183 protein-coding genes, 2 tRNA genes and 1 riboswitch are annotated in these 208,551 nt (G+C 63.2%); of the genes, 90 read left to right on the plus strand and 95 right to left on the minus strand.

Annotation, left to right across the window (positions count from 1 at the left end):
• Window positions 1–169: 169 nt before the first annotated feature.
• From EDF71_RS13110 to EDF71_RS13160, 11 genes are all read left to right on the plus strand, one after another.
• Window positions 170–910, plus strand: a complete 741-nt coding sequence (locus tag EDF71_RS13110) for a 16S rRNA pseudouridine(516) synthase (protein ID WP_133857036.1) — start codon at window positions 170–172, stop codon at window positions 908–910.
• Window positions 911–1,074: 164 nt separating this feature from the next.
• A complete protein-coding gene (locus tag EDF71_RS13115; protein WP_133857190.1) occupies window positions 1,075–2,010 on the plus strand; it encodes a beta-propeller fold lactonase family protein in 936 nt (311 codons plus the stop codon).
• A 62-nt stretch (window positions 2,011–2,072) separates the two neighbouring features.
• Window positions 2,073–2,894 (plus strand): polysaccharide deacetylase family protein, encoded by an 822-nt coding sequence (locus EDF71_RS13120; protein ID WP_243854305.1) that lies wholly within the window; start codon window positions 2,073–2,075, stop codon window positions 2,892–2,894.
• A gap of 65 nt (window positions 2,895–2,959) precedes the next feature.
• On the plus strand, window positions 2,960–3,979 hold the full coding sequence (locus tag EDF71_RS13125; protein ID WP_133857038.1) for a sterol desaturase family protein: 1,020 nt from the start codon (window positions 2,960–2,962) through the stop codon (window positions 3,977–3,979).
• Between the two features lie 81 nt (window positions 3,980–4,060).
• A complete protein-coding gene (locus EDF71_RS13130; RefSeq protein WP_243854294.1) occupies window positions 4,061–4,969 on the plus strand; it encodes an EI24 domain-containing protein in 909 nt (302 codons plus the stop codon).
• Window positions 4,970–5,353: 384 nt separating this feature from the next.
• Complete coding sequence (gene glnA / locus EDF71_RS13135; RefSeq protein ID WP_116927832.1) at window positions 5,354–6,769, plus strand: type I glutamate--ammonia ligase; 1,416 nt, start codon at window positions 5,354–5,356, stop codon at window positions 6,767–6,769.
• A 265-nt stretch (window positions 6,770–7,034) separates the two neighbouring features.
• On the plus strand, window positions 7,035–7,562 hold the full coding sequence (locus EDF71_RS13140) for a hypothetical protein (protein WP_133857039.1): 528 nt from the start codon (window positions 7,035–7,037) through the stop codon (window positions 7,560–7,562).
• Between the two features lie 30 nt (window positions 7,563–7,592).
• Window positions 7,593–8,666 (plus strand): nitrogen regulation protein NR(II), encoded by a 1,074-nt coding sequence (glnL, locus tag EDF71_RS13145; protein ID WP_133857040.1) that lies wholly within the window; start codon window positions 7,593–7,595, stop codon window positions 8,664–8,666.
• A 68-nt stretch (window positions 8,667–8,734) separates the two neighbouring features.
• Window positions 8,735–10,315: a nitrogen regulation protein NR(I) gene (ntrC, locus tag EDF71_RS13150; protein WP_133857041.1), complete on the plus strand. Its 1,581-nt coding sequence runs from the start codon at window positions 8,735–8,737 to the stop codon at window positions 10,313–10,315.
• Window positions 10,316–10,447: 132 nt separating this feature from the next.
• The gene (locus EDF71_RS13155; protein ID WP_133857042.1) at window positions 10,448–11,374 is read left to right on the plus strand and encodes a hypothetical protein; all 927 of its coding nucleotides are present in this window, start codon (window positions 10,448–10,450) and stop codon (window positions 11,372–11,374) included.
• Between the two features lie 400 nt (window positions 11,375–11,774).
• Complete coding sequence (locus EDF71_RS13160) at window positions 11,775–13,106, plus strand: cation:dicarboxylase symporter family transporter (RefSeq protein ID WP_133857043.1); 1,332 nt, start codon at window positions 11,775–11,777, stop codon at window positions 13,104–13,106.
• 79 nt (window positions 13,107–13,185) lie between these two features.
• Here EDF71_RS13160 and xth read toward each other — a convergent pair whose 3' ends face one another.
• The 3 genes from xth to EDF71_RS13175 all read right to left on the minus strand — a co-directional run bounded on the left by xth (window position 13,186) and on the right by EDF71_RS13175 (window position 16,285).
• A complete protein-coding gene (xth, locus tag EDF71_RS13165; RefSeq protein WP_133857044.1) occupies window positions 13,186–13,962 on the minus strand; it encodes an exodeoxyribonuclease III in 777 nt (258 codons plus the stop codon).
• Between the two features lie 210 nt (window positions 13,963–14,172).
• The gene (locus tag EDF71_RS13170; protein WP_166656529.1) at window positions 14,173–14,997 is read right to left on the minus strand and encodes an META domain-containing protein; all 825 of its coding nucleotides are present in this window, start codon (window positions 14,995–14,997) and stop codon (window positions 14,173–14,175) included.
• A gap of 163 nt (window positions 14,998–15,160) precedes the next feature.
• The gene (locus EDF71_RS13175; RefSeq protein WP_133857046.1) at window positions 15,161–16,285 is read right to left on the minus strand and encodes an SLC13 family permease; all 1,125 of its coding nucleotides are present in this window, start codon (window positions 16,283–16,285) and stop codon (window positions 15,161–15,163) included.
• A 136-nt stretch (window positions 16,286–16,421) separates the two neighbouring features.
• Between EDF71_RS13175 and EDF71_RS13180 the strand changes: the two genes are divergently transcribed.
• A complete protein-coding gene (locus EDF71_RS13180; protein ID WP_133857047.1) occupies window positions 16,422–17,126 on the plus strand; it encodes a nitroreductase in 705 nt (234 codons plus the stop codon).
• A gap of 15 nt (window positions 17,127–17,141) precedes the next feature.
• Here the strand turns inward: EDF71_RS13180 and EDF71_RS13185 are convergent, their stop codons facing one another.
• Genes EDF71_RS13185 through EDF71_RS13210 form a run of 6 tightly spaced genes read right to left on the minus strand, consistent with a single transcriptional unit; the run spans window position 17,142 to window position 23,064 of the window.
• Window positions 17,142–18,332 carry an AAA family ATPase gene (locus EDF71_RS13185; protein ID WP_133857048.1) on the minus strand — a complete coding sequence of 397 codons (1,191 nt, stop codon included), beginning with the start codon at window positions 18,330–18,332 and terminating at the stop codon, window positions 17,142–17,144.
• 4 nt (window positions 18,333–18,336) lie between these two features.
• Window positions 18,337–19,551 carry an acetyl-CoA C-acyltransferase gene (locus EDF71_RS13190; RefSeq protein WP_133857049.1) on the minus strand — a complete coding sequence of 405 codons (1,215 nt, stop codon included), beginning with the start codon at window positions 19,549–19,551 and terminating at the stop codon, window positions 18,337–18,339.
• Between the two features lie 14 nt (window positions 19,552–19,565).
• Window positions 19,566–21,062, minus strand: coding sequence for an AMP-binding protein (locus EDF71_RS13195; RefSeq protein ID WP_133857050.1), 1,497 nt, complete (start codon window positions 21,060–21,062; stop codon window positions 19,566–19,568).
• A complete protein-coding gene (locus EDF71_RS13200) occupies window positions 21,059–21,655 on the minus strand; it encodes a biotin transporter BioY (RefSeq protein ID WP_133857192.1) in 597 nt (198 codons plus the stop codon). The genes EDF71_RS13195 and EDF71_RS13200 overlap by 4 nt, the downstream gene beginning before the upstream one ends.
• Window positions 21,656–21,700: 45 nt before the next feature.
• Window positions 21,701–22,294: an energy-coupling factor transporter transmembrane component T gene (locus tag EDF71_RS13205; protein WP_133857051.1), complete on the minus strand. Its 594-nt coding sequence runs from the start codon at window positions 22,292–22,294 to the stop codon at window positions 21,701–21,703.
• Window positions 22,294–23,064 (minus strand): ABC transporter ATP-binding protein, encoded by a 771-nt coding sequence (locus EDF71_RS13210; protein WP_133857052.1) that lies wholly within the window; start codon window positions 23,062–23,064, stop codon window positions 22,294–22,296. Before EDF71_RS13210 ends, EDF71_RS13205 begins: the two co-directional genes overlap by 1 nt.
• A 682-nt stretch (window positions 23,065–23,746) precedes the next feature.
• Here EDF71_RS13210 and EDF71_RS25035 point away from each other — a divergent pair.
• From EDF71_RS25035 to EDF71_RS13220, 3 genes are all read left to right on the plus strand, one after another.
• Window positions 23,747–23,917 (plus strand): hypothetical protein, encoded by a 171-nt coding sequence (locus EDF71_RS25035; RefSeq protein WP_166656531.1) that lies wholly within the window; start codon window positions 23,747–23,749, stop codon window positions 23,915–23,917.
• A 249-nt stretch (window positions 23,918–24,166) separates the two neighbouring features.
• Window positions 24,167–25,003: a MetQ/NlpA family ABC transporter substrate-binding protein gene (locus EDF71_RS13215; RefSeq protein WP_133857053.1), complete on the plus strand. Its 837-nt coding sequence runs from the start codon at window positions 24,167–24,169 to the stop codon at window positions 25,001–25,003.
• A 196-nt stretch (window positions 25,004–25,199) separates the two neighbouring features.
• The gene (locus EDF71_RS13220) at window positions 25,200–29,036 is read left to right on the plus strand and encodes an ExeM/NucH family extracellular endonuclease (protein ID WP_133857054.1); all 3,837 of its coding nucleotides are present in this window, start codon (window positions 25,200–25,202) and stop codon (window positions 29,034–29,036) included.
• A gap of 53 nt (window positions 29,037–29,089) precedes the next feature.
• Here the strand turns inward: EDF71_RS13220 and EDF71_RS13225 are convergent, their stop codons facing one another.
• From EDF71_RS13225 to EDF71_RS13275, 11 genes are all read right to left on the minus strand, one after another.
• Window positions 29,090–30,304: a leucine-rich repeat-containing protein kinase family protein gene (locus EDF71_RS13225; protein WP_133857055.1), complete on the minus strand. Its 1,215-nt coding sequence runs from the start codon at window positions 30,302–30,304 to the stop codon at window positions 29,090–29,092.
• 69 nt (window positions 30,305–30,373) lie between these two features.
• The gene (locus tag EDF71_RS13230; protein WP_133857056.1) at window positions 30,374–30,760 is read right to left on the minus strand and encodes a copper-binding protein; all 387 of its coding nucleotides are present in this window, start codon (window positions 30,758–30,760) and stop codon (window positions 30,374–30,376) included.
• Between the two features lie 38 nt (window positions 30,761–30,798).
• Window positions 30,799–31,236 carry a DUF411 domain-containing protein gene (locus tag EDF71_RS13235; RefSeq protein ID WP_243854295.1) on the minus strand — a complete coding sequence of 146 codons (438 nt, stop codon included), beginning with the start codon at window positions 31,234–31,236 and terminating at the stop codon, window positions 30,799–30,801.
• 78 nt (window positions 31,237–31,314) lie between these two features.
• Window positions 31,315–31,818 carry a cupredoxin family protein gene (locus EDF71_RS13240; RefSeq protein ID WP_133857057.1) on the minus strand — a complete coding sequence of 168 codons (504 nt, stop codon included), beginning with the start codon at window positions 31,816–31,818 and terminating at the stop codon, window positions 31,315–31,317.
• 15 nt (window positions 31,819–31,833) lie between these two features.
• Entirely contained in the window at window positions 31,834–33,219 is a 1,386-nt protein-coding gene (locus EDF71_RS13245) for a copper oxidase (RefSeq protein WP_133857058.1), read from the minus strand.
• A 1-nt stretch (window position 33,220) separates the two neighbouring features.
• A complete protein-coding gene (locus tag EDF71_RS13250; protein WP_133857059.1) occupies window positions 33,221–34,675 on the minus strand; it encodes a TolC family protein in 1,455 nt (484 codons plus the stop codon).
• Entirely contained in the window at window positions 34,672–35,019 is a 348-nt protein-coding gene (locus EDF71_RS13255; protein WP_133857060.1) for a hypothetical protein, read from the minus strand. The genes EDF71_RS13250 and EDF71_RS13255 overlap by 4 nt, the downstream gene beginning before the upstream one ends.
• A gap of 77 nt (window positions 35,020–35,096) precedes the next feature.
• The gene (locus EDF71_RS13260; RefSeq protein ID WP_133857061.1) at window positions 35,097–35,513 is read right to left on the minus strand and encodes a hypothetical protein; all 417 of its coding nucleotides are present in this window, start codon (window positions 35,511–35,513) and stop codon (window positions 35,097–35,099) included.
• A gap of 70 nt (window positions 35,514–35,583) precedes the next feature.
• Window positions 35,584–36,309, minus strand: coding sequence for an SDR family NAD(P)-dependent oxidoreductase (locus tag EDF71_RS13265; RefSeq protein WP_133857062.1), 726 nt, complete (start codon window positions 36,307–36,309; stop codon window positions 35,584–35,586).
• Window positions 36,310–36,313: 4 nt separating this feature from the next.
• A complete protein-coding gene (locus EDF71_RS13270) occupies window positions 36,314–37,564 on the minus strand; it encodes an aspartate aminotransferase family protein (RefSeq protein WP_133857063.1) in 1,251 nt (416 codons plus the stop codon).
• A gap of 24 nt (window positions 37,565–37,588) precedes the next feature.
• Entirely contained in the window at window positions 37,589–38,728 is a 1,140-nt protein-coding gene (locus EDF71_RS13275) for a phosphotransferase (protein ID WP_133857064.1), read from the minus strand.
• 229 nt (window positions 38,729–38,957) lie between these two features.
• On the opposite strand from EDF71_RS13275, the gene EDF71_RS13280 reads away from it, so the two are divergent.
• Window positions 38,958–39,629: a GntR family transcriptional regulator gene (locus EDF71_RS13280; RefSeq protein ID WP_133857065.1), complete on the plus strand. Its 672-nt coding sequence runs from the start codon at window positions 38,958–38,960 to the stop codon at window positions 39,627–39,629.
• Window positions 39,630–39,940: 311 nt separating this feature from the next.
• On the opposite strand, the gene EDF71_RS13285 is transcribed toward EDF71_RS13280, so the two are convergent.
• The 3 genes from EDF71_RS13285 to EDF71_RS13295 form a co-directional block, all read right to left on the minus strand.
• Window positions 39,941–40,225, minus strand: coding sequence for a hypothetical protein (locus tag EDF71_RS13285; RefSeq protein WP_133857066.1), 285 nt, complete (start codon window positions 40,223–40,225; stop codon window positions 39,941–39,943).
• Window positions 40,226–40,883: 658 nt separating this feature from the next.
• Window positions 40,884–42,185: a Zn-dependent hydrolase gene (locus tag EDF71_RS13290; protein WP_133857067.1), complete on the minus strand. Its 1,302-nt coding sequence runs from the start codon at window positions 42,183–42,185 to the stop codon at window positions 40,884–40,886.
• 16 nt (window positions 42,186–42,201) lie between these two features.
• Window positions 42,202–43,584, minus strand: a complete 1,383-nt coding sequence (locus tag EDF71_RS13295) for an amidohydrolase family protein (protein WP_133857068.1) — start codon at window positions 43,582–43,584, stop codon at window positions 42,202–42,204.
• 104 nt (window positions 43,585–43,688) lie between these two features.
• Here EDF71_RS13295 and EDF71_RS13300 point away from each other — a divergent pair, with 104 nt between their 5' ends.
• The 13 genes from EDF71_RS13300 (at window position 43,689) to ptsJ (ending at window position 59,867) form a co-directional block, all read left to right on the plus strand.
• Entirely contained in the window at window positions 43,689–44,603 is a 915-nt protein-coding gene (locus tag EDF71_RS13300; RefSeq protein ID WP_133857069.1) for a LysR substrate-binding domain-containing protein, read from the plus strand.
• Window positions 44,604–44,973: 370 nt separating this feature from the next.
• Entirely contained in the window at window positions 44,974–46,068 is a 1,095-nt protein-coding gene (locus tag EDF71_RS13305) for a DUF917 domain-containing protein (RefSeq protein WP_133857070.1), read from the plus strand.
• 2 nt (window positions 46,069–46,070) lie between these two features.
• Window positions 46,071–47,726: a urocanate hydratase gene (locus EDF71_RS13310; RefSeq protein ID WP_133857071.1), complete on the plus strand. Its 1,656-nt coding sequence runs from the start codon at window positions 46,071–46,073 to the stop codon at window positions 47,724–47,726.
• A 117-nt stretch (window positions 47,727–47,843) separates the two neighbouring features.
• Window positions 47,844–49,193 carry an MFS transporter gene (locus EDF71_RS13315; RefSeq protein WP_133857072.1) on the plus strand — a complete coding sequence of 450 codons (1,350 nt, stop codon included), beginning with the start codon at window positions 47,844–47,846 and terminating at the stop codon, window positions 49,191–49,193.
• A gap of 61 nt (window positions 49,194–49,254) precedes the next feature.
• Entirely contained in the window at window positions 49,255–51,021 is a 1,767-nt protein-coding gene (locus EDF71_RS13320) for an aromatic amino acid ammonia-lyase (RefSeq protein ID WP_243854296.1), read from the plus strand.
• 112 nt (window positions 51,022–51,133) lie between these two features.
• Complete coding sequence (locus EDF71_RS13325) at window positions 51,134–52,273, plus strand: MBL fold metallo-hydrolase (protein ID WP_243854297.1); 1,140 nt, start codon at window positions 51,134–51,136, stop codon at window positions 52,271–52,273.
• 1,010 nt (window positions 52,274–53,283) lie between these two features.
• On the plus strand, window positions 53,284–54,153 hold the full coding sequence (gene pdxK / locus EDF71_RS13330; protein ID WP_133857073.1) for a pyridoxine/pyridoxal/pyridoxamine kinase: 870 nt from the start codon (window positions 53,284–53,286) through the stop codon (window positions 54,151–54,153).
• Entirely contained in the window at window positions 54,128–54,361 is a 234-nt protein-coding gene (locus tag EDF71_RS13335) for a cytoplasmic protein (protein WP_243854298.1), read from the plus strand. Before pdxK ends, EDF71_RS13335 begins: the two co-directional genes overlap by 26 nt.
• 16 nt (window positions 54,362–54,377) lie before the next feature.
• Entirely contained in the window at window positions 54,378–55,607 is a 1,230-nt protein-coding gene (locus EDF71_RS13340; protein WP_133857075.1) for an aspartate aminotransferase family protein, read from the plus strand.
• 74 nt (window positions 55,608–55,681) lie between these two features.
• Window positions 55,682–55,755, plus strand: a tRNA-Cys gene (locus tag EDF71_RS13345).
• Window positions 55,756–55,823: 68 nt separating this feature from the next.
• Window positions 55,824–56,057 (plus strand): hypothetical protein, encoded by a 234-nt coding sequence (locus EDF71_RS13350; RefSeq protein ID WP_133857076.1) that lies wholly within the window; start codon window positions 55,824–55,826, stop codon window positions 56,055–56,057.
• A gap of 174 nt (window positions 56,058–56,231) precedes the next feature.
• Window positions 56,232–58,490 (plus strand): arginine/lysine/ornithine decarboxylase, encoded by a 2,259-nt coding sequence (locus EDF71_RS13355; RefSeq protein WP_133857077.1) that lies wholly within the window; start codon window positions 56,232–56,234, stop codon window positions 58,488–58,490.
• A gap of 81 nt (window positions 58,491–58,571) precedes the next feature.
• Window positions 58,572–59,867: a transcriptional regulator PtsJ gene (ptsJ, locus tag EDF71_RS13360; protein ID WP_133857078.1), complete on the plus strand. Its 1,296-nt coding sequence runs from the start codon at window positions 58,572–58,574 to the stop codon at window positions 59,865–59,867.
• Between the two features lie 28 nt (window positions 59,868–59,895).
• On the opposite strand, the gene EDF71_RS13365 is transcribed toward ptsJ, so the two are convergent.
• Both EDF71_RS13365 and EDF71_RS13370 read right to left on the minus strand, forming a co-directional pair.
• Window positions 59,896–61,278 (minus strand): HipA domain-containing protein, encoded by a 1,383-nt coding sequence (locus tag EDF71_RS13365; protein ID WP_133857079.1) that lies wholly within the window; start codon window positions 61,276–61,278, stop codon window positions 59,896–59,898.
• Window positions 61,279–61,359: 81 nt separating this feature from the next.
• Window positions 61,360–62,244 carry a LysR substrate-binding domain-containing protein gene (locus tag EDF71_RS13370; RefSeq protein ID WP_133857080.1) on the minus strand — a complete coding sequence of 295 codons (885 nt, stop codon included), beginning with the start codon at window positions 62,242–62,244 and terminating at the stop codon, window positions 61,360–61,362.
• Window positions 62,245–62,320: 76 nt separating this feature from the next.
• Between EDF71_RS13370 and EDF71_RS13375 the strand changes: the two genes are divergently transcribed.
• Window positions 62,321–63,280 (plus strand): DMT family transporter, encoded by a 960-nt coding sequence (locus EDF71_RS13375; RefSeq protein ID WP_279586288.1) that lies wholly within the window; start codon window positions 62,321–62,323, stop codon window positions 63,278–63,280.
• A 10-nt stretch (window positions 63,281–63,290) separates the two neighbouring features.
• Here EDF71_RS13375 and EDF71_RS13380 read toward each other — a convergent pair whose 3' ends face one another.
• The 3 genes from EDF71_RS13380 to EDF71_RS13390 all read right to left on the minus strand — a co-directional run bounded on the left by EDF71_RS13380 (window position 63,291) and on the right by EDF71_RS13390 (window position 65,724).
• Entirely contained in the window at window positions 63,291–63,659 is a 369-nt protein-coding gene (locus EDF71_RS13380) for a hypothetical protein (RefSeq protein ID WP_133857081.1), read from the minus strand.
• 105 nt (window positions 63,660–63,764) lie between these two features.
• Window positions 63,765–64,655 carry an EamA family transporter gene (locus EDF71_RS13385; protein ID WP_133857082.1) on the minus strand — a complete coding sequence of 297 codons (891 nt, stop codon included), beginning with the start codon at window positions 64,653–64,655 and terminating at the stop codon, window positions 63,765–63,767.
• A gap of 178 nt (window positions 64,656–64,833) precedes the next feature.
• Window positions 64,834–65,724 carry a LysR family transcriptional regulator gene (locus EDF71_RS13390; protein WP_133857083.1) on the minus strand — a complete coding sequence of 297 codons (891 nt, stop codon included), beginning with the start codon at window positions 65,722–65,724 and terminating at the stop codon, window positions 64,834–64,836.
• Between the two features lie 166 nt (window positions 65,725–65,890).
• Here EDF71_RS13390 and EDF71_RS13395 point away from each other — a divergent pair, with 166 nt between their 5' ends.
• The 4 genes from EDF71_RS13395 to EDF71_RS13410 all read left to right on the plus strand — a co-directional run bounded on the left by EDF71_RS13395 (window position 65,891) and on the right by EDF71_RS13410 (window position 71,555).
• On the plus strand, window positions 65,891–67,105 hold the full coding sequence (locus EDF71_RS13395) for a serine hydrolase domain-containing protein (protein ID WP_133857084.1): 1,215 nt from the start codon (window positions 65,891–65,893) through the stop codon (window positions 67,103–67,105).
• Window positions 67,106–67,288: 183 nt separating this feature from the next.
• Window positions 67,289–67,795 (plus strand): sigma-70 family RNA polymerase sigma factor, encoded by a 507-nt coding sequence (locus EDF71_RS13400; RefSeq protein WP_208301044.1) that lies wholly within the window; start codon window positions 67,289–67,291, stop codon window positions 67,793–67,795.
• A gap of 11 nt (window positions 67,796–67,806) precedes the next feature.
• Window positions 67,807–68,814: a FecR domain-containing protein gene (locus tag EDF71_RS13405; RefSeq protein WP_133857085.1), complete on the plus strand. Its 1,008-nt coding sequence runs from the start codon at window positions 67,807–67,809 to the stop codon at window positions 68,812–68,814.
• A 143-nt stretch (window positions 68,815–68,957) separates the two neighbouring features.
• On the plus strand, window positions 68,958–71,555 hold the full coding sequence (locus EDF71_RS13410) for a TonB-dependent receptor (protein ID WP_133857086.1): 2,598 nt from the start codon (window positions 68,958–68,960) through the stop codon (window positions 71,553–71,555).
• Window positions 71,556–71,792: 237 nt separating this feature from the next.
• On the opposite strand, the gene EDF71_RS13415 is transcribed toward EDF71_RS13410, so the two are convergent.
• The 3 genes from EDF71_RS13415 to EDF71_RS13430 all read right to left on the minus strand — a co-directional run bounded on the left by EDF71_RS13415 (window position 71,793) and on the right by EDF71_RS13430 (window position 76,646).
• Window positions 71,793–73,196, minus strand: coding sequence for an Nramp family divalent metal transporter (locus EDF71_RS13415; RefSeq protein WP_243854299.1), 1,404 nt, complete (start codon window positions 73,194–73,196; stop codon window positions 71,793–71,795).
• Window positions 73,197–73,516: 320 nt separating this feature from the next.
• Window positions 73,517–74,488 carry a ferritin-like domain-containing protein gene (locus EDF71_RS13425; RefSeq protein WP_133857088.1) on the minus strand — a complete coding sequence of 324 codons (972 nt, stop codon included), beginning with the start codon at window positions 74,486–74,488 and terminating at the stop codon, window positions 73,517–73,519.
• A 502-nt stretch (window positions 74,489–74,990) separates the two neighbouring features.
• Entirely contained in the window at window positions 74,991–76,646 is a 1,656-nt protein-coding gene (locus EDF71_RS13430) for an NAD(P)H dependent flavin oxidoreductase family protein (RefSeq protein WP_347876669.1), read from the minus strand.
• A 68-nt stretch (window positions 76,647–76,714) separates the two neighbouring features.
• On the opposite strand from EDF71_RS13430, the gene EDF71_RS13435 reads away from it, so the two are divergent.
• Window positions 76,715–78,247 carry a PLP-dependent aminotransferase family protein gene (locus tag EDF71_RS13435; RefSeq protein ID WP_243854300.1) on the plus strand — a complete coding sequence of 511 codons (1,533 nt, stop codon included), beginning with the start codon at window positions 76,715–76,717 and terminating at the stop codon, window positions 78,245–78,247.
• 62 nt (window positions 78,248–78,309) lie between these two features.
• Here the strand turns inward: EDF71_RS13435 and EDF71_RS13440 are convergent, their stop codons facing one another.
• The 12 genes from EDF71_RS13440 to EDF71_RS13495 form a co-directional block, all read right to left on the minus strand.
• Window positions 78,310–79,005: a hypothetical protein gene (locus EDF71_RS13440; protein WP_133857090.1), complete on the minus strand. Its 696-nt coding sequence runs from the start codon at window positions 79,003–79,005 to the stop codon at window positions 78,310–78,312.
• Window positions 79,006–79,147: 142 nt separating this feature from the next.
• On the minus strand, window positions 79,148–80,179 hold the full coding sequence (locus EDF71_RS13445; RefSeq protein WP_133857091.1) for a histone deacetylase family protein: 1,032 nt from the start codon (window positions 80,177–80,179) through the stop codon (window positions 79,148–79,150).
• Entirely contained in the window at window positions 80,176–81,033 is an 858-nt protein-coding gene (locus EDF71_RS13450) for a GntR family transcriptional regulator (RefSeq protein ID WP_133857092.1), read from the minus strand. The genes EDF71_RS13445 and EDF71_RS13450 overlap by 4 nt, the downstream gene beginning before the upstream one ends.
• Window positions 81,023–82,000: a DMT family transporter gene (locus EDF71_RS13455; protein ID WP_133857093.1), complete on the minus strand. Its 978-nt coding sequence runs from the start codon at window positions 81,998–82,000 to the stop codon at window positions 81,023–81,025. Before EDF71_RS13455 ends, EDF71_RS13450 begins: the two co-directional genes overlap by 11 nt.
• A complete protein-coding gene (locus EDF71_RS13460; protein WP_133857200.1) occupies window positions 81,993–83,045 on the minus strand; it encodes a histone deacetylase family protein in 1,053 nt (350 codons plus the stop codon). The genes EDF71_RS13455 and EDF71_RS13460 overlap by 8 nt, the downstream gene beginning before the upstream one ends.
• Window positions 83,046–83,053: 8 nt before the next feature.
• Window positions 83,054–84,436 (minus strand): aspartate aminotransferase family protein, encoded by a 1,383-nt coding sequence (locus EDF71_RS13465; RefSeq protein WP_133857094.1) that lies wholly within the window; start codon window positions 84,434–84,436, stop codon window positions 83,054–83,056.
• Between the two features lie 57 nt (window positions 84,437–84,493).
• Window positions 84,494–85,504 carry a glyoxylate/hydroxypyruvate reductase A gene (locus EDF71_RS13470; protein WP_243854301.1) on the minus strand — a complete coding sequence of 337 codons (1,011 nt, stop codon included), beginning with the start codon at window positions 85,502–85,504 and terminating at the stop codon, window positions 84,494–84,496.
• Complete coding sequence (locus tag EDF71_RS13475) at window positions 85,501–87,168, minus strand: ABC transporter ATP-binding protein (protein ID WP_133857202.1); 1,668 nt, start codon at window positions 87,166–87,168, stop codon at window positions 85,501–85,503. Before EDF71_RS13475 ends, EDF71_RS13470 begins: the two co-directional genes overlap by 4 nt.
• 26 nt (window positions 87,169–87,194) lie before the next feature.
• Window positions 87,195–88,094, minus strand: a complete 900-nt coding sequence (locus EDF71_RS13480) for an ABC transporter permease (RefSeq protein ID WP_133857095.1) — start codon at window positions 88,092–88,094, stop codon at window positions 87,195–87,197.
• 14 nt (window positions 88,095–88,108) lie between these two features.
• On the minus strand, window positions 88,109–89,083 hold the full coding sequence (locus EDF71_RS13485; RefSeq protein ID WP_133857096.1) for an ABC transporter permease: 975 nt from the start codon (window positions 89,081–89,083) through the stop codon (window positions 88,109–88,111).
• 130 nt (window positions 89,084–89,213) lie between these two features.
• Window positions 89,214–90,779 (minus strand): ABC transporter substrate-binding protein, encoded by a 1,566-nt coding sequence (locus EDF71_RS13490; protein WP_133857097.1) that lies wholly within the window; start codon window positions 90,777–90,779, stop codon window positions 89,214–89,216.
• A gap of 117 nt (window positions 90,780–90,896) precedes the next feature.
• The gene (locus EDF71_RS13495) at window positions 90,897–91,709 is read right to left on the minus strand and encodes a class II aldolase/adducin family protein (RefSeq protein ID WP_133857098.1); all 813 of its coding nucleotides are present in this window, start codon (window positions 91,707–91,709) and stop codon (window positions 90,897–90,899) included.
• A 374-nt stretch (window positions 91,710–92,083) separates the two neighbouring features.
• Window positions 92,084–92,175, plus strand: a riboswitch (TPP riboswitch).
• Between the two features lie 66 nt (window positions 92,176–92,241).
• On the opposite strand from EDF71_RS13495, the gene EDF71_RS13500 reads away from it, so the two are divergent.
• The 6 genes from EDF71_RS13500 to EDF71_RS13525 are packed head-to-tail and all read left to right on the plus strand — an operon-like array spanning window position 92,242 to window position 98,224.
• Window positions 92,242–93,324 carry a long-chain fatty acid--CoA ligase gene (locus EDF71_RS13500; RefSeq protein ID WP_133857099.1) on the plus strand — a complete coding sequence of 361 codons (1,083 nt, stop codon included), beginning with the start codon at window positions 92,242–92,244 and terminating at the stop codon, window positions 93,322–93,324.
• Complete coding sequence (locus tag EDF71_RS13505) at window positions 93,324–94,826, plus strand: acyl-CoA reductase (protein WP_133857203.1); 1,503 nt, start codon at window positions 93,324–93,326, stop codon at window positions 94,824–94,826. Before EDF71_RS13500 ends, EDF71_RS13505 begins: the two co-directional genes overlap by 1 nt.
• A gap of 10 nt (window positions 94,827–94,836) precedes the next feature.
• Window positions 94,837–95,583, plus strand: a complete 747-nt coding sequence (locus EDF71_RS13510) for an ABC transporter ATP-binding protein (RefSeq protein ID WP_133857100.1) — start codon at window positions 94,837–94,839, stop codon at window positions 95,581–95,583.
• The gene (locus EDF71_RS13515; RefSeq protein ID WP_133857101.1) at window positions 95,580–96,353 is read left to right on the plus strand and encodes an ABC transporter permease; all 774 of its coding nucleotides are present in this window, start codon (window positions 95,580–95,582) and stop codon (window positions 96,351–96,353) included. Before EDF71_RS13510 ends, EDF71_RS13515 begins: the two co-directional genes overlap by 4 nt.
• Window positions 96,354–96,393: 40 nt before the next feature.
• A complete protein-coding gene (locus EDF71_RS13520; RefSeq protein WP_133857102.1) occupies window positions 96,394–97,437 on the plus strand; it encodes an ABC transporter substrate-binding protein in 1,044 nt (347 codons plus the stop codon).
• 1 nt (window position 97,438) lies between these two features.
• Window positions 97,439–98,224 (plus strand): SDR family oxidoreductase, encoded by a 786-nt coding sequence (locus tag EDF71_RS13525; protein WP_133857103.1) that lies wholly within the window; start codon window positions 97,439–97,441, stop codon window positions 98,222–98,224.
• Window positions 98,225–98,248: 24 nt separating this feature from the next.
• Here EDF71_RS13525 and EDF71_RS13530 read toward each other — a convergent pair whose 3' ends face one another.
• Entirely contained in the window at window positions 98,249–98,557 is a 309-nt protein-coding gene (locus EDF71_RS13530; protein ID WP_133857104.1) for a hypothetical protein, read from the minus strand.
• A gap of 80 nt (window positions 98,558–98,637) precedes the next feature.
• Here EDF71_RS13530 and EDF71_RS13535 point away from each other — a divergent pair, with 80 nt between their 5' ends.
• The 5 genes from EDF71_RS13535 (at window position 98,638) to EDF71_RS13555 (ending at window position 105,438) form a co-directional block, all read left to right on the plus strand.
• Window positions 98,638–98,898, plus strand: coding sequence for a hypothetical protein (locus tag EDF71_RS13535; protein ID WP_133857105.1), 261 nt, complete (start codon window positions 98,638–98,640; stop codon window positions 98,896–98,898).
• Window positions 98,899–98,950: 52 nt separating this feature from the next.
• Window positions 98,951–99,262: a hypothetical protein gene (locus EDF71_RS13540; protein ID WP_133857106.1), complete on the plus strand. Its 312-nt coding sequence runs from the start codon at window positions 98,951–98,953 to the stop codon at window positions 99,260–99,262.
• A 162-nt stretch (window positions 99,263–99,424) separates the two neighbouring features.
• Complete coding sequence (locus EDF71_RS13545; protein ID WP_133857107.1) at window positions 99,425–100,882, plus strand: deoxyribodipyrimidine photo-lyase; 1,458 nt, start codon at window positions 99,425–99,427, stop codon at window positions 100,880–100,882.
• 718 nt (window positions 100,883–101,600) lie between these two features.
• The gene (locus EDF71_RS13550; RefSeq protein WP_166656532.1) at window positions 101,601–102,836 is read left to right on the plus strand and encodes a fibronectin type III domain-containing protein; all 1,236 of its coding nucleotides are present in this window, start codon (window positions 101,601–101,603) and stop codon (window positions 102,834–102,836) included.
• A gap of 475 nt (window positions 102,837–103,311) precedes the next feature.
• Window positions 103,312–105,438 (plus strand): ATP-binding protein, encoded by a 2,127-nt coding sequence (locus tag EDF71_RS13555; RefSeq protein ID WP_166656533.1) that lies wholly within the window; start codon window positions 103,312–103,314, stop codon window positions 105,436–105,438.
• 54 nt (window positions 105,439–105,492) lie between these two features.
• Here EDF71_RS13555 and EDF71_RS13560 read toward each other — a convergent pair whose 3' ends face one another.
• The gene (locus EDF71_RS13560; protein WP_133857110.1) at window positions 105,493–106,497 is read right to left on the minus strand and encodes a tripartite tricarboxylate transporter substrate binding protein; all 1,005 of its coding nucleotides are present in this window, start codon (window positions 106,495–106,497) and stop codon (window positions 105,493–105,495) included.
• Between the two features lie 385 nt (window positions 106,498–106,882).
• On the opposite strand from EDF71_RS13560, the gene EDF71_RS13565 reads away from it, so the two are divergent.
• The 6 genes from EDF71_RS13565 (at window position 106,883) to EDF71_RS13590 (ending at window position 113,008) form a co-directional block, all read left to right on the plus strand.
• The gene (locus EDF71_RS13565) at window positions 106,883–108,226 is read left to right on the plus strand and encodes a four-carbon acid sugar kinase family protein (RefSeq protein WP_166656534.1); all 1,344 of its coding nucleotides are present in this window, start codon (window positions 106,883–106,885) and stop codon (window positions 108,224–108,226) included.
• Complete coding sequence (gene pdxA, locus EDF71_RS13570) at window positions 108,223–109,221, plus strand: 4-hydroxythreonine-4-phosphate dehydrogenase PdxA (RefSeq protein ID WP_133857112.1); 999 nt, start codon at window positions 108,223–108,225, stop codon at window positions 109,219–109,221. Before EDF71_RS13565 ends, pdxA begins: the two co-directional genes overlap by 4 nt.
• Window positions 109,222–109,241: 20 nt before the next feature.
• Window positions 109,242–110,378, plus strand: coding sequence for an iron-containing alcohol dehydrogenase (locus EDF71_RS13575; RefSeq protein WP_133857113.1), 1,137 nt, complete (start codon window positions 109,242–109,244; stop codon window positions 110,376–110,378).
• A 9-nt stretch (window positions 110,379–110,387) separates the two neighbouring features.
• Entirely contained in the window at window positions 110,388–111,284 is an 897-nt protein-coding gene (locus tag EDF71_RS13580) for a dihydrodipicolinate synthase family protein (RefSeq protein ID WP_133857114.1), read from the plus strand.
• 47 nt (window positions 111,285–111,331) lie between these two features.
• Window positions 111,332–112,096: a DeoR/GlpR family DNA-binding transcription regulator gene (locus tag EDF71_RS13585; protein ID WP_133857115.1), complete on the plus strand. Its 765-nt coding sequence runs from the start codon at window positions 111,332–111,334 to the stop codon at window positions 112,094–112,096.
• Between the two features lie 231 nt (window positions 112,097–112,327).
• Window positions 112,328–113,008, plus strand: a complete 681-nt coding sequence (locus EDF71_RS13590) for a phosphoribosylanthranilate isomerase (protein WP_133857116.1) — start codon at window positions 112,328–112,330, stop codon at window positions 113,006–113,008.
• 34 nt (window positions 113,009–113,042) lie between these two features.
• Here EDF71_RS13590 and EDF71_RS13595 read toward each other — a convergent pair whose 3' ends face one another.
• The 4 genes from EDF71_RS13595 to EDF71_RS25040 all read right to left on the minus strand — a co-directional run bounded on the left by EDF71_RS13595 (window position 113,043) and on the right by EDF71_RS25040 (window position 115,757).
• Entirely contained in the window at window positions 113,043–114,020 is a 978-nt protein-coding gene (locus EDF71_RS13595) for a zinc-binding dehydrogenase (protein ID WP_133857117.1), read from the minus strand.
• A gap of 11 nt (window positions 114,021–114,031) precedes the next feature.
• Entirely contained in the window at window positions 114,032–114,712 is a 681-nt protein-coding gene (locus EDF71_RS13600; RefSeq protein WP_133857118.1) for a type 1 glutamine amidotransferase domain-containing protein, read from the minus strand.
• Between the two features lie 31 nt (window positions 114,713–114,743).
• Window positions 114,744–115,355, minus strand: coding sequence for a TetR/AcrR family transcriptional regulator (locus tag EDF71_RS13605; RefSeq protein ID WP_133857119.1), 612 nt, complete (start codon window positions 115,353–115,355; stop codon window positions 114,744–114,746).
• A gap of 237 nt (window positions 115,356–115,592) precedes the next feature.
• On the minus strand, window positions 115,593–115,757 hold the full coding sequence (locus EDF71_RS25040; protein WP_166656535.1) for a hypothetical protein: 165 nt from the start codon (window positions 115,755–115,757) through the stop codon (window positions 115,593–115,595).
• Between the two features lie 222 nt (window positions 115,758–115,979).
• Here EDF71_RS25040 and EDF71_RS13610 point away from each other — a divergent pair, with 222 nt between their 5' ends.
• The 3 genes from EDF71_RS13610 (at window position 115,980) to EDF71_RS13620 (ending at window position 118,156) form a co-directional block, all read left to right on the plus strand.
• Window positions 115,980–116,234 (plus strand): hypothetical protein, encoded by a 255-nt coding sequence (locus tag EDF71_RS13610; RefSeq protein ID WP_133857120.1) that lies wholly within the window; start codon window positions 115,980–115,982, stop codon window positions 116,232–116,234.
• A gap of 163 nt (window positions 116,235–116,397) precedes the next feature.
• The gene (locus EDF71_RS13615) at window positions 116,398–116,940 is read left to right on the plus strand and encodes a Chromate resistance protein ChrB (protein WP_133857121.1); all 543 of its coding nucleotides are present in this window, start codon (window positions 116,398–116,400) and stop codon (window positions 116,938–116,940) included.
• Window positions 116,924–118,156: an MFS transporter gene (locus tag EDF71_RS13620; RefSeq protein ID WP_208301045.1), complete on the plus strand. Its 1,233-nt coding sequence runs from the start codon at window positions 116,924–116,926 to the stop codon at window positions 118,154–118,156. The genes EDF71_RS13615 and EDF71_RS13620 overlap by 17 nt, the downstream gene beginning before the upstream one ends.
• Here EDF71_RS13620 and EDF71_RS13625 read toward each other — a convergent pair.
• The 4 genes from EDF71_RS13625 to EDF71_RS13640 form a co-directional block, all read right to left on the minus strand.
• The gene (locus EDF71_RS13625) at window positions 118,150–119,376 is read right to left on the minus strand and encodes a RhtX/FptX family siderophore transporter (protein WP_133857123.1); all 1,227 of its coding nucleotides are present in this window, start codon (window positions 119,374–119,376) and stop codon (window positions 118,150–118,152) included. The genes EDF71_RS13620 and EDF71_RS13625 overlap by 7 nt on opposite strands.
• A complete protein-coding gene (locus EDF71_RS13630) occupies window positions 119,373–119,831 on the minus strand; it encodes a cupin domain-containing protein (RefSeq protein WP_133857124.1) in 459 nt (152 codons plus the stop codon). The genes EDF71_RS13625 and EDF71_RS13630 overlap by 4 nt, the downstream gene beginning before the upstream one ends.
• A gap of 20 nt (window positions 119,832–119,851) precedes the next feature.
• A complete protein-coding gene (locus tag EDF71_RS13635; protein ID WP_133857125.1) occupies window positions 119,852–122,047 on the minus strand; it encodes a TonB-dependent siderophore receptor in 2,196 nt (731 codons plus the stop codon).
• A 124-nt stretch (window positions 122,048–122,171) separates the two neighbouring features.
• Complete coding sequence (locus tag EDF71_RS13640) at window positions 122,172–123,050, minus strand: AraC family transcriptional regulator (RefSeq protein WP_133857126.1); 879 nt, start codon at window positions 123,048–123,050, stop codon at window positions 122,172–122,174.
• A gap of 319 nt (window positions 123,051–123,369) precedes the next feature.
• Here EDF71_RS13640 and EDF71_RS13645 point away from each other — a divergent pair, with 319 nt between their 5' ends.
• Genes EDF71_RS13645 through EDF71_RS13655 form a run of 3 tightly spaced genes read left to right on the plus strand, consistent with a single transcriptional unit; the run spans window position 123,370 to window position 125,737 of the window.
• Window positions 123,370–123,696: a DUF3649 domain-containing protein gene (locus tag EDF71_RS13645; protein ID WP_133857127.1), complete on the plus strand. Its 327-nt coding sequence runs from the start codon at window positions 123,370–123,372 to the stop codon at window positions 123,694–123,696.
• Between the two features lie 35 nt (window positions 123,697–123,731).
• The gene (locus tag EDF71_RS13650) at window positions 123,732–125,408 is read left to right on the plus strand and encodes a PepSY-associated TM helix domain-containing protein (RefSeq protein WP_243854302.1); all 1,677 of its coding nucleotides are present in this window, start codon (window positions 123,732–123,734) and stop codon (window positions 125,406–125,408) included.
• Window positions 125,405–125,737 (plus strand): DUF3325 family protein, encoded by a 333-nt coding sequence (locus tag EDF71_RS13655; RefSeq protein ID WP_133857129.1) that lies wholly within the window; start codon window positions 125,405–125,407, stop codon window positions 125,735–125,737. Before EDF71_RS13650 ends, EDF71_RS13655 begins: the two co-directional genes overlap by 4 nt.
• A 62-nt stretch (window positions 125,738–125,799) precedes the next feature.
• On the opposite strand, the gene EDF71_RS13660 is transcribed toward EDF71_RS13655, so the two are convergent.
• Window positions 125,800–126,288, minus strand: a complete 489-nt coding sequence (locus tag EDF71_RS13660; protein ID WP_133857130.1) for a hypothetical protein — start codon at window positions 126,286–126,288, stop codon at window positions 125,800–125,802.
• A gap of 301 nt (window positions 126,289–126,589) precedes the next feature.
• Here EDF71_RS13660 and EDF71_RS13665 point away from each other — a divergent pair, with 301 nt between their 5' ends.
• Window positions 126,590–127,453: a transglutaminase family protein gene (locus tag EDF71_RS13665; RefSeq protein ID WP_133857131.1), complete on the plus strand. Its 864-nt coding sequence runs from the start codon at window positions 126,590–126,592 to the stop codon at window positions 127,451–127,453.
• Window positions 127,454–128,247: 794 nt separating this feature from the next.
• On the opposite strand, the gene EDF71_RS13670 is transcribed toward EDF71_RS13665, so the two are convergent.
• Entirely contained in the window at window positions 128,248–129,255 is a 1,008-nt protein-coding gene (locus EDF71_RS13670; RefSeq protein ID WP_133857132.1) for a tripartite tricarboxylate transporter substrate binding protein, read from the minus strand.
• Window positions 129,256–129,274: 19 nt separating this feature from the next.
• Window positions 129,275–130,456: a M20 aminoacylase family protein gene (locus EDF71_RS13675; RefSeq protein ID WP_133857133.1), complete on the minus strand. Its 1,182-nt coding sequence runs from the start codon at window positions 130,454–130,456 to the stop codon at window positions 129,275–129,277.
• A gap of 128 nt (window positions 130,457–130,584) precedes the next feature.
• Between EDF71_RS13675 and EDF71_RS13680 the strand changes: the two genes are divergently transcribed.
• From EDF71_RS13680 to EDF71_RS13690, 3 genes are all read left to right on the plus strand, one after another.
• On the plus strand, window positions 130,585–131,493 hold the full coding sequence (locus EDF71_RS13680) for a LysR family transcriptional regulator (RefSeq protein ID WP_133857204.1): 909 nt from the start codon (window positions 130,585–130,587) through the stop codon (window positions 131,491–131,493).
• Between the two features lie 51 nt (window positions 131,494–131,544).
• Window positions 131,545–132,021 (plus strand): Lrp/AsnC family transcriptional regulator, encoded by a 477-nt coding sequence (locus EDF71_RS13685; protein WP_133857134.1) that lies wholly within the window; start codon window positions 131,545–131,547, stop codon window positions 132,019–132,021.
• 205 nt (window positions 132,022–132,226) lie between these two features.
• Complete coding sequence (locus tag EDF71_RS13690; protein WP_133857135.1) at window positions 132,227–133,450, plus strand: diaminopropionate ammonia-lyase; 1,224 nt, start codon at window positions 132,227–132,229, stop codon at window positions 133,448–133,450.
• Window positions 133,451–133,480: 30 nt separating this feature from the next.
• On the opposite strand, the gene EDF71_RS13695 is transcribed toward EDF71_RS13690, so the two are convergent.
• The 8 genes from EDF71_RS13695 to EDF71_RS13725 form a co-directional block, all read right to left on the minus strand.
• Window positions 133,481–134,107, minus strand: coding sequence for a LysE family translocator (locus tag EDF71_RS13695; RefSeq protein WP_133857136.1), 627 nt, complete (start codon window positions 134,105–134,107; stop codon window positions 133,481–133,483).
• Between the two features lie 209 nt (window positions 134,108–134,316).
• Entirely contained in the window at window positions 134,317–136,071 is a 1,755-nt protein-coding gene (locus tag EDF71_RS13700) for a cytochrome c biogenesis protein CcdA (protein ID WP_133857137.1), read from the minus strand.
• Window positions 136,072–136,104: 33 nt separating this feature from the next.
• Window positions 136,105–137,127: an alpha/beta hydrolase gene (locus tag EDF71_RS13705; protein WP_133857138.1), complete on the minus strand. Its 1,023-nt coding sequence runs from the start codon at window positions 137,125–137,127 to the stop codon at window positions 136,105–136,107.
• 379 nt (window positions 137,128–137,506) lie between these two features.
• The gene (locus EDF71_RS13710) at window positions 137,507–138,256 is read right to left on the minus strand and encodes a response regulator (protein ID WP_133857139.1); all 750 of its coding nucleotides are present in this window, start codon (window positions 138,254–138,256) and stop codon (window positions 137,507–137,509) included.
• Window positions 138,257–138,286: 30 nt separating this feature from the next.
• Window positions 138,287–139,600, minus strand: a complete 1,314-nt coding sequence (locus EDF71_RS13715; RefSeq protein ID WP_133857140.1) for an ATP-binding protein — start codon at window positions 139,598–139,600, stop codon at window positions 138,287–138,289.
• Between the two features lie 32 nt (window positions 139,601–139,632).
• Window positions 139,633–140,052, minus strand: coding sequence for an Ohr family peroxiredoxin (locus EDF71_RS13720; RefSeq protein ID WP_133857141.1), 420 nt, complete (start codon window positions 140,050–140,052; stop codon window positions 139,633–139,635).
• Between the two features lie 388 nt (window positions 140,053–140,440).
• Window positions 140,441–140,581 (minus strand): hypothetical protein, encoded by a 141-nt coding sequence (locus tag EDF71_RS25045; protein ID WP_166656536.1) that lies wholly within the window; start codon window positions 140,579–140,581, stop codon window positions 140,441–140,443.
• Window positions 140,578–141,972, minus strand: a complete 1,395-nt coding sequence (locus tag EDF71_RS13725; RefSeq protein ID WP_208301046.1) for a glycosyltransferase — start codon at window positions 141,970–141,972, stop codon at window positions 140,578–140,580. Before EDF71_RS13725 ends, EDF71_RS25045 begins: the two co-directional genes overlap by 4 nt.
• A gap of 128 nt (window positions 141,973–142,100) precedes the next feature.
• On the opposite strand from EDF71_RS13725, the gene EDF71_RS13730 reads away from it, so the two are divergent.
• Complete coding sequence (locus EDF71_RS13730) at window positions 142,101–143,072, plus strand: ATP-grasp domain-containing protein (protein ID WP_133857142.1); 972 nt, start codon at window positions 142,101–142,103, stop codon at window positions 143,070–143,072.
• A complete protein-coding gene (locus EDF71_RS13735) occupies window positions 143,048–143,665 on the plus strand; it encodes a histidine phosphatase family protein (RefSeq protein ID WP_133857143.1) in 618 nt (205 codons plus the stop codon). Before EDF71_RS13730 ends, EDF71_RS13735 begins: the two co-directional genes overlap by 25 nt.
• Here EDF71_RS13735 and EDF71_RS13740 read toward each other — a convergent pair.
• Both EDF71_RS13740 and EDF71_RS13745 read right to left on the minus strand, forming a co-directional pair.
• Window positions 143,643–144,683 carry a PIG-L deacetylase family protein gene (locus EDF71_RS13740; RefSeq protein WP_133857144.1) on the minus strand — a complete coding sequence of 347 codons (1,041 nt, stop codon included), beginning with the start codon at window positions 144,681–144,683 and terminating at the stop codon, window positions 143,643–143,645. The two genes, EDF71_RS13735 and EDF71_RS13740, sit on opposite strands and share 23 nt — an antisense overlap.
• Entirely contained in the window at window positions 144,662–145,765 is a 1,104-nt protein-coding gene (locus EDF71_RS13745; protein ID WP_133857145.1) for a hypothetical protein, read from the minus strand. The genes EDF71_RS13740 and EDF71_RS13745 overlap by 22 nt, the downstream gene beginning before the upstream one ends.
• Before the next feature lie 541 nt (window positions 145,766–146,306).
• Here EDF71_RS13745 and EDF71_RS13750 point away from each other — a divergent pair.
• From EDF71_RS13750 to EDF71_RS13805, 13 genes are all read left to right on the plus strand, one after another.
• On the plus strand, window positions 146,307–146,924 hold the full coding sequence (locus EDF71_RS13750; protein WP_133857146.1) for an RNA polymerase sigma factor: 618 nt from the start codon (window positions 146,307–146,309) through the stop codon (window positions 146,922–146,924).
• Entirely contained in the window at window positions 146,921–147,958 is a 1,038-nt protein-coding gene (locus EDF71_RS13755) for a FecR domain-containing protein (protein ID WP_133857147.1), read from the plus strand. Before EDF71_RS13750 ends, EDF71_RS13755 begins: the two co-directional genes overlap by 4 nt.
• A gap of 317 nt (window positions 147,959–148,275) precedes the next feature.
• On the plus strand, window positions 148,276–150,735 hold the full coding sequence (locus tag EDF71_RS13760; protein WP_133857148.1) for a TonB-dependent siderophore receptor: 2,460 nt from the start codon (window positions 148,276–148,278) through the stop codon (window positions 150,733–150,735).
• Window positions 150,736–150,942: 207 nt separating this feature from the next.
• Window positions 150,943–151,494, plus strand: coding sequence for a sigma-70 family RNA polymerase sigma factor (locus tag EDF71_RS13765; protein WP_347876668.1), 552 nt, complete (start codon window positions 150,943–150,945; stop codon window positions 151,492–151,494).
• A complete protein-coding gene (locus EDF71_RS13770) occupies window positions 151,491–152,696 on the plus strand; it encodes a FecR domain-containing protein (RefSeq protein ID WP_133857150.1) in 1,206 nt (401 codons plus the stop codon). The genes EDF71_RS13765 and EDF71_RS13770 overlap by 4 nt, the downstream gene beginning before the upstream one ends.
• Window positions 152,697–152,864: 168 nt before the next feature.
• Window positions 152,865–155,249 (plus strand): TonB-dependent receptor, encoded by a 2,385-nt coding sequence (locus EDF71_RS13775; protein WP_166656537.1) that lies wholly within the window; start codon window positions 152,865–152,867, stop codon window positions 155,247–155,249.
• Window positions 155,250–155,263: 14 nt separating this feature from the next.
• Complete coding sequence (locus EDF71_RS13780) at window positions 155,264–156,916, plus strand: PepSY-associated TM helix domain-containing protein (protein WP_133857152.1); 1,653 nt, start codon at window positions 155,264–155,266, stop codon at window positions 156,914–156,916.
• The gene (locus tag EDF71_RS13785; RefSeq protein ID WP_133857153.1) at window positions 156,913–157,224 is read left to right on the plus strand and encodes an iron transporter; all 312 of its coding nucleotides are present in this window, start codon (window positions 156,913–156,915) and stop codon (window positions 157,222–157,224) included. Before EDF71_RS13780 ends, EDF71_RS13785 begins: the two co-directional genes overlap by 4 nt.
• Window positions 157,221–158,063 (plus strand): DUF3325 domain-containing protein, encoded by an 843-nt coding sequence (locus EDF71_RS13790; protein ID WP_133857154.1) that lies wholly within the window; start codon window positions 157,221–157,223, stop codon window positions 158,061–158,063. The genes EDF71_RS13785 and EDF71_RS13790 overlap by 4 nt, the downstream gene beginning before the upstream one ends.
• Window positions 158,050–158,439, plus strand: a complete 390-nt coding sequence (locus EDF71_RS13795) for a hypothetical protein (protein ID WP_133857155.1) — start codon at window positions 158,050–158,052, stop codon at window positions 158,437–158,439. The genes EDF71_RS13790 and EDF71_RS13795 overlap by 14 nt, the downstream gene beginning before the upstream one ends.
• Window positions 158,440–158,566: 127 nt before the next feature.
• Window positions 158,567–160,528, plus strand: a complete 1,962-nt coding sequence (locus EDF71_RS13800) for an ABC transporter permease (RefSeq protein ID WP_133857156.1) — start codon at window positions 158,567–158,569, stop codon at window positions 160,526–160,528.
• A gap of 435 nt (window positions 160,529–160,963) precedes the next feature.
• Window positions 160,964–161,125 carry a hypothetical protein gene (locus tag EDF71_RS25050; RefSeq protein ID WP_166656538.1) on the plus strand — a complete coding sequence of 54 codons (162 nt, stop codon included), beginning with the start codon at window positions 160,964–160,966 and terminating at the stop codon, window positions 161,123–161,125.
• Window positions 161,122–161,544: a hypothetical protein gene (locus EDF71_RS13805; RefSeq protein WP_133857157.1), complete on the plus strand. Its 423-nt coding sequence runs from the start codon at window positions 161,122–161,124 to the stop codon at window positions 161,542–161,544. Before EDF71_RS25050 ends, EDF71_RS13805 begins: the two co-directional genes overlap by 4 nt.
• Before the next feature lie 167 nt (window positions 161,545–161,711).
• Here EDF71_RS13805 and EDF71_RS13810 read toward each other — a convergent pair whose 3' ends face one another.
• From EDF71_RS13810 to EDF71_RS13885, 16 genes are all read right to left on the minus strand, one after another.
• The gene (locus EDF71_RS13810; RefSeq protein ID WP_166656539.1) at window positions 161,712–164,501 is read right to left on the minus strand and encodes an SNF2-related protein; all 2,790 of its coding nucleotides are present in this window, start codon (window positions 164,499–164,501) and stop codon (window positions 161,712–161,714) included.
• A 9-nt stretch (window positions 164,502–164,510) separates the two neighbouring features.
• Window positions 164,511–165,023, minus strand: coding sequence for a hypothetical protein (locus EDF71_RS13815; protein WP_133857158.1), 513 nt, complete (start codon window positions 165,021–165,023; stop codon window positions 164,511–164,513).
• Window positions 165,023–168,226: a DUF1156 domain-containing protein gene (locus EDF71_RS13820; RefSeq protein WP_133857159.1), complete on the minus strand. Its 3,204-nt coding sequence runs from the start codon at window positions 168,224–168,226 to the stop codon at window positions 165,023–165,025. The genes EDF71_RS13815 and EDF71_RS13820 overlap by 1 nt, the downstream gene beginning before the upstream one ends.
• Entirely contained in the window at window positions 168,227–168,451 is a 225-nt protein-coding gene (locus tag EDF71_RS13825) for a hypothetical protein (protein ID WP_208301047.1), read from the minus strand.
• Window positions 168,430–169,137 carry a hypothetical protein gene (locus EDF71_RS13830; RefSeq protein WP_208301048.1) on the minus strand — a complete coding sequence of 236 codons (708 nt, stop codon included), beginning with the start codon at window positions 169,135–169,137 and terminating at the stop codon, window positions 168,430–168,432. Before EDF71_RS13830 ends, EDF71_RS13825 begins: the two co-directional genes overlap by 22 nt.
• 6 nt (window positions 169,138–169,143) lie before the next feature.
• On the minus strand, window positions 169,144–170,163 hold the full coding sequence (locus EDF71_RS13835; RefSeq protein ID WP_133857160.1) for a hypothetical protein: 1,020 nt from the start codon (window positions 170,161–170,163) through the stop codon (window positions 169,144–169,146).
• Entirely contained in the window at window positions 170,163–172,994 is a 2,832-nt protein-coding gene (locus EDF71_RS13840; RefSeq protein ID WP_243854304.1) for a DUF499 domain-containing protein, read from the minus strand. The genes EDF71_RS13835 and EDF71_RS13840 overlap by 1 nt, the downstream gene beginning before the upstream one ends.
• Before the next feature lie 26 nt (window positions 172,995–173,020).
• Entirely contained in the window at window positions 173,021–173,596 is a 576-nt protein-coding gene (locus EDF71_RS13845; RefSeq protein ID WP_133857161.1) for a recombinase family protein, read from the minus strand.
• Window positions 173,597–174,246: 650 nt separating this feature from the next.
• Window positions 174,247–174,322, minus strand: a tRNA-Thr gene (locus EDF71_RS13850).
• A 53-nt stretch (window positions 174,323–174,375) separates the two neighbouring features.
• On the minus strand, window positions 174,376–175,383 hold the full coding sequence (locus EDF71_RS13855) for a class 1 fructose-bisphosphatase (protein WP_133857162.1): 1,008 nt from the start codon (window positions 175,381–175,383) through the stop codon (window positions 174,376–174,378).
• Between the two features lie 38 nt (window positions 175,384–175,421).
• Complete coding sequence (locus tag EDF71_RS13860; RefSeq protein WP_208301049.1) at window positions 175,422–176,498, minus strand: tetratricopeptide repeat protein; 1,077 nt, start codon at window positions 176,496–176,498, stop codon at window positions 175,422–175,424.
• Window positions 176,499–176,509: 11 nt separating this feature from the next.
• Entirely contained in the window at window positions 176,510–179,248 is a 2,739-nt protein-coding gene (gene pepN / locus EDF71_RS13865; RefSeq protein WP_208301050.1) for an aminopeptidase N, read from the minus strand.
• The gene (locus tag EDF71_RS13870; RefSeq protein WP_133857163.1) at window positions 179,238–179,909 is read right to left on the minus strand and encodes an HAD family phosphatase; all 672 of its coding nucleotides are present in this window, start codon (window positions 179,907–179,909) and stop codon (window positions 179,238–179,240) included. Before EDF71_RS13870 ends, pepN begins: the two co-directional genes overlap by 11 nt.
• Window positions 179,910–180,022: 113 nt before the next feature.
• A protein-coding gene (gene prfB / locus EDF71_RS13875; protein WP_133857164.1) for a peptide chain release factor 2 occupies window positions 180,023–181,127 on the minus strand; the annotation gives its coding sequence in 2 pieces (ribosomal slippage) (window positions 180,023–181,045 and window positions 181,047–181,127; 1,104 coding nt in all).
• 147 nt (window positions 181,128–181,274) lie between these two features.
• Window positions 181,275–181,946: a CoA pyrophosphatase gene (locus EDF71_RS13880; RefSeq protein ID WP_133857165.1), complete on the minus strand. Its 672-nt coding sequence runs from the start codon at window positions 181,944–181,946 to the stop codon at window positions 181,275–181,277.
• A gap of 81 nt (window positions 181,947–182,027) precedes the next feature.
• Window positions 182,028–182,375 (minus strand): hypothetical protein, encoded by a 348-nt coding sequence (locus tag EDF71_RS13885; protein ID WP_166656540.1) that lies wholly within the window; start codon window positions 182,373–182,375, stop codon window positions 182,028–182,030.
• Window positions 182,376–182,832: 457 nt separating this feature from the next.
• Here EDF71_RS13885 and EDF71_RS13890 point away from each other — a divergent pair, with 457 nt between their 5' ends.
• The 3 genes from EDF71_RS13890 (at window position 182,833) to plsY (ending at window position 185,284) form a co-directional block, all read left to right on the plus strand.
• Window positions 182,833–183,894: an aldo/keto reductase gene (locus EDF71_RS13890; RefSeq protein ID WP_133857167.1), complete on the plus strand. Its 1,062-nt coding sequence runs from the start codon at window positions 182,833–182,835 to the stop codon at window positions 183,892–183,894.
• 198 nt (window positions 183,895–184,092) lie between these two features.
• Window positions 184,093–184,584 carry a Cys-tRNA(Pro) deacylase gene (gene ybaK / locus EDF71_RS13895; RefSeq protein ID WP_133857168.1) on the plus strand — a complete coding sequence of 164 codons (492 nt, stop codon included), beginning with the start codon at window positions 184,093–184,095 and terminating at the stop codon, window positions 184,582–184,584.
• 67 nt (window positions 184,585–184,651) lie between these two features.
• Window positions 184,652–185,284 (plus strand): glycerol-3-phosphate 1-O-acyltransferase PlsY, encoded by a 633-nt coding sequence (gene plsY / locus EDF71_RS13900; RefSeq protein ID WP_133857169.1) that lies wholly within the window; start codon window positions 184,652–184,654, stop codon window positions 185,282–185,284.
• An 88-nt stretch (window positions 185,285–185,372) separates the two neighbouring features.
• Here plsY and EDF71_RS13905 read toward each other — a convergent pair whose 3' ends face one another.
• Window positions 185,373–186,065: a TIGR02281 family clan AA aspartic protease gene (locus tag EDF71_RS13905; protein ID WP_133857209.1), complete on the minus strand. Its 693-nt coding sequence runs from the start codon at window positions 186,063–186,065 to the stop codon at window positions 185,373–185,375.
• Window positions 186,066–186,358: 293 nt separating this feature from the next.
• On the opposite strand from EDF71_RS13905, the gene EDF71_RS13910 reads away from it, so the two are divergent.
• Entirely contained in the window at window positions 186,359–188,500 is a 2,142-nt protein-coding gene (locus EDF71_RS13910; RefSeq protein WP_133857170.1) for a TonB-dependent siderophore receptor, read from the plus strand.
• A 74-nt stretch (window positions 188,501–188,574) separates the two neighbouring features.
• On the opposite strand, the gene EDF71_RS13915 is transcribed toward EDF71_RS13910, so the two are convergent.
• Window positions 188,575–189,060 carry a YajQ family cyclic di-GMP-binding protein gene (locus EDF71_RS13915; protein WP_133857171.1) on the minus strand — a complete coding sequence of 162 codons (486 nt, stop codon included), beginning with the start codon at window positions 189,058–189,060 and terminating at the stop codon, window positions 188,575–188,577.
• Window positions 189,061–189,125: 65 nt separating this feature from the next.
• On the opposite strand from EDF71_RS13915, the gene murB reads away from it, so the two are divergent.
• On the plus strand, window positions 189,126–190,226 hold the full coding sequence (gene murB, locus EDF71_RS13920; protein WP_133857172.1) for a UDP-N-acetylmuramate dehydrogenase: 1,101 nt from the start codon (window positions 189,126–189,128) through the stop codon (window positions 190,224–190,226).
• A 37-nt stretch (window positions 190,227–190,263) separates the two neighbouring features.
• On the opposite strand, the gene EDF71_RS13925 is transcribed toward murB, so the two are convergent.
• The 6 genes from EDF71_RS13925 to EDF71_RS13950 all read right to left on the minus strand — a co-directional run bounded on the left by EDF71_RS13925 (window position 190,264) and on the right by EDF71_RS13950 (window position 195,583).
• Complete coding sequence (locus EDF71_RS13925; protein WP_133857173.1) at window positions 190,264–191,487, minus strand: MFS transporter; 1,224 nt, start codon at window positions 191,485–191,487, stop codon at window positions 190,264–190,266.
• Window positions 191,488–191,654: 167 nt separating this feature from the next.
• On the minus strand, window positions 191,655–192,431 hold the full coding sequence (locus tag EDF71_RS13930) for an ATP-binding cassette domain-containing protein (protein ID WP_133857174.1): 777 nt from the start codon (window positions 192,429–192,431) through the stop codon (window positions 191,655–191,657).
• Between the two features lie 19 nt (window positions 192,432–192,450).
• On the minus strand, window positions 192,451–193,164 hold the full coding sequence (locus tag EDF71_RS13935; protein WP_133857175.1) for an ABC transporter permease subunit: 714 nt from the start codon (window positions 193,162–193,164) through the stop codon (window positions 192,451–192,453).
• Entirely contained in the window at window positions 193,161–193,847 is a 687-nt protein-coding gene (locus tag EDF71_RS13940; protein ID WP_133857176.1) for an ABC transporter permease, read from the minus strand. Before EDF71_RS13940 ends, EDF71_RS13935 begins: the two co-directional genes overlap by 4 nt.
• Before the next feature lie 194 nt (window positions 193,848–194,041).
• The gene (locus EDF71_RS13945; RefSeq protein WP_133857177.1) at window positions 194,042–194,803 is read right to left on the minus strand and encodes a transporter substrate-binding domain-containing protein; all 762 of its coding nucleotides are present in this window, start codon (window positions 194,801–194,803) and stop codon (window positions 194,042–194,044) included.
• Between the two features lie 300 nt (window positions 194,804–195,103).
• Window positions 195,104–195,583 carry a hypothetical protein gene (locus EDF71_RS13950; RefSeq protein WP_166656541.1) on the minus strand — a complete coding sequence of 160 codons (480 nt, stop codon included), beginning with the start codon at window positions 195,581–195,583 and terminating at the stop codon, window positions 195,104–195,106.
• A gap of 413 nt (window positions 195,584–195,996) precedes the next feature.
• Here EDF71_RS13950 and EDF71_RS13955 point away from each other — a divergent pair, with 413 nt between their 5' ends.
• The 3 genes from EDF71_RS13955 to EDF71_RS13965 all read left to right on the plus strand — a co-directional run bounded on the left by EDF71_RS13955 (window position 195,997) and on the right by EDF71_RS13965 (window position 200,404).
• On the plus strand, window positions 195,997–197,541 hold the full coding sequence (locus EDF71_RS13955) for an acetolactate synthase large subunit (protein ID WP_133857210.1): 1,545 nt from the start codon (window positions 195,997–195,999) through the stop codon (window positions 197,539–197,541).
• A gap of 38 nt (window positions 197,542–197,579) precedes the next feature.
• Window positions 197,580–198,011 (plus strand): DUF2946 family protein, encoded by a 432-nt coding sequence (locus tag EDF71_RS13960; RefSeq protein ID WP_133857179.1) that lies wholly within the window; start codon window positions 197,580–197,582, stop codon window positions 198,009–198,011.
• A 335-nt stretch (window positions 198,012–198,346) separates the two neighbouring features.
• Window positions 198,347–200,404 carry a TonB-dependent copper receptor gene (locus EDF71_RS13965; RefSeq protein WP_243854309.1) on the plus strand — a complete coding sequence of 686 codons (2,058 nt, stop codon included), beginning with the start codon at window positions 198,347–198,349 and terminating at the stop codon, window positions 200,402–200,404.
• Between the two features lie 57 nt (window positions 200,405–200,461).
• Here the strand turns inward: EDF71_RS13965 and EDF71_RS13970 are convergent, their stop codons facing one another.
• Window positions 200,462–200,932, minus strand: coding sequence for a CopD family protein (locus EDF71_RS13970; protein ID WP_133857180.1), 471 nt, complete (start codon window positions 200,930–200,932; stop codon window positions 200,462–200,464).
• A gap of 74 nt (window positions 200,933–201,006) precedes the next feature.
• Entirely contained in the window at window positions 201,007–201,504 is a 498-nt protein-coding gene (locus EDF71_RS13975) for an NAD(P)H-dependent oxidoreductase (protein ID WP_133857181.1), read from the minus strand.
• Between the two features lie 119 nt (window positions 201,505–201,623).
• On the opposite strand from EDF71_RS13975, the gene EDF71_RS13980 reads away from it, so the two are divergent.
• Window positions 201,624–202,049, plus strand: coding sequence for a PaaI family thioesterase (locus EDF71_RS13980; RefSeq protein ID WP_133857182.1), 426 nt, complete (start codon window positions 201,624–201,626; stop codon window positions 202,047–202,049).
• 57 nt (window positions 202,050–202,106) lie between these two features.
• On the opposite strand, the gene EDF71_RS13985 is transcribed toward EDF71_RS13980, so the two are convergent.
• Entirely contained in the window at window positions 202,107–202,895 is a 789-nt protein-coding gene (locus tag EDF71_RS13985) for an enoyl-CoA hydratase/isomerase family protein (protein ID WP_133857183.1), read from the minus strand.
• Between the two features lie 56 nt (window positions 202,896–202,951).
• Window positions 202,952–203,941, minus strand: a complete 990-nt coding sequence (locus tag EDF71_RS13990) for a tripartite tricarboxylate transporter substrate binding protein (RefSeq protein WP_133857184.1) — start codon at window positions 203,939–203,941, stop codon at window positions 202,952–202,954.
• A gap of 216 nt (window positions 203,942–204,157) precedes the next feature.
• Between EDF71_RS13990 and EDF71_RS13995 the strand changes: the two genes are divergently transcribed.
• Complete coding sequence (locus EDF71_RS13995; protein ID WP_133857185.1) at window positions 204,158–204,952, plus strand: crotonase/enoyl-CoA hydratase family protein; 795 nt, start codon at window positions 204,158–204,160, stop codon at window positions 204,950–204,952.
• A 15-nt stretch (window positions 204,953–204,967) separates the two neighbouring features.
• Here the strand turns inward: EDF71_RS13995 and EDF71_RS14000 are convergent, their stop codons facing one another.
• Entirely contained in the window at window positions 204,968–206,404 is a 1,437-nt protein-coding gene (locus tag EDF71_RS14000) for a PLP-dependent aminotransferase family protein (protein ID WP_133857186.1), read from the minus strand.
• Window positions 206,405–206,527: 123 nt separating this feature from the next.
• Here EDF71_RS14000 and EDF71_RS14005 point away from each other — a divergent pair, with 123 nt between their 5' ends.
• The 3 genes from EDF71_RS14005 (at window position 206,528) to EDF71_RS14015 (ending at window position 208,425) form a co-directional block, all read left to right on the plus strand.
• A complete protein-coding gene (locus tag EDF71_RS14005; RefSeq protein ID WP_133857187.1) occupies window positions 206,528–206,965 on the plus strand; it encodes a carboxymuconolactone decarboxylase family protein in 438 nt (145 codons plus the stop codon).
• A 33-nt stretch (window positions 206,966–206,998) separates the two neighbouring features.
• On the plus strand, window positions 206,999–207,724 hold the full coding sequence (locus tag EDF71_RS14010) for an SDR family oxidoreductase (RefSeq protein ID WP_133857188.1): 726 nt from the start codon (window positions 206,999–207,001) through the stop codon (window positions 207,722–207,724).
• Window positions 207,725–207,786: 62 nt separating this feature from the next.
• Entirely contained in the window at window positions 207,787–208,425 is a 639-nt protein-coding gene (locus EDF71_RS14015) for an NAD(P)H-dependent oxidoreductase (RefSeq protein WP_133857189.1), read from the plus strand.
• Window positions 208,426–208,551: the final 126 nt, after the last annotated feature.

Here is a 208,551-nt window from a genome sequence, read left to right on the forward strand (position 1 = left end):
CGAACAGGACAGTGAAACGACTTCGCGCCGATGATAGTGCGGATTCCCGTGTGAAAGTAGGTCATCGTCAGGCTTTTATACTGATCAACCCCTCTGCTCTACCGAGTAGAGGGGTTTTTCTTTTTATCTCGCTGCAGCAACGGTCTGCGGCTGCTTGGAGGGGGTTGTGATGCAGTTGCAGGATATGTTGTACTCGCAGGGTTTTGGTGTGCGCCGTGTGTGCTCGGGCCTGGTGCAACAAGGCTGGGTGCAGTTGTGGGATGCGCAGGCGAATGAATGGGTTTCGGAGACTGACTCGACGGCCGACGTGGAGCCCGAGGGCCTGCGCTTCAAGGTGCAAGGCGTGGAGTGGGAATACCACGCGCTGGGCTATGTGCTGCTGAACAAACCTGCAGGCACCGAGTGCTCGCAAAAACCCTCGGCCTATCCCAGCATCTACAGCCTGCTGCCGATGCCACTGCGCACACGTCCCAACAAGAATGCCATCCAGGGTTTGCAGGCCGTGGGTCGTCTGGACCAGGACACCACCGGCATGCTGCTGCTCAGCGATGATGGCCAGTTCATCCACCGCATGAGCTCGCCGAAAAAACATGTGCCCAAGCGCTACCAGGTCACGGCCAAGCATGCGGTGACCGAGCAGCAGGTCGAGCGTCTGTTGGCGGGTGTGGTGCTGGATGACGACCCCAAGCCCGTGAAGGCTGCGGCCTGCGTGAAGACCGGTGACAACACTCTGGATCTGACCCTGACCGAAGGCAAATACCACCAGGTCAAGCGCATGCTGGCGGCGGTCGGCAACCGGGTGGAGGGCCTGCACCGCGCCCAAATTGGCGGGCTGGTATTGACGGAAGCGCTCAAGCCGGGTGAGTGGCGCTGGCTCACCGCGGAGGAGCTGGCACTGCTCAAACCCTGACGGTGTTTGACCTTGTGTAGCTTTGCTGCAAGTTCAACGATTATTTACATCGCCAATCGCCCCTTGAAGGTGCTGCAATTTATCGCGGCCAGCTACACTCCCTGCGTTACTAGTAGGAATCGCTCGTGAAGCCTTTCGTTTTTGCCCGTTCCCTGATCGCGGTGATGGCCTTTGCGGCCACTGCGGTGCATGCTGCCAACCCCATTCTGGTGCTCAATTCGCTGGATGCCAGCATCAGCGTGATCGATCCCGCGACCTGGAAAGAGGTCAAGCGCATTCCTACGGGCAAGGAGCCCCACCATCTGTACCTGACGCCGGACAGCAAGTCGGTGATCGTGGCCAATGCAACCGGCGATTCGCTGACCTTTGTCGACCCCAAGACGGCCGATGTACAGCGCGTGATCCAAGGCATTTCGGATCCCTACCATCTGCGTTTTTCGCCCGACATGAAGTGGTTCGTGACGGCGGCCAACCGCCTCAACCACATTGATATCTACCGCTGGGATGGGCAGGACCCCAAGCTGGTCAAGCGCATTGCCACCGGCAAGACGCCCAGCCATTTGTGGATCGACAGCAAGAGCAAGACGATCTACTCGACCATGCAGGACAGCGATGAGCTGGTGGCCATCGATATCGCCACCCGGACCCTGAAATGGCGCACCAAGACAGGGCAGATGCCCGCTGACCTGTATGGCAGCCCGGACGACAAGTTCGTTTTTGTGGCACTGACCGGCAGCGATGGCGTGCAGGTGTTCGACGTCAGCGGTGCCGAGCCTCAGCTGGTCAAGACCATCAAGACCGACAAGGGGGCACACGCCTTCCGCGCGACCGGCGATGGCCGCCATCTTTTCGTCAGCAACCGGGTGGCCAATACCATCAGCAAGCTCGACATGGTGAGCCAGACGGTCGTTGACCGCTATCCCGGCCCCAGTGGCCCCGATTGCATGGATGTGAGCCCGGACGGCCGCTATATCTATCTCAGCTCGCGCTGGGCGGGCAAGATGAGTGTGATCGACACGGTTGAGCGCAAGGTGGTCAACCAGGTGAAGGTGGGCAAATCGCCGCATGGCATCTGGGTGCTGGACCACGCACCACGCTAGTGCCTTATTGAGTCGGTAGCAGAGGGGATAGCCACACGATGCACAGCAAGTTTTTCTGGCTTCTGGCCGCCAGTTTGGGCAGCGCTGCTGCCTTTGCCCAGTCTGCTGCAGCGCCTGCCGCAGCGCCTGCCCCAGCGTCCGCTGCTGAAGGCAGTTGCAGCAAGCCCGTCTATTTGACCTTGGACACCGGCCATATGGGTGTGGCCAACCAGATTGCCGAGGTCCTGCGCAAGACCCAGGTCAAGGTCACCTTTTTTGCCGCCAATGAGCGCACCAAGGAGGGCGATGGCAGCCTGGGTGACCACTGGGCGCCCTGGTGGCGCGCCCGCGCTGCAGAAGGCCATGCCTTTGCTTCCCACACCTGGGACCATACCTACTGGCGCGGCGATGTCAAAGTACCGGCAGGCGCTGCGCCCCGGTTCAAGGTCCAGCCTTCGCAAGGTCCGCAAGCCGGGCAACGCTTTGAATGGACTGCCGCGCAGTACTGCGCGCAGATCCAGCAATCCGAGGACCGCCTGGCCAAGACCACCGGCGTCAAGCCCTTGCCGCTGTTTCGAGCGCCAGGCGGCAAGACCTCGCCCAGCCTGATTGCAGCTGCCAAGAGCTGCGGCTATGCCCATGTGGGCTGGTCGCCAGCGGGCTTTCTGGGTGATGAACTGCCCAGCGACAAATACCCCAACCAGCAGCTGCTGGACAAGGCGCTCCGCGACATCCGCCCCGGCGATATCTTGCTGGCCCACCTAGGCATTTGGGACCGCAAGGACCCCTGGGCACCCGCTGTGTTGCAGCCCTTGATTGAGGGCTTGCAGGCCAAGGGATTTTGTTTTGCCACCTTGCGTGAGCACCCGCAATACAAGGATTGGATTCGTCAGCACGGTGGCTGAAAGCGCTTGCGGTAGCACACTGGCTGCTGCAGGCTTAGAGGCCCGCATCGAACTAATGGTTTGCCATGGAATTTCTCAGCACGCTTTTTGACAACGCACAGCAGTGGCTGTTTGAGCAGCTGCTGCAGCCGCTGCTGTTCAACCTCGGCCTCGCCAGCTATCTGGAAGATGGCTACACGGCAGCCGGATGGTTTTTGGTGGGCTGTGTTCAGATCCTCATCATGGTGCTGGTGATTGCGCCACTGCAGCGCTGGCGGCCTGTGGAGGAGGTGACGGATCGGCACGCGATCCGTGTGGACATGCTCTACACCTTTATCCATCGCCTCGGCCTGTTCCGCCTGGCCTTGTTCTTCACCATCGATCCGCTGTGGGACATGGTGGTGGGCGCGCTGCGCGTGCGCGGCTTTGAGACCTGGCACCTGGATGCGCTCTGGCCAGGCGTTACCGACCTGGGCTGGGTGAGCCTGCTGATCTACCTGGTGGTGTTTGACTTTGTCGCGTACTGGATCCACCGGGGCCAGCACCAGTTTGTCTGGTGGTGGCGGCTGCATGCCTTGCACCATTCGCAGCAGCAGATGACGATGTGGAGCGACAACCGCAACCACCTGCTCGATGACCTGGTACACGACAGCATCCTGGTGTTTGTCGCCGTGTTGATCGGCGTCGCGCCCAGCCAGTTTGTGGCGATTGTTGCCATCACCCAGCTGAGCGAGAGCCTGCAGCATGCCAATCTGCGCCTGTGGTTTGGCCGCCTGGGTGAGCGGCTGTGGATCAGCCCGCGTTTTCATCGCCGTCACCATGCGATCGGCATCGGCCATGAGTCGCCTGCAAACAATGCCGCGCCTAACACCGCCGTGAAGGCCGGGGAGGCAGCCCCGCGCACCCGCCTGGGGGGCTGCAATTTTGGTGTGCTGCTGCCTTGGTGGGATATGCTTTTTGGCACCGCCAACTTTGAGCTACGCTATGACCCCACCGGCATCCGCGACCAGGTGCAGCCCAACCGCCAAGGGCAGCTGCGCGATTACGGCCGCGGTTTCTGGAGCCAGCAATGGCGTGGGCTGCTGCGCTTGTTAGGGCGTGCCTGAACGCGGCACCACCGGTTGGTAGCAGATCGCTGAGTGGCCGTAGGCTGCCAGCTCCGTCCACCTACACAAGGAGTTCATCCCATGCCCCTCGCGTCTGCGGGCTCCCGCCTGATGTTTGATGCCTTCTGGCGCGCTGCGGCTTACTGCTTTCGGCCGCGTGTGATGCTGCTGTCCGTGCTGCCGCTCATCGTGATGCTGGTGGCCTTGGGCGGCTGGAGCTATTTCTTCTGGTCGGGCACGGTGGCTACCATGCAGCACTGGGTGGAGACCATTGGCTGGCTGCGCACAGTGTTCAGCTGGTTTGGCAGCAGTAGCACCGGAGGTTTTGCGGCCGGCATAGCGCCCTTTGTGGTGCTGATCCTGATCACGCCGGTAGCGGCCGTGGTCGCGCTGCTGGTGATTGCCTTGCTGATGACGCCGGCCCTGGTCAACATGGTGACCGAGCAGCGCTTTGCCCAGCTGGCGAAGAAAAAGGGCATGGGCCTGGTGACCAGTGTGCTCTGGGCCTTGAGCACCTCGGCCGTGGCGATCGTGGCCTTTATTGTGACCATGCCGCTGTGGCTGATCCCACCTTTGGTGCTGATTGTGCCGCCCGTCATCTGGGGCTGGCTGACCTACCGGGTCATGAGTGTGGATGCCCTGGCCGACCACGCCAGCAAGGCCGAGCGCGATACCCTGCTGCAGCGCCACCGCTGGCCGCTGCTGTTGATGGGCATCATCTCGGGCTATATCGGCATTGCGCCCAGCGTCGTCTGGGCCTCGGGCATGGTCTTCACCATTGGCTTTGTGGTGCTGATTCCCATCGCCGTGTGGATCTATGCGATCACCTTTGCGTTTTCCTCGCTGTGGTTCATCCACTTCTGCCTGGCTGCGCTGCAGCAGCTGCGCATCGAGAATGGCGAACCGGGTGTGCCGCTGCCGGAGAACCATCCGGTTGTGCTCGACAAAGCCGATGGCGTTTTGTTGCCCGATGCCGGAGAGCCGAAGTAAGAATTGTTGGGGCAGGGCAGGATGGCCGACAAGCTCGTCCACCATCCTGGCTAGGATTGCACCAATAAAGTGCGTAAATATCCATTTTGGTGCATCCACAGCAGCCAAGCAAAGCCATTGCAGATTTGCACCATCTTGGTGCCGATGACGCAGCACGGGCCTCCGCCTGCACGGATCTGGGTCGTCGGTCGCAAAATCCTCGGCGCCCCTTGGGGCCCCAGGCCAAAAGCGCGGTACAGTCTGGCTTTGGGCAAAGTCCGGCTGCGCTGGCGTCTCGCCAGGTCCGCATTTTCTGGTCGGCATGGGCATGTCATAAAACTGGCACGTAAACTGCTTTAGTCTTGGCACAGCCCTTTTTATTCACGATTTTCTTTGGAGCATTAGATGGCCAAGAGCGTTGCAGATGTGATGAGCATGTTGGACGAGAACGAGGTCAAGTTCGTTGATCTGCGTTTCACCGACACCCGTGGCAAGGAACAGCACGTCACGGTGCCTATCTCGCACTTTGACGAAGACAAGTTCACCTCGGGCCACGCGTTTGATGGCTCCTCCATCGCTGGCTGGAAGGGTATTGAAGCATCCGACATGCTGCTGATGCCCGATCCCAACACTGCCAACATCGACCCGTTCTTTGACGAAACCACGATGTTCCTGCAGTGCGACGTGATCGAACCCGGTGACGGCAAGGCCTACGACCGCGATCCACGTTCCGTGGCCAAGCGCGCTGAAGCCTACCTGAAGGCATCGGGCCTGGGCGATACCGCCTACTTCGGTCCAGAGCCAGAATTCTTCATCTTCGACGGCGTGCGTTGGAGCACCGAACCCAACAACCCCTTCTTCGACATCGAAGAATACGAAGCACCTTGGAACAGCGGCGCCAAGTTCGACAACGGCAACCGTGGCCACCGTCCACGCGTCAAGGGCGGCTACTTCCCCGTGCCTCCTGTTGACAGCACCCAGGACATGCGCGCTGAAATGTCCCTGCTGCTCGAGTCGCTGGGCATCCCTGTCGAAGTGTTCCACCACGAAGTGGCGGGCGCTGGTCAGAACGAACTGGGCACCCGTTTCTCCACCCTGGTGGAACGTGCGGACTGGACCCAAGTGCAGAAGTACGTGATCTGGAACGTGGCAGACACCTATGGCAAGACGGCAACCTTCATGCCCAAGCCATACTCGGGCGACAACGGCTCGGGCATGCACGTGCACCAGTCCGTGTGGAAAGACGGCAAGAACCTGTTCGCCGGTGACGGCTATGCCGGTCTGTCCGATTTCGCGCTGTACTACATCGGCGGCATCATCAAGCACGCCCGTGCACTGAACGCTATCACCAACCCTGGCACCAACAGCTACAAGCGCCTGGTTCCTGGTTTCGAAGCGCCTGTGAAGCTGGCTTACTCGGCCAAGAACCGCTCGGCATCGATCCGTATTCCTTACGTGAGCAACCCCAAGGGCCGCCGCGTGGAAGCACGTTTCCCCGATCCCCTGATGAACCCCTACCTGGGCTTCGCAGCGCTGCTGATGGCCGGTTTGGACGGCGTGGAAAACAAGATCCATCCGGGCGAAGCCGCCACCAAGGATCTGTACCATCTGCCTCCAGAGGAAGACAAGCTGGTCCCCACCGTGTGCCACAGCCTGGACCAGGCTCTGGAAGCACTGGATGCCGACCGCGCCTTCCTGACCAAGGGCGGTGTGTTCAGCGACAGCATGCTGGACGCCTACATCGAGCTGAAGATGGGCGAAGTGACCCGCTTCCGCCAAGCCGTGCACCCTGTCGAATACGACATGTACTACTCGCTGTAAGCCAGTCCTGGCCAGGCTCTTGTGGCCTGGCCCATGGCGCAAGCGACCTGCCAACCTTCCGGGGTGGCGGGTCGTTTTTTTATGCAAGCTCATGGGGCAGGGCGCGTACCCTGGCCGCGACGAATCTGTAACAGCCGGAACTGTTCGGAGTGATCGGCCTCCTTTGTAGCTACACTGCGGGTTGCAGAGAGGTGCCATCGTGCAAGGTCGCTAAAGGCTGTCACGGATTTACAGGCAAAGTGGAGCGAACGGGCGAAACGGGGTTATGCATACAAAGTTGTTGTTTTTGATGGTGGCAGTGGCATGTGCGCAAGGCGCTGTGGCGCAGGATCGCATTTATCGCTGTGGCAATGAATACACCAATGATGTGGCCAAGGCGCGGCAAAAAGGCTGCGCCGTGGTCGAAGGTGCCAACGTCACCATCGTGCAAGGTACGCGCCCGCACACCTCCGCTGCAAGCCCGGCACCCGCACCCAATGCCCCTGCCGCTGCACCACGCCCTGCGCGTGCACCGGCCGCTGCCACACCTGCTCCTCGCTCTACCACGGCCGATGGCCGCGCCCGCGATTCCGACGCGCGCCTCATCCTGGAGACCGAGCTGAAAAAAGCCCAGGACAAGAAGGTCGCTTTGGCGCGCGAGTACAACAATGGCGAGCCCGAGAAAAACGCCTTGGAGATGCGCAACCCCGCCTTCTACACCAAGCGTGTCGAGGATCTGAAGCAGGAAATCGCGCGCAACGACAGCGATATCGCTGGCATCCAGCGCGAGCTTCAACGCCTGCCGGCCCCATAATCAGGGCTTCTACCTTTCTGGGCACACCCCATGTCTGACCTCAGTGCCATGGATCGCGAATGGCAGGCGCTGGAACACATCGCCACCCTGGTCGCCGTACTGCGGCTCGATGGCACTGCAGCGCGGGTCAACGCCGCGCTGGAGAACGCGCTGGGCGTATCGCGCAAAAGCATTCTGGGCCACTACTTTGGTGGCTTCTTCCAGGATGACGAACTGATCCACAAGGCCCTTGTCGATGCGCGGGCGCAGCGTTTTTCATCGCTGCGCTTTGAGGCGCAATTGCGGCGCAGCCTGCAGGACTCCTTTCCCGTGCATGCCAACCTCTCCTGGTGGGAAGAGGAAGAGAGCATTCTGGTGGAGCTTTGGCCGCTGGAGCAGCAGGTGCGCCAGGTCCGCGAGGAGCGCGTGCGCGAGCAGGCGCTGGCCAACAAGGAGCTGATCCGCAACCTGGCCCACGAGATCAAGAACCCGCTGGGCGGCATACGCGGCGCAGCCCAGCTGCTGGAGTTGGAACTGCCCGATGCCCAGCTCAAGGAATACACCGACGTCATCATCCATGAGGCCGACCGCCTGCAGGCGCTGGTGGACCGCTTGCTTGCACCCCACCGCCATCCGCATACGGTGGGGGATGTCAATATCCACGAGGTCTGTGAGCGCGTCTGCCAGCTGGTGCTGCTGGAGTACCCACAGGGTCTGCGCATCGAGCGCGATTACGATGCCTCGCTGCCCGAGATCCGCGGTGACCGCGAGCAGCTGATTCAAGCCTTGCTGAACATTGTGCAGAATGCAGCACAGGTGCTGGTGCCGCAAATGGCCCAGGACAATGCGCGCATTACCTTGCGCACCCGCATTGCCCGGCAGCTGACCTTGGGCCGCAAGCGGCACAAGTTGGCACTGGAATTGCATGTCATCGACAACGGTCCTGGCATCGAGCCGGACATCAAGGAGCGGATCTTCTACCCCTTGGTGACCGGACGTGATGGTGGCACGGGCCTGGGTTTGCCGCTGGCGCAGACCTTTGTGCAACGGCACGAGGGCCTGATCGAATGCGAGAGCGAACCCGGGCGCACGGATTTCCGCATCATGCTGCCGTTGACAGACTAGGGGGCAGTTGGCTTCCCTTGCTGCAGGACCACGGTATGTAGAACTGTAAGGGTAGGGTGATAGCGACAATGAAACCAATCTGGATAGTGGATGATGACCCATCCATCCGATTCGTACTTGAAAAGGCACTCGCCCGCGAGCAGCTGCCCACGCGCAGCTTTGTGCATCCCAAGGAAGTACTCGAAGCCTTCGACAATGTGAGCGAGCAGGCGCTGGCACCTTCGGTGCTGGTCAGCGATATCCGCATGCCCGGTGGCAATGGCCTGCAGCTGCTTGAGCAGGTGCATGAGGACCATCCGCAGCTGCCGGTCATCATCATGACCGCCTACTCGGACCTGGACAGTGCCGTCTCGGCCTTCCAGCGCGGTGCCTTTGAGTACCTGCCCAAGCCCTTTGACCTGCCCAAGGCCGTGGAGCTGATCAAGCGCGCCGTGCAGCAAAGCGAAAGCCAAGCGCCTGAGCTGTCCCAGTCCGCCGGCAATGGCGAGATGCTGGGCCAGGCCCCGGCGATGCAGGATGTGTTCCGCGCCATTGGCCGGCTGTCGCAAAGCAATGTCACCGTGATGGTGACGGGCGAGTCCGGCTCGGGCAAGGAGCTGGTCGCGCGTGCGCTGCACAAGCATTCGCCGGTGGCTGGTGGCCCCTTTGTGGCCATCAACACTGCCGCCATCCCCAAGGATTTGCTGGAGAGCGAGCTCTTCGGACATGAGCGCGGTGCCTTTACCGGCGCGCAAACCCAGCGCCGTGGCCGCTTTGAGCAGGCCGAGGGCGGTACCCTGTTCCTCGATGAAATCGGCGACATGCCGTTTGACCTGCAAACCCGGTTGCTGCGTGTGTTGTCCGATGGGCATTTCTACCGCGTGGGTGGCCATGTGCCGGTCAAATCGCATGTGCGCGTGATTGCCGCGACCCACCAGAACCTGGAAGACCGGGTGCACAAGGGCGTGTTCCGTGAGGACTTGTTCCACCGCCTCAACGTCATCCGCCTGCGCCTGCCACCGCTGCGCGAGCGCAAGGAAGACATTCCCATGCTGGCCCGCCACTTTCTGGCTGCCAGCGCCAAGCAATTGGGTGTGGAGCCCAAGCAGCTGTCGGAAGCCGCACTGGCCCAACTGGCCCAGTTTGCGTTCCCAGGCAATGTGCGGCAGCTGGAGAACATCTGCCACTGGATCACCGTGATGGCGCCCGCGCAATGGGTGTCCGTGCAGGATCTGCCACCGGAAGTGCTGCAGGCCACCCCGGCTGCGCCCCTGGCCACCAGCAGCCTGCCCAGCGCAGCGCAGCCGGTGCAGGCCTCTGCGCAGGACTACAGCTACCGGCCCGCTGCCGCTGATGTGCCAAGCCAGCCAGCAGCCCACCCAGCTGCCGTTTCCATGCCCGTACACGGCAGTGCCAACGGTGCTGTGAATGGAACTGCACCAGGCGGCGACTGGGAAGGCGATCTGGCCCGCGAAGCCGATGCGCTGCTGCAGTCCGGCAGCACCGAGGTCTGGGATGTGCTGAGCCGCCGCTTTGAGTCGCAACTGATCAAGAGCGCCTTGGCTGCCACCCATGGCCGGCGCATGGAAGCGGCCCAACGCCTGGGCATTGGCCGCAACACCATCACCCGCAAGATCCAGGAGCTGGGTCTGTCGGCCAGTGATGATTGATGCATTGATACGTTGATGCCCCGATAAACCGCCGCCTTCCAAGGCGGCGGTTTTGCTTACAGGGGCCAGCCATCGCTGGGGTTTGAACCGTGCCACAATGGGCGATTCCCTGTCTGCCCGGTGGTGCAATCCATGCAAAAGATGACTTCGGTGTTTTCGGCCCAGGCGTACCGCAATTCGCCCGAACGCATTGGCCGCCAGCGCTCGGCGCTGCTCAATACCTTGCGGCTGGCAGCCTCCACCGCCAATGGCATGGCCCAGCTCGCGGGCGATGCCTTGCACGGCGCTATGGCCGGCGGCCTGCCACCCAAGGCCAAGGCGCTGTGGGGCAACCCGGCGCGCGAGGACAGCTACTGGCGCAGCCACTACCAAAGCATGGATTTTTATGTGGCCGGCCAGCCCTTTGAAGCCTATCGCCCGGCACTGGCCTTGGGCTGGTATGCGGCGCAGCGCAACCCCTCGGGTTTTGATGCGCTGGCCACCCAGCTGGAAGTGCAGTGGCAGCATGTGCGCGGCAGCAATCCCATGGACTGGCCCGAGGCCCGCACGATTGCGCGTGCCGCCTATGACCACGCCATCAATGGCTTGCAGGGCGAGCAGCTGTCTGCCACCCAGGTGCAGCATGCGGTGCGCGTGCTGCAGCAGGGCCTGGCCGATTGCGAAGAGTGCCTGGTGGCGGGCAGCGAGCAAGCCCGTGCTATCGCCTTGCGCAGCCACCTCTATGCGCTGGCAGAACAGTTCCGCGCGATGGACTGGCAATTGCAGGATGTGCAGCTGCAACTGGCCGAGCCCAGCCCGCTGGTCGAGCGGCCAGGGCTCAGCGCTGCCGGCCGCATGCACCGCCGCTGGACCGAGTTCAAGCAGCGCGCCAACCTCGACAGCGACCGCGATCTGATTGCCGAGTGCAACCTCTGCCTGGTGCTGGTGGCCGAGCGCTACCAGCGTGTGCTGGAATCGGCCTTGCCGCTGGATGTGCGACCCTTGCTGCAAGGCCAGGCGCAGCAACTGCGCCGCTATACCGACGAGTTGCAGCACATGCAGGACGCGCGCGCCCGCTAAAAAATGCGCACTTAATAAGCTGTTACAAAGCTTTTATGCAACAGCGGGCTGGCCCTGTATTTGGCAGCCTGCCCCTGGCCGTAAGCCCGTTGGCAGCTTTGTAAAATTTCCCGTGAATTGGGAAAAAATTACCATGTAGGCGCCCACTTTCTCAAGATGTAGGCGTTTACCCGTAAAAACTTGCGGCTACAATCGGGCCCGCAGAACCTGCAATCCAGCCGTCCAAGGCAGCCTCATCGCTCTTTCCTTCAGCGGCGGACCGACCGCCTGCACCCGGCAGCAAAGCCTGCCGGGGCCGGAAAGGCGCACACAGTCCAGCGCGACCATGCTGATGTGCCGCACAAGAGGCCCACAGCGCCCTGGACGGCACCATAAATCACAGACATCAAAGGTAATGGTTATGGCTCTCACGGGCAAAAAGGGCTCTTCGTCGGCGCTGTGGATTTTGGCGGCGATGCTGGCTGGCATTGCGCTGGGCTACGCCGTCAACGCAAGCGCCGATGATGCAGCGGCCGCCAAGGATATCGCTGGCTATCTCTCCATCGTCTCCGATGTGTTCCTGCGCCTGATCAAGATGCTGATCGGACCGCTGGTGTTCTCGACCCTGGTGGTGGGCATTGCGCACATGGGCGATGCCGCATCGGTGGGCCGGGTGTTCTTCAAGGCCATGATGTGGTTCCTCACCGCATCGCTGGTGTCGCTGCTCTTGGGCATGGTGCTGGCCAATGTAATGCAGCCCGGCGCCAACCTGGGCCTGCCGCTGCCCGATGTGAGCGCGGCCACCAACCTGGCCACCGGCAAGTTCACCTTGCGCGAGTTTATCAACCACACGGTGCCCAAATCGTTCGCCGAAGCGATGGCGAACAACGAGATCCTGCAGATCGTCGTGTTCTCGATGTTTTTTGGCGTGGCCATGGCCGCGCTGGGCGACAAGGCCAAGACCTTGCTGGCCGCCATCGATGAGCTCTCGCATGTGATGCTCAAGATCACCGGCTATGTGATGAAGCTCGCGCCGCTGGCGGTGCTGTCGGCCATGGCCTCGACGGTGGCCATCAATGGCCTGGGCATTCTGCTCAAGTTCGCCGTGTTCATGGGCGAGTTCTACCTGGGCCTGTTCCTGCTTTGGTCGCTGCTGGTGCTGGCCGGCATGGCCTTCCTGGGCAAGCGAGTGTTCAAGCTGCTGACCCTCATCAAAGAGGCCTTCATGGTTTCCTTTGCCACCGCCAGCTCTGAAGCCGCCTATCCCAAGATCCTCGACGCGCTCGACCGCTTTGGCGTCAAGCGCAAGATCTCGAGCTTTGTCATGCCCATGGGTTACTCCTTCAACCTCGATGGCTCGATGATGTACTGCACCTTTGCGACCCTGTTCATCGCACAGGCCTATGGCATCGAGCTGTCCTTGGGCACGCAGATCACCATGCTGCTGGTGCTGATGCTCACCTCCAAGGGCATTGCTGGCGTGCCGCGCGCCTCGCTGGTCGTGATCGCTGCTACCTTGAGCCACTTCAACATCCCTGAAGCCGGTCTGCTGCTGATCCTGGGCATCGACACCTTCCTGGACATGGGCCGCTCTGCCACCAATGCCGTGGGCAACTCGCTGGCTTCTGCTGTGGTTGCGAAGTGGGAGGGCGAACTGCTGTCCGAAGAAGACGCCGAAGCGCTGAGCCGCAAGCTCGATGCCGAGGCCGCACTGGCCATGCATGCGCTGCCGGAGACCGACAGCAAGGCTTGATTAGGGAGCTGCGCCCAGCGCAGTTCAGGCAACAAAAAACGGGCTGCGGCCCGTTTTTTTGTGTGGGTTGAAGGCCTGATCAGCCCAAGGTCACCACCACCGGTGCATGGTCACTGGGCTGCTTGTTCTTGCGCGGCGCGCGGTCAATCGTGCAGGCGCTCACCGAGCCCTTGAGTGCTTCGCTGACGAGGATATGGTCAATGCGCAGGCCCCGGTTCTTCTGGAAGCCCAGCATGCGGTAGTCCCACCAGCTGTAGCTTTTCTCGGGCTGCTCAAACAGGCGGTAGGCATCGGTCAAGCCCAGCGCCAACAGGCCCTGGAAGGCGTCACGCTCTTCCTTGGTGTGGTGGATGGTGTCGCGCAGGCCATCGGGGTCATAGCTGTCGCGGTCTTCCGGCGCCACATTGAAGTCGCCCACCAGCACCAGGCGCGGGTGCAAGGCCATCTCGGCCTTCACATAGGCTTCCAGCCCCGAAAGCCAGCGCAGCTTGTAGGCAAACTTGTCCGAGCCCGGCTCCTGGCCGTTGACGAAATAGCAGTTGATCACGCGGATATCGCCTGCCGGGCTGGCCACCGTGCCGGCAATGATGCGCGATTGCTCATCGGCGAACTGCGGGTTGGCGCGCACTACATCCTTGAGCTCGCCCCGGCTGAGCAGGGCCACGCCGTTGTAGGTCTTCTGGCCAAACGCCACCGCCTGGTAGCCAGCCTCCGCCAGTGCCTCATGCGGAAACTTGTCATCGGTGAGCTTGAGCTCCTGCAGGCCCAGCACATCGACCGGGTTGGCGGCCAGCCATTCCAGCACCTGCGGCAGACGGACGGAGAGGGAGTTGACGTTCCAGGTCGCTATGCGCATAAAAATATCTTTCTATTAATCAATGATGTGTGGAGGCGTCTGGTCGCCAGAAAAGCGCTAGTGACCAACTCCGCTACCAGTCCTTCGCACCATCGGAATTCTTGCTAGGCTCCATTTTGCTGCATGCTGGTGGTCGGATGCTTCTCGATGGGGGCTGCGGTGGATTCGCTGGCTTTTTACCGATTTTGAGCAGTTGCTGCATTGCCAGGGTCATCTGGTTGCAGGCGGCGAGCAGTCTGGAAGTTTCTTCAGACTTGGTATCACGGATACATGCACACCTAGGAAAACATAGGCAGATCCGGATGTTTTGCTGGAGACCCGGTTGAGGGGATAGGCCTTGACCCAAATGATCTCGTGTCGCCCCGGAGTGGGGCGATAGCCCTCAACGCCAGATTTCAGAACCTCCCAGTCACTCAGGCAGACCTTGCTAGTGTTCCTCTCCCATCTGACTTGCCGAGCACTGAGGCATTGCTGTGTAGAGCCGGGCTCGCAAGGCACGGTGTCCATGGCGATCTCAAGTTCGATTTGCTGGCCTGGTCCGCCGTATCGCGTCTCGGGCGTCGGGGTTGGCTTGAACTCCCAGCGGCTGCCATCAGCCAGATAAAAAGTCAGGCGTTCTGGTTCTGTGGCTGATGTTGCTTTCAGCGTATATCGATGCGTTTGGGGAATTTCTCTGCGTACAGCGTTCTCGCGCCGGGTCAGTTCTTCGTTGCAACCCATGGCAGTTGCAACCGTTGAGCGAAAGGAGATCTTCTCGGAACCAATAACTGTGAACTTCCAGTTCAAGCTGTTGCAGGCGTTTTCTGCAAATGCATCCCCACCTTCACTAAAAGTTAAGCGCAGGGGCGGGAAGTCCTTTGAGAACCAAAATGCTTGTGACGCGCCTGATTTGTCGAAAGCAGCATCCATATCCCAGAAATAGCCCGCAAGTATGGCGGTTTGCGATTGGGCCGCCGTAGATGGCTTGGGGCGCAGATCGCGACCCTGAGCAGGCGAGAGTCCAAGAAAAACCAAACAAGAGATCAGTAGATGCAAGTGCCTCATCGTCATTTCATTCCTATCTCATTGATTTGGGGCGCGCTCAGTCTCTCAGATCTGGCAATACCCTATGGCCGGTGGCCAGCTCGCTTTTTTCCTGTTCAGCTTGTTGTTGGCGATTGTTGATAGGAAGAAGCTTCCGATATGACGCGCTGCGACCTCAGCCCAAGCGCAACAAAGCCGCCGAAGCCGCGCACACCAGCAAAAACGGGATGCTGATCCGATGAAACTCCCACAGACCGTTAGGCAGCCGGGCCAGACGCAGCGCGATCAGGTTGGCCAGGGAGCCCAGCACGCAGCCAAAGCCACCCACGCTGACCCCGGCGGCCAGGGCGGGTAGGTCGCGCACGCTGCCGTCTAGCAAGATGGTGGCGGGCACATTGCTGATCACTTGCGAGGCCACAATGGCGGCCAGGTAGGCGCGCCAGCCCTCGGCAATCGGCCACTGCTGCAGCAGCGTTTGCATGGCCGGCAAGTCAGCCACCTGGCGCAGCACCACAAACATCAGCGCAATGGTGGCCAGCAAGGCCCAGTCCACGCCGCGCAGCACCCGGGGCGCTGCCAGTGCAAACACACCAAAGACGAGGCCCAGGCCGGCCAAGGTCCAGTGGCGCTCCAGCGCGATGACAAAGGCCACAAACAGCAGCACGGCCATGGTCAGCAAACGGGGCTGCACCGCGGTGGGCGCCGTGGCAGGCTTGAGCGTGATGGCCGTGCGCGGCACCAGCCACCACACTGCCACCAGGACCCAGGCCAGCATGATGGCCACGGTCGGGCCCATCATCGCCATAAAGCCCAGAAAGCTCTCGCCAGAGCGGTGCCAGAGGTAGAGGTTTTGAGGGTTGCCGATGGGGGTGAGGGCGGAGCCGGCATTCACCGCCAAGGCTTGCAGCACCACCAAGCGCGCCAACGGCAAATGGGCCTGCGCGGCCAGCACCGCTGTCAGTGGCACCAGCAGAAACAGGCTGACATCGTTGGTCACCAAGGCCGACAGCAGCGCGGCCGTGGCCGTCAGCAGCAGTGCCAGGCCGCGCAAGGTGGATACCCGCGTCAGCAGCCGCTGCGCGGTGGCCTGCAACATGCCGCTGCGTTCGACCGCCTGGGTGATCGCCAGCAGGCCGGCCAAGGCGCCAATGGTCTGCCAATCGACCAGCGCCATGGTGGCCTGCGGGCTGCGCGGCTGCCAGACGGCGAAACCTAGGGCCAAAGCCAGCAGGATCCAGAGCAGCATATTGCCGCTGGGGGCATCTTGCGGCGTGTCAGAAGAGGGGGAAGAGGTCGACATAGCAGAGGGCGAGGGAGAACGCTCCGCCACAGCGGCGAAGTGGATGGATTGTGCTGCAAGTCGGCGCTGCCCGCGCGGCCCCAGGTGGCTGGATGGCAAATACAAGCGCCCATTCACTACAATGGCGGCCACTGCCATGAACAAGCCTCTGTCTCCCTCGCTTATCAGCACCGCCACCCCGCCCGCCAACAGCGCGCAGCTGCGCCGTTCGGTGCGGGGTTTTACGTCGCAGCCGGTCGCTGATGCACTGCTGCTCGCATGCCTGCAGGAGGCGCGGCGCGCACCCAGTGGCGCCAATTTGCAGCCCGGTTACTTCTGGCAGGTCTGCGGGGCGCGGCGCGAGCAGCTTTCCAGCCTACTGCAGCAGGCCTATGAAAGGGGCGAGCAGGAGGCGGAAGACTACGGCTATTTCCCCAACCCACTGCCGATGTCGATGCGGAAACGCCAAGTGGCGGCGGCACAAGCCTTGTATGGCGCGCTGGGCGTGGAGCGGGGCGATGCAGCTGGCCGGGGCGCGCAGTTTGGGCGCAACTTTCGCTTCTTTGATGCGCCGGTGGCCCTCATCATCACCATTGACAGTGGCTTTGGGCCGGGCGGCTATATGGACCTGGGCATGGCCATCTACGGCTTGATGCTGGCGGCCCAGTCACGCGGTTTGGCGACTTGTGCCATTGGCGCCATGGCTTCGTACCCGGGCCTGATTCGCGATGCGCTGGCGCTGCCCGCCACGCAAACGGTGGTTTGCGGCATGGCGCTGGGCTATGAGGATGCGGGCGCGCCAGTGAACCAGACCTTGACCGCGCGCGCGGAACTGGACGCCTACTTCAAACGCCTCGATTGAGTCAGGCAGCAGGGTCTAGCGCTCATGCCACTGCCAGCGCGGCAGCTCGCTGGCCGGGATATTGGCAATATGGGTCTCGCCCAGATTCTTTTCCAAATGGATGGCCTGGTAGTCCAGCTCGGCGGCGGCGTCTTCCAACGCAGCCAGCAGGCGGTTGGCGTGGGTGACGACGATCACCTGGGTCTGGCGCGCAGCCACGGCGATCAGGCGGCCTAGCGCGGGCAGCAGATCGGGGTGCAAGCTGGTTTCCGGCTCGTTGAGCACCAGCATCTGCGGCGGGCGCGGCGTCAGCAGCGCGGCAATCCACAGCAGATAACGCAAGGTGCCGTCAGACAGCTCATTGGTATGCAGCGGGCGCAGCAGGCCGGGCTGGTGCATCAGCAGCTCCAGGCGGCTGCCGTCCTGGTGCACGGAGATCTTGGCGCCGGCAAAGGCATCGTCCACCGCCGCCATCAGCGCCTCGTGGTCGCCAATCGCGCTGATGGTTTCCCAGGCTGCAGCCAGGTCCGCGCCATCGTTGCTGAGCACCGGCGTGTAAGTGCCCAACTGCGGCTGGCGGGCAGGAGCATCCACATCGCTGCGGAAGTGGTCGTAAAAGCGCCAGGAGCGCAGCTGCTCGCGCACGGTCAGCATTTCGGGTGCAGCAACCGGGTCGACAAACTCGGTCAGCATGCTGGCCCAGCGCGGAATGGGGCGCTCCACCGGTTGCCAGTCCGCGCCACGGCCATCACCGCGCAGCCGCAGCTGGGCGGCTTGGCGCTCCACCAGGGTGGCGCTGGGCCGCCAGATGGGGCCGGCCCAGAGGGCTTCGTGCTTGATTTCAGGGTCGCGCGCAAAGGCCTGCAGGGCCTGGTTGGGCACGGGCATGCCAATGTCGATCGCGTAGCCAAAGCCGTCTTCATCCGAGGCAAAACCCAGCTGCAGCTGCAGCGGTTTGCGCCGTACCGTCCCTTGCACCGGCACTTCGCCACGGCGCATGCGTGCCGTGATTTCTTCGGGCCCCGCCCAGAGGGTGGATGCCAGCCCACCCTCGCGCACCAGCGAGCGCACCACGCCGCCATTGGCAATATCGGCCAGCAGGCGCAGCGCCTTGTAGACGCTGCTTTTGCCACTGCCGTTAGGCCCGGTAATCACCGTGATCTGCCCCAGTGGCACCAGCAGCTGGCGCAAGGAGCGGTAGTTGGCAATGGCTAAGGTGCTGAGCATCCCGTCAATATAGCAGCGCCGTTTGACGCACCAGCGCCGCGCTGCCCAGGCCGCCTGCGCCTGCTACAGCAGCTAGGCCTAGAGATGCAGATGGCGCGGTAACGCCGTGCACAGTTTGTAGGGACTGTTGCAAATCCGCCAGCACCCGCACCAAGGCCACCGCAGCCGATGCCCCAATCGGGTGGCCGCGTGCGATGCCGCCGCCATGGCGGTTGAGCAGGCTGGCATCCGCCCCCTGGCCTTGCAGCAGCGCCTGCCATTGCAGGCCTTGCACCGCAAAGGCATCGTGCAGCTCGATGGCGGCCAACTGTGACCAGCCAATGCCCTCGCGCTGCAGCAAGGTCTGTGCAGCATCTAAAGCCAGTACCAAGGGCATCGCAGGCGGGCCGCCCAGCGACTGGTGGCCCAGCCATTGCGCGCTGGGCTGCAGGCCCCAGCGGCGGCAGGCGGTCTCGCTGACCAACAGCACCAGCGCCGCTGCATCGGCCTTGGGCGAGATGGCGACGGTGCTGACGGCATGGTCGCGGCGCGCCTCATCGGTCATGTCGGCATCGGTCTGCGCTACTGCCGGCATGCGGTCCAGCTGACGCTGACTCAGGACGCGGGGAAAGGCGTCTTGCACCACACCCGCCACAGGGATGATTTCGCTGGCCACCACTGCCGCGCCGGCCAGCGCGCGCGCATGACTGGCGGCCGCATAACTGTCTTGTACGGCGCGGCTGTAGCCGGCGCTGGCGGCGTAGCGGGCGGCTGCCAGCAGCAAATCCGGATCTTCATGCGGTGCTGGCGCGAAGGGCGGGCGCTCATAGGGCGCGGCGCTGTCACCGGCATGCAAAGGGCGGGTGGCGCGGATGGGCGCACGGCTCCAGGCCTCAGCGCCGCCGGACACCACCACCTCGGCCTGGCCGCTGGCCACCAGGCTGGCGCCCAGCGCGATGGCGTCGAGCCCGGCGCAGCACTGCGTATCGACCGAGTAGGCGGCGCAGTGCAGCGGCAGCTGGCCCGCCAGTGCAAGCATGCGGGCGGGGTTGCCGCCAGCGCCCAAGGCATTGCCCAGCACGACGGCATTGACTGCGTCTGCCGGTAGCCCCGCGCGTTGCAGCAGGCCCTGTAACACGGGCGCGGCAATCTCATGCGTGTGCAGATGCTTGAAGGCGCCACCGACGGGCACCACGGCGCTGCGGGCATGGCTGGCGATAAAGACGGGGGAAGTGGGCATGTTGGCCTGCGCGATCAAGCTGTTTTGTCTGCGCTGGGCAGCGCATCTGCCAGCCATTGTGCAAGCTTTGGATGGTCTGTCTTGCCGCTTGCAGTCTGCGGCCAGGGCGCGGCGCTGAACCAGCGGCGTGGGCACTTATGGGCTTCCAGCTGGCTGCGGCACCAGTCGGCCAACTCACGGGCCAGCGCGGCATCGGCCAGCGGCTGCAATGGCGGCTGCGCAGGCGAGGGCGCTGCTTCATCACGCAGTTGCAGCGCCACCCAGACCTGCTTGCCGCGCAGTGCATCATCCACGCCATGCACCGAAGCAGCGGCCACGCGCGGGTGCTCGCAGAGCAAGGCTTCGACCTCTTCGGGGAACAAGTTCTTGCCCTGGGTGACGATCATGCGTTTCTCGCGCCCCACCAGGGTCAGCATTCCTTGTGTATCCAGGCTGCCCATGTCACGCACGCTGAGCCAATTCCCATCGCGCAGGGCAGCTGTCGCATCGGCCTGCGCACCCACATAGTCCATAAACAGCATGGGGCTGCGCAGCCAGATGGTGCCCACGTTGCCGCTGGGCAGTGGCTGCATGTCGGCATCGCGGATTTGCAGCTGCACATTGCTGAAGGCCCGGCCCACCACCTGCGGCGGGGCGTCGGCGTTGGCATCCATCCAGGCAATAAAGCTCGATTCCGAGGCGCCGTAGAACTCCACAATCCGGGCATTGGGAAACAACGCCTGCAGCGCCGGCGTGTGCTGGCGCATCCAGCGCGCGCCGCTGATCATCAGCAGCGCCAGTGATTCCACCGGCGCGATGGCGCGGCGCTCGGCCAGCTGCAGCATCACAAGCAACTGGCTGGGCACGGCGACCAGGCAAGGCGTGGCCTGCTGGCGCAAGGTTGCCAGGCACTGGCTCGCAGAAAAGCGGGGCTGCAGCTGCATGCCGCCACCCGTCCAGATGCCTTGCAGCGCGCCAAACAAAAACAGCGAATGCGAGAGGCTGCCAGGCGCCATCACGCAGCCGTTGGCCGCCTCGCCAAAGCTGTCCACGCACACGCGAAAGCTCTCGCTCCAGGACTGGTGGTGGCGCCTGAAGCCCTTGGGCAGGCCGGTGCTGCCCGAGGTAAAGCCAATGTAGAAGGGCTGCTGTGCAGCATCGCCATGCGCATCGCTGCGCGGCGTGGCGGCCAGCGCATCCATCCACTGCTGGGCCTGCGCTTGCTGCGCGGGCGACCAGGCCTTGTCGCCCAGCGCGGCGCAGCGGCCACTGGCATTGGTCGCCAAAAAATCGCTGATCAGCGCTGCCGGTGATTGGCTGGCATCCAGTAGGCGGGTATGGGGCGCATTCTGTGCCTCCAAGGCCTGGGCTTGCTGCTGCACGGCGGCATGCAGATCGGCAAAGCGGATGCGTTGCTGGCCGTCATCGATGGCGATGGCATCGGGCCGCTGCTGCGCCCAGTGGGCCAGCGGGCCATGCACCAGGCGTTGCCAGGGGGCCAACTGCGGTAATGGTGCTGGCAAACCGCTCACAGGCGGCGTCCACCAAAGCGCCAGTCGGGCAGGCCGCGTGCCACCGTGTGCACAATCAGCGCCACCAGCACGCACTTGACCAGGTCACCCGGCACAAACACCAGAGTGCCGACGGCAGCATGCACAAAGCTCAGCTTGGCCAACAGCATCAGGCCGACCACGCCAAAGGCATGGACCACCACAATGCCGCCCACCACCGAGGCCGCAAAGGCGCAAGCCGCCAGCCGCGCGGGCGACGAGGGGCCCTTGCCCGCCAAGGCGCGCATCACCAGGCCAGCCACCGCAGCGGCGATGGGGTAAGAGATAAGGTAGCCCGCCGACGGCAAAAAGAACACGCCCATGCCGCCCCGGCCACCGGACAGCAGTGGCAGCCCCAGCGCCACCGCGGCCAGGAACAGCACCATGGCCTGAAAGCCCATGCGCGCGCCCAGCATGCAACCGGCCAGCATCACGCCTGTGGTCTGGGCGGTGATCGGCACGCCCAGTGGCAGATCGATCTTGGGAATCATGCCGAAGGCCGCCAGCAGCGCGGCAAACAGCGCCACCATGGCAATGCGCTGGGCGCGGGTTTCGGTGCGGTGCTCGGAGGTCATGTGCATGTCCGTGTCTTTCAATGGGTGGATAAGGGTACCGCGCTGCTAGAGCTTGAGGCGAATGGCCAGCGCATCGGCCACCTTGCGGGCGGTGATGAGCATATGAATGGTGAGGGGTGCCAGCAGACGCCAGCCGCCCGAGCGGCCGGTGCGCACGCGGTAGGCATCGGCCAGGCGCTGCCATTGCACAAAAAACTGCTCGGCAAAGCGCAGCATCAGCCCCAGTTGCAAGGCCAGGCGTTCTACCGGCAGGCCCTGGCGGGCCAGGGGCGACAGCAGCCATTCGGCCACGCCCAGCAGATCGCCAAAACGGGTGGTCGCCGTCAGCATGGCGCCCAGCATGGTCGTGCTGACCAGGCGCAGGCCGCTGGCCAGGCCCAGCCAGGGCTGGCCGGTCGCTGCATGCAGGCCGCCGACCAGCGCGGAGGCAATCAGGGCCACCACCACCAGCCGGCGTGTGGGGCGGGAGGCCGCTCCCAGGCTGGCGTAGAGCAGCGCAATCGCGGCAAAGGCCAGCGCTTGGATACGCAGATCGCTGAGCGCCAGCAGCGCCATGCTGCTCAAGGCCAGCAGCAAGAGCTTGAGCCCGGCGGGCAGCCGGTGCATCCAGCTGGGGATTTCGCTGTAGAGCGTACCCATCACGGCATCCCTGGTGTGGTGGGGGCGGCGGCAGCCGCATCGAGCTGCTGGGCAATGCGTGCTTTTACATCGGCCTCATAGGCCGCGCAGACGGCAGCGCCTGGGCCATCGCCGCGCAGCTGGCCATGGTCCAGCCACAGCACGCGCTCAAAGTGGCGCACATGGTCCAGCACATGGGTGGAGATGATGACTTGGGCGGGCGCAGCATCCAGCTCACGCGCCAGGCGTGCCTGGCCGGGCAGATCCAGGCTGGCAAAGGGTTCGTCCAGCAGCATCACCTGCGGCGCGGCCATCAGCATCGCCAAAAAACAGACCTGCTGGCGCTGGCCCTGGCTCAGGCCACTGACGGCGCGCGGCGCCCAGTCGGCCAGGCCCCGGGCTGCCAAAAACTCCCGGGCCTGCACGATGGCCGCCTTGCGGGCCACACCTCGGTATTGCAGGCTCAGGCCCAGCTCCTCCTCCACCGTGGGGAAGATGATCTGGTCATCCGGGTTCTGGAACATCAGGCCCACCACGCCGGGCAGTTGCTCGCGCTGGCGCTGCACATCGCATCCTGCCACCTGCACGCTGCCCTGGTGGGCATGCTCCAGCCCGCAGAGCAGCCTGAACAGGCTCGTCTTGCCTGCGCCGTTGTCGCCAATCAAGCCGATGCGCCGCTGCGTCAGATACAGGCTCAGCCCCTGAAACACCGTCTGCGCACCTCGGTTGAGGTGCACATCGCTCAGGCGGATGTCTGCAGTGGAAACGGTCTGGGCCAAGGAGAGGGTCATGTCAGCTGGGTGGGGGCAATGCTGAGTGCTTGCCGCCTGGTTTCAAAAAATACATGTGCAGCTTGCCGCCAGGCTTTAGTGGACTGGCAGGTTTGGTACCCCACCTCCATGGCCGGCCATCGCTGCGCAAGCTGCTGGTATGCCTGCCTGGGATGGCTGGCAAAGCCCATGCAGGCGCGGCTTGCGGCCGGCTTGCAGGGCTGGGGCGTATTGTCGCACCAAGCGCTTCTCTGGGGCGTGTACGGCGGAGGGACAAAGTCAGCGATACACACCCTGTTTTTGGCAGCAGTTTTGCGCGTAGTTGCCAGAGGTTGAGGTAAAGATGTCTACAAGTTCGCTTAACACTGCAGCAACATGCAGGCTCTCGCGGCCACCCGGCCTGCCGACAAGTCATCAGGAAATATCAAAAAGAATAGCAATCAATGCGATGAATAAAGGGTTTGTGCAGGATCGGCTTCAGGCGCACATATCGACTCCCAAAAAGTGCCAAGCTGGCTGTGGGGTTATCGGGCCGAATCTAGGGCAGTTTGTTCAACAAACAACTGTATAAGCACAGACGTTTTCTGACAGACAGCAAAGACGCTCCATGGTGCAATAGAGACATTCCACAGTTCCCATCCCGCGTTGGGGTGGCAGAGGCCTCTGTTCAGCAGTACCCGTCTCGGTGGAAAGGAGGTTCACCATGTTCCCGCACCAACACAGCCATTGGTTTGACGCAGCCTCTTTTATCGCCCTGATCGTCGCCGTCCTGGTGGCCTTTATCCTCACCATCTGGCCGGTCTCCAGTGCGGCAGCAGCGGATTCGCTGGCGCACATGATGCAAGGCGTGATCCAAGTCTGGTGCCGTCCCTGACTTGACCGTTCTCAGCTGCGGCTAGGCTAAGCCACGCCGCCGCACACACCACAAGCCGTCCTGTGGCTCATGGGGCGGCTTTTTGCTGGGCGCTTATAGATCCCATTGGAATGAGCTGATATCCATAATTTCTGAGCGAAGGGCCGCTGGCAGGTTCATACTCGATGGTTTGCTGCAGTGCCATAGATACGGGGCTGGGAATAGCTCACATCTGGTTGCTGCGTTTTCGGATTGCCTGGAGAGTTTTTGATGTCCGCTCGTTTTTCCTTCGCCGCTGGGCGCCGTGCCGTGATGGCTGGCGCTGCCCTTGCTTTGATCGCTGCCGTGTCTCTGCCTGCCATGGCCCAGGATGCGGCCAAGAAGAGCCTGAAGATTGGCGCCACCGCTGGCTCCAACTACGACCTGCTGCAAAAGGGCATCCTGCCGCAGCTGGAGAAAAAGGGCTACCAGATCAAGCTGATCGAGTTCAATGACTATGTGCAGCCCAACCTGGCGCTGTCCGATGGCTCGCTGGACGCGAACTTCTTCCAGCACCGAGCCTACTTTGACCAGTTCACCACTGACCGCAAGCTGGCGCTGACGGCCATCGTGCAGGGCCCGGTGGCGCCCATGGGCGTGTACAGCAAGAAGCACAAGACCCTGGCCGATATCCAGAACGGCGCCAAGGTGGCCTTGCCCAATGACCCGAGCAACCTGGCGCGTGCACTGCTGGTGCTGCAGCAGGCAGGCCTGGTCAAGGTGAAGGAGGGTGTGAACCCTGCCCGTATCTCCGAGCTGGACCTGGCCGCGAACCCGCACAAGCTCAAGTTTTTGGCGCTGGAAGCGGCCCAATTGCCGCGCGTGCTGGAAGATGCCGACTACGTGGTCGTCAACGGCAACTTTGCCGTCTCCTCGGGCCTGAAGCTGAGCGAAGCCGTGGTACTGGAGAACACGCCCGACCAGTACCTGAACGTGGTCGCCGTCAAGACCGGCAATGAGAAAAGCGCTTGGGCCCAGGACCTGGCGGCCGCCTACCGCTCGCCCGAGTTCAAGGCCGTGGTGGACAGCCAGTTTCCCGGCTACGCCAAGCCTGCTTTCCTGAAGTAAGTCCTAGCGCCCATGCCAGGCGCAAAACCAGGGGGCCGCATTTGCGGCCCTTTTTCGTGGGTGCGGACGTATTGCTGAAACCTCTGCTGCCACAAAAATGATGGTGGGAAGTCATCACAAGGTCATGTGACTTGCCAAGAATCGCCCCGGTCTCATCCAGGGAGGGTGGGGCATTTTTAGAGCAGATCACACAGCCATGGCACTCCATACCAATACACCATCTTCCTCCAGCACGCGTCTTCCCTTTCCGTTGAATGCCTTGTGCAGCGGCTTGTTGCTCAGCCTGGCCTCGGCCAGCGTATGGGCTGCGCCGGTACCGTTCGGCGGCAGCTACACCCAGGACTTCAATACGCTTGCCAGTTCCGGCACGCCTGCGGCCTGGGTCAATGACAGCACGCTGGAAGGCTGGTCTCTGTTCGACAAGGATGGCGTGGCCAAAACGCAGATTGCAGTGGGCGCGGGCGCCGCCAACACCGGTAGCTTCTACAGCTTCGGGGCAGATGCATCCGATCGAGCGCTGGGTGTGGTGGTGTCCAGCGGGGCGTATTTCGGTGCGCCAGCATCCGGCGCCGTTGCAGGCTGGATCGCGCTGGCCTTGGTCAACAGCACTGACAAGGCCATCGATGCCCTGAACCTGAGCTTCAACGGCGAGCAATGGCGCAATGGTGGCAGTGCGGCGGCGCAGGGCATGACCCTGGAATGGGGCCTGGGCAACAGCTTTGACACCGTGCCGACCTGGACGGACGCTGGCTCTATCTTCAGTTGGGTCGCACCGGTAACTGGCGGCACCGCTGGCCCCGTGGTCGGCAATACGCAAGGCCAGGTACCCAAGGTCGGAGATCTGCAGGGCTTGGGCTGGGGTGCAGGCCAGACCTTGTGGCTGCGCTGGGTGCAAAAGCGCATCACCACGGGCTCCAGCAACGGCCTGGCCATTGACGACGTGGTCATCAAGACCGCCGGTCCGGACACCACCGCGCCCAGCTTGCAATCCAGCGTTCCTGCCAGCAATGCCACTGGCGTGGCAACCACGACGAGCAGCTTCTCCTTGACCTTCTCCGAGATGGTGCAGGCGGGCGAGGGACGTTTCGAACTGCGCCAGGGCGAGACTGTGCTGGCCACGATGGATGCACAGGACACAAGCAAGGTGGTGTTTGGCGGCCAGACCGTCAAGCTCAACCCGGGTGTGGCGCTGGTACCGGATACCGCCTACCGCATTGTGGCCGTGGGTACGCCGGTGCAGGATGCATCGAACAATACCTGGGTGACTGGCGACCTGGTCTTCACGACCGGAGCGGCGCCCACCGTCACCCGCATCCACGATATCCAAGGCAGCGGCGAAATTTCCCCCAAGCTGGGCGAGGAGGTCACCATCAACGGTGTGGTGACCGGCATTGCAGCAGGGCTGAGCGGCTTCTATGTGCAGGAAGAAGAGGCCAATTACGACAACGATGCGGGCACCTCGGAAGGCGTCTTTGTCTACTATGCTGGCCAGAACCCGGGTGTGGACGAAAGCACGGTGGGCAAGCGCGTGCAGTTGACCGGCACGGTGGGCGAGTACAACAAGCAGACGCAGATCGCGAGCCTGACGTCCTTCCAGGTGCAGGGCAACGGTGTGATGCCGGCGCCCATCTCCATCACGCTGCCGATTGCCGACATGGCGAACTGGGAGCGTTACGAAGGCATGCTGGTGAAGGTGTCTTCGGCCACTGCCGGCGGCAAGCTGGTGGTGTCGGACAACTACACACTGGGCCGTTATGGCGATGTGACCTTGTCGGCGGACAAGGTGTTGCCACAGTTCAGCGACGAAAATGCCCCCAGTGTGAGCGGCTATGCAGAGTACGCCAAGACGATGCAGCGCAGCCAGATCATTCTGGATGACCTGAGCAGCAAGCAGAACCCGCTGGTGGTGCGAGGCCGTGGCGGCAACGAGCTGTCTGCGTCGAACACGCTGCGCGCGGGCGATGGAGTGGAGGCGGTGGTCGGTGTGCTGGACCAGTTTTACCAGGCATCGTCTCCTCCAGAAATCTACCAGACCAGCTACCGCGTACAGCCCACGCAAACGCCGAATTTCACCGGCGCGGCACGTCCCACCGTGGCGGACTTGCAGGCGGCAGTCGGAGCCGCTGGGGTCAAGGTGGCATCGGCCAATGTGCTCAATTTCTTCAGCATGGTGGGCGACACCAGCACCAATACCAAGGATGTGTTCACCACGCCTCTGGGTAACAGCATCGGCATCCGCGGTGCCAACAATGCCGAGGAGCTGGAACGCCAGAAGGCCAAGATTGTGGCCAATCTGATCGGCCTGCAGGCCGATGTGTACGGCCTGATGGAAGTGCAGAACAACGGTTTTGGCAGCGACAGCGCACTGGCACTGCTGGTGGAGGCGATGAACACGAGCGCAGACAAGCCCGAAGGCGCCGTCTACGACTACGTAAAGGGGCCATTCAGCCAGGGCCCCGGTTCGACAGTCGCTGGCGCGGGCACGGATGCGATTACCGTGGCCATCGTCTACCGCAGCGACCGTGTCACGACGGTGGGTGCGGCAGCAGTTCCCAATGTTGAAAACTACAACGCCTTCACGCCCAACGTGGGCGGCGCACGCGTGCCGATTGCGCAGACCTTCTCGGTGCCTACGCCTTCGGGAACGGAGCAATTCACTTTTGTGGTGAACCACTTCAAGTCGAAGGGTTCGCTGCTGTCTACCGGCGGTAACGGCGACAAGCTGGACGGCCAGGGCAACAACAACCCAGCGCGGGTCGAGACGGCCAAGCAGCTCAAGGATTGGCTGGCAACGCAGCCCACCGGCGCGACCACCGGCAATCAGATTCTGGTGGGCGACTTCAACGCCTATGCCAAGGAAGACCCGGTGACCTATCTGGAGTCGAATGGCTTCAGCAAGGTGTCGCACGGCTATTCGTACTCTTTTGACGGGCTGTGGGGATCGCTCGACCACATCTTTGTGAGTCCAACCCTGGTCTCCAAGGTGGGCAATGTGGTGAAGTGGGCCATCAATGCCGAAGAGCCGACCGTACTTGACTACAACACCGAGTACCTGAAGCCCGAGTCCTTCTACGCTGCAACGGCCTACCGCTCCAGCGACCACAACCCGATCGTGATGGGGCTGAACCTGGGTGCATTGCCTGCGAACCAGCCGCCGGTCATCAACGGTGTTCCAGCCGCTGCGGTATCGATCGCGCTGGGGCAGAGCGCATCGCTTGCTGCACTGAGCGTGGAAGACGCAGACAGCGAGGAGCTGACGCTCACGCTGACGGCGACCAACGGCAGCGTTCAGGGTGTTGTGGACGCCGATGCGCAGCTGGCGGGAACGCAGCTCAAGGGCAGCGCAGCGCAGATCAATAGCGAGCTGGCCAAGGCGCTGTTTGTGCCACAGGCCGCAGGCGATGCCGGTGTGGACCTGAGCCTGAGCGATGGCCTGAACGCGGCTGTCTCTGCGCGCTACGCATTCACGATATCGGCCGCTGGCAACCCTGACACCAGCTTTGCGCTCACACCAGGTGCAGGCGGCAGCGTGACGGGCTCCTTGGAGGGCGCCGGATGCAAGCTGGCCTCGCCTCCGCAGTATGTGAGCGCCCAAAGCCTGGGTATTGCCCAACTGCCGAGCGCCGGCGCGACCTTGCCGGACGGCCTGATGGTGCTGAATGCCACCGGTTGCGACGTGGGCGGCAAGCTCTCCGTCACCATGAACTATGCGCAGCCGCTGCCCAAGGGCGCACAGCTGTGGAAATGGGGCCGTACAGCCGACATGCAGGAAAAGCACTGGTACCGTGTGCCGTCGGAAGTGACCGGACAGATGGTGCGCTTTGAGCTGCAAGACGGTGGTCTGGGAGACGACGACCTGGTGGCCGATGGCAACATCGTCGACCCGACGGCGCTGGTGGTGCCTCAAGCGGTGGGAACTACGGCAACGCCGGTGCCCACACTGAGCGCATGGGGCTTGCTGGCACTGGCTCTGTCCTTCCTGCCCTTCCTGCGCAACACGTCCTTCGCCCGCCGCGAAAAGACGCAGCGCTAAAGCAGCCTGAGCGCGGCGCGTACCACGTCACAGCGTGGTGCGCGCCTGTCGCATCAGGCCGTTCGGGCCTGGACTTCACTTTTAAGGATGCGCATGGCGCGCTGCTCCATGTGCAGCAACTGCTGCACATGCGCCTGTGGCAAGCCATGCAGCAGCGCGGCTGCGCCCAGGTCGCTCAGCACCGCATCGCCGGTGGCCGGACTCCACAACACATTGTGTGCATACAGATCGCCATGCAGAATGCCGCGCGCATGCAGGTGGCTGACAGCGCCCTCGATGGCCTGCAGCAGACGCTGCGCAATGGCCGGCGAAAAACGGGTGTCGGGCGCATACACATCGCGCGTGCAACTGTCCATACTGGGCGGGCCAGCCAACGCCTGCAGGCCTGGTGGCAGCAAGGGCAGGGCCAGGGCCAGCTTGCCTTGCGGGTGGCCGGAAACCGGCGCGAGCGGTGTCAGCAGCTGTGGGTGCGAGCCCGCAGACAGCCCGGCGGCCAGCTCGGATGCAGGTGTGCCATCGCTGGTGTGACCCGCCTTGAAAACCTTGAGCGCCACATCATCGCCACCAACGCGGGACGCCCGGTAGATGTGCCCGCTGGCACCTTCACCCAGCAGTTCATGCGGCTCCAGGCTTTGGTAGGCAAGGGCCGCTGACCGCGATTGCGCAGATGCGGAAAGCGCAAGCTGCTCATTGGCCTGGGTCAAGGGGTTGCCTGCGATGGCCAGCCAGGCCAGAGCCGGCAATGCCAACACCACCTCCGGAATCTCGGCAAACGCATTGCCGGAGATGCGCAGCAGTTCCAGCTGTCTGCACTGCGCCAGGCTGGCGGGCAGGTTCTGCAACTGGTTGCAGGCCAGCATCAGCTTTTGCAGGCGCGGGCGCTCGCCCAGGGTGTCGGGCAGCTCGGCGATCTGGTTGTCGGTCAGGATCAGCCAGCGCAGCTGCAGCGGCAAGCTATCGGCCGCCACGGTGCGGATCTGGCAGGCCTTGAAGCCCACCATCTCCAGCTGAGGCATACGGCCCAGCACACGTGGCAGCTCGGTGAACGGGTTGTTCGACGCAAACAGCACCCGCAACTGGCCAAAGCGGGTCAGGTCATCGGGCAGGCTGGAGAGCTGGTTGCCGCTGAGGTCGAGCACTTCGAGGGTGTCGGCGAGCGCAAAAAGTTCGCGTGGAAACTCGCGCAGGCCCGCAGCCAGCTTGATCTGGCGGGCGCCGCGCAGCGCACCGCTGTGCAGCTGCTCCTGGAGGGCTTGAAGGCTTTGCATGGCTGCACAGTGTAGGTGCTGGCAGCGCATGCCAACCCCAGATCTGGCTTGATCTGGGGTGCGCGGCGATTACTGCGCGCGCTCAATGCGGGTGATGGTCAGGCTGCCGCCGTCGTCCTGCACATGAAAGCGTACCTTGTCGCCCGGGTTGAACTGCGCCACCTGCGTGGCGTCCTTCAGGCCAAACACCATGGTCATCGCTGGCATATCCAGGTTCTTGATGTCTTCATGGCGGATGGTCAGCTTGCTGCCGCGCTTGTCTACGCGGGTGATCTCGCCGGCAGTCATTACCGCGTCGGCGGCTGGGGCTGCCATGGGTGCGGATGCCGGTGCAGCGGCCGCAGCCGTTGCGGCGCTGCCATGGCTGGCGTGGTCGGCATGGTTCTGGGCCAGTGCCGGGGTCAGCAGGCTGCAGGCCAGGGTGAAGGCGGCGAAAGTAGCGGTGGTGGTGTTCATTCAGTGCTCCAAATGTTTAGGAAAAAATAGGGGTCTGCTCAGTCGCGGTAGGCGCTGAAAACGCGGGTGCTGACGTCGCTGCCAGATCCCGTCTTGGTGACCAGCAGCACATCGAAGGGGTCTTTGCGGCCACCATAAGCGGGGCCATCCATGCCGGGGCTGCCTATGGGCATGCCAGGTACCGCAATGCCCAGGGCCTTGGGCTTTTGCTGTAGCAGCTTGCGCACATCGGCGGGCGGCACATGGCCTTCTACCAGATAGCCGCCCACCAAGGCGGTGTGGCAGGAGCCCAGGCGCAGCGGTAGCCCCAGCTTGGCGCGCACTGCCTGGTTGCCGCTGTCGTGCACCGTGGCGCGAAAGCCCGCTTGTTCCATCAGCGCGATCCAGTCCTTGCAGCAGCCGCAGTTCGGGTCTTTCCAAACCTCGATGGGCGTGGGGGCAGGCTGGGCCCGTGGTGACGGCAGTGGCCAGGCCAACGGCCAGCATCTGCAGGGTGCGGCGGCGTTGGTGGGTAGGGGAGTCGAGCATGGTGGGCTCCTGGCTGTGGTTCATCGTCATTCCGTCACCGTGAACGTGCCGGTCATCCCCGCCTGGTAGTGGCCAGGGATCAGGCAGGCAAAGTCAAAACTGCCCGCGCGGTTGAACTGCCAGACCAGGTCCTCGCTTTTTTGCGGCGCCACATGGGCCATGTAGGGCTCGGCGTGCTCCATGCCCGGGTACTTCAGCATCATCTGCGCGTGCTGGGCGAGCGAGGCCTTGGTGCCCAGCACCACCTCGTGCATCACCTGGCCGTTGTTGACGACGCGCAGGCGCAGGGTTTCGCCCTTTTTGACCCTGAAGTGCGCGGGCGAGAAGCGCATGTCATCGCCCATGTTCAAGTCGATGCTGCGACTGGCCTGCTTGGCATCGCCAGCGATGCCCCAGTCCTTTTGTTCTAGGGGTGCGGTGCGGGATGCGGCAGCGCTGGGCGCAGCGGCATGGCTTGCATTGCCATGCGCGTAAACGGTGCTGGCGCTAGCCAGCAGTGCGCAGGTCAGCAGGTGGGAGGTGGTTTTCATGGGATCGCTCCGGCTTCAATGGTTGGCATGGCCGCTGCCAGTGGCGGGCTTGTGGACGCTGGGCGCACCGGGCGCCGTGCCGGGCAGGGTCTGGCGGGGCGCTTGCGCATCCAGCGGCGCGCCTTGCCATTCATAGGCGACGGTGCCTGCGGGCTGGGCATACCAGCCCGGGTCGCGGTAGTCCTGCGCGGCCAGGCCTTTGCGCACCTTGAAGGTCGTGAACATGCCGCCCATCTCGATGTTCCCGAAGGGGCCCTTGCCGGTCATCATCGGGAAGGTGTTGTCGGGCAGCGGCATCTGCATGGCGCCCATATCGCCCATGCCGCGCTCGCCCATCAGCATGTAGTCGGGGACGATCTTCTGGATCTTGCCGACCAGGCCTTTGTGGTCCACGCCAATCATGGTGGGCACATCGTGGCCCATCGCGCCCATGGTGTGGTGGCTCTTGTGGCAGTGGAAGGCCCAGTCGCCGGGCTCGTCGGCGATCAGCTCGATCTGGCGCATCTGGCCCACGGCCACATCGGTGGTCACCTCGGGCCAGCGCGCGCTGCGCGGCACCGGGCCGCCATCGGTACCGGTCACCTCAAACTCATGGCCATGGATATGGATGGGGTGGTTGGTCATGGTGAGGTTGCCCACGCGGATGCGCACCCGCTCGCCCAGGCCGGCCACCAGCGGGGTGATGGCAGGAAAGGCGCGGCTGTTGAAGGTCCAGATGTTGAAGTCCGTCATCTCGGCCACGCGGGGCGTCATCGCGCCGGGCTCCACCGCATAGGCGCTGAGCAGGAAGGCGTAGTCGCGCGCCACCTCGGCAATCTGCGGGTGGCGGCCCTTGGGGTGGGTGATCCACAGGCCCATCATGCCCATGGCCATCTGCACCATCTCGTCGGAATGCGGGTGGTACATGAAGGTGCCGGGGCGGCGCGCCTCGAACTCATAGACAAAGGTTTTGCCTGGCGGGATATGGGGCTGGTTGAGCCCGCCCACGCCATCCATGCCATTGGGCAGGCGCTGGCCATGCCAGTGCACCGTCGTGGCTTCGGGCAGGCGGTTGGTGACAAAGATGCGCACCCGGTCGCCTTCGACCACCTCGATCGTGGGGCCGGGCGACTGGCCGTTGTAGCCCCACATGTTGACAAAAAAGCCCGGTGCCACCTCGCGCACCACGGCCTCGGCCACCAGGTGGAACTCCTTGATGCCGGCGTTCATGCGCCAGGGCAGGGTCCAGCCGTTGAGGGTGACCACCGGCTGGTAGGGTCGGCCATTGGGCGGCGACAAGGGCGCGGCGGTATCGGCGCCGGTCTGGATAACGGGCTCGGGCAGGGCGGCCATGGCCACCGGGCTGACGGCGGCAGCGGCCACGGCCGAGGCGGCGCCGGAGAAGAATTGACGGCGTTGCATATCAGTGGCCTTGGGGTTCGGTGGGGGAAGCGGCAGGCGCTGCCGTGCTGCGCGCAGCGCGTGCGCTGGCGCCAATGGGTGACGGCGATGTGCCGCTCAGCGCCAGTTGCAGATCGGTTTCGGCGAGCCAGAAGTCGCGCTGCGCCTCGGTCGCCGTCAGCACCGCCTGGGTGGTGCTGCGGGCCTGGGCCAGTAGCTGCCAGACGCTGATGAACATGCCGTTGTAGCGGTAGATGGTCTCTTCCTGCACCAGCTGGGCCAGGGGCAATACTTCGGTCTTCTGCTGGTGGGCCAGGTCCCAGGCGGTGCGGTAGGCGCGCCAGCTGCTGCGGGCCTCGCTGCGCGCCCGGATGGCGCTCTCACGCAGCTGCGCCGCATTGGCTTGCACCTGGTGGCGCGCCATGCTGCTGGCGGCGGACCCCCAGTCGAACAGCGGCAAGGGCACATCCAGCTCCCAGCCCCGGGTGCTGTCCTTATGGCCGCTGTCCCGCTCGGTGCTGGTATTGCGGCTGTAGGTGGCGCCAATGTCGCCAAACACCGCGCCCAAGGTGGCCCAGCCCTGGCGGTCGGTACTCACCTCCAGGTTGCGGCGCAGCGCGCCCAGGTCCAGGCGCTCGCGCAGTGCGGTGGCCTCGGCGTCCTCGCCGCTGCGCAGCTCGCTGGCCGCTTTGGGCAAGGGTGGCAGGGCCTGGGGCAGCGTGAATGCCAGCTGCTGGCCCCACAGGCCCATGCGCTGGGCCAGCTGCTCACGTGCTTGCTGCGCAGCCAGCCCGGCCCGCGCCAGTTGTGCGGCGGCTTGCTGCTGCTGGGCCAGCTCGCGTGCCTGGTCTAGCTTGCTGAAATTGCCCACCGCCGCCATGCGCCGGGCCAGCTCGCCACCCAGCGCTGCGGCCTCGTGCATGCGGGTATGGGCGGCCAGCGCCTGCTCCGCAGCCACGGCGTTCAGCCAGGCGCGGCGCGTGTCTGCGGCCAGCAGCAAAGTCTGCTGTGCCGCCTCCAAGGTGGCTTGCTCCATCTGCCAGCCTTGCCAGCGGCTGCGCCAGGGCAGGGTCAACAGGTCGACCAGGCCAAAACCCAGCTTGCGCTCGATTTCGCGCTCATGGCCATTGCGAAACCAGCCCAGGGTCAGGCTGGGGTTGGGCAGGGTGATGGCCTGCACGCGCTGGGCATCGGCCACGCCCAGTTGTGCCAGTTGCACTTGCAGGCCCGGGTTGTTCAGCAGGGCGATGCGCACCGCCGTGTCTGCATCCACAGGCTGCTGCAGCCAGGCATTGATCTGCGTCTGCGCCGACTGCTGGGCCTGCGCATCGGTCGCAGGTAGCATAGCCTGGTCGGGCAGACGGCCTTGCAGTTGCTGGGCGACATCGCTGCGCAGCCCATCGGGCGAGACGCTGGCGCAGCCGGCGAGCAGCAGCGCGGCGGCGAGGGTGGACAGGCGAAGGCTCAGGCGTTTCATTGCTGGCCTCCTTGCATGCCGTGCTGGCCATGGGCGCCATGCTCGTGCACCTGCATTGAATCGGCTGCCATGGGATGGGGTGGGCCTGGCGCTGCCTGGGCTTTTTCCCAGGCGATGACGTCGGCATGGCCGCGTGCAAAGCCCGCTACGGCTGCATTGGCCTGGCGCCAATCACCGGGCTCGTTGACGATGCTGCCGCTGTGGGCCAGCGGCGGGTGCTGGAGCGCGGCTGTGGGCGCGTTGGGATCGGTGGCGACGGGGGCCCCCGTTTGGGCAGATAGCCAGCTGGTGACAGCCAGCCAGCCCGCGCCGGCAAGCCAGCGCAAGACATGCGCAGTGCGCATAGGGTTCTCCTGAAAGCTCGTTCAAAGCAGACGTCTGCACGGCAGCTGCCATGCGGACGCACCTCGGGTGTCAGCGATCAGGAAATGGGTGGTTTGGAGGCTTGGGCGAGCAGGGCGCTGGCAAAGGGCGCGCTGCCGCTGGCACGGGCCAGCGAGGGGGCGGGCAGGGCTGCAAAGCCCGCGCCGTTGAACAGATCGACAGCAGAGTGGCAGATACCGCAGGCCGAGCAGCTGGCGCCATGCTGGGCCGGGTCATGCTGGCTGTGGTCACTGGGATCGCTGTGCTGGCTGACTTGCTGGCCTGTGTCGCAGTGGATGCTGGCGGCCATGACATGGTCTGGGGCCATGTCGGCGTGGTCCGCCATGCTGCTGGCGTGGTGCTCGGCCATGGCCGCCGGCATCACCGGTGCCACCATGCCCATCGCCATGGCGTCGCCCATCAGGCCGCGCAGGGCCAGCATCAGCATCAGCAACAGGGACAGACAGGCACGCATGGTGGGTTCAGACAGGGCGGGATACAGAAAGTTCCGCAGCGGCTGAGTGTAGCGCAGCTTGGCAGTCAGGTCAGTACTGCGATTCCACCTGCCAGCTCACCGGTATCTCGGCCACGCTGGCGCTGGCGGGCAGCTCCAGCACCGTCCGCACCAGGGTCGCAATGTCGGCCGGTTGGCTGATCTGGGCGCGCATCTCGGGCAGCACGCCATCGGCCATGTCGGTGTCGACAAAGCCGGGGCAGATAGCAGTGCAGCGGATGCGGTCGGCCCCGCCACAGTGGCGTATGCCATGGGCCAAGGCCAGGGCCGCATGCTTGCTGATGGCATAGAGCGAGCCCTCGGGCGCCCGCACCCGCTTGCCGGCCAGCGATGCCATCACGACCACCTTGCCATTGGGCGACTGCTGCAAATAGGGCCAGAGCTGGCGCGTCAGCCGCATCGGCGATTTCACATTGATGGCCATCAGCCGATCAAACTCCGCATCGCTGGCCGTCAAAACGCTGTCGGTGCTGAGCACGCCGGCGTTGTGGACGATGGCATCGATGCGCCCAAAATGCGCGGCGGCCTCGGCGATCCAGCGGGTTTCGCTGTCCGCATCCAGCGCATCAAAGTGGCTGCGCTGCAGCTGCACAGGGCCATGGTCTGCCAGTTGTAGCACCGGTTGGCGCGTGCCTATGCTGACCCGCCAGCCATGGGACAGCAGCTCTTGCGCAATGGCCAGGCCCAGGCCGCGCCCGGCGCCACTGACCAAGGCAACCGGCTGCGCGGATGGTGGTGTTGGCGAGTGCTGAGGCATGGGATCAGGCCCGGGCCCGCAGGGCCTCGTCCAGTGCGCTGGCCAGCAGATCGGCATGCTCGGTCTCAAAGGGCAGCGGTGGGCGGATCTTGAGGGTATCGCCCAGCGGGCCGCTGGTGCTGATCAACACGCCGGCCTGGCGCAGGTGGTTGACGACGGCGCTGGCCAGGCTGCCGCTTTGCAGCTGCAGGCCCCAGTACAGGCCTTCGCCGCGTATCTGGGTGATGCTGCCGTGCTGCGCCGCCAGCGACTGCAACGCCTGCTGCAGATGACCGCCGACGCGGCGCACATGGGCCGGGGCATCGATGCGCTCCAGCTCATCGAGCACGGCCATGGCCACCGCCGCCGATACCGTGTTGCCGCCAAAGGTGTTGAAGTAGCGGCAGCGCTTGCCAAACACCTCCATCAGCGGTGTCTTCAGCACCAGGGCCGCAATCGGGTGGCCATTGCCCATGGGTTTGCCCATGGTCACCATATCGGGCACCACCGCCTCGCGGCCAAAGGCCCACCAGCGGCCGGTGCGGGCAAAGCCGCCTTGCACCTCGTCGGCAATGAACAGGCCCCCGCGCTTGCGCACCGCCTGGGCGGCAGCTTCCAGAATGGGCGCGGCGTCGATGTGCACGCCATCGCTGGCAAACACGGTGTCGAGCAGCAAGGCGCTGACCGGCGTGCCACGCGCTTCCAGTGCGTCGGCAGCGGCATCCACCCTTTGGGCAAAGGCAGCGGCGGCAGCCTGGGCATCCATGGCCTGGAAAGCGGGCGGGTCGATAAGCTCGACATGGTCTGCGGGCGGGCACAACGAGGGCGAGCATTGCGCCAAGGCCATGGTTACGCCGTGGTAGGCATGGCGGGTGATGATCAGGCCCCGGCGGCCGGTGTACTCCTGCGCCACGCGCAGGGCCAGGTCATTGGCCTCGCTGCCGGTGCAGGTGAAAACGCTGGTGTCCAGCTCGGCGGGAAACAGCGCCCGCAGGCGCTCGGCCAGCTGCACCACGTTGTCATGCAGGTAGCGGGTATGGGTGTTGAGCAGCTGGCTTTGGCCGATGAGCGCGGCATTGACTGCTGCGTTGGCATGGCCAACTACCGGCACATTGTTGTAGGCATCCAGGTAGCGGCGGCCATCGGCATCGAACAGCCAGACGCCTTCGCCCCGCACCGGGTGCAGGGGCTCGTCGTAGAACAGGCGGTAAGAAGGGCCGAGCGCGCTTTGGCGGCGCGCAAGCAGGCGCTGGTCGTCTGCGGAAAGGGTTGGCATGGCGTGGTGCTCCAAAAAGGGTGGTCAGGCGGCGGTAGGGGCGGCTGCGCTGCGGTCTGCGCAAGGGTTTGGCAAGGCGCCATGGCGTTGCAGCCAGTCGCCCACCATGCGGCTGAACAAGGCCGTGGCGGTGGCCTGGCTGCGCAGGATATAGACGCGGTTCTCAGGATAGAGGCGGGCGCGCCAGGCGGTGATCACCATGCGCTGCGTGAGCCGCGCCAGGATCAGATCGGGCAGCAGCGCATGCTCGGCAGCCGTCAGTGGCAGCAGGCTTTCATAACCGGCCAGCATCGCGGCCAGTGCGGCATCGGGTGCGTCCGTCAGCGGCATTTGGTAAGAGGCGGCAATGGCCAGATCGGCCACGCGCGGGGCCCGCAGCATGTCGCCAAAGTCCAGCACCCCGGCAATGCCCAGACCATCGTCGCTGGCCAGCAGGTTGCTGGGTGAGAGGTCGTTGTGGATGGTTTGGGTGGGCAGCTGTGGGCCCAGTTGTGCCAGCCGCTGCTCAAAGGCGGTCCAGAACGCGGCAATCTGCGCACGCAGCTGGGCATCCTCCACCACCTCCAGCCAGGGGCGCAGCAGCGGCGCGCGGCGTGCATCCCATAAAAAAGGGCGCTCGGTAGCAGGGTGGGCAAAGTCCGCCAAGGCGCCATGCAGTTGGGCAATCGCCAGGCCCCAAACCTGCCAGGCGCTGGCATCGCGCTGCAGATCGCTGCCCGCCTTGCCATCGAGAAAGCTGTAGCAGCGCACGCGCAAAAGCTCACCCTCGGGGCTGCGCCATTCCAGCCAGTCGGCGCTGGCGCTGCCTTGGGCCGAAGCTGGCTGGCGCAACGGATGGTGCAAGGGCACTGGCACGGCGCAGCGGCCTGCCAGGTGCTTGAGCACTGCTATCTGCATCTCCGTCTCCGCCAGCGACTCGGCCGCGCTGATGAACTTGAGCGTGACGGCGCTGCCATCGGGTGAGCGGATCAGAAAGTTGCGGTCCCGCTCACCAGACAGCGGCTGCGCCTGGCCTTCGATGCCATAGGCCTCGCGGGCCAGGGCTGCTGCCTGTTCTGCGCTGACTTGGGGCACCGCCGTCAGGAAGGCTTGGCTGGCCTGGGCCAGGGCATCGGGTTCATCGGAGGGGGCAGAAGCGGCGGGGGCGGGCAGGGGGCGGTTCATGGCGGCAGGTGGCTGCTGGGTAAAACAGGTGTGAAACCTTGATTTGATGTTTGATGCATCATAAATTCAATGCCCTGATTTGAACAGCAACGCTGTTATTGGGCATCCGGGTAAACCTGAGTGCGCAAAGTTTTGCTTATGATGCATCTTGCTGCGCTGAGCGGTGCCTTGTCAGGACCGTCTCGCAGACCGCAGTCAGCACAAGAACACCCCCGGAGGCAAAGGGCAGATGACAGAGCGATTTGAGAGTGTCAACACGGAGAGCAAGGGCGACCAGATCTATGCCCAACTGGCGCAGGCGCTGGTCAAAGGCCAGCTGCTGCCGGGCGAGCGCCTGAAGATACGTGAGCTGGCGCTGCAAATGGGCACCAGCGTGACCCCCGTGCGTGATGCCATCCTGCGGCTTGTGCAGCATGGCGTGTTGGTGATGCTCAGCCCCCGCGACATACGGGTGCGGCGCCTGACCCTGGACGAGTACCTGGAGATCCGCAATATTCGCGTGGAGCTGGAAGGCATGGCCGCCAGCCAGGCGGCAGTGTGCGCCAGCGCCGACGAGGTGCAGCGTCTGGCCGAACAGGTGCAGCAAAACGAAGAGGCTGTGCGGCGTGGCGACATCGCCCAGGCCATTGCGCTGAACCAGGATTTTCACTTTGCGCTCTGCCAGCTGGCACGCATGCCCTTGCTGTCCGACATCCTGTACGGCCTCTGGCTCAAGATGGGCCCCTTGATTGCCCAGAGCTACAGCGAAGGCGGCCGCAGCATGATCGACCATCACTACCCTGTCGTCGAGGCCTTGCGCCGCAACGACCCGCATGCTGCGCGGGTCGCTATTCAGACGGATTTGCTGTCTGGCGGGCAGTCGATTTATGAGCGGTTTGGGCGGGTGGAGCAGGGGCAGTAAAGCCTTTTGTTCTGTGTCGGTTCTCCGTGAGTTCTCACTGAAGTTTGAACTTGGGTCGCTTTGAGCTCAGCCAAAGGGAGTGCCGGTGCGGCTTCCAGCCTGTCGACGGCCAGTGGGGGTGCTGCTGCGCCTAGTCAATTCAAAGGTAGGATGGCGGCTATCGGCCAACAACGGTAAGCCGCTTGGTTCACTTCAACGGCTGGTGCAGGCTGATTGCGGCCGCTCAGCAGTACCGATGTTACCGACTGCTTTGTCAAAAGCAGTCATTGCGCCTAGGCTTTCGAGGAAGTCTGCTCTACACCTTAAAGCAGTCACCGAAGTCTGCCTATGCCGAGTGGCTGCTTTGGCAGTTGTTGAAATGGAGCTATCGACCCAAAGCGGTTTTTCACTTCTATCAAACAATCGACCGGTTGACCGTCAGTCAGCGAGAGAATATCGCGCTTGGAATGAATCTGGCGAGCGCGGAGGCTATGCATCTGTACGGTCTTGGTTCTCTCTAGCAATTCGAGCAGATTTTGGGCTACTTTCTCCAATAGGGCTGCTTGTTTCGCCTCAATGTCACAACGAATGGTGCGCTCGACGGCGATGGATAGCATCACGGCGAATCGTTCTAAATCACCCGCGAGCACATTTGCCAGTGACACTTTGGGATGACTGCCATATCGTTGTTGACAGACACGCGGGCATCGTGAGCACCGTAGTCTCAACGCCTGGCAGTTCGGCTGATATATCGCATGCCCAGAGGCTCTTTCCCGGACAAGAGTGCAATACGCTGGGTGACTGCATTTGTATATACGTAAACAGTAGAGCAGAGGCAGCAAACTGGTAAGTAAGCTGGCATATTGCCATGCGCAAAGGCCTGCACATGAATCCCGATGGAGGCGCCCAACTGGGACTGCTTTATGAAAATACGAACAAAACAAGAACAGTAGACGAGTCAAGGTGGAGCACCCGTTTCGTGCCATCAAGCAGCAGATCGGATTCTATGAGGTGCGCTACCTGGACATCGCCAAGAATGACAACTAGCTGCAGTCGACGTTTTCGCTGACCAATCAATGGCTGGCAGGAGGGCCGCTGATGAGAAGGCATGAGTGCGCCTGGAGGTGCGCCAAACGGGCACCTGCCTCAAACGCGGCTTGAAATCTAGCGACCAAACTGCGTAAAAGCAGGCAAACCGGCATTGAGCTAATTGGCCAATCTGAATTCAGGGCCTTTGCAGACTTCTCATAGGTGAATCATTGAAATGTAACAATATTACATCTCGTCGCGTTGAAGCTTTACAAGGCGCTTGTCGAGAATATGCACGGTCTCGTAGAGGACCCGTGTGCCATCCAGCAACTGATCTGGCTCAATCCACTCTTCGGGTGCATGACTGCGGCCATGGAGGCAAGGGACGAAAATCATTCCTATGGGTCCAGTAGGAGCCATGTAGACAGCGTCGTGTCCCGCGCCGCTGGGCATCCGCATCTGAGCGTATGCGAGGTTTTTGCAGGCCTGCTCGATGCTCTGCATTACCAGTTCCTGGCAATCCGTGGGTAGGGAGCGGCTCACATCGTTCATTTCGGCGCGCACGCGCAATTCCGCGAGGCCGGCCTGCACTTCGGTAAGCAGTTCATCGGGAAAGGTGTCGAGCACGCTTTGTGCATCGCTGCGCACCTCCATCATCATCTCAACCAAGCCAGGCACGGCGTTCGAAGCGTTGGGTGTAAGCGAAAGACGCCCCACAGTGGCCACAACGTAATGGGGATTGCCCGCGAGCGCTGAGGCCTTGCGGTTGGCCGCATCAATGATGCGTGCTGCACCTACGAGCGCGTCATGGCGGATGTCCATGGGCGTGGTGCCTGCATGGTCGGCCTGGCCGTGCACGATGAAGGACACTCGGCGAATGCCTACGATGTTGGTGACCACGCCAATCGGCAGAGCCTTTTGCTCCAGCACCGGGCCTTGCTCGATGTGCAGCTCCACGAAGGCGGCCGTGCTGTGCTTGCCGCGTAGTGGCTGGCTCAGAGCTTCGGGTATGGCACCAATGCGGCGCATGCCTTCTGCCAGAGTTTCGCCTTGTGGGTTCTTCGCAGCCAGCATGCCCATTTCGAGCTTGCCAGAAATGGCGCGACTGCCGATGCATGAAATGCCGTAGTCGCTGGGTTCTTCGGACAGGAAGTCGATCACTTCGAACGGGTGCTGCAGGGTAATGCCGTTTTCGTGCAGCGTGTGGGCGACCTCGATGCCTGCGAGCACGCCGATGATGCCGTCGAAGCGGCCACCCATCATCACTGTGTCGCAATGCGAGCCGGTCACGATGGGTGCACGCTCCGGCGCTCCGGCAGCCCCTGCCGCGCCGGGCAGGCGACCCACCAGATTGCCGGCTGCGTCGAGATGCACCTGCATGCCAGCGGCCTTGAATTCGCTCTCCAGCCATGAACGGGCCTTGTCGAATTCCGGTGAGAAGGCGCGGCGTGTCCAGGGAACGTCGGGCAAAGTGAACGTGGACAGGGTCTCGATGCGGCGCCACAGGCGCTCGGCATTCAGCGGTGGGAAAGGTGTCTGAGATGTCATGCTGTATGTGATCCGATCAGTTATCGTACGAAGGGGCGGTGTTGGTGCGGGCATGCGGACGCAGGAAGCGGCCATCTCCTGGCTGATTCAGTACCCTGGCGCCGTCGTACACCTGCTGGCCGCGGCACCAGGTGCCTGCCACACGCACGGTGAATTCCATGCCTTCGAACGAGCTCCACTGCACGGCAGAGAGACTGGAAGAGGGATCGAACGCGTAACGCTCGGGCTGCAGGATGACGATGTCCGCATCCATGCCCACATCCAGCGTGCCCTTGCGGTCGTCCAGCAGGAAATGGCGCGCTGGATTGCGCGAGAGCTGCCGCACCACCATCGATGGATCAATACCGTGCAGTTCGCAGCCTGTCCAGAATGCGGGAAGCAGGGTTTCAAGCCCCGGGCCGCCGGAGGAGTTCTTGAACACATCGGGATTGCCCTTGCGCTCCAGGCCCCAGCTCACGTGGTCGGACGATACAAAGGTGCAGGCATCACGTGCGATGTGTGTCCACAGCAGGTCCACTTCGGCCTTGGGGCGGATGGGCGGATAGTGCTTGGTCTTGGCGCCGAAGCGGCGGGTGTGCTCCTCATGGTTGAGCATTAGATACTGGATGCAGGTCTCGATGGTGGAGGCGTTGCCGTTCCTGCGGTACATGTCGCACAGCTCGAAGCCGCGTGACGTGGACACATGCACCGCGTGCGCACGCGCACCGGTTTCTGCGCCCAGTTCGTAGATGATGCCGGTGGCTAGGTTCTCGATTAGAGGCGTGTGAGCCCGCATGAAAGCATCCCAGCCCGTGTCGCTGGCTTCCTGGAGGCGCCGGATGTTTTTGCGCGTGAGCTCCTGCATCTGGTTGTGCACGCCACATACTAGGCCTGAGGGTGCGATCAGCTTGAATGCCTCGAGGAGATCGTCTTCATCTACGCGCGGAAAACGTCCCGGTGTGGCTTCGAAAGTAGAGAACTTGAATGCACACACGCCACCCGCAATCAATCCGGCAGCAGCCTGCAGACCATGCTGCGCATTGAGCGTACCGAAAAGTGCGACATCTATATGGCAGTCGCGTTCGACTTCGGCAATCTTGGCGTCCAACTGCGGGCGCGAGGCTACCGGCTCCGGGTCGTCATAGGGCATATCGACCATTACGGTCACGCCGCCCGCGGCGGCGGCACGCGACGCCCAGCCCAGGCCTTCCTGGCCTGCCTGGCTGCCAGAATGCACTTGGCCATCCACCACGCCAGGCACGATCCACTGGCCGCGCGCGTCCATCTTCTCGCGGGCCATAGGCGGTTTTCCTGTGCCGCGTGCCGCAATTTTTCCGTCGCGCACGGCGAGCCAGCCATCTTTCACGATGCTGCGTGCATCCACGATATTGCCTTGAACCACTAGGTCAAAGTCACTCATCTCAAGTCTCCTATTCACTACGAATGCGAAAATTGTAGGAGTGCGCCTAAAGAAATGTCATATGCTTATATATGCATACTAATTAACATTGAGTTATAGACATCATGAAGCTAAATCTGCGCCAAATAGAAGTGTTCCGAGCCATGATGCTCAGTGGCTCCATTAGTGGAGCCGCCAAGCTGCTCTACGTCTCTCAGCCTGCCGTGAGCCGTCTGATTGGCTACACGGAGCAACGGCTGGGCTTTACGCTGTTCGAGCGCATCAAGGGGCGCCTTCACCCAACGCCGGAGGCTCGTAGGCTGTTTGAGGAAGTGACTACCCTGTACCAAAGCGTGCAGAGAGTGAACGAAGTAGCGGATAACCTCTCGCTCAACAGAGAGGGACATATCCGTATCGCGTGCAGTCCCAATATCGGTCAGTCCCTTATGCCGAGAGCGGTGGCGCGGTTTACTCAGCTCTTCCCCGAGGTGAGGGTGGTACTTCACACCCATATTCCGCACGTCATGTTGCAAGCGCTGCTTACCCAGCAGGTGGAGCTTGGTGTCACCTATATGCCAATTCCACACCCCAGCTTGGCTATGCAGCCGTTATACGAGAACCGCATCGTCGCTGTCCTGCCGCAGGATCACCCGCTTGCTGGGCGTGAGCAGATATCCAGCCGTGACTTGCAAGGAGAGCGCTTCATAGGCTATGGCAGCGATATCCCCTTTAGTCAATTGGTGCATCGGATATTTGGCAGCGAGGAAAACCAGCCATCTGCACGAGTGGAAGTCCAGCAAGCACACGTAGCGTGTGCCATGGTGCAAGCGGGTGTTGGGGTGGCTCTGGTGGATGAACTCACTATCCGTGGCCCTTCTTGGTCCAACATCGTGGCTATTCCGGTAGCGCCGATGGTGCATGCCCCAATCCATGCATTCAATTTAGCTTTGCAACCTATGTCGCGTTTGGCACAGGAGTTTGTTGGGGTTCTGCAGTCGTTAGATGAATTTAATCGCCGACTTGTCCCCAAGACCGCTTGAAAGAAGCACGGTCCTGCAGTCGGACAGGCTCTGCAACCAGCTCCAAATCACGCGACCCCGGTTTGTTCATCCTGGGACTTTCCCTAGGCAAAGGACATGTGGGGCCTACCCACTTGGGTGCATGGATGTCCTCTTGTGGGGTGAGTTTTCGGCGGTTTTCTCTTTGTTTTAAAGACCTTGGCCCAAAACTCAACGTTCCATCAATTTCTGCTATTAACATCATGTTAATTTGTAGCAATAAAAAGTAATGAGACATTGTTGAGTGTCGTCTTTAGCATCCGTTGCGTTCAATAGCCCTTTGTGCATGACCTAGCGCTGTTTCTGCAGGTGTCATGGGCAAGGTTCTCGAAGGATCAATCAGGAGTTAGCAATGGGACGAATCTTGACTCTCAAGGACGTGGAGGCCGCTGTGCGAGGTGGTTCCGTTTTCGCATGTGGGGGTGGTGGCTGGGCGGAACACGGCCGTGAACTGGGCACGATGGCGGTAACTATCGGCCGCCCTGAACTTGTGGACATGTCCGAAGTGCCCGATGACGCGTGGATCGCCACGGCCGCCGCCATCGGCGCGCCCGGCGGCCTGACCGACTGGGAAATGCTGGGCATGGACTACGTCAAGGCCGCCCGACTGGTGCAGGAAGAGCTGGGTGCTCCACTGCATGGCCTCATCATTGGCCAGAACGGCATGTCCAGCACACTCAACGCCTGGCTGCCCTCCGCCGTGCTCGGCACCAAGGTGATCGACGCCGTGGGAGATCTGCGTGCGCATCCAACCGGCGACATGGGCTCGCTTGGCCTGGCCAGCAGCCCCGAGCCGATGATCCAGGCCGCCGTGGGTGGCAAGCGTGCCAACAACTCGTACATCGAGCTGCTGGTGCGCGGCGCGACCGCCAAGGTCTCGCCGATTCTGCGCAAGGCCTCCGACATGTCCGGCGGCTTCATTGCCAGCTGCCGCAATCCGATCCGCGCTTCCTATGTGCGACAGCACGCGGCGCTGGGCGGCATCAGCCGTGCACTGGCACTGGGCGAAGCCATCATCTCAGCGCAGGGCAAGGGTGGCACGGCGATCGTGGATGCCATCTGCAAGCAGACCGGTGGCAGCATCATCGGCAGCGGCAAGGTGACTGCCAATACTCTGCGCTACACGGACGAAGCCTTTGATGTGGGCGTGATCGCGATCGGTGAAGGTGCCGGCAAGCGCCGCATTCATGTGATGAACGAGCACATGGCCGTGGAAGACGCCGATGGTAAGCGTATCGCCACCTATCCGGACGTAATCACCACGCTAGACATCGATGGCAATCCGGTGAGCGCCGGCAAGGTGCGCGAAGGTATGGAGATCCTGATCTTCCACGTGGGCAAGAGCCTGATTCCGCTGTCTTCCAGCATCAGCGATCCGGCCGTGTATCCGCCCGTGGAAAAGGCCCTGGGCATCAACATCAGCAACTACGCATTGGGCAAGGAATAACGATGAGCCGCGAAGATTTCAAGGTACACGGTGGCAACGAGCTGCGTTGCAAGGGCTGGCGCCAGGAAGCGCTGCTGCGCCTGATGGAGAACGTGCTAGCCGTGGGCGAAGATCCCGACAACCTCATCGTGTACGCGGCCCTCGGCCGCGCCGCGCGCGACTGGCCCTCGCACAATGCCATCGTTCACGCGCTGCGCAATTTGGAAGAAGACCAGACGCTGCTGGTGCAGTCCGGCAAGCCGATCGGCGTGCTGCGCACGCACGCGGCCGCGCCGCTGGTCATCATGGCCAACTGCAACATGGTGGGCCAGTGGGCCAAGGCCGAGAATTTCTACCAGTGGGAGAAGGACAACCTGATCTGCTGGGGCGGCCTCACCGCCGGTGACTGGCAGTACATTGGTTCCCAGGGCGTGATTCAGGGTACTTACGAGATATTCTCGCGCATTGCCGAGCGCCACTTCCACAACGATCTGCGCGGGCGCTTCATTCTGACGGCGGGACTGGGCGGCATGGGCGGTGCCCAGCCGCTCGCAGGTTCCATGGCGGGCGCGGCGATCCTGACGGTGGAAATCAATCCCGAACGCATCGAAAAGCGCATGCAGATCGGCTTTCTGCAACAGCGTGCCGACACGCTGGACGAAGCCCTCGCCATGATCCGCGAAGCGCAGGACCGGCGCGAGCCCATCTCTGTGGGCCTGCTGGGCAACGCCTCCGAGATCTTCCCGGAGATCCTGGCGCGCGGCATCACGCCCGATATCGTGACCGACCAGACCTCGGCCCATGATCTGGTGTATGGCTACATCCCCGCGGGCTACACGCTGGAGGAAGTCGCGAAGCTGCGCAAGACCGACATCACGAAGCTGATGAACGCCAGCCGCGAATCCATCGTGCGCCACGTGACGGCCATGGTGGGTTTCCAGGACAAGGGTTCCGTGGTGTTCGACAACGGCAACCTTATCCGCACTCATGCGAAGCAGGGCGGCGTGGAGCGCGCCTTCGAGATTCCGGTGTTCACCGAAGCCTTCCTGCGCCCGCTGTTTGCACGAGCCATCGGTCCGTTCCGCTGGATTGCCCTGTCCAACGATCCGGACGACATTCGCAAGATCGACGACTTCCTGCTGCACCGCTTTGCCGACAACCGCATCGTTGCCAACTGGGTGCGTCTGGCGCGCGAGAACGTGCCTTTCGAAGGCCTGCCGGCGCGCATTGCGTGGCTGGGCCACGGCGAGCGCACCGAGCTGGCGCTGGAGGTCAACCGCATGGTGCGCGATGGCGAACTGAGCGGCCCGATCGCCTTCACGCGTGACCACCTTGATGCAGGCGCCATGGCGCACCCGAACATCATGACGGAGAACATGCGTGATGGATCGGATGCGATTGCCGACTGGCCGCTGCTCAACGCCATGCTGACCTGCTCGTCTTCCGCCGATCTGGTGGCCATCCACTCCGGCGGTGGCGGCTACAGCGGCTACATGACCAGCGCTGGTGTCACCGTGGTGGCCGACGGCACTGCGCAGGCGGATGAGCGACTCGATCTCTCGCTCACCAACGACACGGCCAGTGGCGTACTGCGTTACGCCGACGCCGGCTACGAAGAGGCGCTTGATGAAGTGCAGAAAAAGGGCATCGCCCGCATCGACACCGCCGCCCACGCCTGATCCGGGCCTGTCCGGCCCGGCCCGGCCCTTTACAGCTCTCTGTCACGTGTGCTCTGTGCCCATGAGATGGAGAGTGGTTCTCGGCCTCTCCCAACCACAATCCACGTTCCTCCCACCATGGCCCAACCTACTGCCTCCGCACACCCGGGAGCCTCACAAGCTCAGGTCCACACCACAGCGCCCGCCGCGCATGACGACCGGTCCAGCAAGCGCGCCGTCATTGCAGCGTCCACCGGTAATGCGCTCGAGTGGTATGACTTCACAGTCTACGCCCTGTTTGCCGTCTACATCGGCCAGAATTTCTTCCAGAATGACAATCCCACGGTGCAGCTCATGGCATCGTTCATTGCGTTCGGCATCGGCTACATCGCCCGTCCGCTGGGCGCGCTGATCCTGGGCTCCTACGGCGACCGCAAGGGCCGCAAGGCCGCGCTAACCATGACTATCATGCTAATGGCCGTGGGCACACTGTTCATCGCCATCGCTCCGCCCTACACCGCAATCGGCATCGGCGCCCCGCTGCTGATCGTGGCGGGGCGCGTGCTGCAAGGCTTCTCCGCAGGTGGAGAAGTAGGCGGTGCCACCGCGTTCCTCGTCGAGCATGCACCACCCGCCAAGCGTGGTCTCTATGCCTCGTGGCTGCAGGCAAGCATGGGCATTAGCAACATGCTTGCCGCACTGGTGGCCACGGCCGTCACCATGATTTTCACCACGCAGCAGGTGCATGACTGGGCCTGGCGCATTCCGTTCATCATCGGCCTGGCGATTGCTCCCGTGGGCCTGTGGATGCGCCGTGCGCTGGATGAAACCCCGCATTTCAAGGAGGCTGCGGAGCGCGCGGCCGCATCCGGCGAAGCCGAGAAGAAGACACCGATGCTGCAGGTGCTGCGCGAATGCCCGCGCCAGCTGCTAACGGGCCTGGGCCTGTCGGTGCTGTGGGCTGCCGCACCCTATGCACTCATCATTTACCTGCCGATCTACGTGCAGAAGAACATGGGTTTCGAGAGTTCGCAGGCATTCACAGCGGCTTTCATCGGCAACATCTTCCTGGTGGCAGGCTGCCTGATCTCCGGCACGCTGTCTGACCGCTTCGGCCGTCGCAACATGCTGCGTTTCGGCGCCATCCTGCTGTTTGTGGGCGCCTACCCGCTGATGGCCTGGTTGCATGGCAACCAGACCACGATGGCGCTGATCATCGTGCAGTCTGCCATGTGCTCCATGGTGGCCCTGTTCGTGGGCGCCGCACCGGCCGCGCTCTCCGAGATCTTCCCGACGGCGGTGCGCTCTTCGGGCATGTCGCTGTCGTACAACGCCGCTGTGACGGTGCTGGGTGGCTTTGCGCCCGCACTGCTGACCTGGATCACCTACAAGACCGGGGTGGCGTATGCGCCTGCTCTGTATGTGATGGGGGCCGCCGTGGTAGCGCTGATTGCGATCAGCTTCCTGCCTAAGCGTGCTGCGGACTGAAGTAACTGCAAACCGAGAGTGATCTGACAAATTGCGAAGATCTTGGAGACAGGAGCCACAGATGAAATACTTTATGAAACGTAGTCCTTCTGCAAGCAAGCTCAAGGAACTGGCTTTTACTGCGATGCTGTTGTTGGCGGGAGCGTTGGCCGCGTCCTCCAAGACGCTTGCCCATGATGCGATACCCAAAATCGTTGCAGATCGGGTGGCCCGCGCGTGTTCGCCGGTTAAGTTGGATGGCAAAACACTGTCTTTGGCTCAGGTAGAAGCGGTGGCCCGCCGTGGATGCGCTGTGCAGATTGACGGAGAAGCACTTCTCCGGGCCAAGCGGTCATTTGAACTCTTATTGGCCTATGCGAAGACAGATAAACCAGTCTACGGTTTGAATCGAGGGGTGGGGCTGAATAAGGATCAAGCCATTTTTCAAGGTGGGCAGATCTCGTCTGAGGTACGTTCACTGTCAGAGCAATTCAACCTCAATCTGTTGCGCTCGCACAGTGCAGCTTATGGTGAGGAGGCACCCTTGGATGTGGTACGTGCTGCGATGCTCATCCGCCTGAATACCGCTCTATTTGGTGGCACAGGTATGCAAACTGAGGTGCTGCGGCAGTATGAGGCGTTTCTGAATAAAGGGATCACTCCTGTTCTATTTGGGGAGGGGTCGGTGGGCGAAGCAGACATTACCATCCTGCCTCAGATTGGACTCGCGATGATGGGCGAGGGCGAAGTCCATTTCTCTGGGCAGCGTATGCTCGCAGCGGAGGCGCTCAATGCGGCAGGTTTGGATTCTGTTCGTCCGTTCGGTAAGGATGCTCTCTCTCTTGTCAGCTCAAACGCATACGGTGCAGCCTTGGCAGTACTGGCAGTGCAAGACATTCGAGTGTTACTCGACCAAGCCGACTCCGTGGCGGGTTTGTCGCTGGAGGGGCTGAATGGTAACTTGGCCCCCTTACTGGCCGTCACCCAGTCCCAGCGGCCATTCGATGGTCAGCGTGTTTCGGCAGGTCATATCGCGGAACTGCTGCGAGGCAGTGCATTGTGGGCGCCCGATCCGCAACGTGCACTTCAAGACCCATTAAGCTTTCGCACCATTGCACAGGTTCACGGCGCGGCGCGCGATATGCTGAACCTCCTGCAGGGTCAACTAACGTTGCAACTTAACAGCTCGGATGACAACCCCACTGTTGCGCTGGATGTCACGCCACTTGAGGACACTCAGCCCTACGAATTGCAGTACTACGTTACTGAAGGAGCTGTGCGAGGTGCAGTATTACCCAGTGCGGGCTTCGATCCCAGCGCCTGGGCGCTCCCATTGCAGGGTATGTCGGTCGCGCTGTCGCAAATTGCGCAATCGTCAGCCCAACGCACGCTGCGCTTGACAGATCCAGGTTTCACGAAGCTGCCGCGCTTTCTCAGCCCTGGCGGAGGGGCGATTGGCTACGGGCCAATCCAGAAGACGGTATCTTCACTGGCGGCGGATGTTAGGGCGCTGTCACAGCCGGTGATCTCGGATGTTCAGCCGCAGGCGGGCAATATCGAGGACGTCGGTACCAATGCTCCTTTTATTGGTCGTAGAGTTTCCAGTCAGATCAATAAGCTCACCACGTTGTTGGCGGTGGAGTTGATGCACGCAGCACAGGCGGTTGATCTGCGCCAAGCACAGCAGCCTTCACGAGTATTGGGCAACGGTACAAAGGCGCTGTGGCGAAAATTCCGCCACGCCGTCCCATATCTTGATCGAGACCGCCGTAATGATCTAGATATCGTCCAAGCAACGGCATTCCTGGCCAATGAGCGTGATTCGTCACGATCATCTGTGACCCCATAGGCGGAACGATTCAGCAAAACCACTCTGGATTGCTCGCACTCATTTCCCGTTGCATGTCCAGCGAACAACCAGCTACCCATATCAATCTGGTAAATATGGAAAACACGTCATCATGAACACTACAACATCTTTGATCCTGGTGCGTCTGCACAAGCATTGGCACGCTGCCGCGAGTGCATTGACGCTGATGGCTGTCTGCCTTTTCGCGCAAGCACAAGCTGCTGAAAAATTGCCTGTGTCATCCACAAAGTCATCAGCAAGTTTGGTACTACTTGGTGTGGCCGGCGGGCCGACCTGGTACGGCAAAGAATCGCCTCATGGCATTTCTTCCGCATTGATGGTGGATGGCAAAGCATACATTGTCGACTTGGGTTCTGGTGCATATCGTCAGATGCGCCGTGCGGGCATCAAGCCTGGCGATGAGGCGGCCGTGTTTTTCACCCATCTGCACACCGACCATGTGATCGACCTAGCCAGCATTCTCATGTATGACCCAAGTGCACGCCGCCGCGCCAAGGCACAGTTGGAGATCTTCGGACCTGGTCGTCGTGGCGTGCTACCGCCGCTGGCAGATGGTATGAATGGCGATGTAGTTGTGCACCCCGAGAACCCGAACGCTGGAACGGCCGACCTGGTCGATGCCATGCTCGGCGGCATGGCGTCAGATCTGAACATCCGGGTGCGTAGCGAGGGCGTCCCGGATGTGCGTCAGTTCTTCAAAGCACATGACATTGTCCTGCCTGCTGAACTGGAGGTAGACCCAAACACCAATCCGGCACCATCCATGGAGCCATTCAAGGTATGGGAAGACGCACGCGTTAAGGTCAGTGCCATTCTGGTTCCGCATGGCCTAGTATTTCCCAACTTTGCCTACCGCTTCGATACGGCACACGGATCGGTTGTGTTCTCTGGCGATACAGCGGCCAGCGACAATCTAGTGAAGCTAGCACGCGGTGCCGATGTTCTTGTACACGAAGCCATCGACCCAGCCTGGGTGAGCCACATTGTCGGCCCCAAGCCCTGGGATGCCCGTCAGCAGGCGCTCGGCAAGCAACTACTGGAAGCACATGCCACACCACGTGAAGTGGGCGAGATCGCCACGCGCGCTGGCGTACATAGCCTGGTACTTTCGCACCTGGTTCCGGGTGATGCGCCACGTGACCATTGGGAACAGGCGCGTGAAACCTTTAAGGGGCAGGTTGTCGTGGGGGAAGACCTAATGCGTCTCCCACTTATCCAGTCGCGTCACTAACGGTTCCATAAAAGGGCTGCATGCAGGCAGCCCTTTCACTTGCTGGCCTGCAGTTTGAACGTTGCAGGGTCGGAACCCGCAGGTTCAAGCGATAGATTCGGGTCGAAAGCACCTAGTCCAGAGATGAGGTTGTGGACTTACAGAATCCCCGGTGACAGTCTACTTGCGAGGGGCTGCTGCGGACCTGGAAACAGGCATTAGAGAAGATCCTGAATTTGCGTACTGAATGAGTGCTAGGACTCGGTGAGCGGCAGTTCGCCCAGCTGCAATCAGCGGCAGCAACCGCTGCGTAGCTGTCGTTCAGCTTCGCGAAGCGACCGACTGTAATGGGTCGGAAGTTGCCATCGCGACGTGCTCGGCCAGCTGGCCAGGTGCACAGGATCTACGCATGTGCGGTCGTCGTGCGATCGCAAAGTTCAAAACTCAGTGATCAGTGGACCTGTAATTCAACACTAAATGATTAGCGAGATCAAAACTTGCGCACTCACCTCACTGTAAGTCGTTGATCTATTAAGAGCGCCAGTTCAACACTCCGTGAGGATGGGCACTCTGTGCCCCAGGCTTGGAACTGGGGCGTTGCATCTGCCCAGCGCCGCATGGGCCAAGCCGCCTTCCGCTGCGGCCATCTGTACGCTCTGATGAGCCGCCGGTAGACCACGCTGGCGTCCACGCGATGCCAACCATTTCTAAGCGCTGACCCCGGCTACCCTGATGCTCCGCGCACAGCTTGCGCGCAGCCCACATACCGCTGCTGAGCACCCACAGCCGACCTCGGCAGCGGTCTCACACGCCATCCACGCAAAGCCTTGTCTCCACGTTCAGAAGTCGGATAATTTCGATTCGATGTTTTGTCCTAGGACAAAATAATATATGATCCAGACAATATTTTGAAAGATGACCGTGTGCATTCCCATCGTTCCCGCTGATCCTCCAGGCAGCCCTGTCGCCGGCCAGGCCGCAGCCGTTCCTATGCCGAGCTGGCAGTCAGCCGCAGCGGCAGGAGCGCGCCCATGAAGGCAGCGCCGCTGGTGTTGGATGTGCTGTCCGTCCAATCCCAAGTCGTCTACGGCTGCGTAGGTAACAACGTGGCGGTGCCGGAGCTGGGGGCTGGACAACTGCGCGTCGCATCGGTGCCGACGGTGATGTTCAGCAATACGCCGCATTACGCCTCCTGCCATGGCGGGGCCATCCCTACCGACTGGTTTGCCGGCTACCTGGATGATCTGGAGCAGCGCGGTGCGCTGGCGCATCTCCGCGCCGTTCTGGTGGGCTATCTCGGCAGCCCATCGCAGGCGGAGGTGCTGGGTACCTGGCTGCGCAAGCGCCTGGCTGCGTCGCCCGACCTCACCGTCGTGGTCGACCCGGTGCTGGGCGACCATGACCATGGCATCTATGTCGATGCCGGGCTGATTGACGCCTACCGCAGGCAGCTGCTACCGCTGGCGACGGGCGCTACGCCCAATAGCTTTGAGCTGGAGGTGTTGACCGGCCGCAGCGCTCCGACCATGGACGAGGTTGTGGAAGCTGCGCGGACGCTTCTCAAGGGCCGTATGCAATGGTGCGTGGTCACCAGTGCCGCGCCGCAAGCCTTGCAAGGGCAGATGCAGTTGGCCGTGGTCACGGCCAGCGCTGCGCATGCCATCTGCCACCCGGCGATAGCGATCAACGCCAAAGGCACGGGCGATCTTTTCAGCGCCGCATTGACGGCGAACCTGCTGCGCGGCATGCCCTTGCAACCAGCGGCTGAAGCCGCCTGCCGCCGTGTGTATGCCGTGCTACAGCACACGCAGCAATCGAACAGTGCCGAGCTGCTGCTTGGCCCCACGCCCACCATCCTGGAGAACGCTCTTGCCCATGCATCGACTCACCATCCGGCGTAATGGCCGGCTACTTGGCCACTTTGACTCCGACACCCCATGGGCCCAAGAAGCGGTCGGCGAAGTGGCGCAACAGCTGTCGCCCGCACAGGGCTTTGAACTGACCTACCAAGTGGCGCAAACCGAGCGCCGCATTGTAGAAAGCAGCCCGCAAGGCATGCGCGTGCTGAGCATCGAGCACCACTTTGTCAGCACCGATATTCCTCATTGAACCTGGAGAACGCGCCATGCCTTCCTCGCCAAGCCAACACCTGATGCCCACCTACGCCCGCGCGCCCGTTTCGTTCCAGAAAGGTGCGGGCGCCACCCTTTGGGACAGCGATGGGGTGGAGTACCTGGATGCCATCGCCGGCGTCGCCGTCACCAATCTGGGCCATTCCCATCCCGCTATTACGGAGGCGATCTGTGCGCAAGCGGGCGAGTTGCTCCATACCTCCAATATGTTTGGCATCGCCTGGCAGCAAAAGCTGGCCGACAAGCTTTGCCGCCAATCCGGCATGGAGAACGCCTTTTTCTGCAACTCCGGTGCGGAAGCGAATGAGACGGCGCTGAAGCTGTCGCGCCTGCATGCGCAGCATCGCGGCATTGCGCAGCCGCAGGTCCTGGTGATGGAGAACAGCTTCCACGGCCGCACGTTTGCGACCTTGGCCGCCACTGGCAACCCTGCCGTGCACCGTGGTTTTGAGCCTTTGTTTCCGGGCTTTGTCCGTGTGCCCTACAACGACATTGCCGCCGCGCAAGCCGCTGCCAAAGACCATCCCAACCTGGTGGCGGTGCTGGTCGAGCCGGTGCAAGGGGAGGGCGGCGTGCGCCGGGCATCGACGGAGTACTTCCAGGCGCTGCGCGCGCTGGCGACCGAGAACCACTGGCTGCTGATGGTGGATGAGGTGCAGACCGGCATGGGGCGCACCGGCGAATGGTTTGGCTACCAGCATGCCGGTATTCAGCCCGATGTGATCACCCTGGCCAAGGGCTTGGGTAACGGTGTTCCCATCGGCGCTTGTCTGGCACGGGGCCAGGCGGCAGAGCTCTTCGCGCCGGGCAACCATGGCTCCACCTTTGGCGGCAATCCCTTGGCCTGTCGCGTGGCCTGCACCGTGGTGGATGTGATGCTGGCGCAGGGCATTCCCGCCCGGGCTGCGCACTTGGGCAGGCTGTTGCTGCAGGGCTTGCAGCAGGCGCTGGCGCAGCAGCCCCAGGTGGTCGATGTGCGGGGACACGGGCTGATGGTGGGCATAGAGATGGATGCCCCTTGCACCCATCTGGTGGCGCGTGCCTTGCAGAAGGAGCGGCTGCTCATCACCGTCACCCGCGAGAGAACGATCCGGCTGCTGCCGCCGTTGATTTGCAGCGAGGACGAGATTGCAGAGATTGTGCGTCGCGTGGCGCGCCTGCTGAAGACCGATGCTTTGGAGCGCGAAGTCGCTGACTCTAATAAAGCATGCGCTGCACGCTAAGGACATTCTTCTGAACGCTTGGGTACTTTCAAACCTGGGCCAGTGCCTAGACTGAAAGTGGCCCAAACATCCATGGCGCGGTGTCAGAGTGGTTATGTCGCAGATTGCAAATCTGCTTAGGTTGGTTCGATTCCAGCCCGCGCCTCCATGGTTTTTGGCGGTTATTCACTGCGTTGTCCAACCAGGCTGTCTGGTGGCCGCTTTACGGAGAATTTGATGATTGAAGTCACCCTCTACCACGATGGATGCAGCATCTGCCAGGACATCGAATGGACCATGGCAGCAGCCTTTGCCACGGATCTGCACCGCTATGAAGCGGTCGACCTGTCGCAACAAAAGGACCGCTATGGGGAAGCCAAGGCTTTGGGCATTGAGCGATTGCCGTCTCTGGTGATTGATGGCCAGGTGCTGCGCTTGGAAGACCATTCGCCCATCGACCATTACCAATGATGGACTTCTCTCGTTAATGGCTGATGGGCTGCGCAGATTTTCGGAGGTGCCCCCGCACACCATTTACGCCATCGTATGTCCGCTGCTTGATGCAGGTTTCGGTTCGTTTTTCATGGTGCGCTGTCCTAGGGGATGGCGCGCCGCTCCAGTTCACCCTTCCAGCAGCAGACAAGCATGCAGTTCCACTTCCCCATCGTCATCATTGACGAAGATTTTCGCTCGGAAAACACCTCGGGCCTCGGCATCCGCGCACTGGCCGATGCCATCAAGGCGGAAGGCTTTGATGTGCTGGGCAGCACCAGCTACCACGACCTGAGCCAGTTTGCGCAGCAGCAAAGCCGTGCCAGTGCCTTCATCCTCTCGATCGACGATGAGGAGTTTGTCGCGGATGCCGAGTCTCCTGCGCTGGAGCGCATCCGCAGCTTTATCGCCGAGGTCAGGCGCCGCAATGCCGAGGTGCCGATCTACATCTATGGCGAGACCAAGACAGCGCGCCACATGCCCAACGACATCCTGCGCGAGCTGCATGGGGTGTTGCACATGTTTGAAGACACGCCCGAGTTTCTGGCGCGCCACCTGATACGCGAGGCCAAGAGCTATCTGCAAGGCATCCGCCCGCCCTTCCTCAACGCGCTGCTGGCGTATGCGGAAGAGGGCTCCTACTCCTGGCACTGCCCGGGTCATTCGGGCGGGGTGGCCTTTCTCAAGAGCCCGGTGGGGCAGGTGTTCCACCAGTTCTTTGGCGAGAACCTGCTCAGGGCCGACGTCTGCAACGCGGTAGAAGAGCTGGGGCAGCTGCTGGACCACAACGGCGCGATTGGTGCCAGCGAGCGCAATGCGGCGCGCATCTTCAATGCGGACCACTGCTTCTTTGTCACCAATGGCACCAGCACCAGCAACAAGATTGTCTGGCAGCACCTGGTCGCGCCTGGTGATGTGGTCCTGGTCGACCGCAACTGCCACAAGTCGATTCTGCACAGCATTGTGCTGACGGGGGCTGTGCCGGTGTTTCTGCGGCCCACCCGCAACCACCTGGGCATCATCGGGCCGATTCCGCGCGAGGAATTCAGCCGCAAGCGTATTGAGGAAAAGATGCGCCAGCATCCTCTGCTGCAAGACCGTGCGGAGCTGCCCCAGCCCAAGGTGCTGGTGCTGACCCAGTCCACCTACGACGGCATCATGTACGACACCGAGGTCATCAAGGCAGAACTGGATGGCTTTGTCGATGCGATCCACTTTGACGAAGCCTGGATACCGCATGCCGCTTTTCATCCGTTCTACGGCAGCTTCCACGCGATGGGGCGCAGCCGGCCGAGGCCGCGCGAGTCCATCGTGTTCTCAACGCAGTCCACCCACAAGCTGCTCGCAGGCCTGAGCCAGGCCAGCCACATCCTCGTGCAGGATTCGGCGAACCGGGCCTTGGACAGGCATCTGTTCAACGAGGCCTATTTGATGCACACGTCCACCTCGCCGCAGTACGCGATCATTGCCAGCTGCGATGTAGCAACCGCGATGATGGAGCCGCCTGGCGGCCGCACCTTGGTGGAGGAAAGCCTGGTCGAAGCGCTGGATTTTCGGCATGCGATGCGCCAAGTGGGCCACCAGTTCCATGCGGATGACTGGTGGTTCTCGGTCTGGGGACCGGAGCGGTTCGAGCAAGATGGCATCGGCAGTGCTGCCGACTGGGTCATCTCCGGCCAGGCGGAGCAGGGCGCCTGGCATGGCTTTGGGTCAATGGCGGATGGCTTCAACATGCTGGACCCGATCAAGGCGACCATTGTGACCCCCGGCCTGGGCATGGATGGCGAGTTTGCCGCTGAAGGCATCCCCGCGCCTATCGTCAGCAAGTTCCTGGCGGAGCACGGCGTCATCATCGAGAAGACGGGCCTCTACAGCTTCTTCATCATGTTCACGATTGGCATCACCAAGGGACGTTGGAACTCGCTGGTCACCGCGCTCCAGCAGTTCAAGGACGACTACCAGCGCGATGTGCCGCTGTGGCGCATCCTGCCTGACTTTTGCCGCAAATACCCCCGTTACGAAAAAATGGGGCTGCGCAGCCTGTGCCAGCATGTCCACGCGCTCTATGCCAAGCATGACATTGCCCGCCTGACGACCGAGATGTACCTGCGCGATGCCGTGCCGGCGATGAAACCCAGCGAGGCCTATGCGCATATCGCCCATCGCAAGACCGAGCGCGTCGGTATCGATGACCTGGAAGGCCGTATCACCACCGGCCTCATCACACCTTACCCGCCGGGCATACCGTTGCTGATTCCTGGCGAGGTCTTCAACAAGGCCATCGTGGATTACCTGAAGTTCTCCAGAGAGCTCAACCGCATCTGCCCCGGCTTTGGCACGGACATCCATGGCCTGGTGGAGATCAGCGACGAGCAGGGCGTGGCGCGCTACTACGTGGACTGCATCGCTTGACGGAGGGTGATTTTTGACCAGAGGCCTGCGCTGTGCCAGTTAATATTGTCTACAGCTGACGTATTTTTGTCGTAGGACAATATGAAAATCACTGGAAAAACAATATTCGAGATCTCCGACTGCATCCGCAGCCTGGTGCGGGATGGGGACTTGGCGCCTGGCGACAGCCTGCCGCCGGTGCGTGACCTGGCCGAGGCGCTGGACGTGAATCGCAACACCGTGGCTGCCGCCTACCAGCGGCTGGTGCAGGCCGGGTTTGCGGTGGCCCAAGGCCGGCTGGGCACCAGCATTGCCTACCCGCCCACTACGGGCGAGCAGGAGGGCACCAGCCTGGAAACGCCCTTGGTCAATCTCGCCAGCGGCAATCCCAGCGCGCGCTGGCTGCCCAATCCGGTCGAGCTGTTGGCAAGCAATCCACCAGGCGCCTTTCTCTATGGCGAGCAGACGATTCTGCCCAGCCTGATGGAGCTGGCCGAAGAATGGGTCAAGGCTGACTGCCCCGCCCAGCACAGCATCGAGCTGACCCATGGCGCCGTTGATGCGATTGAGCGCCTGGCAGCGGCGCAGCTGGTGCCGGGCGACAAGGTGGCGGTGGAAGACCCCTGCTTTTTGGGCAGCATCAGCGCACTGCGCCTGGCCGGCATGAAGACCGTTGGCATGGCCGTTGATGAATCCGGCGTGCTGCCCGAGGCACTGGAGGCCGCCATTGCCAGCGGCGCCCGCGCCGTGCTGCTGACGCCACGCGCCCACAATCCCACCGGTTGCAGCTTGAGCAAGCGCCGCGCGGACGCCTTGAAGGCCATCCTGGCGGCGCACCCGGGGGTGATGGTCATCGCCGATGACCACTTTGCGCTGCTGGCGGAGACGCCGTATTACTCGGTCATCCCCGCCTCCACCCAGCGCTGGGCGCTGGTGCGCTCGGTGTCCAAAGGCCTGGGGCCAGATCTGCGCGTGGCCGTGGTCGCCTGTGACCCGGAGACGGGCGACCGTATGCGGACCCGCCTGGCACCGGGCATGACCTGGGTCAGCCATTTGCTGCAGGCCATTGTGGTGGCCGCACTGCGCTCGCCAGCGGTGCGCCAGTTGCTGGGCGATGCGCGGGACGACTATGCGCGCCGCCGGTCCTTTCTGCGCACGGCCTTGCGGGCCGTGGGTATCGATACGCCGGCCCCCGCTGGCGGCTTCAACCTCTGGATTCCGCTCCCCGACGATGCCAAGGACATTGCCTATGAACTGGCCAAGCGTGGCTGGCTGGTGCGCATCGGCAATGCCTTTGAGATCCAGGATGCCTCCCAGGCCCTGCGTATCACTGTGTCCGATCTGGAGGATGAAGTCGCGCTGCGCTTTGCCCAGGATTTAAAGGCCTGTCTGGCTTGATAGGGCTTGCCCGGGGCTTTGGCGGTAGTCAGCGGCGAGCCGCTGCTGTCGCCTGGCACAGTGGCGCAGCAAACGCCCGCGCTACCGCGCGGTTGCGTACCGCCAGCTCGCGCATGGCGGCGGAGATGGGCGCGGCGAACTCGGCTTGGCTCGCTGCTTCCCAAAACGCATCGGCCGCCGCTGCAGCCAGGCTCCAGACCCGGGGCACGGCGCCAATGGTGCTGACCTTGGGCTCGATGGGGAGCAACTCCGGATCCAGCCCGCCGCCGATCGAGGCATAGCGCATCGGCAGAATGTCATAGGCGGGGGCGATGCCCAGGTACTCGCCATCATCGCCAATCAGCAGCGATATGTTCTCAAAATGCCGGTCGGTGTTGCCAATCAGCTCGCTGAAGGCGGCCATCACGCCGACATGCTCGGCATGCTGCTGGCTGAAATAATCCGCATGCACGCAACGCGCCGCAAACTCCGGCCAGGTATCGCGGGCGCCAAAGAACTCGTCATCGACGGCACCGGCCGAGAGCATGCCCAGCCGCCCTTGCTGGCCGACACGGTCAAAGCGCTGAACCTCCAGAAACACAAACTCGCCCCGGGCCAGTAGTTGGGTCTTGGCCGCAGGCAGGCCTATGTTGGCAAGCGATGCCAGCGCCAGGTGCTCCAGCGGCAGCAGCTCGGCCATGCGGCTGCCCAGGCGCGCAAACTTGACGATCACCGAACCCGAATCCTCAGCCACCCAGAGAAACTTGGGCTGCTCGCCACCGGCGCTCGATCCATAGGATTCATTCTTCAGCTGCTGTGCAAGCTGCACATACACGTCCAGCTTGTCTTGGGAGGGCGGCCGGGGCTGCTGCAGCAGGTCCATCTCGCGCTGCAAAGGCAGGTCGCCAAAGATCAGGTTGCCCGGCAGGTTCAGCCCTTGGGTGAACAAAAAGGCAATGCGGTGGTCATCGCTCCAATCCTTGAGGCTGGCAGGGAAGGGCTGGTTGCGCGCCGCCGTCTGGGCCTGTTGGCGCCCTAAAAATCCCGAGGGCGCCGCAAACAACATATAGGGCGGCAGGCCATCGTAGAGGCGGATGGCGCCCGCATCCTGGCGCTCCAAGGTGCTGCCACCCACGAGAAACTCCAAATCCGCATAGGGAACGATATGGCCGCTGGAGAGAAAGCGGTACACCCGCTGGCGCGGGTTGAGCCCCAGCGGCAGCTTGCGCAAGAGCGCATATTGCGGCGCGCGCTGGCCCGGTTCGCGAAACATCGTGACCGTGGCGGATAGTTCGCGAATAGTTCGGGACAGCGTTGGCTGGCTGATGCCCAGCGACTCCAACAGCTGCTGGCCAGAGCGCGGCCCACCCGCAAGCGCACGCTCTACGGCTTGGTGGAGATCGCTGATGGCGGGACGTGGAGCGCTTGGCATTGGGCGTGGCTGAATAGTTCAAGAATTCTATATGAATCCTTTATTCTCTGCTGTGGGGTGGCGGCCTTCATCCGCTGCGCGCTAGCCCGCGACCGCCCCTTGTCCCAAACGCAAGGTATTCACCAGCAAGTTGTACAAGCTGTCGACCGCCTTGGAGCGCCGCGATTCCTTGCTCCGGTACACGGCGACCTCCATCGGTGCCAAAGGGCCCAGGCCATGCTTGCTGCCCAGCACCTGCAGATGGGGCGGGGCGCTGCATTGGGTCAAGGCGGCAACGGCCAAGCCGCTTTCAACGGCAGCAATCTGCCCTGCCAAGCTGGAGCTGTTGTAGACCACGCGGTGCTGGCGCCCTTGCTGGGCCAGCGCGTGCAGGGCGCCGCGCCGGGCCAGGCTGGCCTCTTCGTACACCGCAATCGGCAGCGGATCGCGCCGCCACAGCTCGAAATGCTCTGACCCCACCCAGACCATGGGTTCATGGAACAGCAGGCTGCCGCGCCTGGCGTGGTCGCGCGAGATAAGCGCCAGATCTAGCTCGCCTGCCGCCACGCGGGGAATCAGCGCGGTCGATTGCTCGCAGCTGAGGATGATCTCCACGCCGCTATGGCGGGACGCAAAGCGCCTGAGCACGGGGGTGAGGTACTTCGCGGCATAGTCGTCGGGAACACCCAGGCGCACACTGCCTTTGAGCTCCTCGCCCTGCAGCGCAAACTGCGCTTCGCTGTGCAGATCCAAAATGCGCCGCGCATAGCTGAGCAGGCGTTGGCCCTCCGGCGTGATCTGCTGGCTGCGGCTGTCGCGCTCCAGCAGGCGGTGGCCGACGGCCGCTTCCAGCTTTTTGAGCTGCATGCTCACGGCGGACTGGGAGCGGTGCACCTCGCCCGCCGCGCCGGACAGCGATCCGGTATCGACCACCGCGACAAAGCACTTGAGCCAATCCATCTGAAGGTCTTGCGAGGTTGCAGGCATAGGTTTCGAAATTCGAATAGCTGATGCAAGAATTATGCGCTTTTCGATGGATGGCCTGCGCTGCACACTGGCAGCCATGAGCCGATACCCAGACCCAGCGCAGATGGCCGCTGCAAGCATTGACCAATCCGCACAAGCTGCATCCCGTACCCCTGGCGACGCCTTTGGGGGTGTGCTGCCCTTTGTGCTGGGCAGTGCGCTGCTGGGCAGCATTGGCATTTTTGTGCACATGGCCCAGGCCGGGGCCTTGACGGCGACCTGGTTCCGCTGCGCCTTTGGGCTGCTGGGGCTGACGGCCTGGCTGCTGTGGCGCAGGCAACTGCGCTTTCTTCGGTTGGAACGCAGCACAGCGGTTTGGGTGTTGCTGGCCAGCGTCTTGATGGTCCTGGGCTGGGTGCTGTTCTTTGCCGCCATGGAGCGCATCTCTGCCGGGGTGGCCGTGGTGCTGTTCCATATGCAGCCCATGTGGGTGCTGGTGCTGGGCGCCCTGTGCCTGGGCGAGCAGCCAGGCCGCAAAAGGGTAATTGCCGTGGTAGTGGCCATGCTGGGCTTGGTGCTGGCCACAGGCATCCTGGAGCAAGCCGCGTCGCCGCAGGGCACGCAAACGCAGTACTGGCTGGGCGTGGGCATGTGTTTGCTGGGCGCATTTTTGACAGCCGCCGTCACCGTCATTGCAAGGCGCCTGCGCGCCATGCCTGCCGGCGTGCTGGCCTGGTGGCAATGCGCGGTCGGCAGCGCCGTGCTGTGGATGGCACCTGCCACACAAGGCTGGCCGGCCTGGGGCGCCGCCTGGGGTTGGTTGGCGGCCTTGGGCTTGGTGCATACCGCTACTGCTTATGCGCTGATCTACACCGGCATGGCCAGGCTGCCCACAGGGCGCATCGCGGTGCTGCAGTTTGTCTACCCTGCGATCGCCATCCTGGTGGACTGGCAGTACTTTGGGCACCGGCTGGGGGCGCTGCAGATGGTGGGGGTGCTGGTGATGGGGGCGGCTATCTGGTATGCGGAGCGCCGGGCATCTGGCAAAACAGCCTGATCATTTGGGCCTAGCGCCGATTGTTTAGCCACACGAAGACGGCGAAACCGAGCCAAGTCAAGACCAAAGGAATCAGTGACCAGATGAGCGCGTTTGACTTGCTGAAGATCGCATAAAGCGCTGCACCCAGCAAAGCGCTCAGCAGAACATGGAGCTGAGGCCGATTGCGCGCCAGCTTGGCCACAACACAGCCGGCGAGTACGGGCGGAAGCAGCAGGAACAACACGACCAGAAAAACCGGCGAAAATCCGTAGAAGGGGGTATGGGGTAATAAGGCGGTTAGCAGCGCAAACGTGATCTTTTGCAGTACGAGTGCGATGGCGCCATAGCTCAGGGCAAAAGCGATTAGGATCGCTTTCAGGTCAATGTTGAAGAGCATGGATATTTCCCCGTCCGTAGCCGATGGGATAGCGAGCCGATGGCCGAGTAAGTGCCATGAACTTGTATCGCTCCTTGGGCGCATTGAGCATCTTTAAGCCAAGCTTTAATGCCGCTCCAAGATGAGGGCGACTGTGGAAAGAACTAGAACCAAGATGATGATGGTTTTTTGCTTTAGATATTTTTCCCCAATAAAGATGGCGGAAAGTATAAACCCTAAGACCAAGCTCATACGTCTGAATACTGATAAGTAGGTGACATTGGAGTCAGCTTGTACAATGGCCAAAAAATAAACATACTCGGCAACCACCCATGATATGCCAACCAAAGGTATGTAAAGGCTCCAAGTAGTATTTGTTTTAATTTTCAAATGCTTCTTGTAAAAGTAGAAAATCACAAGCGCTATTAGAAATCGTTGAATGGCAGAGTTGATTTGGATGCTTGCCGCGGTGAGGCCGATACTCTGAACCAAGTATTTGTCATAGACGGTGGTAGCCGCTGAAAAAATGGTAGCCGCCAGCATCATCATGACGGGCTTGCTCTTGAGCGCATCAATACCTTCTTTTTTTCCTATTTGAGACAGGGCATAGTAGGCAGCTATGGATGCAAATATAAGAAAAAACTGCGTTACAGTTAAATATTCGCCAAATATCAGAACGCCACCAGCCATCGTCCACAGCGGTCCGGATGCTCTTACCGCACCGGAAAATGACATGGGGAGTGCTTTGACGGCGTAATAGGCCAAGATCCACGACAGGGTCATGGCCATGCTTTTTACAGCTATAAGCAGTTGGTGTTCATACCCCAGGTTTAAGAGATCAACCGGCGAGAGGGTGTTGCCCGCACCCAGGGTCAACACCAAACCCCACGCTGCCATGCCAAAGAATGATGAGAAAAAGACAATCGAGATAACATCGTTGCCATCCATCGACTTCTTGGTCCAGAAATCATAGAGGCCTAAAATCAACCCGGCGGTAATTCCAAATACTATCCACATTTTTATGATTTATTTATTAGATATCGACGAGAAATTGAGCTTTTAATTATATGGATGTTTTTCGTTTGGATGCAAGATTTCAATTGCATGTGTTGTTGTTGAGAATACTTATAAATCTTCTGAATATATTTTTATACGCAGCAAAAGCCACAGCTAGTGGGCGAGACCCTAAACCCCCTCAAGCCACCACAAACATCCGCGCGCAAAGATAGTCCACCAGCGCTCTGACCTTGGGCGCCGCATGCCGGCCCGCAGGCCACAGAATGTGGAACACCCCGGTGCGCTCCGCCAGCCCCGGCATGACCTGCACCAGCCTGCCATCGGCCAGCGCATCGCCAATGGCAAAGTCCGGCAGGCAGGCAATGCCGCGTCCCTGCAGGGCAAAGCAGGCGCGGGTTTCGATGTTGTTGCAGACCATGGACACCGGCAGGTTGACGGGCTCGCCGTCATCCGCTGGCGGCAGCGGCCAGGCCTCCAGCTTGCCGCTGTAGGGCCAGCGGAAATGCATGCAGCGGTGGGAGGGCAGGTCTTGCACCTTCTGGGGGGTGCCGTGCGCGGCCAGGTAAGCGGGCGATGCCACCAGCAGCATCTTGAAATGGCCAAGCTTGCGCGCCACCAGGCGCGAATCGGCAGGTTCGCCGGTGCGCACCACGGCATCAAAGCCTTCTTCCACCACGTCCACCAGGCGGTCAGAAAAATCCAGGTCCAGCTGGATATCGGGATAGTCGCGCATGAAGTCGGCCAGCACCGGCAGCACCAAGGTGCTCACCAAGGGCAGGCTCACCCGCAGGCGCCCCCGGGGTACCGATGAGGCCTGCGACAGCTCGGTCTGCGCCGCCTCGATCTCCGCCAGGATGCGCCGGCTGCGTTCCAGCAGCAGCAGGCCTTCAGCGGTCGGCGTGATGCTGCGGGTGCTGCGGTGGAAAAGGCGCACGCCCAGCTTCTCTTCCAGCCGCGCCACGCTTTTGCCCACGGCTGATGAAGAAATGCCCAGCAGCCGGCCCGCCGCCGTAAAGCTGCGGGTCTCTGCGACCTGCACAAACACCGTAAATGCGTTGAGGCTATCCATGCGTTGTCACCTGCGTTGCTGGGCCTGGCTTGTTGCTGTTGATTGCGGACATTGCAGTCCTGAAAGTGTGGAACTCTATCCTAGTTTTTCTTGTATCGCCGGCTGCCTAAGCTGATGCCTGTGTTCCAACCAAGGTAGCGATGCAATGGATTTTTCAGTTTCAGACATGCACCATAGTGAGGTGCAGCAGGGCGCTTATGGCAGGGCAGCGCCGTTGGCGCATGTCGCCCAGGTGTTGAATGCGGCCCTGGCCGAGCAGCGCCTGGTGGGGGCGGTGGTGCTTGTCTACCAGCACGGCCAGCCACTGTGCCGCATGGCTGCGGGCTGGGCGGACCGCGAGGCCCGCACTGCAATGGCCGAGAACACGGTGTTTCGCTGGGCCTCCGTCAGCAAGCCGGTCGTCAGCGCTGCGGTGATGCGGCTGGTCGCCGATGGGCGCCTGGCCTTGGACGAGCCGGTCACCACCTGGCTACCGAGCTTCCGCCCCCGTTTGCCCGATGGGCGCGAGGCGCGCATCAGCCTGCGCCAGTTGCTGAGCCACACTGCCGGCCTGGGCTACCGCTTTTTTGAGGCGGACGGGCAGGGGCCCTATGCCCAAGCGGGGGTATCCGACGGCATGGATGCCAGCGGTATCGATCTGCAGGAGAACCTGCGCCGCATTGCCAAGGTGCCGTTGCTGTACGAGCCAGGCACCGGCTGGGGCTACTCCTTGGCGGTGGATGTGCTCGGCGCGCTGGTCGAAGCGGTATGCAACACCCGCTTGCCACAGGCGGTAGAAGCCCTGGTGACTCAGCCCTTGGGCATGGCCGACGCTGGCTTTGTCTGCCGGGATGCAGCGCGCCTAGCAACGCCCTATGTCAATGGCGGCCCGGTGCCCCATCGCCTGCAGGAGGGCGAGATGGTGGCCCCGTTCGACGGCACGGTGGGCATCATCTACAGCCCGTCCCGCGCCTTGGATCCGAGCGCCTTTCCTTCTGGTGGCGCAGGCATGGTCGGCACGGCCGATGATCTGCTGCGCCTGCTGGAAGCGCTGCGCAGCGGCCAAGATGGCTGGCTGCCCGAGCAGCTGATCGCCGAGATGGCACGCGACCAAACCCAGGGGCAGGAACTGGCCGCCGGCCCAGGACTGGGCTTTGGTTTAGGCTTTTCGGTGCTGCGCGATCCGGCGTTGGCGCAGTCACCGGAGTCGCCAGGCACCTGGCGCTGGGGCGGCGCTTATGGCCATGCCTGGTGGGTGGACCGGCCCCGGGGGCTGACGGTGGTGGCGCTGACGAATACCTTGTATGAGGGGATGTCGGGGCGGTTTGTGACGGAGTTGCGGGATGCGGTGTATAGAGGAATAGAGGGCAACCGCAACCAGCGCGCTCGGCCAGGTCGCTGAACCTGGCGCGTATTGGCCCCGGGCCGGCGCAGACTTTAAAAAGGCAGGTGGTGGCAAGGCCGCGCAGCTAGCAGACCGCTGGCAAGGCCGACCTCAGCAATAGCAGCATTACGATACAATTCAACGCGAATAATTCTTATTTTCATGTTTGTCGCCGTGTTGCTGCGCGGATCGCCTCCTGCCATGTCCACTCCTGAGAACGCACTCCATCTGTCAGCCGTTGCAACGCTTTACACCGAGCACAACCGCTGGCTGCAGGGCTGGTTGCGCAAGAAGGTGGGCAATGCCTTTGATGCGGCCGACCTGGCGCAAAGCACTTTCTTGAAAGTGCTGACGGCCAGGCAGTCACTTGATCTGCAGGAGCCGCGCGCCTATCTGACGACGATTGCGCGCAATTTGCTGATCAACCAGGTGCGCCGGCGCGCGATTGAGCAGGCCTACCTGGATGCGCTGGCCGCCATGCCCGAGGCGGTCGCGCCATCTCCTGAAGCGCGCTTGCTGCTGCTGGAGACCCTGGTGGAGATTGACCGCCGCCTGGGCGATCTGCCTGCCTTGGTGAAGCAGGCGTTTTTGCTGGCGCAGCTCGAAGGCCTGAACCATTCGCAGATCGCGGAGGAGCTGGGTATCTCGGTCTCGACCGTCAAGCGCCATCTGGCCAAGGCCGCGATGTGCTGCTTCTTTCCAGAGTGAAGGCCTGATCCATGGCCTGGCCCACGCCTGCTGCAGAACCGCAGCCCAGCAAGATCCCCCCAGATACCGCTCGCCAGGCCGTGCAGTGGTGGGTCGCGCTGCGTGCCGATGCCCCCGAGCCCGAAGCGGCGCAGCGCCTGCAGCAGGACCTGTTGCAATGGCGCGCTGCAGACCCGATCCACGAGGCGGCCTGGCAGCGCATTGAATCGATGAGCGGCGAGATGGCAGGCCTTTCGCTGCCACTGGCGAAGGCGGCGCTGGGAGCGCCTGCATCGGCACGGCGACGGCGCAGCGTCCAACTGCTGACGGTGGCGCTGGTCTCAGGCATCAGTGCGACAGCGCTGTTCCGAAGCGGCGCCTGGAGCACCTGGTCGGCCGATGTGGTTGCAGGCCTGGGCGAACAGCGGACCACGACCTTGCCCGATGGCGGCAGCGTGGTGCTCAACAGCGGCACGGCCATCAACATCCGCTACAGCGATCAGCTGCGCATGCTGCAGTTGCTGCGCGGCGAGATCCTGGTGCAGACGGCGCATGACGCGATGGAGCGCCCCTTCGTCGTCAAGACGGAGGTGGGCAGTCTCCGGGCCTTGGGTACGCGCTTTACGGTGCGTGAGCGCGGCGATGCGCTGGAGATTGCTGTGCTGCAAGGCGCGGTGGAATTGAGGCCGCTGGACGGGCAGGGCGACCTGCTGGTCTTGCAGGCCGGCAGCCAGGGGCGGATGACGCGTACCGAGTCCGAGCGCAGCGGGCCGCTGTCTGCCGATGCCACGGCCTGGACGGAAGGCATGCTGGTGGTCTCCAACATGCGGCTGGATGCGTTTTTGGCCGAGCTATCCCGCTACCGGCGAGGGCGCCTGGGCTGCGATGCTGAGGTGGCGCATTTGCTGGTGTCCGGCGTCTATCCGCTGGCGGACACGGACCGGGTGCTGGCGTCCCTGAGCTTGTCGCTGCCCATCGAGGTGCACACTTTCTCGCGGTTCTGGATCACCGTGCGGGCCGCGCCGTCTGCGTCTTCCTAAGAGAAATGGGCGATGGGAAAATTTTTTCGGCTGGATTGAGCTAGTTGAGCGGGCTTGCTTGTCAAGCAGATAGAGCGTGTGATTTTTCTGGGTCACGCGCAGATGGTTCCGCCGTTATCAATCCTTGCCCTAGAGGTCCGTTCATGCGCCTTTCTTCCCACCCGCTGCCCGCTGCGGCGGCTTCTTTGTCTCCCTCTTTTCCTGCGCTGCGTCCCGTGGCGCTCGCCATCCTGGTGCTGGGCATGGGCACTGCAGCGCTGCTGCCGCGCCCGGCCATTGCGCAGCAGGCGCAGACTGCAGCCCAGCGCAGCTACGACGTGCCCCCCGGCAGCTTGGGCGAGGTGCTCAACCGCATCGGCCGCGAAGCGGGCGTGCTGGTGACCTATGGCGCCGTGGTGCCCAGCAGTGCGCAAAGCGCTGGTGTGCGCGGGCAGTTCTCGGTAGAGCAGGCACTGGCCAAAGCGCTGCAGGACAGTGGCCTGGTGGCTGTGCAGGTCGAGGGCGGCGGTTTTGCCGTGCGCGCGACGCCCAAGCCAGCAACTGAGGCCACCGCAGAGGACGCGGACCAGCCCCCGGGCGCCGACTACACGCTGCGCGAAGTGCGCGTTTCTGCCAAACGCCTGGGAGAGACCGAAGGCACGGGCTCCTACACCAGCGATGCCATCACCGTGGGCAAAACGGCGCAGGCCATGCGCGAGATGCCGCAGACGGTGTCGGTGGTCACGCGCCAGCGCATGGAAGACCAGGAGCTCAATGACCTGGGCAAGGTGGCCGAGCAAACGGTGGGTGTCACGGTGCAGGACCAGGGCTTCCGCCTCACCAACCTGTACTCGCGCGGTTTTGCCATCAACAGCTTTCAGCTCGATGGAGGCGCGCCGATCGACAAGGGCTTTGTGGCCAATGTGGCCTTTGACATGGCGCAGTACGACCGGGTGGAGTTTTTGCGCGGCCCGGCGGGCCTGCTCAACGGCACCGGCAACCCCGGTGGCGCCGTCAACCTGGTGCGCAAGATGCCCACCGCCACGCCGCAGTTCAACGTCAGCGCATCGGCGGGGCGTTGGGACAACTACCGCACCGAGGTGGATGCTTCCGGCCCGCTGGCGTTTGATGGCAAGCTGCGCGGCCGCGCGGTGATGATGCAAGAAAAGCGCCACTACTTTATCGACCGCCGCAGCAGCGACCGGCCGCTGTTCTACGGCGTGCTGGAGGCCGATGTCGGTCCCGATGCCGTCGTCGCCATTGGCGCCCGCGACCAGCAATTGAAGGAGCGCGGCAATGCCACCGACCTGCCACGCTACAGCAATGGCCTGGACCTGCGCCTGCCACGCAATACCAGCATGAGCTCCGACTGGAGCCGCCTCAATGGCTTGTCCAAGGAAATCTTTGCCAAGCTGACCTGGCGGGTCGCCGACCGCTGGACCCTGCGTGCCAATGCGGCGCAAACCAAGCAGTCCGGCGAATCCAAGTTTGGCTCGATGCAAGGCGCCATCGATCCGATCACGGGCCAGGGCGCCCGCTGGGTGGCGGCGCGCAATATCTACAGCAACCAGCAAAACCTGCTGGATGTGAACCTGAGCGGCGCCTTCGATCTGCTGGGCCACACGCATGAGCTGCTGCTGGGTGCCGATATGCAGGACATCACCAGCCGCTGGCGCGGTGCCTACCCGGTCAGCGGCAACAATGTGCCCGGGGATATCTTCAACCCCAATTCGCTGCCGTTCCCTGAGCCGGTGTTTGGCGCCGTGGAGCGCGACTACAACCCCTGGGCGCAAAAGCAATATGGCGTGTATGGCACCTTGCGCATGGAGCTGGCCAAAGGCACCAAGCTGATCGTCGGCGCGCGCGCCAACAAATACCGCTTCAACCAGGCGTATTGGGAGACGTACGACGCCAACGGCGACCGTACCACCGACCTGCAACTGGCCGATGCCACACGCTACGCCGAGCCCACCAAGGTCACGCCCTTTGGTGGCCTGGTCTATGACCTCAACGCCGACTGGACCGCCTACGCCAGCTATGCGCAGATCTTCAACCCACAATACGGATCCAAAGCCGGCCCCGCCCCAGGTACCGGCCTGCCACCCATGCGCGGCACCAACCTGGAGGCGGGCGTCAAGGGCGAGCTGCTCAATGGCAAGCTCAACACCTCCTTTGCGCTGTACCGCACCACGCAGGACCGCCAGGCCGTGCAAGACCCGCGTTACCCCTGGTCCAGCGAACTGTATGCCGGTAGCTGCTGCTACCTGGCCTCAGGCAAGGTCATCAGCCAGGGTCTGGATATGGAAGTGAGCGGCGAGGTGGCGCGCGGTGTCAACCTGGTTGCCGGCTACACCTACAACAACAACCGCGACAAGACCGAAAACGCCGTTTTCAGCACCATCACACCGCGCCACCTGCTCAAGCTCTGGGGCACCTGGCAACTGCCGGGCGAGGCCTCGGGATGGACCCTGGGCGGTGGCACCACCATCCAAAGCACCCAGTACGTGAGCGGCAGCGCCAATTCCTACAACCCCGAATCGGGCAAGTTTGATGGCGCAAGCGTTCCCTACAAGTACACGCAGGGCGGCTATGCGCTGTGGAATGGCTTTGTGCAGTACCGCATCGATCCGAACTGGACGGTCTCGCTCAATGTCAGCAACCTGTTTGACAAGGTCTACTACCGCACGGTGGGTAGCTCCTTCGGTGGCAACTACTATGGCGAGCCGCGCAATGTGTCGGTGGCCTTGCGGGGTAAGTTCTAGGCTGATTGGCAGCCCGCTGCGCAAATCACTTGACGTGGCGCGGTTGCAATCCTTTTTAGGACCTCCGTCTGCTTGTGAGCGACAAAGCTAAGCACAGGACGAAGCTGGCCAATCAGCACGCTATCTCACACCAGTGTTTGACCAGTCTTGCGCCAGATGATGCCCCCCGGACGTCGTGATGCGGAATCTGACCAAGGCAGAACATATGGCAGACGGCCTTTGCCAGCCACTCCGGCCTTATGCCCATAACAGCCGTTGCAGCATCCACAGGTTGAGCGAAACCACAACGATAGCGCAGGTCCACAACAGGATGGCCATCGGTCTGCCAAAAGTCAGCGCGCCCAAGGCATTGCGGCGGGTGGTGAACATCAGCAGCGGCACGATGGCAAAGGGCAGCTGCATGCTGAGAACCACCTGGCTGAACACCAGCAGGGCGCTGGCGCCTTCGCTGCCATACCAGGCCGTGGCGATGACGGCGGGCACGATGGCGATAAGCCGGGTCAGCAGCGCCCGCATCGCTGGCGACAGGCGAATCTGCAAAAAGCCTTCCATGACGATCTGGCCCGCCAAGGTGCCCGTCACTGAAGAGCTGAGGCCCGAGGCGAGCAGGGCGGTGCCAAACACGGCGCTGGCAATGCCAACGCCCAGGACAGGCGACAGCAGATGGTAGGCATCTGACAGCTCGGTAACGGGTGGTGTGCCCGGGCGATTAAAAGCACCAGCTGCCACGACCAGGATGGCGGCGTTGACAAACAGCGCCAAGCCCAATGCGACGGTCGAGTCGATCGTGGCGAATCGGATCGCCTGGCGTGTGCCCTCCGGGGTCGTGCTGTGTTCGCGCGTCTGCACGATGGCCGAATGCAGATACAGGTTGTGCGGCATCACGGTGGCGCCCACGATGCCGACGGCCAGGTAGAGTATCTCCGGGTTGGTCACGATCTCGGAGCGCGGAATGAAGCCGGACAGCATGGTGGCCAGCGGGGGATGCAGCCACATCAGCTGGGCGCCGAAGCAAATGCCGATCAAGGCCACGAGCCCGATGACGACCGCCTCCAGCGCGCGAAACCCCCGGCTTTGCAGCGCAAGAATCAGCATCACATCGACCACGGTGATGCAGACGCCTACGATCAGGGGCAGGCCAAACAGCAGGTTCAGACCGATGGCCATGCCCAGCACCTCGGCCAGGTTGCAGGCCACGATGGCAATCTCGCAAAAGAACCAGAGCATCAGGTTGATGCGCGGCGGAAACTGTTCGCGGCAGGCCTGGGCCAGGTCGCGGCCGCTGGCCAGGCCCAAGCGCACAGCGGCAGCCTGGAACAGCATGGCCATCAGGTTGGATACAAAGATCACCGTCAGCAAGGAATAGCCGAACTGCGAGCCGCCCGCAATCGAGGTGGCCCAGTTGCCGGGGTCCATATAGCCCACTGCCACGAGATAGCCTGGCCCGGCAAATGCCAGCATGCGCCTTGCATTGGCCGAACGGCTACTGCCTTGCGGTACCGCAATGCTGCGGTGAACCTGCGGCAGGCTGGGGACGCCTGGCTTCTGCTGGTCTGGACACTCCATATCGGAGCACGCTGGCTTGGGCATGCCCCCTTCGCCGTTGATCTGGCTGTGCGTGGTGAAGGCAGGTGGGGGCATGAAATGCTCTTATCTGGCGGTCGGTGCTGGCTGCTGCGCAAGGGTGGGGGTGGTTGCAGTGGCCACTGCGTCTATTTCCCCATGGTTCAACCGTGCCAGCAGATCACTGCTAATGATGGCCAGACCTGCCAAGATAATCAAGCTCCCTACACAACGACGCGCCAAAGCGGCGGGCTTCAGCCGCCGCGTCTTGCTGCGGTCGCATGCTTGCGGGGATGGGGGCAAAAAGGACGTCATCGCAACTCCTTCGCAGAAAAACAGCTGTCTCGGCACGCCTTGTAAAAATCCTGCCCCAGAGCGGGGCAGGATGCTGCTACGCCTTAAGCGTAGGCGGAGCTCATCACCAAGGCACCATTCACGCCGGCCGGGAAGAAGCCGCCCTTGGTGGCGGAGTCCTTGGTCAGGTAGACGATGTTCAGCACATCGCCTGGCGAGCGGCTGTAGGCAATGCCGTCGGCATCCAACGGCACGATGTTGGAAGTGCTGTCATCCCCCACAATGCCCTGGTCCACATCGGAGGAGCCATCCAGGCTGTCGCGCGCATCCGAGATCGCACCGGCCGCCGAGCGCAGTGCGGGGGTGGCGAGGCCCTTGGCGTAGAGCACCGTGCGCACCAGACCTGCGTGGTAAGCCTCGGCGGACAGAATGCCTGCTGCCGCTTCCAGATAGGTCTTGTTGGTGATCAGCGGCGATGCGCCCTTGTAGGCCGTCACACCCACGTCCTCAAAGATAAAGGCGCCCAGCAGAAAGTTCTCGTCGCTGGCATAGGGATCGAAGGCCACGCCCGCACCCACCAGACCGGCAGCGCGCGCTGCGACCGAGAAGGCGCCGTTCGGGTCGGTGCCGCCGATGTCGATCTGCGGCTGCGCCACGGCTGCCGAGCCCAGCGCCTTGCGCAAAAATTCCACGTGGGCCAGCTCGTCCTGGGCAATCTCCTTGGCATACTGCGCTACCAGCGGATCCTTGAAAGCCACCGCCCGCCCGCCGACGATGCCGCCCTGCGTGCCCGTGCCCGACTGCATATTGGCGGGCAGCCCCGTGCCAAACACCGCATAGTGGTAGAACTGCGATTCCAGATATTCCAGGTTCAGCGCAAAGTTCAGAATCTCGACATCGGTCGGGCCATTGTTCTGGGCATTGGCATCACTGCCGCCGCCCCCGCAAGCCGTCAAAATCGCACCGCCTGCCATACCTGCTGCCACGCCTCCCGTTTTTCTGAAGAATTGACGCCGGTCTTCCAATTTCTTGGCCCGCTGTTGCAATACACCTATCAACACTGATTCGTCAGACATGTGATTTCCTTTCGAGTTGCGCTTAACGCGCCTACCTACACAGGAATGCGCCGTCGTTAGACAGCACACGGTGCAGCAAGAAGCAGCTCAGCACAGAAGCCTGGTCCGTGGAGACTGATGACGTCAGCTCTTGCTACTTGCGGTGTACGCAGCAGATCGAAAGCTGGATTCAGTATTTTTGGGATATTTACAATTCGACGTAATTTCTAAATCGTTGAGATGAATTTCTGCCGATTTATCTAAGGGGTTTGGGATTTTGATAGAAATATCGGGAATGGCATTGCTGGATATGGCCTCTATGAACACCAGCAGCGCTTAGCGATGTTGGAGTTGGTAAATAGCGAGCTGAATGACAAGATCTGCTGCGATGGCACAGAACCGTAGGCGACAGTGGCCAACCCACATCACGTCCAAAAAATCTACTGCCTTTTGGGCAGCCCATCTGCGTGATTTTTTGGGTGATGGAGGTGAAGAGGGAGCATCGGCCATAGCCTGCTATTCGCTACCCTCGCAGCAAAACGTCCTCAAAGAAAGCCCCAACCGGACGCTCATGGTCACGCAGCTGGATCTCCAGTACCCATAGACCGTCTCCCGGTGCGAATCCGGCTTGCGCCAGTTTGTGGCGGCCATAGAGCGCATGCGGAAAGTCAGCGATGCGGTGGCCGGCCATTTCGTGCACCAAGGTGCAGCCATGGCGCAGGGCGGCCGTTTCGGCGAAGGCATAGAGGGCGATGCCATCGGCGCCGCCCAACCAGGCCTCCCGCGTTTCATCGAAGACCGCCCGGGCAGCGCGTGCACAGCGCTGGTGGACGAGGTCGTCGCCGAAGACAAAGGTGTCGCCATAGTCACCCTCGTAGCCGTCCCATACCGGGCCGATATCGATAAAGACAATGTCATTTTCTTTCAGCCGCCGTTCGGGATCGCCCAAGTCCCGCGAGGTGCAGGTCGTATCGTCCCCAAAACGGATGATGGTCGGGTGCCAGTTCCGTTCGGCACCCAACTCGCGCAACCAGGTGTCGGCCTGCGCCCGCGCCTCTGCCGAACTCATGCCCGGGGTCAGCCGTTCGCTGATGTACTGAACCGCCGCGATCGAGCGCTCACGCGCCGCCAAAATGCCGGAGCGCTCGAAGCGTGGACTGGTGCGTTCCCAGTCGTTCGGCGCATCGTCGCGGCCGCTGGGTACAAAAGCGTCGGCCTTCCAATGGGTGGCTGGCAGGCCGGCATCGAGCAGTGCCTGGCGTGCGTCGCGCAGCATATGCGGGTTGCCGCAGGCATGAACGCGGGTCCGGCGCCAGTCGTGGCCTCCGTCCAAGGCATAGTCTTGGACATGGCGCTGTAGCGCGGCATCGCTGCCGGCATGTCCTTTTGTCGCCTCGGGAGCGACGGCAGTCCATCGCAGACGGGCGTCGGCTGCCGCCCAGGCATCCAGCTCTCGGCTGGCATAGTGGTCTGCCGCATGGCGACCGCCCCAGTACAGGGTCACGGAAGGAACGCTGGGATCTGCCAGCGCCGTCTCGATCAGCGCACGCACGCCCGCATAGCCGGTTCCCGTCGCAAGCAGCACCAGCGGTACCCCTGCCTCAATGGTGTCGGCCGCGCCAAAGGCCGCCATCACCTGCAGGCTGTCACCGGCTTTCAGCGTGCGCAGTGCCCCATCAGAAAAGCGGCCGTTGGCCACTTGGCGAATCTGCAGCTCGATGGGATCGCGTTCGTGGCTGCGGCGGTTGGCGATCGAGAAGCAGCGATGGTCATCGCCCTCCAGACCTACACGCAGGTGCTGGCCTGGCTGCGTAGCCAATGCGCCGCCGGGATCGAGCACGACGCGCACCACGTCGCTGGACAGCGACTCCCGCAGCAGCACCTGCATGCGGTACGGCTGTGGCAAGGTCTGCGGCGTCCAGTCTGGAACCTCCAGTACCAGCGCACCAAGCGCACGTACCTGGCACATCAGCACCCGCCCCGGACCGGGGTCACAGGCGTTCGCCGCTGCATGGGCCGTCGGTGCATAGTCACCCGAGACCACGATGGCGGCGCAGGACCCACAGGCGCCGCGCTGGCAAGAGAATGGCACGGACACAGCAGCGGTAAGCGCTGCATCCACGACGCTGGTTTCAGCGCCGGTTGCAAGATGCGCTCCCTGGGGGAGCAGCGTGCAGATGTCCGTGGAGAGTGGGGTGCTAGGTATTGGATTCTTCATCGCCTGGAAGATACGTACACTATGGCCTTGTGAAAATAGCCATTTCCAAGAATTTGACCAAGCCACTTTCAGCCAAGGCGGCTGCCACCGCCACGTTTGATCTCCCGGTGCTTCCGCTGCTGGAGACAGAGACACGCCAGACCTGGGTCTACCGTTTGCTGCGTGAAGCGATCCTGCGTGGCTCCTTGCAGGCGGGCATGCGGGTGCCGTCTTCCCGGGCCTTGTCCAAGCAGCTGGAGGTGTCGAGGTCGACGGTGGAGGTCGCTTTTGACCAACTGCGTGCAGAAGGCTATGTCAGTGGCGTGGTCGGCTCGGGCACCTATGTCAGCGCGGCACTGCCCGACCAATTTTTGCGAGCGGCTTCGCAGGCGCCTGCGCGTAAATCTCCTGCACCGCATGCTGGATCGGCGGATGCCTCGGCATCGGCAACGCTGCGGGCCAGTCGGCTGGATGCGGCCTTTGTTGCGCGCATCGCCGACCCGACGCTTTTTCCGCTTGCCACCTGGCGCAGGCACCTGCAGGCCGCCGCGCGCAGCCTGCCCATGCATGAGCTTATGGGTGGCGACCTGTTCGGTTCGCTGTCACTGCGTACCCAGGTTGCCCGCTACCTGGGCGCGGCGCGGGGGATTGCATGCGATCCCGCGCAGATCGTGATCGTGACCGGTATCCGGCAGGCTTTGCATCTGGCAGGACGCGCGCTGCTTAAGCCTACTGACACAGTGCTGCTGGAGGACCCCGGCTATGTGCTCGCATCGGACATCTTTGCCCCCTATGCGCAAAGCATCGTGCCGGTGGCTATTGATGCGTCTGGGTTTTCCGTGGCGGATGCGCGCAGGCACGCAGATGCGCGGGCGGCACACATCACGCCTGCACACCAATCGCCCACTGGCGTCACCATGCCGGTGGCGCGTCGCCTGGAGTTGCTCAACTGGGCGAAGGAACAGCAGGTGTGGCTGCTGGAGGATGACTACGACAGCGAATTCAACTACCGCAGTGCACCCCTTCCCGCCCTCAAGAACCTGGACCAGCACGACCGCGTGATCCACTGCGGCAGCTTCAACAAGACCATGTTCTCGGAGCTCAGAATTGGCTACATGGTGGTTCCTCGCGCGCTGCTGCCTGCCTTCGCGCTGGCTTGCCGGGCGATGGGGCCTTCCGTGGGGGTGATTGAGCAACGGGCCCTCGCCAGCTTTATCGAGGACGGTGGCTTCGCCAGACATGTGCGGCGGTCGCGCATCGTCTATGCCAGCCGCAGAGAACGGGTATTGGCGTCACTGCGCGAGGCCGTCGCGCCGCTGCCGCTGCACACCAGCGGTGAGCACGGAGGCTTCCACTTTGTGTGGTGGTTGCCGGAATGCATTCCGCTGGCTGCGCTTTTGCAGCAGGCCAACGTGCGCAGCCTGCGTATCGACGTCGTGGCCGACCATTGCCGCAGCAGCCAGATGCCGCCGGGCATTCTCATTGGGGATAGCGCTTTGAGCGATGAGGGGCTGGATGACGCACTGGCGAGATTGCGCGAGGCGATTGCTGCGGCGCGGGTTGATTTGGCGAAGAGGTCTTGAATGCCTACCTGCTTGGTTCGTCGCGCTGGATGGCTTACTGCCTGCGTGAAGGCCGTTTGTTGTTAAGTTCTCGGAGGCTGCCGGGTGCTTGCCTTGGGCTCCCAAGTGCTGGAAGCCCTTGCTGAATTGAACCAGCTGAAAGGGTGGTATCGCCTGAATCGAATGGCGTTGGGGATTAATTCTGCGATGGCATCTTCGACTTCGTCGCGCAGTGGCCGGCCGCCATCTTTACCCACCGTGCATGCGTTGACCACCAGATCTCCGTCGCGGTACCAGTGCATCAGCCGGTTTTGGAAGAAAGCACGACCTCCGCGTTCCCAGGCTAGCCTGAATACGGCATCGCGATCTCTCCCAATCGGGCTTATCCCCAAAGAGCACTGAAAGGGGATGGCATTCATCAACACCAGACCTGTATCTGCGGTGATTGGCAGGTCTGCAGCAGCGATGCGCTGGCGGATACGCTTACCAGTGGGTCCGTTGGCAGGCCAGGGCGTGTAGAAGAACTTGGCGCTGTATTCGTCAATGTGCGGCGATTCCATGACGAGCAAAACGCATGGGCTCGGCGGGCGCATGGCCGGATTGCCGCGGGCTGCATCCGACCAGTCTGCCTTTCCTTCCAAGTTGGCGATGAGGCCTGCATACCTGTCTGGACAGTGACCTGGAAACTGCGGGTGACTGGCTTGAACCGTCTTGACGATGTGCTTGAACCATTCGTCGCTTCCCGCCAGGGCCGCATGTTCATGGAGGTCTGCTTGCATGGCGAAGGCGCCCTTTAATGGCTGAGATCGCTTGATTTTGGCCTGATTTTGCTTTTCCGCATTGACGCTGGCAGCTGCATGGCAGCGGCAGCTGGATGCCGAAAGAGCGCAATCAGGCCGTATCGCATCATGAACGCCGAAACTACTGCGCCCCGACCTCAAACCCCCGCAACGCACTCTCCAGATTCAAGCCCAAATCCTCACTCAAATACCCGCCTTCCTGCACGATCACCGTCGGCAGCCCCAACTGCGCAATTTTCTCGGTGATGCGGGCGAAGCCGGGGGTGTCGATGGCCAGGGCCTGGTAGGGGTCGTGCTCGTGGGCGTCCAGGCCCAGGGCCAACACCAGGGCGCCGGGGGCGTAGTGACGGATAGATGTGAGGGCGGTTTCCAGGGCGCGCAGGTACTGGTCGGTGGTGGTGCCCTTGGGCTGGGGCAGGTTCAGGTTGTAGCCCAGGCCTTCGCCTTCGCCGCGCTCATGCGCATGGCCGGTGAAGAAGGGGGTGCAGAAGTGCGGATCGGCATGGATCGAGACGGTCAGCACATCGTTGCGGCGCCAGAAGATGCCCTGGGTGCCGTTGCCGTGGTGCACGTCGATGTCGAGCACTGCGACGCGGGCATGCTTGCTGCGCAGGTGCTGGGCGGCGATGGCGGCGTTGTTCAGATAGCAAAAGCCATTGGCGCGGTCTACATAGGCGTGGTGGCCGGGTGGGCGGCACAGCGCGTAGGCGGCTTGTTCGCCTTGCAGCACCAGCTCAGCGGCATGGGTGGCGCAGTGGGCGGAGTTGATGGCCGCGTGCCAGGTGTGCTCGCCAATGCTGCAAGCGCAGTCACCCATGTGGTAGCCGGCCTGGCCGACCAGATGGTCCGGGTAGGTAAAGGGCTGGCCGGGGAAGGGGAAGACATTGGGCAGCACTTCGAGCGAGGCATCGGGCAGCGCCTGCCAGCGTTGCCAGGCGGTTTGCAGAAAGTGCAGGTACTCGGGGGTGTGGACGGCGGCGCGCGGGCCGGGGCCAAAGTCTTCGACCAGCATCGGCTGGTGGCCGGCCTTCTGGGCGGAGCGCAGCAGGATCTCGGCGCGTTCGGGTTGCTCGTTGCTGCGCTTGAGTTGGCCGCGCACCATGAATTGCTGCGGGTCGTGACTGCGGTGCGCGTGGCTGTAGATGAATTTCATGGTCTTGGCGGTTTTCGTCGGGAGGAAGAAACGGGAGATGCAGTGGCGCTGGCCTTGGGCTTGGCCTTGGTGGCGGATACCGGTGCGGATATCGTTGCGGATGTAGGCGCGGCGCCGCTGTTGGCGTCCGGCGCCTGGTCGTCGTGCAGCACCTGGGCATGGGCCTTGTTCTGGGCGTCTACCAGGTGCACGCGCAGTGCTTTTTCTGCGGCGTCGGCATCGCGCTGCAAGATGGCATCGACCACCGGGAAGTGCGATTGCGCAATAAATACCGGGTCGCGGTACTGGCGCTCGATAAAGCCCTGGCAGATGCGGATCTCGGCCTGCATATTGGCAAAGATGCGCTGCAGATACTCGTTGCCCGAGAGGCGCGAGATGGCGGTGTGCATGCCCAGGTCCATCGTCACCCGCTCGATATTGCTCAAGGTCGGCGCGCGTTCCAGCATGTCATCGGCATAGGCTTTGAGCGATGCGAGCTGCGCATCGGTCGCCACCTCGCAGGCCAGGCGTGCGGCCATCACTTCCAGGCCCAGACGCACCTGGAACAGGTCCTGGATCTCCTTGGGGCTGAAGGTGCGCACGGTAAAACCCTTGCGCGGCGTCGAGACGATGACGCCCTGGCTCTCCAGCCGGCGGGCGGCCTCACGCAGCGGGGCGCGGCTCACGCCCATCTGGCGTGACAGCTCGGCCTCGACGATGCGCGAGCCCGGTGGCAGCCGGCCTTCAAAAATGGCCTGCAGCAGCTGGCGCTCCACCAGCTCCACCAGATCGGGCACCCGGATTGACGAAAAGCCGGGGTTGTCTCTCTCCTCGCCCTGCAGGGCGATGTTTTTGCGAAGGGTCTCAGATGTCATGTCGGGGTGCCTGGTGAGCGGTGTACTTTTGCCGCCGGGGCCATGCAAGGTACACACCGGCAGCGCTGATCATCAGCATGCCATAAAGGGCCAGGCTGTCTGGCGGTCGTTGGAACCAGAACGTGCTGATCAAGACTGCCAGCAACAGTTGTACATAATTCATCGGCGCCAGGGTCGAGGCCGAGGCGCGCTGGAAGGCCTGCAGCAGCAGCAACTGCGCGCCACCGCTGACAAAGCCGCCCGCCAGCAGCAGGGCCATATGCGGCAAATCAGGCCATTCGGTGATCGGGTGAAAGAGGGTCGGCAGGTTGGTGATGACCAGGCAAAACAGTGCCATATAGGCAAACTGCACCGCCGTGGGCACCACCCCTGAAAGCTTGCGCGTGAGTACCTGGAACAGCGCATAGCAGACGGCCGAGATGGCCATCAGCACCGTGCCGGCCAGTGGCAGCGCATTGCCCGGGCGCACGATGAGCAGCATGCCGGCAAAGCCCAGCAGCACTGCCACCCATTGCACGCGGCCCACCCGCTCGCCCAGCAGCCAGGGCGAGAGCGCCACCATGATGAGCGGTGCGGTGAAATAGATGGCGGTGGCCTCGGCCAGCGGCATGGTGGCCAGCGCCGTCATGAAGCAGGTGGCCACAATGGCCAGCATCAGGCTGCGCAGCAGCAGCAATTTGCCGCTGCGCAGGCGCCCCCAGCGCAGCGCCGACCAGTCGCCATGCCGGTGCATGACCCACAAGGCCAGCACGCCGATGGCCGTGTAGCGCGAGAGGTTCATCACCGTGGCCGGGTAGCGGGCCAGCATGTGCTTGGCAAAGGCGTCGTAGCAGGCAAAGCACAGCAGCGCTGCCAGAAACAGGCCCAGGCCCTGGCGCAGCCGGCGCGCGGCATCGGCCTCGCGCTGTGCTGGCAAGGGTGCCGGGCTGCCGATCTGGCGGCTGGGCTGCGCGGCCTGGTCAGCCATGGAGGCCCTCCAAGAACGCCTGCAGGCCCGGTCCGATGGCTTCGATCAGGTAGCCGCCTTCCTGCACCACCACCAGGGGCAGGCCGAGCGCGCGCAGCTTTTGGCCGACGGCGCGGTAAGCCTCAAAGTCCACCTTCAGCACGCTGATCGGGTCGTCCTTGAAGGTGTCAAAGCCCAGGGCCAGCACCACGGCCTGCGGGGCAAAGGAACGCAGAGCCTCCAGGCCGGTGTCTACAGCGGCCAGAAACTCTGCATTGCCGCTGCCATGGGCCAGCGGCAGGTTCAGGTTGAAGCCTTCGCCCGCGCCCGCGCCGCGCTCATGGGCGTAGCCGGTGTAGAACGGAAAGTAGCTGCTGGTCTCCGCATGGGTCGATACCGTCAGCACATCGTCGCGGGCGTAGAAGATGCTCTGCGTGCCATCGCCATGGTGGGCGTCTACATCGAGCACGGCGACCCGCCCAAAATGCCCGGCCAGGCGCGCGGTGGCACAGGCATTGTTGTTGACATAGCAAAAGCCGCTGGCCCGATCCCAGTGCGCATGGTGGCCCGAGGGGCGGCACAGCGCATAGGCCATGCGCTCACCGGCAATCATTGCATCGGCCGCGGCCACGGCGCTGTGGGCCGAGCGCAGGATGGACTGCCAGCTGTCCGGCCCCAGCGGGCAGGACAGGTCACCCAGGTAGTAGCCGGTCTGCGGTATCAGCGCGGGCGATGGGCAGGGCGGGCGGCGCTGGCCGGCGGGCACGCCGGCATAGGGCGAGAGGTTGGCCATCACCTCGGGGCCGGCATTGGCGCCGCTGGCCAGCATCGCTTGCCAGCGCGGCCAGGCGCTTTGCAGATAGTCCAGGTAGTGCGGTGCGTGCACGGCCTCCAGCGGCGCGCGGCCCAGGTCGGGCGGGGCGCTGACGGTCAGGCCCGCCTGCTGCAGCGCATCGGCCAGGGTTTCGGCGCGGCTGGGCAGATCGGGCGCGGGCACCAGCTTGCCCAGGCGCATGAACTGGCTGGGGTGGTGCAGCGCTTGTTCGGGGCTGTAGAAGGCTTGCATGGCGGCGCTCATGGCAGGGTGGCCTGCAGCTTGTCCAGCGCGCGGTCCAGGCGGGCAAACATCTCGGCCATCTCGGCCTCGGTGATGATCAGCGGCGGGCACAGCGCCACGGCATCGCCCATGGCGCGCACGATCAGGCCTTCTTCCTGGGCGTACTGGGCCAGGCGGTAGCCCAGCTTCAGCGCCGGGTCAAAGGGCTGGCGCGTGGCCTTGTCTGCTACCAGCTCGATGGCGCCGATCAGGCCCACGCCCCGGGCCTCCCCGACATAGGCGCGCTCCAGGTAACCGCGCAGCCGGCCTTGGAAAATTGGGGTCAGCTGGTTCACATGGGCCAGGATCTGCTCGTCTTCGTAGACCTTCAGCGTCTCCAGCGCCACCGCCGCCGCCACCGGGTGGCCGGAATAGGTATAGCCATGGCCAAAGGTGCCGATCTTGCCGCTGTTGGCGGCCATGGCCTCGTAGATCTTGGGCGCGACCATCACGGCCGAGATCGGCACATAGCCCGAAGACAGCGCCTTGGCGCAGGTCAGGATGTCCGGCTGGATGCCAAAGGTATACGAGCCAAACATCTGGCCGGTGCGGCCAAAGCCGCAGATGACCTCGTCGGCCACCATCAGCACCTCGTACTTGCGCAGCACGGCCTGGATTTTTTCAAAATAGGTCTCGGGCGGCACGATGACGCCGCCAGCGCCCATCACCGGCTCGGCAATGAAGGCGGCCACGGTGTCCGGGCCTTCTTGCAGAATGCGCTGCTCCAGCGCATCGGCCAGGCGGGTGGCAAAGTCGGCCTCGCTCTCGCCCGGATTGGCATAGCGGTAGTGGTGCGGGCATTCCACATGGCCGATGCGCGCAATCGGCAGGTCAAAGTCCTGGTGGTTGGCGGGCAGGCCGGTCAGGCTGGCGGCAGCCACCGTCACGCCGTGGTAGCCGCGCTGGCGCGCCAGGATCTTTTTCTTGGCGGGCTTGCCAATGGCGTTGTGGTAGTACCAGATGATCTTGATGGCCGTGTCATTGGCTTCCGAGCCCGAATTGGCAAAGAAGACCTTGGCCATCGGCGCCGGGGCCAGCTGGATCAGCTTGTCGGCCAGCTGCGCGACTGCTGGGTTGGAGCGGTGGTTGAAGGTGTGGTAGTAGGGCAGCGTCTTGAGCGCATTGATGCCGGCCTGCACCAGGCGCGGGTGGCTAAAGCCCAGCGAGCTACACCACAGTGCCGACATGCCCTCGATGTACTTGCGGCCCTGCTCGTCGATCACATGGATGCCATCGCCCCGCGTGATCATCAGCGGGCCCACGTCCTCATGGGCGGCCAGGTTGGTGTAGGGGTGCAGGTGGGCGCCAATGTCCTGTGCGTCCAGCGCGCTGCGTTTTGGGGTGTTGTCTGCTGCGTTCATGTCCAAATCTCCTAGGGGCTGGGTGCTGCTTGCTATTGATTGGGATTGCGGGGGGCGTCAGTAACCGCGTCCCAGGTCCACGGCCACCTCGGCGGCCTGGCCTGCACGGATGCGGCTGAAGTTGTGCGCGGTCTGCCGGGCGATGACGCGCGGATCGGTGCGGGTCGCTATATGCGGGGTCACCAGAATGCGCTCGTCCTGCCAGAAGGGGTGGTCGGCTGGCAGCGGCTCGGCGCTGAAGGTGTCCAGCGTGGCTGCTCCAATCTGGCCCTCGGCCAGTGCGGTCAGCAAATCGGCCTCGACCAGGTGGGCGCCCCGGCCCACATTGATCAGGTGCGCGCCGCGCGGCAGCTGGCGCATCAAGGCCAGATCGAGAAAGCCCTGGGTCTCGTCGGTCAGCGGCAGCAGGCAGACGAGGGTGTCGCAGCCGCTCAAGAAGTCTGCCTTCTGCGCCTGGCCGTGGAAGGTTTGCAGGCCTTCCAGTCCAGCGGGCAGATCCTGCTTGGCCGATCGGCTCCAGCCGCGCACCTGGTAGCCCATGGCCAGCAACGCTTTCGCGCAGCCCTGGCCCAGGGTGCCCAGGCCGGCAATGCCCACCCGGTGCTGGCTGGGGGCGACGATGGGCTCCTCGCGCCACTGGCGCTGCGCCGCATGGGCCACATAGCGGTCCATATGGCGCTGGCGGTGGATGACGGCCCAGCTGACAAAGGCCGTCATGCCATAGCCCATGGTGCTGTCCACAATGCGGCACACGGGCGTGCTCGCGGGCAGGGCCTGGGTGTCGATATGGTCAATGCCGGCGGCAATCGATTGCACCAGCTGCAGGCCAGCAGACTGGGTCAGCTGCGCGAGTTGGGCAGCGGGCGGGTGCCAGCAGACCGCCACCTCGATATCTTCGTGCTGGCCGGCATCGAGCAGCGCCTGCAGCTCGGCGCCCAGCAGCAGCCGGCTGCCGGGGAACTGGGCCTGGTAGGCGGGCAGCAAAAAGTCCATTGCAATGCTCTTGCTCAAAAAGGCAATGCTGCGGGGTGCGGCCGTGGGGGCAGGGGCGCTGGGCATGGCGATCATGCGCGGCTCCGGTGTTCTGCGGCGGCATCGTCGCTGCGGTGCTCCAGCGAGGGGATGGCGTCGATCAAGGTCTGGGTATAGGGGTGCTGGGGATTGCCCAGCACCTGGGCGGTGGGGCCGTACTCCACAATGCGGCCCCGTTGCATGACGGCCAGGTGGTCGCACATCTGGCCGGCCACGCGCAGGTCATGGGTGATGAAGACCATGCTGAGCTGAAAGCGCTCGCGCACCTCGGCAAACAGCTTGAGCACCTGGGCCTGCACGGACACATCGAGTGCGGAGACCGGCTCATCGGCCACCAGCAACGAAGGCTCCATCGCCAGCGCGCGGGCAATGCCAATGCGTTGGCGCTGGCCGCCAGAGAACTCATGCGGGTAGCGCTCGGCCGCCTCTGGGCCCAGGCCGACCAGCTCCAGCAGCTCCATCGTGCGGCGCATGGCCTCGGCCTTGGGCACGCCCTGGGCAATGGGGCCGCTGGCAATGGCCGAGCCAATCTTGTGGCGCGGGTTGAGCGATGCATAGGGGTCCTGGAAGACCATCTGGATCTTGCCCTTGGCCTGGCGCCGCAGTGCGGCGCCGGAGCTGAGGCGCTGGCCGTTGAAGAGAATATCGCCGCTGTCAAACGGTGCCAGGCCCACAATGCAGCGGCCGAGCGACGACTTGCCCGAGCCCGATTCGCCCACCACGCCCAGGGTCTGGGCGCGGCCCAGGTCAAAGCTGATGCGCTCGGCGGCCACCACCTCACGCGCGGGCCGCAAAAAGCCGCCGCCAGTGCGGTAGACCTTGCACAGGTCTTTGACCTGCAGCACCGGCTGCGCCGTGCTGGCCTGGGTCTCGCGCACATTGCCATGCGGAATGGCGGCCAGCAGCTTCTTGGTATAGGCGTGCTGCGGGTTGCGCAGCACCTGGCCGGCCGGGCCGGCTTCGACCACCACACCGGTCTGCATCACCACCACATGGTCGGCAATCTCGGCCACCACGCCAAAGTCGTGGGTGATGAAGAGCATGGCCATGCCGCGCTTTTTCTGCAGCGCGCGCATCAGCTGCAGGATCTGGGCCTGCGTGGTCACATCCAGCGCGGTGGTGGGCTCGTCGGCGATCAACAGGCTCGGTTCGAGCAGCATCGCAATGGCGATCATCACGCGCTGGCGCTGGCCGCCCGAGAGGCGGAAAGGGTAGGCATCGATCAGGCGCTCGGGCTCGGGCAGGCCTACGTCGGTCAGCGCGGCAATGATGCGGCGGCGCTTGTCGGCAGCGGGCAGCTGCAGGTGGGCATCCAGCGCCTCGGCCATCTGGTCGCCAATGCGCATCACCGGGTTCAGCGCCGTCATCGGCTCCTGGAAGACCATGGCCATGCGGCTGCCACGCAGCTCGCGCAGCTGGTCTTCGCTCAGGCGCAGCAGGTCTTTGCCATCAAACAGGATCTCGCCGGCCACGGGCTCGACCTTGGGGCGGGGCAGCAGGCCCATGATGGCGTTGGCGATCATCGACTTGCCCGAGCCCGATTCGCCGACCACGCAGAGGGTCTGGCCGGGCAGGATCTGCAGGTTGGCCTGGGTGACGGCCAACGCGCGGTCGGCGCCCAGCGGCAGGCGGATGTCCAGACCGCGCACGGTCAGCACTGGCTCGGGGGCGGCTGGTGCGGCGGGGGTTTGGGCAAGCATATGCAGGGCTTCGTGTGAATAGGCGTTCATTTCGTCTTCCCGTCCTGGCGTGCATTGAGTCCGTCGTTCAGCCCTTCGCCCACCAGGTTGAAGGCCAGCACGGTCAGCAAGATGGCGACGCCGGGAAACACAGCCATCCACCAGGCCTGGCGCAGCACGGTGCGGGCAGAGCCGATCATGTAGCCCCAGCTCATCAGGTTGGGATCCCCCAAGCCCATGAAGCTCAGGCTCGATTCCAGCAGGATGGCGGTGGCCACCATCAGCGAGGCCATCACCACGATGGACGAGGCCGCATTGGGCAGGATCTGCGCCAGGATGATGCGCGGCGTGCTTTGGCCGGCCAACTGGGCGGCGGCGACAAAATCGCGCTGGCGCAGGGTCAAAAATTCGCCGCGCACCAGGCGCGCCACCGGCGGCCAGGAGACCAGCGCAATGGCCACGATGATGGAGTTGACCGAGGGCTCGAAAATGGCCACCAGCACCAGGGCCAGCGCAAAGCTGGGCACGGACTGGAACATTTCGGTAAAGCGCATCAGGGTGGCATCGACCCAGCCGCCAAAGTAGCCCGAGATGGCACCAATGCCCACGCCGATCAGCAGCGATACCAGGGTGGAGATCACCGCAATCAGCAGCGAGATGCGGGCGCCCAGCACCAGGCCCGAGAGAATGTCGCGGCCCATGGTGTCGGTGCCCATCGCAAAGCCTTCGCGCTCCATCGGCGGCAAAAACGGTTGCTCGACCATGTCCCAGGGGTTGTGCGCGGCCAGCAGCGGGCCAAAGCAGACCAGCAGCGCCACCAGCAGCAAGATGGCCAGGCCCAGCAGGGCGCCACGGTTGCGGCAAAAGCGGCTCCAGAATGTGGATCGGTGCTTGTTCTTGGCGGGGGGCGTGTCGGCCGCCAGGGCCGGTTCAGAGATGGCATTCATCGCAAGGCTCCGTTTCAGCCCAGCTCGATCCGGGGATCGACCAGGGTGTAGACAAAATCAGTGATCAGGTTGAACAGCACCGCCACGGCGGCTGCGACCAGGAAGCAGCCCAGCAGCAGGTTGTAGTCGCGCTGCAGCAGGGCATCAAACATCAGGCGGCCAATGCCGGGCCAGGCAAACACGGTCTCGGTCAGCACCGCGCCGCCGATCAGGCCGCCAGCCTGGATGCCCGCCAGGGTGACGATGGGCAGCAGGGCATTGCGCAGAATGTGCTGGCGCTGGATGCGGCCCATGCGCACGCCCTTGGCGCGGGCGGTTTTGACAAAGTCCATCTGCGCGACTTCGAGCATCGAGGCCCGGGTCATGCGGGCATAGACCGCCATATAAAAGAGCGCCAGGGTGAGCGAGGGCAGCACCAGATGCTGGGCAATGTCCCAGGCGCGGGCAAAGCCGGTGGCATCGCTGCCGACGGTGAAGTAGCCAAAACCGGGCAGCCAGCTCAGCTGCACCGAGAACACCAGCACCGCCATCATCGCCAGCCAGTACAGCGGCGTGGCATAGAACACCAGCGCCACAAAGGTGATGGCGCTGTCCACCCATTTGCCGACATGGCGGCTGGCCGTGGCGCCCAAGGCCACGCCAAAAATCAGCGACATCACAAAGGCACTGCCGGTGAGCAGCAAGGTGGCGGGCAGACGCTCGGTAATCAGTTCCAGCACCGGGCGCTGCTGGCGATAAGAGAAGCCCAGGTCCAACTGCGTGATGTGGCCCAGGTAGTTGGCCAGCTGGGTGGTGACGGGCTTGTCCAGGCCAAACTGCTCGCGCAGCTGGGCAACGAACTGCGGGTCCGAGGCCCCCGCTTCGCCCGCTATCACCGCGACCGGGTCGCCGGGCGCTGCGCGGATCAGCATGAAGTTGACGGTTGCTATGCACATAAGTACCAGCAGACCCTGGAGCACCCGGACGGACATGTAGCGGAGGCGGTTCATAGCGGGGAGACCTTGGAGCGAGACAAAAGCGTAGCCATCCCGCACGCGCCAGCGGGGGCTGGCAGCGTGCAGAAATCAGCAAAGAAGAAAACCATGCGGCGGCGCTGGGCCGCAGCGGGTAGCGACCGCTTTAACCTATGGAGGCACGGCTCAGGCTGTCATTCAAGCCCACGCCGGAGCTGATCGGGTTCTTGATCTTGGTGCGGTAGAGCGTGGGGAAGTTGATCTCATGCAACCAGGCCACCGGCACTTCCTCGGTCAGGATCTTCTGCACCTCGGCATAGGCCTTGGCGCGGTCGGCATCGGTCAGCGCCTTGGCGCCAGCGTCAAACAGCGCATCCACCTTGGGGTTGACATAGCCTTCGATGTTGTTGAACGGCGAGCCCTTGGCGATCGTGTGGCTGGTGTAGGTACGGGCCACGCCCAGCGCTGGATCGGGGTACTGGTAGACATAGATGATGGCCATGTCGAAATCCCATTCGGCGGTGCGCTGGTTCCAGCCGGCCACATCGGTGCCGGTGGTCTCCACCTTGATGCCGGCCTGGATCAGGTTCTGGCGGATCATCTCGGCCAGGCGCTGCCAGGATTCGCCATAAGGCAGCGGCAGCAGGCGCACGGTCTCGCCCTTGTAGCCGGCTTCCTTGAGCAAGGCCTTGGCCTTGTTCAGATCACGCGGGTACTTGGTGACGTCGTCGGAGGCGAACTTCACATGCTGGTTGAAGGGGCCGGCCGCCGTCTTGGCAAAACCCTGCCAGGCGACCTTGACCATGGCCTCGCGGTCCATCGCATACATGACGGCCTGGCGGAACTTGGGGTTGTCAAAGGGCGCCTTGCGGTTGTTGAGCACCAGCCAGGAGTGGGGCGAGTAGAACTCCCAGCCCTTGGTGGTGACGGCAGCCCCAGGCAGCTTTGCCAGGCGCGCCACATCAAAGAACTCGACCGCGCCCCCTGGCACCACATCGACCTTGCCCGATTCAAACGCCGCAGCGCGCGAGGCCGCATCCGGGATGATGTGGAAGTAGAGGTTCTCCACCATGGGCTCGCCCTTGGTGTGGTAGAGCTCATTGGCCACCAGCTGGATGTAGGAGCCCCGCACCCATTCCTTGTACTTGAAGGGGCCGGTGCCAATGGGCTTGGCATTGGCCGGGTTGGTGGCGTAGTCGGTGTTCTCGTAGATGTGCTTGGGGATCATCGGCATCGAGCCGGTGTCGAACAGGCTGATGAAGGGGCCAAACGGGTACTTGAGCTTGAACTCCACCGTGTTGGCATCGATGGCGCGCACGCTCTCCAGCGGCTCCAGCGATGCGCGCAGGCGGGCATGGGTCTTGCGCAGAAACTTGTCGACCGAGAACACCACGTCATCGGCAGAGAAAGGCTGGCCGTCATGCCACTTGACGCCGGACTTGAGCTTGAAGGTGTAGGTCAGGCCGTCGTCGGAGCGGTTCCAGGCCGTGGCCAGCAGGCCGTGCGGTTCCAGCTTTTCGTCATAGCGCAGCAGGCCTTCGTAGATATAGCCGGAGACCAGCTGGGTGGGGCCGTTTTGCACGATGCCCAGCATCAGGCCCGAGGGCTCGGGCTGCACCATTACATTGATCGTTCCCTTGGTTTGCTGCGCCAGGGCCGCCATGGGCACGCCCGCGATGCTGAGGCCGGCTCCCGCCAGGCTGTAGGAGATGAGTTCACGCCGATTGATCATGGTTGCTTCCTGTCTTGGTATCGAGGGGTGCCTGGCCTGGTGGGGTTGCGGCGGTGGGGCCGCAAAGGCGGCGGCATGCAAGGGTCGGGGGCTTTAGTCGCGGGTCAGTCGCACCGTTCAGTCGCGGTAATGGCTGCGGCCCGGCGGCTGCAAAAAGCCCAGCAGGCCCTGCCATTCGCGCTCATGCGGGTCGGCGCGCTTGGGCTGGCCGGGCATCACATCGGTGTCGCCGCTTTCGTACTGGCGCGCGGTCAGCTCGCAGACCTCGGGCGGCACGGGGTTGATGGCCTGGCCGCTGGACTGGATGGCCAGTTGCACACGGCAGGCGCGGTCCAGGTTGAGCATCAGGATGAAGGCCTCGGCCACGCTGTTGCCCAGGGTGAGCAGGCCGTGGTTGCGCAGCACCATGGCCTTGGCGGTGCTGCCCAGGTCGGCGACCAGGCGCGCGCGCTCATGCAGATCCAGCGCGATGCCTTCAAACGTGTGGTACGCCACGCGGTTGTAGAACTGCAGCGCCCATTGGTTGCTGGGCTGCAGACCGCATTGCAGCGACGAGACCGCCACGCCCGCTTCGGTGTGGGAGTGCACCACGCAGGCGGCGTCGTGCCGGGCGGCATGCACGGCGCTGTGGATCACAAAGCCGGCCGGGTTCACCTGGTAGGGCGTGTCTTCCACGATGCGGCCTTCGGCATCGATCTTGACCAGCGAGCTGGCCGTGATGTCCTTGAACAGGGTGCCAAAGGGGTTGATGAGGAACTGGTCGGTGCGGCCCGGCACCCGCGCCGAGATGTGCGTGTAGATGCTGTCGTCCATCCCGAAGTGCGCCATCAGGCGGTAGGCGGCGGCCAGGTCTTCGCGAACCTGCTGTTCGCTCTCGGTATGCGATTTGTCGTAGCCGGATTGGACTTCGGCATCAGCCATTGCAAGCATTTTTGTCCTCGTTGAATTTATGTCGTCTAGCGACAGTCGTCTGTCGACAGGACATAAGTTAACAGACTGAATCGCGGAAGAAAAGGGTTTGGATCTAGGTGATTTCCAGCATGCCCGCTTTGATCTGGCACAGAAAATTTGCAAAGCACCACAATGGGTTACGTGGATATCGCAGTGCTTGAATATGGTGCAGGAAAGGGCAGAAAATGCATTGGCTTGGTGCATGGTCGACTGCCTGAGGCGCGCTTTGCACCATCGCGGTGGCCCTGGTGTTTTCCCTGGTTTGGGGTGGGCGGAGGTCCTGGGATTGACCGTGGCGCAGACCTTGGCTTGACGCCAGCTCGGCGTCATGCCGGTGGTGCTCGGTTAAGATGGCGCCTGCTCCGGGGTGCACGCCAGTGCTGAGATCTACACCCGAGAACTTGAACCGGGTCATTCCGGCGGAAGAAGAGCCAACTCCCTGCCATGGGGCGCCTTGCGCGCATTGGAGGGAGCCTTCGGAGCATGACATCACCGCTCTCGAAGGAATTCCATGGACAAGGCCGATACGCTGGTCGCAGACCTGCTTGCATTCATCGCAATGGATGGCTGCACCGATGACCAGTTTGACCAGCTCGCGCTGCGTCTCTTTGCCTACCAGTACGCATCCAATACGCCGTTCCGCAGCTTTTGCCAGCGCCGTGGCGCCAGCCCGCGCACGGTCAAGACCTGGAGCGATATCCCGGCCGTGCCCATCGATGCCTTCAAGGCGCTGGAGCTGCGCAGCGAGCCGCCGTCACAGGCCGAACGCGTCTTCATGACCAGTGGCACCACCGGACGTGCTGCACGGGGCCGGCATTTTCATCCGGGCTTGCAGGTGTATGACCTGTCGATGCAGCAGCACTTCGCCACCCGCTTTATGCAGGGCACAGCGCGCATGCCGATGGGCATCCTGTTCCCTGATGAAGTGGCCATGCCCAACTCCTCGCTGGCGCATTACCTGGCGCTGGCCAAGTCGGCGTTTGGTACGCCGGAGAGCCGCTATTTTCTGGGGCCGGAGGGCCTGGATATGGACGGGCTCTGCGCCGTGCTGGAAGCGGCCGAGCGCACAGGCCAGCCCTATGCGCTGCTGGGCGCGAGCTTCAGCCTTGTGCATGTGATGGATGCGCTGCGCGCCCAGGGCCGCCGCTTTCAGCTGCCGGCGGGCAGCCGCATCCTGGACACCGGTGGCTACAAGGGCCAGTCGCGCGATCTGCCCTTGGCCGACTTTTATGCCGGCCTGACCGAGCTGTTGGGCGTGCCGCCCGAGCTCTGCATCAACATGTATGGCATGACCGAGCTGAGCACGCAGTTCTATGACAACGGCAATGCCCGCTTGCCCTCGGTCAAATCCGGGCCGCACTGGATTCGCTCGCGCCTGGTCGAGCCCGTCAGCGGCCGCAGTGTGGCGCCGGGCGAGCGCGGCATTCTGGTGCACTGCGACCTGGCCAACTACAACGCGGTCAGCACCATCCTGACCGAGGACGTGGGCCTCTGGGCCGATGGCGGCTTTTTGCTGCTGGGCCGGGCCGAAGGGGCAGCTGCCAAGGGCTGCTCCCTGGCGGTTGACGAGTTTGTGCAAGCGGCGCGCGCATGATGCAGCCGCAAGCGCCTGAGCGCATGGCCGAGCGCCTACGGGCCGGCTACCTGCCAGGCCTGGATGACAACCAGGTGCGCTGGCAGGTACTGGTGTATGAGCGCGCAGGTGCCCACCTGGAGGTCGAGGTGCCCGTGCTCAGCGGCGCGCAGATGCAGGCGCTGACCGCGCGGGTACGTGCCGCTGCGCAGCGCCAGCTGCAGCCAATGCCGCTGGCCGAGATCGTGGCCGCCATTGACCGCGCCATTGCCCGCCTGCTGGACCCGGCCGACCCCTATCGCCGCCAGATCGATGCCTGCCTGCCGCTGGTCTGCGGCTATGACGCGGCAATGGTGCGCCTGGGGCTCAACGGCCTCTTCAAGACTTTCAGGGCGCCCCAGCTGTGGCGCTTTATCGGCGAGGATTTTGCCAACCCTGGTGTGCTCGATGGCTTTGTGCCGGCCGTCAAAGGCGGGGCCGTGCGCGCCTATGGCCCGGGCCTGCTGCTGCACAGCTGGGCTGGCAATGTGCCGGCGCTGTCGCTGTGGAGCTTGGTCTGCGGCCTGCTTGTCAAAGCGCCCAGCGTGGGCAAGCTGGCCAGTGCCGAGCCGCTGTTTGCCGGCTGGTTTGCGCGCTTGCTGGCGGAAGTGCATCCACCCCTGGCCGACTGCCTGGCCGTGGTCTGGTGGCCCGGCGGCGCGCAGACGGGCGACAGCGCCGAAGGCGCGCAAGTGCTCTATGCCGAGGCCGATACCGTGATGGCCTATGGCAGCAACCAGACCCTGGCCGCGCTGCGCCAGCAGCTGCCGGTGACCACCCGCTTTTTGCCCCATGGCCACAAGCTGGGTTTTGGCATGGTGGGCGCTGCCGCACTGGATGCCGTCAAAGCGCCGGCCCATGCGCGGCTGGCCGCCTGGGATGTCATGCGCTACGACCAGCAGGGCTGCTACTCGCCCCATGTGTTCTATGTAGAGCGGGGCGCTAGCGTCGCACCCCGCGCCTTTGCCGCATACCTGGCGGCCGAGCTCGCCAACCTGCAGCAGCGCTTTGCGCGCCGGCCGCTGGATCTGGAGGAGGGCGCCGGCCTGGCCCGCTGGCAGCAGTCGCTGGAATGGCGCGCGCCGGCCGATGATGGCGCTGCCCCGCAGCTGATCGGCCCGGCCGATGCGCCCTGGAGCGTGGCCTATAGCGACAGCCTGGAGCCGCTGGCGCCCACCGCGCTGTACCGCAGCATCGTGGTGGTGGGGGTAGACAACCTGGACGACGTTGTGCCCTTGGTCGCAGCCCAGCGCGACTACCTGCAGACCGCCGGCCTGACCGTGGGCCCCGAAGATTTGTACCGTTTGGCGGGCCTGCTGGGCGCCGCCGGCGTCACCCGCATCAGCGCCTTGGGTACCATGGGCGTGCCCGAGGCCGGTTGGCACCACGATGGACGCTTTAGCCTGCTCGACCTGGTGCGCATGACCGAGATTGATGCCGCTGCCGAGGCCGCCGCCCAGCCGCTTGCGCGCTACGCAGACTGAGGGCGGCGCCATGGCATGGATTGATATTGAGCACCTGAGCTTTGCCTATCCGGGCCAGGCCCCTGTCGTGGATGGCGTGAGCTGGCAGATGGCGCAAGGCGCCTTCCACTGTCTGCTGGGCCGCAGCGGTTGCGGCAAGACCAGCCTGCTGCAGCTGGTCGCTGGCCTGCTGCAGCCGCAGGCGGGCCGCATTGTGCGCGCAGGCGGTAGCCTGGCCGCACCGGGCCCGCAGCTGGGGGTGATGTTCCAGTCGCCCACCTTGCTGGACTGGCTGACGTTGCTGGACAACGTGTTGCTGCCACTGTCGCTGCAGCGCAAGCCCACGGCGCAGGACCGTGCAGCGGCAGAGCAGTTGCTGGCTCAGTTGGGCCTGGCAGCGCTGGCCCGGCAGCAACCCGGCCAACTGTCCGGCGGGCAGCAAAGCCGGGTGGCGCTGGCGCGGGCCTTGATTCGTGAGCCCGCCTTGCTGCTGCTCGACGAGCCCTTTGCCGCCCTCGACGCCATCACCCGCGCCGAGCTGCAGGATGAGCTGCTGCGCAGCTGCCGGGCGCGGGGCACCACGGTGCTCTTTGTCACCCATGACATCAACGAGGCCGTGTACCTGGGGGACCGGGTGGCGCTGATGCATGGCGGGCACCTCGTCGCCGATATGGAAATTGATCTGCCAACACCCCGCACCCAGGCCATGCGCCATGGTGCGGCCTTCAACGCCTATGCGGCCCAGGTGCGCGCCGCGATGGACGGGGCCAGCGCATGAACCCCATCCTGAAAGCCCGGCTCTGGGCCGCTGCGCTGCTGGTGCTGCTGCTGGCCGTGTGGGAGGGCGCAGGGCGCCTGGGCGGTATTTCCGCGCTGGTATTGCCGGTGCCGTCGGCGATCCTGCAGGCCTTGTTGGCGGGGCTCGTATCCGGCTACTTTTGGCCGCACTTGCTGGCTACCGTGCAAGCGGTGCTGTTGGGCCTGGCAGCGGGCGCATCTTTTGGGCTGCTGGCGGGCATGGCCCTGGCCGAGTCGGTCTTGCTGGAGCGCGTGCTCAAGCCCTATGTGGTCGTCAGCCAGGTGGTGCCCAAGCTGGCGCTGGCGCCGCTGTTTGTGCTGTGGTTTGGTTTTGGCATGCTGCCGACGGTGCTGATCACGGCGCTGGTCTGCTTTTTCCCGCTGATGGAAAACACCTTGACGGGCCTGCGCCAGGTTGATGCGCAGCGCCTGCAGCTGTTTCGCATGCTGGGGGCCAGCCGGCTGCAGACGTTAATGCGGCTCAAGCTGCCCACAGGCTTGCCGGCCATTTTGGCGGGCCTGCGTGTGGCCGTGGTGCTGGCGCTGGTGGGGGCGGTGGTGGCCGAGTTCATGGGCGCCAGCCAAGGGCTGGGCGCGGTGGTGATTGCCGCGCAGGGAATGATGGACACCACCTTGATGTTTGCCGCGCTGCTGTTGATTGCGGCGCTGGGCTTGCTGCTGTACCAGGTCTGCCTGCTGCTGGAGCGCAGATTGCTGCGTGGCCATGCCGTCGCTGGCCCACAGCGTTGATTTTTGGATTTTTGCTCGATTGCTTCTGGATGGACCGCTTATGTCTGCACCTTTTCTGACCTCCTCCCTCTCGCGCCGCCGCTGGCTGGGCGCCTCTGCCGGCCTCTTGGGCCTGGGCCTGGGCCTGGCGGGCACGGGCATCACAGCGGGCGCTGCAACCCCGGTCAGCGGCAAGATCCGCCTGGCCGGCTGGAGCAAGCCGATCAGCGAAATCACCAACATCCTGGCCGAGCCGGACAAGGGCTTCTTCAAGGCCCAGGGGGTGGACCTGACTTACCTTCCCGGCGCGGGTGGCGGTGATGCCATCCGCAATATCCTGAGCGGCCAGGGCGATGTGGCCTTTACCGACCCGGGCTCGTTCTTCATGGCGCTGGACAAGGGCGAGAAGCTGGTCGCCATCTATGACATCTACCCGCAAAACGTGTTCAATGTGGTGTCGCTGCGCTCCAGCGGCATCCGTACGCCGGCGGATCTGAAGGGCAAGACCATTGGCGTCTACAGCCTGGCCAGCGGCACACGCCAGAACCTGCTGGTGATGCTGCACCAGGCGGGGCTCAAGGAGTCCGACGTGCGCATTGTGGTGACCGGCCTTTTGAACTTTGCGCCGCTGATGCAAGGCCAGGTCGATGCGACCGCCGCCACCGACACCGGCCTGGCCGTGGGCCTGCGCAAGGGCATGGGCGAGGTGCATGTGATGCCCGTGCGCGACTACCTCAATATGTCCAGCGACATGTTTGTGGTGCGCCTGCAGGTGCTGGAGCAGCAGCCGGCATTGCTGCAGGCCTTTTTGCGCGGCTACCGCGACAGCGCGGCCTGGATGATCGCCCACCCCGAAGAGGCCGCCACCCTGGCCACCAAGCGCGCCATCGACGGCACCCAGCGCGATATCAACCTCGATGTGATCGGCCTGCGCAATGCATCGGCCCAGCCCACCTTGCGGGTGCAGGGCAAGGTCGCGTCGCTGGGCAGCTTTGACTTGAACGCGCTGCAAAAGGGCGCGGACGCCTACCATGCGCTGGGCATGGTGCAGCAGCCCATCAAGGTGGCCGATGTGGTGGACAGCCGTTGGCTGCCAGGGGCCTGAGATGCAGGAGAGCAGTGCTTTGAATCTGCGCGGCAAGGTGGTGCTGGTAACCGGTGCCAGCCGGGGCATTGGCGCGGCCATTGCCCAGGCCTTTGCGCGCGAAGGCGCCACCGTGGCGGTGAACTACCTGGCCAACGAGGCCGCAGCGGCCCAAACCGTGGCCGCCTGCCAGGCTGCCGGCGGCGATGCCTGGGCTGTGCAGGCCGATGTGGGCAATCCGGCGGCGGTGGATGCGATGGCCCAGGCCATTGCGCAAGAGGCCGGGCCCATCGATGTCGTCGTGAACAACGCCTTGCGCCCCTATGCCTTTGACCCCGAGCGCCGCCAGCCGCTGGATGCACTGGCCTGGAGCTACTACCAGGCGCAGTTCGATGCTGCTGTGGGCGGTGCCTTCCATGTTTGCCGCGCCGTGCTGCCGCAGATGCGCCAGCGTGCCCGGGGCAGCATTGTCAATATCAGCAGCAATCTGGTCGAGCACCCTGTTGTCGCCTACCACGACTACAGCACGGCCAAGGCCTCGCTGGTGGGCTTCAGCCGCAACCTGGCCAGCGAGTTGGGGCCCTTTGGCATACGGGTCAACTGCGTTGCCCCGGGCCTCGTCTATCCCACCCAGGGCAGCGCACAAACCCGCGAATCCTTCCGCGAATCGCTGATGGCCGCCACCCCGCTGCGCCGCCTGGCCAGCCCTGAGGATGTCGCTGGGCCGGTGCTGTTCCTGGCATCGGACCTGAGCCGGTTCATGACGGGACAGGTGTTGCTGGTGGATGGGGGCTTGGTGATGCGCTGATGAGGTGATCAGCGGGCACAAGCCTCAGTCGTTCTGCCGTGGCAGTACATGCCTGAGATCCAGCTGGTCGAAGCTGTGGGGGTTGAGCGCACCGTCCGGCTCCAGCGTCCCCACGTCAAAGCCGTCTTCGACATCTTCAAAATAAAGCAGGCCATGGGGGAGGTGGGCAACGACCAATACCTGCTCCAACTGGCCCAGGCGATGGATGGGGACCGGGTAAAAAGGCTGGCGACATGCCGCGAAAAGCGCCTGCTGCGCTGCGGTGCAGTCGGCGAGCTGTTTTTCAACAATCGCTTCCAACTCATCGACGGTGACGGGTTCCCAGGTACTCATGTTGGTGTTTGCAGCTGAATACGGACGCCATAGTATGCTACGGCACCACAGCAAAGACGCATCCGCAGAAAAGGACAGCCATGGTCTTCCTGGCAATCACTCCCGAAGGTCTTCCGCAGACCTTGAGCGCAGCAGAAAAAACGGGCCAGCCGGTATGGTGCGGCTCGAATGCGATTTCCCAAGAGGCTTTTAGCGCCATGACAGGGAGCGGCCTTTCGCGCTTTGACTACGCCTTGCACCCGCAAGACGCAGATACCTTGGCCGGCGCGCTCTACACCATAGCGCAACACCATCCGGCTAGCATCGTCTGGTTGGAAACAGCCCCCGCTGCGGACGACTGAGCCGGGCAGCGCTGTTGCTGGCCGGCAGCCCAGTTGCCGCAGCACGACATCCATGAAAAACATCCAGGTCATCGATGGCGCGCTGAACTGCGTCTACGACATCTTTGCAGCGACGGAAGAGGAGTTCGCGCTGATCTTCCCCAGCGGCCAGGACATTGCCTTTATCGACGACGTCTATGCAGCTGCAGCCGACGCGGCGGCCTTGGACAAAGCCTTTGAGAGCCTATGGACCCGGCGGCTTGCCAAGGCGCAGGCGATGGGCATCCATGGCCTGCTGTTCTATGGGCTTGACGAGAAAAAGCGCTACTACCCCAGCCGGCGCGACGAAGAAGCCCAGAACCCGGACGGCTCCCGGCTTCGCTGAATGGAGCCTCGCTTTGCAGGCCATCGCATCCAGCCTGTTGGCTGACAGGCACCGGCACGCTGCCACGGCACAATAGCGCCCTTGAGATGGCGGGCCCGGCTTGCGCCTGCATGCCTCCGCGCCATCCACCGCAACAAAAACCCGAACAGGAAACCGATCACCATGGCCAGCCGCGCCCTGGTATGGATGCGTCGCGATTTGCGCTGCGACGACCATGCCGCTCTCTACCATGCCTTGCGCCGCTTCGAGCAGGTGTATTGCGTCTTCGTTTTTGACACCGACATCCTCGATCTGCTGCCGACGCGCGAAGACAGGCGGGTGGACTTTATCCATGCCAGCGTGCTGGCGCTGGACGAGGACCTGCGCCAGTTGGCAGCAGGCAGCGGTACGCCTGGCGCGGGGCTGCTGGTGCGCCATGGGCCAGCGGCGCAAGAGGTGGTGCAGCTGGCACTGGCCCTGGGCGTGCAAGAGGTGCTGACCAACCGCGACTACGAGCCCGAGGCCATCGCTCGCGATGTGCGCGTCGCTGGCGATCTGCAAGCCGCCGGCATTGCCTTTAGCGATTACAAGGACCAGGTGCTGCTGGATCGCGATGAGGTGCTGACCCAGCAAGGCCATCCCTACAGCGTGTTCACCCCCTACAAACGCGCCTGGCTGCAAAAGCTCGATGCCTTCCAGTGCAAGGCCTACCCGGTGGCGCGCTATGCCGGGCATCTGGCGGCATTGCCCAAGGGCGAGGCGATACCGTCGCTGGCCGATCTGGGTTTTCAGCCCAGCAATCTGGCATCGCTCAAGATACCTACCGGCAGCCGGGGTGCGCAGCAACTGCTTCAGGATTTTTTGCCGCGCATGGCGGCTTACCAGGACGCACGGGATTTTCCCGCGGTCAAGGGCGTCTCCTACCTGTCGGTGCATCTGCGCTTTGGCACCGTGTCGATCCGCCAACTGGCCGCCCTGGCCGTGGCGCAGGCGCGCGCCGGCTGCGAGGGCGCGCAGACCTGGCTCTCCGAGCTGGCCTGGCGCGACTTCTACGCGATGATTCTCTGGCACCACCCACAGGTGGTGACCCAGTCGTTCCGCCCCATTTACGACAAGGTGCAGTGGGACGATGCGCCCGAGCTGTGGCAGGCCTGGTGCGAGGCGCGCACCGGCTACCCCTTGGTGGATGCCGCCATGCGCCAGCTGCTGCAGACCGGCTATATGCACAACCGGCTGCGCATGGTGGTGGCCAGCTTTTTGACCAAGGACCTGGGCATTGACTGGCGCGCGGGCGAGCGCTTTTTTGCCCAGCACCTCAATGACTATGACCTGTCATCCAACAACGGCGGCTGGCAGTGGGCGGCCTCCACCGGCTGCGATGCCCAGCCCTGGTTCCGCATCTTCAACCCCATCACGCAGTCGGAGCGCTTTGATGCGGACGGCAAGTTCATCCGCCGCTACCTGCCCGAGCTGGCCAAGGTGCCCGATCGCTACATCCACTTTCCCGCCGCAATGAAGCCGCTGGAGCAGCAGGCCTGCGGTCTGCAACTGGGGCGCGATTACCCGCATCCCGTCGTGGACCACGGTCGGGCGCGCGAGCGGACCTTGATGCGATTTCACTTTATGAAGAATCCGGATTGACCGGGCCAGATGGCAGCCCCCAATGCCATCCCTTGATCAGCGCCGCTTTTTGAACATGCCCAGCGGCAGGCGCATCGCTATGCGTCTGCCCTAAGGTAGTCCATGCAAGGCTTCGGAGTTGATGGTCGGCTGTGAAGGCGGGGCGTTGCCTTCAGAAACCGCCTAAAACCTAAAAAATAGCTGCTTTTTGGGGCGGCTGGGTAGCTTGGCATTCCCGTTCTGGCCAGTAACACGTTTCGTGCCGAGATCGGTGCTGCTGAGCCAAAAAGTAGCGGTCTGAACCTCGCTAAAGCATCCTGGTATGCAGTGCTCAAAAAGAAGACAGCCACCACTATCCAAGCTTGAGAAGTGCCAATATACTGCCGGATGTTTCAAATTGTGTCGTTTCTGATAGATTTGCTAAGCGACACGAATGCCGCCACGCACCCCCCAAGACTGACTCCTTCCACAGCCCAACATCCTGTAAATAGCCCACGCCCAATGGGGCTCTAGCAGGACAGCCTATCGCCACCCCACCACCATGAATAAGATCTTCCTCAACGCACCCGCGCGCCTGGCTTTGCTCGGGCTCATGGCTATGTCTGGCGCCCACGCTGCGCCTCAGCTTATTTATGACGGCAGCAGCCCGCCCGCTCCGGCCGTGTGGTCTCAGTGGAAGGCAGGTTCACCGACGGTGACCTCCGCCGCTGGTCTGACACGCTTCAGCACCAAGACTGTGATGGGCGACAGAACCAGCGATGCCAACCTCTATAAATACGCAACAGGCACCAACAGCTTTATTGCCTCGATCAAGCTCAAGGCGCTTGCAATCAACCGCCACAACCAACTGGATGCAGGGTTGATGCTCAGCGTAGGCGACGATTTCAGCGGGTCCTTCGGAAATGCAACCCAGCGGTCGGCCATGCTTTACATCGATCCCACAGCCATCGGCTGGGCGGACGATACGGCATCGGCCGCCAATGATGCCAGCGGATTCCACGAATATGCGATCCGCTATACGAATGGTCTGTTGGACGTGTTTGTGGACACCAGCTTTGAGGCCATCATTGCTGGCACTGCCCAGCCGCTTCTCAGCCGGGCGCAGCCATCCTCGGGCAGTGACCGGGGGGCCATTGTCTTTGGCGACCAGACCAATGATGCCAACGTAGATTCGGACTACGAGGTGGAATTTGTCAAGTTCCAGAACCTGCGCTTGCCCACGGAACCAGGCTATGTGTTCACAGAAACCGGTGATGGCCAGCTGACCGCTTACTGGGGCACCCCCGCTTACGCTGGTGAGTCGGCAATCAGCGGCTACACCGCTACTGCGCTGACCACCGATACGCCGCCGAAAACAGCGGGCAGCTGCAGCACCTCCGCTACGCCGCCAGAGCTTGCAGCCAACTTTTGCACGATCGACGGTCTTGCCAACGGTACGCCGTACATCGTCAGTGTGCAGGCCACCAACGCTGCGGGTGGCGGTGCCAGCGCGTTGACGGATCGGGCGGCTACGCCGGTCGCGAGTGTTGCTGTTCCTGAGGCCTCGGTGCTCGCCAACGGCGTCGTGGGCCAGAGCTACAACGCGGTCATCACGCCGACCGGCGGCCAGGCTCCCTACCAGTTTGAGATCGTCGATGGCAGCTTGCCGCAAGGTCTGGCTGCGCAGCTGTCCGAGGATGGACTGAGCATCCGCATCGCCGGCACACCCAGCCGCAGCGAAACCACCCACTTTACGCTGAGCATCTCGGACAGCACGCCTGGGCCGGTGGAGTTGGCGAGCAAGGCGGGTCCGACGTTGACGACGGTTGTGCAGACCTACAGCATTACGGTGGCAGCCCCCGATGTCGTGGTCGTGCCCGCCAAGGCTACGCCCGTCCCGTCGCTGGGCGTTTGGGCTGTATTGCTGCTGAACCTGTTGGCTGGAGGCTTGGCTGCCTTGGGACTGCGTGGGAGAAAAATGCCTGCGCAGGCTTGAGCTGGCAACGGCTGGCAGTTGGAGCAACCACCTTCGGGTGGTTAGTTTTTTTGGGGCGGCGTTCGTGTGGATTGGGTGGCGGAGTCTGAGGCACTGCGTTTGAAGAGGGAGTACAGCCTCCATAAAAAGGAGCCCGTCTTTGGGACAGGCTCCGCACAAAACCACTCAAAAACCAACCAATCTCCAACTGAATCGCGCTGATGACAGAGGATGTGGCAGAAGGCCGGTTTGGGATGCCACCCGCGGCGGCGCTGCGCACCAAACCCGGGCTTTGCTGGCGCCCTTTGTACGCTTTTGCTTACATAACGCACGGCGTCGATCTGGAAAATACATGGCTTAACATCTCACTCCGCCCATGCAATCAGAGCTTTTGCAACAGTACCAGCGCCGCATTGCTGATTTAGAAATCGAGCTTGCTGTCGCTCGCGAAACGTCGGCGCAAGCCAGGGGGCATGCGTCCGCAGAGAAGTTGCCGGTGGATTTTTCACTGGATGCGGCGGGCATTGGTCTGTTCAATGTGGATGTCGCCACGCAGACCATCCATCTGAGTGCGGGTGCTTGCCGGCTCTTTGGGCTGGCGGTGCAGGCCTCCTACCCGACATCCACGTTCGAACGCCTTTTGGTGGACCGCAACGAGGCCTCGAACCACCAGAGCCGCAGCGATGGTTCAGCGGCACTGGTGGTGACCTACCAGATCAGCCGTGCAGACAACGGCGCGTTGCGCTGGATCGAACGGCGCGCACGCGTTCGCCGCGATGCCAGCGGAGCGGTGATCGACTTTGGTGGTGCGCTGCGCGATGTCACCGATTTTCGGGCTGCGATGGCGCTGGCTGCCAAATCCCACAAGGCGGTTGCCGCACTGCTGGACAGCCGCAGCTTTCTGATTGACCTCACCGTGCGCCAGCGTGCGCTCTCCGACCCGGACACCGTCATGCGCATGACGGCGCAGCTGCTTGGTGAGCGCTTGGGTGCCCACCGCGTGGGTTTTTACCGCATTTTGAGCAGCAGCTCCATCCAGTACCTCAATGGCTGGAGCCAGAGTGCGCTGCCGCTGCTGTCGGGCATCTCACCTATCGATGCGTTCGGCGCGCAGGCAGAGCAGCTCCGCAGCAGGGGCGAGATGCTGGTTTTTTCCGACAGCCGCCATGATCTGGAGGGCAGCCTGAATCCGCTGGCAGAGCAAGGGGTGCTCTCAGGCGTAGAGGTGCCGCTGCTGAGTAACCAGCGCTGGTGCGCCGGCATGGTAGTGCATTGCGCCAACGTGCGCGGCTGGACCGAGGCGGAGGTGGGTGTCATCCGCGAGGTGGCAGAGCTGGCCTGGCTGGCGGTGGAGCGTGCCGAGGCCTTTCTGCGCATGAGCGATCAGGTGCAGCGCCAGGTGGAGAAGATCGAGGTGGGAAGGAAAGATGCCAAGGGCCAGCGTGAAGGCCGGCTGGCGGCAGAGTCCAAGGTCCACCAGTTGCAGAAGCTGGAGGCCGTGGGCCAGCTGACAGGCGGTATCGCGCACGACTTCAACAACATGCTGGCCATCATCATGGGCGGCCTGGCCCTGCTGCAGCGCAAGCTTAAGCGTGGGGACACCGATGTGCAAAAGCATGTGGATTCGGCGATGGACGGTGCAAAACGGGCCGCAACCTTGACGGCCAGGCTGCTGGCTTTTTCTCGCCAGCATCCGTTGTCACCCGTCCCGACCGACATCAATCGGCTGATGGCCAATCTCAGCGATCTGCTGTCACGAACGCTGGGCGAATCCGTGCACCTGGAGTTGATACAGGGCGCCGGACTGTGGAATACCCTGGTGGACCAGAATCAGCTGGAAAACGTGCTGCTCAACCTGTGCATCAATGCACGCGACGCCATGCCAAGCGGTGGCCGCCTGACGGTGGAAACCAACAATGTGCATGTGGAACAGACCTATGCGCTGGAATACGACTTGGCCGTGGGCCAGTATGTCGTTTTGTCGGTGAGCGACACGGGCACCGGGATGACGCCCGACGTGCTGGCACGCGCCTTCGAACCTTTCTTTACCACCAAGGATGTGGGCAAAGGCTCTGGCCTGGGATTGAGCCAGGCCTTTGGTTTTGCCAGCCAGTCGGGTGGGCACCTCAAGGCGTATTCTGAGTTGGGCCACGGCACCACCTTCAAAATCTACCTGCCGCGCCACTTTGGCGACGCTGTCGGCCAGCCACTGCCTGGCCTGCGGCAGGCGCTTCGCCAGGGCCGAGTGGGCGAGATCATCATGGTGGTGGACGATGAAGACCGCATGCGTGCGGTGGCCTCCGAGACTTTGCGCGAATTGGGCTACACGGTCGTCGATGCCGCGAACGGCCCGGAGGCGCTTGCCAAGATCGATGCGGGCCAGGATGTCACTGTCTTGTTTACCGACATCATCATGCCCGATATGACCGGCCGCCAACTGGCTGATCTGGCCCTCAAAAAGCTGCCGCATCTGAAGGTGCTCTACACCACGGGCTACACGCGCAATGCGGTGGTGCATAACGGCATCCTGGATCCGGGAACCAACTTCCTGGCCAAGCCTTACAGCATCGAAGACCTGGCTGGCAAGATGGGCGATGTGCTGGATGCTGCCGACTGTCGCTGAGCGGTTTAGCTAGATCGTGCTGCGCAGCTTCTACTGCGCAAGACACCTCAAACATCAATCAATCTTCAACCCAATCGCACTGATCACCGAGCCATAGCGGTCCAGCTCCGCCTTGGTGAATTGGGCCAGCTCTGCGGATGAGCTGGCCTTGCTGCGCACGCCCAGCTTGGTCAGGCGGTCCTTGGCATCGGCGTCGTTCAGCGCTTCTTGCAGCACCCGGTTGAGTTTGGCGACCACCTCGGGGCTGGTTTTGGCGGGGGCGTAGAGGGCGTACCAGGCGTTCACCACAAAGTTGGAGTAGCCGCTTTCGGCAAAGGTGGGCACATTGGGCAGCTCGGGCAGGCGCTCGGTGCTAGCCACGGCCAGGGGGCGCACTTTGCCCGATGCGATCAGCGGTGTGGCGCTGGTCAAGGTGTCAAAGATCATGTCGATGCGGCCACCCATCAGGTCCATGGTGTGGGCATTACCGCCCTTGTAGGGCACGTGGGTCATGTCCACGCTGGCGGCGCGCTTGAAAAGCTCGGCACTCAAATGCAGCGGCGAGCCATTGCCGGCCGAGCCGTAGGTGAGGGTGGCTGGCGTCTTTTTGGCCTGCTCCACCACCTGCTTGACATCCTTGAATGGCGAGTTGGTGGCGACTTCCAGCACGATGGGGGCTTCGCCGATCATGCCCACGGGTGCGAAGTCCTTTATGGCGTCATAGCCGGGCTGGCGGTAGAGGTGCGGGCTGATCGCATGGCTGGAGAGCGAGCCCAGCACCAGGGTGTAGCCATCGCCCGGGGCCTTGGCCGCCAGTGCGGTGCCAATGGTGGTACCGGCGCCGCCACGGTTGTCAACGATGACGGACTGCTTGAGGATCTCCCCCATCTTCTGGCCCACGATACGGCCCACCGCATCGTTGGCGCCGCCGGCGGGGTAGGGCACGATCAGGGTGATGGGCTTGCTGGGGTAGGCGGCATCGGCTGCCTGGCTGGCCAGCGGGGCAAGGCCCAGCAGCAGGCTGCTGGCAAGGAGGAAGCGGCGGCGTGTGGCGGCAGAAGAGGGGCTGGAAGCGAACATGGTGGGACACCTCAATGGCTGGTTGTTCAGGAATGACTTCAGGGCTGAAGACGTCATAAGTCGTGGAAAGCTATTTGATCAAAACAATCAAAATTGATAATTTTTTGAACGCTTCGATCAGAACTCTTTTTTGAAAACTCTCCAATCAGGACTTTCCCCGAGTTGGTGCATGCACCATGATGTGGAATTGCTGCACTTTCGCGGTGCTGGCAAGGGCTGAAAGCTTGGCGCTGTGCCTGAAATTTCGTCTATCACGATCAAATCGATCATTTTTGGTGCGTTAAATCAAGGGTTAACCCTTGTTTTATCTTGCTTTGAATGAATTATGATCGAATCAATCAATTTACAGGCTTGGCGTGATGACCGAGTCGCCCGAAAGCCCCGCATGAGCCCGCGTTCCCTTCCGCGCTACCTTGTCGTCGCCGACGACCTCTCCGGCGCAGCCGACTGTGCTGCGGGGTTTGCGAGCGCCGGTCTCTCCACCAGCGTGCTGCTGGACCCCCAAGCCTGCGGCCAGGCCCAGCGCGATGTGGATGTGCTGACGGTAGACACCAATAGCCGGCGCGACGCGCCAGCAGTGGCGGCTGCCAAGCTGCAGGCACTGCTGGCAGCGCCGGCTAGCCAGGGCCGCCGGGTGCTCAAGAAAATGGACTCCACCTTGCGAGGCGGTTGGGCGCAGGAGGTGGCCGTGCTGCAGGGCGCGCTGGATGCGATGGCGCTGGTAGCCCCTTCTTTTCCGCAGATGGGCCGCACCATGCAGGCTGGCCTGGTCCATGTACACGGAGTGCGCCTGGCCGACACCGATACCTGGAAGCTGGAGCATGCAGACCGCGATGACCGCGCAGCGCAGCAATTGCAGGCAGCAGGCCTGCGCTGCGACAACCTGCCCGCCAGCCTGCTCGATGCTGGCCCAGACGCCACCGCGCAAGCGATTGCGACAGCACGCGAGCAGGGCCTGCAGGCACTGGTGTTTGATGTGCTGACTGACGAACACCTGCAGACCTTGGCCCTGGCCAGCTTGCAGCTAGAGCAGGTCTTCTGCGTCTGCTCTGCCGGCCTCTCGCATGCGCTGGCGCAGCAGGTGCCTGCCGTATCTGCTGCGGCTTCAGCGCTGGATGTGCCGCATGGCGCTGGGCGCTTGCCCAGCGTGGTCACCGTCGTCGGCAGCATGTCTGCGATTGCGCAGCAGCAGCTGGCGTATTTGGCTGAGCAGCCCCGCACGCGGCTGCATGTGGTGCCCCCTGGCTGCTTGCGCAGCGACGCGCAGACCCCTCAACGCCAGGACCTGGTGCAGGCGCTGGTTCAGACCGTCAGCGCCGAAGTAGCGCAGGGCCTGGATGTCGTGGTCAGCCTCGGAGCAGACGCGCATACCGACCCGGCCGAGGGCCCCCTGCTGGCCCGGCAACTGGCACGTCTGCTGCATGCGCCCATGGCCGCAGCAGCAGGCCTGGTCATCACCGGTGGAGAGACGGCCCGCGCCGTGCTGGAAGAACTGCAACTGCGCAGCCTGCGCGTGCATTCCGAGAGCGAACCCGGCGTGGTGCTCTGCATCACCGAGCACGACGACACCCAACAAGACGCCCGGCGGCAGTGGATTGCCACCAAGGCCGGCGCCTTTGGCCATCCCGCATCGCTGCAGCGCGCAAGCAGCGCCATCCATTCATTGTTGGCCGCCCAAACCCTGGGCGGCTGCACCGACACCGCCCCTACAGAAAGCAAGCAAAGATGAGCCATTCTCTGCCCGTCATCGGAATCACCATGGGAGACGCTGCTGGCGTGGGCCCTGAAATCATTGTCAAGAGCTTTGCGAATGACAGCCTGTACAGCCTGGCGAAAGCCGTGGTCATTGGCGACGCCAAGCGGCTGGAAAAGGCAAATGCGCTGCTGGGTACCCAGGTACGTGTGCGGGCGATCCAGGACATTGCCGACGCCGCCTTTGAGCGTGGCGTCATCGACTGCATCGATCTGCATCTTATCCCCGATGACCTGGCCTTTGGCAAGCTTTCGCCCGTGGCGGGCGATGCCGCCTTCCGCTTTATCGAGCGTGCGGTGGAGCTGGCCAAGGCCCGGAAGATCGATGCAATCTGCACGGCGCCCCTGAATAAAGAGGCACTGCATGCCGGCGGCCACAAGTTCCCCGGCCACACGGAGATGCTGGCCCACCTGACCGGCGTGGAAGAGGTGTCGATGATGCTGGTCGCGCCCAATCTGCGGGTGATCCATGTGACCACGCATATCGGCTTGCTCGATGCCATCCGCAAGATCGAGCCCGGCCTGGTCGAGCGCACCATCCAGCGCGGCTACGACACCTTGCGCAAGGCCAACATCGCCAACCCACGCATTGCAGTGTGTGGCATCAACCCGCATGCCGGCGAGAACGGCCTGTTTGGCTATGGCGAAGAAGAAGAAAAGATCATCCCTGCCGTGCAGAAGCTGCGCGACAAGGGCATGGACATTGAAGGCCCTCTGCCCGCCGACACGCTGTTCTTCCGCGCAGGGCGCGGTGATTTTGACCTGGTGGTCGCCATGTACCACGACCAGGGACATGGCCCCGTCAAGGTGCTGGGCCTGGAGGCAGGCGTGAACATCACCGTGGGCCTGGATGTGATCCGCACCTCGGTGGACCACGGCACGGCGTTTGACATTGCCGGCAAGGGCATCGCCGATGAGCGCAGCCTGCTGGAGGCTTTGCGCCAGGGCGCAGAACTCGCAACGCGCATCTAAAAAATCCAGGAGACAAAGACATGCATATCCATAGCACCGTCCTGAGCGGCCACAAGGTCCTCGATGACATCGCCTGCCTGGTGAACGGCAAGCACAAACTGCTGTTTGTCAGCGACCAGAACATCATCGGCATTGCCGGCGTGCAGGCGCTGCTGGACAAGCTCCGGCGCGCAGCCACCGAGGTGCTGGTGATCGACGATGTGCCCCCCGAGCCATCGGATGCCGATGTGGAGCGCATTCTGCAGGAGCGCGATCTGCGCGGTGTGGATTTTGTCGTCGGCGTAGGCGGTGGCAGTGTGCTGGATGTGGCCAAGCTGCTGTCGGCGCTGGCGCATGCCGAGTCGCCCAGCCTGGCCGAGTTGCTGGCAGGCACCAAGGTCACGCAGCGGGTCAAGGCGCTGATGGTGCCGACGACGGCGGGCACGGGCTCGGAGGCGACGCCCAATGCGATCCTGGCCATCCCTGCGCGTGAGACCAAGCAGGGCATCATCTCGCCGGTGCTGCTGCCGGACTATGTGGCCCTGGCGCCGGAGCTCACGGTGACCATGCCGCACAAGATTGCCGCCTCGACCGGTGTCGATGCACTCTGCCACCTGATCGAGTGCTTTACCGCCAGCATTGCCAACCCGGTCGCCGACAACTACGCGATGATTGGCATGAAAAAGCTGTTCGAGAACCTGGAGCTCTCGGTGGCCGAGCCGGACAACCTGGAGGCCAAGCTCAATATGCTCTGGGCCTCGTACTACGGCGGCGCCTGCATTGCCCATGCCGGTACGCACCTGGTGCATGCCATGTCCTACCCGCTGGGCGGCAAGTACCACATCCCCCATGGCGTGGCCAATGCCATCTTGCTCGCGCCTTGCTTTGAGTGGCTGCGCCCGCTGTCCGTCGCCAAGCTGGCACGCGCTTACGAACTGGTGCCGGGAGCCGATCTGTCGCTGGACGACGAGGGCAAATCGCATGCGCTGGTCGCCTACTTTGCCGACCTGGTCAAGCGCCTGCGCCTGCCAGCCAGCCTGCAAGAGCTGGGCATTGGCCGCGACCACCTGCCCGATATGGTGAAGGCCGCGCTCGATGTGCAGCGCCTCATCAAAAATGTGCCCGGGCCCGTCACGGGCGCCGATATCGAAAAGGTCTACCTGAAGCTGTTTAACTGAGACAACACCATGGCAAACAACAAAAAACTCCAAGGCATTCTGACGGCCATCATCACCCCCATGGACGCGGAGGACCGCTTTGCGGAAGCGCCGTTCCGCGAGCAGATCGACCGCCAGATCCAGGCCGGCAACGGCATTTTCTGCGGCGGCACCAACGGCGAGTTCTTTGCGCTGACCGAGGGCGAAAAGCGCCGCGTGGCCGAGGTGGCCATGGAGCAGGTGGCAGGGCGCGCCAGCGTGGTCGGCCATGTGGGCGAGGTGTCGACGGCCGAATGCATCCGCGCCGGCCGTGAGATTGCCCGCCTGGGTGTGGACGCGGTCGCCGCCATCACGCCCTGGTTTGTGCCGCTGTCGCAGGATGAGCTGCATTGGCATTTCAGCGCGATTGCAGATGCGCTGGAGGTGCCCGTCTATCTGTACAACATCCCCGCGCGCACCGGCAACACCATTGCGCCAGAGACCGCCAAGCGCCTGGCCGCGCACCCCAATATCGCGGGCATCAAGGACAGCGCCGGCAGCCATGAAAGCCTCAGCGGCTTTCTGAAAGTCGCCAAGGAAGTGCCGGATTTTGTCGTGTTCAACGGCCCGGACAGCCTGATCCACCAAGGCTTTGTAGAAGGCTGCGCGGGCGCCGTATCGGGCCTGGCCAATGCCGCGCCGCGCGAGATCAATGCGATCTGGACCCGCTTTGCCGCTGGCGATATTGCTGGCTCGCGCCAACAGCAGGAGACGGTGACCAGCCTGCGCGAGACGCTCTACAAGGTCTGCTTTGCGCCGGCCGCCGTCAAGCGCGCCGTGCAGCTGCTGGGCTACAACGTGGGCAACAGCAAGTACCCCGTGCGTATCAGCGCCGAGCAGGAGGCGCAGATGCGCGAAATCCTCAAGGCCCATGGCATCTCGGGTTAAGCTCTGAGCCGTTATCGCTATTGCGCTGTAGCCAGCCCACCCATCCCATGAAGGTCGCCAACCGACGAGAGTCCATTCTCCATGCCGTGAATTCGGGTATGACCGATGTGGCTGCGCTGTGCGCGCGGTTCGCCATCTCCGAAGCCACCGTGCGCCGCGATCTGCAGGCGCTGCAGCAGGACGGGCGCCTGCTGCGCGTCTACGGTGGCGCGGTGGCGGCCCCCATCCGGCATGAGCCCGAAGAATCGCTGGAGCTGCGCAAGGTGCATGACGGCGAGGCCAAGGCCGCGATCGCGCGCAAGGCCATCAGCCTGATCGAGCCGGGCGACACCCTCTTTATCGATGGTGGCACCACCACCGATGCGCTGGCCCGCCTGCTGCCCAAGGACGATTCGCTGCGCATCATCACCAACAACCTGCTGGCGCTGAACACCCTGAGCGCCCGTGATATCCCCGTCACCCTGATCGGCGGCGACCTGCGCCGGGGCAGCATGAGCGTCTACGGCTCGCTGGCCGATATGGCGCTGGAGCGCCTCACATTCGACAAGGTGTTCTGCAGCGCCGATGGCATCGATGCCGAGTTTGGCGTCTGCGAAGGCTCGATCGAGCAAGCCTGGTTCAAGGAAAAGCTGTTCCGCCGCACGCGCGAGGTCTATATGCTGGCCACCGCAGAAAAGCTGGGCCGCAAGTCACAAATGAACTGGTCGCCCATCCATCGCCAGTGGACCTTGCTGACCGATGCCGCGCCCGAAAGCCATGCCGTGCAGGCCTTCAGCAACCACCCCTTTGTGACGGTAGTGCCGATCGGCTGACCGGGCCGCGCACGGCGGCGCCAGGCCTTGTTGAGTGCAAAGGCAAAGCCGCATTGGCGAGAAAACGCAGACGAGACAGGGACTTGGAGGCCGCTGGCTACAATGCCTGCACCCACAAGCCTGACAGGATTGCCTCGCCAATCGCTGCAGGCCTTTTTTCGGCGTGCACCATGCATCGCCGCAAACTTCGGGCTGCGCCGCAGCCTGTCTGTTGAACCTCCAAGATTGACTATGAGAACACGCATCAAGGTGTGCTGCATTGCCTCGCCACAAGAAGCCCAGATAGCGATCCACGCCGGGGCCGATGCCCTGGGGCTGGTGGCGCGCATGCCCTCGGGCCCTGGGCCTATTCCGGACGCCATGATTGCGGCAGTGACCGCCTGTGTGCCGCCGCCGGTAGCGACGTTTTTGCTGACATCGGAGACCATGGCGGAGGCGATATCGGCGCATATCCGGGCCACCAACCCCTCGACCGTCCAGGTGGTGTCGCACATCGATCCCGCCGAGTCCGAGAAGCTGGCCTTGCTGGAGCCGCATGTGCGCCGAGTGCAGGTGATCCATGTGGAGGGGCCGGAGGCCTTGGCGCTGATTCCGCTATATGCGCCGCATGTGCATGCGTTTTTGCTGGATTCGGGCCGGCCCAATGCTGCGGTGGCGGAGCTGGGTGGCACGGGCCGCGCGCATGACTGGGCCGTCAGTGCCGCCTTTGTGCGGGCCACGGACAAGCCGGTGTTTCTGGCGGGCGGCTTGTCGGCTGCCAATGTGGCTGCGGCCATCCAGCAAGTGCGGCCCTATGGCCTGGACCTGTGCTCGGGGGTGCGTAGCAACGGCCAACTGGACGCCGCCAAGCTGGCGGCGTTTGTGCGGGCGGTCGAGCAGGCTGATGCGGAACTGACCAGCCCGTTGGCCTGAGCGCGCTTCAGCCAGCCCAGCCGCCTGCGGCCACTCAAGGCCTGAGCAACACCTTGCCCTTGCGGCCCGGTTGCAGGCTGGCCGCTGCGGCATGGGCGGCGTCGCCCAAGTCATAGATGGCCTCGGTCGGCAGCTTCAGCTCAGCACTCAGGATGCGCTGGATCAGCTCGCCCAGCAGGCGCCGCTTGTCCTGAGCGGACAGGGCCTCGCTCACCTTGCTGCCCCAAAAGCCTTTGACAGTGGCCTGTTTGAAGATCATGGCCCCGGAGTCAATCTGCATCGGCTCGCCCGCCATGGTGCCAAACGACACCAGGGTGCCGCCTTCGCCCAGCAGGGCCAGCAGCGCTGCGCTGGAGGCACCACCAATCGAATCGACGGCGGCGTAAGCGCCTTGGGGGCCGAGCAGGGCGCTGGCGCTTTGCTGCCAGTCCGCTTGCGCGGTGGACAGGACATTGGCAATGCCCAGGTCGCTGAGCTCTTGCACACCGGCATCGCGGCGCACCAGGTTGAGCACCTGCACACCGCGCGCGCTGGCCAGCATGGCCAGGGTCTTGCCGACGGCGCCATTGGCCGTGTTTTGCGCAATCCATTGCCCGGCTTGCACGTTCAAAAACTCCAGCAGCATCAAGGCGCTGAGCGGCATGGCGATGAGCTGGGCGGCCACTTCATCGGGGATGGCCTCGGGCATGGGCACCAACTGGCGCGCAGGCGCCAGAAAGTACTCGGCCCAGGTGCCGTGGACGCCGGCCACCGCGACGCGCTGGCCTACGGCGATGCCCTCGACGCCAGCGCCCAGTGCATCGACCAGGCCCACGGCCTCGCTGCCGCCAATGGCGGGCAGCTCCGGCTTGTAGCCGTAGCGGCCACGGATGGTCCAGAGGTCATGGTTGTGGATAGGGGCGAGCAAGGTCTTGATGCGAACCTCGCCGGCCGCGGGCTGGGGCATGGGCTGCTCGCCCAGGCCCAGTACATCGGCGGGCTCGCCGAAGCTTGTGTGGATGGCACTGCGCATGGTGACTGTCCTTATTTTGCGAGCATGGACAGCAGGGCCTCGGCCACCGCTTCGCTGCTGGCGGGGTTCTGGCCGGTAACCAGGCGGCCATCGACCTCCACATGCACCTGCCAATCCGGGCCCTTTTGGTAGTTGCCACCCAAGCGGCTGAACTCATCTTCAATCAAAAACGGCACCACGGCGGTCAGACCGACTGCGTTTTCTTCGCTGTTCGTGAAGCCCGTCACGCGGCGGCCGGCCACCAGGGCTTGGCCATTGGCGGCCTTGACCTGGATGAGCGCGCCCGGTGCATGGCAGACCAGACCCAGCGGCTTGCCTGCGCGCTCAAAGGCTTCCAGCAGTGCAATCGACTTGGCGTCGTTGGCGAGATCCCAGAGCGGGCCATGGCCACCGGGGTAGAAGACGGCATCAAAGTCATCGGCCTTGATCTGTGCCAGTGGCGTGGTGGCTGCCAAGGCGGCCTGTGCCTGCGGATCCTTGCGGAAGCGCTCGGTGGCGGCGGTCTGGGCATCGGGCTCGTCGCTCTTGGGGTCCAGCGGGGGCTGGCCGCCCAGCGGCGATGCCAAAGTGATCTCGGCGCCTGCGTCCTGGAAGACGTAGTAAGGCGCGGCAAATTCTTCCAGCCAGAAACCGGTCTTGCGGCCCGTGTCGCCCAGTTGGTCGTGGGACGTCAGTACAAATAGAACTTTCATGGGGACTCCTTGGAGGATGAAGGGAGGGGGGTTAGGAGGTGGAGGCTTCGCAGGTCAGCAGATGCACCGTGGCCGCCCGCGCTTGCACCAGCGACGATCGGTCCTGGCTCAGCTTGGCCAGCAGTGCCGCGCCCAGCCACATTTGGTAGAGCACACGCGCCACCACCAGTGCGGGCGGGCCGGCAGGCAGCGAGCCATCGCCGCGCGCCGCATCAATCACGGCAGCAATCCTGGCCAGCAGGCGCTGCACACCGTCGTTCAGCACCTGGCGCATTTCTTCGGACAGGTCGGCGACCTCGGCCGCCAGCTTGACCACCAGGCATTCTTCGGCCCAGCCGCAGGTGCCATCGCCGGGCGCTGCAATCCAGGCATCCCAGTAGCGCATCAGCCGTTCATAGCCGCTGCCATCCGCTGCCAGCAGGCCTTCGACCTTGCGGCCATAGCCGTCGACATACTGCTGCAGCAGCGCGCAGCCAAAGGCCTCTTTGGATGGGAAGTAGTGGTAGAACGAGCCCTTGGGCACGCCGCAGGTCTTGAGAATTTCCTGCAGGCCCACAGCGGCAAAGCCCTTGCGCAACACCAGCTGGTGCCCGGTATCGAGGATGTGCTGGCGGGTGGCTTCCGCTTTCTTGGTCAAGGTCATGGGCTGGATTCTAGTTAAAAATAGACCAGTCGTCTATCAATGCATAAAAGCCCTTTGGGGTTGTGGGTGTCGATCGATGCATGGGACGTGATGGCTGGCGGCGGAGCGCGCCAAGCTTTCGGCGGCATGTGCTGGCCGAGGAGAAGATGTTGCAAGCATGGACTCTCGCTGCCCCGGCCTCATTGCTATGCGCTCTGATCTGCGTTGTCGCTGGCGAAGATCTGCAAAAGGGCTGTGCTACTTCTTCGCGTTCTGTAACGCCATCAGCCGCCGAAACTTGTCAAAAGTCTTGCTGACATCGGTGGAAGCAGCCGGCACATAGCGGTTGGGCTTGGCGCCGCCTTGGGCCACCAACGGGCGGGTGGGCATGGTCAGCATCGGTGGCGAGTAGGGGGCTGGCATGGGGCAGGTCTCCTTGGATTTTGGTCCATGCTCGGGCAAGCAGAAGGCAGATCCTGTCAGCCATCACCGCGACTGACTGTCCTCGGCCGCTGCATATGAAACAAAAAGGCGCTCCTATGCTATGTTTGTGACAGCCGCAGGATGACGACATGCCACCGGTCGGAGGGTGTTGTGTCGCAGACCTGGTTTTTTTCATTGCGATGCGCCCGTAGAGGAGGCCCTATGAGATCCCGTGCAAAGTCTTTGTCGGAGCTACAAATAACCGTGGTCACGCCTGACCAGATCAAGTTGTTCAAGATGGCCTATCTCGCCGGCGTCACTGACGCCGCCGCCATTTTTGATGCAGATACGGAGCTGGTCGCCAGTGACCAGGTTGCCGAGCGCATTACCCAGGCAATGGACGAGGCGGTCGCCTCGTTCGAGGACGATTGCCTCTCCGTCGGCCCCTGCCATTTGGCCCCCGAGTCTGATACCTAGCGCCGCCACAGAGTGGTTCGGCCAGCCCCGCATGCGGGGCTTTTTTACGTCCTCTGCGACCGGCAAGAATGGGAATCAGGTCATAAAAATTTCATCTGACACAGCTGTTAGAAGTTGTTCGTTCAATTTAAAATGAAACGGTCGTCACAAAATTGGATGATCCATGGATTCTATCAAATGGTTGCTGCTGACCTATAAAGTACCGGCCGAACCCACTGCCAAACGCATGGCGCTGTGGCGGCGCCTCAAGGCGCTGGGGGCCGTGTATCTGCAAAACGGCGTATGCCTGCTGCCCAAGACCGATGACCATGTGCGCCGGCTCAAGGTGCTGGAGAACGACATCGCCGCGATGGACGGGGACTGCGTGCTGCTGGAGACGATTGCGCTCGACCGGATGCAGGAGGACAAGGTCATCGCCCGCTTCAAGGCCGACCGCGACGACCAGTACCGCGAGCTGCTGGGACGCTGCCAGGATTTCGAGGCCGAGATCGCCAAGGAGATTGCGATCGAAAAGTTCACCTATGCCGAGCTGGACGAAGAAGAGACCGATCTGAAAAAACTGCAGGCCTGGTACGAGAAGATCCGCAAGCTGGACTTCTACGATGCGCCGCTGGCGCAGACGGCGGCGGAGCGCCTGCAGCACTGCGAATCCTTGCTGGAGGCCTACGCCCAACGGGTGTATGAGGCGCATGATGAAAACCGCTGAGCCGCAACCACCCGCAGACAACAACGCATTGCAGCGCGGCGCACGCGCGGTGCCGCGCAGCGTCTGGGCGCTGGGCTTTGTGTCGATGCTGATGGATATCTCGTCCGAGATGGTCCATGCGCTCTTGCCCATCTACATGGTGGCCGTGCTGGGCACCTCGGTGCTGGCCGTGGGTGTGATCGAGGGCATTGCCGAGGCAACCGCCTCCATCGTCAAGGTGTTCTCTGGCGCGATCAGCGACCGCTTTGGCAAACGCAAGCTGCTGGCCGTGCTGGGCTATGGCCTGGGTGCCCTGACCAAGCCGGTGTTTCCGTTGGCGAGCGGCCTGGAATGGCTGGTGGGCGCGCGCTTTGTGGACCGGGTGGGCAAGGGCATTCGCGGCGCGCCGCGTGATGCGCTGGTGGCCGATGTGACCCCGCCGCATTTGCGCGGCACCGCCTATGGTTTGCGCCAGACCCTGGACACCATCGGCGCCTTTACCGGTCCCTTGCTGGCGATTGGCCTGATGTGGTGGACAGCCGACAACTACCAGCTGGTGTTCTGGCTGGCAGTGCTGCCAGCTTTTGCGGCGGTGGCGGTGCTGGTGTTTTTTGTGAAAGAGCCCGCAACAGCCCTGGCCCAAAGGCCGCGCCAGCTGCCCTTGCGCCAAAGTGAGCTGCGGCGTTTGCCCCGAGCCTACTGGGTGGTCGTGGGCCTGGGCCTGGTCTTTACCTTGGCGCGGTTCAGCGAGGCGTTCTTGATCCTGCGTGCGCAGTCGGCTGGCCTGCCGCCGATGTGGGCGCCTGCGGTGCTGGTCGTCATGGGCCTGGCCTATGCGCTGTCGGCCTATCCGGCCGGGGTGCTGTCGGACCGCCGCCCCCGGCAGGATGTGCTGCTCGCCGGCCTGGGCTTGCTGATCGCCGCTGATCTGGTGCTGGCCTTTGTGCCCGGTGTGCTGGGCCTGGGGCTGGGCGTGGCGCTTTGGGGCCTGCACATGGGTTTTAGCCAGGGCCTGTTCAACGCGATGATTGCCGACAGCGCACCGGCCGAGCTGCGCGGCACCGCCTTTGGCATCTTCCACCTGCTGACTGGCCTGGCCTTGCTGCTGGCCAGCGTGATTGCCGGGCTGCTCTGGGATGCCATTGGCTACCAGGGCACCTTTGTCTGTGGCGCGGGCTTTGCGCTGCTGGCGGCGCTGGGCTTGATGCTGCAACGCCGCCAACTGTCTCCTCAGTAGCGCGGGCTGGGCAGAGAGGATGTGGCGCGCGGCAGGGCCAGCACGCCGGCCAAGGTCAGCGCCGCCACCACGGCACCGGCCGCAAAGCTGCCGCTGTAGCCCATCTGGGCGGCCAGCGCGGTCAGTGATGAGGAGGTGCTGATTTCTCCCAGGTCCCGGGTGCTCTGGATCACGGTCATGTCGGTGCCGGCCTGCCGGCCCTGGCCTGCAAAGGCCATGGCCATGGTCATCATCGATACGGAGGCCGCGCCCGAGCCAAAGCAGCCCAGCACAGTGGCCAGCCACACCCAGTTGCTGGGCAGAGGCCCTGACAAGCTGGCCAGCCAGATCCATACGCAGGCCGCCAAGCCGCCGGAGGCAATACCCAGGCCAAACATGGAGTGGGCGCCCCAGCGGCCGACCAGCCAAGCACCGCCGCCGCAGCCCAGCAGCACGGTGACCAGGCCGCCGACCATGCCGACGCGGCCCACCTGTTCCAGCGCCCAGCCGGCATCAATCAGCAGCAGCTTGGACAGGCCATAGCCGGCCACGGCCGTCATGGCTGACAGAAAGGCGGCCAGCATCAGCGGCCAGGCGCCGGGCCGGCTGACAAAGCCGCGCAGGCTGGCCAGGCCGGCGCGGGCGCCCGCTGGCATGGAATGCTCCTGCCAGCGCCAGGCCAGCAACCAGCTGCAGGCGACGGGCAAGGCCAACACGGCCAAAGCCAGGTGCTGGCCCCAAAGCCCGGTAAGCAGCAGGCAGCCCGAGCCACCAAAGAAAAAGCCCACCATGGTGCCGCCCACCTGCAGCGCATTGGCACGCGCCAGTGCCGGCCCTTCAAACTGCTCGGCGGTCAGGCCATCGGTGGCAATGTCCTGTGTGGCGCTGGCGATGGAGCTCAGGGCCGCCAGCGCGATGATGGCCGGCGCCGTGCTGGCTGACATGCCCAGCAGCGCCGCGCTTGCCAGGCATAGCAGCACCAGCGCCTGCATCGGCAAAATCCAGCTGCGCCGGCGCCCCAGGGTGGCGGACCAGCGGTTGTCCACCTGCGATGCCCAGAGGAACTTCAGCACCCAGGGCAGGCCCACCAGCGGCAGAAAAGCCAGGCTGTCCAGCGATGCACCTTGGCGGCGCAGCAGCGCGGGCAGGGCCTCCATCGCCAGGCCCAGCGGAATGCCCTGGCTGAAGTAGAGGCTGGCGATCAGCAACCAGCGGTGCGCGGTCTTGGCCTGCGTCCTCATGGCTGCACCTCGGCGCTGGGCGCATCCCGTTCCGCATCCAGGCCATCGGCCACCTTGCGGTGCTCGCTGCCCACACTGGGGGTGACAAACATCAGCCGGCCCGCTTGCTCCACCTGCAGGCGGTGCCAGGTGCCGCGCGGCACGATCAGGGCCTGGCCCGGGCTCAGGCGCACTTGCTGCTCGGGCTGCTGGCGGGCAGACAAGGTGACGAGGATGCAGCCTTCGAGTAGGCAGAGCACTTCTTCGCCATGCGGGTGGCGTTCCCAGTGGCCGGCATGGACCGAGGCATCATCGCTGACCGGTTTGATGCCGATGATCCAGTCGGCATCGGTATTGCCGCGCTGGCGGTAGTCCAGCGGCTGGACGGCCGAGCCGGGCAGCAGGGCCAGCAACTGATCGGCCAGCGCAAAGCCTGCTGCGGGCAGTGCTGCAGGGGGGATGGGGTGCATGTTCATGGTGTCCTTCAGATGCGGTCTCAGTACTTGGCCTGCAGGGTCAGCATGGCGCTGCGCGGCTCGCCGTAGCGGTTGTTCCAGGCCGTGCTCGACAGGCTTTGGTAGTAGCTGCGGTCAAACAGGTTGTTGATGTTCAGCGCCACGCTCAGCTGCTGGTTGATGCGGTAGCCCAGGCGCATATTGGCCAGCGCATAGCCGCCTTGCCGCAGGGTGCTGGCGCCTGACACCACCGAATAGGCGCTTTGTGCCTGCACGCCCAGGCCCAGGCTCCAGCGCCGCTCATCCACCGGCAGCTGGTAATTGCCCCAGAGCCGGAGGATGTGCTTGGGCGCAAAACGGGCAAAGGGCTGGCCCTCGGCGCTGGCGTCCTTCAGGTACTTGGTGGTGTTGAAGGTGTAGCCCGCGCTCAGGCTCAGATCGCGCGAGATGCGGCCGCTGGCCTCGGCCTCCAGGCCCTGGCTTTCGACCTCGCCGGAGGCAATGTAGTAGCAGGCATTGCCCACGCAGGGGTGCGCCGGGTCGCTTTGTGCCCGGTTCTTTTGGCGGATGTTGAACAGCGCCAGGGACACATTCAGTCGACCCTCGGCCAACTCGCCCTTGATGCCGGCCTCGTAGTTCGTGCCCTCGACCGGGTCGAGCAAATCACCTGCCCAGGTCATCTGCGTCTGCGGTTGGAAGATCTGGGCATAGCTGCCGTACAGCGACCATTGCGGAGTCAGCGCATAGACCAGGCCGCCATAGGGTGTGAACTGCGCGTCGATCTTGGCGCTGGCCGTGCTGCTCTCCTGCTTCCACTGGCTCAGGCGCCCACCCAGGATCAGCTTGAGCGGATCGCTGAGGCTCAGGCGAGCCATGCCGTACAGGCCCGATTGCGTGGTGCGCGTGGGGCCGCGCGAGCTGTAGTCGCCAATGGCCGGCTTGGGCGCGCTGTAAGGGTCCCAATCCCAGACATTGACCGGCACATCCAGCGTCGGCACAAAGCTGGCGCTGCGCTGCTCGGTGCTGGTCTTTTGGTAGTTGGCGCCCAGCAGCAGCTCATGCGTTCTGCCCAGCAGGTGGAAGGGGCCGCTGGCAAAGGCGTCCAGGCTGTCCTGGCTGTTGTCGAACTGATATGCCCCGCCGGTCAGCTTGGGCCCCAGGCCGGTTTGCGGGTTGACCGCGCCATTGGCACCTGCGTACTGCAGCTCGGAGTCGCCACTCAGGTGGTTGACCGTGAGCTTGGTTTGCCAGCCGCTGTCCCAGTGGTGCTCCAGCCCGGCAAAGCTGCGCGTGGTGTTCCAGTCAAAGCGGTCCCAGGCGGTGTCCAGGTAGGTGGAGCGGGGCAGGCCAATATCGCGGCCATCGGCATAGAAGGGCACGCCCGACATGTTGGTGACCGAGCGGATGCGCTGCTTTTGCAGGCCAAAGCTCAGTACGGTATCGCGCGTCAGGTCCAGCTCGCCCACGCTGTACAGGTTGGTCGATTGCTGCTCCCCCACATCGTAGAAGTAGCCCCGGTCCTCGTGGCTCAGCACCAGGCGCGCGCGCAGGCTGCCGCTGGCATTGAGCGGCCCGCCGATATCGGCTTCGGCGCGGTAGCGGTCCCAGTTGCCCAGGCCCAGCGAGGCATTCGCGGCAAAGCTGCGCTGCGGGCGCTTGGGCACCAAGTTGACAGTGGCCGCCGGGTTGCCGCTGCCGTGCAGCAGGCCGGTGGCCCCGCGCACGATCTCGACGCGCTCGTACATGGCCATGTCCTGGGGCGGGCTGGCGGTGTTGCCCATCAGGATCGGCACGCCATCCTGCTCGAACGCATCGATCTTGAAACCGCGCGCATAGTAGCCGGTGGTCAGCAGGGTGAAGGGCTGCACCGTCACGCCCGGCGACTGCTGCATCACATCGTCCAGGCTGCGCAGGTTCTGTTCCTGCATGCGTTCCTGGTTGATGATGGTGATGGACTGCGGCGTTTCCTTGACCGATTGCGACAGCTTGCTGACCGAGGTGCCGCTGTCCGGCGAGGCGGTCACGGTGATGCTGGGCAGGGTGCTTTCGCCCGCCTCTTTGGCTTTGTTTTGCAGGGCCGCTGCATCGCTGGCCTGGGCCAGTGCCAGCCCGGCTTGGGCGCAGAGCAGCAAGGCCGCTGCGCTGCGTGGGCCTGCTGCCCAAGGGTGGGTGGATAGCGCGCTGGACGGCGCTCGGCTGCGGTCGGGGTGCTGGCCGCCTAGGTCCCGGTGCGACATGTCGCATTCCTTTGTTGTTGAGAATCAATCTCAATAATTCTAGGAAGCGGCCTGCGCAGCCTTTAGCGATTGCAGAAGTCTGGTTAGCGATTGCGCCACTGTTGTGTGGCAGGGCCTGATGCGCTTAAAGCGCGCTGGGCGCCAGGCCGAAGCGCTTGCGGAACACCTTGCTGAAGTGGGAGCTGGTATAGCCACTGGCGCGCGCTGCATCGGCCACGCTGATCTCGCCTGCGGCCAGCATGCGGTAGGCCAGCTCCAGCCGCTGCTCGCGCACAAAGCCGTAGACGCTGGTGCCAAACAGCTGCCGAAAGCCCAGGGTCAGCTTGTTCACATTGGTGCCGACCTGGCGCGCCAACTGCTCCAGGCTGGGGGTGTCGTGCAACTGCTGGCGCAAGATGTCCTGCGCGCGCTGCAGGCGCCGCACATCCTGCGAGCTGAGCGCCACTGCTGGCCGCTCGTCTGCTGCCTGGCCCATGCCGGCCACTACGGTGGCCATCAGCTCCAGCGCTTTGCCCGAGAGGTAGATATGCCGCATGGCGCCTTGCAAAGGGCACATCAGCATCTGCGTGCCCAAGGCCTGCACCAGCTTGTCGGCGCGGCGGTCCACCGTCAGGTACTGGCTGCTGCCAGGCTGGGCGTCGAGCTGGCGGGCCAACTGCGCCAAGTCCAGGCCAAAGGCATCGCCCAGGCTGCTGCTGGGCATGCGCACCGTGATGTACTGCAGCGGCGCTGCCGCATCAAAGTGGTGTTGCACCGTGAAGGGGGCATCGCTCAGGCTCATGTGGAAGGCCGGCCCTTGCACACAGATGGCCTGGCTATCGCGCAGCTGGTAGCGCAACTGCCCGCCAAGCACCAGCACCAGCTTGATGCCGGGCTCCACCACCTCCGTCATCTGCAGGGGCTCGTCAAACTGCAGCACGCCCCCGGCCAGCGATACCTGGGGCGAGACAGAGGGCAATTCCCAGCCATAGGCCGGTGCCAGTGAGGGTGCTGCGGTGGACATGGTGCTGCGAAATCGGTTGGGTGCTGAAGGGGCGTGGGTAGGCAGGTCCGCTTTTGACGGTTGGCTAACGGCGGACGGTAATGGGTGCCGCGCCGATGTTACTTGATATTGATTCTCAATTACTAAACCATGGGCAGGCGTTGGCTCGCTGTGCGGGTGATAACGGCGGCCAAGTCCGAATATCGTGGTTTGGAATATTTATCAAGACTCATTCTCATTTAAAATACCGCGCGGCACTGCCCGGCCTCGCTGCACAGCGAGCCGCTTGCAGTGCCCCGGACCATGCCACCGTGGCGGCCCGGTTCACAGGATTGTCTAGATGCAAACAGCCGGGAATCACCAACCAGCAGCCGGCCTGCTGGGCTATCGCGCGCGGGTCGCGTCACGGGCCGTGGCCGCCATTGGCGGCGGTTATGCCTTGGCAGCGGCCACGGCCGCAGCGGGGGCCGTGGGCTTTCAAGCGTTCGGCATGGCCCGGGTGGATGCCACGATGGCGGCGACGATGCTGGCCTTTGTGGTCTACGCGATCGCAGCGATGTGGGCCTTTGGCTGCGCAACGGCGGTGCGCGCCTGGCTGGGCATTGCGGTGCCGGCCGGCGCATTGGCACTGATCGCCTGGATGCTGGCACCGGGAGCAGCGGCATGAGGGTCGATGGCAAACCGGAGGGCCTGCGGCAATCGATGTCCTGGTTGCATACCTGGAGCGGGCTGCTGCTGGGCTGGCTGCTGTATGCGGTGTTCTTTACCGGTACCTTGAGCTTTTTCCGCAATGAGATCACCGACTGGATGCGGCCCGAACTGCACCAGTCCGTACCCGATGCGGGCACTGCCCAGCGCGGGCTGGATGCGATGCAGGCGATTGCACCCAAGGCCACGACCTGGACTTTGTCCCTGCCCAACGAGCGCCAGACGGCCATCGAAGCCTCCTGGCGCGAACCCGGCGCCGCCGCGGGCCGTGCCGGCACCCAGCGCACCACCTTGGATGCCGGCACCGGCGAGCAGCTGCAGCCGCGCGAGACCCGGGGCGGCGCCTTTTTGTACCGCTTCCATTTCGAGCTGTATGCGATGCCGCGCATCTGGGGCCGCTGGATCGTGGGCTTTGCGACCATGCTGATGCTGGTGGCCATCATCAGCGGGGTCATCACGCACAAGAAGATCTTCAGCGACTTCTTCACCTTCCGCCCGCGCAAGGGCCAGCGTTCCTGGCTGGATGCGCACAATGCCACGGCCGTGTTGGCGCTGCCTTTTCATCTGGTGATCACCTTCAGCGGCCTGGTGCTGCTGATGAACATGCTGATGCCCTGGGGTGTGCAAACGGCCTACAACGGCGACAGCAACGCCTATTTCTCGGAATTGCGCGGCAACCGCCAGGCGCAACCGGGTGCGGCCAATGGCAACGCTCCGCGCGAAGGCGGCCGCGCCAACCGTCAGGCCGATGCCGCAGCCGACACGCCCGTCGCCATGGCCCCGGTGGGCCCGATGCTGGACGCCGCGCTACAGCAGTGGCCCGCCCATGGCGTGGGCAGCATCACCGTCAATGCACCGGGCACTGCCCGCGCCACGGTGGAGCTGCGCGAGGGCGGCGGCTCCAGCCTGGTCAACCGGGGTGCGGCATCGACCTTGTTGTTCGATGGCGTGACAGGCGAGCCGCGCCAGGCGCCCGAGGCGGCCGCTATCTCCTGGCCGCGCGCGACCAGCAATGTCGTATCGAGCCTGCACCTGGGCCGCTTTGCCGAGCCGTTGGTGCGCTGGCTGCTGTTTTTGAGCGGCGTGGTGGGGACCATCATGGCGGCGACCGGCATGGTGATCTGGGTCGTCAAGCGCCTGCCCGAGCGGCGCAAGCTGGGCCGCACACCCCATGGCCACCGCCTGGTGGAGGTGCTCAACGTAGGCGCGATCGCCGGTCTGTCGGTGGCAACGGCCTCGTTCTTCTGGTTCAACCGCTTGCTGCCGGCCGATTTGGCAGGCCGCAGTGATTGGGAGATTCGCGGTTTCTTTACGGTGTGGGCGCTGTGCCTGCTGCACCCCATGCTGCGCCCGCACCGCCAGGCCTGGCGCGAGCAGATGCTGCTGGCCACCGTGCTGCTGGCTTTGTTGCCGCTGCTCAATGGCTTGAGCGGCGGTGCATGGCTGCCCCAAAGCATCGCTAATGCGCAATGGAGCATCGCAGGCTTTGACCTGATGATGCTGGTGCTGGCGGCCTTGCACGGCTGGATGGTCTGGTGGCTGGTGCGCAGCAAGCAGACGGCGACACCTCCCGCGCGCAAACCCGCTGCCGCTGCGAAGCCAGCCGCCGCCGATGCCGGTTTGCTGGCGCCGCATGCCGCTGTCGCCAGCGCGATGGAGCAGCAACGATGATCGCGATCGCAAGTCTGCTATGGGCCTTTGCCGGTTTTGCGGCACTGGCGGCCGCCATGGACCGCCATGAAGAACAACTGGGTACTGCCGCGTTCGCCGCCACGCAGCGCCATGGCTGGCAAGCGGGCGGCAGCGTTTTGCTGCTGCTATCGCTGCTGGCCTGTTTGCAGCGCTGGAACGCCTCGGTCGGCATCGCCGCATGGCTGGGTCTGCTGACCTTGGCGGCGATGGCATGGGGCCTGGTGCTGACCTATGCGCCCGAGCGCGCCCGTCGCCTGGCTCTGGCTGCTGCAGCCTTGGGAGCGGTGGCAGCGGCCCTTGCGTACTGAACGCAAAGTGCCGCGCCAGGCGATAACCTGGCGCGGCGTAGTTGCCTCAAAGGCTGTCTGAATTAACCCTGGTTGGTCTGCTTGTAGGAGCGGTTGGCGCGTTCCCAGGCAGCTTTCACAGCAGGCTCGGCCTCCGTCCAGCCCAGGCGGCTTTGCGCACGCTCTGCTTGCCAGCGGCGCTCCCAGTCGCTGCGGGCGTCGTCCCAATCAACAATGCCGTCGCGCACCGACTGGTAGCCAGCGCGGTAGGCGGGGGCGTAGTCGTCGTAGGTATAGCCTTCGGCAAAGTAGGGCTCGCGCTGGTAGGCATCCGACCAGTAGGCATCTTCAGCGGTGGGGTTCACGGCTTCGGCAGCGCCCTTGCCAGCCAGGCCGCCAATGACGGCGCCGACGACACCACCTACTGCGGTGCCCACGGGGCCGGCGACCGAGCCTGCGGCTGCACCAGTCAGCGCACCACCGGCTGCACCAATGCCGGTGCCAATGGGGTGGGCGCCAGGCTCATCGGTGATCGGATCGGGGTTGAGTTTGGGGTCATGAGGATGGGTCATGCTGGGCTCCTTGGTTCGGTAATGGACTTCCGTCCTGGTGCCTCCATGGTGCGGCGCAGACCGGGCCCAGGCCGTAGGACAAGCGCAGCAGCCCTGGTACGACGGGCCTGCGCTGGCCTGTCAACAGCGCCTTGCAGCCCAGGTGGCCGGGGACCACAAAGGCGCAGGGCGTTTGCCTGACAGACGCCGCGCGCCGCGCGCAGCACACTGACTACAGCGCAGCCGTTTGCCAATTGGATGCGGGCTGGGTCTGCCACCAGCCAGGAATCTCCCTCAACGATGGCCCCGTATACCCCACGCCATGATTCGACTTCAGTTTTCTCTGGAGCTTGCCTATACAGTGCATACGCCCAGCGCCGACTTTTTCTTCAACTTCCACCCCGCCCATACACCGCAGCAGACCGTGATGTCTGAGAACCTGACGGTCAACCAGGCCGCCGCCATCTGGACCCTGCAGCAAGATGCCAGCGGCCAGCGCAATATGCGCTTGCATGCGCAGACGGGGCCGCTCAAGCTCAACTACCAGGCCACGGTGGAGATCTCGCACTACAGCGATGACCCCATGCAGATCGCCGAGGTGCCGCTTTACCAGTTGCCGCTGGATGCGCTGCGTTATATCTACCCCAGCCGCTACTGCCAGTCCGACCGGCTCGCCGGCTTTGCCTATGACCTGTTCGGCCATCTGCCCCCCGGCTATGCGCGGGCCCAGGCCGTGTGCGACTGGGTGCAGCAGCATGTGAAGTTCCGCTCCAATAGCTCCTGCGGCACCACATCGGCCATCGACACCATGGTCGATTGCGTCGGCGTCTGCCGCGATTTTGCGCACCTGATGATTGCGCTGTGCCGCGCCATCAACCTGCCAGCGCGCTTTGTGACCGGTACCGACTATGGCGCCGACCCAGCGCTGGGCCCGCCTGATTTTCATGCCTATGTCGAGGTCTACCTGGGCGGTCGCTGGTACATGTTTGACCCCTCGGGCACTGCCATCCCCATGGGCATGATGCGGCTGGCCACCGGGCGCGATGCCGCCGACGCCGCCTTTGCGACGATCTTTGGCGGGGTCACCAGTGAGGCGCCGCGCATTGAGGTGGTGGCGGAGCACAACGGTGGGCAGTGGCAACTGCCGGTGCATACGGACCAGGGTTTGTCGACTGCCGTGGTTTGAGGCACTGCGCTTGCGGCTGCATCCTTTGATATGGCGCAAAGCTTGGCGATTGCGCTTTGCAACTGCGATAAGCCAAAAAAATGCCGCCCCGTTTGGGGCGGCAGTGCATTCAAGAAGAAAGCCGATCCTGAAAATCAGGGTGTCCATGCAAATTAAGAGAGGGAGGGAGGGTACGCATGAACTCGGCGAAAGCGATGGTCAAATTCTAGGACCGCTATCGGCGTTTGACAGGTTCGGACCTTGCGCAATCGTCAGCAATTGACAAAAAAAGAGCCCGCATTGCTGCGGGCTCCAAGGTCGATTTCCTTTTCTTCTACTTCTACCTCCCTCCAGAGGAATCGAGATCATATGTCAAAACTATGACGATCTCATTATCATAAATTCAACAAATGTCAGCTTTTTGAAAGCTTGGAGATTCCTAGCGGGAATCTATTCAGCTCATGTTAAATGCTATCAACCTATTAGTTGACTGAGTAATTCAATGTTGGCCCGCTCAGTAGCGCTGATTTGCGCAGGCACGGCCGCCGAATCACAAGTCTGGAGGCTGCTCAAATTGTGCCAATAGTTACTGAATGCGGTGAGTACGAACGCACTCGGCGCAACTGATTGTTGGCGGGTGCAATATTATGTACTAATTTTGATAGCAAAAAGCCGCATGCTGGCTGGCGGGCGACAGTATGGCGAGTATGGCCGTGTCACTGAGGCATGGGCTTGAAAACGCGCGAGGGAGGTACAGTTGCCAGCCCTGCGCGCAAGGGCTGGCGATAAAGACAGGCGGTGGCCCGGTTTGCGTTTTATGCCACGGGCTTGCGGCCCACGGTGCGGATCAGCTCACCCACGCGCAGCAGGTACTGGTCAAAAGCCTGGTTGGCTGCCGCCTGGCTGCTGGTGGGCTGGGCCACGGTGCGGCCTTCGGCCTCCAGGCGGGCGCGGATCTCGGGGTTGAGCAGGGCCGCGCCAATGGCGTTGCGCAACTGGGTGACGCGCTCGGCCGGGCAGCCTTGCTTGACAAAGTAGCCGCCGCTGATGGTGTAGGCAAAGTCAGGCAACTGCTGGCTTTGGCTGATCAGCGGGATATGGGCCAGGGGCGTAGGCAGCTCCTTGGAGAAGCTGGTGACGACCTTGAGCCGGCCCTGGGTCTGCATCGCATCAAAGCTGGTCTGGTAGGGGAGGATGGCCAGGTCCACCTCGCCACCGGCCACACCCTGCAGAGCGGGCGCACCACCCTTGTAAGGCACATGCAGCAGGGGCGCGCCCACGCGGGTGGCCAAGGCCTCGCCCATCAGGTGGTAGATGGAATCAATGCCGACAGTGGCGTAGGTGAGCGGCTTGGCGCTGCTTTGCTTGGCCAGCGCAATCACCTTGTCCAGCGAATCGGCCTGCAGGCCATTGCGGGCCAGCAGCACGATATGCGCTTCGCTGATCGGCGCGACCAGGCTGAAATCCTTCGGGCTATAGCGGGCCGAGGGGTTGAGCATGGGCGCCAGAAACACCTCATTGATCGAGCCATGGAAGAAGGTATAGGCATCGGCCTGCGCACTCAGTACCTTGTTGGCACCGATCAGGCCGGTGCCGCCGCCGTAGTTCTCCACCACGACTTGCTGCTTGAGGCTCTTGCCAATAGATTCGCCAAAGATGCGGGCGGCAGTATCGCTGGCGCCGCCAGCGGGGTAGGGCACGACCAGCGACAGCGGCTTGGTCGGGTAGGCATCGGCTGCCCAGGCCTGTTGCGTGGCCAGCCAGGGGGCGCCCGCCAGCAGGCTGGCGTATTGGAGAAACTGGCGGCGATAGGTTGTGTGCATGGTGCTCTCGCTCGGTGGTTTATTGCAGATAGCTTTGTGCCAGGCTGGCCCAGAAGGCCGCGCCGATGGGCAGGGCCTTGTCATTGAAGTCGTACAGCGGGTTGTGCACCATGCAGCCGCCGTCCTGTCCCAGGCCATTGCCCAGCCGCACATAGGCGCCGGGGCGGTGCTCCAGCATGTAGGCAAAGTCTTCGCTACCCATCACCGGGCCCCGGGTCACCACGTTGTCGGCGCCCAGCAGTTTGGCGGCCACTTCGCGGGCACGCTCGGTTTGCGCGGCATGGTTGACCAGCACCGGGTACTTGCGCTCGTACAGCAGATCGGCCTTGAGCTGGTAGCTCTGGGCCTGGGCGCTGACAAAGTCGCGCAGCCGGGTCTCGATCTGGTTGCGCACCTCGGGGTTGAGCGCGCGGATGCCGATCTTGATCGTGGCGCTCTCGGGCACGATGTTGTAGGTGGCGCCGGCCTGGATGGAGCCCACGGTGATGACGGCCGACTTGAGCGCATCGACCTCGCGGCTGACCAGCGACTGCAGGCCCAGCACGATGCTGGCGGCGGCCTGCATCACGTCGATGCCGTGGTGGGGCATGGCGCCATGGGCGGAGCGGCCGGTCAAGGTCACGGTGGCACGGTCGAACGAGGCCATCGCGGGCCCGGCGATCATGCCGATCTGGCCCACCGGCAGGCCCGGCGTGTTGTGCAGCGCATAGATTTCATCGCAGGGAAACTGCTCGAACAGGCCGTCATCGACCATGCGCAAGGCGCCGCCCTCGTTCTCTTCCGCCGGCTGAAAAATCAGGTTCAGGGTGCCGTTGTAGTCCACCGATTCAGCCAGGTAGCGCGCAGCGCACAGCAGGATGGCGGTGTGGCCATCGTGGCCGCAGGCATGCATCTTGCCGCTCAGGGTGCTGGCATAGGGCAGGCCGGTTTTCTCCTGGATCGGCAGCGCATCCATGTCGGCACGAATGCCGATGCTGCGGCTGCCCTGGCCTTTTTTGAGGCGGCCCACCACGCCCGTGCTGCCCAGGCCCCGGTGCACTTCATAGCCCCAGGACTGCAGGCGCTCGGCCACCAGGTCGCTGGTGCGCAGCTCTTCAAAGGCCAGCTCCGGGAAAGCATGGATCTGGTGGCGGATGCCGACAAACTCAGGCGCAAGGGCCTGTACGGCGGATAGCAAGGCAGGTTGGAGTGGTGCGTTCATGGTGGGGCCGTCACAAAAAAGTCAAACCATTATCGAAAGCGCCATCCGTCGCGTCCATGACAACGCAAGCAATCAAACGTTGCAAGAATCGCAACAATTGGCGGAGGCAAGCGATGTTGAACCTGGGTATGGACGATGTGCTGGACCGCAAGCGGGCGCTGTGCCTGCTGCAGATCATGGAAACCGGCTCGGTGCGCGGCGCGGCCGATGTGCTGGCGGTGGATCCGTCGATGGTCAGCCGCACGGTGGCGCGGCTGGAGCAGGACACCGGCCTGGTGCTGCTGGAGCGGCGCGGCCGGGGCGTGGTGGTGACCGATGCTGGCCGCATGCTGGCACTGTTTGCCCGCCGCCAGCAAGACCTGCACGACACCTTTGTGGCGGAGGTCAACAGCCTCAAGAACGCGCAATCGGGCCACCTGGACCTGGTGCTGGGCGAGGGCACGCTGGACATGGTGATGGGCCCGGTGCTGCAGGGTTTCATCAAAGCCCATGGCGATGTGCGCTACCACATCAAGGTGGCCGGTACCGAGGAGGCCGTGCAGTGCATTCTGGAGGACCGGGCGCATATCGGCATCGTGTTCCAGCCGCCCAACGATGCGCGCCTGCGCTCCCACCATGCCCGGCTGGCCCCTGTGCGGGTGCATGTGCGCAAGGGCCATCCGCTGGCCGGCCACAACGGGCCCTTGAGCCTGGCCGATCTGGCGCCTTACCCGGGCGCAGCGCTGGAGGAATCCTTTGGCGTGCGCAAGCACATCCAGGCCGCCGAGCTGGAGGAAAACATCCGCCTGCAGCCCATGCTGACCACCAACTCCTTCAAGGTGCTGTGGGATTTTGCGGTGATGGGCCTGGGCTACATAATGACGCCGCGCTCCATCCCGCTGCAGGGCGTGGCGCTGGATACCTTGGTGTCCCTGCCTTTGGCCAGCCCGGTGCTGAACCACAGCCAACTGCATGTGGTCACCCGCAGCGGCCGGCCGCTGTCGCCGGTGGCATCGCAGCTGCTGCGGCAGATGGTGGCGGCGTTTTCCGCGAGCTGATGCGCGAAGCGAAGACTGGACAGTGCATACTGCGCGGCTGGAGAGACCACGATGGCATCACACTTGGACAGCTTTGACCTGCAACTGCTCGCCCACCTGCAGCGCGATGCGCGCCTGCCCCAGGCGGAGCTGGGCGCGCGGGTGAACCTCTCGACGGCTGCCGTCAACCGCCGGCTCAAGCGCTTGGGCGAGGAGGGCGTCATCAAACGCTACACGGTGGAGATCGAGCCCGCCGCCGTCGGCTACCCGCTCACTGTCATCGTCGGCGTGGAGGCCGAGAGCGAACGGGTGGACCTGCTCGATGCCACCAAGCGCGTCTTCATGGACTGCCCCGAAGTGCAGCAGTGCTACTACGTGACGGGCGAGTGGGACTTCATCCTGATCCTGGCCGTCACCGACATGGCGCACTACAACGCGCTGACCCGGCAGCTGTTTTTCAGCAGCAACAACGTCAAACGCTTCAAGACCTTTGTGGCGATGGAGCGCGAGAAAACCGGCATGGCGCTACCGATAGGGCTGCCGGATTAACGGGGTTGGAGTGCCGGATCTGCAGGCATGCAACAAGCTCGCAGAGGTCTAGGGCAAAACGGTAAATCGTTCCATTTGGAGGCGCGATACAGGGACAAAAATCCAGGGTGCCACCTCTACGATGGCCGGGTAGCGGTTGAGGATGCAAGCTAGCCATGCAGGCATCCCTCAACCTTCTTGCCCTTTGCCCCTGGAGACCCCTTCAATGTTGATCGCCAATCCCCGCGCCCAGCGCAGTGCCTATCCCGCCGACCTGCAAGCCATCATGCGCGTGGAGCGCGCGCAAGAAAGCCGCCGCTGGCTCAGCAGCTGGCAGGGCATTGCGCGCCAGGCCACGCCGCTGCGTGATTTGCCTGGTTTGGCGCAGCAACTGGGCATTGCCAGCTTTCGCCTCAAGGATGAATCGCTGCGCTCCAGCTTGGGCAGCTTCAAGGCGCTGGGCGCGCCGGTGGCACTGGTGCGGCAGATTCTGCGCCTGCACCCAGGCTTGGATCCGGCCGCCATCCTGAGCGGGCGCTATGCCGTGCAGCTGAAGGGCTATACCGTCATCAGCGCCACCGATGGCAACCATGGCCGCAGCCTGGCCGCTGCCGCGCGCGATGCCGGTTGCGGCTGCCAGATCGTGCTGCATGCCCAGGTGAGCGCCGAGCGCGAGCAGGCCATTGCCGCCTATGGCGCCGAGATTGTGCGCATTGCCGGCAACTACGATGCCTCGGTCGAAGAGGCCGCCCGCCTGGCGCAGGCCCATGGCTGGCAGGTCATCTCGGACACATCGTACGAAGGCTATGAAGACATTCCGCGCGATGTCATGCAGGGCTATAGCACCATCGCGGCCGAAGTCATCGAGCAGACCGGCGCGCAGCAGGGCGCCGCCAGTGCCTTCAGCCATGTGTTATTGCAAGGCGGTGTGGGTGGCATGGCCGCCGGCCTGGCCAGCTACCTGTGGGAAGTGCATGGCGCACAGCGCCCGCGCCTGGTGGTGGTGGAGCCGGCCCAGGCCGATTGCCTGCTGCAAAGCGCCATCCAGGGGCGGCCGGCCCAGGCGACGGGTTCGGTCGATTCGGTGATGGCCGGCCTGGCCTGTGGCGAGACCTCGCCGCTGGCCTGGAAGTTTCTGGACCCCAGCGTGGACCACTTTATGACGGTGGAGGACGACGCAGCCATTGCCGCGATGCGGACTCTGGCCCAGGGCGTGGGCGGCGATATCCCCGTGGTGGCGGGCGAATCCGGCGTGGCGGGCCTGGCTGCTTTGCAGGTCTTGCGCGGCGATGCGGCCGGCTGGGCCGAGTTGGGACTGGATGCGCAGTCCCGGGTGCTCATCATCAACACCGAGGGCGCCACCGCGCCCCAGGTCTATGCCGAGCTGGTGGGCGAATCGGCAGCAGCCGTCCAGGCTCGCCAAGCTGCGTGGTTGACGCAGCGACATTGAGGCGCTGCGGGCTGGCCTTTGAACAGGTTCTTAGCCTGGCCGCCGGGCCAACAGCGCCCAAACCCCCGCCGCCGACAGCAGGCTGCCCCCGGCGATATGGAAGCGCTGCATGGCCTTCGGTGAAGACAGCAGCTTTCTCGCAGACGATGCAAACACGGCATACAGCGTGGCATTGAGGGTGGCCATCGCGACAAAGGTGAGGGCCAGAATCCAGAGCTGCTGGGCAACGGGCGCGCTTGGGCTGATGAACTGCGGCAGGAAGGCCACAAAAAAGACGATGCCCTTGGGGTTGAGTGCGGTGACCAGGTAGGTATTGGCAAACAGTTTCCAGCGCGAGCTGGAGACAGGCGCTGCTGCCAGCGCGGACGGCGAGATGCCCGCGCGTAGGAGCTTGATGCCGAGGTAAAGCAGGTAGAGGCCGCCTGCCCATTTGACGACGGTGAACCAGAAGGCCGAAGCCGCCAGCAGCGCACCCAGCCCCAGCAGCGACACGACCAGCGCCGTCGAATCGCCCAGCGCCACCGCCGCAACCAGCGGCACATTGGCGCGGCGCCCTTGCGCCAAGGAGTAGCTGATCACCGTGAGAATCGTCGGCCCCGGGATAATGAGCAGCACGGCGGATGCGGCGACAAAGGCTAACCAGAGTTCGATGGGCATGGAGGCTCCTGTTGGTGGGGGATCAGAGGCGATGGCGCTGACTGGCTGGCTCAGCGGCTACGTGATGGTAAGGCGAATCGCAGCAGGCCGCTGTCTGTAGCGTGTCTCAGCGGAGCGGAACCGCCATCCGCTTCCAAATTGGGGGTGTGGCAGTTGGGGGCTGCCCGCGAGGGGCAGTAGATCCTAGCAGGCGCGCAATGCTAAGCCTCCTAGCCAAACGTAAACGCATATCCCTGTGCACCCGCATCCAGAAACTCGATCTCCACCGTGCGCTGCTTCACCGGGCCCTGCTGGCGCACCAGCTGGTAAAGCCGCGTCGCATCGACCTGGCCGTAGCCCTGGGCATCGACATCGCTGCCGTGGTGGATGCCTGGGGGCTGGCCGTCGATGGTCAGGCGAAAGCGTAGCGGACCGGCACCGGCGGCGCCCAGCACCAGGTTGGCGTCGCGGGCTTCAAAGCGCAGGGCAAGGCGGCCGCCGGCGCTATTGGCTTGTACCCACTCGGGCTTCAAGGTCCAGTTGCCCTGCAAGGTCCAGGTGTTGAGGCGCAGCGACGCTGGCTGGTAGTCCGCTGCCTTGTCGGGGGCGGGGCGGCCTGCCAGGCGCAGGCTGCCGCCCTTGTCGTAGCCCAGGTAGAGCTCGGGGCTGCGCAGGCTGGCGGTGTCGGCGGCCATACCCAGGCCCTGGGTGTCGGGGACGGTGTTGGCATTAGGCGCAGAGGCCGTTGCCGCCGATGGGGACTGGGCTTCGCGCAGCAGCTCGTTCAGCGCACGCTCGGTCGCCGCATAGCCGCCTTCGCCAAACTGGTGGTGGCGCACCCGCCCTTGGGCGTCGACCAGGTAGAGGGCCGGCCAGTACTGGTTGTTGAAAGCGCGCCAGATGCGGAACCCGTTGTCCTGTACGACGGGGTAGCTGATCTTGAGCTGCTGCAAGGCCTTCTCGACATTGCTGCGGTCCTTTTCGAACGCGAATTCGGGCGCATGCACCCCCACCACCACCAGGCCACGATCGGCATACTTTTGCGCCCAGGCATTGACATAGGGCAGGGTGCGCAGGCAGTTGACGCAGGAATAGGTCCAGAAATTAACCAGCACCACCTTGCCGCGCAGCGCGGGGATGGACTGCGGCTCGGCATTCAGCCATTGGGTGCCGCCGTCCAGGCTGGGGCGGGTCGATTCCACTGGCAGGGAGCTGGCGTAAGGGGCACCTGGGTTATTGCCTGCCAACTCGGCCGCTTGGGCCGAGGGCATCGCCGCTTGCAGCAGACTGCTCTCCAGCCCATTGCTGGCCAAGCCGCTCAATGCGCCCGATTGTGCAAGCAGGCGGCTGTCCAGTCCGGTGGCCACGGCCAGCACGGCGGCCAGCATCGCGGCGCCTGCAACACGCCGACCGCGTTCGCCCGGCAGCCAATGGGCCCGCAGTCGCGCCATGGTGCCGGCGCTGATGCGCAGGGCCGCCCACAAGGCCAGGCCGGCACCGGCCGCATAGCTCAGCAGCAGCAGGCTGGTGGCGGTGTCCGCCCCCGCCAGTGCGGCACCCGACAGCAGCAGGCCCAGCACCGGGCCGGCGCAGGGCGACCAGATCAGGCCGGTGGCCGCGCCCAGCAGCGCGGAATGCAGCCAGCGCTGCTGAGGGTTCTGGGCAGCCAGCTTTTCTCCGATCTGCACCAGCGGCCGACTCCACCAGGCGGCCAGGCCAGGGAACAGCAGGGACGCTGCAAACACGCCCAAGCCCAGCAGCGCCAGGCCCCGGCCCCACTGGCTCAGTTGCACCGCCCAGGCGCCGGCGGCAGCGGCCAGCGATGCGGCGGCCGCAAAGGCCAGCGCCATGCCGACAAGCAGCGGCAGGCTGCCGTGGCGGCTGGGTTGGCCCTGGCGTGCAAAGACAAAGGGCAGAACGGGCAGGATGCAGGGGCTCAGCACGCTGAGCACCCCGGCGGCAAAGGCAACAAGGTACAAGGCCATGGCAGCTCCTTGGATGGTTGGTTGAGGACGGGCTTACAAGCGGGTGACGTCGATAACAGCCTGGGCAAAGGCGGCGGGCGCCTCTTGGGGCAGGTTGTGGCCAATGCCGCCCTCCAGGTTGCGGTGCTGGTAGGGGCCGCTGAACTTGGCGGCATAGGCGGCAGGCGCGGGGTGCGGCGCGCCATTGGCATCGCCCTCCATCGTGATGCTGGGAACTGCGATGCGGGGCGCGCTGGCCAGCCGGGCCTCCAGCGCATCAAAACGCGATTCGCCCTGTGCCAGTGCAATGCGCCAGCGGTAGTTGTGCACCACGATGGCGACATGATCGGGGTTGTCAAAGGCCTGGGCGCTGCGCTGGTAGGTGGCATCGTCAAACTGCCATTGGGGCGAGGCCTGCTGCCAGATAAAGCGGTTGAAGGCGGCGGGGTTGGCGGCATAGCCGTCGCGGCCCCGGTCGGTGGCCAGGTAGGACTGGTACCACCAGGCGTATTCGGCAGCAGGCGCCTGGGGCTTGGCATTGGCCTGGGGGCTGCCGATCAGGTAGCCGCTCACGGACACCAGGCCGCTGACCCGCTCGGGCCAGATCGCCGCCATGATGCAGGCGGTGCGCGCACCCCAGTCAAAGGCGCCCAGCACGGCCTGGCGCACGCCCAGCGCATCCATCAGCGCAATGATGTCCTGCGCAACTGCGCCTTGCTGGCCATTGCGTGCTGTGCTGGCCGACAGAAAACGCGTGCCGCCGTAACCGCGCAAGTAGGGCACGATGACGCGGTAGCCCGCAGCCGCCAGGCGCGGCGCCACATCGACAAAGGCATGGATGTCATAAGGCCAGCCGTGCAGCAGGATGGCGACAGGGCCGTTGGCGGGGCCCGCTTCGGCGTATTCCACCCGCAGGTCGCCGGCATCGATCTGCTTGAGCGGGCCAAAGCTGGTGGCGCCTGCCGGGCTGGCGGCGCGTGCGCTGCTGGCCAGCAAGCTGCCCATGGGCGCCAGGGCCAGGCCGAGGGCGGCATTGCCCAAGAAGCTGCGGCGGGAGGAGGTGGTGATCGGGTTCATGGAGGGCCTTTGCATGAGGAAGGTGGTGGGGGTGCTCAGTGCCGAAACTTGTTTGTCTTGGCTGTTAGCTAGTAGACCGCCGCCATGTATGTGGCATGTGTCACGTGCACCCCCCAAATGCATGGCCGTGTAGCACGTGGCGCGGGCAGATACACAGCTATACAAAGCCGTGATGGCCGACCCCGGAAACGCCACCGCCACCTGAAAGGTGGCGGTGTGGGGTGTGATGGGGGCTACTTGGCGGTCCTAAGCACGAGGCCCGCGTTTGCGCAGCGGGGTCGAGCAGCTGGCCAAGGGGCAGGGCCGGCCTGCAGGCGAGGCGATCTCAGCGGCGGCACAGCCCAGCAGGAACATGCAGGCATACAGCCATTTGCGAACACTAAACATCCTGGGCCTCTACCTGGCTGGCAAACACATAGCCCTCGCTGCGCACCGTCTTGATATAGCGCGGCTCGCGGGCATCGTCGTTCAGGCATTTGCGCAGGCGGCTGATCATCAGGTCGATGGAGCGCTCGAACAGCTCGGCTTCGCGGCCCTGGGTGATGGACAGGATCTGGTCGCGGCTGAGCACCTTTTGCGGGTGGTCCACCAGCACGCGCAGCAGCCGGTATTCGGCGCCGCTCAGCGACACCATCACGCCTTCCTGGTCCAGCAGCACGCGCTCCACGGTATCGAGCCGCCATTCGCCAAAGGCCAGAAAGCGCGCCTCTTCGCTGCTGCGCATATTGGGCGGCAGCATGCGGGTGCGCCGCAATACCGACTTGATGCGTGCCAGCAGCTCGCGCGCGGCAAAGGGTTTGGGCATGTAGTCATCGGCGCCCATCTCCAGGCCCAGCACCCGGTCGGTCTCATCACCGCGTGCCGTCAGCATGATGATGGGCGTGGTCTTGAACTTGCCGGCGCGCAGGTCGCGGCACAGGGTGAGCCCGTCTTCGCCGGGCAGCATCAGGTCGAGGATGACCAGGTCAAACGGGCAGGCGGTCTCCAGCAGCTGCCGCATATGCCGGCCCGTAGGTGCGGAGGTCACACGCAGGCCATTTTTTTGCAGGTAGGCGCTGACCAGGTCGCGGATGTCCCGGTCGTCATCCACCAAAAGAACGTGGTCGCTGGCAGGGGAGGTGCTTGTCATGGCAGAAGGTGTCGGTGGTGTCAGTGGGTGTCAGCGGGTCGCCGGCAGCTGCAGGCTGGCGCGCAGGCCGCCTTCGGGGCGGTTGTGCAGGCTCAAGGTGCCGCCCAGCGACAGGCTCAGCTGGTGGGCAATGGCCAGGCCCAGGCCGGAGCCGCCGGTGTCGCGGTTGCGGGAGGCCTCAACCCGGTAGAAGGGCTGCAGCACGGCTGCAAGCTGCTCCTCGGGGATGCCGGGCCCGGCATCGCAGACGTCGATGCACAGATGGCCAGCCTGCAGGCGCAGATGCACATCGGCGCGCTGGCCGTATTTCAAGGCGTTGTCGATCAGGTTGCCCAGAATGCGGCGCAGCGCATTGGGCCGGGTGCTGATGGGCTGGCCCGCAGCGCCGTCCATGGTCACCGGGCTGCCGGTGTCGGCATAGTCGTTGACGATGCTGCGCAGCAGCGCATCCATGTCCAGGCGCCGCACTTTCTCGTCGGAGCCTTGCAAGGTCTTGGCATAGTTCAGGCCTTCCTGCACCAGGCTGCGCATGGCCTCCAGGTCCTGGCGAAACTTGTCGGCATCGGGCATATCGTCCATCAGGTCCACCCGCAGGCGCATGCGCGTGATGGGGGTCTGCAGATCGTGCGAGATGGCGGCGAGGATTTGCACGCGCTCGTTCAGGTAGCCGGCAATGCGCCGCTGCATGGCGTTGAAGGCGCGCGCGGCGCGTACTACCTCGGCGGGGCCGGCCTCGGCCACCACAGTGGGCTGCAGGTCGGGGCCCAGCTGGTCGGCCGCCGTTGCCAGCCTCTCCAAAGGCCGGGTGACCAGGCGCACCGCGAGCCAGGCCAGGCCTGCCAGCACCAGCAACTGGCCCAGCAGCAACCAGGTGACCCAGCCCGACACCGGCATCGGCACGCGGCGCGCCACGATGTACAGCGGTGTGCCGTCACTTAGCCGCAGCTGGATGCGCACGGCATCGGGCCGGTCGCCCAACTGGCCCATCGCCAGCACCGGAAAGGGCTGCAAGGCATCGGCCACCACCTGCGCAAAGCGGGCCAGGGCCGGGTCGGTGGGCGCGGCGTTGCTGACCACGCCCTCCAGAGAAAAACTGTAGTTGGGCCGCTCGAGCTTGAGGAACCAGTCCTGGCGCTCATTGGCCGGCAGCCGGTCGATCAGCGCGACCGAGCTGGCAATATCGCGCTCGACCCCGCTGATCATCAGCCGCATCAGCGCCTGCTCACGCTCATGGCGAATGGCCATATAGGTGAGCAACTGCGCCACCCCCATGCCCAGCACCACCAGCAAGGCGACGCGCGCCAGCAGGGTGGAAGGGACAAGCCGTTGAAGAATGCTGCGCATGGAGGTAAGCGGGGTGGGGAGCGAAAGGGCGATCAGGCCACGGAAAGATCGACCTGGATATTGCCGCGTGTCGCCTTGGAGTAAGGGCAGATCTGGTGCGCCGCCTGCACCACGGCCAGCGCCTGGTCATGAGCCACGCCCGGCACCCTGACGTTCAGCCGCGCCGCCAGCGCAAAGCCCTCGGCGTTTTGCACCAGGTCCACCTCGGCATCGACTGCCAGCTCTGCCGGCAGCTTGACGCCCAGCGGCTGCGCCGCGCGTGCCATCGCCCCCATGAAGCAGGCCGACCAGCCCGCCGCAAACAGCTGCTCGGGATTGGTGCCCGTGCCTGCCGCGCCAAATTGGGTCAGGTGAATATCCAGATGCCCGTCATCGCTGCGCGATGCGCCGGAGCGGCCGCCGGTGGTGGTCGTGCGGCCGGTGTAGAGAACCTTGTCTTGTGCTGCGCTCATGGTCAAATCCTTTTGGAGGTGTTGTTTTGTCAAACTGACGGAGCGATTGTTCAAGCCAGCGGCGCTTTGGCAAAGGGGTTTTCTGACCGAATGTAGCGCTGGGAGAGGCAGTGTACAAAACTATACAAAACGCATGGGCTTGGGTGATGGATGGCGACGTATCCGCCTGGCAAGGTCGGAGAAAGCTCGCCTGCGGCTGGTGGAGTGACTACTCGTCAGCTGGCTTGCGTTGGAGGCCTCCCCCGCGTTATGGGTGTTGCCGCATGGCGGGGCAAGTTGCTTGGTGGCAGTGCCGATGGGCGCGATCAACCAGCCATTACAGCCCGCACCAGCGCTTCTTCCGGGTCAAGATGGCATTGGCACAGGCAGGGCAAGGGATCGCTGGCGGTCACTGGCGGATGGCCAGGACCAGCGCGAGCGCAGCACACAGCGTCACCACGATGACCAGTAGCTCGGCCCATACCAGCCGGCGCTCCTGGCGCGTGTCCTCGGATTGCAGCTTCGAGAAGCTGGACGTTGGATCGTTCATTCGAGAATCCGGCCTTTTCCAGTTTTGATGGTCTTGTCCCAGCGGCGGTCCGCGCCCTTGGCTTCTGCCAAGATGGCAGCGAAGGCGACGGCACCGTTGAGTGCGCCGTATCCGATGGCCATGACCAGCAGGTTGCGCAGCCAATGGGGCAGAAGTCCACGCTTTTCTGCGACATAGAGCGCCCATATCGCCACCATGCTGAGGCTGCTCCAGCTATAGGCAAGGAACATCAGGCTAGCCGTATAAGGCCCGGTGCTGTTGCGGCTGAACTCCACGATGGACGCCCACATGAAAAACAGGCTGATGAGTCCCGGATAGGCCAAACCCTGCAGCCAAGTCCTTCGCCCCGTGGGCGGGTCGATCAGCATGGCGAAAAGGGTAATAAAGAAGTAGATCAACGCGCTGACCATCCAAAAGTGTCTGAGCGTGCTGCCCGCTAGGCCTGGATTGACAAAATGCAGAGCCCACAAACCCAGCGACGACAGGATCGCCAGCAAAGGCACGGCCACCGTTGACATCCAGACCAGGCCAAACCATGGCCCACCCAGGCGCGGATGCACGGAAGGGCGAAACCAGAGCTTGCGGTAGGTTCGGGTGAGTTGAAGGTTGCCTCGGGCCCAGCGCAAACGTTGCTTCCATAGTGATTCCAGGCTTCCCGGCTCTTCGGCCCAGACGACGGCGTTGCCATCGAACACGGCCTTGCGCCCGTTCAACTGCGTTCTGAGGGTGGTGTCCGTGTCCTCGGCGAGCGAGGAGGTATCGATGCGGCCACCCATGTCCAGAAGGTTCTGCCGCGTGTGCAGTTGAGCGCCCCCGGCCATGCACAGCAGCGCGCCGGTCACATTCTGTGAGCGCCTGGCAGCCGCCTGTGCGGCAATGTATTCAAACGCGATGAACCGCGTCAAAAGATTGCCTGGCCGACTGCCTTCCTTGATGTAGGCCGTCACCGCACCCACCTCGGGATCGGCCAGATGCCGGGCCATGCGCCGCAGCGTCAACGGCGGGAACAGAACATCGGCATCCATGATGACAATGGCTTCTGCCCAGGGCTCCTGCAGCACCGTCTCCAGCCCGAAATTCAAGGTATGGGCTTTGCCTTGCCCGCCGTTTTCCCGCCGCAGATGAAACACCCGGCCAGCAAACTCGCGCTGGGCTTGTTGCAGGATCTCGGGGGTGTCATCGGTGCTGGCGTCATCGACCACCATCACCCGTATGCGCTCCAGCGGATAGTCCAGCCGCATCAGGCATTCGATGGTGGCGCGTATGCTGGCGCCTTCATTCCACGCAGGCACGATGAATGCCACATTGGGGGTGGTGTCTTGGCAGCGTGCATAGGGCTTGCCAAGCCCATGCAGGCCCACCAGCACAAACTGGATGAAGGAGACGAGCAAGGGAACGGTGCCGGCAAACACCCACGCTATCAACAACCATTCAACACCAGGTCTCATCAGTTCCATGTCATTGGCACTTCAGCTCTGAACCAGAATAAGATAGTACTTTTTGCAAGCTCCATTCGCTCATGAAAATATTGATCACCGGTGCTGGTGGACCTTCGGCCATCAGCGTTTGGAAAAGCCTCCACAGCGATCATCAACTGTTCATGGCGGATATGGATCCGTGCGCAACCGGGCTCTATCTGGTACCCGCTGCGCAACGTCTGATTGTGCCTCGCGGCGATGATCCTTTTTTCTCGCAGCGTCTTTTGGCGCTGTGCCTGCACCACCGCATTGACCTGGTGATTGCCACGGTTGATGCGGAATTGGTTCCGCTGGCCCTGAAAAGCCAGGAGTTCCAGGCCCAAGGTATCCAGGTTCCCTTGTCGCCGCTCAAAGCGCTGGCGCTGTGCGCCGATAAGCTGGCGCTTCTTGAAGCCGCGCAAGCGGTTGTTCCTGTGCCGCAATTTGAGCCCTTTGTGGATACTTCGGGCCTTCTGCATTCGGCAGCTGCGCCGCTGTTTATCAAGCCGCGCCGAGGGGCGGGCGGGCGGGGGGCGCAGATCGTCAGAGGACCGCAGGATCTGGCTGCCATCCCTCGCGATGGCTCGTATCTGCTGCAAGAATGGCTCCCCGGCAACGAATACTCGGTGGACGTGTACCTGCGTGCCGATGGCGTGGCCATCGCTGCAGTGCCCAGGCTCCGCATGAAAATTGACTCCGGGATCGCCATGGCGGCACGCACGCAGCATTTGCCCGCATTGTCCCAAGCAGCGATCGATGTGGCCCAGGCCATGGGGGTACGGTTTGCGGCGAATGTGCAGTTTCGAGAGGATGCAGACGGCGTGCCCAAGCTGTTGGAGATCAACCCCCGCTTTCCTGGCACGCTGCCTCTGACCCAGGCCGCAGGCCTGGATTTGCCCGCCTTGCTGGTCGCGGAGATGCAAGGGCAGGCCATGCCCGATGGGCTGCAGCCGTTCAAGGAAGTCATGACGGTTCGTTATCTGGTGGAACAGCTGGTGGAAATCAAGGAATGGCAAGCACTGAACAAGGCCTGAAGCTGTGGATCGTGCGCCACGGTCAAAGCACGGTCAATGCAGGGGCGGTAGCGCATCCGGACGCACCGCTGACGGCGTTGGGGCATGCACAGGCCCAAGCCCTGGTCGAGCGCTTTAGTAGCGCCCCCGATCTGGTGATCACGTCGCCCCTGCTGCGCGCAAGACAGACGGCCGCCCCCTTGCTCGATCACTGGCAACGCACTCCAGCGGAGGTCTGGCCCATTGAAGAGTTCTGCTACCTGAGCCCATCGCGTTGCGCGGGCTCGACGGTCGAGACCCGTCGCCCCTGGGTCAGCGCCTACTGGGAGCGCTGCAGCCCCGACTACGCAGATGGCGCGGATGCCGAGTCCTTTGCTGATTTCATGGCGCGTGTCAGCGCATTTCACCAACGTTTGGTGGCGCGGGGCTCCGGCTTTGTCGTGGTGGTCGGCCATGGGCAGTTTTTGCGTGCCTACCAATTGGCGCTGACCCATGGTTTCGCCGCCAGTGCCGAAGCCATGCGCCGCTTTCGCCAGCAGGAAACGACCCATCCTTTGAAGAATGCCGAGATAGTCGATCTTGGCAGTGTTCTTAGCGATCGAGCTGCCGAATGATTTCCAGGGGCTCCACCAGCCCATAGCCTGCATGGCGCCCCCAATAACGTGCAGTTGCAGAAATGTACGCAGAATCGAGCCCAGCATGCTTTGCCACTTGGCTGTGGTACTTCTGGATCATTTGCACCTTCTTGTCCATGTGATCCGTGATGTCCACGAACAGGTTGGGGCGGAAGTCCGTCGTTGATGATGGCGATTGGTAGCAATAAAGGTTCGGTGTATGCCTGGCCGCCGCCAAGGTCGCTAGGTGCGCATTGCGGTGATCCTGGTGCGAGTCATGCGAGGAGTGGGTGTAGATATGGGTCGGTGCGACTTCACGCACGACGCGCTCGATCAGCTCAATCGTCTGGGCCCCTTCTGGCACCTGCGAGTCTGGCAGATCCCCCACCTTCAGCGTCGCATTGAGCAGCATCGATGCCTGCTGCGCCTCCTCCAGCCGCAAATTGACATCCCCCCCTTTGGCTCCACGGCTCAGTATCAGCACGACAACCTCATGCCCCATGGCGCGCTTTTTCAGTAGCGTGCCGCCGCATCCGATCTCCACATCGTCAGGGTGGGCACCCACGGCCAACGTGACCTGGCGCTGGCGCGCACGCTGCTCGCGCTTTTCGTGAACGAGCGTGTATATCTGATCGAGCAGTTCACTGCAGGAGTAAGTTCTGAGCAGGACATTGTCCACTTGCTGGCTCAGCGCTGCGCGGATGTTCATCACTCCGAGTTGGCGCACGATGCCAAGCACAGGCACGCCCCAGCCACCCAAGCGCGGCAAAGCCGACGGCAACGCAGCCAGCGCGACCTCATCGAGGTTGGCAATGATCAAGTCCCAGGGGTCTGCGTACAGCACACGCTGCAAGTCAGCGCCCGGGGCGCAGCAAGTCAGTTGCATGTCTGCGCGGTCCGCAAGCCATGCCGATACCTGGCGGGCATGCAGTTCATCACAATCGATCAGCAAGATGCGGAACTGGGCCGCTGCCGGCGGGGTGAACTGCGCCTCGCCTAATTCCAGTATTTGCGCCACCCTAGCTCCACCTGCGTTTCACGATTGAGGGAAAGGTGCCGAATCGTTGCCAGAATGGCACCTTGCTGACCGACGGGGAGGACCGCGCGCCCATACACATCCGTTGCATTGGGAGAGGTGCCATGGCTGGTTCCAAGCACCCAGAGCATGTGACCGGGTCCTTGCCGTACCGCCTCCAGCGCCAAGGCGCGGCGGTGGGTGTCCTGGTCGATGTTGTGCTCCGAGTAGAGGCGCACCACAGCTTGCCAGCCTGCTCCCAGGCCGATGCCCAAGCCCACATGGCGCAATTGCGACCGCCAACCAGAACCAAAGCTCTGTCGCAGTCCCCCGGACAAGAGCAGCCCCTCGGTGATCTGGTACTCGCCTTCCATGCCCAGGCGTCGTTGCGTCGCAGTGTCATCTCGCTCGATATGTTCCGCGCTCAGCCGGATGCTGTAGTGCGACGGCACTTGCCATCGGTAGCCGATGGCGGCCGAGGTTGAGGGTATCAAGCGACTGTCTGTCGGCCGGTCCAGAAGCCCGACATCGACACTGTTGCGCCGCAGGTCCACATCCAGAACCTGTCTCGCATCAATGGCGGTGGAAAAGCCCAGGCTGCCACCCCAAAGCTTGCCGACATCGTTGCTGAGATAGCTCCCTTTGGCATCCAGTTGGTAGCGAAACACGTTCTGGGACTGCGCAAGCCCTGCGAGGGCTTCTGCATTGTGCGGCTGGACATCGAGCGTTTGCCCAAAGCCCTGCTGTGCCTGCGCAACCTCATAGTCCGCCAGAAGCACCCAGGCCATTCCATTTTTCGCCTCCAGGTCGGAGGGGTCCTCGGCGAGGATCTGTGCGTAGATGTCGCGCGCCTGCAAAAGCTGGCTCTGTGCCCTGGCCACCCGTGCAAGCCCCAAGAGCGCTGCGCGCTTGTCGCCCGGATTGCTGGATGCTGCGCTCTCCCCATAGGCCTGGCGTGCAAGCTCAAACCGGCCGGAGTGCTCGAAATTCTGCGCCCGTTCAAGGACTGACTGTTGAGCAGATGCTGCAAAAACGCTAGCTGCAGCAAGGGCTATGGATCCAGCCAACAGGGGTTTGAGGAACATGGTGACGGCGCGATGGGTCAGAAATCAAAGTGCAAAAATTATTACAGAAAATATGAAAATTGTTCATTTCTTTACAATTTTCTATGGACTGAATGGTGAACAATTCTTTCCTGCGCTGCCGTCCCAGCGCATGTGATGTCATCCGGAATGGCCAGGTAGGGGGGCTGGGCGGCATCCTGCTTGGCCCTGCTGCCCAGACACGGCTTACGAGCGACTGCAATCGGCCGCTGCTGCCTGGGATAGAACATAGACCAAGCTGAGGCTCAGCGGGGACCTTGATGGGCTGGCTTGCAGATGCTGCGCCTATCGTCATCCCTTGCATGCAAAAAGCCGCTGGCGCTGGCTACAATCGCCCCCAGTCATAACCAATGGCCTGACCTCCGCAAGTAGCACGGTACCCCTCTTGGCGCACACCCGCGCAGGGTTTGCCAATCCGGAGCGCTGGCTGATCGCAGCGAACCGTGCTATCTCTTTTGATCCCTCGTTCTCATCGAATCCTGTGCCAGGCACCATGCGCGCATAGGTGGCGCAGCTTGGCAGCATGAACGCACGCGTCCCCAATGGCGATATGGCGCCCGATGGTGACTCCCCGGCCAGCAGCGCCCTGGCGCGGACCTACCAGCGTCTGCGCGCGCCCTTGCAGCGCCTGCTGCGGCGGAGCACGGCGCGCAGGGAAGATGCCGAGGACGGGGTGCAGGAGGTGTTTCTGCGCTATGCCGCCAGCAACAAGCAATTGCCTGAAGACGAGGAGGCCGCCTACCTGCATACGGCGGCGCGCAATGTCTCGCACACCGCTTGGCAGCAGGCCCAGCGGCGTGAGCGTGTTGAGGCGGTGTCGCTGGAGGATTGCAGCGAGATGGCCGAAGGGCTGGCCGCTGATGAGGCCAGCGATCCTCTGCATTGCGCCGAGCACAGCCAGCGCCTGGGCCTGATGGAGCAGGCACTGGCCGAACTGCCGGAGCGACGCCGCGAGGCCTTTGTGCTGCATGCCATCGATGGGCTGACGCAGACCGAGGTCGCGGCGCGCATGGGCATCACACGCCGCATGGTCCACAACCATGTGACCCTGGCCTATGCCTATTGCCAGATGCGCGTGCAGTACCGCAGCGCCGAAGACATGAAGCTCGCCCAGGCCCTGCAAGCGGAGGCCACGCCATGACCCCCCTCAACCCTGAACTGGCGCAGCGCCACCAACGAGCTGCCGATTATTTTGTGCGGCGGCGTGAGCACGACTGGACGGGTGCCGACGAGCGCGAGCTCAACGCCTGGCTCAGCGATCCGGTCAACCGCAGCATTTTTGAAGACCTGAGCCGCGTGGCGCTGGATCTGCGGCATATTCCACGTCCGCGCCTGGCATCGGATCCCCCCCTGCACAGCAAGGCCAGCGCTTCTGAAACTGCAGGCCGCGACACGGCGGAATCGGCAGTTGGCGGCAGCGGTGCTGCCACCTGGCAGCCCAGGCGCCGTGCCCTGGCGCCAGCGCTGCTGGCCGCCGTGCTGATGGCCGGTGGGGGCTGGTACGGGTGGCGCAATCACGCCAGCTATGAACTGACAGTGGCCACCGGCCCGGGCGAGACGCGCGAGGTCGATCTGCCCGATGGCAGCCAGGTGGCGCTCAACTTCAGCAGCAGCCTGCGGGTGCGTTACTACCCGGGGCGCCGCGAGACCGAACTTGGCGCCGGCGAGGCCTTTTTTAGGGTCGCCCATGATGCCAACCGACCCTTTACCGTGGACAGCGGCAACAGCCGGGTGCGCGTGGTGGGCACGGCCTTCAATGTGCGGGCGGGGCCGCCTCAGCTCACGGTCAAGGTGCTGGAGGGCAAGGTCGAGGTGCGGCCTGACCGCCACCGTGATGACCTGCGCGCACTGCTGTTGACTGCGGGTGGCGGCGTCAGCATTGAGCCGGCCACGGGCCAGTACACGGCACTTGCGGCACCTGCGGGCACGGTGGGCGACTGGCGCAATGGCCAACTGGTGTTTGAGCAGGCTGCGCTGGCCGAGGTGGCTGCCGAGCTCTCCCGCTACCTGGGCGAGCCTGTGGCGGTCGAAGGCGCAGCGCTGGGCAAGCTGGCGGTATCGGGCATGGTCATCACCAGCGCGCCAGCGGCTTTTTTGCGCTCGCTGCCTGATCTGTTGCCGGTGCGGGTGGACCGGGCAGCACAGGGCGGATGGCGGATTCGCCCGCGCGGCTAATGTAAATAAACGTAAATAGACCGGAATTTTTGCGCCCGGACGTTCCCACTTTGCTGCTGGCAACGGTTGATCCAGGTAGGGGGCAGCATTTTTGCCCCGAGGTTGCCAGCCAGTGCCTGCCCGCAGCAGATCAGCCAACAGCCATCACGACCGCGCGGTGCGCGTTGTCAGTGCTGATTTGTGGGAGGTCTGGTCAAGGCCTGGGCGTGCTGCCTGTCTGGGCTGCATGCCCGATCCCGATCTGCCGTTCTGACAATTCGCTGCGCTGCGCATTCGGCCCCCGTGGGCAACAAAAACGGATAACGCAGGATTTGGACATGCGAGCAAAGCAGCATTTGAGGGGCGCCATTGCCAGTGGCGCATTGGCAGGACAGGTTCAGCGCGGTGGCGCGCGCAGTTGGCAGCCAGCCGCAGCGGCCTGGTGGGTCGCGGTGGCGGTTGCCGCCATGGCGGCACCGGCGCAGGCCCAGGAAGCGGTTGCCTTTGATATTCCGGCGCAGCCGCTGGCTGGCGCCTTGCGGGTGTTTTCGCAGCAGGCCAAGCAGCAGGTGTTGTTTGACCAGGCCACCGTGGCAGGGCGCTCAGCACCAGCGCTGCAGGCGGCGCTGACGCCCCGGCAGGCACTCGACCGCTTGCTGGCCGGTACCGGCATCGTGGTCGTCCAATCGCAGCCAGGCGCATTCACGCTGAAGGCAGCCCCGCCCGCCACACCACAGGCAACGACCACCACGCTGGCAACGGTGACCGTGACCGCCCAGGCCGAGCGCGAGACCGCAACCGGCCCGGTCGGTGGCCTGGTTGCCAAGCGCAGCGCCACGGCTTCCAAGACCGACACGCCGCTGATCGAGATGCCGCAATCGATCTCGGTGATTCCGGCAGAGCAGATGGAGCTGCTCAAGCCCCGGGATGTGGCAGAAGCGCTGACCTACACCGCCGGCATCAACCGCGCCGCCTGGGTGGACCGCGTCTCGGACCAGTTTGTGGTGCGGGGCTTTACCAGCACCCAGCCTTATCTGGACGGCATGCGCTACCAGGTCGGCATCTACGACGGCCAGATGGAGCCCTATGGGCTGGAGCGGGTGGAGGTGCTCAAGGGGGCTGCCTCCACCTTGTACGGCTCCTTGCCGCCGGGCGGGCTGATCAATGCCATCAGCAAGCAGCCCACGACGGAACCGCTGCGCGAGATTGCCACTGATATCGGCAGCTTCAAGCGCAAGCAGGTCTCGGCAGACTTCGGCGGTGCGCTGAACGAGGACAAGACCTGGTCGTACCGGCTGACCACGGTGCTGCGCGACAGTGATGCACCGCAGGACCACACCAATGATGACCGCGCCTATATCGCGGGCTCCTTGCGCTGGCGCCCCGATGCCGCTACCACCTTGACCTTGCGCGCCGAGTACCAGCGCGATGGCACGGTGTATCCGGCCGGCTACCCGCTTTACGGCACGGTCTATGCCAGCCCCTATGGCGAGATCCCCACCAGCCGCTTTATCGGCGAGCCCGGCTTTGACAGCTTTGATGTGAACCGCAAGGTGCTGGGCTATCTGCTGGAGCGCGATCTGAGCGATTCCCTCAAGCTGCGCCACGGCCTGCGCTATTACCAGGGCAGCATCCACCGGCGCGAGACCTGGGCGCGCAACTACTTTGGCTTTACCAGCGACCAGCGCAGCTTCACGCGCCGTGGCCATGAGCGCTACCAGACCTCCAAGGGCGTGACGATGGACACCTCCTTGCAGTCCACGTTCCAGACCGGCCCGGTGCAGCACACGGCGCTCGTGGGCCTGGACTATTCCAAGACCACCTGGCGGGACGAGTACTACATCTACACCATGCCGGACCTGGATCTGTTCGATCCTGTCTACGGTGGCACCATCGGTCCGCAACAGCGCTCGGACAGCAACTGGGGCCAGCGCAACATCAAGCAGACGGGGCTGTATCTGCAAGACCAGATGAAGATCGGTGAGCGCTGGGTGCTGCTGGCGGGTGGCCGGCAGGACCATGTGCGCTACGACGACTACAACCCGCTGACCGGTACGGTGGCGGCCGATGGCGAGAAGTCCGGCAAGTTCAGCGGCCGCCTGGGTGTGGTCTATCTGGCTCCCAACGGCCTGGCGCCCTTTGCCGGCTTCAGCCAGTCCTTCCAGCCCCAGGCGGGCTCGGATCGCCTGGGCGCGCGCTTCAAGCCGACCGAAGGCGAGCAGTATGAAGTGGGTCTGCGCTACCAGCCGCCAGGCTCGGACACCCTGGTCAGTGCCGCCATCTACCAGCTCACCCAGAAGAACGTGACGGTCTCCGACCCGTTTGACAACAGCTTCAGCGTGCAAATGGGCGAGGTGCGCTCACGCGGCTTGGAGCTGGAGGCACGCACCCGCCTGGGCCGCCATGCCAACCTGATCGCTGCCTACTCCTACACCGATGCGCGCACCGTCAAAAGCAGCCCTTTGACGCCGGACGAAGAGGGCAAGCGATCCGCCTATACCCCCCGCCACCAGCTATCCGCCTGGGCTGACTACGGCTTTGGCGCTTTCGACATGCCTGGGCTGCGCATTGGCGCTGGCGCCCGTTACACCGGGGCCACGCGCGAGCAGGGCAGCAGCTTATCTCTGCCGGGCTATGTGTTGTTTGATGCGATGGTCAGCTACACCACCGGGCCCTGGAAACTGGCACTGAATATGAAGAACGTGGCGGACAAGCGCTATGTCACCTCTTGCTCGTACCACACCTGTTTCCTGGGCGAGCCGCGCACGGTGATCCTGTCTGCGGCTTACCGCTGGTAGCGAATGCCCGGGCCGCCTGGCCGCAGCGATGTGGCCGGCGGTCTGTGAAGGAGGCCTTTTCTGGCCACTGGTAGATAAGATGAATTCTCATTTGCATTTATAATGTTCGGCTTACCGTCTCGCTACGCGCTACAGATCCAGCGGCCGCCACATCTTGCTTGCCACCTGACGGGCAATACCAATGCACCTGATGGGGCTCGATCCGCTGTGGCTGCGCATGCTTACTACAAAGAACTGCTGAACTTCTGCGCCCGCACTTTGAAAAACCGCGACTCGGCGGCCGATCTGGTGCAGGAGGCCTATGTGCGCCTCTTTGGCGTGCAGCAGTCGGGCACCCAGGTGGCAGATCCGCGCGCGCTGCTGTTCCGCACGGCGCGCAATCTGCTGACGGACGAGTACCGGCGCGAGCAGGTGCGCAGCCACCAAAGCCTGGAAGCGCTGGACGAAGCGCAGCAGCCCCTGGCACCCAGGCACCTGCAACCCGAGGAGGTGCTGGCCTTCAGCCAGTATGCGAGGGCCGTTTACCTGGCGATTGAGAGCCTGCCACCGCGCTGCCGCGAGGCCTTTGTCTTGAACCGTTTCGATGGCCTGTCGCACCAGCAAGTGGCCGAGCACATGGGCATCTCCCGCAATATGGTGGCCCAGCATGTGATCCGTGCGGTCCTGGTCTGCAAGGCCTGTGATGACCGTTTCCATGGCCGTGCCGCCGACGCAGCGCCCGCTGGCCATGGCGCCGGTACAAAGGTTCAGCACCCATGAGCCAGCCAGAGTTCCACCACCGCCACAGCGCGCCCAGCAGATCGCTGCCAGCTTCCCACCAGGAGGCGGCGGATGCGCGCGACTATGCCGAGTTCATTGCCGGCCAGGATCCGCTGGAGGTTGAGGCCATCGGCTGGATGGTGCGCCGCCAGGATGGGCTGACCGCCGAGGAAGAGGCCGAGTTGCAGGAATGGTTGGAGGCCGATCCCGAACATGCCAAGGCCTTGGAGCAGGCCGAAGGCGTATGGGGCCGCATGGATGAGTTGCCAGAAGAGGGCGTGGATGCGCTGAAGGCGGGCTTGCCACCCAGCGCTGAAGGCCCAGCACCCCTGGCGCTGCCACCGATGGCGGACAGCGCCGCTGCCGATGAGAGACGTCGCCCATCAGGTGCGCCAAGCTCGCCCGGCCGCCGCGCCTGGTTGGCCAACCTGGGCTGGCTGGTTCCCCAGGCTGGCGTGGCCGCTGTCGCGCTGGGCGTGGTGGGCAGCGGCTGGTATGGCTGGACTATCTGGCAGCAGCAGCCGACCTTTACGCAAAGCCTGGCTACCGCCCGTGGCGAGCAGCGGCAGGTACAACTGCCCGATGGCAGTACCTTATGGCTGGACACCGCCACACAGGCGGAGGTCCGCCTGTTCCGCCAGCGCCGCGAGGTGCGGCTGCTGGAGGGCCAGGCCTTCTTCAGCGTACAGCCCAACAGCGCCCAGCCGTTTGATGTGCTGGCGGGTGCCACGCGTGTCACTGTCGTGGGCACGCGCTTCTCGGTGCGCAATACGCGCCGTGGGCTGGGGGATGAGGGCCAAGTCAGCGTGGCGGTGGAGCAGGGCCGCGTGCGCGTAGCCAGCCGCCAAAGCACGCAGGAGCTGGCGGGTGCAGCGGTGGAACTGGTTGCTGGCCAGTCGGTGACTGCCGACGCCAGCGGCAAGCCCGGGGCGGTAAAGACGGAGGCGGCGCCTGCTGCCAACTGGCGCGAAGGCCGGATCAGCTTTAGCGGAACCTCGCTGGGCCAGGCCGTGGCCGAGTTTGAGCGCTATGGCGAAACGGGCCTGGTTATCCGCGACCCAGCGGTAGGCGCACTCAAGGTACATGGCAGTTTTGAGTTGCGGCAAGTCGCAGCCTTCACCCGGGCCTTGCCCAAGGTGCTGCCGGTGCGCTTGGTGCCCAAGGATGGCAAGACGGAAATCACCGCTGCACGTGGCGGTTGAGGCAATGGTTGAAGCGGCGGCGGGACGGCGCAAATGCAGAGCATGGAGCGGGGATGGGACGGAGGCAAAAAATTTTCAAGAATTTGTTGGCGGCGACCTCAACACCTTGGCGCCCCCTACGTCAGCACAGCTAGGAACCCTATTTTTCTACTGTGGAGATCGCCTTTCATGCCGCAACCGCGCTTCCAACTCGCGCCCCTCGCCCTTGCCACTGCCCTCGCTCTGCCGTTGCTGGCGCTCAGCGCCTTGCCCGCCCATGCGCAGGCCAGCGCTGCCATGCCCATCTCGCTGCCGGCGCAGTCGCTGGGTTCCGCTTTGAATGAGCTGGCACGCCAGGCCAAGCTGCAGCTGATGGTGAACCCGGAGCTGGTTGCCGGCAAGCAGGCGCCCGCCGTGGCGGGCCAGCTCAGCCCCAAGCAGGCGCTGGACCGGCTGCTGGTGGGCAGCGGCCTGGTGGCTGATGTGCAGGGTGCCGAGGTGATTGTCCGAAGAGCACCGGCGCCCGATCCCCGGGATGCGGCTACCTTGTCGACCGTGACGGTCAGTGCGCAGGCCGATGCCGGTGGCACCACGGAGGGCAGTGGCTCTTACACCACCAACGCCATGCGTACGGCCACCAAGCTGGACTTGTCCATCCGCGAGACACCGCAGACGGTCAGCGTGGTCACCCGCCAAATGATGGATGACCGGCAGATCGATGACTTCGACACCATGATGAACACGGTCACGGGGGTGCGGGCGGTCAAGGGCGTTCAGGACTCCCGGTCTTCTTATTACTTCCGGGGCTTCTTTGTAGATAGCTACCAGATGGATGGCATTCCGCTGTACCCCAGCACCTATGCCGTCAACAACTACAACACCGACCAGTTCGACCGGGTGGAGATCGTCAAGGGCGCTGCGGGTTTGACGACCGGTGCGGGTGAGCCGGGGGCCGCCGTCAACATGGTGCGCAAGCATGCCAACAGCAAGACCTTCAGCGGAACGGTGGAGGCCGGCGCGGGTAACTGGGATACCTACAAGCTGATGACGGACATCTCGACGCCGCTGAACCAGGATGGCAGTGTCCGGGCAAGGCTGGTGGCCAGCCATAAGGAAACCGACACCTTCAAGGACCGGGTCCACAACAAAAATGATTTGCTGTACGCGGTGGTGGATGCCGATATCACGGCGCAGACCAAGCTGTCCGCAGGCGCGAGTTGGCAGCTGGAAGACCTGAACGGGGATTCGAGCAACCTGCCTGCCTTCTACAAGGATGGCGGCAGAACCACCTTCAGCCGTTCGAAGAACTTCTCGCCGGACTGGGCATCCTGGGACACCGAGAGAACGTCGTTCTTTGTCGATGCCAAACACCGCTTTGACAACGGCATTTCTCTCAACACGGTCTATACGCACAACAACATCAAAACCAAGGACCGGCTGGTGGGGTATCTGGGGGTCTGGAGCGGCTTCAATCGCGACGGCTCGGGCCTGACCTATGACGATTTGCACATGCCGCAGGACATCAAGGAGGACAACTTTGATATCTATGCCTCCATCCCCTTGCGGTTTGCGGACAGAGACCACGAGATCGTGGCCGGTTTCCAGTTCAACCGGCAGAAATGGGACCAGACCAAACTGGGCGAACACACCTACACGATTGATAACTTCTTCAGCCAAAACGGCAGCGAAATTGCCTATGGAGGTGATGATTTATCCATCGCCTGGCGCAATGAATACACCAAGCAAACGGCCTTCTACCTGTCGGGAAAGTTTTTGCTGCGCGATGACCTGAAGTTGATTCTGGGCGGCCGGTTGACCAACTGGAAATATGACGCCATCTGGCAAGGCGTGCCCAACGAGAAATACGACACGCGCAATGAGTTCACGCCGTTTGCCGGCTTGGTTTATGACCTCGACGCCAACCACTCGGTGTATGCCAGCTACACGAATATCTTCAAACCGCAGAATTACCGCGATGTGAATGAAAAGCTGCTCGATCCGCTGGTGGGCAATAACTACGAGGTCGGTGTCAAGGGCGAATACCTGGACAAGAGGCTGAATGCCAGCCTGGCGCTCTTCCAGATCAAGCAGGACAACGCACCCATTGAGACGGACACCAAGCTCTCGGATGGTTCCACGGCCTACCGCGCTGCCAAGGGCGTGGTGTCCAAGGGCGTGGAGCTGGAGGTCAACGGGAAGATTACCAACCACTGGGATGCCCAGATCGGGTTTGCACACTTCAATGCAGAAGAGGCAGGAGGCGCCAAGTACAACACGCGCGCGCCTCGCAACAACATCAATATCTTCAGCAAATACAGCATTGGCAACTTCAGCATTGGCGGTGGCGTGAACTGGAAAAGCAAGGGCTATGTGGGTTCGGGCAGCCGCGTGGTCAGCCAGCAAGCATTTGCAGTGGTCGACCTGATGGCGGCCTACCGCTTCAATGACCGTTTGTCCATGCAGCTGAATATCCATAATCTTTTCGACAAAAAGTATTACTCCGGGTATTCGGCCTATGAGTACACCTATGCCGCACCCATCAATGGAATGCTGAGCATGAAATACAAGTTCTAATAGAAAGTCTGGGCGTGGGGAACTCTCTTCGACAATCGGCCGCTTGGCTGCATACCTGGTCCGGCCTCGTCGTGGGCTGGGTGCTGTTCTTTGTATTCGTCACCGGCACGGCGGGCTATTTCCAGCCGGAAATCACCCGCTGGATGAGGCCCGAGCAGGTCGATCCACGCCCGATGGAACTGAGAGCTGCGGATGTTCAAGGCATGGCGCAAAGGGCACTGCTGCGGCTGGAGCAGAAAGCGCCGCAAGCAGCCAGCTGGAGCATTACGCTGCCGCACTATGCGCAAGGAACGCGCTCCTGGCAAGGCCTCTCCATCCGCTGGCAGCACATGCCCGAGCCCGGTCACGAGTTCGGTCTGAGCCTCTCAGAAAAACTGGACCCCGAGACCGGCGCCGCGCTCGCCCCCGAGCCGGAGCCGCGCGCCACCGCCGGGGGCTTTGGCCTGTACCGCATGCACTACGCGCTGCACTACCTGCCCTACCTCTGGGCGATCCGCATCGTCGGCGTCTGCACCATGCTGATGCTGCTGGCCATCATCACCGGGGTCATCACCCACAAGAAGATCTTCAAGGACTTCTTCACCTTCCGGCCGGGCAAGGGGCAGCGGTCCTGGCTGGATGCGCACAACGCCATCAGTGTGATGGCGCTGCCGTTCTTTCTGATGATCACCTACAGCGGCCTGGTGTTTTTGATGTTTGCCTATATGCCCGCAGGCCGGGATCTGCTGTATGGCAGCGACAAGGAGACGCGCTCGGGCTTTTATGAAGAGCTGTTTGACGACGAGCACAAGCATGCAGCGATTGGCATGCCGGCGGCTGCGCTGGCGCCGCTGATCACGCAGGCCCACGCGGCCTGGGGCCCAGGCCAGCTCGCGTCCATCACGGTCGAGCGGCATGAAGGGGAGCCAGCGGAGATCATCCTGGCAAGGCCGCCCCAGCAGAAGCTGGATATCTGGACGGCCGACACCCTGCGTTTTGATGCCGACACCAGTGCGCCTTTGCCCCCTGAGCCGCGCGCCGGAGGCAGCGCGGTGCTGACGCAGGCGGTGGTGCTCAACCTGCACGAAGGGCACTTTGCCAGCATCTGGGGGCGCTGGTTGTACTTCATCGCCGGCTTGCTGGGCTGCGCCATGATCGGCACCGGCCTGGTGCTCTGGACCGTGAAGCGCCGCCGGCAGCACCTGGCAGCGGGCCTGGAGGGCGCGGAGCAGTTCGGTCTGCGCCTGGTGGAAAACCTCAATGTAGCGACCATCGCCGGGCTGCCGTTGGCGGTGGCTGGCTACTTCTGGGCCAACCGCCTGCTGCCGCTGGACATGGCCGACCGGGCCGCCTGGGAGCTGCACAGCCTGTTCGCCCTCTGGCTGGGTACGCTGTTCTTTGCCATGGCGCGGCCGCTGGCGCGCGCCTGGATCGAACTGCTCTGGGCCGGCTGCGCGGCCTATGCGCTGGTGCCGCTGGTCAACGCGCTGACGACGGACCGCCACCTGGGCCGCAGCCTGGCCGAGGCATGGCAGGGCGGTGACTGGGTGTTTGCCGGTTTTGACCTCTGCATGCTGGCGCTGGCCCTGGTCTTGGCGACCATGGCACGCAAAGTGCAACGCCGTTTGGCGCCCAAGCCCGCCTTGGGGCCTCAAGGCATGGCGGCCCCAGCAGGAGAGGCGGCATGAGCAAAACCATAAAAACGACGGGCCTGACGCCTCGCTACCGCCTGGCTGTCGCATCGCGGGTGCTGGCCGCCGCCTTGGGCGGCTATGCGCTGACATCGGCCGCCACCTTGCTGCTGGCCTTGCTCTGGCCTGCGCCCAAGGCCCAGGGCATTTTGTGGGCCACGATGCTGAGCTTTGCGCTGTATGCGGTGGCGGTGATATGGGTGTTCCACACAAAGACCGCTGCGCGCGCCTGGCTGGGCATGCTGGTGGCCACGGCGGTCTGCAGCGGCCTGGCCTGGATGCTGTGGCTGGGAGGGCGGCCATGACCCATGTGTTGACGGGCACCCACCTGGCGATCCTGGGGTTGAGCCTGCTGGGCTTTGTGGCGCTGGCCTTGGCGACAGAGCGCCATGCCGAGCATCTGCTGGGCCGCCTGCCTGCACCGCACTGGCGCCTGCTGGCCCGCGTGGCCGGTTGGTTGCTGCTGGGCATCGCCCTGGCCTGGGGCATCCGCGTGCTCGATGTCGGGGTGGGCATCAGCTTCTGGCTGGGCTGGCTCACGGTGGCTGCATTGGCACTGGTCTTTGTCTTCCCCTACTGGCCCTGGCAGCCGCCGGTGCGCGAGAAGCCGCTGCGCCCCTCCAAGGCCGATGCCGCCCTGCCTGTGCCCCCTTCACCAGCCAGTCGCCGCCGCATTGCCGCTGCGTTGCTGGCCGCCACATTGGCGGTGTTTGTGATCGGCCTGTGGCGGGTCGAGACCCAGCCCCTGAAGCGGCCCGATGCCATCCAGGGCCAGATCGGCCCTTGGTCCTTCAGCTTGGCCGAAGCCCATCGCGATCCGCCCGAGTTGGTGGACATGGAGGTGCCGATGAAGGAGTTCCGTCTGCGCTTTTGCGATGCCTGCGACAACGACATTGGCAGCGTGTACCTGAAGGTGAACCAGCCGCGCAGCCCGCGCGCCACCGGCATGGGTTTTATGGGCCAGCGCTGGGAGCGCCGGGTGGAGATACCGCTGCCCAGCACCTTGCAGGCGGACAGTGAGCTGTGGCTGACGGTGGTCGGCAAGGACGGTGCAGTGCACCAAACGCATTGGCGCATGGACCAGGTGGCGCCTGCGACGGTGGCCTGGTTTGAACAAAGGAGGCGCACAGATGCCCAACACTGATCGACCTGAACGGATACGGGTAGCGGCCTTTGGGCAATGGATGCTGGGCGCCGCTGCCGCCTGCTTGTGCAGCGTGGCCCTGGCCCATGAACCGGTCGCCCGCTGCTACCTGTTGGATGCGCACACCGTGCGCTGCCGGGGCGCCAGCAATGATGGCGATGAGATGTCCGGATCGCGCATGGAGGTGATTGCACTGAGCGGCAAGACCCTGCTGGAAGGCAAGCTCGATGCCAACTCCACCTGGAGCTTCAGCAAACCCCAAGAGCCTTTCTATGTGCTGTTCGATGTCGGGCCTGGCCTGCAGGTGAGCATTGAGCAGGAAGAGATCAGCGCGCCACCTGCCGGCGCCACACCCCGATGGATGCGCCAACGATGAAGCTTTTGCCCACCCGCCTGAGATGTCGACCTGCCGCCCCCGCGCTGAGCGACGAGCAGGTCCTTCGTTGCGTTGCTGCCAGCAGCACCAGTACCCCCAGTACCACTGCTAGCGCCCGGAGGTTCCATTGCCGACACCGCTGATCGAACTGCGCGGCATCCGCAAATGCTATGGCGGTGGCAGCACGGGCCGGCCTGAGGTAGAGGTGCTGCATGGCATTGATCTGTCCATCCAGGCGGGCGAGTTTGTGGCCATCGTCGGCCAATCGGGTTCGGGCAAATCCACGCTGATGAACCTGCTCGGCTGCCTGGACCGGCCCAGTGCCGGCAGCTACCACTTCAATGGGCAGGATGTGGCGGCGCTGGATGCCGATGCGCTGGCCTGGCTGCGGCGCGAGGCCTTTGGCTTTGTGTTCCAGGGCTACCACCTGATAGCGACCGATTCCGCACAAGAGAACGTGGAGATGCCCGCCATTTATGCGGGCAGCGCAAGGCCCGCGCGGGCATCGCGTGCCCAGGCCTTGTTGGCCCGGCTGGGGCTGGCAGACAAGCGGCATCTGCGGCCCAACCAACTATCGGGCGGACAGCAGCAACGCGTATCGATTGCGCGGGCCTTGATGAACGGGGGCCGCATCATCCTGGCCGATGAACCCACCGGCGCGCTCGACAGCCAAAGCGGCGCCGAGGTGATGGACCTGCTGCACCAGCTGGCCGATGCCGGCCACACCATCCTCCTGATCACCCATGACCGCAAGGTAGCGGCGCAGGCCCGCCGCGTGATCGAGATCCGGGATGGCTGCATCGTCAGCGACAGCGACCCAAGCCCTTGCACAGCACCATCGCAGGCCGCCTTGCCTCCGCCGGACATGAACGAGGCAATGCAGAAGTCTGGCGCCCAACCCTTCGCCGACCTGCGCGAAGCGCTGCGCTCGGCCTGGCGCTCCATGCGCATCCACCGCGCACGCACGGCCTTGACCCTGCTGGGCATCGTCATCGGTGTGGCCTCGGTCATCGTGATGCTGGCCGTCGGCATGGGCGCCCGCCAGGAGGTGGTGGCACGCATGGGCGCGATGGGGGCGACGGTGATGTACATCAACAACCGCAAACCGCCGCAAGGCGGGCCGACTGGCGTGACCACCTTGGCGGACCTGGAGGCAGTAGAACAGCTGCCCGAGGTGGCGCACGCCATGCCGGTAGCGCGCGACCCGGCCACCGTGCGCTACGGCAATGTGGCCTGGCAGGGCGACACCATTGCCGCCACCAGCGCCTGGCCAGCCATCCACAACTGGCCCGTGGCGCAAGGGCGCTTTTTTACCGATGCCGAGGATGCGGAGCTGGCGCCTGTCGTGGTAATTGGCAAGAAGGTGCATGAGCGCTTTTTTGAAGGCCGCAAAGCGCTGGGCGAGCTGCTGCTGATTGGCACCACGCCTTTTCAGGTGGTGGGTGTCATGTCAGAAAAAGGCGCCGGCGATGGCGGCCAGAGCCAGGATGACCTGGTGGTTGTTCCCTACCGCTCGGGCATCCTGCGCATCTTCCCCAACGGCAAAAGTTTTGCCCCGCACTACACGGTGATCCAGGCCCGCGATTCGCAAAGCGTGCTGCCCGCGCAAGCGGCCATTGAGAACCTGCTGCGCTTGCGCCACGGCCGCGAAGACTTCTATGTGGCGAACGCCGCCGCCCGCCTGCAGGCCGAAGCCCAGGCCAAGGACTCGATGACCACCATGCTCAGCCTGATCGCCGCCGTCTCACTGCTGGTCGGCGGCATCGGCGTGATGAACGTGATGCTGATGGCCGTGAAGGAGCGCACGCGCGAGATCGGCATCCGCATGGCGACTGGCGCACGCCAGTGGGATATTCAGCGCCAGTTCATGACCGAGGCGGTGCTGGTGACCATGGTGGGCGGGACCGTGGGCGTGTTGCTTGGGGTGCTGATTGGCGCGGTGCTGGTATTTTTGGGGGGCGCTGTTGTGCTGTCGGTCAGCGCGATGTTGCTGGCTTTTGGGTGCGCGGTGGTGACCGGCTTGGTGTTTGGGTGGATGCCGGCGCGGCAGGCGGCGCGGTTGGAGCCGGTGGTGGCGTTGGGTGGTTAGGGGGGGAGGGTGCTGGCTTTTGCGGCGGATGTCGCAATCACCGACTGTGACGGCATCCCGACCCAGCCGGGTCGTTACCGCTTCGGTGAGGAGGCAGAGAGGCTCGGGTAGGGAGAAGAAGGAAGGGAAGGGAAGGGGTTCAGTAATGCGCCGCGCCTAACATTCCCATTCTTGCCGTGCTACAGTTACTCCGCTGTGCCAGTCAAGCGCAGCCGGGATTGGCGTCCTGTCACATTGCTGCGACGCAAGCCGCAGTCTCCTCCGCAGAGTACCTGCGGCTTGTTTGTTCGTGCCCCTTTTATGGCGGCTCGGGCAGGGAGCCGCGAGGCTCGCCGGTTTGCGCAAGCGGTGTCCGGTACGCCAACCTGCTCGAGCTGCCGCCCTGATTGGCGTCCGGGTGGTGGTTTTTGCAAATCACACTGCTTGGAGTCCACCATGGCTCAGTCTTCCCTCGCGCGCATCTCTGCGCCCACTTCCGGCCTGGGCGAAGTCGCCCTTATCCAACTGCATCCCGACGCGCACAACGCGCTGCACATGGCCGTACAAGCACTGCCTCCACTGCGCAACCTGTCCCGGAATCAGGAGGCGTCATCATGAACAGCAAGCCCCAAGCTGCCCGCGCGGCAGCAAATGCCGGCTCATCCGTGGATTCCAGCTCGGATACCTCCCGCCCGAATACCGCTTATACCGATGCCATCCAGGCCATCGCAGACCATGGCGACCAGCCTTTAGACATTCACGACATCTGCAGTCATCGCAGGGCTTGCGGCTTTACGGACGACCTGGCGCTGACGGAGTGCGAAGCCCAAGGGATCAACACGCGCTTGTATGGCATGAGTGCTATATCGGCTCTGCTGATTGGGGCGGATGATGGCGGGTCGTTCAAGCTGAGCAACTGGCTGCAAGGCGGTCTGCATAGCGCTTTGTATGCCTTGACCGAAGATGCGCAGGCGGTGCTGCATCGGGCTAATGAGAGAGCTGCCGAGGGGCAGCATCAGAAAGGTGGCGGAAGATGAATCACAGTCTTTGCCCTGGTTAAGGGCAAGCAGAGGGTCAATAGGCGGCATTGTCAGCCTTATTACAGGGGATTCAAAACGCCAACTCAGCGACTTCGCGGATGACATTTTTCAAGTCAGTAGTACCCTTGTCCTTCCTGCCGCGTCAATGTCTTCGGCTTTCAGCATCAAGTCGCTTGAGCATTTATCTCAACATATCCGATCAGCTCTGCTGAGTAACTACCGTCCCCGGCTGCCGCTCCCTTGTGCCTTAGCTCACGTTGTAGTGTCGGCTCCACGGTATAGGCAAACAGCGCTAGCCGCTGCTCAGGCGTAAAGCTCGGCTGAATCGTCGGCGCTTGCAGATACCTCTCGTACTGCCGCTCAATCGCCGGTACCCGTGTCCCGTCCTGCTTGACTGCGATGGGCTGCACCACCACACGACGTTCGCCGTTGCCCGCAGACGCCTCCACCATCCACAAGGACAGAACCACCGGCTCGTCAACATCCCCGGCCACCGCAATGCCGATATCCTCGGGCGTCACGCTGCGCCAGCGGCCCAGCTCTTCCTGTACCAACGGATGATCCAACCCCATCAGCTCCAGATCGTCCCTGCTGGCGGCGGTGTCGCGGCTCAATGTGAAACGCGCACGGTGCACGCCATCCACTCTTACAAGGTCGTAGGTCTCCTCGTCCACCTTCAGCAGTTTCTGCTGGCGATCTGCCACTGCCGCTGACAGAAAACGCACTAGCCGATCCAGGCTGGATGAGACATCCGAGAAAGGCTTGTAATCATCTAGACTGAAACCGTCGAGGTCTTGAAACAGGTCGAATACCACCTGTCGTGCCTCGCGAGAATTGGACAGCGCCGCTTCCAGCTCCACCTGGGTGCGTCTCAGTTCGGGATCGGACAGCGCCTCCTGGTACAGGCGGTCGTAGTTCAACCGCTCGGAAAGCTGCCCCAGAATCTGCGCCCTCATGTCTTCGGCCACGTTGCCCTGATCATCGACCTTTCCGACCGTGCGTGCAATTTCAGTCAACTTCTCATCCAGCAGGAGGAAGATGCGCCCCTCAATAGTGTCCGACAGCACGAGGTTGTAGACCTGCGCCGTGTGGTTCTGTCCATAGCGGTGAATGCGCCCGATGCGTTGCTCCATGTCCATCGGGTTCCACGGCAGGTCGAAATTGAACAGAATGCGGGCGAATTGCAGATTCAAGCCCTCGCGGCCAGCGGCTGTACACACCAGCACACGCGGCCCGTCTTTCAGGCGGAACTTCCGCTCTGCTGCCAGCTTGGCACCGTGGTCGCCGCCACGCAGCACCACCACGCCCTGGCCGGGATAAGCCTGTTCAATTTCGCGCGAAATCAGATCGACCGTGCCGAGGTAGGTGGCGAAGATCACGATCTTTTCATTGGCGTTCTGTCGCCACAGATGCCCCAAACCATCGAGCAGCTTTTGCGCCTTGGTCTCGCGCTGTTGCGGGAAGATGCGCAGCAAGTCACCAATACGCAGGCGCTCCTCGGGCAGATGCAAATCGACCACAGCGGACGCGGCCTCTTCGGCGTGCGTGGCCGAGTACTCGCTGCCGTAGGGATCTGACGCCATTTCCAGCGCCTCTTCATCCAGTTTTTTCACCAGCCGGTATTTCAGGTCAGCCAGTACACGATCCACCTCGCTTCGACCAACACTGTCGCGCGGCAAGCCGAACTCCTCGTGAATTAGCTCGCGCGCCTCCTCGGTCAGGCGTTCGCGGCCTTCAATGTCCAGTTCTTTGTCGCGAAGAAGTGCCTCGTGCAGGGTCAGCATCAATAAGCGGCGCTTGAGTGTCCGGCGCACGGCAGCAAAGCTTGATGCTGCGATCTTCTGGAAGATCGCCATTAAGAAGCCCAGTGCGCGCCCCTGGTTGCCATGGCGGCGTGCCAGATCGAAACCGTCTTCCAGGTATTCGCGCAGCTTCTCGTAAAACAGCCGCTCCTCCTGATTCATCAGGAAGGACTCGGTATGCGCCCAGCGTCGAGCAAACAGCGGCGAGCCATCGGGTTGGCAGGCATCGGCCTTGGTTCGGCGGAACATCACCGTATTCAGGCGATGGCGGTTTTCCAGCATGTCCTCGGGACCGCCAAACAGCGTGGGATTTAAAAGCTGCGCCAGCATCCAGAACTGGAAGTGATTGCCCTGGTGCGGCGTAGCAGACAGGAGCAACAGATCACGCGCGTGATCCTTCAGTGCTTCGGCCAGCTTGTAGTTTTCCGTCTTGCGCACCTTTCCGCCCGTGCGGTGTGCGGTCAGGTGATGCGCTTCGTCGAACACCACCAGATCCCACCGTGGCGCATCCAGCAGACGCTTGATACGGGCAGGACGCTTCAATGTGTCGATGCTGGCAATCAGCCGGTCGTGCTTGGCGAAGGCATTGGTCTTGCGGTCGGTGACGTCGCCTTCGGAGCCAAACACCTCAAAGTCGAGATTGAACACCTCGTTCAATTCGCGGTGCCAGTTGTTCACCAAGCCTGCGGGCACCACCATCAGCGCCCTGGTCAATTCGCCCCGGCTGGCCAGTTCACGCAAAATCAGTGCGGCTTCGATGGTTTTGCCCAAACCCACTTCGTCGGCGATCAGGTAACGCCGTGGTGAAGCCGTCGCAATGCGGTGCGTCAGCACTACCTGGTGCGGCAGCAGATCAATGCGCGCCGAGGTCAGCGCCGAGGCCCTCTCCATCACCGGCAGTGCGTGCGCTTCGTAAGACAGCCATGCCTTGTGTGCCCGGTCGGAGCCTCCTGCCACCGATTGCAGAATGCGCTCGGTACGGGTGCGCTCGCGGCGTATCGAACTGGTCGGTACACGGCGCTCCCCCACCACGCCGAAGAACGCGCGCAGATAGCCATCGTGCCCGGGTTCGAGCACCACGCCTGGACCGAATTCAGTATGGGTGATGCGCTCGCCAGGCTGGAACAAATTCTGAAAATCGTCTGCTTGCACGCGCTAGCCTCAAGTAATCCGCAGGTGAAACAGGCCGGCCGCTTTCGCGCCCTCGCGCAGCAAAATTTCCTGCGGGTACTCGTTGGCCTCACCCCACAGAAGGCGCCCAAAGTCCAGTAGTTGCCCCCGATGCGGCGCTTCGCACAGCCAGGTCACTGCGTCGGTGGAAGCCTGCACGCGCAAACGGCCCTGGCCCTGGGGCAGCCAGAAGATCAAGGCTGCTTCGCCTGCATATGCATCCTGAAATGACAGGATGGCGCGTTTGATCGTGTCGCCCAGCCAGATTTCGGCCTGATCGGGAGCCAGCAAATCAAGGCTGCCCTCCAGCCCAGCCACCACCAACGTCTGCCCGCCGTTGCTGGGCAGGTCATCCGGCCAGCCCTGCGCAGCGGGGACTGCCGCCTGCAAAAACTGCCGCAGGCTCCAAACCTCGCCCGCCGCGCACACTGTATTGCGCGCTTCCTCATCCCACAGCCAGCTGGTGCCGCGCCGTTGCCACACCGTATCGAGCACCTGCCTCATTACGCATACTCCCCATCGTCATCAAACAGTGAAGCCTGCAGAGGCTTAGGTGCCTGGCTGGCTTGCCAAGTGGTGAAGATCGACACCGCGCGCGAGGCCGCGTTGCGGGTGGTTTGATCCGGGCCATTCTTCTGCAACCATTCCAGCAGCGGCTTGAGCGCCACGTGCGGTTTGAAGTTATCGTTCTTCAAAGTGTCCGAAGCATTGATGCCGCTGCCATCGACACAGGCACCAATCAACACCAGCGCCTGATCAAGATCGGAGGTGAGTTTGCGCTTGTGCTTGCCTGACCAATCGCGGGCAAAATCGAGCGGATTGGTGCGCGTAAACACCTTCTTCACCTCGCTGCACCACCCGCGTTGCTCAAAGTCATCCGGCGTGGTGATGGTGCCGCGCAGGAATTTCTGCAATTGGTCGCGCTTCATTTCAGTCGCAGCCCCGAAGGTACGCAGAAACTGGCGCGTCATCGGCTCGGCATTCACCGGTGGCGGCTCCTTGCCCTTTTCGGCATCTTCGTCGATGAGCTGGTTGATACCGACCAGTGCATCTTTGACCGAGATGGTGCGCCCCTCGTCGACATAAACCTTGCCATAGTGGCGAGAGAAGTACTCCAGCGCCTTACCGCGCCGGATCACCTGAATGTCCGCCGCAGGCAGACCTTCCTTGGCGTGGTTTTCCAGCATCGCTTGCAGTTGGCGTACATCGGCCATCACCTCGCGGCGCATCCGGCCCCAGCTCACCGGCTTGGGCTCTTCGGTGCGCTTGCGGCAGACGTGGATTATGTCGTACTCGACTTTTTGTGAGCCAAATTGGCCATCACCTTTGGTTTCATCAGATCTGATCGGGTACGTCGCCTCCAAATAAAAACCTGCATCGAACAGCGATTCGAGCACCGCTACCCATGGTTCGTCTTCGCTATGGTGGAACGTGAAAGCCAGAATCCCTCCAACCTTCAGCGTGCGGTGCGATTCACGCCAGCACTCAGTTAATAGGCGCTGATAAAAGCCATTGGGATCTTCCGGTTCGCGGAACTTGTTGGCGACTGCCTCGAGAGTTTTTGGCGTGTATTCACCGGAATAGATGTCTGGATAGTGCTTCCGGAGTACGAGGCGAAGCCATACGTAAAAAAAATCTGCCAACTCTGAATATTGAACCAGATCACCAAAGGGCGGATCGGTTATGACTAAGTCCAAACTTCCGTTCGGAACTTTACTCAATTCGGTGGACGATCCTTGATAGACAGTACCTCCCGTGACAGGATCGCCCGGAAAGGCTTTTTCGCTTTTTCCAGAACATTGGCCCGCCAACTCCGGATGTGTGCGTGAAAGCTGTTCGAGACTTACCAGTTCCCAAGGTGCTTTAACCCATTCCTCACCCTCAACACATCCCTCGGCGCAAGAAGTCCAATTCCCGCGACCAAGAGTACCGAAAACGCTGTTTTCGATAGCCGTCAACTTTGGGTGAAAGCTATTTCGAGAGTAGTGGGGCTCCATCTTGTCCGCGCCCGAATTCCAGAAACAAAACATGTTCTGGTTCCGTAGATACTGCTGGAATGCACCCAGTACGTACTCTCGCGTTTCCCATGAATAATCGCCCAGCGTGACAATTGCCTTCAGTAGCTGCGTATGAACGAGCATTTGGCGGGGATTGAACATCGTCCACCAGTGGGTGAAGTGATGCCCTTCTACATCGTGGGGGCCAATCTCTGCACCAATCGGAATCGAGCTTCTTGGCCAATACTCCGCGAGATCACCATCTTTGCGTGAATCCCATTCAGATGCGGCCGCGTCATACTGGCTGGCGACTCGCGGGGAAAAAGGAGCAAAAAAACGGCCGTTGTAGCCCTCTGTGCTGCCCGCCGCAGTCGGGGTAAAACCCTGGATGGCATAACCTGCAGTGGGGGCAGCCTTTCCATAGGACTTAACTGTCGCCAAAAGGTCTTGGACTGTGCCGCACGCTGCACAAGCGAAGTGCGAGCGTTTGGGAACAGTACCTGCATTCGAAGCGAAGGTGATCTTGGTTTCGGGACAAGTTACGTCATCCGGCACAGCACCACGAACTTCCAACAATCTGAGTTTGCCAGCTCTTTCCGCGTCCCACCGGCGTGTTGAATCGACGTCATCGTGAACGGAACCACCGAACGCTTGGCCATTTGCATCCTGTTTTGGACTGCCCGCGAGCCATTCGGAATGCACAAGCAAACTGGCTTCGACTTTCTTATTCTTTCCTTTACCCAAATTCACCATCGCGGTGTGACCGCATTTCGGGCAGATCACGCCCTTCTTACGATCAAGCACCGAGTATGGGTATTCATCAGGAGCCACGTACAGTGGTACATCGGGAGCCATCCGCACTGGGTTTTCCTCGACGTGGAACTCGCAGCCGCATTTGCTACAACTGTGCTCCCAATGCTTCACAGTGAGTGTCTTAATCGCCATCACCGGGCTGGTCATGATGGGCGTGCGGTGGCCGCAGCCCGTCACCTGACAAGGGCCGTGCTTGGCCCAGAAGGTGTAGATGATTTCCGGGCCTTGGTAGCGGTAATCCTTACGCTCGTTGCGCGGGATGGTCAGCGGATCGAAGTCAGTAGGCATCGCCTTCTTGGTTGGCAGGTGCGTCCACGTTCCTTTTTCACCTTCCGGGCCGTCGCAGTAGTAGTACGGCACGATCTGCGGCTTGACCTCGATCTCGATGTCTGCGAGCAGCTTTTTCACTTGCTCCAGATCGACGTTGGCCAGTTCCTGCTTCACCACAAACCATGCGACTGGGTTGAGGTCGTTGCCGACCATCTGCATGCCGAGGCGTGAGCCTTCCACCAGCGTGGTGCCACCACCCATGAAGATGTCGGCCACCTTCAGGTGCTTGAACGCGCCTTTCTTCTGGTGGTTGGCGTAGTAGTTGTCCCACACCATCTTGGCCGCGTGCGATTTGTCCTCGGGAGCCTTGGTGGCAGCCGCTATGAGCATCGAACGAAACACGCTGGAGCGACGCCGCGCCCACCACTTCGACATCTGGTAGATCGGCTTGCCCGCGTTGCCTTCGATGATCGCCACCTGATTGACCGGTAGGATCGGGAAATCCACCTCCAGGCAGGTCTTGGGGCGGTTGGGGTCGTTGAAATCGACGGTTTCCAGTGCGACTGGCTTTCCCGCATCTACGGCTTTTGCGACCTGCTGTGCGAGTAGTTCTTTCTTTGTAGCCATTCAAGCGTTTCCTTCATCTTCCTGTGCGCGGGATTGTCTGCGCATGTTTTCTACGGCAGCCACCAAATCGATTTCTGCTTTCGGCGCGGCCCAGCGCGTCCAGAACGGGATCGTTGCACTGCGCGGTTCGTGTTTGGGCTTAGCCATCTTGATACGGGTCGGCAGCAGGGTCGCATCGCCACCTACCACAGCCTCGCCCACGTCTAGCGTCGGCAACACCTCCATGCGCCCCTCCAGACTTTCTGGCAAGAGCTGCCCGACCACTGCCTGATCAGTTTTGTTAGCCAGGCGCAAGCTGATGATGTTGCTGCACTGACTGAGAATGGTCGTGCTGACACCAGAACGCGGCTGTACTGCGTTTGGAAAAGTGGCCGGGCACGCCGCTTACGCCGACGGAACCCCGTATACCTTGTGTCCAGTGGGATTTCTGCCAGATCACAAAACAACTCCAACAACGTGTCATAGTTAGTCGTAATGAAATGGATGCTGTCCGTGTTCTGCGGGGAGCCGCTAAACAAGCGATTCGAGCAACGTGACGGCGCATGGCCACCGGCAACCTTTTCACCAAGGATTTCAGCCTGTGCTGCGATGGCTCGCTCAAGGATCAGCTTCGCGGTTTCTCCTCGTATGACTGATACGATCTCTGCCCATTCCGCCATACCAAGCGGAATGCCATTCAGGCCAGCCTCCAGATTTGTTTTAATCGCTTTGACTGATTGCCCCCATGCATTCTTTGCACCGTCGGTGGACAGGGCATGATGCACAGCGGTTGCCAAATGCTCTGCCAAAGCACCCATGCCGGGCAGGCCATAGCCACAGGAGAAGCCGGAGCAGACGAGCAGCACCGGGGTTCTGCAAAAAATCCCTTGGATTTCTGCGAAAAAATTTTCTGGCAATTCGGCCGCTGTCATATCGACCTACTTCGATAGTTCAACGAAGGGCGACAACACTTCCAGCAGTGAAAGACCGCCATGCGTCAAAGTCGGGTACCCGCCTTGGCTGCGCCACTTTCTGCGCCCCAGCGCCAGCAGGTATGCGCCATGCGGGCTGTCGATTTGCAAGGCGACGGGAGGAACGAAGGGGCCGGCGTCGCCATTGCCCGCGTTGCTGCGCCCGCTTGAAAAAGTTTGCTTGAGGTGCGAGGCCACCTCACCATCGGCATCGGGGAAGTAACCGGTGGCAGCATAGCCGTGATCCGAAGTAATGACCAAGCGCCGCCCCGTGGCGAGGCGCTCGACAAATGCCCAGAAGTCGTCACTGGAAAGCTGCTGCGCGGCATCCTTTGTCAGCAGTTCCAGGCCTTGGCCAGCGCCGTAGTCGTGCAGCTTCGCGTCTGGCCAGTGATGCCAGAACAGCCAGTTCTTCGCCCCCGAGGCGTTGCCTACCAAGCCTTCGCAGTCCTTCCACGGCAGGTCGATGGTTTCGGTTTGCGTCGGTTGCAACTTGTGGGCCAAACCACCGCCGTTGGCTTGTAGCTGGCTGCGGCTGCTCAGCCCCAATGCGCGGGCGAAAGGATTGGTCTCACTGGGCAGCTCCGATGCTGTAGCGGCCACTGTATGCAAGGTGAATCCACGCTCTTTGGCCCCTTGCAGCAGCCAGGGCAGCTCACGCAGCGAGAGGGCATCCAAAATCAGTACGGCGTGCGCGGCGCTATGGCCATAGCCGGGTTCGCTCCACCAACGCGCAAGCCGGTCTGACGTGCGCTCCACACCACTGATTTCGGGTTGACCAAAGGCCCGCCACAGATCCCAGCCGCTAGAGGCCAGGAACAAATCGAGCTCGCCAATTTCGCGGTCGCGCTTGACCACTTCGCTGGGGGCATTACCTTCGGCCAGCGGTTTGGATGCAATCTCCAGCGCCCGTTCGCTAATGAAGCGCCAAGCCTCTTTCGGGCTGTCATGGGTCAGGCGCTGCAATGTTTGCGCATCCAATGCCATCAGCTGTCCTCCTTCTCAAGACTCAACTCGAACGTCATACCATCAGGCAGCTTCTTAAGCAGTTCCTTAAGCTGCGCGCCCGTAATCTGCGTGTTTTGGCCAGCGGACACCTTGATCGAAACTTCTGCTACAGGCGTGGCCGGGCCAATGCCCCAGCCTTCGAGCTTGCCGATGAGGTTGAGCGGAGAAGTTGCAGGATTAGAGAACGGGGTACGCGATTTGGTGGTTGCATTTGTCCCTCCACCAAAGATGTCGCCGCCATTCGGCGATACACCGCCGCCGGGGGTGTTTTCGTCACCGGAAGGGAAGATGGGCGGCGCGGTCGTGCCGCCACCATACGTATCACCGCCCGATCCGCCGTTGCCACCTGCAGGCGTCTGCGGTGCGGGTGGCGTGGTGCCTCCGGTCGCGGGCACCGCCGAAGGTTCCAGCAGAAACACTTCATTAAGCTGACGCCCGGTGTAGGAGAGCTTGGAACGCAAGCGCCGCCACGCAGTTTCCTCGTCCTCGCCCGCGTGGGTTTGAAGGTGCTCCAGATTACGCAGGTTGATGGCGATCTTGCCCCGGGCACACAAACGCAGGATACGTTCCTTCATTGCGGTTTCACCCAGCCAGGGGATGCAATCCTGACCCGCAGGGCGAGGCTCTTGCAGTTCAAGCAGTAGCTTGCTGAGAGGCGCGTTCTCCGAGGCGGCTTCAAGAACGAGGTCTTCGAAATCTTCGGGAACAAAAAGGTCGTTGGTCAACCTTTCCTCGATGCCCTCGGGGATTTGTGCGCCTTGCATTCTTAGGTGTTCTGTACTGAACAGGGATTGCTGCGGGTTCTGGTGGTCATAGCGGTGCAGGATGGCAAACCGATCAAAACGCATCTTCAGGTTTTCGCGCAGCGTGCCTTCAAATTCCTTGTGAAGCTTTTTGTATTCGGGGCTCTGCCCGCTCCATTCCTGCGCCTTCATTTCGGCGCGGGCAAAGATGAGTAGGTCGCGATCCTGAAAGGCGTTGGTGGAGCCTGCGCGGGGCAACAAGAAGCGAATGGTGTTGCGGCGCTTTTGCAGGTGGTCCTTGAGCCAGCGGCCCAGTGTCTGGTCAAGTTTTTCCGGTTCTTCGGGCAGCACCAGAATGGGCAACCGGTCATCCCAGCGCTCCGGCTGCTCGGCTTGGTCGAGCGATGTCCAAGGATCGGTTTGCCACGATTTTGGCAGGACGATCACGCGGAAGGTTTTAGCTACCTCATCGCTGCCGCCGATGACGTAGCGCACCTGCTTGGCAAGCTGCAACTGATCGGAACCATCGGTGAACAGCTTGTCGTTGCGTGCGCAAGCCATCAGCTTGGCGCGAGGATTTTCTTCTTCGCGGAAGACCAAGCGGGGGCCATCCTGGTGGATGTTGAAGCTGTTTTCGACAATGGTCGCTAGTTCGACCTGAAAGGCATTGCCATCCACTGGCTTGCTGCGGGTGATATCCACCTGCAAGGTGGCAGGCTCGGCCCCGGCAAGGTTGCCGACGGCGATTGAACGCAGCCACAGCGCGCTCAAGATTTCTTGCAGGTGTGGGGCAAGGTTGGTGTGGTCGTACACCGCCTCCGTCACCGAAATGATGTTGTGCTGCGCTTTTTCGCGCAGCGTGCGGTGGTGTTCGTTAGACACTGAATCCAGGAGCGCTCCAATGCCAGAGGCATCGTCATCCAGCCGGAAATCAGCGGCAGTTAGCACAGGCACCGCTTGGCCCCGGCTTTTGTAAAGGTTGGCCAGGATGCGAATCATGTCACGCGTTTCTTGGGCATCTGTAGCGATCAGCACCTGTTCCTCAAGCAGGCGCAGCAAGTGCGGCGCGTAAGGCCAGGACTCGGTGAATTCACGGCGCTTGCGATCCTGCTCGGCGGGCGGCACATCCAACAGGCGGAAATATTCAGAGACGTGTTGCGCAGTCAGTGATTCGATGGTTCCATCTGCAATTTGCAGACGATTGTCGAACAGGCGATGCAATAGCATCCGTCTTCGATCCTTCTGGATACGCTCGGCATTACCTCCCGCCTTGAAGTCGATGGCCACCGGGTTGACGCGGTGCACCTGCTGGTAAGCATCGCTGCCACCATTGCGCACGGAGATCACCAACACCAAGAGGTCAGGGCGCTCTTTAGCAATCTCCGACAGGATCTGGATAAAGTTAAACGCCCATTGCTTCCAGGGGTACTGCTTGGTATTGGTCAGGCCGTCGAACCAAGTCTGGAATTCGTCGAGAAGGAGCATCGCGGGCCGATGCTCAAGCAGCTCGATGATGAGCTTGTCCGAGGGGATGTCGGTCTTAGCCGCGCCCATTCCTTCCCACTTGCCCTTGATGAATTCGCCGCGCGGATGGCGCTCGAACAGCAAGTCCCATAGGAACTTGTAGCGTTGCCGGTGTAGGCTCTCGCCTATGACCAGCATGCCATCGCGCAGGGCGATCTTGCCGATGCCGGGGTCCCCCAACGTGCTTGACCAGGAGTTGAGCCATGCGCCCGTCGATGCGGCATCGTTGACTGCGTGGTAGAGCGCTGCCATCAAGTGCGACTTGCCAAGGCCGCGCTCGCCGATCACGACCACTGGCCGCCCTTGGTTGGGACCTACTGCTTCGATTCCCTTCAGCAGGTCGTGAGTGGGGTAGGTGATCTCCAGGAACGCCTGTGCGGCGATCTGGGTGGCCCCTGTGTTGGAGTCATTGGAAAGCTCAATCGCGGTGCCTTTGAGGCGCTTGCCTCGGAATTCTTCTCTCAAATTAAGGCCAAGCATGGCTTCTCCAAACAGTTCTATTTTTGAAATCAAAAAAATGCGGAAATCATACTGATTTTCCATCTGTACCAAGAATTTAGGTAAATTGCCTAAACCAATTTTTTTGGGTAGATGATTCCGATATTTTTGTACACGGTCGTTCTTGATGCCCCAAATTGTCTACTAACTTCCGCTATCTGAATATCTAGATCTCGCCGCAGCGCCTTAATTTCGCTTGCGCCATGCTCTGTTAATTTTGGTTTGCGGTCACTAACCCGACCCTTTGCTCGCGCTGCAGGTGACCCTATTTGCGAGCGCTCGCGGATCAAACAATGTTCAAACTCCGCAAGTGCTGAGAAGCTATGTAAAACCGGTTTGCCGGCTTCACTGCCTGTTTCAATCTTCTCCGTCAGGCTTTCACGGCCAATTCCACATCGCTCCAGGTCGGCACCGATCTGCACCAAGTAGGGCAAGCTGCGGCCGAGTCGATTCAGACGCCACACCCCAGAGGTGCCTCCTGCGCGTAGTTGTTTAGGGCACCGTTCAAGTTCTAGGCTCGTTGTATTCTTGCTGCTAGACGCTTCTTCGTTGATCGCGCGGGAATCAGGCTGCTTGAGCGCGTAGCGCTGCAGGTCTAGGCGCTGATCATTGGTCGATACGCGAGCGTATCCAATGCGTTGATTCATAGACGCAATAGGAACATTGACAAAATGACAGATATCTTAACACCGCTGGCGCCTCTTTCAGAAGGAAGAATGTAGTGTTTCGACTTGCTCATAAAATGACGCCTGTGGTGAGCTTTAGGCCGGCTTTCGCCTTGCTCGAAAGGCGTGCATATCGCTCGTATTCGTCTTGGAGCGTGTAGTAGCTGAAGTTGGTGCAAGCGCTAATCTCGTCAGCCAATTGGTGGGCAAAAAGCATGCTATGCCAAAAAATGCAAACGTGATAAAGACTTAATTGAGCTGCAATCAGTCATCTGCTGCCTTTTATGCTGCACTAAAATCTTTGATGAAAATCTGGGTCAGATCAAGTTGACTTATAGGATTTTCTGGCTCACCTCGAGCCGCGGAAAAATATCATGCAAGCTATGGAGATATGATTTGATCGGGATTTTCTAAATGTACGTGAGTCCACAACTGTGCGCGAGGCTGGTGACCGACGGTAGTTAAAAAATCAGCAGAGTGGCAATTGACGCATCCGTATCCCTTGCCGCATTCATGCTCGTTTTGCTCACTGGCAGTCGGAATTGTTTTGGCAAAAGTGCCTAGTGATTGCCGGTGGGCTGATAAGATCAAAAAAGCCCGCTATCTAAAAGATAGCGGGCTTTTTACTGACTTGGTGCCGGAGAGATGAATCGAACACCCGACCTTCTCATTACGAATGAGCTGCTCTACCGACTGAGCTACACCGGCGTTAGAGAGAAATTATAGCGTGAAATTTTGGCTCTCAGACCAAATTGCGGAATTTATGCTTCCGTGTGGTAGCGGGTGATGCGCTCGACCTCGTTCTTCGAGCCCAGGACCACGCTGACGCGCTCGTGCAGCTTGGTGGGTTGGATGTCGAGGATGCGTTCGCGGCCATTGGTGGCGGCGCCGCCGGCTTGTTCTACCAGCCAGCTCATGGGGTTGGCTTCGTACATCAGGCGCAGCTTGCCGGGCTTGTTGGGTTCGCGCTTGTCCCAGGGGTACATGAAGACGCCGCCACGGGTGAGGATGCGGTGCACGTCGGCCACCATCGAGGCGATCCAGCGCATGTTGAAGTCCTTGTTGCGGGGGCCTTCCACACCGGCCAGGCATTCGTCCACATAGCGCTTCACCGGTTCATCCCAGTGGCGCATGTTGCTCATGTTGATCGCGAATTCCTTGGTGTCTTCGGGGATGCGCACGTTCTCCTGGGTCAGCACAAAGCTGCCTTGCTCGCGGTCCAGCGTGAACATGGCGACGCCGTCGCCAAAGGTCAGCACCAGCGTAGTTTGCGGGCCGTAGACGCAGTAGCCGGCGGCCACTTGCTGGGCGCCTGCCTGCAGGAAGTCGTCTTCGGTCACGCCAGGGTGGCCTTCGGGCTTTTTGAGCACGCTGAAGATGGTGCCGATGGACACGTTCACATCGATGTTGGACGAGCCGTCGAGCGGGTCGAACATCAGCAGGTATTCGCCTTGCGGATAGCGGTTGGGCACCAGGTAGATGCTGTCCATCTCTTCGGAGGCCATGGCGGCCAGGTGGCCACCCCATTCATTGGCTTCGATCAGCACTTCGTTGGCGATGATGTCCAGCTTCTTCTGCACTTCGCCTTGCACGTTCTCGCTGCCGGCGGTGCCCAGCACATCGCCCAGCGCGCCTTTGTTGACGCTATGGCTGATGCGCTTGCAGGCGCGGGCCACCACTTCGATCAGCAGGCGCAACTGGGCGGGGATGAGGCCGTCTACGCGTTGCTGCTCGACAAGGTAGCGGCTGAGGGTGATGTTTTTCTTCATGGGTGGAACTCCTTCAAACTTGGTCAATCTGGGTCGGCTCAGCGCTTGGGCTGGCGCGCTGGCTGTGGGGCTGGCGGTTGCGGCGGGGGCGCTGCTTCGCGGCCGATCAGCTCGTCGCGCAGCTGTTGGGCGCGGGCCAGTTGGTCGCTGTGTCCCTGGGCGCGGGCGTATTGCGCATAAGTGCTGAGCCACTGCCGCGCTTGCTGCGGGTCATTTTGTTCATGGGCCAGCACCATCAGCTGAAAGTAGCTGTCGTACACGGTGGCGTGGTCGCCCGCGCCAAGGGCGATCTGCAGGCGCTCCTGCAGGTAGTTGCGGGCGGCGTCCACCTGGCCGAGCATGTAGCTGTTCTGCGCCAGGTTGGCCAGCAGGCCGCGCAGGCGCGGGGTCTCGCCCATCGCTTGCAGGCGCTCGCGGGCCACGGGCAGCAGCCGCTGGTTGGCTTGCAGCGCCTGGCGGTACTGGCCTTGCTCATGCAGCACATAGCCCAGGTCTTCGTAGATGCCCAGTACCTGCAGCTGCGTGGGGTAGTCGGCAGCCTGCGGGATGGGTGTGCTGTTGTCCCAGCGCATCTGCGTGGGCAGTTTGGCCACCTGCTGCAGCGGGTAGCGCACGGCCAGGGTCTGCACCTGTTTCAGTGCCGCCTCATAGCGCTCGCCTTCTGCCAACCAGCGGACGCTGGCAATGCTCAGCTCCAGATGCGGGTAGGCCCATTGCGGATCGCTGGGCTTGGGCATGGCCGTGATGGCCTTCTGCGCTGCCAGGCCCGCCTCAGACGGCATGCCGCGGCGGTTGAAAAGGGTGGCCTGGGTGTAGTACAGCCGGAAAAAATCCAGCGCCGGCGCCTTGGTGCGCTTGAGTATCGGTTCAAGCGCTTGCAGGTCAGCGCTCATCGCACTGCCGCTAAAGCGTCCGCCTTCGCTGAACACGGCGGCGTAGAGCGGCGCAAAGCGCTTTTCAAAATTATTGTTGCCCGTGGTGGGCAGGGCAGCATCGGCCGGGGATGTGGCCACTGCGCTGGCGTTGCCGCCGGTTTGTGCGGAGGCCAGCAAGGGCATGGCTGCAGCCAGGCCGGCCAGGGCGGCCATGCCCTGGGCCAGCAGCTGTTGGCGCATGCCCAGGCGCATCAGTCTGCCATGGCGCGGGTGATCACTTCGCGCACATCGTTGCTGAGCTTGGGCTTGGCAGCGACCTTGGCAATCGCGTCGCCCGCTGCGCTGCGGTAGGGCTCGGGCAGCTTCTTCCAACGGTCCAGCGCGCGGGCCAGGCGGGCAGCGACTTGCGGGTTGAAGGCGTCGAGCGCCACCACCTGCTCGGCCCAGAAGGCGTAGCCAGCACCATCGGCGCGGTGGAAGCCACCGGGGTTGCCGTTGCAGTAGCTGAAGATCACGCTGCGGGCGCGGTTGGGGTTCTTGATGTTGAAGTCGGGCTGCTTCATCAGCGCGCGCACGGCGGGCAGGGCGCTGCCGTTCAGGTCTGGTGCGCTGGCTTGCAGCGCAAACCACTTGTCCAGCACCAGCTCGTCGTTCTTGAACATCTGGTGGAAGCTCTGGATGGCGGACTCAGCCAGCGGGCTGCCGCTCACCACCAGCGCGCTCAAGGCGTTGTAGCGGTCGGTCATGTTGCCCGCATCCTTGTAGCGCTGCAGGGTCTTGCCAGGCCAGACCTTGTCGCCCGATTCACGGGCGGCAACGCAGAGCATCAGCAGCGCATGGCCGGCCAGTGCGCGCTTGCCGGCGCTTACCGCGTCGGGCACATAGGCGCCGGTGTGGCTGCATTCGTCGTAAGCCCAAGCCCAGTCGGCGGCGAGCTCGGTGGCCAGTTGCTGGCGCATGGCTTCGCGCACCGCGTGCACGGTTTGTGGGTCAACCTGGTCGAGCTGTTCGCTGATATAGCCTTCGGACGGCACGGTCAGCGCCAGGTCCTTGAAGGCGGCATCCAGCTGCGGATCGCGCAGTACGTCGCGCATGGCTTGCACGAAGGATGCGGGCAGCAGATTGGCTTGCGGCGCAGCGGCATCGGCACCGGCGGCGCTGCGTGCAGCAATGGCTTGCAGCGCAAAGCGCAGGCCCAGGCGTTGGCCGGCTTCCCAGCGGTTGAAGGCGTCTTCGTCGTGGGCCAGCAGGTGCAGGAGCGCGTCATCGCTCTCTTCGATCTGCAGCACCACGGGCGCGCTGAAGTTGCGCAGCAGCGATGGGGCAGGGGCTTGCTCGACACCGTCGAAGACGATGGTGTGCGATTCCTCGGTCAGCACCACGGTGTGGTTGGTGGTGCTGTGGGCGATGCTGCTGAGCGCCTGGCTGGGGCGGATGTTCAGCGGCAGGCTGCGGCCGTCGTCTGCCAGCAGGCCCAGGGTGACGGGGATCACAAAGGGCTCTTTGCCAGGCTGGCCCGGGGTGGGCGGGCAGGACTGGGTCAGCGTCAGGGTGTAGGTCTGCGCTTCTGCGTCGTACACGCCTTGCGCGGCCACGCGTGGCGTGCCCGACTGGCTGTACCAGCGCTTGAACTGCGGCAGGTGCTGGGCCAGCGGCGAGCCGGGGTTGGCATCGGCAATGGCCTGGGCAAAGTCGTCGCAGGTCACGGCCTGGCCGTCATGGCGCTCAAAGTAGAGCTTCATGCCCTTGGCAAAGCCTTCGCGGCCAACCAGGGTGGACTGCATGCGCACCACTTCCGAGCCTTTTTCGTAAATGGTGACGGTGTAGAAGTTGTTGATTTCGAGGTAGCTGTCCGGGCGCACAGGGTGGGCCATGGGGCCGGCGTCCTCGGGGAACTGCACGGTGCGCAGCACGCGCACATCGTCAATGCGCTTGACGGCGCGGGCCGAGGCGCTGCCGGCCATGTCCATGCTGAACTCCTGGTCGCGGAAGACGGTCAGGCCTTCCTTGAGCGAGAGCTGGAACCAGTCGCGGCAGGTGACGCGGTCACCCGTCCAGTTGTGGAAGTACTCGTGGCCCACCACCGACTCGATATTGGCGTAGTCGGCATCGGTCGCAGTGGCCTGGCTGGCCAGCACGTACTTGGTGTTGAAGATGTTCAGGCCCTTGTTCTCCATCGCGCCCATGTTGAAGTCGCTGGTGGCGACGATCATGAAGCGGTCCAGGTCCAGGCTCAGGCCAAAGCGGGCTTCGTCCCAGGCGATGGAGGCCATCAGCGAGTTCATCGCGTGCTCGGTCTTTTCCAGATCACCGGGGCGCACAAAGACCTGCAGCAAGTGTTCGTTGCCGGCGCGGCTCTTGATCTTTTGCTCGCGGGCGACGAGGTTGCCGGCCACAAGTGCAAACAGGTAGCAGGGCTTTTTGTGCGGATCGACCCACTTGGCAAAGTGGCGGCCTTCGTTGCCAGGCCCTTGCAAGTCGCCTTGCTCGACCAGGTTGCCGTTGGACAGCAGAACCGGGAACTGGGCCTTGTTGGCGCGCAAGGTCACGGTGTACATGGCCATCACATCGGGACGGTCCAGGAAATAGGTGATGCGGCGAAAGCCCTCGGCCTCGCACTGCGTGAAAAACGAACCATTGCTGGTGTACAAGCCCATCAGCTTGGTGTTCTTCTCGGGCATGCAGGTGGTGAAGATCTCCAGGTCCACCGGGTCGCTGCCCTCGGGCAGGTTCTCCAGCACCAGGTCCGAGCCGTCCATCTTGAACGAAGAGGCGGCGCCATTGACCATCACGCGGGCCAGGTTCAGCTCGTCACCGTTGAGGTGCAGCGGCTGGGCTGGCACATCGGGGTTGCGGCGAATGCGCATCTTGTTGAGCACGCGCGTCTTGGCCGGGTCCAGGTCAAAAGTCAGATCGACCGTATCAATCCACCATGCCGGGGCCTGGTAGTCGGCGCGGTACACGGTGTGTGCTTGTCCTTCACGCATCATGGAGCTTCTCCAAAAATTGGTTGTTGAGCAGGGTCGAGAAATCGGGCGCCCATGCCAATACATGGGGGCCGCTGAGTTGCTGTGCATCGTGCGTGGTGCCAATGCCCACCGCACGCATGCCGGCGCGCCGCGCCGCTTCAATGCCGTGCGGCGCATCTTCAAACACGATGCAGGCGGCCGGGTCTATCGCCAGGCGCTCGGCCGCCTTCAGAAAAATATCGGGGTGGGGCTTGCCGGGCAGGCCCTCGTCGCCACGCGCAATCGCCTGTGCCGGGGGCTGCATCTGCAGGTTGTCCAGCACAAAGCGTACATTGTCCTGGTCGCCCGCGGTGCCAATGGCCACTTTGAGGCCCATGTCTCGTGCCTGGGCATGAAAGCGCGCAAAGCCATCGACCGCGCAGAAGTGGGCGGCAAACAGCTCGCGGTAAATGCCTTCCTTCTCGGCGGTGATGCGCTCGCTCTCTTCGGCGCTCACCGTGCGGCCCATCAGCGCGCAGGCGCATTCAAAGGCGTTCTTGCCGGTGGTTTGCGCCATGAAGGCGGGCACATCCAGATCCATGGCGTGGCGGCGTGCGTATTCCACCCAGGCCTGGGCATGCCAGGGCATCGAGTGGACCATGGTGCCGTCCATGTCAAAAATCAGGGCTTCGATCGCAGGCATTGGGCTTGTCTTCAGGTCCGTATCGGCTGGGAGGTCCAGCCAATCGATAGAGGGCTGTGGCACACCGCATGCGCGGCGGGGAGGGCGCGCTGCATGGGGTGGGCCACAGGTTTTTAAACGCCTTGCTTGAGCGAGGCTTCGATGAACACGTCCAGGTCGCCGTCCAGCACCTTTTGGGTGGCGGAGACTTCGACGTTGGTGCGCAGGTCCTTGATACGGCTGTTGTCCAACACGTAGCTGCGGATCTGGTGGCCCCAGCCCACATCGGTCTTGGTGTCTTCCAGCTTTTGCTGCTCTTCCATGCGCTTGCGCATTTCAAAGTCATAGAGCTTGGAGCGCAGGCGCTGCCAGGCCACATCGCGGTTGCTGTGCTGGCTACGGCCATCCTGGCACTGCACGACGATGCCGGTCGGGATGTGGGTCAGGCGCACGGCCGAGTCGGTCTTGTTGATGTGCTGACCACCCGCGCCGGAGGCACGGTAGGTGTCGGTACGCACATCCGAGGGGTTGATGTTGATCTCGATGGAGTCATCAATCTCGGGGTAGACAAACAGCGACGAGAAGCTGGTGTGGCGGCCACCTGACGAGTCAAACGGGCTCTTGCGCACGAGGCGGTGCACACCGGTTTCAGTGCGCAGCAGGCCAAAGGCGTACTCGCCCTCGATCTTGATCGTGGCGCTCTTGATGCCGGCGACGTCGCCCGGGGTTTCTTCTTCGACGGTGGCCTTGAAGCCCTTGCGCTCGGCGTACTTGAGGTACTGGCGCAGCAGCATGCTGGCCCAGTCGCAAGCCTCGGTGCCACCGGCGCCGGCCTGGATGTCGACAAAGCAGTTGAGCGGATCGGCCTCATTGCGGAACATGCGGCGGAACTCGAGCTCCTCGATCAGCGGGCGCAGCTTGGCAGCCTCGGCTTCGATGGTTTCCAGCCCGGCGTCATCGCCTTCTTCCTTGCTCATCTCGAAGAGCTCGGTGTTGTCCGCCAGCTCGCTGCTCAGCTTTTGCAAGGTCAGCACGACGGAGTCGAGTGCCTTCTTTTCCTTGCCCAGCTCCTGAGCCTTCTTGGGATCGTTCCAGACGCTGGGGTCTTCCAGCGAGGCGTTTACCGTGCGCAGTCGTTCGTACTTTGCATCGTAGTCAAAGATACCTCCGAAGCTCTTCTGTCCGGCTGGACAGGTCTTCGAGGGTGTTGCCGATTTGGTTGATGCGTTCTGCTTCCATGTCACTGTGTCCTATTATTGCGGTCTAGCCTGCTATTGTCGCATGCTGGCAGGGCTTGGCCGGCCAGTGGTGCTTTAGGGCATATGCTTGATAAATAATGTTTTTGCTCCCGCTGCGCGGCGTTTGCGGCGGCGATCGGGGCAGGGCTCACTTCCAGGCAAAGCGGGGTTGGTCAAAATGCGCTACGCGGGTGGGCTGGCCACGCAGGCAAACCTCGCGGAACTGGTACAAAAATGCAGCCGTGGGTGCGGCCACCCAGCTCTTGCCCATGGGCATGCGCAGTACCGGGTGCGGTGAGGCATCGGTTTGCTCCAGCATCGGAGAATCGCTGCGCAGCAGCTCGGCCAGCGGGATGCGGTGCACGCTGGCCACTTCATCGGGGTTGGGCTGCAGCTCGGCCGTGGCGCCGGCCCACACCACCACCGGGGTAATGACAAAGCCTGATCGCGTCGCGTAATCATCCAGACAGCCCAGCACCTGGCTGGGCGGGAGCAGCAGGCCTGCTTCTTCGTGCAGCTCGCGCAAGGCGGCTTGCTCGGCGATCTCACCCGCCTCGATGCGGCCACCGGGCAGTGCCCATTGGCCGGGGTGGTTGCGCAAGTGCAGCGCGCGGCGGGTCAGCAGCAAAGCGGCCTCCGTGCTCCACTGGGCGGGCTGCTGCATACCTTCGAGCCCGGCGCCCGGGCCTTCGTCGAGCAGCACCAAGGCTACCGCAGCCTGGGACTGGGCGCTGCCGGTCATCGGCTGGGCGGCAAAGTGCTGCAGACGGCTGTGGATGCGCGATCGCAGGGCGTCGCTCAGAGCTAGGGCGTTGGTCATAGGGCTGCTGCATTGTAGAAGCGGCCCGGCCGGGCTGGGGGCGCAGGCGAGACAGTGACCGTAGTGGCTGGCTTGGCTGCATCAGTTGGAGCGGGTCTTGTGGCGCAGACAGACCTGGAACATCAGCCCAAACGCCGCATCAGGGCCAAACTGGGCCGGCAGCGGCTCGCCCGGTGTGAGCAGCAGCTTGCCATGCATCACGCCGGCATTGCTGGGGGGAGAGGTGATGAGAATGTCGGGGCCACATCCCCCTGGCAGCAGCACCCGCAGTGTCTGGCCTGGGCGGAAGTGGAGGGGGCTCTGGGGTTCAAAGATGAGCCGGACGGTGCCATGGGAGTGTCCGCTGGTATCGCAAAGCATGCAATGGATGATGCCTTGGGGAATGATGCTTGCCTGGGCGCAGTCATTGTCGTGCGCATATGGCGACATGCCGCTGGAGGCCCGTGCTTGTCTGCCGTGGCCCGCGCACTGCCGGCAATGGGCTTCGGTACAAGGCGTAGGCAGGCTTTTGCCGATGGTGGGTCTGGGCGCGCGCGGCTTGTTCGAACGGGGCCAGGGCGGAGGGTGGCTGTGGAGGCTGTGAGGCTGGATCATCGTGCGCGGTCTCGGTATCTGTATTGAACGAAATAATGATTTCGATAGTTTTTTGTAAATACTAAGAGACCAAGCTTCGATAGAACTTACGGGATGTTGGCCGCTGATTCAGATCAAAAGACGGCGCATTCGCGCTTGACAGCAGCATGTCCCTCAATACAGCGCTGCGCGGGTGTCTGCGATGTCATCTATCACCTACCGGCTGCTCGCCACTGATGGCGGCCATGGCCAGCGAGGTGTCAAAAAATGCTTTTACACTTGGTTTTTTGACCGACACCGCTGAATTTTTCTTATGCAAGACATCCAACTTGGCCGCAGTGATTTGAAGGTATCGCCCATTTGCCTGGGCACGATGACGTTTGGCGAGCAAGTGAGCGAAGCCGATGCGCATGCGATGCTCAGCCATTCGCTGGAGCGTGGCGTGTACTTTTGGGACACGGCAGAGATGTATTCGGTGCCCGCGCGCGCCGAAACCTTTGGTGCCACCGAGACCATCATCGGCAACTGGTTCAAGGCCAACCCCGGCCAGCGCGACAAGGTGGTGCTGGCCAGCAAGGTGGCAGGCCCATCGCGGGGCATGCCCTGGGTGCGCGAAGGCAAGGGCATGACGGCGGCCGACATCGTGGCCTCCTGCGATGCCAGCCTGCGCCGCCTGCAGACCGATGTGATCGACCTCTACCAGATCCACTGGCCCGAGCGCCATGTGCCCGCCTTCGGCAATCTCTACTACGACCCCAAAAAGGAAACCAGCGAGACGACGATTGGTGAGCAGCTGCAGGCGCTGGCTGGTCTGGTGAAGGCGGGCAAGATCCGCCACATTGGTCTGTCCAACGAAACGCCCTACGGTGTGCACGAGTTTGTGCGCCTGGCCGAGCAGCATGGCCTGCCGCGCGTGGCCAGCGTGCAAAACCCGTACTGCCTCATCAACCGCAGCTGGGAAAACGGCTTGGACGAAACCTGCGACCGCCTGGGCGTGTCGCTGCTGGCCTATTCGCCGCTGGCCTTTGGCCTGCTGACCGGCAAATACGACGACAGCGGCATCACCGGCCCCCAGGCACCGCAGGGCGCACGCATTGCCAGCTATGAATCAGTGCGCAAGCAGCGCTGGGGCCGCCCTGAGGCCCTGGACGCGGCCAAGCGCTACAACCAGCTGGCCCGCGACCATGGCCTGACCCCCGCCGCACTGGCCCTGGCGTTTTGCTACAGCAAATGGCAGGTGGGCAGCACCATCATCGGTGTGCGCACCATGGAGCAGCTGGACGAAGACCTCAATGTCTGGGGCACGCAGCTGTCCGAGGCCTTGCTGCAAGAGATCGACGCACTGCGCTGGGCGCTGGGCGATCCGGCGCAATAAGCTGGATGGTCCCTTAATGGCCGTTCACGGGCCGTTCACGGGCCGTTGACGGACTGATGACGGCTATGACCCGCAGGCCCTGGTGCAAACCAGGGCCTTTGGCGTTGCGAAGGCCGCTATGCTTGGCGGCGCCCCCGCCCAATTTTTCGAGACAATAGGGGCAGATTTTGTGCGGCATCTGCCGCGACCTCTCCAGCCATGAGCAAAAAAAACCATATCAGCGAAACGCCGGCCACCCAGTTCTTGAAAGCGCACAAGGTGGCGTTTACCGAGCATCCCTACGAGTATGTGGAGCACGGCGGCACATCCGAGTCGGCCCGCCAGTTGGGGCTGGATGAGCATGTGGTCGTCAAGACCCTGGTGATGCAGAACCAGGATGCCAAGCCGCTGATCGTGCTGATGCATGGCGACTGCAAGGTGTCGACCAAGAGCCTGGCACGCCAGATTGGCGCCAAGAGCATTGAGCCCTGCACGCCCGAGGTGGCCAGCCGCCACAGCGGCTACCTGGTGGGCGGTACCTCGCCGTTTGGCCTGCGCAAGGCCATGCCGGTCTATATCCAGGAGACGATTCTGGCGCTGCCGCGTATCGCCATCAACGGCGGGCGCCGTGGTTTTTTGGTGCAGATCGACCCCAAAGCATGCGTTGAGGTGCTGGGTGCCCAGCCGGTGCAATGCGCGCTGGCAGAATGATGCCTGTTTTTGACCTAGATACACCAGTGTGCGCCGGCCGTCCAGGCGCGCAGACAAGGGGAGCAATTTGAGTACCGTTTATTCCATCCTGGCCACCATCCTGGCCTACCTTATCGGTTCGCTGTCGTTTGCGGTGATCGTCAGCCGCACCATGGGCCTGAGTGACCCGCGCACCTATGGCAGCAAAAACCCGGGTGCCACCAATGTGCTGCGCTCGGGCAGCAAGGCGGCTGCTGTGGTGACCTTGCTGCTGGATGCCGCCAAGGGTTGGCTGCCGGTGGCGCTGGTGGCCTGGTTTGGCAAGCCTTATGGGCTGGAAGAGGGCACCATCGCGCTGGTGGGCATTGCGGCATTTTTGGGCCATCTCTGGCCGGTGTTCTTCAAGTTTGAAGGCGGCAAAGGCGTGGCCACCGCGCTGGGCGTGCTGCTGGGCTTTAGCGGCTGGCTGGGTTTGCTCACCTTGCTGGCCTGGGTGGCCGTGGCGGCCATCTGGCGTTATTCGTCGCTGTCGTCGCTGGTTGCGGCGGTGCTGGCGCCCGTGTTCTATATCCTCATCGGCGGCGAGCTCTGGGATTTCCATGCCGAGATCTTTGTCGCGATTCTGGCCATGTCGGCCTTGCTGGTCTACCGCCACAAGCTCAACATCCAGCGCCTGGTGGAAGGCAAGGAATCCAAGCTGGGCCAAAAGAAAAGCAAGTAATGCGTCGCGCTGCCCTCGGGCAGACAGCAAAAAAGGGCTGAACACCATCGCGGGTTCAGCCCTTTTGTTTTGGTGGCATTCAGCGCCGCTATTTGATCCGGTCCAAGGTCATCTGTGGGCCGGCGCGCTTCATCTCAAAGGCATTGAGAAAGCTGTTGCCCAGCAGCACATAGGGCATGTTGGCGGAAGTGACCACGGCATCCACATTGCGCAGCTCTACGTCGGAAATACGCACGCTGCTCAGCTTGAGATGCCAGCCATTGCTGACGCCATTGGCGGTGCCCATGTGCACCGGGCGGCCCTTGCTGTAGTCAATGCCCAGCTTGAGCGCCTCGCTCATCCCCAAGCTGACCGTCGTGGCCCCCGTATCGACCAGAAAGCGCGTGGCCTTGCCATTGATCATGCCGGCCGTCATGAAGTGGCCGGTGGCATCGGCTGCCAAGACGATGCGGCCGGTGTTGCTGACGGGCAGCGCCGCATCGGCCACGCTGACGGGCGATTCGCCCATGCGCAGGCTATGCGCGACGCCGGCAATGCTGACCTGTGCCTGCCCATCCTGGACCTTGAGGACCTGCACCTGCTGGTAACTGCTACCCGCAGCCACGGCCTTGGGCGCCCGGCCATCAATGACCAGCAAGGCCTTGTCGCCCAGAATGCCGGCCAGCGCCACCGAGCGGGGGCCTTCGGGCGCATCTTGTGCATGGGCCGCCCCAATGGCGCTGCCGCACAGGGCCAAGGCCAACAGCCAGCGGTGCAGAAGGGGAGGTGCGGAGCAGGGCATGGAGAGCGAAGGCTTCATAGGTAGCGGGGCAGCGTGGTGGTGTAGGCACTTGGGCAGCACTGCGAAGTCTAGCGGCGGCCCCTGGCAGGCAGATTGCTTTACATCGTAAACGAAGCGCCAGGGCCTAAAAACCGGGATTTATTTTTTGACGAAAGCCTAGCCCGTTGTTTTTTGGGAAAAGTAAGTGCACGCTGAGGGTTAATGTATTGCTGTTGATAATCGTTATCATTAGCATTCCTGACTCAAATTTACAAGCCGTTAACCAAGCGGAATTATTGTTTCAGGAGTTTTCAATGATCCAAGCCCTTCGCAGCGAGACGCTCGCGCGTACAAGAGGCGAGCGCGCCGGCCTGTCCGTCGCCGCGCTGTTGATGCTGGCAGCGATGCCGGCCATGGCGCAAGAGCACACCTTGCCAACGGTCCAGGTCTCAGCCGACCAGTTCGACCCCGATGATGTGCGCCCCGAAGGCGTGACCACGGCGACCAAGACCTATATGGCGCCCAAGGACATCCCGCAGACCATCGACACCTTGGAAGTCAACAAGTACAAGAGCTACGGCATCAATGACCTGTCGGTCATGCTCGATGGCGTGCCGGGCGTCAACACCAGCTATGACATGCGCGGTGAGGGTGTGATGATCCGGGGCTTCAATGCCGACAGCGGTGACATCTACCGTGATGGCGTGCGCGAATCCGGCCAGGTGCGCCGCAGCACCGCCAATGTGGAGCGCATCGAGATTCTGAAAGGCCCGGCCTCGGTGCTGTATGGCCGTGGCGCTGGCGGTGGCGTCGTCAACATGGTCAGCAAGCAGGCGCGCTTTGATGGCGTCAGCAGCGTGACCCTGCGTGGTGGCTCCTGGGAGAACGTGGGCGGCACCATCGACATCAACCGGGTGATCAGCCCCAATGTGGTCATGCGCCTGACGGCCGATCGCGAGCAGGCACACAGCTTTCGCAGCGGCATCCGCAACCGCAACGAGATGGTCTCGCCCAGCATCCTGGTGGATACGCGCACGGGCCTGCGTTGGACCGGCCAGTACACCTATGACAATGTCTGGCGCGTGCCGGACCGGGGGCCTTCCTACGACCAGATGCCGCCCGGCATGTCGCTGCGCCAGGGCTTTGCCCAGCCGGGCGACTTTGTCGAGGACCGCCTGCGCGTGCTGCGTTCGGACCTGTCCTATGAGTTCAACAAGGCCTGGAGTGTGCGCTGGGTGGCCAGCAAGCGCGAAGCCAGCCAGGACTTTGACCACTACTTTGGCGGCACCTACTGCAACCCCCAGGGCCTGACCCCGGCGGGCGCCAAGTGCGCCAACCCCGGCCTGCTGCGCCAAAGCTATGCCTGGCAGCAAACCGAGAACCGCACCACCACCCACACCGTGGATTTGACCGGCAAGCTCGACCTGGCCGGCATGCGCCATGAGCTGTTGCTGGGCGTGGAGCACAGCGAGGAAGAGCGCGCGCCGCGCCTCTTCAGCACCGCCAACAGCAATGGCTACATCGACCCGAACAACCCGGTATTCGATGCCGTGCGTCCGCCCCAAGGCGCGCCATCGCAGCACAACCTGCACAAAGGTACGGCCCGCGCACTGTATGTGCAGGATCTGGTCAGCCTGAGCGACCAATGGAAGTTGCTGCTGGGTGCACGCTATGACAACTTTGAGTTCAACAGCACCAACCAGCTGAACAACGCCAGCCGCAGCACCGACGGCAACTCGGTCAGCCCCCGCGCCGGCCTGGTCTGGCAGCCGGTGCGCGAGCACAGCCTGTATGCGTCCTGGAGCCGCAGCTTCTCGCCCTATGGCGGCCGGGGCATGCTGTCGGTTGAGACGGGCGCTGGCGCGGTGCTGGACGATGAACCTCAGCATTCGCAGCAGTTCGAAATGGGTGTGAAGAGCGATTGGCTCGATGGCGCGCTGTCCACGCAGCTGGCCGTCTACCAGCTGGAGCACTACAACATCCGCTACCGCCCCGATCCGGACAACGACCCCTTCACCTGGGCGGTGCGTGGCAAGGAGCGCTCGCGCGGTATCGAGTTCAGCGCGGCCGGCCGTGTGGCACCGTTCTGGTATGTGCGTGGCGGCGTCGGCATCATGGCCGCCAAGGTCACCGAGAACAAGGCCAATCCCGCGCTGGAAGGTAATTACCTGGCCAACACCGCGCGCCGCAATGGCAATGTCTTCCTGCGCTATGCGCCTGCAGGCAACTGGTATGCCGAGCTGGGTGTGACCCACACCAGCGCCCGCTACACCAACGACGCCAACACCAGCCGCGTGCCTGGCTACACCCGCTGGGATGGCCTGGTGGGCTGGCGCGCCGCGCCCTGGACCGTTACCCTGGCGGTTTCCAACCTGACCAACAAGGAATACTGGCGCAGCAGCAGCATGCCCGGAACGCCGCGTGGTGCTTTGCTAAGCGCGAACTACCAGTTCTAAAAGGGTAAGCGCCATAAAAACAGGCCGCGCTGCAATCCATGCAGCGCGGCCTGTTTGTTTTGATCGAAGGCGGATCAGTCGCGGAAGTTGTTGAACGACACTGGCACGTCGGTTACGTCTTTCTTCAGCAGCGCCATCGCTGCTTGCAGATCGTCGCGCTTGGCGCCGGTGATGCGCACGGCATCGCCCTGGATGGCGGCTTGCACCTTCATCTTGCTGTCCTTGATGAGCTTCTGGATCTTCTTGGCCAGCTCCTGCTCAATGCCGTTGCGCACCTTGATCACTTGCTTGACCTTGTCGCCGCCGACCTTTTGCACATCGCCCTTGTCCAGAAAGCGCACATCCACATTGCGCTTGGTCAGCTTGTTGCGCAGGATGTCTTCGACCTGCACCAGCTGGAAGTCGGCATCGCCGTACATGATGATCTCTTTGTCCTTGAGCTCGATCCCGGCCGACGTTCCCTTGAAGTCGAAACGGGTGCCAATTTCCTTGGCGGAATTCTCAACAGCGTTTTTCACCTCGACGAAGTCGGCTTCGCAAACCGTGTCAAACGATGGCATAAATACTCTCCTTGCAGGCCAGGCTGAGCGCCTGAGTGGGTCGCGACAAGTGCGACAATCTACCGATGTTAGTCGAGAAAAATGCCCCGCTGCAGCAATACAACACCTTTGGCATCATGGCGCGGGCCATGAACCTGGTGCGCGTGCAGGCCCCGCAAGATATCCGTGATTTTCTGGCCCAGCCCCCTTTGGGCGCCAGCCGCCAGGTGGTGGTGCTGGGGGGCGGCAGCAATATCGTCATCACCGGCGATGTCGAGCCCACCGTCTTCAAGATGGAAATCATGGGCAAGCGCCTGGTCGAAGAGACCGACAAGCACTACATCATCGAGGTCGGTGCCGGTGAAGTCTGGCACGAGGTGGTGGCCTGGAGCCTGGCCCAGGGCTACCCCGGTTTGGAGAACCTGGCGCTCATCCCCGGCACTGCAGGCGCTGCGCCCGTACAGAACATTGGCGCCTATGGCGTGGAGCTGCAAGACCGCTTTGACTCGCTCGATGCCATCGACCTGAGCAATGGCGAACACTTCAGCCTGCAGGCCGCGCAGTGCGCGTTTGGCTACCGGGATTCGGTGTTCAAGCATGCGCCGGCCGAGACCATGCCATTGACGATGATTGCCCGCGCCACCGGCGTGGCCGAGCCCCGTGGCATGGGCCTGGCGGGCCGTGCCGTCATCACCCATGTGCGGCTGCGCCTGGCCAAGGACTGGAAGCCCGAGCTGGGCTACCTGGACCTGGCCCGCAAGCAGGCCGAAAAAGGCATTGCGCAGCCCACGGCCCAGGATATTTTTGACTGGGTGGTCGAGATCCGCCGCGCCAAGCTGCCCGATCCGGCGCAGATCGGCAATGCTGGCAGCTTTTTCAAGAACCCTCAGGTCACTGCCGACCAGTGCGAGGACATCATCGCGCGCGAACCCAAGATCGTGCACTACCCGATGCTCGATGGCAGCATCAAGCTGGCTGCGGGCTGGATGATTGATGCCTGCGGCTGGCGCGGCAAGAGCATTGGCAAGGCCGGTGTCTATGACCGCCAGGCACTGGTGCTCGTCAACCTGGGCGCGGGGGAGGGCAGCGTTACCGGTGGTGAGGTGGTGACATTGGCGCGGGCCATCCAGACCAGCGTCTATGAGCGCTTTGGTATCCAGCTGGAGCCGGAACCTGTTGTCTGGTAAGCGCTAAGGCCCATTCGCACCCCTAGTTGGGCGCGGATCAGCGCTTGGCCGGCGGTATCCAGCGCGCCAGCGCAGCCGCCGCGCCCCAGGCCAGCAAGCCAATACAGGCGATGCCGCTGGCCAGCGACAGGCTACCAGCAAGAAACGACAGCAGTGCCGGCCCCAGCGATGAGCCCAGATCGGCCGCCAGGCGCCATAACCCCAGAAAATGCGCCCGGGCATGGCGCGGTGCGTGGTCGGCCCCCAAGGTCATGATCAGGCCTGAGCCAATGCCATTGCCAAAGCCCAGCGCCATGGCGGCCAGCAGCAAGGTCGTCACGCTGCCGGTCAACGGCATTAACAGCATCGCAGTACCCATCACCAGCATCGACGGCACGGCCACCCAGCGCCGGCCTTTTAGATCCATCAGCTGGCCGGCGGGGTAGAAGACCAGCATGTCGATGGCGCCGGCCAGCCCGTAGACCAGCGAGGCCGCTGCAGGCGCCAGTGCCAAATGGTCGGCCCACAGCGGAATGACCACCTGGCGCGAGGCGCGCACGGCGCTGACCAGCAGCACGCCCATGCCCAGGGTGAGAAACAGCCGGTGGTGATCGCGCAGGATGCCGGCGATGGACGGTGCCTCGGTCGGCACCGGCTGGCCCGGCAGCGCGCTGGGGGCTGCCAGATCCGGCACACGCAGCCCAATGGCTGCCGCGCAGAGCACGCCCACAATGCCCACCGCAAAGGCAGCATGCAGACCCCAGGTATGCATGGCCCAGGCGCCAATGAAGGGGCCGATGAACATGCCAATGCGCATCACGCCACCCAGGGTGGACAGAGCTCGGGCGCGGTAGGACACGGGCACGGCCTCGGTCAGATAGCTTTGCCGCGCCAGGTTGTAGACCGCCTGCGACATGCCCACCATCAGGCAGCCCAGCGCAAACAGCCAGAGCTGGTGGGTGGCCAGGCAGATGCCCATGCCGATGGCGCTCCACAGGCCCGCGGCCACAATCGCCCAGCGCTCACCCCAACGGGCAGTGATCAGCGATGCCGGGATATTGCTCAGCAAGGAGCCAATGCTGACCAGCCCCACCACCAGCGCTGCAATCGGCACCGAAGCGCCGAGATCGCGTGCCATCAGCACGATGACCGGCAGCACCGCACCTTCGCCAATGCCAAACAGCAGCGAGGGGCCAAAGGCCGCCACGGCAATGCGGCGCAGCGAGAATTCTGCGTCGCTGTCTGCGACTGGATCGGATACGGGAGGAGGGGAGCTGGGCATGCCCATGTTGGGGATGAAGGGGGTGCGAATCTGCGCTGAAGGGCCGGGAGGTGATGGGTGCTGCTGAAAAACCTCTTGAAGCTTCATCAGCACCGGGCCCTATTTTGCGCCTGCCCGGCGCTGGCATGGCGCTGATGCTGTCGCGGGCAGAACTCGGCCTGCGCCGCTTACTTCAGGCTTCCAGAGAGGAAACGTGCCAGGCGCTCACTCTTGGGGTTGGCCAGCACCTCGCGCGGCGGGCCTTGCTCTTCGATCAGCCCCTGGTGCAGGAAGATCACGTGGTTGGAGACCTCGCGGGCAAAGCCCATTTCATGGGTGACGACCAGCATGGTGCGGCCTTCCTGGGCGAGCACCTGCATCACGCGCAGCACCTCGCCGACCAGTTCGGGATCGAGGGCCGAGGTGGGCTCGTCAAACAGCATCACCTCGGGCTCCACCGCCAGCGCGCGGGCGATGGCCACGCGTTGCTGCTGGCCGCCGCTCATGTGGTTGGGGTAGCTGTCTTCCTTGTTCTCCAGGCCCACCAGCTTGAGGTACTTGCGGGCACGGGCCACGGCCTCGTCCTTGCTGATGCCCAGCACATGCACCGGAACTTCGATGATGTTCTGCAGCACGGTCATGTGGGCCCAGAGATTGAAATGCTGGAACACCATGGCCAGCTTGCTGCGCAGGCGTTGGAGCTGCTTGGGGTCGACCGCGTCCAGCGCGCCATTGCGGCCGGTGCGCAGTTGCAGCTCTTCGCCTGCGACGATGATCTGGCCCTGCTGCGGTTGCTCCAGCAGGTTGATGCAGCGCAGAAAGGTGCTCTTGCCCGAGCCGGAGCTGCCGATGATGCTGATCACGTCGCCAGCGCAGGCGTTGAGCGAGACGCCCTTGAGCACCTGGTTGCTGCCATAGCTCTTGTGGATGTCCAGCGCCTGCAGTTTGTAGTTGGATGCGTTCATATCTCGATGCTCGAATGTCTTAGGCCTTGCGCGGGGCCAGATAGCCCAGGAAGCGGCGCTCGGCGAGGCGGAAGATGCCAATCAGGATAAAGGTGATGCTCAGGTAGATGGCGGCCGCCGCGATATAGGCTTCAAACGGCAGGTAGTAGTCCGAGTACACCCGGCTGGCAGCGCCGGTCAGGTCCACCAGCGAGGGCACGGTCGATGCCAGGCTGGTCGAGTGCAGCATCATCACCACCTCATTGCTGTAAGCGGGCAGGGTGCGGCGGATGGCGCTGGGCAGGACGATGCGGCGCATCAGCTGCCAGCGGCTCATGCCCATCGCGCGGGCCGCTTCCACTTCGCCCTTGTAGGTTTCGCGGATCGAGCCGGCCAGCATCTCGGCCGTGTAGGCGGCCGTGTTCAGGGTGAAGGCCAGGAAGGCGCAGAAGAAGGGCTCTTTGAAATAGGTCCAGGGCCAGACCGCATCCCAGCGCGCCTGCACCCATTCGAGCTGCGAGAAGCCGTAGTAGATCAGGTAGACCTGGATCAGCAGCGGCGTGCCGCGCATGAAATAGGTAAAGGCGCCCACGGTTTTGCGCAGCAGCCAGGAGCGGCTGACCAGGGCGAGCGCGCCCAGCAAGGCCAGCACCGCACCAATGGCCAGGCTGGAGAGCAGCAGCTTGAGGGTGGTGACCAGGCCCTCACCGTACAGCGCAAGGGTGTCCGGCTGAAAAATGACTTCCCAGTTCATAGCTGCACCTTTTCGGTTCCCAGGCTGTAGCGGGCATTGAGGCGGCCCAGCGCCCACAGCGATGCCGAGGTGTAGATCAGGTACAGCGCAGCGGTGAACAGGAAAAAGATGAAGGGCTCTCGCGCAGCGGCGCTGGCCTGCTTGGCCAAATAGGTCATGTCTTGCAAGCCGATCAGGCTGACCAGCGCGGTGGCCTTGATCAGCACCAGCCAGTTATTGGTAAAGCCGGGCAGCGCATAGCGCACCATTTGCGGCAGGGTGATGCGGAAGAAGGTCTTGGCCGGGCTCATGCCGAAGGCCCAGGCTGCTTCCATCTGGCCCTTGGGGATGGCCAGGATCGCGCCCCGGAAGGTTTCGGTCATGTAGGCGCCGTAGATAAAGCCGATTGTGAAGGAGCCGGCGACAAAGGGGTTGAGGTCGACGGAGCTTTCGCTGCCCATCTTCTCCAGCAAGGTATTGAGGCCGATGGCGCCGCCGTAGAAGATCAGCAGCATCATCACCAGCTCGGGGATGCCGCGCACGATGGAGGTGTAGAAGGTGGCCAGCACCACCAGGGGGCGCCGCCCTGACAGCTTGGCACTGGCGCCCAGCAGCCCCAGCACGGTGGCGATGGCAGCCGATGCCAGCGAGACCGCCACGGTGAGCAGCGAGCCCATCAGGATCGATTGAAAGTAATCACTCATAGTTTTTGGCCTTAGGCGCCGTGATTGCGGTGCGCAATCGGGCCCATGGATGGCCTGGTGTTTGCCTCGGGAAGGCGCTGCAAATAGGCCTGGCACCATGGAATTGCGGCGCGATTCATCCAGTATGAAGACTCTGGAGCAGCGCGCCGCTTGGTGTTAGCCCTGAGCAAAGGCGCCTGGGCGCCTTGCAAAGATCAGTTGCCGTAGGGGTCGAAATCGAAGTACTTCTTCGCAATCGTGGCATAGGTGCCATTGCTGCGGATGGTCTTGATCGCTTCGTTGATCTGCTTTTTCAGATCGCCCTGGTTCTTGCGCATCGCAATGCCGATGCCGTCACCGTAGTACTTGGTTTCGTACTGGTCCGGGCCCTTGTAGCCGTAGTCGGCACCTTCGGGCTTGCGCAGGAAACCGCCATTGACTTCCACCTTGTCGGCCACGGTGCCGTCGAGGCGACCGGACTTCACATCCAGGTAGACCTGGTCCTGGGCTTCATAAGGCACGATGGTCGCGCCTGCGGGCTTGAGCTCGCCGTTGGCCCACTTCTCTTGGGTGGAGCCCTTGAGCACGCCAATCTTCAGGCCCTTGGCTGAAGCGGGGCCCTTGTATTCCACGCTCTTCTTCAGCACCACGGCGCTGGGGGTCTTGTAGTAGCGGTCGCTGAAGTCCACCACGCGGCGGCGCTCGTCGGTCATCGACATGGAGCTGACGATGACGTCATATTTCTTGGCTTGCAGGCCGGGGATCATGCTGTCCCAGACTTGCTCGACAAACACGCACTTGCGCTTGATCTGCTCGCACACCGCCTTGGCGATGTCCACGTCAAAACCGGTGACTTCGCCTTGGGGCGTCTTGTAGGTGAACGGTTCGTAGGTCGGGTCGACAGCTACTTTCAGGTCTGCAGCAAATGCAGGGGCTGCGATAGCGGCCACTGCCAATGCGATCAAGGTTTTACGCATAGTGAATCCTCGGATCCTAATGTTGATAAGGTGGCTAGCATGCTAGTGCTTTTGCTGCCCGCCGTCGGGGTCTCAAATCAGCTTGTGGCGACCCGGCGACAGCCCTGCGCCGTGCTTTCAGGCAAAGCGGCGAGCTTGTGCGCATTATCACCAGCCTAAATGGCCATTGAGCGCAAAAATCGACGTTGAAGCGTCAATTTTTACGCCCTATCCAGGGAAACACTAATAAGTATGGGTTGTGACAGTCGTTTCGATCATCTATTTTGTCGAAACGATTGCACTAAGGGACGATACAGGTCCTTACTTCTTCCAGTAGCCAGGGCGGATCAGCAGGCTGTGGACGCGGTAGGGCGCCTTTTCCTCGATGCCGATGTCCATCGGCACATAGGCCTTGTCACACTGCAGCAGGTAGCTGGTGATGTAGGGCGTGGGGCTGGTCATCTGGGCGCCCACCTTGCAGCTGCCGACGCTTTGGTGCACGTCGTTGAACACCTGCTTCATCTGATCGGCCGTGACCTGCTTGTTGAAGTCTTCGGTAAAGGTTTTGGAATCAGGCACGGCGGCCTTGCCTTCAAACGCGGCCAACAGCGCCTGGAAGCGCTGGGCCAGAGCCTTTTCTGCTGCCGGATTGGGCGCGGGTGCCTGGGGTGCTGCCTCAGCGGCGGGCTGTGCGGCCGCAGGCGCTGGGCTGGCCGCTCCCTGGCTGCTCTGGGCCTGGGCAGCCAAAGCGGCGCAGGCCAGAGCGGTGGACAACAGGGCGTGGCGGGACATACGGTGCATGCGGTTTTCCTTGGTGTGGTTTTGCATCGGGCCATCCTAGGCGCTGTGGCAGCGCTGGTGGTAACACTTGGTGTTCAGACGCAGGGGGATGAAAGGGGCGCAGAAGGCCTTCTAGAGGCAGGTCCTGCAGTCTTAACGGGCGAGCAGCGCAGCGGGTGCACATGTCGATCTGCTCAGTCTCTCCACTGTGCACCTTCCACACAGCAGGCGCAGGCCATCCAATGCCGTAAGACAGATTGGGAATTGGCCTACATAGTCAGTCGATGCAAAAACCAGCTAAGGCCAGCATCCATGCGCTTCTGCGGCGCGCGCATGCGGCCTGGCGCGGCCCGCTTTCATCTTGGCGACCCGGTTTTGGCGGGCTTGCGGCTAAGGTGTCGCGCAGTGATATGCAACCCCTGAAGGAAATCGAGATGAATGGCGCACACAGTCTGGTCAAGACTTTGCTGGCGGCAGGTGTGGACACCTGCTTTGCAAACCCCGGCACCAGCGAGATGCACTTTGTAGCAGCTTTGGACCAGATACCGGGCATGCACTGCGTGCTGGGCCTGCAGGAAAACGTGGTGACCGGCATGGCCGATGGCTACTACCGCATCGCACGCAAGCCCGCCTGCACCTTGCTGCACTGCGGCCCGGGCTTGGCCAATGGCCTGGCCAACCTGCACAATGCCCGGCGCGCGCGCAGCGGCATCGTCAATATCGTCGGCGACCAGGCCACCTACCACCGGCCTTTTGATGCACCGCTGACGGCCGACACCGATGGCCTGGCCCGCACGGTATCGGCCTGGGTGCATACCAGCACCCACAGTGCGGACCTGGGCCAGGATGCCGCGATGGCGGTGCGTGCCGCCTCAACCTTCCCCGGCCAGATTGCCAGCCTGATCCTGCCGGCCAATGTCTCATGGGACGAGGGCGGTGTGGTGGCGCAGCCGCTGCCTGTGCCTGCGCCGCCAGCGGTGGATGGCCATGCGATTGATGGCGTAGCAAGGGTGCTGCGCCAGGCGGGCGGCAAGGCCTTGATTTTGCTGTCTGGCGCGGCGGTGTTTGCGCCGGCCCAGGCGCTGGTGTGGCGGCTGGCGCAGGCCAGCGGCGCTGACGTATTGGCAGAGTACGGCGCATCGCATCTGCAGCGCGGCCAAGGCCGCATGGCGCTGGAGCGCGTGCCCTATGGCATGGAGGCCGCCATCAAGACCCTGGTCAAATATGAGCACATCATCCTGGTGGGGGCCAAGCCGCCGGTGGGCTTTTTTGCCTACCCGGGCCTGCCATCCACCCAGTACCCGGACAGCGCCCAGCTGCATGTGCTGACGCGCCCCGATCAGGAGCCACTGACGGCATTGCAGGCCCTGGTCGATGCACTGCAGGCGCCGCAGGCCGCCATACCCGATGCCGGCCCCCGGCCTGAGGCGGCCACCGGCGCGCCCACGCCCGAGGGCCTGGCCCGCACCGTGGCAGCGTTGATGCCCGAGGGTGCCATCGTCTCGGACGAGAGCATCTCCTACGGCCGGGGCTTTTACCCGCACACGCATGCCGCGCTGGCGCATGACTGGCTGCACCTAGCCGGCGGCGCCATTGGTGATGGCATGCCGGTCGCGACCGGCGCCGCCATTGGCGCGGGCAAACAGCGCCGGGTGATCAACCTGCAGGCCGATGGCTCTGCTATGTATTCGCTGCAATCGCTGTGGACGCAGGCGCGCGAGCAGCTGCCTGTCACCACCATCGTGCTGAACAACAGCCGCTACAACATCCTGATTGGCGAATACAAGGGCGTGGGCGCCACCCCGGGCGCCACCGCCATGCAGATGCTGGACCTGGGCAACCCATCGATCGGCTGGGTGAAACTGGCCGAAGGCATGGGTGTGGAAGCGGCACGGGCCACGACCATGGAGGACTGCGCCCGGCTGATGCAGGCCAGCTTTGCCAAACCTGGCCCGTTCTTGATTGAACTGATAATTTAATAAATTCTGAAAGTTCAGGTTTACACTCCTGCCTGACCATGCTCCAACGCCTGCGCAGCCGCCCCCGCTTTTCCGCCCTGATCACGGCGGTTTTTGCGTTGCTGCTGCTGTTGGCATCGGTGGCAGGTGTGCAGGTGCGTGTGCTGGCGCAGCCGATGGCGGCGGCGCTGGCGGCCGATGTCTGCAGCGTCAATGCGCCTGCGCTGGATCTGGCCCATGCCGACCACTTGGCGTCGGATGATCTGCTGCCCGATGGCAGCGACAGCCATGCCAGCCACAGCGGGCACAGCGCCCATGGCGCCGATTGCGTGCTCTGTATCGCCATGGCGCTGCCGCAGGCCTTTGCCGCCGATGTGCACCGACCAGCGGCCCCTGCCTTCCACCGCCCGTGGCAGGCCCAGACAGGCCACAGCCCCCAAGCGCCGGGCGCGCCACTGCCCGCGCGCGGCCCACCACCCGTCCTCGCCTAAGTGTTGATGCCGCAGTGATGCTGCTGCCCATTCTGCGCGATGCGTGCAAAAGGCAGTGCTACAGCCTCTGCGGCCCATGGGCCTCTTCGCCATGCTTTTGATGCCTGCTTTGGCTGCCTTTGCTGCGGCCGGCTGGGCATGGCTGCGAGCGCCTCCATCACATATATGCAAGCCGCTGCGCCCTGCAGCGCTTGCTGCGAGAGACCTTGATGACTTCCTATTTCTTGGAGGCAGCGCCCGACCTGCGCCTGCCTGCCCCGCCGCGCGCCCGCTTGCAGCGACCGCAGATGGCGCTATCCGTACTGATGCTGGCCACCAGTGCTGCCTGGGCGCAGATGCCGGCAACGGCCGATGCCCCCGTGCTTGCTGCGGCTAGCGCGCCTGAGATCAGCCTGCAGGAGACCGTAGTGACTGCGGTGCATGAGCATTCGCCGCTGCAGGTGGTGGCCGATCCCAAGCAGCCGCGCCAACCGGTGCCGGCCAGCGATGCGGCCGACTACCTCAAGAGCATTCCGGGCTTTTCGGCGATCCGCAGCGGTGGCTCCAACAGCGATCCGGTGTTCCGGGGCCAGTTTGGCTCGCGCCTGCCGATCCTGACCAATGGCCAAACCTTGCTGGGCGCATGCCCGGCGCGCATGGATTCACCCAGCTCCTATATATCGCCCGAGACCTACGATGTGCTGACGGTGGTCAAAGGCCCGCAGACGGTGATCTGGGGGCCGGGTGCATCGGCCGGGGTGGTGCGCTTTGACCGCGAACGGCCTGCTTTGGACAGCGGCCAGGTGCGCCTGTCTGCCAGCTTGCAAGGCGGCACGGCCGCGCGCAGCGACCAAAACATCGACCTGCTGGCCGGCAATGCCGAGTACTACGTTCGCCTCACCGCCAACCATTCGCAAAGCAAGGACTACCGCGACGGCGATGGCCAGCGCGTGCCTTCGCACTGGGACAAATGGAACACCGATGTGGCGATTGGCTGGACGCCCGATGCCAACACCTGGCTGGAGCTGAGCGCCGGCCAAGGCGATGGCGAGGCGCGCTATGGCGGCCGGGGCATGGATGGCACCCAGTTCAAGCGCGAAAGCTATGGCCTGCGGCTGGAGAAAAAGAACCTGAGCGAGCGCCTGACCAAGCTGGAAGCGCAGCTGTACTACAACCGCGCCGACCATGTGATGGACAACTTCAGCCTGCGGCCCTTTGTGCCGGAGGGGGGCATGTCCATGCCGATGGCGGCCAATGTGCGGCGCACCACCACCGGCATGCGCGTGGCCACCACTTGGCAGTTGGGCCCGCACACCGAAGCGGTGCTGGGCGTGGATGCGATGGGCAGCCCGCACGACAGCCGCTCGGGCACGGAGATGCAGTCCTACCGCAACAAGCCATGGGCGCGGGATGCCAAGTTCAGCAACCAGGGCCTGTTTGCGCAGGCCACGCAGCATCTGGGCAGCGAGGACAAACTGGTGGCCGGCCTGCGGCTGGACCGGGCACAGGCCTGGCGCTACCCCAGCGACAGTGGCATGGGCGGCATGGATGGCATGGGCGACATGGGTTCGATGGGGGGCATGCAGGCCATGGCCGGCATGGAGGGCAGCATGGCCGCCACGGCCAGCAACCACCGCGAACGCAGTGCCATGCCCAGTGGCTTTCTGCGCTGGGAGCGCGCCCGCGCCGACGGCAGCACGCTTTATGCCGGCATTGGCCATGTGCAGCGTTTTCCGGATTATTGGGAACTGATATCGCCCAGCAACAGCGCCGCAGACCAGGGCGATGCCTTCAACCGCCTGCGGCCGGAGAAAACCACGCAGATCGATGTGGGCGCGAGCTGGAAGGGTGCGGACTGGCTGCTCTGGACCTCCGCCTATGTCGGCCAGGTGCAGGACTATCTGCTGTTTGACTATGCCGGCATAGCCTCCAACGTGCGCAATGTGCAGGCGCGCACCGCTGGTGCCGAGCTGGGTGGCAGCTACCAGCTGACCCCCGGCCTGAGCGCCCAGGCCACCATGGCCTACAGCTGGGCCCGCAACCGCAGCGATGGCAAGCCCTTGCCACAGGTGCCGCCGCTGGAGGCCAAGCTGGGCTTGGACTACCGACAAGGCCCCTGGAGCGCTGGCGCGCTGTGGCGTCTGGTTGCCGCGCAGCACCGCTATGCCATGGGCCAAGGCAATGTTGTGGGCCAGGATCTAGGGCCGAGTGCAGGGTTTGGGGTGTTGTCGCTCAATGCCGGCTACAAGATCAGCGAGCAGTTGCGCCTGACTGCCGGTATCGACAATGTCTTTGGCAAGACCTATGCCGAGCACCTGAACCTGGCTGGCAATGCGGGTTTTGGCTTCCCTGGCGGGGTGCGCATCAACGAGCCGGGGCGTACCTTGTGGCTGCGGGGCGACTTGAAGTTCTGATGCGGGCCCGCGCCGCTGCCAGCTAATGTCTGGTGGCGGCGCTGCGGCTTGGCATGCTTACAGCGGTACGCGCAGAAAAAGCACAATCACCACGCCCAGCGCCAGGTTCAGCGCGACGAGCTGGCGGATCTGGCCCAGGGCTTTGCCGCCTGCGGGCCAGTCCTTGGCGTTGACGGCCTGGTCCAGCCGCTTGAACAGCGCAAAGCGGATATGGCCAAACACGGCCATCATCGCCAGGCCCAGCACAGCCATCACCATCCAGGAGACGAGCATGCTGAACTTGGCACCGGCCTGCGCGGCCATGGAATGGACCAGGCCCATCATGCCGATGCCCGACAGCAGCACGGCGGCGATGATGACCAGCACCACGGCAAAAAAGCGCTGGAGCACATCGCGCATCAGCATCAGGCGCTGGGGCGGCTCCAGCTGTTGCAGGGCGGGGCGCAGAAAGAAATGCGCAAAGGCCATGCCGCCCAGCCAGACGATGATGGACAGCAGGTGCACGGTTTTAAGAATGACGTAGAGCATCGGGGGCTGTTTTATGGTGTGGGGATGCGCTATGGTACGCGCCAAGCTGCCCTGGCTGGGGATGCGGGCCTGCTTTAAAAAATACCCATGGTTAGACCTGCGGCCATGGCTTCGCCCAGCTCGCGGCAGCGCTGCAGCTCATCTACGCCAATCTGCTTGGTCGCCGCAATGGCCTCGGGCGTTTGGGCATGGGTGCAAACAATCAGCGGCTCCGCGATGGGCTTGAGCCGCCAGCCGGTGGCTATGCGGGCGATCTGCCGCGCCGCGTTGCTGCCGTCGCTGCCGGCGCAAATCAAGCTGGCATAGGGACGGCCCTGGATGCGGTCGAGGGCCGGGTAGTAGCAGCGGTCAAAAAAGTCCTTCATCAGCCCGCTCATCGCAGCCAGGTTCTCGGGGCAGACAAAGAGGTAGCCGCTGGCAGCCAGTACGTCGGCCGGGCCGGCATCGGGTGCGCAGAGCAGACGCACTTGCACACCCGCCTGGCTGGCGGCCGCCGCGCGTGCGGCCTTGGCCATCTGGCGGCTGCCGTCCGTGTGGCTGTGGTAGACGATCAGGAGTTGGGGGCTGTCCATGGCCGCAAGCATAGTGGCAAAGGCGGCTGTCATGTGCAGGACGCGGGGCCATGCCATGGGCTGCGCTGCATGCTAGATTGGCTGATCGCTACCGAGGCTTGGCCACAAGGCATACGACCATGAACGACCTGTTTGAACGCATCTCCACCAGCTTCCATGCCCAAGGGCTGATGCAGACCCTGGGCGCGAGCCTGCTGTCCGTGCAGCCGGGGGAGGTGCAGATTGCGCTGCCCTACCAAAAGGCGCTGTCGCAGCAGCATGGCTTTTTGCATGCCGGCGCCGTCAGCAGTGTGGTGGACAGCGCGGCGGGCTATGCGGCGCTGACGGTGGCGGCCGAGGGCTATGAGGTGGTCACGGCAGAGTTCAAGATCAACCTGATGCGCCCGGCGATTGGCGAGCGCTTTGTCGCCATTGGCAAGGTGGTGAACGCCGGCAAGCTGCTGACGGTGTGCAGCGGCGAGGTGCTGGCCTATGGGGCAGATGCGACAGCAGCGCCCAAGGTGGTGGCGCTGCTGCAGGCAACGATTGTCAATGTGAAGTACTGAGGCGACCCACCAGCAACCAACGTCCTGGCTGTTTGCTGGTGCGGCCTCAGCCTGCGCTCAATCCTGCCACTGGAACAGCGGAGGTTGCTTGCCGACAAAGCGGGCAATGGCCTCCTGGTGGAAGGCGCTTTCGCGGCACAGCGTCTGGGCCAGCGCTTCTTGCTGGTAGATCTCGTCACGCTGGGTCTCAAAGGCGCGGTTCATCACGCGTTTGGTGTAGCCCATGGCCTCGGTCGGTGCGCTGGCAAAGCGCTCGGCAAAGGCCAGCGCATCGGCCAGCACGTCTTCGCTGGTGATCTTGTAGACCATGCCCATCTGCTGCGCCTCGGGCGCGGCAACGACGCGGGCGGTAAAGGCCAGCTCCTTGGCCGTTTGCAGGCCCACCAGGCGCGGCAGCAAATACATGCCGGCCAGGTCGGGCACAAAGCCGATCTTGGCAAACACGCAGCAGAACTTGGCAGAGGGCGCGGCCAGCACAAAATCACCCGCCAGTGCCAGCGACAGGCCGGCGCCAAAGGCGCTGCCTTGCACGGCAGTGATGACGGGCTTTTCCATGTCCAGCAGTTCATCAAACCAGCGGTGCAGGCCCAGCATGCGGTTGCGGCTGTCAAACACATCCTGCTTGCCGGCCACGGCGGCCTGCATGCTCTTGATATCGCCACCGGCGCAGAAATGGCCGCCGGCCCCTGTCAGCACCACGGCCTTGATGGCGCGGTCATCGCGCACCTGGGGGATCAGGCGGCTGAAGTCTTCGCGCATCTGCTCGTCGAGTGCATTGCGGGCCTGGGGGCGGTTCATCGTCAGCACGGCGGTGGTGCCATGCATGCTCAGGGTCAGGGCGGTCATATCAGTCGGTTTTCAACAATAAAACGGTAAGGCGGGCCAGCAGCGGGAGCGGGGGGTTATTCGGCGCGGATGCCCAGTTTCTGGGCCACCGGTATCCAGCGTTCGCGCTCCGAGGCCACAAACTGCCCCCATTCTGCGGTGCTGGACGCAATCGGCTGCGCACCTATGCGACGCAGGCGCTCTTGCACTTCGGCCTTGGCGAGGGACTGGTTGATGGCGCGGGCCATGCGCGCCACGGCGTCGGCCGGCGTACCGCTGCGGGCCACCACGCCAAACCAGGCGCTGGCCTCGGTATCGCCAAAGCCCAGCTCGGCCAGGGTGGGCACCTGGGGCAGTGCTGCAAAGCGCTGCTTGTCCAATATCGCCAGCGGCACAATGCGCCCGCCAATCGCCTGCTGCATACAGGAGGGCAGCGCGTCGAACATGATGTCGACATTGCCGCCCATCATGCTGGTGATGGCCGGTGCACTGCCGGAGAACGGCACATGGGTGACCTGGAAACCCATGCGCTCGCTGGCATATTCGCCCGCCAGATGGGTGATGTTGCCGCTGCCGGCCGAGCCCATGCTGAGCGTCTTGCCCTGGCGCTGTGCCTGCTGGGCCAGCGCGATCAGTGCGCGCAGATCGCTGGCGCCCAGGTCCTTGCGGGTGACCAGCAGCAAAGGCGCCTTGCCCAGGCCCGCGACGGGCACAAAATCCTTGACCGGGTCGTAGCTCATCTTGGCGTAGATGGCGCTGTTGATGACCAGCGGTGCATTGGAGCCGACAAAGAAGGTGAGCCCATCGGCGGGGGCGCGCAATGCCGTCTCGGCCGCAATCATGCCGGCTGCCCCAGCCTTGTTCTCGATGACGATGGGCTGGCCCGTGCTCTGGCCCACATCCTGGGCCACGATGCGCGTGATCTGGTCGGCAGCACCGCCTGCGGGGTAGGGCACGACCCAGCGCAAGGGGGCATCGGCTGCGCGTGCAAGCCAGGGGCTGGCCAGGCTGGCGGCCGCGCCCCATTGCACAAGGCGGTGGTGGAACTGGCGTCGGGATACGGGCATCAACTGTCTCCTAGGCAGCATCTAGTTATGGGCATTTGGGGCGCTGCCTGCCCCAGCATCCATGCAGGCTAGGGCCGTTTTTGGGCAGCGTCCAATACCAAATTGCACTCAGCTGATATGCAGTCGCATGCGGGCTTTGACCGTATGCTGGGCGGCCATACCTAGCGTGCACAGCGCTGACCGCATCAAGATTTAGCCGGAACCAGGAGCCCTTTCATGACTGCATTTTTGAACTACGAACAGCAAGGCCATGTCGTCACCCTGACGATGTGCCAGCCCGAGCGCCGCAACCCGCTGACCGGCAACACGGCGGTGGCCGAGATCCTGGCCGCCTGCGAGAAGATTGCGGCCGACAGCAGCGTGCGTGCGGTCATCCTGACGGGCGAGGGCCCGGCATTCTCGTCGGGTGGCGACATCAAGACCATGCAGCAGCAGTCCTTTGGCGATGTGGATGGCATGCGCATCCGTGATGACTACCGCGGTGGCATCCAGCGCCTGCCGCTGGCGCTGTTCAACCTGGAAGTGCCGACCATCGCGGCCATCAATGGTGCGGCGGTGGGCGCGGGCCTGGATCTGGCCTGCATGTGCGATCTGCGCGTGGCCTCGGACAAGGCCAAGTTTGCCGAGAGCTTTGTGAAGATGGGCATCATCCCCGGCGATGGCGGCGCCTGGCTGCTGCCCCGGGTGATTGGCATGGCGCGCGCGGCCGAGCTGTCGCTGACCGGCCGCATGATCGATGCCGCCACCGCCTTGCAGTGGGGCCTGGTGTCGCAGGTGGTGCCGCCCGAGGAGCTGCTGAACGCCGCGAACGCCTTGGCCAGCGAAATTGCCGCCAACCCACCCCAGGTCACCCGCATGACCAAGAAGCTGATGCGCGAAGGCATGCACCAGAGCCTGGCTTCGTTGCTGGAGCTGTCGGCTGCCTACCAGGCGCTGGCGCACCAGACGGCCGACCACCGTGAAGCCGTGAGTGCCTTTTTGGAAAAGCGCACGCCTGAGTTCAAGGGCTAAGTCGCCCTTCGCCCGCTAGCCAAAAGCCTGTTGGATCTGCCGAGCCAGCTGCAGGGCCTGCGCCTCGCTGCTGATATTGGCAAAACCCATCAACAGGCCTTGGCGCGGCGCGGCATCGATATACCAGCGCGACAGCGGATGCGTGGCCAGGCCTAAAACTCGGGCGCGCTGGGCCACCAGGCTGTCGTTGTCGCCGTCCTGGATCTGGCCGAGCAAGTGCAGACCGCCGGGCTGCAAGTCAATGCGCAGGCGATCGCCCAGCACCTGATGAAAACTGCGCTGCGCCACCGCACGGCGCTCGGCATACAGCAGCCGCATCTTCTTGAGGTGGCGCGCAAAGTGGCCCTGGGCCATGAAGTCTGCCACACTGGCCTGCAGCAGATAGGGGCAGCCGGCATTGAGGTTGGAGCTGACGGCCTGAAAGCGTGGCACCACCTCCAGCGGCACCACGGCGTAGGCCAAGCGCAAGCCGGGAAACATCACCTTGCTGAAGGTGCCGGCATAGATCACGCGGTCCTGCCGGTCCAGGCTTTTGAGGGCGGGCAGGGGCCGGCCCTGGTAGCGGAACTCGCTGTCGTAGTCGTCTTCAATGATCCAGCTGCCGGCCTCGCGCGCCCAGTCCAGCAGCGCCATGCGCCGCTCCAGCGACAGGGTCACGCCCAGCGGGCTTTGGTGCGATGGCGTCACCATCGCAAACCGGGCATAGGGGCTCAGCTGCCGGCCTGCTTCCACCTGCATGCCCTGGGCATCGACTGGCACCGGCACGATCTGCACCGCGGCATTTTGCAAAAACGGGCGCGCCAGGATATAGCCCGGGTCCTCAAACCAGAACGCATCGCCGGGGCTGGCCAGGCTGCGCAGGCTCAGCTCCAAGGTGTTGCGCAGGCCGGTGGTGATAAACACCTGCTCGGGCACGCAGGTGACGCCGCGCGACACCGCCAAGTAAGCCGCTATGCGCTGGCGCAGCTCCTCATCGCCCTGCGGGTTGGGGTAGGCCAGGCGGTAGGGCTCGCTGCTGCGCAGGCGGTGGGTGACCAGCCGGTTCCAGACCTTGCGCGGAAAAGCATCGATCGCCGGCAGCCCCAGCTGCAGCGGGCGCGGCTGCAAGCCGTCGTGGTCCACGATATCGGCGGCCGGTGGCTGGGCAATGGCTTGTGGCGCAGGGGCCGTAGCGGCTTGGGGCAGGCTCGGTGAGATAACCGTGCCCGCCGCCCCGCGCACCTGGAAATAGCCTTCATCGGCCAGGATGCGGTAGGCCAGATCGACGGTGCCGCGCGACAGGTTGAGTTCGGTCGCCAGCGCCCGTGCCGCAGGCACCCGGTCGCCTGCACGCAGATGGCCTTGTGCAATGGCGGTTTTGAAGCGCTGGCAGATCTGCAGGTACATGGGCAACTGCAGGCTGCGGTCTACCTGCAGCTGCAGGGCTTGTACGGAATGGCAGGGGTCGGACATCATGGCCCTCCTATCTTGGCCTAGTCATTTTTGCATTTCTTGGCTCTTTTGGCTTGGCCAAGACCATCGCATACTGGCTACCAGCAACGGAATTCACCGACGCAACCTTGGATGGAGATTGATATGCAAACCCGACTCGACTTCTACACCGCTGACCCCGCCATCATGAAAGTACTGCTGGGCGTGGAAAACCAGATTGCCAAAGGTAGCCTGGACATTCTGCTCAAGGAACTGGTGCGACTGCGCGCCTCGCAGATCAATGGCTGTGCCTTTTGCCTGGACATGCATGTGACCGATGCGGTGAAGGCCGGCGAATCCAGCCGCCGCCTCGCCACCGTGGCCGCCTGGCGCGAGACCCCGTTCTTCAGCGACCGTGAGCGTGCTGCGCTGGAGTGGACCGAGGCGCTGACCCTTGTCTCGCACGACCATGTGCCCGATGCTGTCTGGGAAGCTGTGCGCCCCCACTTCACCGATGCCGAGCTGATGGAGCTGACCGCCGTGATCACCTCGATCAACAGCTGGAACCGCTTTGCAATCGCCTTCCGCAAGATGCCCGTTTAAGAAGCTAGCTCCCGGCACGGCGCAAGGCGGCCTATGAAAGTCCTGGTACTGGGCGACTGCAAACCGCTGGGCGCGAAGCTGGTCAGCAATCTGCGACAACTGGGCTACCCGGTAGTCGCCGATGCGGACCCCAGGCTGCCAGCAGCGCTGCATGGCATTGAAGTGCTGATCGATGTGCGCGAGCCGCCTGTACTGGACACGGCCGGTGCGCTGGCGGACTGGGCGGGCGCATGCCGCCAGCTGAATGCCGCCATCGCTGCTGCCGCTGTGGCGCACCATATTGCGCTGTCGGCCTTGGGTGTGCAGCGCTTGCAGAGCAGCAATTACTACCGGGCCATCGCGTTGCGAGAGCAGTTGATCCAGGCAGGCAGCACGCCTTATACGGTGCTGCGTGCGGCACCCTTGTACGAAAGCCTGGCGCAGCTGGCACACAAGGGCGCAGCCCATGACGAGCTAACGATACCCGTGGCGCTGGTGCAGGCTATGGCGGCCGAGGACTTGGCGATGCTGGTGGCCGACGCCGCGCTGGCGCGGCCTTTACAGGGCTGCATGGATGTAGCCGGCCCGCAGAAGATGGCGATGGCCGACTGGGTGCAGCAGTACCTGCGCCTGCAAGGCGATGCACGGACGGTGCAGGGCGATGCAGATCTGCCTTACCGAGGCGCGCTGCTGGACGATGACTGCCTGGTTCCCGTAGGGCCAGCACGCTTGGGGCGGACCACGCTCGCCGCCTGGGTCTGCAAATCCCGGGCGGCTTGATGCCGTAGAACTTTGCGGAATCTGCCCACCTTGCCCTAATTTTTCAAACGATTGGACAAACCATGACCCGTACCTTGCTCTTGAACTGTGGCCCACATGGCCAGGCCAGCCATGGCTACCAACTGGCGACCGACATGCTGGCGGAGCTGGGCCTTGCGCAGCAGCCGCTGCTGGAGCGTGATCTGGTGGCAACCCCCATACCGCCGATCAGCCGCGACTATGCATTGGCGATCACCTCGAATGCCAGCGCCGATGCGCCCGCGCTGGCCTGGTCGGAAACGCTGATTAAAGAGCTGGAAGACAGCGATTTGCTGATGATTCTGACCCCCATGCACAACTTTGCGGTGCCGGCCACGCTCAAGCTCTGGCTGGACCAGGTGATCCGCATCCACCGCAGTTTTGCATCGACGCCCGAAGGCAAGATAGGTCTGATGAAAGACCGGCCCACCTTGGTGTTGGTGAGCTCCGGTGGCTTCCATGCCGGGCCCCGGGCGCGTCAGGAAGACTTTTTGACGCCTTATCTGCGCTACGCGCTGGCCTCCATCGGCATCCGCAATGTGCATTTTGTGTTGCTGCAAGGCCTGGTGTTTGGGCCCGATGCGGTGGCTGCTGCCGTGGATGGCGCGAGGGATGCCCTGCGTGAGCAGCTGGCGCCTTTCAAACAGCAGGCGCTGGAGGCTGCTGCTGCCGCTGCGCGTTGAGCGAACGGCAGGCAAGAAAAAGCCGCCGGCATGAACTGCACCCCAAAAGTTGGACACCAGTCCAACCTTTGGGGTGTTTTTCATGACGAAATACGATGAGAGCTTCAAGCTCAAGATGGTCCAGAA

Origin of the sequence: Comamonas sp. JUb58 (genome assembly GCF_004364775.1) — a bacterium.
In the GTDB taxonomy this organism is placed as follows: domain Bacteria; phylum Pseudomonadota; class Gammaproteobacteria; order Burkholderiales; family Burkholderiaceae_C; genus Comamonas.

Excerpts from the sequence above, each read along its gene's own strand:
- EDF71_RS13110 (WP_133857036.1), top strand. The coding sequence starts at position 170 with ATGCAGTTGCAGGATATGTTGTACTCGCAGGGTTTTGGTGTGCGCCGT.
- EDF71_RS13115 (WP_133857190.1), top strand. The coding sequence starts at position 1,075 with ATGGCCTTTGCGGCCACTGCGGTGCATGCTGCCAACCCCATTCTGGTG.
- EDF71_RS13125 (WP_133857038.1), top strand. The coding sequence starts at position 2,960 with ATGGAATTTCTCAGCACGCTTTTTGACAACGCACAGCAGTGGCTGTTT.
- EDF71_RS13130 (WP_243854294.1), top strand. The coding sequence starts at position 4,061 with ATGCCCCTCGCGTCTGCGGGCTCCCGCCTGATGTTTGATGCCTTCTGG.
- glnA (WP_116927832.1), top strand. The coding sequence starts at position 5,354 with ATGGCCAAGAGCGTTGCAGATGTGATGAGCATGTTGGACGAGAACGAG.
- EDF71_RS13140 (WP_133857039.1), top strand. The coding sequence starts at position 7,035 with ATGCATACAAAGTTGTTGTTTTTGATGGTGGCAGTGGCATGTGCGCAA.
- glnL (WP_133857040.1), top strand. The coding sequence starts at position 7,593 with ATGTCTGACCTCAGTGCCATGGATCGCGAATGGCAGGCGCTGGAACAC.
- ntrC (WP_133857041.1), top strand. The coding sequence starts at position 8,735 with ATGAAACCAATCTGGATAGTGGATGATGACCCATCCATCCGATTCGTA.
- EDF71_RS13155 (WP_133857042.1), top strand. The coding sequence starts at position 10,448 with ATGCAAAAGATGACTTCGGTGTTTTCGGCCCAGGCGTACCGCAATTCG.
- EDF71_RS13160 (WP_133857043.1), top strand. The coding sequence starts at position 11,775 with ATGGCTCTCACGGGCAAAAAGGGCTCTTCGTCGGCGCTGTGGATTTTG.
- xth (WP_133857044.1), bottom strand. The coding sequence starts at position 13,962 with ATGCGCATAGCGACCTGGAACGTCAACTCCCTCTCCGTCCGTCTGCCG.
- EDF71_RS13175 (WP_133857046.1), bottom strand. The coding sequence starts at position 16,285 with ATGTCGACCTCTTCCCCCTCTTCTGACACGCCGCAAGATGCCCCCAGC.
- EDF71_RS13180 (WP_133857047.1), top strand. The coding sequence starts at position 16,422 with ATGAACAAGCCTCTGTCTCCCTCGCTTATCAGCACCGCCACCCCGCCC.
- EDF71_RS13185 (WP_133857048.1), bottom strand. The coding sequence starts at position 18,332 with ATGCTCAGCACCTTAGCCATTGCCAACTACCGCTCCTTGCGCCAGCTG.
- EDF71_RS13190 (WP_133857049.1), bottom strand. The coding sequence starts at position 19,551 with ATGCCCACTTCCCCCGTCTTTATCGCCAGCCATGCCCGCAGCGCCGTG.
- EDF71_RS13200 (WP_133857192.1), bottom strand. The coding sequence starts at position 21,655 with ATGACCTCCGAGCACCGCACCGAAACCCGCGCCCAGCGCATTGCCATG.
- EDF71_RS13205 (WP_133857051.1), bottom strand. The coding sequence starts at position 22,294 with ATGGGTACGCTCTACAGCGAAATCCCCAGCTGGATGCACCGGCTGCCC.
- EDF71_RS13210 (WP_133857052.1), bottom strand. The coding sequence starts at position 23,064 with ATGACCCTCTCCTTGGCCCAGACCGTTTCCACTGCAGACATCCGCCTG.
- EDF71_RS25035 (WP_166656531.1), top strand. The coding sequence starts at position 23,747 with ATGTTCCCGCACCAACACAGCCATTGGTTTGACGCAGCCTCTTTTATC.
- EDF71_RS13215 (WP_133857053.1), top strand. The coding sequence starts at position 24,167 with ATGTCCGCTCGTTTTTCCTTCGCCGCTGGGCGCCGTGCCGTGATGGCT.
- EDF71_RS13220 (WP_133857054.1), top strand. The coding sequence starts at position 25,200 with ATGGCACTCCATACCAATACACCATCTTCCTCCAGCACGCGTCTTCCC.
- EDF71_RS13225 (WP_133857055.1), bottom strand. The coding sequence starts at position 30,304 with ATGCAAAGCCTTCAAGCCCTCCAGGAGCAGCTGCACAGCGGTGCGCTG.
- EDF71_RS13230 (WP_133857056.1), bottom strand. The coding sequence starts at position 30,760 with ATGAACACCACCACCGCTACTTTCGCCGCCTTCACCCTGGCCTGCAGC.
- EDF71_RS13240 (WP_133857057.1), bottom strand. The coding sequence starts at position 31,818 with ATGAAAACCACCTCCCACCTGCTGACCTGCGCACTGCTGGCTAGCGCC.
- EDF71_RS13245 (WP_133857058.1), bottom strand. The coding sequence starts at position 33,219 with ATGCAACGCCGTCAATTCTTCTCCGGCGCCGCCTCGGCCGTGGCCGCT.
- EDF71_RS13250 (WP_133857059.1), bottom strand. The coding sequence starts at position 34,675 with ATGAAACGCCTGAGCCTTCGCCTGTCCACCCTCGCCGCCGCGCTGCTG.
- EDF71_RS13255 (WP_133857060.1), bottom strand. The coding sequence starts at position 35,019 with ATGCGCACTGCGCATGTCTTGCGCTGGCTTGCCGGCGCGGGCTGGCTG.
- EDF71_RS13260 (WP_133857061.1), bottom strand. The coding sequence starts at position 35,513 with ATGCGTGCCTGTCTGTCCCTGTTGCTGATGCTGATGCTGGCCCTGCGC.
- EDF71_RS13265 (WP_133857062.1), bottom strand. The coding sequence starts at position 36,309 with ATGCCTCAGCACTCGCCAACACCACCATCCGCGCAGCCGGTTGCCTTG.
- EDF71_RS13270 (WP_133857063.1), bottom strand. The coding sequence starts at position 37,564 with ATGCCAACCCTTTCCGCAGACGACCAGCGCCTGCTTGCGCGCCGCCAA.
- EDF71_RS13275 (WP_133857064.1), bottom strand. The coding sequence starts at position 38,728 with ATGAACCGCCCCCTGCCCGCCCCCGCCGCTTCTGCCCCCTCCGATGAA.
- EDF71_RS13280 (WP_133857065.1), top strand. The coding sequence starts at position 38,958 with ATGACAGAGCGATTTGAGAGTGTCAACACGGAGAGCAAGGGCGACCAG.
- EDF71_RS13285 (WP_133857066.1), bottom strand. The coding sequence starts at position 40,225 with ATGCTATCCATCGCCGTCGAGCGCACCATTCGTTGTGACATTGAGGCG.
- EDF71_RS13290 (WP_133857067.1), bottom strand. The coding sequence starts at position 42,185 with ATGACATCTCAGACACCTTTCCCACCGCTGAATGCCGAGCGCCTGTGG.
- EDF71_RS13295 (WP_133857068.1), bottom strand. The coding sequence starts at position 43,584 with ATGAGTGACTTTGACCTAGTGGTTCAAGGCAATATCGTGGATGCACGC.
- EDF71_RS13300 (WP_133857069.1), top strand. The coding sequence starts at position 43,689 with ATGAAGCTAAATCTGCGCCAAATAGAAGTGTTCCGAGCCATGATGCTC.
- EDF71_RS13305 (WP_133857070.1), top strand. The coding sequence starts at position 44,974 with ATGGGACGAATCTTGACTCTCAAGGACGTGGAGGCCGCTGTGCGAGGT.
- EDF71_RS13310 (WP_133857071.1), top strand. The coding sequence starts at position 46,071 with ATGAGCCGCGAAGATTTCAAGGTACACGGTGGCAACGAGCTGCGTTGC.
- EDF71_RS13315 (WP_133857072.1), top strand. The coding sequence starts at position 47,844 with ATGGCCCAACCTACTGCCTCCGCACACCCGGGAGCCTCACAAGCTCAG.
- EDF71_RS13320 (WP_243854296.1), top strand. The coding sequence starts at position 49,255 with ATGAAATACTTTATGAAACGTAGTCCTTCTGCAAGCAAGCTCAAGGAA.
- EDF71_RS13325 (WP_243854297.1), top strand. The coding sequence starts at position 51,134 with ATGAACACTACAACATCTTTGATCCTGGTGCGTCTGCACAAGCATTGG.
- pdxK (WP_133857073.1), top strand. The coding sequence starts at position 53,284 with ATGAAGGCAGCGCCGCTGGTGTTGGATGTGCTGTCCGTCCAATCCCAA.
- EDF71_RS13335 (WP_243854298.1), top strand. The coding sequence starts at position 54,128 with ATGCATCGACTCACCATCCGGCGTAATGGCCGGCTACTTGGCCACTTT.
- EDF71_RS13340 (WP_133857075.1), top strand. The coding sequence starts at position 54,378 with ATGCCTTCCTCGCCAAGCCAACACCTGATGCCCACCTACGCCCGCGCG.
- EDF71_RS13350 (WP_133857076.1), top strand. The coding sequence starts at position 55,824 with ATGATTGAAGTCACCCTCTACCACGATGGATGCAGCATCTGCCAGGAC.
- EDF71_RS13355 (WP_133857077.1), top strand. The coding sequence starts at position 56,232 with ATGCAGTTCCACTTCCCCATCGTCATCATTGACGAAGATTTTCGCTCG.
- ptsJ (WP_133857078.1), top strand. The coding sequence starts at position 58,572 with ATGAAAATCACTGGAAAAACAATATTCGAGATCTCCGACTGCATCCGC.
- EDF71_RS13365 (WP_133857079.1), bottom strand. The coding sequence starts at position 61,278 with ATGCCAAGCGCTCCACGTCCCGCCATCAGCGATCTCCACCAAGCCGTA.
- EDF71_RS13370 (WP_133857080.1), bottom strand. The coding sequence starts at position 62,244 with ATGCCTGCAACCTCGCAAGACCTTCAGATGGATTGGCTCAAGTGCTTT.
- EDF71_RS13375 (WP_279586288.1), top strand. The coding sequence starts at position 62,321 with ATGAGCCGATACCCAGACCCAGCGCAGATGGCCGCTGCAAGCATTGAC.
- EDF71_RS13380 (WP_133857081.1), bottom strand. The coding sequence starts at position 63,659 with ATGCTCTTCAACATTGACCTGAAAGCGATCCTAATCGCTTTTGCCCTG.
- EDF71_RS13385 (WP_133857082.1), bottom strand. The coding sequence starts at position 64,655 with ATGTGGATAGTATTTGGAATTACCGCCGGGTTGATTTTAGGCCTCTAT.
- EDF71_RS13390 (WP_133857083.1), bottom strand. The coding sequence starts at position 65,724 with ATGGATAGCCTCAACGCATTTACGGTGTTTGTGCAGGTCGCAGAGACC.
- EDF71_RS13395 (WP_133857084.1), top strand. The coding sequence starts at position 65,891 with ATGCACCATAGTGAGGTGCAGCAGGGCGCTTATGGCAGGGCAGCGCCG.
- EDF71_RS13400 (WP_208301044.1), top strand. The coding sequence starts at position 67,289 with ATGTCCACTCCTGAGAACGCACTCCATCTGTCAGCCGTTGCAACGCTT.
- EDF71_RS13405 (WP_133857085.1), top strand. The coding sequence starts at position 67,807 with ATGGCCTGGCCCACGCCTGCTGCAGAACCGCAGCCCAGCAAGATCCCC.
- EDF71_RS13410 (WP_133857086.1), top strand. The coding sequence starts at position 68,958 with ATGCGCCTTTCTTCCCACCCGCTGCCCGCTGCGGCGGCTTCTTTGTCT.
- EDF71_RS13415 (WP_243854299.1), bottom strand. The coding sequence starts at position 73,196 with ATGCCCCCACCTGCCTTCACCACGCACAGCCAGATCAACGGCGAAGGG.
- EDF71_RS13425 (WP_133857088.1), bottom strand. The coding sequence starts at position 74,488 with ATGTCTGACGAATCAGTGTTGATAGGTGTATTGCAACAGCGGGCCAAG.
- EDF71_RS13440 (WP_133857090.1), bottom strand. The coding sequence starts at position 79,005 with ATGCAAGCAGACCTCCATGAACATGCGGCCCTGGCGGGAAGCGACGAA.
- EDF71_RS13445 (WP_133857091.1), bottom strand. The coding sequence starts at position 80,179 with ATGAAATTCATCTACAGCCACGCGCACCGCAGTCACGACCCGCAGCAA.
- EDF71_RS13450 (WP_133857092.1), bottom strand. The coding sequence starts at position 81,033 with ATGACATCTGAGACCCTTCGCAAAAACATCGCCCTGCAGGGCGAGGAG.
- EDF71_RS13455 (WP_133857093.1), bottom strand. The coding sequence starts at position 82,000 with ATGGCTGACCAGGCCGCGCAGCCCAGCCGCCAGATCGGCAGCCCGGCA.
- EDF71_RS13460 (WP_133857200.1), bottom strand. The coding sequence starts at position 83,045 with ATGCAAGCCTTCTACAGCCCCGAACAAGCGCTGCACCACCCCAGCCAG.
- EDF71_RS13465 (WP_133857094.1), bottom strand. The coding sequence starts at position 84,436 with ATGAACGCAGCAGACAACACCCCAAAACGCAGCGCGCTGGACGCACAG.
- EDF71_RS13470 (WP_243854301.1), bottom strand. The coding sequence starts at position 85,504 with ATGATCGCCATGCCCAGCGCCCCTGCCCCCACGGCCGCACCCCGCAGC.
- EDF71_RS13475 (WP_133857202.1), bottom strand. The coding sequence starts at position 87,168 with ATGCTTGCCCAAACCCCCGCCGCACCAGCCGCCCCCGAGCCAGTGCTG.
- EDF71_RS13480 (WP_133857095.1), bottom strand. The coding sequence starts at position 88,094 with ATGAATGCCATCTCTGAACCGGCCCTGGCGGCCGACACGCCCCCCGCC.
- EDF71_RS13485 (WP_133857096.1), bottom strand. The coding sequence starts at position 89,083 with ATGAACCGCCTCCGCTACATGTCCGTCCGGGTGCTCCAGGGTCTGCTG.
- EDF71_RS13490 (WP_133857097.1), bottom strand. The coding sequence starts at position 90,779 with ATGATCAATCGGCGTGAACTCATCTCCTACAGCCTGGCGGGAGCCGGC.
- EDF71_RS13495 (WP_133857098.1), bottom strand. The coding sequence starts at position 91,709 with ATGCTTGCAATGGCTGATGCCGAAGTCCAATCCGGCTACGACAAATCG.
- EDF71_RS13500 (WP_133857099.1), top strand. The coding sequence starts at position 92,242 with ATGGACAAGGCCGATACGCTGGTCGCAGACCTGCTTGCATTCATCGCA.
- EDF71_RS13505 (WP_133857203.1), top strand. The coding sequence starts at position 93,324 with ATGCAGCCGCAAGCGCCTGAGCGCATGGCCGAGCGCCTACGGGCCGGC.
- EDF71_RS13510 (WP_133857100.1), top strand. The coding sequence starts at position 94,837 with ATGGCATGGATTGATATTGAGCACCTGAGCTTTGCCTATCCGGGCCAG.
- EDF71_RS13515 (WP_133857101.1), top strand. The coding sequence starts at position 95,580 with ATGAACCCCATCCTGAAAGCCCGGCTCTGGGCCGCTGCGCTGCTGGTG.
- EDF71_RS13520 (WP_133857102.1), top strand. The coding sequence starts at position 96,394 with ATGTCTGCACCTTTTCTGACCTCCTCCCTCTCGCGCCGCCGCTGGCTG.
- EDF71_RS13525 (WP_133857103.1), top strand. The coding sequence starts at position 97,439 with ATGCAGGAGAGCAGTGCTTTGAATCTGCGCGGCAAGGTGGTGCTGGTA.
- EDF71_RS13530 (WP_133857104.1), bottom strand. The coding sequence starts at position 98,557 with ATGAGTACCTGGGAACCCGTCACCGTCGATGAGTTGGAAGCGATTGTT.
- EDF71_RS13535 (WP_133857105.1), top strand. The coding sequence starts at position 98,638 with ATGGTCTTCCTGGCAATCACTCCCGAAGGTCTTCCGCAGACCTTGAGC.
- EDF71_RS13540 (WP_133857106.1), top strand. The coding sequence starts at position 98,951 with ATGAAAAACATCCAGGTCATCGATGGCGCGCTGAACTGCGTCTACGAC.
- EDF71_RS13545 (WP_133857107.1), top strand. The coding sequence starts at position 99,425 with ATGGCCAGCCGCGCCCTGGTATGGATGCGTCGCGATTTGCGCTGCGAC.
- EDF71_RS13550 (WP_166656532.1), top strand. The coding sequence starts at position 101,601 with ATGGGCGACAGAACCAGCGATGCCAACCTCTATAAATACGCAACAGGC.
- EDF71_RS13560 (WP_133857110.1), bottom strand. The coding sequence starts at position 106,497 with ATGTTCGCTTCCAGCCCCTCTTCTGCCGCCACACGCCGCCGCTTCCTC.
- EDF71_RS13565 (WP_166656534.1), top strand. The coding sequence starts at position 106,883 with ATGAGCCCGCGTTCCCTTCCGCGCTACCTTGTCGTCGCCGACGACCTC.
- pdxA (WP_133857112.1), top strand. The coding sequence starts at position 108,223 with ATGAGCCATTCTCTGCCCGTCATCGGAATCACCATGGGAGACGCTGCT.
- EDF71_RS13575 (WP_133857113.1), top strand. The coding sequence starts at position 109,242 with ATGCATATCCATAGCACCGTCCTGAGCGGCCACAAGGTCCTCGATGAC.
- EDF71_RS13580 (WP_133857114.1), top strand. The coding sequence starts at position 110,388 with ATGGCAAACAACAAAAAACTCCAAGGCATTCTGACGGCCATCATCACC.
- EDF71_RS13585 (WP_133857115.1), top strand. The coding sequence starts at position 111,332 with ATGAAGGTCGCCAACCGACGAGAGTCCATTCTCCATGCCGTGAATTCG.
- EDF71_RS13590 (WP_133857116.1), top strand. The coding sequence starts at position 112,328 with ATGAGAACACGCATCAAGGTGTGCTGCATTGCCTCGCCACAAGAAGCC.
- EDF71_RS13595 (WP_133857117.1), bottom strand. The coding sequence starts at position 114,020 with ATGCGCAGTGCCATCCACACAAGCTTCGGCGAGCCCGCCGATGTACTG.
- EDF71_RS13600 (WP_133857118.1), bottom strand. The coding sequence starts at position 114,712 with ATGAAAGTTCTATTTGTACTGACGTCCCACGACCAACTGGGCGACACG.
- EDF71_RS13605 (WP_133857119.1), bottom strand. The coding sequence starts at position 115,355 with ATGACCTTGACCAAGAAAGCGGAAGCCACCCGCCAGCACATCCTCGAT.
- EDF71_RS25040 (WP_166656535.1), bottom strand. The coding sequence starts at position 115,757 with ATGCCAGCCCCCTACTCGCCACCGATGCTGACCATGCCCACCCGCCCG.
- EDF71_RS13610 (WP_133857120.1), top strand. The coding sequence starts at position 115,980 with ATGAGATCCCGTGCAAAGTCTTTGTCGGAGCTACAAATAACCGTGGTC.
- EDF71_RS13615 (WP_133857121.1), top strand. The coding sequence starts at position 116,398 with ATGGATTCTATCAAATGGTTGCTGCTGACCTATAAAGTACCGGCCGAA.
- EDF71_RS13620 (WP_208301045.1), top strand. The coding sequence starts at position 116,924 with ATGATGAAAACCGCTGAGCCGCAACCACCCGCAGACAACAACGCATTG.
- EDF71_RS13625 (WP_133857123.1), bottom strand. The coding sequence starts at position 119,376 with ATGAGGACGCAGGCCAAGACCGCGCACCGCTGGTTGCTGATCGCCAGC.
- EDF71_RS13630 (WP_133857124.1), bottom strand. The coding sequence starts at position 119,831 with ATGAACATGCACCCCATCCCCCCTGCAGCACTGCCCGCAGCAGGCTTT.
- EDF71_RS13635 (WP_133857125.1), bottom strand. The coding sequence starts at position 122,047 with ATGTCGCACCGGGACCTAGGCGGCCAGCACCCCGACCGCAGCCGAGCG.
- EDF71_RS13640 (WP_133857126.1), bottom strand. The coding sequence starts at position 123,050 with ATGTCCACCGCAGCACCCTCACTGGCACCGGCCTATGGCTGGGAATTG.
- EDF71_RS13645 (WP_133857127.1), top strand. The coding sequence starts at position 123,370 with ATGCAAACAGCCGGGAATCACCAACCAGCAGCCGGCCTGCTGGGCTAT.
- EDF71_RS13650 (WP_243854302.1), top strand. The coding sequence starts at position 123,732 with ATGTCCTGGTTGCATACCTGGAGCGGGCTGCTGCTGGGCTGGCTGCTG.
- EDF71_RS13655 (WP_133857129.1), top strand. The coding sequence starts at position 125,405 with ATGATCGCGATCGCAAGTCTGCTATGGGCCTTTGCCGGTTTTGCGGCA.
- EDF71_RS13660 (WP_133857130.1), bottom strand. The coding sequence starts at position 126,288 with ATGACCCATCCTCATGACCCCAAACTCAACCCCGATCCGATCACCGAT.
- EDF71_RS13665 (WP_133857131.1), top strand. The coding sequence starts at position 126,590 with ATGATTCGACTTCAGTTTTCTCTGGAGCTTGCCTATACAGTGCATACG.
- EDF71_RS13670 (WP_133857132.1), bottom strand. The coding sequence starts at position 129,255 with ATGCACACAACCTATCGCCGCCAGTTTCTCCAATACGCCAGCCTGCTG.
- EDF71_RS13675 (WP_133857133.1), bottom strand. The coding sequence starts at position 130,456 with ATGAACGCACCACTCCAACCTGCCTTGCTATCCGCCGTACAGGCCCTT.
- EDF71_RS13680 (WP_133857204.1), top strand. The coding sequence starts at position 130,585 with ATGGACGATGTGCTGGACCGCAAGCGGGCGCTGTGCCTGCTGCAGATC.
- EDF71_RS13685 (WP_133857134.1), top strand. The coding sequence starts at position 131,545 with ATGGCATCACACTTGGACAGCTTTGACCTGCAACTGCTCGCCCACCTG.
- EDF71_RS13690 (WP_133857135.1), top strand. The coding sequence starts at position 132,227 with ATGTTGATCGCCAATCCCCGCGCCCAGCGCAGTGCCTATCCCGCCGAC.
- EDF71_RS13695 (WP_133857136.1), bottom strand. The coding sequence starts at position 134,107 with ATGCCCATCGAACTCTGGTTAGCCTTTGTCGCCGCATCCGCCGTGCTG.
- EDF71_RS13700 (WP_133857137.1), bottom strand. The coding sequence starts at position 136,071 with ATGGCCTTGTACCTTGTTGCCTTTGCCGCCGGGGTGCTCAGCGTGCTG.
- EDF71_RS13705 (WP_133857138.1), bottom strand. The coding sequence starts at position 137,127 with ATGAACCCGATCACCACCTCCTCCCGCCGCAGCTTCTTGGGCAATGCC.
- EDF71_RS13710 (WP_133857139.1), bottom strand. The coding sequence starts at position 138,256 with ATGACAAGCACCTCCCCTGCCAGCGACCACGTTCTTTTGGTGGATGAC.
- EDF71_RS13715 (WP_133857140.1), bottom strand. The coding sequence starts at position 139,600 with ATGCGCAGCATTCTTCAACGGCTTGTCCCTTCCACCCTGCTGGCGCGC.
- EDF71_RS13720 (WP_133857141.1), bottom strand. The coding sequence starts at position 140,052 with ATGAGCGCAGCACAAGACAAGGTTCTCTACACCGGCCGCACGACCACC.
- EDF71_RS25045 (WP_166656536.1), bottom strand. The coding sequence starts at position 140,581 with ATGAACGATCCAACGTCCAGCTTCTCGAAGCTGCAATCCGAGGACACG.
- EDF71_RS13730 (WP_133857142.1), top strand. The coding sequence starts at position 142,101 with ATGAAAATATTGATCACCGGTGCTGGTGGACCTTCGGCCATCAGCGTT.
- EDF71_RS13735 (WP_133857143.1), top strand. The coding sequence starts at position 143,048 with ATGGCAAGCACTGAACAAGGCCTGAAGCTGTGGATCGTGCGCCACGGT.
- EDF71_RS13745 (WP_133857145.1), bottom strand. The coding sequence starts at position 145,765 with ATGTTCCTCAAACCCCTGTTGGCTGGATCCATAGCCCTTGCTGCAGCT.
- EDF71_RS13750 (WP_133857146.1), top strand. The coding sequence starts at position 146,307 with ATGAACGCACGCGTCCCCAATGGCGATATGGCGCCCGATGGTGACTCC.
- EDF71_RS13755 (WP_133857147.1), top strand. The coding sequence starts at position 146,921 with ATGACCCCCCTCAACCCTGAACTGGCGCAGCGCCACCAACGAGCTGCC.
- EDF71_RS13760 (WP_133857148.1), top strand. The coding sequence starts at position 148,276 with ATGCGAGCAAAGCAGCATTTGAGGGGCGCCATTGCCAGTGGCGCATTG.
- EDF71_RS13770 (WP_133857150.1), top strand. The coding sequence starts at position 151,491 with ATGAGCCAGCCAGAGTTCCACCACCGCCACAGCGCGCCCAGCAGATCG.
- EDF71_RS13775 (WP_166656537.1), top strand. The coding sequence starts at position 152,865 with ATGCCGCAACCGCGCTTCCAACTCGCGCCCCTCGCCCTTGCCACTGCC.
- EDF71_RS13785 (WP_133857153.1), top strand. The coding sequence starts at position 156,913 with ATGAGCAAAACCATAAAAACGACGGGCCTGACGCCTCGCTACCGCCTG.
- EDF71_RS13790 (WP_133857154.1), top strand. The coding sequence starts at position 157,221 with ATGACCCATGTGTTGACGGGCACCCACCTGGCGATCCTGGGGTTGAGC.
- EDF71_RS13795 (WP_133857155.1), top strand. The coding sequence starts at position 158,050 with ATGCCCAACACTGATCGACCTGAACGGATACGGGTAGCGGCCTTTGGG.
- EDF71_RS25050 (WP_166656538.1), top strand. The coding sequence starts at position 160,964 with ATGGCTCAGTCTTCCCTCGCGCGCATCTCTGCGCCCACTTCCGGCCTG.
- EDF71_RS13805 (WP_133857157.1), top strand. The coding sequence starts at position 161,122 with ATGAACAGCAAGCCCCAAGCTGCCCGCGCGGCAGCAAATGCCGGCTCA.
- EDF71_RS13815 (WP_133857158.1), bottom strand. The coding sequence starts at position 165,023 with ATGAGGCAGGTGCTCGATACGGTGTGGCAACGGCGCGGCACCAGCTGG.
- EDF71_RS13820 (WP_133857159.1), bottom strand. The coding sequence starts at position 168,226 with ATGGCTACAAAGAAAGAACTACTCGCACAGCAGGTCGCAAAAGCCGTA.
- EDF71_RS13825 (WP_208301047.1), bottom strand. The coding sequence starts at position 168,451 with ATGGAGGTGTTGCCGACGCTAGACGTGGGCGAGGCTGTGGTAGGTGGC.
- EDF71_RS13830 (WP_208301048.1), bottom strand. The coding sequence starts at position 169,137 with ATGACAGCGGCCGAATTGCCAGAAAATTTTTTCGCAGAAATCCAAGGG.
- EDF71_RS13835 (WP_133857160.1), bottom strand. The coding sequence starts at position 170,163 with ATGGCATTGGATGCGCAAACATTGCAGCGCCTGACCCATGACAGCCCG.
- EDF71_RS13840 (WP_243854304.1), bottom strand. The coding sequence starts at position 172,994 with ATGGAAAATCAGTATGATTTCCGCATTTTTTTGATTTCAAAAATAGAA.
- EDF71_RS13845 (WP_133857161.1), bottom strand. The coding sequence starts at position 173,596 with ATGAATCAACGCATTGGATACGCTCGCGTATCGACCAATGATCAGCGC.
- EDF71_RS13855 (WP_133857162.1), bottom strand. The coding sequence starts at position 175,383 with ATGAAGAAAAACATCACCCTCAGCCGCTACCTTGTCGAGCAGCAACGC.
- EDF71_RS13860 (WP_208301049.1), bottom strand. The coding sequence starts at position 176,498 with ATGCGCCAACAGCTGCTGGCCCAGGGCATGGCCGCCCTGGCCGGCCTG.
- pepN (WP_208301050.1), bottom strand. The coding sequence starts at position 179,248 with ATGATGCGTGAAGGACAAGCACACACCGTGTACCGCGCCGACTACCAG.
- EDF71_RS13870 (WP_133857163.1), bottom strand. The coding sequence starts at position 179,909 with ATGCCTGCGATCGAAGCCCTGATTTTTGACATGGACGGCACCATGGTC.
- EDF71_RS13880 (WP_133857165.1), bottom strand. The coding sequence starts at position 181,946 with ATGACCAACGCCCTAGCTCTGAGCGACGCCCTGCGATCGCGCATCCAC.
- EDF71_RS13885 (WP_166656540.1), bottom strand. The coding sequence starts at position 182,375 with ATGTCGCCATATGCGCACGACAATGACTGCGCCCAGGCAAGCATCATT.
- EDF71_RS13890 (WP_133857167.1), top strand. The coding sequence starts at position 182,833 with ATGCAAGACATCCAACTTGGCCGCAGTGATTTGAAGGTATCGCCCATT.
- ybaK (WP_133857168.1), top strand. The coding sequence starts at position 184,093 with ATGAGCAAAAAAAACCATATCAGCGAAACGCCGGCCACCCAGTTCTTG.
- EDF71_RS13905 (WP_133857209.1), bottom strand. The coding sequence starts at position 186,065 with ATGCCCTGCTCCGCACCTCCCCTTCTGCACCGCTGGCTGTTGGCCTTG.
- EDF71_RS13910 (WP_133857170.1), top strand. The coding sequence starts at position 186,359 with ATGATCCAAGCCCTTCGCAGCGAGACGCTCGCGCGTACAAGAGGCGAG.
- EDF71_RS13915 (WP_133857171.1), bottom strand. The coding sequence starts at position 189,060 with ATGCCATCGTTTGACACGGTTTGCGAAGCCGACTTCGTCGAGGTGAAA.
- murB (WP_133857172.1), top strand. The coding sequence starts at position 189,126 with ATGTTAGTCGAGAAAAATGCCCCGCTGCAGCAATACAACACCTTTGGC.
- EDF71_RS13925 (WP_133857173.1), bottom strand. The coding sequence starts at position 191,487 with ATGCCCAGCTCCCCTCCTCCCGTATCCGATCCAGTCGCAGACAGCGAC.
- EDF71_RS13930 (WP_133857174.1), bottom strand. The coding sequence starts at position 192,431 with ATGAACGCATCCAACTACAAACTGCAGGCGCTGGACATCCACAAGAGC.
- EDF71_RS13935 (WP_133857175.1), bottom strand. The coding sequence starts at position 193,164 with ATGAACTGGGAAGTCATTTTTCAGCCGGACACCCTTGCGCTGTACGGT.
- EDF71_RS13940 (WP_133857176.1), bottom strand. The coding sequence starts at position 193,847 with ATGAGTGATTACTTTCAATCGATCCTGATGGGCTCGCTGCTCACCGTG.
- EDF71_RS13945 (WP_133857177.1), bottom strand. The coding sequence starts at position 194,803 with ATGCGTAAAACCTTGATCGCATTGGCAGTGGCCGCTATCGCAGCCCCT.
- EDF71_RS13950 (WP_166656541.1), bottom strand. The coding sequence starts at position 195,583 with ATGCACCGTATGTCCCGCCACGCCCTGTTGTCCACCGCTCTGGCCTGC.
- EDF71_RS13955 (WP_133857210.1), top strand. The coding sequence starts at position 195,997 with ATGAATGGCGCACACAGTCTGGTCAAGACTTTGCTGGCGGCAGGTGTG.
- EDF71_RS13960 (WP_133857179.1), top strand. The coding sequence starts at position 197,580 with ATGCTCCAACGCCTGCGCAGCCGCCCCCGCTTTTCCGCCCTGATCACG.
- EDF71_RS13965 (WP_243854309.1), top strand. The coding sequence starts at position 198,347 with ATGCCGGCAACGGCCGATGCCCCCGTGCTTGCTGCGGCTAGCGCGCCT.
- EDF71_RS13970 (WP_133857180.1), bottom strand. The coding sequence starts at position 200,932 with ATGCTCTACGTCATTCTTAAAACCGTGCACCTGCTGTCCATCATCGTC.
- EDF71_RS13975 (WP_133857181.1), bottom strand. The coding sequence starts at position 201,504 with ATGGACAGCCCCCAACTCCTGATCGTCTACCACAGCCACACGGACGGC.
- EDF71_RS13980 (WP_133857182.1), top strand. The coding sequence starts at position 201,624 with ATGAACGACCTGTTTGAACGCATCTCCACCAGCTTCCATGCCCAAGGG.
- EDF71_RS13985 (WP_133857183.1), bottom strand. The coding sequence starts at position 202,895 with ATGACCGCCCTGACCCTGAGCATGCATGGCACCACCGCCGTGCTGACG.
- EDF71_RS13990 (WP_133857184.1), bottom strand. The coding sequence starts at position 203,941 with ATGCCCGTATCCCGACGCCAGTTCCACCACCGCCTTGTGCAATGGGGC.
- EDF71_RS13995 (WP_133857185.1), top strand. The coding sequence starts at position 204,158 with ATGACTGCATTTTTGAACTACGAACAGCAAGGCCATGTCGTCACCCTG.
- EDF71_RS14000 (WP_133857186.1), bottom strand. The coding sequence starts at position 206,404 with ATGTCCGACCCCTGCCATTCCGTACAAGCCCTGCAGCTGCAGGTAGAC.
- EDF71_RS14005 (WP_133857187.1), top strand. The coding sequence starts at position 206,528 with ATGCAAACCCGACTCGACTTCTACACCGCTGACCCCGCCATCATGAAA.
- EDF71_RS14010 (WP_133857188.1), top strand. The coding sequence starts at position 206,999 with ATGAAAGTCCTGGTACTGGGCGACTGCAAACCGCTGGGCGCGAAGCTG.
- EDF71_RS14015 (WP_133857189.1), top strand. The coding sequence starts at position 207,787 with ATGACCCGTACCTTGCTCTTGAACTGTGGCCCACATGGCCAGGCCAGC.